Source organism: Bradyrhizobium sp. Ken51 (genome assembly GCF_055807435.1).
Map to the genome: position 1 here is coordinate 172813 of NZ_JBVVPB010000001.1, position 230686 is coordinate 403498.

The 230686-nt window shown below is 64.5% G+C and carries 204 protein-coding genes (2 of these 204 running past the window's edge); 103 read left to right on the plus strand and 101 right to left on the minus strand.

What is annotated here, in order from left to right; all coding sequences use genetic code 11:
- The 3 genes from AC0L27_RS00735 to AC0L27_RS00745 form a co-directional block, all read right to left on the minus strand.
- On the minus strand, positions 1-189 hold the 5' end (the start) of the coding sequence (locus AC0L27_RS00735) for a branched-chain amino acid ABC transporter permease (protein ID WP_354206676.1). Its footprint begins 831 nt before the window's first position; 189 of the gene's 1020 nt are visible here — the first part of the coding sequence; its start codon is at positions 187-189; its stop codon lies off the left edge, out of view.
- The gene (locus AC0L27_RS00740; RefSeq protein WP_275167675.1) at positions 186-1088 is read right to left on the minus strand and encodes a branched-chain amino acid ABC transporter permease; all 903 of its coding nucleotides are present in this window, start codon (positions 1086-1088) and stop codon (positions 186-188) included. Before AC0L27_RS00740 ends, AC0L27_RS00735 begins: the two co-directional genes overlap by 4 nt.
- Positions 1089-1175: 87 nt before the next feature.
- Positions 1176-2435: an ABC transporter substrate-binding protein gene (locus tag AC0L27_RS00745; protein WP_275167676.1), complete on the minus strand. Its 1260-nt coding sequence runs from the start codon at positions 2433-2435 to the stop codon at positions 1176-1178.
- Positions 2436-2603: 168 nt separating this feature from the next.
- Here AC0L27_RS00745 and AC0L27_RS00750 point away from each other — a divergent pair, with 168 nt between their 5' ends.
- From AC0L27_RS00750 to AC0L27_RS00765, 4 genes are read left to right on the plus strand one after another with little or no spacing between them, the layout of a single operon-like run.
- Positions 2604-4097, plus strand: a complete 1494-nt coding sequence (locus AC0L27_RS00750; RefSeq protein WP_354206679.1) for an AMP-binding protein — start codon at positions 2604-2606, stop codon at positions 4095-4097.
- A complete protein-coding gene (locus tag AC0L27_RS00755; protein WP_354056071.1) occupies positions 4094-4741 on the plus strand; it encodes a TetR/AcrR family transcriptional regulator in 648 nt (215 codons plus the stop codon). Before AC0L27_RS00750 ends, AC0L27_RS00755 begins: the two co-directional genes overlap by 4 nt.
- A complete protein-coding gene (locus AC0L27_RS00760; protein WP_473317837.1) occupies positions 4738-6648 on the plus strand; it encodes a flavin-containing monooxygenase in 1911 nt (636 codons plus the stop codon). The genes AC0L27_RS00755 and AC0L27_RS00760 overlap by 4 nt, the downstream gene beginning before the upstream one ends.
- A gap of 18 nt (positions 6649-6666) precedes the next feature.
- Positions 6667-7302, plus strand: a complete 636-nt coding sequence (locus AC0L27_RS00765) for a 2-hydroxychromene-2-carboxylate isomerase (RefSeq protein ID WP_354206683.1) — start codon at positions 6667-6669, stop codon at positions 7300-7302.
- Between the two features lie 9 nt (positions 7303-7311).
- Here AC0L27_RS00765 and ald read toward each other — a convergent pair whose 3' ends face one another.
- Positions 7312-8427: an alanine dehydrogenase gene (ald, locus tag AC0L27_RS00770; protein ID WP_354206685.1), complete on the minus strand. Its 1116-nt coding sequence runs from the start codon at positions 8425-8427 to the stop codon at positions 7312-7314.
- 133 nt (positions 8428-8560) lie between these two features.
- On the opposite strand from ald, the gene AC0L27_RS00775 reads away from it, so the two are divergent.
- The 4 genes from AC0L27_RS00775 to AC0L27_RS00790 all read left to right on the plus strand — a co-directional run bounded on the left by AC0L27_RS00775 (position 8561) and on the right by AC0L27_RS00790 (position 12903).
- Positions 8561-9040, plus strand: coding sequence for an Lrp/AsnC family transcriptional regulator (locus AC0L27_RS00775; protein WP_354206687.1), 480 nt, complete (start codon positions 8561-8563; stop codon positions 9038-9040).
- A gap of 149 nt (positions 9041-9189) precedes the next feature.
- Positions 9190-9681 carry a (2Fe-2S)-binding protein gene (locus tag AC0L27_RS00780; protein ID WP_354206689.1) on the plus strand — a complete coding sequence of 164 codons (492 nt, stop codon included), beginning with the start codon at positions 9190-9192 and terminating at the stop codon, positions 9679-9681.
- Positions 9678-10694 (plus strand): FAD binding domain-containing protein, encoded by a 1017-nt coding sequence (locus tag AC0L27_RS00785; RefSeq protein ID WP_275167684.1) that lies wholly within the window; start codon positions 9678-9680, stop codon positions 10692-10694. Before AC0L27_RS00780 ends, AC0L27_RS00785 begins: the two co-directional genes overlap by 4 nt.
- 7 nt (positions 10695-10701) lie before the next feature.
- Entirely contained in the window at positions 10702-12903 is a 2202-nt protein-coding gene (locus tag AC0L27_RS00790; RefSeq protein WP_473317840.1) for a xanthine dehydrogenase family protein molybdopterin-binding subunit, read from the plus strand.
- Between the two features lie 58 nt (positions 12904-12961).
- Here AC0L27_RS00790 and AC0L27_RS00795 read toward each other — a convergent pair whose 3' ends face one another.
- Positions 12962-13174, minus strand: coding sequence for a hypothetical protein (locus tag AC0L27_RS00795; RefSeq protein ID WP_007608382.1), 213 nt, complete (start codon positions 13172-13174; stop codon positions 12962-12964).
- A gap of 184 nt (positions 13175-13358) precedes the next feature.
- Entirely contained in the window at positions 13359-14408 is a 1050-nt protein-coding gene (locus AC0L27_RS00800) for a hydroxyacid dehydrogenase (RefSeq protein ID WP_354206694.1), read from the minus strand.
- Positions 14409-14673: 265 nt separating this feature from the next.
- Here AC0L27_RS00800 and AC0L27_RS00805 point away from each other — a divergent pair, with 265 nt between their 5' ends.
- The 3 genes from AC0L27_RS00805 (at position 14674) to AC0L27_RS00815 (ending at position 16308) form a co-directional block, all read left to right on the plus strand.
- Complete coding sequence (locus AC0L27_RS00805; protein WP_473317841.1) at positions 14674-15240, plus strand: thiamine pyrophosphate-binding protein; 567 nt, start codon at positions 14674-14676, stop codon at positions 15238-15240.
- A gap of 11 nt (positions 15241-15251) precedes the next feature.
- The gene (locus AC0L27_RS00810; protein ID WP_354206698.1) at positions 15252-15854 is read left to right on the plus strand and encodes a thiamine pyrophosphate-dependent enzyme; all 603 of its coding nucleotides are present in this window, start codon (positions 15252-15254) and stop codon (positions 15852-15854) included.
- A gap of 76 nt (positions 15855-15930) precedes the next feature.
- Entirely contained in the window at positions 15931-16308 is a 378-nt protein-coding gene (locus tag AC0L27_RS00815; RefSeq protein ID WP_354206699.1) for a VanZ family protein, read from the plus strand.
- Positions 16309-16350: 42 nt separating this feature from the next.
- On the opposite strand, the gene AC0L27_RS00820 is transcribed toward AC0L27_RS00815, so the two are convergent.
- The 11 genes from AC0L27_RS00820 to AC0L27_RS00870 form a co-directional block, all read right to left on the minus strand.
- Positions 16351-16734: a DUF1236 domain-containing protein gene (locus AC0L27_RS00820; RefSeq protein ID WP_275167690.1), complete on the minus strand. Its 384-nt coding sequence runs from the start codon at positions 16732-16734 to the stop codon at positions 16351-16353.
- A gap of 115 nt (positions 16735-16849) precedes the next feature.
- A complete protein-coding gene (locus AC0L27_RS00825; protein ID WP_354206700.1) occupies positions 16850-17737 on the minus strand; it encodes a 2-hydroxy-3-oxopropionate reductase in 888 nt (295 codons plus the stop codon).
- A gap of 12 nt (positions 17738-17749) precedes the next feature.
- Positions 17750-18535, minus strand: a complete 786-nt coding sequence (gene hyi / locus AC0L27_RS00830) for a hydroxypyruvate isomerase (RefSeq protein WP_354206702.1) — start codon at positions 18533-18535, stop codon at positions 17750-17752.
- A gap of 11 nt (positions 18536-18546) precedes the next feature.
- Complete coding sequence (gene gcl / locus AC0L27_RS00835; RefSeq protein WP_354206704.1) at positions 18547-20337, minus strand: glyoxylate carboligase; 1791 nt, start codon at positions 20335-20337, stop codon at positions 18547-18549.
- Between the two features lie 152 nt (positions 20338-20489).
- The gene (locus AC0L27_RS00840; protein WP_473317842.1) at positions 20490-22292 is read right to left on the minus strand and encodes an adenine deaminase; all 1803 of its coding nucleotides are present in this window, start codon (positions 22290-22292) and stop codon (positions 20490-20492) included.
- 85 nt (positions 22293-22377) lie between these two features.
- The gene (locus AC0L27_RS00845) at positions 22378-23178 is read right to left on the minus strand and encodes an NYN domain-containing protein (RefSeq protein WP_275167697.1); all 801 of its coding nucleotides are present in this window, start codon (positions 23176-23178) and stop codon (positions 22378-22380) included.
- A 53-nt stretch (positions 23179-23231) separates the two neighbouring features.
- Positions 23232-24731: a tripartite tricarboxylate transporter permease gene (locus AC0L27_RS00850; protein ID WP_027517005.1), complete on the minus strand. Its 1500-nt coding sequence runs from the start codon at positions 24729-24731 to the stop codon at positions 23232-23234.
- The gene (locus AC0L27_RS00855) at positions 24731-25216 is read right to left on the minus strand and encodes a tripartite tricarboxylate transporter TctB family protein (RefSeq protein WP_473317843.1); all 486 of its coding nucleotides are present in this window, start codon (positions 25214-25216) and stop codon (positions 24731-24733) included. The genes AC0L27_RS00850 and AC0L27_RS00855 overlap by 1 nt, the downstream gene beginning before the upstream one ends.
- Entirely contained in the window at positions 25213-26181 is a 969-nt protein-coding gene (locus AC0L27_RS00860) for a tripartite tricarboxylate transporter substrate binding protein (RefSeq protein WP_473317844.1), read from the minus strand. Before AC0L27_RS00860 ends, AC0L27_RS00855 begins: the two co-directional genes overlap by 4 nt.
- A 103-nt stretch (positions 26182-26284) precedes the next feature.
- A complete protein-coding gene (locus AC0L27_RS00865; RefSeq protein ID WP_354056106.1) occupies positions 26285-27127 on the minus strand; it encodes an IclR family transcriptional regulator in 843 nt (280 codons plus the stop codon).
- A 61-nt stretch (positions 27128-27188) separates the two neighbouring features.
- Positions 27189-29318, minus strand: coding sequence for an acetate--CoA ligase family protein (locus AC0L27_RS00870; protein WP_354206713.1), 2130 nt, complete (start codon positions 29316-29318; stop codon positions 27189-27191).
- 348 nt (positions 29319-29666) lie between these two features.
- On the opposite strand from AC0L27_RS00870, the gene AC0L27_RS00875 reads away from it, so the two are divergent.
- The 4 genes from AC0L27_RS00875 to AC0L27_RS00890 all read left to right on the plus strand — a co-directional run bounded on the left by AC0L27_RS00875 (position 29667) and on the right by AC0L27_RS00890 (position 34159).
- Positions 29667-30359 (plus strand): GntR family transcriptional regulator, encoded by a 693-nt coding sequence (locus tag AC0L27_RS00875; RefSeq protein ID WP_275167814.1) that lies wholly within the window; start codon positions 29667-29669, stop codon positions 30357-30359.
- Between the two features lie 80 nt (positions 30360-30439).
- A complete protein-coding gene (oxc, locus tag AC0L27_RS00880; protein ID WP_275167702.1) occupies positions 30440-32173 on the plus strand; it encodes an oxalyl-CoA decarboxylase in 1734 nt (577 codons plus the stop codon).
- A 153-nt stretch (positions 32174-32326) separates the two neighbouring features.
- Positions 32327-33604, plus strand: a complete 1278-nt coding sequence (frc, locus tag AC0L27_RS00885) for a formyl-CoA transferase (RefSeq protein WP_275167704.1) — start codon at positions 32327-32329, stop codon at positions 33602-33604.
- Positions 33605-33976: 372 nt separating this feature from the next.
- On the plus strand, positions 33977-34159 hold the full coding sequence (locus tag AC0L27_RS00890) for a hypothetical protein (RefSeq protein ID WP_275167705.1): 183 nt from the start codon (positions 33977-33979) through the stop codon (positions 34157-34159).
- A 64-nt stretch (positions 34160-34223) separates the two neighbouring features.
- Here AC0L27_RS00890 and AC0L27_RS00895 read toward each other — a convergent pair whose 3' ends face one another.
- The 3 genes from AC0L27_RS00895 to AC0L27_RS00905 form a co-directional block, all read right to left on the minus strand.
- Positions 34224-34448, minus strand: coding sequence for a hypothetical protein (locus AC0L27_RS00895; RefSeq protein ID WP_275167706.1), 225 nt, complete (start codon positions 34446-34448; stop codon positions 34224-34226).
- 54 nt (positions 34449-34502) lie between these two features.
- Positions 34503-34745 (minus strand): transcriptional regulator, encoded by a 243-nt coding sequence (locus AC0L27_RS00900; RefSeq protein WP_275167707.1) that lies wholly within the window; start codon positions 34743-34745, stop codon positions 34503-34505.
- A gap of 98 nt (positions 34746-34843) precedes the next feature.
- Entirely contained in the window at positions 34844-35053 is a 210-nt protein-coding gene (locus AC0L27_RS00905; protein ID WP_007593324.1) for a cold-shock protein, read from the minus strand.
- 415 nt (positions 35054-35468) lie between these two features.
- Here AC0L27_RS00905 and AC0L27_RS00910 point away from each other — a divergent pair, with 415 nt between their 5' ends.
- From AC0L27_RS00910 to AC0L27_RS00925, 4 genes are all read left to right on the plus strand, one after another.
- Entirely contained in the window at positions 35469-36068 is a 600-nt protein-coding gene (locus AC0L27_RS00910; RefSeq protein ID WP_354206717.1) for a glutathione S-transferase family protein, read from the plus strand.
- Positions 36062-37441 (plus strand): 3-carboxy-cis,cis-muconate cycloisomerase, encoded by a 1380-nt coding sequence (gene pcaB, locus AC0L27_RS00915; RefSeq protein ID WP_473317845.1) that lies wholly within the window; start codon positions 36062-36064, stop codon positions 37439-37441. Before AC0L27_RS00910 ends, pcaB begins: the two co-directional genes overlap by 7 nt.
- A 6-nt stretch (positions 37442-37447) precedes the next feature.
- Positions 37448-38437 carry a Bug family tripartite tricarboxylate transporter substrate binding protein gene (locus AC0L27_RS00920; RefSeq protein ID WP_354056117.1) on the plus strand — a complete coding sequence of 330 codons (990 nt, stop codon included), beginning with the start codon at positions 37448-37450 and terminating at the stop codon, positions 38435-38437.
- A 262-nt stretch (positions 38438-38699) separates the two neighbouring features.
- The gene (locus AC0L27_RS00925; RefSeq protein ID WP_354056119.1) at positions 38700-39143 is read left to right on the plus strand and encodes an SRPBCC family protein; all 444 of its coding nucleotides are present in this window, start codon (positions 38700-38702) and stop codon (positions 39141-39143) included.
- Positions 39144-39184: 41 nt separating this feature from the next.
- On the opposite strand, the gene AC0L27_RS00930 is transcribed toward AC0L27_RS00925, so the two are convergent.
- Positions 39185-40516, minus strand: a complete 1332-nt coding sequence (locus AC0L27_RS00930) for an Hsp70 family protein (protein ID WP_354206722.1) — start codon at positions 40514-40516, stop codon at positions 39185-39187.
- A gap of 279 nt (positions 40517-40795) precedes the next feature.
- Between AC0L27_RS00930 and AC0L27_RS00935 the strand changes: the two genes are divergently transcribed.
- From AC0L27_RS00935 to AC0L27_RS00995, 13 genes are all read left to right on the plus strand, one after another.
- Positions 40796-40933, plus strand: a complete 138-nt coding sequence (locus tag AC0L27_RS00935) for a hypothetical protein (RefSeq protein WP_007608347.1) — start codon at positions 40796-40798, stop codon at positions 40931-40933.
- 247 nt (positions 40934-41180) lie between these two features.
- On the plus strand, positions 41181-42467 hold the full coding sequence (oxlT, locus tag AC0L27_RS00940) for an oxalate/formate MFS antiporter (protein ID WP_275167713.1): 1287 nt from the start codon (positions 41181-41183) through the stop codon (positions 42465-42467).
- Between the two features lie 259 nt (positions 42468-42726).
- Positions 42727-44049 carry an oxalate/formate MFS antiporter gene (gene oxlT, locus AC0L27_RS00945; RefSeq protein WP_354254090.1) on the plus strand — a complete coding sequence of 441 codons (1323 nt, stop codon included), beginning with the start codon at positions 42727-42729 and terminating at the stop codon, positions 44047-44049.
- Between the two features lie 177 nt (positions 44050-44226).
- Positions 44227-44652 (plus strand): CBS domain-containing protein, encoded by a 426-nt coding sequence (locus AC0L27_RS00950; protein WP_354056124.1) that lies wholly within the window; start codon positions 44227-44229, stop codon positions 44650-44652.
- A gap of 104 nt (positions 44653-44756) precedes the next feature.
- Positions 44757-45776: a 2-dehydropantoate 2-reductase gene (locus tag AC0L27_RS00955; protein WP_354206728.1), complete on the plus strand. Its 1020-nt coding sequence runs from the start codon at positions 44757-44759 to the stop codon at positions 45774-45776.
- Positions 45776-46561, plus strand: a complete 786-nt coding sequence (locus AC0L27_RS00960) for a fumarylacetoacetate hydrolase family protein (protein WP_354206730.1) — start codon at positions 45776-45778, stop codon at positions 46559-46561. Before AC0L27_RS00955 ends, AC0L27_RS00960 begins: the two co-directional genes overlap by 1 nt.
- A gap of 299 nt (positions 46562-46860) precedes the next feature.
- Positions 46861-48267, plus strand: coding sequence for a hypothetical protein (locus AC0L27_RS00965; RefSeq protein WP_473317846.1), 1407 nt, complete (start codon positions 46861-46863; stop codon positions 48265-48267).
- A gap of 255 nt (positions 48268-48522) precedes the next feature.
- A complete protein-coding gene (locus tag AC0L27_RS00970) occupies positions 48523-48723 on the plus strand; it encodes a hypothetical protein (protein WP_275167719.1) in 201 nt (66 codons plus the stop codon).
- A 64-nt stretch (positions 48724-48787) separates the two neighbouring features.
- Positions 48788-49438: a hypothetical protein gene (locus tag AC0L27_RS00975; protein WP_473317847.1), complete on the plus strand. Its 651-nt coding sequence runs from the start codon at positions 48788-48790 to the stop codon at positions 49436-49438.
- A 1123-nt stretch (positions 49439-50561) separates the two neighbouring features.
- A complete protein-coding gene (locus AC0L27_RS00980) occupies positions 50562-51557 on the plus strand; it encodes an NAD(P)H-dependent flavin oxidoreductase (protein ID WP_354206737.1) in 996 nt (331 codons plus the stop codon).
- Positions 51558-51582: 25 nt separating this feature from the next.
- Positions 51583-52551, plus strand: coding sequence for a zinc-binding dehydrogenase (locus tag AC0L27_RS00985; RefSeq protein ID WP_354206739.1), 969 nt, complete (start codon positions 51583-51585; stop codon positions 52549-52551).
- Between the two features lie 223 nt (positions 52552-52774).
- Positions 52775-54148, plus strand: coding sequence for a cation-efflux pump (locus AC0L27_RS00990; RefSeq protein ID WP_354206741.1), 1374 nt, complete (start codon positions 52775-52777; stop codon positions 54146-54148).
- Between the two features lie 227 nt (positions 54149-54375).
- On the plus strand, positions 54376-56706 hold the full coding sequence (locus tag AC0L27_RS00995) for a PAS domain-containing sensor histidine kinase (protein ID WP_027569134.1): 2331 nt from the start codon (positions 54376-54378) through the stop codon (positions 56704-56706).
- A 3-nt stretch (positions 56707-56709) separates the two neighbouring features.
- On the opposite strand, the gene AC0L27_RS01000 is transcribed toward AC0L27_RS00995, so the two are convergent.
- Entirely contained in the window at positions 56710-57603 is an 894-nt protein-coding gene (locus tag AC0L27_RS01000) for a LysR family transcriptional regulator (RefSeq protein WP_275167726.1), read from the minus strand.
- 222 nt (positions 57604-57825) lie between these two features.
- Between AC0L27_RS01000 and AC0L27_RS01005 the strand changes: the two genes are divergently transcribed.
- From AC0L27_RS01005 to AC0L27_RS01025, 5 genes are read left to right on the plus strand one after another with little or no spacing between them, the layout of a single operon-like run.
- On the plus strand, positions 57826-58302 hold the full coding sequence (locus tag AC0L27_RS01005; protein WP_354206744.1) for a formate dehydrogenase subunit gamma: 477 nt from the start codon (positions 57826-57828) through the stop codon (positions 58300-58302).
- Positions 58299-59855 (plus strand): formate dehydrogenase beta subunit, encoded by a 1557-nt coding sequence (locus AC0L27_RS01010; protein WP_473317848.1) that lies wholly within the window; start codon positions 58299-58301, stop codon positions 59853-59855. The genes AC0L27_RS01005 and AC0L27_RS01010 overlap by 4 nt, the downstream gene beginning before the upstream one ends.
- 10 nt (positions 59856-59865) lie before the next feature.
- Complete coding sequence (gene fdhF, locus AC0L27_RS01015) at positions 59866-62751, plus strand: formate dehydrogenase subunit alpha (protein ID WP_354206748.1); 2886 nt, start codon at positions 59866-59868, stop codon at positions 62749-62751.
- Positions 62752-62755: 4 nt separating this feature from the next.
- A complete protein-coding gene (gene fdhD, locus AC0L27_RS01020; RefSeq protein WP_354206750.1) occupies positions 62756-63583 on the plus strand; it encodes a formate dehydrogenase accessory sulfurtransferase FdhD in 828 nt (275 codons plus the stop codon).
- Complete coding sequence (locus AC0L27_RS01025) at positions 63573-63806, plus strand: formate dehydrogenase subunit delta (protein ID WP_275167731.1); 234 nt, start codon at positions 63573-63575, stop codon at positions 63804-63806. The genes fdhD and AC0L27_RS01025 overlap by 11 nt, the downstream gene beginning before the upstream one ends.
- Here AC0L27_RS01025 and AC0L27_RS01030 read toward each other — a convergent pair.
- The 13 genes from AC0L27_RS01030 to AC0L27_RS01090 all read right to left on the minus strand — a co-directional run bounded on the left by AC0L27_RS01030 (position 63763) and on the right by AC0L27_RS01090 (position 79724).
- Complete coding sequence (locus AC0L27_RS01030; RefSeq protein WP_473317849.1) at positions 63763-66750, minus strand: bifunctional [glutamine synthetase] adenylyltransferase/[glutamine synthetase]-adenylyl-L-tyrosine phosphorylase; 2988 nt, start codon at positions 66748-66750, stop codon at positions 63763-63765. The two genes, AC0L27_RS01025 and AC0L27_RS01030, sit on opposite strands and share 44 nt — an antisense overlap.
- Positions 66747-68207, minus strand: a complete 1461-nt coding sequence (locus AC0L27_RS01035; protein ID WP_354206754.1) for a sensor histidine kinase — start codon at positions 68205-68207, stop codon at positions 66747-66749. Before AC0L27_RS01035 ends, AC0L27_RS01030 begins: the two co-directional genes overlap by 4 nt.
- A complete protein-coding gene (locus AC0L27_RS01040; protein WP_035969420.1) occupies positions 68191-68871 on the minus strand; it encodes a response regulator transcription factor in 681 nt (226 codons plus the stop codon). The genes AC0L27_RS01035 and AC0L27_RS01040 overlap by 17 nt, the downstream gene beginning before the upstream one ends.
- Before the next feature lie 295 nt (positions 68872-69166).
- Entirely contained in the window at positions 69167-70750 is a 1584-nt protein-coding gene (locus AC0L27_RS01045; RefSeq protein ID WP_275167735.1) for a Do family serine endopeptidase, read from the minus strand.
- A 228-nt stretch (positions 70751-70978) separates the two neighbouring features.
- Complete coding sequence (locus tag AC0L27_RS01050; protein WP_354206757.1) at positions 70979-71461, minus strand: cytochrome c-type biogenesis protein; 483 nt, start codon at positions 71459-71461, stop codon at positions 70979-70981.
- A 4-nt stretch (positions 71462-71465) separates the two neighbouring features.
- The gene (locus AC0L27_RS01055) at positions 71466-73448 is read right to left on the minus strand and encodes a heme lyase CcmF/NrfE family subunit (RefSeq protein WP_275167737.1); all 1983 of its coding nucleotides are present in this window, start codon (positions 73446-73448) and stop codon (positions 71466-71468) included.
- The gene (gene ccmE, locus AC0L27_RS01060) at positions 73445-73954 is read right to left on the minus strand and encodes a cytochrome c maturation protein CcmE (RefSeq protein WP_354206759.1); all 510 of its coding nucleotides are present in this window, start codon (positions 73952-73954) and stop codon (positions 73445-73447) included. Before ccmE ends, AC0L27_RS01055 begins: the two co-directional genes overlap by 4 nt.
- A 37-nt stretch (positions 73955-73991) precedes the next feature.
- Positions 73992-75107 carry a c-type cytochrome biogenesis protein CcmI gene (gene ccmI / locus AC0L27_RS01065; protein WP_354206761.1) on the minus strand — a complete coding sequence of 372 codons (1116 nt, stop codon included), beginning with the start codon at positions 75105-75107 and terminating at the stop codon, positions 73992-73994.
- A 131-nt stretch (positions 75108-75238) separates the two neighbouring features.
- The gene (locus AC0L27_RS01070; RefSeq protein WP_354057503.1) at positions 75239-75508 is read right to left on the minus strand and encodes a hypothetical protein; all 270 of its coding nucleotides are present in this window, start codon (positions 75506-75508) and stop codon (positions 75239-75241) included.
- Positions 75509-75608: 100 nt separating this feature from the next.
- A complete protein-coding gene (locus AC0L27_RS01075) occupies positions 75609-77009 on the minus strand; it encodes a hypothetical protein (RefSeq protein ID WP_354206763.1) in 1401 nt (466 codons plus the stop codon).
- A gap of 160 nt (positions 77010-77169) precedes the next feature.
- Positions 77170-78546 (minus strand): sensor histidine kinase, encoded by a 1377-nt coding sequence (locus tag AC0L27_RS01080; RefSeq protein ID WP_275167741.1) that lies wholly within the window; start codon positions 78544-78546, stop codon positions 77170-77172.
- Between the two features lie 120 nt (positions 78547-78666).
- Positions 78667-79338 carry a response regulator transcription factor gene (locus tag AC0L27_RS01085; RefSeq protein WP_247349962.1) on the minus strand — a complete coding sequence of 224 codons (672 nt, stop codon included), beginning with the start codon at positions 79336-79338 and terminating at the stop codon, positions 78667-78669.
- A gap of 230 nt (positions 79339-79568) precedes the next feature.
- Positions 79569-79724, minus strand: coding sequence for a hypothetical protein (locus AC0L27_RS01090; RefSeq protein WP_007593402.1), 156 nt, complete (start codon positions 79722-79724; stop codon positions 79569-79571).
- A gap of 234 nt (positions 79725-79958) precedes the next feature.
- Here AC0L27_RS01090 and ku point away from each other — a divergent pair, with 234 nt between their 5' ends.
- From ku to AC0L27_RS01125, 7 genes are all read left to right on the plus strand, one after another.
- Complete coding sequence (gene ku, locus AC0L27_RS01095; protein WP_354206765.1) at positions 79959-80942, plus strand: non-homologous end joining protein Ku; 984 nt, start codon at positions 79959-79961, stop codon at positions 80940-80942.
- 58 nt (positions 80943-81000) lie between these two features.
- The gene (locus AC0L27_RS01100) at positions 81001-81237 is read left to right on the plus strand and encodes a hypothetical protein (protein WP_354206767.1); all 237 of its coding nucleotides are present in this window, start codon (positions 81001-81003) and stop codon (positions 81235-81237) included.
- 172 nt (positions 81238-81409) lie between these two features.
- A complete protein-coding gene (locus tag AC0L27_RS01105; protein ID WP_354206769.1) occupies positions 81410-81592 on the plus strand; it encodes a hypothetical protein in 183 nt (60 codons plus the stop codon).
- A 190-nt stretch (positions 81593-81782) separates the two neighbouring features.
- The gene (locus tag AC0L27_RS01110; RefSeq protein WP_275167744.1) at positions 81783-81947 is read left to right on the plus strand and encodes a Flp family type IVb pilin; all 165 of its coding nucleotides are present in this window, start codon (positions 81783-81785) and stop codon (positions 81945-81947) included.
- A 181-nt stretch (positions 81948-82128) separates the two neighbouring features.
- Positions 82129-83691 (plus strand): hypothetical protein, encoded by a 1563-nt coding sequence (locus AC0L27_RS01115; RefSeq protein WP_354206772.1) that lies wholly within the window; start codon positions 82129-82131, stop codon positions 83689-83691.
- A 189-nt stretch (positions 83692-83880) separates the two neighbouring features.
- A complete protein-coding gene (locus AC0L27_RS01120) occupies positions 83881-84876 on the plus strand; it encodes a glycosyltransferase family 2 protein (protein WP_354206774.1) in 996 nt (331 codons plus the stop codon).
- An 8-nt stretch (positions 84877-84884) separates the two neighbouring features.
- A complete protein-coding gene (locus tag AC0L27_RS01125; protein ID WP_354206776.1) occupies positions 84885-85568 on the plus strand; it encodes a class I SAM-dependent methyltransferase in 684 nt (227 codons plus the stop codon).
- A gap of 1 nt (position 85569) precedes the next feature.
- Here the strand turns inward: AC0L27_RS01125 and AC0L27_RS01130 are convergent, their stop codons facing one another.
- Entirely contained in the window at positions 85570-87015 is a 1446-nt protein-coding gene (locus tag AC0L27_RS01130; protein ID WP_354206778.1) for a hypothetical protein, read from the minus strand.
- Positions 87016-87170: 155 nt separating this feature from the next.
- On the minus strand, positions 87171-87407 hold the full coding sequence (locus tag AC0L27_RS01135; protein ID WP_354206780.1) for a hypothetical protein: 237 nt from the start codon (positions 87405-87407) through the stop codon (positions 87171-87173).
- Positions 87408-87763: 356 nt separating this feature from the next.
- On the opposite strand from AC0L27_RS01135, the gene AC0L27_RS01140 reads away from it, so the two are divergent.
- Together AC0L27_RS01140 and AC0L27_RS01145 are read left to right on the plus strand one after the other, a co-directional pair.
- A complete protein-coding gene (locus AC0L27_RS01140; protein WP_473317949.1) occupies positions 87764-89482 on the plus strand; it encodes a thiamine pyrophosphate-requiring protein in 1719 nt (572 codons plus the stop codon).
- Between the two features lie 114 nt (positions 89483-89596).
- Entirely contained in the window at positions 89597-92098 is a 2502-nt protein-coding gene (locus tag AC0L27_RS01145) for a GAF domain-containing sensor histidine kinase (RefSeq protein WP_354206782.1), read from the plus strand.
- 6 nt (positions 92099-92104) lie between these two features.
- Here AC0L27_RS01145 and AC0L27_RS01150 read toward each other — a convergent pair whose 3' ends face one another.
- Together AC0L27_RS01150 and AC0L27_RS01155 are read right to left on the minus strand one after the other, a co-directional pair.
- Entirely contained in the window at positions 92105-93685 is a 1581-nt protein-coding gene (locus AC0L27_RS01150; protein ID WP_354206784.1) for an MDR family MFS transporter, read from the minus strand.
- Between the two features lie 155 nt (positions 93686-93840).
- The gene (locus AC0L27_RS01155; RefSeq protein ID WP_275167752.1) at positions 93841-94356 is read right to left on the minus strand and encodes a YcgN family cysteine cluster protein; all 516 of its coding nucleotides are present in this window, start codon (positions 94354-94356) and stop codon (positions 93841-93843) included.
- A gap of 294 nt (positions 94357-94650) precedes the next feature.
- On the opposite strand from AC0L27_RS01155, the gene AC0L27_RS01160 reads away from it, so the two are divergent.
- Genes AC0L27_RS01160 through AC0L27_RS01170 form a run of 3 tightly spaced genes read left to right on the plus strand, consistent with a single transcriptional unit; the run spans position 94651 to position 98124 of the window.
- Positions 94651-96939, plus strand: coding sequence for a transglycosylase domain-containing protein (locus AC0L27_RS01160; RefSeq protein WP_275167753.1), 2289 nt, complete (start codon positions 94651-94653; stop codon positions 96937-96939).
- A 25-nt stretch (positions 96940-96964) separates the two neighbouring features.
- Positions 96965-97543: a DUF1214 domain-containing protein gene (locus AC0L27_RS01165; protein ID WP_007593444.1), complete on the plus strand. Its 579-nt coding sequence runs from the start codon at positions 96965-96967 to the stop codon at positions 97541-97543.
- Positions 97540-98124: a DUF1254 domain-containing protein gene (locus AC0L27_RS01170; RefSeq protein ID WP_275167754.1), complete on the plus strand. Its 585-nt coding sequence runs from the start codon at positions 97540-97542 to the stop codon at positions 98122-98124. Before AC0L27_RS01165 ends, AC0L27_RS01170 begins: the two co-directional genes overlap by 4 nt.
- 471 nt (positions 98125-98595) lie before the next feature.
- Here the strand turns inward: AC0L27_RS01170 and AC0L27_RS01175 are convergent, their stop codons facing one another.
- From AC0L27_RS01175 to AC0L27_RS01195, 5 genes are all read right to left on the minus strand, one after another.
- On the minus strand, positions 98596-99039 hold the full coding sequence (locus AC0L27_RS01175) for a hypothetical protein (protein WP_354206787.1): 444 nt from the start codon (positions 99037-99039) through the stop codon (positions 98596-98598).
- A 322-nt stretch (positions 99040-99361) separates the two neighbouring features.
- Positions 99362-102532: an efflux RND transporter permease subunit gene (locus AC0L27_RS01180; RefSeq protein ID WP_354254078.1), complete on the minus strand. Its 3171-nt coding sequence runs from the start codon at positions 102530-102532 to the stop codon at positions 99362-99364.
- Complete coding sequence (locus AC0L27_RS01185) at positions 102529-103953, minus strand: efflux RND transporter periplasmic adaptor subunit (RefSeq protein ID WP_354206791.1); 1425 nt, start codon at positions 103951-103953, stop codon at positions 102529-102531. The genes AC0L27_RS01180 and AC0L27_RS01185 overlap by 4 nt, the downstream gene beginning before the upstream one ends.
- An 84-nt stretch (positions 103954-104037) precedes the next feature.
- Complete coding sequence (locus tag AC0L27_RS01190) at positions 104038-104430, minus strand: FixH family protein (RefSeq protein WP_354206793.1); 393 nt, start codon at positions 104428-104430, stop codon at positions 104038-104040.
- A gap of 102 nt (positions 104431-104532) precedes the next feature.
- On the minus strand, positions 104533-104898 hold the full coding sequence (locus AC0L27_RS01195) for a hypothetical protein (RefSeq protein WP_473317950.1): 366 nt from the start codon (positions 104896-104898) through the stop codon (positions 104533-104535).
- 368 nt (positions 104899-105266) lie between these two features.
- Between AC0L27_RS01195 and AC0L27_RS01200 the strand changes: the two genes are divergently transcribed.
- Positions 105267-105506, plus strand: coding sequence for a YjiS-like domain-containing protein (locus AC0L27_RS01200; RefSeq protein WP_354206797.1), 240 nt, complete (start codon positions 105267-105269; stop codon positions 105504-105506).
- 101 nt (positions 105507-105607) lie between these two features.
- Here the strand turns inward: AC0L27_RS01200 and AC0L27_RS01205 are convergent, their stop codons facing one another.
- The 3 genes from AC0L27_RS01205 to AC0L27_RS01215 are packed head-to-tail and all read right to left on the minus strand — an operon-like array spanning position 105608 to position 107709.
- Positions 105608-106108 carry a GlcG/HbpS family heme-binding protein gene (locus tag AC0L27_RS01205; RefSeq protein WP_354206799.1) on the minus strand — a complete coding sequence of 167 codons (501 nt, stop codon included), beginning with the start codon at positions 106106-106108 and terminating at the stop codon, positions 105608-105610.
- Positions 106109-106137: 29 nt separating this feature from the next.
- Entirely contained in the window at positions 106138-106785 is a 648-nt protein-coding gene (locus AC0L27_RS01210; protein WP_354206801.1) for a hypothetical protein, read from the minus strand.
- A gap of 15 nt (positions 106786-106800) precedes the next feature.
- Positions 106801-107709: a DUF1259 domain-containing protein gene (locus tag AC0L27_RS01215; RefSeq protein WP_354207334.1), complete on the minus strand. Its 909-nt coding sequence runs from the start codon at positions 107707-107709 to the stop codon at positions 106801-106803.
- 524 nt (positions 107710-108233) lie between these two features.
- On the opposite strand from AC0L27_RS01215, the gene AC0L27_RS01220 reads away from it, so the two are divergent.
- Complete coding sequence (locus AC0L27_RS01220; protein ID WP_354207336.1) at positions 108234-109286, plus strand: Cj0069 family protein; 1053 nt, start codon at positions 108234-108236, stop codon at positions 109284-109286.
- A gap of 21 nt (positions 109287-109307) precedes the next feature.
- On the opposite strand, the gene AC0L27_RS01225 is transcribed toward AC0L27_RS01220, so the two are convergent.
- From AC0L27_RS01225 to AC0L27_RS01235, 3 genes are all read right to left on the minus strand, one after another.
- Positions 109308-110489 (minus strand): MFS transporter, encoded by a 1182-nt coding sequence (locus AC0L27_RS01225; RefSeq protein WP_354206803.1) that lies wholly within the window; start codon positions 110487-110489, stop codon positions 109308-109310.
- 115 nt (positions 110490-110604) lie between these two features.
- On the minus strand, positions 110605-111975 hold the full coding sequence (locus AC0L27_RS01230) for an NAD(P)-binding domain-containing protein (protein ID WP_473317854.1): 1371 nt from the start codon (positions 111973-111975) through the stop codon (positions 110605-110607).
- A gap of 53 nt (positions 111976-112028) precedes the next feature.
- Positions 112029-112346, minus strand: coding sequence for an ArsR/SmtB family transcription factor (locus tag AC0L27_RS01235; protein WP_354056201.1), 318 nt, complete (start codon positions 112344-112346; stop codon positions 112029-112031).
- 124 nt (positions 112347-112470) lie between these two features.
- Between AC0L27_RS01235 and AC0L27_RS01240 the strand changes: the two genes are divergently transcribed.
- From AC0L27_RS01240 to arsC, 3 genes are read left to right on the plus strand one after another with little or no spacing between them, the layout of a single operon-like run.
- A complete protein-coding gene (locus AC0L27_RS01240; protein ID WP_354206809.1) occupies positions 112471-112833 on the plus strand; it encodes an ArsR/SmtB family transcription factor in 363 nt (120 codons plus the stop codon).
- On the plus strand, positions 112826-113530 hold the full coding sequence (locus tag AC0L27_RS01245) for an MIP/aquaporin family protein (protein WP_354206811.1): 705 nt from the start codon (positions 112826-112828) through the stop codon (positions 113528-113530). The genes AC0L27_RS01240 and AC0L27_RS01245 overlap by 8 nt, the downstream gene beginning before the upstream one ends.
- On the plus strand, positions 113527-113928 hold the full coding sequence (gene arsC, locus AC0L27_RS01250; protein WP_354206813.1) for an arsenate reductase (glutaredoxin): 402 nt from the start codon (positions 113527-113529) through the stop codon (positions 113926-113928). Before AC0L27_RS01245 ends, arsC begins: the two co-directional genes overlap by 4 nt.
- Before the next feature lie 28 nt (positions 113929-113956).
- Here arsC and AC0L27_RS01255 read toward each other — a convergent pair whose 3' ends face one another.
- The 4 genes from AC0L27_RS01255 to AC0L27_RS01270 all read right to left on the minus strand — a co-directional run bounded on the left by AC0L27_RS01255 (position 113957) and on the right by AC0L27_RS01270 (position 116921).
- Entirely contained in the window at positions 113957-114934 is a 978-nt protein-coding gene (locus AC0L27_RS01255; RefSeq protein WP_354206815.1) for a tripartite tricarboxylate transporter substrate binding protein, read from the minus strand.
- A 73-nt stretch (positions 114935-115007) separates the two neighbouring features.
- Positions 115008-115559, minus strand: coding sequence for a VOC family protein (locus AC0L27_RS01260; RefSeq protein WP_473317857.1), 552 nt, complete (start codon positions 115557-115559; stop codon positions 115008-115010).
- Positions 115556-115912, minus strand: a complete 357-nt coding sequence (locus AC0L27_RS01265; protein WP_473317858.1) for a VOC family protein — start codon at positions 115910-115912, stop codon at positions 115556-115558. The genes AC0L27_RS01260 and AC0L27_RS01265 overlap by 4 nt, the downstream gene beginning before the upstream one ends.
- Before the next feature lie 16 nt (positions 115913-115928).
- Positions 115929-116921, minus strand: a complete 993-nt coding sequence (locus AC0L27_RS01270; protein ID WP_354206819.1) for a zinc-dependent alcohol dehydrogenase family protein — start codon at positions 116919-116921, stop codon at positions 115929-115931.
- 111 nt (positions 116922-117032) lie between these two features.
- Between AC0L27_RS01270 and AC0L27_RS01275 the strand changes: the two genes are divergently transcribed.
- From AC0L27_RS01275 to AC0L27_RS01285, 3 genes are all read left to right on the plus strand, one after another.
- Entirely contained in the window at positions 117033-117734 is a 702-nt protein-coding gene (locus AC0L27_RS01275; protein ID WP_354206821.1) for a GntR family transcriptional regulator, read from the plus strand.
- Positions 117735-117828: 94 nt separating this feature from the next.
- Positions 117829-118692 carry a fumarylacetoacetate hydrolase family protein gene (locus tag AC0L27_RS01280; protein WP_473317860.1) on the plus strand — a complete coding sequence of 288 codons (864 nt, stop codon included), beginning with the start codon at positions 117829-117831 and terminating at the stop codon, positions 118690-118692.
- Between the two features lie 9 nt (positions 118693-118701).
- Complete coding sequence (locus AC0L27_RS01285) at positions 118702-119295, plus strand: amino acid synthesis family protein (RefSeq protein WP_275167772.1); 594 nt, start codon at positions 118702-118704, stop codon at positions 119293-119295.
- A gap of 94 nt (positions 119296-119389) precedes the next feature.
- On the opposite strand, the gene AC0L27_RS01290 is transcribed toward AC0L27_RS01285, so the two are convergent.
- On the minus strand, positions 119390-120151 hold the full coding sequence (locus AC0L27_RS01290) for a hypothetical protein (RefSeq protein ID WP_354206826.1): 762 nt from the start codon (positions 120149-120151) through the stop codon (positions 119390-119392).
- A 15-nt stretch (positions 120152-120166) separates the two neighbouring features.
- Positions 120167-120355, minus strand: a complete 189-nt coding sequence (locus AC0L27_RS01295) for a hypothetical protein (protein WP_027516916.1) — start codon at positions 120353-120355, stop codon at positions 120167-120169.
- A gap of 253 nt (positions 120356-120608) precedes the next feature.
- On the opposite strand from AC0L27_RS01295, the gene AC0L27_RS01300 reads away from it, so the two are divergent.
- Positions 120609-121610, plus strand: coding sequence for a DUF2336 domain-containing protein (locus tag AC0L27_RS01300; RefSeq protein WP_354206828.1), 1002 nt, complete (start codon positions 120609-120611; stop codon positions 121608-121610).
- Positions 121611-121754: 144 nt separating this feature from the next.
- Here AC0L27_RS01300 and AC0L27_RS01305 read toward each other — a convergent pair whose 3' ends face one another.
- From AC0L27_RS01305 to AC0L27_RS01315, 3 genes are all read right to left on the minus strand, one after another.
- Positions 121755-122099, minus strand: coding sequence for a DUF1491 family protein (locus tag AC0L27_RS01305; RefSeq protein WP_275167775.1), 345 nt, complete (start codon positions 122097-122099; stop codon positions 121755-121757).
- Between the two features lie 69 nt (positions 122100-122168).
- Entirely contained in the window at positions 122169-122864 is a 696-nt protein-coding gene (locus tag AC0L27_RS01310; RefSeq protein WP_354206830.1) for a peptidoglycan-binding domain-containing protein, read from the minus strand.
- The gene (locus AC0L27_RS01315; RefSeq protein WP_354206832.1) at positions 122857-124758 is read right to left on the minus strand and encodes a PAS domain-containing sensor histidine kinase; all 1902 of its coding nucleotides are present in this window, start codon (positions 124756-124758) and stop codon (positions 122857-122859) included. The genes AC0L27_RS01310 and AC0L27_RS01315 overlap by 8 nt, the downstream gene beginning before the upstream one ends.
- A 383-nt stretch (positions 124759-125141) precedes the next feature.
- Here AC0L27_RS01315 and AC0L27_RS01320 point away from each other — a divergent pair, with 383 nt between their 5' ends.
- Positions 125142-125567, plus strand: coding sequence for a DUF5330 domain-containing protein (locus AC0L27_RS01320; protein WP_354206834.1), 426 nt, complete (start codon positions 125142-125144; stop codon positions 125565-125567).
- Positions 125568-125635: 68 nt separating this feature from the next.
- Entirely contained in the window at positions 125636-126067 is a 432-nt protein-coding gene (locus AC0L27_RS01325; protein ID WP_275167781.1) for a SufE family protein, read from the plus strand.
- A 5-nt stretch (positions 126068-126072) separates the two neighbouring features.
- Here AC0L27_RS01325 and AC0L27_RS01330 read toward each other — a convergent pair whose 3' ends face one another.
- The gene (locus AC0L27_RS01330; RefSeq protein ID WP_354206837.1) at positions 126073-126489 is read right to left on the minus strand and encodes a Ros/MucR family transcriptional regulator; all 417 of its coding nucleotides are present in this window, start codon (positions 126487-126489) and stop codon (positions 126073-126075) included.
- 170 nt (positions 126490-126659) lie between these two features.
- Positions 126660-127532: a DUF308 domain-containing protein gene (locus tag AC0L27_RS01335; protein ID WP_354206839.1), complete on the minus strand. Its 873-nt coding sequence runs from the start codon at positions 127530-127532 to the stop codon at positions 126660-126662.
- Between the two features lie 312 nt (positions 127533-127844).
- Between AC0L27_RS01335 and AC0L27_RS01340 the strand changes: the two genes are divergently transcribed.
- Both AC0L27_RS01340 and AC0L27_RS01345 read left to right on the plus strand, forming a co-directional pair.
- A complete protein-coding gene (locus AC0L27_RS01340) occupies positions 127845-129494 on the plus strand; it encodes a glycosyltransferase family 39 protein (RefSeq protein ID WP_354206841.1) in 1650 nt (549 codons plus the stop codon).
- A gap of 186 nt (positions 129495-129680) precedes the next feature.
- Positions 129681-130460, plus strand: a complete 780-nt coding sequence (locus tag AC0L27_RS01345; RefSeq protein ID WP_275167785.1) for a class II aldolase/adducin family protein — start codon at positions 129681-129683, stop codon at positions 130458-130460.
- Between the two features lie 218 nt (positions 130461-130678).
- Here AC0L27_RS01345 and AC0L27_RS01350 read toward each other — a convergent pair whose 3' ends face one another.
- The 3 genes from AC0L27_RS01350 to AC0L27_RS01360 all read right to left on the minus strand — a co-directional run bounded on the left by AC0L27_RS01350 (position 130679) and on the right by AC0L27_RS01360 (position 135332).
- Complete coding sequence (locus tag AC0L27_RS01350; RefSeq protein WP_354206843.1) at positions 130679-132073, minus strand: M20/M25/M40 family metallo-hydrolase; 1395 nt, start codon at positions 132071-132073, stop codon at positions 130679-130681.
- Positions 132074-132126: 53 nt separating this feature from the next.
- Positions 132127-133455 carry a glycosyltransferase family 87 protein gene (locus tag AC0L27_RS01355; RefSeq protein ID WP_354206845.1) on the minus strand — a complete coding sequence of 443 codons (1329 nt, stop codon included), beginning with the start codon at positions 133453-133455 and terminating at the stop codon, positions 132127-132129.
- A gap of 254 nt (positions 133456-133709) precedes the next feature.
- Positions 133710-135332 (minus strand): helicase HerA-like domain-containing protein, encoded by a 1623-nt coding sequence (locus AC0L27_RS01360; RefSeq protein ID WP_354206847.1) that lies wholly within the window; start codon positions 135330-135332, stop codon positions 133710-133712.
- Positions 135333-135677: 345 nt separating this feature from the next.
- Between AC0L27_RS01360 and AC0L27_RS01365 the strand changes: the two genes are divergently transcribed.
- The 15 genes from AC0L27_RS01365 to AC0L27_RS01435 all read left to right on the plus strand — a co-directional run bounded on the left by AC0L27_RS01365 (position 135678) and on the right by AC0L27_RS01435 (position 150476).
- Complete coding sequence (locus AC0L27_RS01365) at positions 135678-136043, plus strand: DUF2267 domain-containing protein (RefSeq protein WP_247399217.1); 366 nt, start codon at positions 135678-135680, stop codon at positions 136041-136043.
- 26 nt (positions 136044-136069) lie between these two features.
- A complete protein-coding gene (locus tag AC0L27_RS01370; RefSeq protein WP_007608193.1) occupies positions 136070-136477 on the plus strand; it encodes a DUF4332 domain-containing protein in 408 nt (135 codons plus the stop codon).
- A 232-nt stretch (positions 136478-136709) separates the two neighbouring features.
- On the plus strand, positions 136710-137570 hold the full coding sequence (gene folP, locus AC0L27_RS01375) for a dihydropteroate synthase (protein WP_354206850.1): 861 nt from the start codon (positions 136710-136712) through the stop codon (positions 137568-137570).
- Positions 137567-137935 carry a dihydroneopterin aldolase gene (folB, locus tag AC0L27_RS01380; RefSeq protein WP_007608190.1) on the plus strand — a complete coding sequence of 123 codons (369 nt, stop codon included), beginning with the start codon at positions 137567-137569 and terminating at the stop codon, positions 137933-137935. Before folP ends, folB begins: the two co-directional genes overlap by 4 nt.
- A gap of 1 nt (position 137936) precedes the next feature.
- Positions 137937-138428, plus strand: coding sequence for a 2-amino-4-hydroxy-6-hydroxymethyldihydropteridine diphosphokinase (gene folK / locus AC0L27_RS01385; protein ID WP_354206852.1), 492 nt, complete (start codon positions 137937-137939; stop codon positions 138426-138428).
- Between the two features lie 81 nt (positions 138429-138509).
- A complete protein-coding gene (locus AC0L27_RS01390) occupies positions 138510-140381 on the plus strand; it encodes a methylmalonyl-CoA mutase subunit beta (RefSeq protein ID WP_354206854.1) in 1872 nt (623 codons plus the stop codon).
- On the plus strand, positions 140378-140842 hold the full coding sequence (locus AC0L27_RS01395; RefSeq protein ID WP_275170656.1) for a GFA family protein: 465 nt from the start codon (positions 140378-140380) through the stop codon (positions 140840-140842). The genes AC0L27_RS01390 and AC0L27_RS01395 overlap by 4 nt, the downstream gene beginning before the upstream one ends.
- Positions 140843-141032: 190 nt before the next feature.
- Entirely contained in the window at positions 141033-143189 is a 2157-nt protein-coding gene (gene scpA / locus AC0L27_RS01400; protein WP_354206859.1) for a methylmalonyl-CoA mutase, read from the plus strand.
- A 53-nt stretch (positions 143190-143242) separates the two neighbouring features.
- Complete coding sequence (locus AC0L27_RS01405; RefSeq protein WP_354207339.1) at positions 143243-144013, plus strand: RsiV family protein; 771 nt, start codon at positions 143243-143245, stop codon at positions 144011-144013.
- Between the two features lie 128 nt (positions 144014-144141).
- Positions 144142-145134 (plus strand): tripartite tricarboxylate transporter substrate binding protein, encoded by a 993-nt coding sequence (locus AC0L27_RS01410; RefSeq protein WP_354206861.1) that lies wholly within the window; start codon positions 144142-144144, stop codon positions 145132-145134.
- Positions 145135-145308: 174 nt separating this feature from the next.
- A complete protein-coding gene (locus AC0L27_RS01415) occupies positions 145309-145803 on the plus strand; it encodes a tripartite tricarboxylate transporter TctB family protein (protein ID WP_354206863.1) in 495 nt (164 codons plus the stop codon).
- 5 nt (positions 145804-145808) lie between these two features.
- Positions 145809-147323, plus strand: coding sequence for a tripartite tricarboxylate transporter permease (locus AC0L27_RS01420; RefSeq protein ID WP_354206865.1), 1515 nt, complete (start codon positions 145809-145811; stop codon positions 147321-147323).
- Between the two features lie 51 nt (positions 147324-147374).
- Positions 147375-148364 (plus strand): methylmalonyl Co-A mutase-associated GTPase MeaB, encoded by a 990-nt coding sequence (meaB, locus tag AC0L27_RS01425; RefSeq protein ID WP_354206867.1) that lies wholly within the window; start codon positions 147375-147377, stop codon positions 148362-148364.
- Positions 148361-149014: a pyroglutamyl-peptidase I gene (locus tag AC0L27_RS01430; RefSeq protein WP_354206869.1), complete on the plus strand. Its 654-nt coding sequence runs from the start codon at positions 148361-148363 to the stop codon at positions 149012-149014. The genes meaB and AC0L27_RS01430 overlap by 4 nt, the downstream gene beginning before the upstream one ends.
- Before the next feature lie 91 nt (positions 149015-149105).
- The gene (locus tag AC0L27_RS01435) at positions 149106-150476 is read left to right on the plus strand and encodes a TIGR03808 family TAT-translocated repetitive protein (RefSeq protein WP_354206871.1); all 1371 of its coding nucleotides are present in this window, start codon (positions 149106-149108) and stop codon (positions 150474-150476) included.
- Positions 150477-150506: 30 nt separating this feature from the next.
- Here the strand turns inward: AC0L27_RS01435 and AC0L27_RS01440 are convergent, their stop codons facing one another.
- From AC0L27_RS01440 to AC0L27_RS01455, 4 genes are all read right to left on the minus strand, one after another.
- Positions 150507-151148, minus strand: a complete 642-nt coding sequence (locus AC0L27_RS01440; RefSeq protein WP_354207341.1) for a TIGR03809 family protein — start codon at positions 151146-151148, stop codon at positions 150507-150509.
- Between the two features lie 509 nt (positions 151149-151657).
- Positions 151658-153364, minus strand: a complete 1707-nt coding sequence (locus AC0L27_RS01445) for a S8 family serine peptidase (protein WP_473317865.1) — start codon at positions 153362-153364, stop codon at positions 151658-151660.
- 13 nt (positions 153365-153377) lie between these two features.
- Positions 153378-154073, minus strand: a complete 696-nt coding sequence (locus AC0L27_RS01450; RefSeq protein ID WP_275170645.1) for a hypothetical protein — start codon at positions 154071-154073, stop codon at positions 153378-153380.
- Positions 154070-154639: a sigma-70 family RNA polymerase sigma factor gene (locus tag AC0L27_RS01455; RefSeq protein ID WP_354206875.1), complete on the minus strand. Its 570-nt coding sequence runs from the start codon at positions 154637-154639 to the stop codon at positions 154070-154072. Before AC0L27_RS01455 ends, AC0L27_RS01450 begins: the two co-directional genes overlap by 4 nt.
- A gap of 434 nt (positions 154640-155073) precedes the next feature.
- Here AC0L27_RS01455 and AC0L27_RS01460 point away from each other — a divergent pair, with 434 nt between their 5' ends.
- Together AC0L27_RS01460 and AC0L27_RS01465 are read left to right on the plus strand one after the other, a co-directional pair.
- A complete protein-coding gene (locus AC0L27_RS01460; RefSeq protein ID WP_473317866.1) occupies positions 155074-156231 on the plus strand; it encodes a GGDEF domain-containing protein in 1158 nt (385 codons plus the stop codon).
- A 63-nt stretch (positions 156232-156294) separates the two neighbouring features.
- Positions 156295-157398 carry a DUF2336 domain-containing protein gene (locus AC0L27_RS01465; RefSeq protein ID WP_473317867.1) on the plus strand — a complete coding sequence of 368 codons (1104 nt, stop codon included), beginning with the start codon at positions 156295-156297 and terminating at the stop codon, positions 157396-157398.
- Between the two features lie 10 nt (positions 157399-157408).
- Here the strand turns inward: AC0L27_RS01465 and AC0L27_RS01470 are convergent, their stop codons facing one another.
- Positions 157409-158047 (minus strand): DUF1109 domain-containing protein, encoded by a 639-nt coding sequence (locus AC0L27_RS01470; RefSeq protein ID WP_354206881.1) that lies wholly within the window; start codon positions 158045-158047, stop codon positions 157409-157411.
- Between the two features lie 2 nt (positions 158048-158049).
- On the minus strand, positions 158050-158595 hold the full coding sequence (locus tag AC0L27_RS01475; protein WP_354206883.1) for a sigma-70 family RNA polymerase sigma factor: 546 nt from the start codon (positions 158593-158595) through the stop codon (positions 158050-158052).
- 292 nt (positions 158596-158887) lie between these two features.
- Here AC0L27_RS01475 and AC0L27_RS01480 point away from each other — a divergent pair, with 292 nt between their 5' ends.
- From AC0L27_RS01480 to AC0L27_RS01500, 5 genes are all read left to right on the plus strand, one after another.
- The gene (locus tag AC0L27_RS01480) at positions 158888-159571 is read left to right on the plus strand and encodes a hypothetical protein (protein WP_275170640.1); all 684 of its coding nucleotides are present in this window, start codon (positions 158888-158890) and stop codon (positions 159569-159571) included.
- Positions 159572-159707: 136 nt separating this feature from the next.
- A complete protein-coding gene (locus AC0L27_RS01485) occupies positions 159708-160487 on the plus strand; it encodes an enoyl-CoA hydratase (RefSeq protein ID WP_354206885.1) in 780 nt (259 codons plus the stop codon).
- A gap of 186 nt (positions 160488-160673) precedes the next feature.
- A complete protein-coding gene (locus AC0L27_RS01490) occupies positions 160674-162104 on the plus strand; it encodes a TolC family outer membrane protein (RefSeq protein WP_473317868.1) in 1431 nt (476 codons plus the stop codon).
- A 25-nt stretch (positions 162105-162129) separates the two neighbouring features.
- A complete protein-coding gene (locus AC0L27_RS01495; protein ID WP_354206889.1) occupies positions 162130-162687 on the plus strand; it encodes a P-loop NTPase family protein in 558 nt (185 codons plus the stop codon).
- Between the two features lie 53 nt (positions 162688-162740).
- On the plus strand, positions 162741-163703 hold the full coding sequence (locus tag AC0L27_RS01500; RefSeq protein WP_354254072.1) for an amidohydrolase family protein: 963 nt from the start codon (positions 162741-162743) through the stop codon (positions 163701-163703).
- 2 nt (positions 163704-163705) lie between these two features.
- On the opposite strand, the gene AC0L27_RS01505 is transcribed toward AC0L27_RS01500, so the two are convergent.
- From AC0L27_RS01505 to AC0L27_RS01515, 3 genes are all read right to left on the minus strand, one after another.
- Positions 163706-166822 (minus strand): efflux RND transporter permease subunit, encoded by a 3117-nt coding sequence (locus AC0L27_RS01505; RefSeq protein WP_354206893.1) that lies wholly within the window; start codon positions 166820-166822, stop codon positions 163706-163708.
- A gap of 36 nt (positions 166823-166858) precedes the next feature.
- The gene (locus AC0L27_RS01510; protein ID WP_354056287.1) at positions 166859-168103 is read right to left on the minus strand and encodes an efflux RND transporter periplasmic adaptor subunit; all 1245 of its coding nucleotides are present in this window, start codon (positions 168101-168103) and stop codon (positions 166859-166861) included.
- Between the two features lie 145 nt (positions 168104-168248).
- Positions 168249-169661 carry a CoA transferase gene (locus AC0L27_RS01515; RefSeq protein WP_354254070.1) on the minus strand — a complete coding sequence of 471 codons (1413 nt, stop codon included), beginning with the start codon at positions 169659-169661 and terminating at the stop codon, positions 168249-168251.
- Between the two features lie 54 nt (positions 169662-169715).
- Here AC0L27_RS01515 and AC0L27_RS01520 point away from each other — a divergent pair, with 54 nt between their 5' ends.
- Both AC0L27_RS01520 and AC0L27_RS01525 read left to right on the plus strand, forming a co-directional pair.
- Positions 169716-170003, plus strand: coding sequence for a hypothetical protein (locus tag AC0L27_RS01520; RefSeq protein WP_092024185.1), 288 nt, complete (start codon positions 169716-169718; stop codon positions 170001-170003).
- Positions 170004-170179: 176 nt separating this feature from the next.
- Positions 170180-170950: an SDR family NAD(P)-dependent oxidoreductase gene (locus tag AC0L27_RS01525; protein WP_473317870.1), complete on the plus strand. Its 771-nt coding sequence runs from the start codon at positions 170180-170182 to the stop codon at positions 170948-170950.
- 181 nt (positions 170951-171131) lie between these two features.
- On the opposite strand, the gene AC0L27_RS01530 is transcribed toward AC0L27_RS01525, so the two are convergent.
- The 3 genes from AC0L27_RS01530 to AC0L27_RS01540 are packed head-to-tail and all read right to left on the minus strand — an operon-like array spanning position 171132 to position 176774.
- Positions 171132-174500, minus strand: a complete 3369-nt coding sequence (locus tag AC0L27_RS01530; RefSeq protein WP_354206900.1) for an error-prone DNA polymerase — start codon at positions 174498-174500, stop codon at positions 171132-171134.
- The gene (locus AC0L27_RS01535) at positions 174497-176089 is read right to left on the minus strand and encodes a Y-family DNA polymerase (RefSeq protein ID WP_354206902.1); all 1593 of its coding nucleotides are present in this window, start codon (positions 176087-176089) and stop codon (positions 174497-174499) included. Before AC0L27_RS01535 ends, AC0L27_RS01530 begins: the two co-directional genes overlap by 4 nt.
- Positions 175986-176774: an ImuA family protein gene (locus tag AC0L27_RS01540; RefSeq protein ID WP_354206904.1), complete on the minus strand. Its 789-nt coding sequence runs from the start codon at positions 176772-176774 to the stop codon at positions 175986-175988. The genes AC0L27_RS01535 and AC0L27_RS01540 overlap by 104 nt, the downstream gene beginning before the upstream one ends.
- Before the next feature lie 162 nt (positions 176775-176936).
- On the opposite strand from AC0L27_RS01540, the gene AC0L27_RS01545 reads away from it, so the two are divergent.
- From AC0L27_RS01545 to AC0L27_RS01555, 3 genes are all read left to right on the plus strand, one after another.
- Positions 176937-178172, plus strand: a complete 1236-nt coding sequence (locus AC0L27_RS01545) for a putative DNA modification/repair radical SAM protein (protein ID WP_354206906.1) — start codon at positions 176937-176939, stop codon at positions 178170-178172.
- Positions 178172-179614 carry a UdgX family uracil-DNA binding protein gene (locus AC0L27_RS01550; protein WP_354206908.1) on the plus strand — a complete coding sequence of 481 codons (1443 nt, stop codon included), beginning with the start codon at positions 178172-178174 and terminating at the stop codon, positions 179612-179614. Before AC0L27_RS01545 ends, AC0L27_RS01550 begins: the two co-directional genes overlap by 1 nt.
- 97 nt (positions 179615-179711) lie before the next feature.
- A complete protein-coding gene (locus AC0L27_RS01555) occupies positions 179712-181340 on the plus strand; it encodes an inorganic phosphate transporter (protein WP_354206910.1) in 1629 nt (542 codons plus the stop codon).
- A 74-nt stretch (positions 181341-181414) separates the two neighbouring features.
- Here AC0L27_RS01555 and AC0L27_RS01560 read toward each other — a convergent pair whose 3' ends face one another.
- Entirely contained in the window at positions 181415-182587 is a 1173-nt protein-coding gene (locus AC0L27_RS01560; protein ID WP_354206912.1) for a M20 aminoacylase family protein, read from the minus strand.
- A 201-nt stretch (positions 182588-182788) separates the two neighbouring features.
- On the opposite strand from AC0L27_RS01560, the gene AC0L27_RS01565 reads away from it, so the two are divergent.
- The 7 genes from AC0L27_RS01565 to AC0L27_RS01595 all read left to right on the plus strand — a co-directional run bounded on the left by AC0L27_RS01565 (position 182789) and on the right by AC0L27_RS01595 (position 188031).
- A complete protein-coding gene (locus AC0L27_RS01565) occupies positions 182789-184408 on the plus strand; it encodes a GMC family oxidoreductase (protein ID WP_354206914.1) in 1620 nt (539 codons plus the stop codon).
- A 186-nt stretch (positions 184409-184594) separates the two neighbouring features.
- Entirely contained in the window at positions 184595-185539 is a 945-nt protein-coding gene (locus tag AC0L27_RS01570) for a metallophosphoesterase family protein (RefSeq protein WP_354206916.1), read from the plus strand.
- Between the two features lie 23 nt (positions 185540-185562).
- A complete protein-coding gene (locus tag AC0L27_RS01575; protein WP_354206918.1) occupies positions 185563-185898 on the plus strand; it encodes a cupredoxin domain-containing protein in 336 nt (111 codons plus the stop codon).
- 157 nt (positions 185899-186055) lie between these two features.
- Entirely contained in the window at positions 186056-186604 is a 549-nt protein-coding gene (locus AC0L27_RS01580) for a sigma-70 family RNA polymerase sigma factor (RefSeq protein ID WP_275170615.1), read from the plus strand.
- A complete protein-coding gene (locus tag AC0L27_RS01585; protein WP_354206920.1) occupies positions 186601-187362 on the plus strand; it encodes an anti-sigma factor family protein in 762 nt (253 codons plus the stop codon). Before AC0L27_RS01580 ends, AC0L27_RS01585 begins: the two co-directional genes overlap by 4 nt.
- Positions 187363-187431: 69 nt before the next feature.
- Positions 187432-187713 (plus strand): type II toxin-antitoxin system RelE/ParE family toxin, encoded by a 282-nt coding sequence (locus AC0L27_RS01590; protein ID WP_354206922.1) that lies wholly within the window; start codon positions 187432-187434, stop codon positions 187711-187713.
- Positions 187714-187725: 12 nt separating this feature from the next.
- A complete protein-coding gene (locus tag AC0L27_RS01595; protein WP_354206924.1) occupies positions 187726-188031 on the plus strand; it encodes a HigA family addiction module antitoxin in 306 nt (101 codons plus the stop codon).
- 2 nt (positions 188032-188033) lie between these two features.
- Here AC0L27_RS01595 and hpnO read toward each other — a convergent pair whose 3' ends face one another.
- Positions 188034-189425: an aminobacteriohopanetriol synthase HpnO gene (hpnO, locus tag AC0L27_RS01600; RefSeq protein ID WP_275170612.1), complete on the minus strand. Its 1392-nt coding sequence runs from the start codon at positions 189423-189425 to the stop codon at positions 188034-188036.
- Positions 189426-189566: 141 nt separating this feature from the next.
- Between hpnO and AC0L27_RS01605 the strand changes: the two genes are divergently transcribed.
- Positions 189567-190199 (plus strand): DUF2147 domain-containing protein, encoded by a 633-nt coding sequence (locus tag AC0L27_RS01605; RefSeq protein WP_275170610.1) that lies wholly within the window; start codon positions 189567-189569, stop codon positions 190197-190199.
- Here the strand turns inward: AC0L27_RS01605 and hpnN are convergent.
- Positions 190167-192755, minus strand: a complete 2589-nt coding sequence (hpnN, locus tag AC0L27_RS01610) for a hopanoid transporter HpnN (RefSeq protein WP_275170608.1) — start codon at positions 192753-192755, stop codon at positions 190167-190169. The genes AC0L27_RS01605 and hpnN overlap by 33 nt on opposite strands.
- Positions 192756-193217: 462 nt before the next feature.
- Between hpnN and ispH the strand changes: the two genes are divergently transcribed.
- Both ispH and hpnH read left to right on the plus strand, forming a co-directional pair.
- Positions 193218-194144, plus strand: coding sequence for a 4-hydroxy-3-methylbut-2-enyl diphosphate reductase (gene ispH, locus AC0L27_RS01615; protein ID WP_219684809.1), 927 nt, complete (start codon positions 193218-193220; stop codon positions 194142-194144).
- 35 nt (positions 194145-194179) lie between these two features.
- Positions 194180-195340 (plus strand): adenosyl-hopene transferase HpnH, encoded by a 1161-nt coding sequence (gene hpnH / locus AC0L27_RS01620; protein ID WP_007593619.1) that lies wholly within the window; start codon positions 194180-194182, stop codon positions 195338-195340.
- Positions 195341-195508: 168 nt separating this feature from the next.
- Here hpnH and AC0L27_RS01625 read toward each other — a convergent pair whose 3' ends face one another.
- From AC0L27_RS01625 to AC0L27_RS01650, 6 genes are all read right to left on the minus strand, one after another.
- Positions 195509-196258, minus strand: coding sequence for a phosphorylase (locus AC0L27_RS01625; protein WP_275170606.1), 750 nt, complete (start codon positions 196256-196258; stop codon positions 195509-195511).
- A complete protein-coding gene (gene shc / locus AC0L27_RS01630) occupies positions 196255-198222 on the minus strand; it encodes a squalene--hopene cyclase (protein ID WP_354206930.1) in 1968 nt (655 codons plus the stop codon). Before shc ends, AC0L27_RS01625 begins: the two co-directional genes overlap by 4 nt.
- Before the next feature lie 73 nt (positions 198223-198295).
- On the minus strand, positions 198296-199552 hold the full coding sequence (hpnE, locus tag AC0L27_RS01635; RefSeq protein ID WP_473317874.1) for a hydroxysqualene dehydroxylase HpnE: 1257 nt from the start codon (positions 199550-199552) through the stop codon (positions 198296-198298).
- Entirely contained in the window at positions 199552-200391 is an 840-nt protein-coding gene (gene hpnD, locus AC0L27_RS01640) for a presqualene diphosphate synthase HpnD (RefSeq protein WP_275170603.1), read from the minus strand. Before hpnD ends, hpnE begins: the two co-directional genes overlap by 1 nt.
- Entirely contained in the window at positions 200381-201265 is an 885-nt protein-coding gene (hpnC, locus tag AC0L27_RS01645; protein ID WP_354206935.1) for a squalene synthase HpnC, read from the minus strand. The genes hpnD and hpnC overlap by 11 nt, the downstream gene beginning before the upstream one ends.
- 194 nt (positions 201266-201459) lie before the next feature.
- Positions 201460-201693, minus strand: coding sequence for a hypothetical protein (locus AC0L27_RS01650; RefSeq protein ID WP_007593627.1), 234 nt, complete (start codon positions 201691-201693; stop codon positions 201460-201462).
- Between the two features lie 459 nt (positions 201694-202152).
- Between AC0L27_RS01650 and AC0L27_RS01655 the strand changes: the two genes are divergently transcribed.
- Positions 202153-202650 (plus strand): hypothetical protein, encoded by a 498-nt coding sequence (locus tag AC0L27_RS01655; RefSeq protein WP_106942534.1) that lies wholly within the window; start codon positions 202153-202155, stop codon positions 202648-202650.
- Positions 202651-202770: 120 nt separating this feature from the next.
- Here the strand turns inward: AC0L27_RS01655 and AC0L27_RS01660 are convergent, their stop codons facing one another.
- The 4 genes from AC0L27_RS01660 to AC0L27_RS01675 form a co-directional block, all read right to left on the minus strand.
- The gene (locus tag AC0L27_RS01660; protein ID WP_354206937.1) at positions 202771-205137 is read right to left on the minus strand and encodes an efflux RND transporter permease subunit; all 2367 of its coding nucleotides are present in this window, start codon (positions 205135-205137) and stop codon (positions 202771-202773) included.
- Positions 205138-205343: 206 nt separating this feature from the next.
- Positions 205344-206129 (minus strand): ethanolamine ammonia-lyase subunit EutC, encoded by a 786-nt coding sequence (gene eutC / locus AC0L27_RS01665; protein ID WP_354206939.1) that lies wholly within the window; start codon positions 206127-206129, stop codon positions 205344-205346.
- Between the two features lie 6 nt (positions 206130-206135).
- Positions 206136-207722: a B12-binding domain-containing radical SAM protein gene (locus tag AC0L27_RS01670; protein ID WP_354206941.1), complete on the minus strand. Its 1587-nt coding sequence runs from the start codon at positions 207720-207722 to the stop codon at positions 206136-206138.
- 152 nt (positions 207723-207874) lie between these two features.
- The gene (locus AC0L27_RS01675) at positions 207875-209257 is read right to left on the minus strand and encodes an ethanolamine ammonia-lyase subunit EutB (RefSeq protein WP_354206943.1); all 1383 of its coding nucleotides are present in this window, start codon (positions 209255-209257) and stop codon (positions 207875-207877) included.
- A 223-nt stretch (positions 209258-209480) separates the two neighbouring features.
- Here AC0L27_RS01675 and AC0L27_RS01680 point away from each other — a divergent pair, with 223 nt between their 5' ends.
- Together AC0L27_RS01680 and AC0L27_RS01685 are read left to right on the plus strand one after the other, a co-directional pair.
- Complete coding sequence (locus AC0L27_RS01680; protein WP_354206945.1) at positions 209481-211220, plus strand: methyl-accepting chemotaxis protein; 1740 nt, start codon at positions 209481-209483, stop codon at positions 211218-211220.
- A gap of 748 nt (positions 211221-211968) precedes the next feature.
- On the plus strand, positions 211969-213939 hold the full coding sequence (locus AC0L27_RS01685) for an AI-2E family transporter (protein WP_473317875.1): 1971 nt from the start codon (positions 211969-211971) through the stop codon (positions 213937-213939).
- Between the two features lie 101 nt (positions 213940-214040).
- On the opposite strand, the gene AC0L27_RS01690 is transcribed toward AC0L27_RS01685, so the two are convergent.
- Positions 214041-214532 carry a septal ring lytic transglycosylase RlpA family protein gene (locus AC0L27_RS01690; protein WP_342761047.1) on the minus strand — a complete coding sequence of 164 codons (492 nt, stop codon included), beginning with the start codon at positions 214530-214532 and terminating at the stop codon, positions 214041-214043.
- Positions 214533-214713: 181 nt separating this feature from the next.
- The gene (locus AC0L27_RS01695) at positions 214714-214977 is read right to left on the minus strand and encodes a hypothetical protein (protein WP_354206947.1); all 264 of its coding nucleotides are present in this window, start codon (positions 214975-214977) and stop codon (positions 214714-214716) included.
- A gap of 196 nt (positions 214978-215173) precedes the next feature.
- Here AC0L27_RS01695 and AC0L27_RS01700 point away from each other — a divergent pair, with 196 nt between their 5' ends.
- Positions 215174-216511 carry an epoxide hydrolase family protein gene (locus AC0L27_RS01700; protein WP_354206949.1) on the plus strand — a complete coding sequence of 446 codons (1338 nt, stop codon included), beginning with the start codon at positions 215174-215176 and terminating at the stop codon, positions 216509-216511.
- A 62-nt stretch (positions 216512-216573) separates the two neighbouring features.
- Here the strand turns inward: AC0L27_RS01700 and AC0L27_RS01705 are convergent, their stop codons facing one another.
- From AC0L27_RS01705 to AC0L27_RS01750, 10 genes are all read right to left on the minus strand, one after another.
- Positions 216574-217779, minus strand: a complete 1206-nt coding sequence (locus AC0L27_RS01705) for an acyl-CoA dehydrogenase family protein (RefSeq protein ID WP_473317876.1) — start codon at positions 217777-217779, stop codon at positions 216574-216576.
- Positions 217780-217970: 191 nt separating this feature from the next.
- On the minus strand, positions 217971-219179 hold the full coding sequence (locus AC0L27_RS01710; RefSeq protein WP_473317877.1) for an ABC transporter substrate-binding protein: 1209 nt from the start codon (positions 219177-219179) through the stop codon (positions 217971-217973).
- 112 nt (positions 219180-219291) lie between these two features.
- Entirely contained in the window at positions 219292-219867 is a 576-nt protein-coding gene (locus tag AC0L27_RS01715; RefSeq protein WP_354056349.1) for an HdeD family acid-resistance protein, read from the minus strand.
- Positions 219868-219995: 128 nt separating this feature from the next.
- The gene (locus tag AC0L27_RS01720; protein WP_473317878.1) at positions 219996-221519 is read right to left on the minus strand and encodes an FAD-dependent oxidoreductase; all 1524 of its coding nucleotides are present in this window, start codon (positions 221517-221519) and stop codon (positions 219996-219998) included.
- A gap of 27 nt (positions 221520-221546) precedes the next feature.
- Positions 221547-222173, minus strand: coding sequence for a GTP cyclohydrolase I FolE (gene folE, locus AC0L27_RS01725; RefSeq protein WP_354206955.1), 627 nt, complete (start codon positions 222171-222173; stop codon positions 221547-221549).
- Positions 222174-222310: 137 nt separating this feature from the next.
- Positions 222311-223201 carry an alpha/beta fold hydrolase gene (locus tag AC0L27_RS01730; protein WP_354206957.1) on the minus strand — a complete coding sequence of 297 codons (891 nt, stop codon included), beginning with the start codon at positions 223199-223201 and terminating at the stop codon, positions 222311-222313.
- Between the two features lie 12 nt (positions 223202-223213).
- Entirely contained in the window at positions 223214-224041 is an 828-nt protein-coding gene (locus AC0L27_RS01735) for a metal-dependent phosphohydrolase (RefSeq protein WP_275170586.1), read from the minus strand.
- A 219-nt stretch (positions 224042-224260) separates the two neighbouring features.
- Entirely contained in the window at positions 224261-225139 is an 879-nt protein-coding gene (locus tag AC0L27_RS01740) for a transglutaminase family protein (RefSeq protein WP_354206960.1), read from the minus strand.
- Positions 225136-227661 (minus strand): circularly permuted type 2 ATP-grasp protein, encoded by a 2526-nt coding sequence (locus AC0L27_RS01745; protein ID WP_473317879.1) that lies wholly within the window; start codon positions 227659-227661, stop codon positions 225136-225138. Before AC0L27_RS01745 ends, AC0L27_RS01740 begins: the two co-directional genes overlap by 4 nt.
- Before the next feature lie 27 nt (positions 227662-227688).
- Positions 227689-230686, minus strand: partial view of a transglutaminase family protein gene (locus tag AC0L27_RS01750; RefSeq protein WP_354206964.1) — the 3' portion only. It continues 272 nt past the right edge of the window; 2998 of the gene's 3270 nt are visible here — the last part of the coding sequence; its start codon lies beyond the right edge, outside the window; it ends in the stop codon at positions 227689-227691.

The window sequence follows — 230686 nt, forward strand, 5'->3', positions numbered from 1 at the left end:
CGCGAACAGGCCATAGGCGGAGCAGCGAATGACGAAATCGAGCAGCGCCTTGCTGTCAGTCAACAGCGGCAAACTGGCCAGCACGGCGAAGGCGATCAGCGCGATGAGGGCATCGCGATAGCGTTGAAGCGCGGCGACGCTGCGCACCGGCGCCAGCCTGTCGGCGCGCCCGGCCTCCAGCTCGGTCATGCCGCCTCCTTGCCGAACAGGCCGGTGGGCTTTGAGACCAGCACGATCACCATGAACAGATACATCAGGCCTTCCGTGAACAGGGGAAAGCCGAGCGAGCCGAACGAACGGATCAGGCCGAGCAGCAACGCGCCAACCAGCGCGCCCACAATCGAGCCCATGCCGCCGATCACGGTGACGATGAAGGATTCGATCAGCACCGAGAATCCCATGCCCGGGGTCAGCGAACGCACTGGTGCGGCGAGCGCGCCGGCGAGGCCGGCCAGCATCCCGCCGAGCGCGAACACGCCGCCGTAGATCAGACCGGTGTTGATTCCGAGCGCGGATACCATGCCGGGATTGTGCGCGGCGGCACGGATCACCTTGCCGATGCGGCTGCGTGAGAGCCCAATACCGAGCACGATCGCCGCGACCAGCGCCACGCCGATCAGCAGCAGATAATAAGGCGGCACGACGCCACCCGCGATGAACAACGGCATCACCTGGAACGCCGCGGGCATGCCCATCGACCTGAATTCCGGCCCCCAGATCAGCCGCACCACATCATCGAAGATCAGCACGAAGGCGTAGCAGACGAGCAGCTGCATCAGCACATCGGCACCATAGACGCGGCTCATGAAGACGCGCTCGAAGATCAACCCAAGGACCGCGGTACCAGCTGCACCGGCAAGCATCGCGAGTGCAAAGCTGCCCGTGAGCTGATAGGCCGTCATCGCGAAATAAGCGCCGAACATGTAGAAGGCGCCGTGGCTGAAATTGACGATCTTGAGCACGCCAAAAATTAGTGTCAGCCCAACCGCGACCAGGAACAGCAGCATGCCGATGATGAGGCCGCTGGTGGTTTGCGTCACCAGGCAAGCGGAGCTGGAGAGGCAGCCGGCAAGCGCGTCGAGATCCACGGGGGCACTTTCATTGTCGTGCGCCGATCCCGGCGCGGAGAGCTAAACGAAGACGGAGGCGATCGCTCGCCTCCGTCGCGCGGGCGATCAGGTGTAGCCCTTGCTCTTCTTCCACTCGGCCTCGAGCTCGAAGATGGTCTTCCAGTCGCCGGCCTTGACCTCGGGGACATAGGGCTCCTGCGGGATCGTGGTGCCCCAGCCGATGGCGTAGCCAACAAGGGTGTGGTCGTCGCCGCGCATGGTCACGGTGCCGTCGGCGCCGAACGGGCACTTGATGGTGAGGCCCTTCAAGACCTCGGCGATCTTCTTGCCATCGGTTGAATTGGCCTTCTTCGCGGCTTCGGCGAGGAACATCACCGCGGTCGCGTTCTGCCACGACCAGTTGGTCGGATATTCGTTGTACTTGGCCTTGTAGGCATCGCCCCAGGCCGCATTTTCCGGCGTGGTCGGGAACGACTTGATGTAGCGATTGCCGGAATGGATGCCCTTGGGTAGGTTCTTCACCACGGTGAGCGCGGTGTAGTCGGCCATATTGACGGCAAACACCTCCATCTGGCCGAACATCGCGTAGATGTTAGCCTGGTCGATATAGGAGGTCAGATCGCCGCCCCATAAGCAGGAGTACAGCGCCTGCGGCTTGGCCTGCAAAATCTTGGTCACCACTTCGGTATAGTCGGGCTGAAACAGTTTGGGCCAGGACTCGCTGATGATCTCGACATCCGGCGCGAAGCGCTTCAGATACAGCGTGAACTCGCCGGTGGTGTCGCGGCCATAGGCATAATCGGGCGAGCAGGTCGCCCATTTTTTCAGGCCCTTGGCTTTCGAGATCGCAGCCGCATAGCTGCCGCCGACGATGGAATCGTGAATGCCCTGGCGCACGCAGCGGAACGCGTTTGGAACGTGCTGCTTCGGATCGGCCGTCAGCGACGACGCTTCCGAGCAGGTGTGGACACAGAGCACGCCGAGATCGCGCGCCACCTCGTGCACCGCGAACGATCCGGACGAAGCCTCGCCGTCGATCAGCCACTCGCAGCCGTCAGTGTTGACGAGTTCGCGCGCGACGCGGGCAGCTTCCTGCGGCTGGCCCTTGGAGTCGCGGATCACCATTTCGATCTGCCGCCCAGCGAGCCCGCCGGCTGCGTTGACCTTGTCGACCTCGAGCATCACCGCGTTGCGGGACGACGTGCCGAGCTGCGCGACCCGGCCCGACAAGATCGTCGGCATGCCGATCTTGATGGTCTTGGCTTGCGCGCGCGCCACCCACGGCGCGGCAACACTCATCGCACCGGCGCCCATCAGCGCCAATGTTGAACGGCGGCTGATGCCCGGCGTGCGGGTTCTCGTCATTTTTCCCTCCCTCTGTCGGGTCGGCGTGTCCTGATCCCAGCCGGAGATCTCTCGTCTCCGTGTTCCCAAGGATTTCAGAGGCAGGGGGTGACGTCAAGCCGAACATGAATTATGAGTCAGAATTCATTATACAGGAAACGGCGCCGGCCATCGGCCCAAACCCCGCAAATGATCAACCTGTCGAGCTTCGTTGCCTTTCATGCCCGGCGCACGCCCGACCGGCCTGCGCTGAAATATCGCGGCGAGGAGATCTCCTATGCGGTCTTCGACGCGCGCGTGCGGAAGGTGGCCGGCTGGCTCGCGGCACAAGGCATCGGCGCCGGCGACGTCGTAGCCGTGCTGATGAAGAACAGTGCAGCCTTCCTGGAACTCGTCTTTGCCACAAGCCATCTCGGCGCGGTGTTTTTACCGATCAACTTCCGCCTCTCGCGCGATGAGGTCGGCTACATCACTGGCGATGCCGGTGCTCGCCTGTTGATTGCCGATGAAGAATTGGCTGTGGATGCCGCTGGAGCGCGAGTTGTCATACTCGACGAGGCAGCACAGCAGAGCGTGACGTGCCTCGCCGGCGACTCTGCGGCCGCGCCGATGAACGTCCGCCAGCCGTCCGACCTGATGCGTCTGATGTACACCTCGGGCACTACCGACCGCCCTAAGGGGGTGATGCTCAGTTACGATAATTTCTACTGGAAGTCGGCGGACCAGACGATCGCACTGGGCTTGAGCGCGGAGACGCGCCTTCTCGTCGTCGGCCCGCTCTATCACGTCGGCGCGCTCGATTTGCCCGGCATCGCCGTGCTCTGGCATGGCGGCTTCATCCATATCGAGCGCTCTTTCGAACCGGAGAGCGCGCTTGCGGCAATCGCGGAAGACAAGCTCAATGCCGCATGGTTCGCGCCTGTCATGACCACGGCGATGCTCACCTGCACGATGCGTAACCGCTACGACGTGTCGAGCCTGAAATGGGCGATCGGCGGCGGCGAGAAGACGCCTGAACTGCGTATCAGCGCCTTCTCCGATTATTTTCGAAATGCGCGCTACATCGACGCCTACGGCCTAACCGAGACCGTCGGCGGCGACACCTTCATGGACGCCGGCCGCGAAATCGAGAAGATCGGGTCCACCGGGCGCGCCATTGCTCACGTCGAGATCGAGATCCGCGATGAGGACGGCAACAAGCTGCCGCCAAACGTCAATGGCGAGATCTGCCTGCGCGGACCGAAGATCATGCGCGGCTATTGGAAGGATCCGGAGAAGACTGCGTCAGCCTTCTTCGGCGAGTGGTTTCGCAGCGGCGACGTCGGCTATCTCGACGACGACGGCTTCCTGTATTTGACCGACCGCAAGAAGGACATGATCATCTCCGGCGGCGAGAACATCGCATCCTCCGAGGTCGAGCGTGTCATCTACGATTTGCCCGAGGTGCGCGAGGTCGCGGTGATCGGCCTGCGCGATCCGCGCTGGGGTGAGCGGCCGATCGCGATCGTCGTGCTGGCCGAAGGCGCGAGCCTCGAGCTCGCGGCCCTCATCGAGCATTGCCAGTTACGGCTGGCGAGCTTCAAGGTACCGAAACAGCTCATCATCCGCGCCAGCCTGCCGCGCAATCCGTCCGGAAAAATTCTCAAGCGCGTGCTGCGCGCTGAACTGGAGACCGTGGCATGACGCGAGGCCCCGCCACCGAGAAAGTCACAAAGCTCAACCGCGTCGAGCGCAACGCCTGGACCAAGCAGAAGATCTTCGAGGCCGCCACGAAAATCGTCGGCAAGCACGGCTATGCCGAGGCCTCCGTTGCGCGCATCACCGAGGAGGCTGGCGTCGCGCAAGGTACCTTCTACAATCATTTCGAGAACCGTCAGGAGCTGCTCGATCAGCTGCTGCCGAAGATCGGCCTCGACATGGTCGAGTTCATCCGCGCCCGCACCGGCACGGCGGATGCAGCACGGCAGGAGATCGCGCGCTTCTCCGCCTTCTTCGACTTCATCCGCGAGGTCCCGGAATTTCTGCGGATCCTCAACGAGGCCGAATTCTTCGCACCCCACGGCTACCAGAAGCATCTCGACAACATCTCGGTCGCCTATGTCCGCATTTTGCGTCGCGCGCGACGTTCAGGCGCGATCGAGAATTACAGCGACGAGGAGTTCGAGGCGATCGTCCACATGCTGATGGGCTCGCGCGGCTATCTCAGCCGCCGCTACTCCTATTCCGCCGATGGTGTCACCGCTGTTCCCGACCACGTCATCTCCGCCTATCGCAAGCTGATGACGCGCGGCCTCTTCACTGCATCCGGAGATCAGGACACGCCATGAACATCGAATCTCCGCACAAGGCGATCGACCTCACCTCGGCGATTGCAGAAGGGGACATCCGCTGCCTGCTGATGGTGCTGGTGCACATGACCGGCGACGAACGATGGCTGGAACCGCCTTATCTGCCAAAGCGCGACATCCGCCTCATTCCCGATCCCGAAGCCGGCGTGCCCCGGGAGATCCAGGATGAGATCCGCGCCGCGGTCGTCAAGCTCTTTGCCGGCGGCACGCCTAAGCCCGTGATCACCGATCCCGGCGAGGAGCTATTGCTAAAGATGATGCGCGCCTGTCTCGGCGAGAATGTCTCGCCGGAATATGCGCCCCTGATGCGCGAGGAGATGGGTTTCGTGCCGCGCGAAACGCGCTGGACCAAGCGCCCTTCAGACCAACAACTCGCCGAGCAGCATGTGCTGATCGTGGGTGCCGGCGTCTGTGCCATCGCGCTCGCCGTCGCACTCGGCCATCTCGGCATTCCCTACACCATCGTCGAGAAGAATGAGGAGCTCGGCGGCACTTGGTGGATCAACCGCTATCCCGGCTGCGGCGTCGACACGCCGAACCACTCCTATTCCTACTCGTTCGGCTCGGGCAATGCCTGGACCCGCTACTTCTGCCAGCGCGAGGAGTTGCATGGATATTTGGTCAAGGTCGCCGACGAGTACGGCCTCCGCAAGCATCTGCGCGTCAACACCGAGCTGACCTCGTCGCATTGGGACGAAGGCAAGCGGCGCTGGATCTCGACGCTCAGGACCGAGAATGGCGAGGAAACGTTCGAATCCACCGCGCTGGTCTCGGCGATCGGCCAGCTCAACGATCCCTCTCGCGCCAGCTTCAGGGGCGAGGAAGACTTCGAGGGAACGATCCTGCATTCCGCGCTGTGGTCCGATGACATCAAACTCGACGGCAAGCATGTCGCCGTGATCGGCACCGGCGCGACATCGATGCAGCTCGTGCCGGCGATTGCCGACCGTGTCGCCTCGGTCACGATCTATCAGCGCAGCGCGCAATGGGCGCGGCCGGTGAAAGGGTATGCCGACCCCATCAGCGAAGGCGCGCGCTGGCTGCTCGCACATCTGCCCTTCTATCTGCAATGGTATCGCTTCAACATGTTCTGGCGCTATGGCGACGGGCTATTGCCCTTCCTGCGCAAGGACCCGGCCTGGCCGCATCCGGAACGCGCCGTCAACAAGGGCAACGACCGGCATCGTCAGGAACTGACCGATTTCATTCGATCGGAATTGAAGGACCGACGGGACCTGATCGAAAAATGCGTCCCGACCTATCCGCCCTATGGCAAGCGCATTTTGCTCGACAACAACTGGTTCAAAACCCTGACGCGCCCGAACGTCGAGCTCGTCACCGACGCGATCGATCATTTTGAACAGAGCGGCATCGTCACCGCGGACGGCAAGCATCGCCCCGCCGACACGATCGTGGTCGCCACCGGCTTCAAGGTCACGGAGATGGCCGCGCGCCTCAACATCAGCGGCCGCGACGGCAAGGATTTGCGCGAGGCCTGGGGCAACGACAATCCGACCGCGTTTCTCGGCCTTACCGTCCCCGGTTTTCCCAATTTCTTCTGCATGCTCGGCCCCAATTCCGGTCCCGCGCATGGGGGCAGCGTCATCTTCCAGTCGGAATGCCAAAGCCGCTACATCTCCGCCTGCCTCGCCGCCATGATCGAGCACGACGTCGCCGCGATCGATCTCCGCAAGGAAGTACTGGACGACTACGTCCAGAAGGTCGATGCCGAGCACGAGGCAATGATCTGGACTCATCCCGGCATGAGCACGTACTATCGCAATTCGAGCGGCCGCGTGTTTTCCGCGATGCCCTGGCGATTCGTGGATTACTGGCGCATGACGCATGATCCGGATCTGCGGCACTACAAGCTGACGAAGGCGTGAGCTAGGGAGGGAGCTGTCATGCCGAAGCCCCACGTGCGTATCTACACTGACTACAAGAGCCCCTACGCGTTCGTAGCCAACAAGCGCCTGTTCGAACTGCAGGAGACGCACGGCGTCGAGCTCGAATGGCTGCCCTATACGCTGCGCGTTGCCGAATTCATGGGGACCGTGGAAGAGCGCACGCCGCATTTCTGGCGCAAGGTCCGCTACGCCTATATGGACGCCCGGCGCTATGCCAATGCGCAAGGGCTCGTCATGAAAGGGCCTCGGCGGATCTACGACGCGTTCTATTCCAGCGTCGGCATGCTGTTCGCCCAACAGCACGGCTTCTTCCGTCCGTATCACGACACGGTGTTTCGTCGGTTCTGGAGCCATGAGCTCGAGATCGACGATCTCGCCGCAATCACCGACGTCATCATGTCCTGCGGTGGCTCAGCCGGTGAGTTCGAAGCCTACGTCCACGGCCCTGCCCGCGCCGAACACGACCGCATCATCGACGAGGCCGAAGCGCTCGGCGTGTTCGGCGTCCCGACCATGGTGTTCAACGGCGAGCTGTTCTGGGGTGGCGACCGCATTGACATGCTGATCGAACGCATCAAACATCCCGAGACGATCGAGGCCGCGCTCGGCAGCCGCCATCGCAAGCCGGTATGAGCAGCAACGCTACGCCGCCAGCCCACTCTCGACCGGAGCAAACTCCAGCCCGAGGCTTTCGGCCACCGCCTTGTTGGCGATGCGGCCGCGATACACATTCAGCCCGTTGCGCAGATGTGGATTTTCCAACACCGCGGCAAAACCCTTGTTCGCGAGCATCAAGCCGAACGGCAGCGTCGCGTTGTTCAGCGCCTGACTCGACGTCACCGGCACCGCGCCGGGCATGTTAGCCACGCAATAATGCACGATGCCGTCAACCAGATAGGTCGGATCGGCATGCGTGGTCGGGTGCGAGGTCTCGAAGCAACCGCCCTGATCGATCGCGACGTCGACCAGCACGGCGCCCGGTCGCATCGATGTCAACATCGCGCGCGTGACGAGCTTGGGCGCACTCGCGCCCGGCACCAGCACAGCGCCGATCACGACGTCGGCAGCGAACACCTCCTCCTCGACCGACTCGATGGTGGAGAAGCGGGTGCGCACGCGCCCGGCAAAGAGATCGTCAAGCTCCCGCAATCGAGGAATCGAACGGTCGATCACGGTGACTTCGGCGCCAAGGCCCGCGGCCATGCGGGCGGCTTGCGTTCCCACCACGCCGCCGCCGAGCACGACGACCCGCGCCGACTGCACGCCGGGAACGCCGCCCAGCAGCAGCCCGCGGCCGCCAACCGAGCGCTTGAGCGCGGCGCCGGCAGCCTCGATGGCAAGGCGGCCGGCGACTTCGCTCATCGGCGCAAGCAGGGGGAGGTGACCGGCCGCGTCGGTGACGGTTTCATAGGCGATCGCAGTGCAGCCGGAGGCAAGCAAACCCCGGGCCTGTTCGGGATCCGGCGCAAGATGGAGATAAGTGAACAGGATCTGGTTTTCGCGGAGCTGGGCCCACTCGCTTTTCTGGGGCTCCTTCACCTTCACGATCATGTCGGACTTCGCGAAGATGTCGCGAGCGCTTTCGGCTATGATGGCCCCTGCCCGCCGGTAGACTTCGTCGGAGGCGCCGATGCCGCCGCCCGCACCGGCTTCGACCGTCACCTCGTGCCCCGCCGCGACATATTCGCGGACCGCACCGGGGGTGAGCCCGACGCGATATTCCTGCACTTTGATCTCCTTGGGCACACCGACGCGCATCCTGGGCTCCTTTTGATTCACCTCATGATTGTAGCGGCGTGCCCGGTTTGGTTTCGTGCAAATATCCGCTAGCTTTGGCCTCCCTGCGCCGGCTTCCGGCGCGCAAACGCCCTTTCACGCTGGAAACGAAACTTTGGCCCTCGACCGGAAAGATCTCGCCATCCTCGCGGAACTCACGACCAATGCGCGGGCCAGCCACACCGAGCTCGCCAACAAGGTTGGCCTGTCCAGCACCGCGCTCGGGCGGCGGCAGAAGGCGCTGGAAGACGACGGCTACATCCAGGGCTATCAGGCTACGCTCGACCTCGCACAATTCGGCCTCACTACCACGGTGCTGGTCCGTATCGCGCTGGAAAGCCAAAGCGACGAGGCGCTAAAGGCGTTCGAGGCGGAGGTGGTGAAATGCCCGTCCGTCGTGCGCTGCTTCCTGATGTCGGGGACCGACGACTACATCCTGATCGTGCTCGCCCGCGACATCCAGGATTTCGAGCGCATCCACCGCATGGAGCTGTCGCGCCTGCCGCGCGTTGCGCGGGTACAATCGAGCTTCGCGCTCCGCGAGGTTGTCGACCGCGCCGTGCCGAATGTGGTGTTCGGCGAAGCAAAGCGCTGATCGCAACCTCTCGGACAGGCGAACTATCGGCAAGGAAGCAAAAGGAACCAACCGGTCGGTGGTCCGTTGGGCGCTATTGGCCGGCGGAGGCGTGCCCCCGCGTCAACACGGCTGATGTCCGGCACGGTCGCCGTCGCAGGGAGCAGGACATGGGCGATGTCACGCATCAGATTTCCGAACGAATCCCGATCCATCTTGTCGTCAACGGCGTCAGTCACACGCTCGATCTCGTGCCATGGACCACGCTGCTCGACGCCTTGCGGGACCATCTTGCGCTGAGCGGCACCAAGAAGGGCTGCGACCATGGTCAGTGCGGCGCCTGCACGGTGCTGGTGGATGGCCGGCGCGTCAATTCCTGCCTCACGCTCGCCGTCATGAAGGACGGCGCCGAGATCACGACCGTCGAAGGTCTTGCCAAAGACGGCGCGCTGCATCCCCTCCAACAGGCTTTCATCGACCATGACGCCTTCCAGTGCGGCTATTGCACGCCGGGACAAATATGCTCGGCGGCCGGACTGCTCGTCGAAGGCCATGTCCACGATGCCGACGAGATCCGGGAGCTGATGAGCGGAAACCTCTGCCGCTGCGGCGCCTATCCGAACATCGTCGCCGCCATCCAGCAGGCAATGGGCCAGCCATGAACAACTTTCAGTACGCCCGAGCCACTGATGTCGCCGACGCGATCCGCCTGCTCGCCGCCGATCCCGGCGCCAAACTGATTGCCGGGGGCACCAATCTGATCGACCTGATGAAGGAGAATGTCGAGCGCCCCACCCGGCTGATCGACATTTCCCGCCTGCCGCTCCGCAAGGTCGAGGAGACCCCCGACGGGTCCTTGCGCATCGGCGCCCTGGTGCCGAACTCGGACCTCGCCTACCATCCATTGATCGAGCAGCGCTATCCCCTGCTCGCCAGCGCCATTCTGGCCGGCGCCTCGGCGCAACTGCGCAACATGGCGTCGGTCGGCGGCAATCTGATGCAGCGAACGCGCTGCGCCTATTTCTATGACACGGCCACGCCCTGCAACAAGCGACATCCCGGCAGCGGCTGCTCGGCGATGGACGGCCTCAACCGCAACCATGCGATCCTGGGTACGAGCGCCGCCTGCATCGCGACCAATCCATCCGATATGAGCGTGGCGCTTGCCGCGCTCGATGCGCTAGTGCACATCGCCGGCCCATCCGGCGAACGCACCATCGCGCTGACCGATTTCCATCGGCTGCCCGGCGACAAGCCTCATGTCGATACCAATCTCGGCACCGGTGAGATCATCACGGCGATCGAGCTGCCGCCGCGCGGCTTTGCTCAAAACTACAGCTACCTGAAAATTCGCGACCGGATGTCCTATGCTTTTGCTCTGGTCTCGGTTGCCGCCGCACTCGAATTGGAGGGCAACGCGATCGGCGGGGCACGCGTGGCGCTCGGCGGCGTGGCTCACAAGCCCTGGCGCAGCCTCGAGGCGGAAGCTGCGTTGCGCGGCCAGGCCGCGACGCCCGATCACTTCTCACACGCCGCGGATCTCTTGCTTCAGGGAGCAACGACCCGCTCGCATAACGGCTTCAAGGTCGAGCTCGCACGCCGCGCCATCGTGCGCACACTGACACAGGCGGCAAATGCCACGCCGCAATCCCAGGCTCACAAGAAGATCGCGTGAGGACCCTATGAACGCTTATGTCGGAACGCCAACGTCGCGTGTCGACGGACGGGCCAAGGTCACGGGGGCCGCCAAATACGCCGGCGAATTCCCGGCCGACAGGCTCCTCCATGGCTTCGTTGTCGAGGCCACCATTTCATGCGGGCGCATTGTCCGCCTCGACACCAATACGGCACAGCAGGTCAAGGGCGTGCTCGACGTGCTCACGCATGCGAACCGTCCGCCGCTGGTCGACAAGGACGAGGCGTGGAAGGACGAGGTTGCACCGGATGGGTCGCCCTTCCGTCCGCTTTATGATGACACGATCAGGTTCAATGGCCAACCGATCGCGCTGGTCGTGGCGGAGGACTGGGAAACCGCGAAATTCGCCGCGACGCTGGTGCGGGTCGAATATGAGCAACATAGTTTTGCGACCGACCTCGAAGGCGAGCGCAGCAACGCTGCCGAAAAGGACAAGCCGCACAAGCCGCGGGGCGACGCCGCAGCCGCCCTTGCGGGAGCTGATGTGCGCCACGAGGCGGACTACGTGATACCGACCGAGCATCACAACCCGATGGAGCTCTATGCGACCACGGCGGTCTGGGACGACAATGGCAAGCTCACGATCTACGACAAGACCCAAGGCGTCCAGAACGTCCACAAGTTTCTATGCGGCGTGTTCGACAAGAAGCCGGATGACATTCGGGTGGCCTCGCCATACGTCGGCGGCGCCTTCGGCTCCGGCTTGCGGCCGCAATATCAGGTGGTGTTGGCAACGCTCGGCGCGCTCGCGCTGAAGCGGTCCGTGCGCGTCGTGCTGACGCGGCAGCAGATGTACGGGCTCGGCTATCGGCCGATGACCATCGAGCGCGTCGGGCTGGGCGCAAAATCCGATGGTACGCTCGACGCGATCACGCACGAGGCCATTGCCGTCACCTCGCGCTATGAGGATTTTGCACGCAACGATACCGGCTGGGCCGAACAGCTCTACAAGAGCCCGAGCAGCCGCTTCTCCCATAAGCTCGTCCACCTTGACGTCTCCACGCCGTGCGACATGCGCGCACCGGGCGCGGCGTCGGGCGTCTGCGCGCTCGAATGCGCCATGGACGAGCTCGCCGTCGCGCTCAAGCTCGACCCGGTCGAACTGCGGTTGAAGTGCTACTCGGACCGGGACCAGAGCGAAAACCTGCCCTACACCAGCAAGCAGTTGCGCGAATGCTACGCGCGCGGCGCGGACGCCTTCGGCTGGAGCAGACGCAATCCTGCGCCTCGCTCGATGCGCGACGGCAAGGATCTGGTCGGCTGGGGCATGGCGACGGGCGTGTGGGAAGCACTGCAGATGCCGGTCGCCGTCCGTATCGTGCTGACGTCGAACGGACATGCCGAGGTGTCATGCGCCGCATCCGACATCGGCACCGGCACCTACACCATTGTGGCTCAGGTCGCAGCCGACGCACTCGGCCTGCCGATCGAGAACATCAGCGTCAGGCTCGCAGATTCCAGTCTGCCCCAGGCGCCCGTCGAGGGCGGCTCCTGGATGGCTGCCTCGAGCGCACATGCGGTGCTCGCAGCCGCCGAGGAGGTGCGCAAGGAGCTGTTAGGTCTGGCCGGAAAAATCCCTGGCTCGCCGCTCGCCGGCGCCGAGTTGGCCGATACGGTCCTGATCGACGGCAGCATTGCCGGGGCCAGCGACACCAGACGCGCGGTCTCGATCGCCGACGCGATGCGCCATGGCGGCGTCGAACGCATCGAGAAGGAAAAGCTCAACCAGTTCGACGAGGACAAGAAGCACGCGCGCAATACCCATTCAGCCGTCTTTGCCGAGGTCAAAGTCGACGAAGAGCTGGGCGTCATTCGCGTCACGCGCGTGGTCAGCGCCGTCGCGGCCGGGCGGATTCTCAACACCAAGACCGGCCGCAGCCAAATCATGGGCAGCGTGGTCTGGGGGATCGGGATGGCCCTGCACGAGGAGACGGTGATGGATCATCGCTTCGGCCGGATCATGAACGCGAACATCGCCGAGTACCACATCCCGGTGAATGCGGATGTTCACGATATCGACGTGATCTTCGTCGACGAGCCGGACAATCGTATCAACAAGCTCGGCATCAAGGGACTGGGCGAGATCGGCATCGTCGGCGTCCCGGCGGCGATCGCAAACGCCGTCTATCACGCCACCGGCAAACGCATCCGCCGCTTCCCGATCACACTGGACAAGTTGTTGGACTGAGACGGTGCAGCGGTCCGCTCGGCGCCAGCGTCACCTCACGGGGCCCGGCCGCCAGGCCTCACGACGGAAAGTCAGCCGGTCTGACCTGGATGCGGTCGGCATGCAACGACCAGTGGTGCAGCGCCTGATCCTCGCAAAACCTCGCCTTCGCCCGCTCTCTGGCTTCGTCCTCGTCGGAGGCGTCGATCTCAAGCGTGCCCTGGCACACCTCGATCTGCCGGCCGTACTGGCCGAGCACGTCCTTCATGAACCTGACCACATAAGTTGACATGGGACCTCCTGCCTGCCCCGGCCGCGCTCACTCTAATCCCATTTAGCCGGATTGCGGGAGGGAGATTTTGACGCGGATCAAAGGCGGCGCGGTTCCCGCCCGTCGATCATTCCGTGGCGCGTAGCGCTAACCGGGAAATGGACAGCAGGAGCGTAGCACCCCGGAAGGACAAAGCGACTGCCGACTACGCCGGCGTCACACCAAACGCATGCTTGAATCGCTCGGCATAGCGTGGCCAGACCTCCGGATTGATGATGCGCGGCGGGCGCTTGCCGTCGAGCGTATCCAGCACCTGCTCGGCCGCGATGCGGCCCATGTTCTGCCGCGCCTCGATCGTGACGCCCGCGGTATGCGGGCTCGCCAGCACGTTGTCGAGTTGGAGCAGCGGATGCTCCGGCGGCGGCGGCTCCTTGGACCAGACGTCGAGACCGGCGCCCGCAATGTGCTTGTCGCGCAGGGCCCGGAGCAGCGCATCCTCATCGTGGATGAAGCCGCGCGCCGTGGTGATAAAGTACGCATGCGGCTGCATCAACCCAAACTCGCGCACGCTGATCATGTTGCGGCTGCCCTTGTCGAGCGGACAGGAGATCGAGACGAAGTCGGCGCGGCGCAAGAGCTCGTCGAGCTCGACCTTCTCGCCACCCCGTTCGGCCATCACCTCGGCCGTCAGGTACGGATCGTAGGCCAGTACCTTCATGCCGAACAGGCCCTTGCACAGTGCGGCGATGCGGCGACCGACATTGCCGAGGCCGATGATGCCGACGGTCTTGTGCTCGATCTCGTTGCCGACGAGTTCGTTGCGGTTGACGTTGGCCTCCCTGCGCAGCTTGCGGTCGGACTGGATGATACGCTTGGACAGCGTCAGCATCATCGCCAGCGCATGCTCGGCGACCGAGTGGGCGTTACCGCCGGACTGGTTGACGACCAGCACGCCGGCATCGGTGCAGGCCTCGACGTCGACAGGATCGAATCCCGCGCCGTTGCTGGAGACGAGCAGCAGGTTCGGCGCGCGCTTCAGGAAGGCAGCACCGACATGGAAGTGCGGGGCCAATTCGTCGCGGGCGGCGCCGATCTGGTAGACATGAGCCGCTTCGATGATCGGCGCGAAATATTCCCTAGGACTCTCGTTCTCGATGCGATCGAGCCGGACGTCGGGCCGCGCCTTCAGAATGTCGATATAGATTGGATTGGCCAGATATTTGACGTAGAAGACGCGCTTGCTGTTGACGGACATAAGGACCTTTCCGGCTCTCTCCTGGAGATCCGCAGGGCCAGCGCGGCGCGCGCTCCTTTCATGCGTTCCTCCGTTCTCTTGTTATTGCCGCTTATGACACGGCGCAAGCGGCCGCGGCAGGCCGTCTGGCGCAGATCACGGTGCAGCCCGGACATGTTGACAATCCCGCTGCCTGCGTCAAGTTCGGCAGACCGCCGCGACGGCCGACACGAGCCTAAGGCCATGGCAAAGACCAAGAAGCATGCGCGGCCGAAGGGAGAACGCAATGCCGATTGCGGAGCAACAAACCTCGTCCGAGGCGGCGCAGACCTCCAGTGACACGAGCTGGCACGGCATCGTCCTGCAAACCCTGAAGCGGAACGAGATCAGCCTCGTCCCTTACGTGCCTGACCGCGTGCTGACGCCGCTGATCAAGAACCTGCACGCCGATCCGTTCTTCACCACCTTTGCCACCGCCCGCGAGGAGGAGGCCGTCGGCATCGTCTCGGGCGCCTGGATGGGCGGACGACGAGGCGCGGTGTTGATGCAGACCTCGGGCTTTGCGACGCTCGCCAACGTGCTGGCCTCGCTCGCGGTGCCCTACCAGATTCCGCTCATCATGTTCGTGTCCGAGCGCGGCACCCTCGGCGAGTTCAACTACGGCCAGTCACTGGTCTGCCGCACCATGCGTCCGGTGCTGGATTCGTTGGCACTGGAGCATCACACCATCACCCGGCTCGACGAGCTCGAATTCATTGCCGACCGTTCGATCAAGCAGGCCGTGACGACGCAGTCGCCGGTGGCACTGATCCTCAACCCGCTGCTCACCGGCGGCAAGGTGTTCAACAAGTGAGGCCGGCCCGAATGAATACAGACGCGCGCAACACCAAAGTGATGAACCGCTTCGACGTCACCTCGCGCCTGATCGCGAAACTCGAGCACCAGGAAGCCGTGATCGGCGGCATCGGCAACACCAATTTCGACCTCTGGGCCGCCGGCCACCGTCCGCAGAATTTCTACATGCTCGGCAGCATGGGGCTCGCCTTCCCGATCGCGCTGGGCGTGGCGCTGGCGCAGCCGGAGCGGCGCGTCTTTGCGCTCGAAGGCGACGGCTCGCTGCTGATGCAGCTCGGCGCGCTCTCGACGATCGCGGCGTTGAAGCCGAAGAACCTCACCATGATCGTGATGGACAACGGCATCTACCAGATCACCGGCGCGCAGCCGACACCGGCCGCGAACGTGGCTGACATCGTCGCCATCGCGACCGGCTCCGGGCTGGCCAACAGCGCCTGGGCCGCGGACGAGGAGGATTTCGAGCGCCTGGTCGAGGAAGCCATGTCGGCGTCGGAGCCCAGCCTGATCGCCGTCCGTATCGATGACAAGCCCGGCGTCGGCGCCACCCGACGCGATCCCGTACAGATCCGGGAACGCTTCATGCACGGCCTTGGCGTGCGCGAGCCGCTTTAACGTTTCGTCATTAACTACACGGCGATCTGATCCCGGCGCCTCGGCAAGCTGCTGCAATCCATGCTAAGCGGTGCGAATGTCCATTTTGGTTCGCTCCTCTGCCTGGCTGCTTGCCGCCGCCGTCGCCTTTGCAACCCTCGGCCCGCCCGGCCTGCGGCCCCATTCCGACCTTGGCCAGGACGGCGAACATGCCCTTGCCTTCGTCCTGGTGGGACTAGCCTTCGGCCTCGCCTATCCGCGCCGCCGCCTGTCGACCACGGCCATCGCGGTGGTGCTGATCGGCCTGCTCGAACTGATGCAATTCTGGGCACCGGGACGGCATGCGCGGCTGGAGGACTTTCTGGTCGATGCCGGCACCACCTGCATCGGCTTCGCGCTCGCGGCCATCGCCGATTGGGGCATGACGCGGTTTCGCGCGAATCCGGCCCTGACGAGCCAAGGCCCCGCGGAGTGATGCTCCGCAGGGCCCGTCTCTTCAAAGCTCACGCTCGATCGATCAGTCGATGATCTTGACGACGCGGCGCGTGCGCGGCTCCACGATCACGCGGCGGTCGTTTACGACCGCATAGCGGTATTCGGTGTAGTTCGGCACGGGCCGCAGCACCACGGTCGGCGGCAGTGGCTCGCCGACCACGACGCGATCCTCAACGACTACGGATTCACTACGCGGGATACCGCCCAGAATGGCATTCGGAATTTCCAGACCGGCGCCGACAGCGGCGCCGACGGTACCACCGACCATCGCTCCGACCGGGCCGCCAATGTCGCCGCCCGCGCGTGCGCCGTTCCTGGCGCCTTCTTCGGTCGTCGACTGAGCAAAGGCCGCACTCGACGCCAGCAGCGACGCGGCAGCCAACGAAATCGCAAGACGGGTTTTCATGTGCTTATGTCTCCAGTGATTGTTGTGCGCCTTCAACCGCGGGGCCGGATCATTGTTCCGGTTCCCCGCCCGATCTAGGCAGAACTACAAGTGGAGACTGTTACCCGGTAACAGTTCAGGTCGCGGCGATCTCGTGCCCCGCCATCAGTTCCAGCGCGCGCACCATTGCCGAGTGATCCCAACCCTTGCCGCCATGCGCGGCGCAAGACGAGAACAATTGCTGCGCCACTGCCGTGCTCGGCAGCGACAGGCCGAGGACGCGGGCGCCTTCAAGCGCGAGGTTGAGATCCTTCTGGTGCAGCTCGATGCGGAAGCCGGGATCGAAATTGCGCTTCACCATGCGCTCGCCATGCACTTCGAGAATCCGCGACGACGCAAAGCCGCCCATCAGGGCCTGCCGCACCAGCGCCGGATCCGCACCGGCTTTCGACGCGAACAGCAGCGCTTCGCTGACCGCCTCGATCGTCAACGCGACGATGATCTGGTTGGCGACCTTCGTCGTCTGGCCGTCGCCATTGGCGCCGACCCGGGTGACATTCCTTCCCATCCGGTCGAAGATCGGCTTCATGGTGTTGAAGGCGCGCTCGGGGCCACCGACCATGATGGTGAGGCTTGCCGCCTTGGCACCGACCTCCCCGCCTGACACCGGTGCGTCGAGATAATCCGCGCCGAGCGCCTCGATCTTCTTCGCAAACTCCTTGGTCGCCAGCGGCGAGATCGAGCTCATGTCGACCACGATCTTGCCCTTGGAAATGCCGCCCGCGACACCGTCCTTGCCGAACAGCACGGCCTCCACATGCGGCGTATCCGGCACCATGATGATGATCGCATCCGCGTCCTCCGCGACCTCCTTGCTTGACTTGCAGGCAACGCCGCCGGCAGCAATCAACTCGGGTGCGACCGGCCCGACATCGTGCAGGAGAACGCGATGGCCTGCGGCCAGAAGATGGCCGGCCATCGGCCGTCCCATGGTGCCAAGTCCGATAAAGCCGATGTCGATCATGTCAAAGTTTCCTCAGGTCTCAAACGTTTGCGCGGCGTGCCAGGACAGGCCTTCCAGCGTCGTGGTGCGCGGCTTGTATTCGCAACCGATCCAGCCGCGATAGCCGATCGCGTCGAGATGGCGGAACAGGAAGGGATAGTTGATCTCGCCGGTGCCGGGCTCGTGACGGCCGGGATTGTCGGCGAGCTGGATGTGCGCGATCTGCGGGAGATATTCTTGCATGGTACGGGCGAGATCGCCCTCCATGATCTGCATGTGATAGATATCGTACTGGATAAACAGATTGTTCGAGCGGACTTCGGAGATCAGCTGCACCGCCTGCTCGGTGCCGTTGAGGAAGAAGCCAGGAATGTCGAGCGTGTTGATCGGCTCGACCAGAAGCTTGATGTTCTCCCGCGCCAGCGTCGAAGCTGCGAAGCGCAGATTTGCGACCAGGGTTTCGTTGAGTTCGCGCGGATCGGCATCGACAGGCGCGATGCCGACGAGACAGTTGAGCTGCTCGCAATCGAGCGCCTTGGCATAGTCGATGGCGCGAAACACGCCGTCCCTGAACTCGCTGACACGATCCGGCAGGATCGCTATGCCGCGCTCGCCTGCCGCCCAATTGCCGGCCGGCAGATTGTGCAGCACCTGCGTCAGCCCATGACTGTCGAGTTGCTCGCGCAGCTGCGCTTTGTCGAAATCATACGGGAAGAGGTACTCGACCCCGGAAAAGCCCGCCGCTTTGGCCGCGGCGAAGCGGTCCACGAACGGCATTTCGTTGAAGAGCATGGTGAGATTGGCAGCGAATTTCGGCATGATGCTGGTCCCTATTCGGCCGGCTGCAGCACGCCGGACTGCGCGGTCGTGACCTCGTCGAGCGGCAAATCCAGCACCTCCTCGAATTCGACGATGTTGTCGATTTCCGTGCCCATCGCGATGTTGGTGACGCGTTCGAGAATGAACTCGACCATCACGGGCACGCGGTGCTTCGCCATCCATTCGCGCGCAGTGGCGAACGCGGCCTGCGCGTCCTTGGGATCGGTGACGCGGATCGCCTTGCAGCCGAGCCCTTCGGCGACGGCGACGTGATCGACGCCGTAGCCGCCGAGTTCGGGCGCGTTGATGTTCTCGAACGAGAGCTGGACGTGATAGTCCATGTCGAAGCCGCGCTGGGCCTGGCGGATCAAGCCGAGATAGGAATTGTTCACGACGACGTGGATGTAGGGCAGATTGAATTGCGCCCCGACCGCGAGCTCTTCAATCAGGAACTGGAAGTCGTAGTCACCGGAGAGCGCGACGATGTCCCGATCCGGACACGCCGCGCGCACGCCGAGCGCCGCGGGTAGCGTCCAGCCGAGCGGTCCCGCCTGCCCGGCATTGATCCAGTTGCGCGGCTTGTAAACACCCAGAAACTGCGCGCCGGCGATCTGCGACAGGCCGATCACGGAGACGTAGCAGGTGTCACGGCCAAAGGCCTTGGTCATCTCCTCGTAGACGCGCTGCGGCTTGATCGGGACGTTGTCGAAATGGCTCTTGCGCAGCATCGTCTTCTTCCGGTCGCGGCAGGAAGCAGGCCACGCCTGGCGCTCGCGCAGCCTGCCTGACCGGCGCCACTCCCTGGAGACGACGACGAACAGTTCGAGTGCCGCCTTCGCGTCCGAGACGATGCCGAGATCGGGATTGAACACGCGCCCGATCTGGGTCGGCTCGATGTCGACATGCACGAAGGTGCGACCCTTGGTGTAGGTCTCGACCGAGCCGGTGTGGCGGTTTGCCCAGCGATTGCCGATGCCGAGCACGAAATCGGATTCGAGCATGGTGGCATTGCCGTAACGATGGCTGGTTTGAAGACCGACCATGCCGGCCATCAGCACGTGGTCGTCCGGGATGGCTCCCCACCCCATCAGCGTCGGCACGACCGGCACGTTGGCGATCTCGGCGAACTCCACCAGCAATTCCGAGGCGTCAGCATTGATCACGCCGCCGCCCGCGACGATCAGCGGCCGTTCGGCCGCATTGAGCATCTCCAGCGCCTTCTCGACCTGCTTGCGGGTCGCGGTTGGCTTGTAGACCGGCAGCGGCTCATAGGTCTCGTCGTCGAACTCGATCTCGGCGAGCTGCACGTCGAGCGGCATATCGATCAGCACGGGGCCGGGCCTTCCCGAGCGCATCACGTGAAAAGCCTGGCTGAACACGCGTGGCACAAGCGCCGGCTCGCGCACCGTCACCGCCCATTTGGTCACGGGCTTTGCGATCGATTCGATGTCGACGGCTTGGAAATCTTCCTTGTAGAGCCGCGCCCGCGGCGCCTGGCCGGTGATGCACAGGATCGGGATCGAGTCGGCGATCGCCGAATAAAGCCCGGTGATCATGTCGGTGCCCGCCGGCCCCGAAGTTCCGATGCAGACGCCGATATTGCCCGCCTTGGCCCGCGTGTAGCCCTCGGCCATGTGCGAGGCGCCCTCGACATGGCGCGCCAGGATGTGGCGGATTGAGCCGCGCTTCTTCAGCGCCGAGTAGAGCGGATTGATCGCGGCCCCGGGAACGCCGAAGGCGGTCGAGATGCCTTCCTTCTCCAGAATTCGCACGGCAGCATCGATGGCTCGCATCTTCGCCATATCGGACCTCGCTCGGTTATGTTGGCTCGAGCGAGATCATCGGGCGCGCGGGTGCTGCACTCAACGAGATCGATTTTATTTTCCACGATGCGGCAACCGCGGAAAAATCGCGGCAGCTTCAGTCAGTTAAGTCGAGACACGCGTGAAAGCGGTCACTCGAACAGCGGCGCCAGCTGCATCTGCGGCACCAGCACGAGTCCCTTGTCGGTGATACGAATTTCCGGAATGACCGATAGCGGAATCAGATTGAAGCCCATGTAGGGAATGGTGCAGCCGGCTTCCGCCCATTCCTTCTTCAGCACCTTGACCTCTTCGGCCACCTCTGTGACGCGCTTGTCGGACAGGAGGCCGGCGATCGGCAGCGGCACTAGCGCCCTCACCTTGCCCTCAGCGACGAGGCAGACGGCGCCCTGTTGCTCCTTGATGGCGGCGACCGCGACCTGCATGTCGGCCTCGTTGGTGCCGGCAACGATGATGTTGTGGCTGTCGTGCCCGACGCTGGAGGCGACCGCGCCGCGCTTCAGGCCGAAGTCCTTCAACAGGCCATAAGCGACATTGCCGGCCGATTTGCCGTGACGCTCGACCACCGTGACGAAGCACAGGCCGTAGCGGGCGAACAGTGAGGGCCAGTCCTTTGCGGGCTCGGTCGCGATCTTCTCATGAATCAGCGTGATGCCGGGCAACGCCGTCTTGATCGCGTTGACGGTACAGGCTTTCGCCGGAAGCTCCGGCGTCAGCTTGACCTTCTCGGGCAGTTTCACGGTCGCATAGGCCGCCTTCGGGTATTGATAGCGCTGCGACAGCGCCTGATCGAGCTTCGGCGTGATCTTGCGGTTCTCGACCACGAGCTCGCCGCCATACCAGGTGCATTGCGGCTTCAGATTATCGTCCATCAGCACGAGATCGGCGCGGCGGCCGCCGCCGAGCCCGCCGATATCGCTGTCCATGCCGAAGCGCGTCGCGCCATGCAGCGAGCCCATCGACCAGGCCTGCTCCGGCGACATCCCTGCCTTCACGGCTTCGCGCACCACCCAATCGAGCCCAAACAGCAGGAGATCGTCGGCATCGCGATCGTCGGTGCACACGGCGGTGCGCTTGTGCGAGGCCCCGAGCTCGGTGATGGTCCGGATCGCCTGCGGCAGCGAGTGCCAGGGCGTGGTCGGCGGTCCCCCGCGCAGGAACACCCAGACGCTGGCATCGAGCAAATCGTCGGCGATGTCGCGGTCGATCGCCTCATGGGTGTCGGTGACGCCGCTCGCCGCATAGGCCGCAACGAATTCGCGGCCGTAGACGTGACCGGACACCGGCCGTCCGCGTTTCAAGGCAGCGGCGAGGATCGCATGGCTGCGCTCGTCTCCCATGGTCACGGGCACAAAATCCATCTTCTCGCCGAGCCCGACGGCTTCCGGCCAGCGGTCGAACAGGCCGGCGATCTTGTCCGGCGTGAGGTCGCCGCCCGCAGTCTCCAGTGCGGCCGAAGTCGCAGGAACCGTGGAGGGCACCGTCAGGAAGATCGACAGCGGCGCCTCGCGCGCGTCCTCCAGCATCGCTTCGACGCCGGCGACGTCCATCACGTTGCCGATCTCGTGGCTGTCGCAGAAGATCGTGGTGGTGCCGTTGAGCAGAGCCGCTTCGGCATAGGCGCAGGCCGTCACCATCGAGGATTCGATGTGGATGTGCGGGTCGACCAGCCCCGGCGCGACGATGCCGCCGGCCGCGTCGTAAACCGGCACGTTGCCGAAGACTTTCTTCGCGGCACCCGTCGGCTTCACCGCAGCAACGCGGCCGCCGGTGATCCAGATTTCGCGGCTCGCGTGGATGCGCTCCGAATAGGTCGAGAGCACCCGCGCGCCGGTGACGACGAGATCCGGCGCGACACGCGCCGAGGCCACATCGGCAAGACGGCGGGTCATCGAATGCAGCGGTGCGACGGCGAAGCGGGTAAGTCTGGTCATCAGGACCCTCGCGTGGCGTTATGACCCTGGGATGGTTACGCCCTGCGCCGGACCGGGCAAGCGCAAATATAACGGCACGCCCTGCTTACGCCTTAGGCGGCGAAGTGCCTGCCGTCCCTGACCTCGCGGGTCTGCGCGAGTTCCGTCGTCTCGGGGCCGCTGCGGCAGCGGGCTTGACCCGAATCCGCATCGACCTCCCGTTCTGCTCGTCGATCTCGAACGCATTCGTCTTGCGCACGAGGTCACTCAGTTTGCGGAAGCCGAACGTTCTCGGATCGAAATCGGACGCGAGATTGGCGAGCTGACGGCCGACTTCCCCAAGCGTCACCCAGCCGTCCTCGCTCTCCATCTGGGTGATGACCTTCTTGATGATGGGCGTTGCGGCATCAGGTGGCTGAAGCGAGGTCGATCGCGAGGCGGCGTCCTGGGTGTTCGCCGGGGCGGGAAGCAGGTTCTCCGTGTAGACGAACCTTCGGCAGGCCTGCCGGAAGCTCTCCGGCGTCTTCTGTTCGCCGAACCCAAAGACATCGATGCCCTGCTCCCGGATCCGGGCGGCGAGACGGGTGAAATCGCTGTCCGACGAAACCAGGCAAAAGCCGTCGAACCGGCCGCTGTGAAGCAGGTCCATCGCGTCGATGACCAGGGTGATGTCCGAGGCGTTCTTTCCCGTCGTGTAGGCGAACTGCTGCTGCGGGATGATGGCGTGCTTCGACAGGATGTCGGCCCAGCCCCTCGACCTGGCATTGGAGAAGTCGCCGTAGATGCGCCGGACGCTGGCCTCCCCGATCTTGGCAATCTCCTCGAACAGTCCATCCGCGATCTTCGCCGAAGCATTGTCGGCATCGATCAGGACGGCGAGACGGGGCGAACGGAGCTCTGACGGCATGACTTTCCCTCACGAGATGGACTTAGCACGAGAAGACGCTCGCGTCGGGATGGCTAGTCCTCGTTCGCCTTGAAGCGTCCCATCCCTTTCAGCACGAAGGGTGCCAGCAGCGCGATCAACGCCAGCGCAAGCAGCGTCGCCGAGATCGGGCTCTGGAGCAGCGTCATGGGATCGCCCAGACTGATCGCGAGCGCGCGACGCAGCTGGCTCTCGGCGATCGGGCCGAGGATCAGGCCGACCACGACGGGCGCGATCGGAAAGTCGAACCGCCGCATCAGAAAGCCGAGCACGCCGAAGCCGGCCAGCATCGACAGTTCAACCACCGACGGCTTTGCGGCGATGGTGCCCATGGTCGCGAACACGAGGATGCCGGCATAGAGCCACGGCTGCGGGATCGCCAGCAGCCGCACCCACAGGCCTACCAGCGGCAGATTGAGTACCAGCAGCATGCAATTGGCGATGAACAGGCTCGCGATCAGGCCCCACACGAGGTCGGGCCGCTCGGCGAACAGCAGCGGCCCCGGGTTGAGGCCGTATTGCTGGAAGCCCGCCAGCATCATCGCGGCGGTCGCCGAGGTCGGCAATCCCAGCGTCAGGAGTGGCACCAGCGTGCCCGCAGCCGAAGCGTTGTTGGCGGCCTCCGGTCCTGCGACACCTTCGATCGCGCCCTTGCCGAATTCTTCGGGGTATTTGGTCAGCCGCTTCTCGCAAGAATAGGACAGGAAGGTCGGGATCTCCGCTCCGCCGGCAGGCAGCGCACCGATCGGGAAGCCGAACATGGTGCCGCGCAGCCACGGCTTCCACGATCGCTTCCAGTCTTCCTTGGTCATCCACAGCGAGCCGCGCACCGGCTCGAGCTTCTCCTCGGTGTGGTGGCGGCGCGATGCGACGTAGAGCGCCTCGCCCACCGCGAACAGGCCGACCGCGAGCGTCGTCACCTCGACGCCGTCGAGCAGCTCGGGCACGCCGAACGCAAGCCGCGCCTGGCCGGTCAGCTTGTCGATGCCGACGAGGCCCAACGTCAGACCAATGAACAGGCTGGTCAGGCCGCGGATCGGGGAATCGCCGAAGGTCGCCGACACCGTGACGAAAGCGACGCACATCAGCGCGAAATAGTCCTCCGGGCCAAAGCGCACCGCGAAATCGACCAACCACGGCGCGAGAAATGCAAGCCCGATGGTGGCGATGGTGCCGGCGACGAAGGAGCCGATCGCGGAGGTCGCGAGCGCCGGCCCGCCGCGGCCGGCCTTGGCCATCTTGTTGCCTTCGAGCGCCGTCGCCATTGAGGCGCTCTCGCCGGGCGTGTTGATCAAGATGGCCGTGGTCGATCCGCCATACATGCCGCCGTAATAAATGCCGGCAAACATGATCAGCGAACCGCCGGGATCGAGCTTGTACGTCACCGGCAGCAGCAGCGCGACCGTCAACGCTGGGCCGATGCCGGGCAGCACGCCCACGGCGGTGCCGAGGAACACGCCGATCAGGGCGTAGAGGAGATTCATCGGCTGGACGGCGACCGCCATGCCGTGGGCCAGCGCGGCAAAGGTGTCCATCACAGCAGTCGCTCCAGGGGGCCGGCCGGAAGGCTCAACGTCAACAGCCGGTCGAACGCGAGGTAAATGAGGGTCGACATCACGAGGGCGATGGCGGAATCGACGAGCACGGCGCGGCGCCCAAATGCTGCCGAGGTCGTGACGAACAGCGCCGATGTCGCCAGGATGAACCCGCCGCCGAAGCCGATGATGGCGATCAGCAGCGCAAGGCCGGCGAGGATCAAGACCACAGGCACGGGATCGGCGCTCTCGCGTGCCGGCAGACTGCCGCGCAACGCGTCAACGAGATTGCCGATCGCAAGCAGCGCGAGGCCGGAGGCGATCACGATCGGCATGGCTTCCGGCCCCATCCCGTACATCGCGGTCGATTGCAGCCCGCGCGCGTCCCAGACCAGCACCCCGGCAAGACCTGCGAGCAACGCCGCAATCACGATGCCGGCGCGATCGACGCGCCGCGGCGGCTGGACGGGATCGCCTGTGGTCATGACTTGATCAGGCCGACTGATCTCAGCACGTCCGTCACACGTACCGTTTCCTTCTTCAGGAACTCGGCGAAGGCGTCGCCGCCGAGATAGGCATCTTCCCAGCCCTTCTGCTTGAGGATGTCCTTCCAGGCGTCCGACTTCACCATCTTCTCGACCGCGTCGCTCAGCCTCTTGCGCTGCTCCGGCGTGATTCCGGGAGGCGCGACCACCGAGCGCCAGTTGGCGATCACGAGGTCGATGCCCTGCTCCTTGAACGTCGGGATGTCGCTCCCTAGGATGCGCTTCTCCGAGGTCACGCCGATCGCGCGCAGCTTGCCGGACTTGATCTGCCCATCATATTCGCTGAGGCCCGAAATGCCGGCGGTGACCTTCGCGCCGAGAATGGCGGCGAGCGACTCGCCGCCACCCGAGAACGGGATGTAATTGATCTTCTTCGCGTCGGCGCCAACGGCGCCGGCGAACAATGCCGCCATCACATGATCGACGCCGCCGGCCGAGCCGCCGGCGAAGGTCACCTTGGCGATGTCGGCCTTCACCGCTGCGGCCAGATCCTGCGCGTTCTTGATCGGCGAATTCGCCGGCACCACGATCACCTGGATTTCCTCGGTGAGGCGCGCGATCGGCGTCACCTGTTCGAGCGTGACGGGTGATTTGTTCATGGCGAGCGCGCCCACCATGACGAAGCCGTTGACCATCAGCTGGTTGCCGTCACCCTTGGCGCCGTTGACGAACTGCGCGATGCCGACGCTACCGCCGGCGCCGGGAACGTTCGTGACCTGCACGCTGCGTGCGACGCCGGCGGCGACCAGCGCCTGCTGCATCGAGCGCGCGGTCTGGTCCCAGCCACCGCCCGGCGCCGCCGGTGCCATCAGCTTGAGCTCGAGCTGCTGGGCAAGGGCCGGCGTGGCTGCCGCAAGGGTCAGCGCGACGGCTGCGCCGACGAGGCGCGCGGGAAGTTGAAACATGGGACGTCTCCGGGCTCATGCGGACATTTGCCGCATCGTGTCGTTTGGTCGCATATCAGCCAAAACGGCCGACACTGTCCAGTGACATACCCCTGGTTTCTGATTAGCGGGGCGTCGGAACTACCCCGCCGAGCGCGGCCGTCAGTTCGGCTGCAACATCCCGGACGACTTGCCCGATGTCCGGTAACCTCTGATCGGTCAGCCGGCTGGTCATGCCGGAGACCGAAATCGCCGCGAGCGGCTCGGCGCAGTCGTTGTAGACCACCGCGGCAACGCAGCGCAGGCCCATGCAGGCCTCTTCATCATCCAGCGCGTAGCCTTGCTTGCGGATCTTTTCGAGTTCCTTGAACAGGTCGCTCGGCCGCACGATCGACTTCTCGGTCAGGCGTGGCATGCCGTGATGGCGGATGACGGCGCCGACGTCCTCGTCGGAATAGGTTGCGAGCACCGCCTTGCCGACGCCCGACGTCACCATGGGAACGCGGCCGCCGACCTGGGTCAGCGAGCGCATGATTTCGCGGCTCTCCATGCGGGTCAGCACGATGATGAACTCGTCGTCGACCATGGCGAGATTGGCGGTCTCGCGGGTGAGATCACGCAGCTTGCGCAGATAGGGAATAGCCTGGGCGCTGAAATTGCGCCGCCGGGCAAAGCTCGCGCCGACGGTGAAGCTGCGCACGCCGACATGCCATTTGGATTCGGCGCGGTCGAATTGCACGAAGCGGCGGCTTTCCAGCGTCGCCAGCAGGCGGTGCACGGTCGAGGCGGAGAGCCCGGTGCGGACAGCGAGATCGCTGAGGCGATAGCCCTCGTCATCCTCGGACAATGTTTCGAGGATCGACAGCGCGCGGTCAACGGATTGCACGCCGCCGTCTCGCGCGTCGTGGTCGGCCTCCGATGACGATCGAGGCTCGATCGATTTGCGCCGGATCACGTTCCTGCCCATCGCGACCTGACTGTTCTCACCTCTCCCCGCAGGCGAGGAGAGGCGAAGCGGCATCGTCGACTCAGAGCAGCCCTGCCCCGCGCGCCCATTTGTACTTGGCGCCGAGAACCTCGACCGGCAGTTCGGTCGAATAGGCATAGGCCGGGATGCCGTTCTGGTAGAGATATTCGGCGGCTTCCTCGACTTCGACGTCGCCGGCGAGCGAGGCGACGATCGGCTTCACGAAGCCCTTGGCCTCCATCTCCTTCTTCACCTCGACCATGTTGCGGGCGAACACCATCGGCGGCGTGACGATGGTGTGCCAGTAGCCGAGGATCAGCGAATGGATGCGCTCGTCCGTCAGGCCGAGCTTCACCGTGTTGACGTACGTGATCGGCGGTTCGCCGCCGGTGATGTCCACGGGATTTCCGGCCGCGCCAAACGGCGGGATGAACTTGCGGAAAGCCGCATCCAGATCCGCCGGCATCGACATCAGCGACAGGCCGTTGTCGACGCAGGAGTCCGACAGCAGCACGCCCGAGCCGCCGGCACCGGTGATGATCAGCACGTTCTCGCCCTTCGGCGTCGGCAGCACCGGCACGCCGCGCGCGAACTCGAGCAGCTGCCGCAAGCTACGGGCGCGGATCACGCCGGACTGCGCCAGGACGTCCTCGTAGATCTTGTCGTTGCCGGCGAGCGCGCCGGTGTGCGACGAGGCCGCCTTCGCACCGGCCGAGGTGCGGCCGGCCTTGAGCACGATGACCGGCTTCTTCTTGGAGACGCGCTTTGCCGCTTCCGCAAAGGCGCGGCCGTCCTTGAGGTCTTCGCAATGCTGCGCGATCAGATTCGTGTTCGGATCCTGCTCGAAGAAGGCGAGCAGATCGTCCTCGTCGATATCGGACTTGTTGCCGAGGCCGACGATCGCCGACACGCCCATCTTGGCCGAACGGGAGAAGCCGATGATGGCCATACCGATGCCGCCCGACTGCGAGGACAGCGCCGCGTGGCCCTTGACGTCATAGGCGGTGCAGAAAGTCGCGCAGAGATTGGCAGGCGTATAATAGAAGCCGTAGATGTTCGGTCCCATCAGGCGGATGTCGTACTTCTTGCCGACTTCGACGATCTCGGCCTGGAGCTCCGGCGCGCCGGCTTCCGCGAAGCCCGAGGGGATCAGAACCGCGCCGGGAATTTTCTTCTCGCCACATTCGGTGAGCGCCGCTGCCACGAACTTCGCGGGAATTGCGAACACCGCGGTGTCGATTACGCCGGGCACGTCCTTGACACTCTTGTATGCCTTGTAGCCGAGGATCTCGGCGGCCTTGGGATGGATCGGGTAAATGTCGCCTTTGTAGCCGCCGTTGATGAGGTTCTTCATCACGGAATTGCCGATCTTGCCGTCTTCGGCCGAAGCGCCGACCACGGCAACCGCCTTCGGCTGCATGATGCGGCTCATGGCCGCGACGATCTCTTCGGTCGGGCGCGGCTTCGGCTTGGGCACGTAAGCGAAGTCGACGACAATGCGGACGTCGGCCGCGATCGCGTCCTTGGCCGTCGCGAACACCGGGTTGAGATCGAGCTCGATGATCTCGGGGAAATCGGTGACGAGCTGCGAGACCTTGACGATGACATCCGCAAGCGCCGTGCGGTTCACCGGCTCGCCGCCGCGAACGCCCTTCAAAATCTCATGCGCCTGGATGCCGTCGAGCATCGATAGCGCGTCTTGCTTGGTCGCGGGCGCGAGGCGGAAGGTAATGTCCTTCAGGACCTCGACCAGCACGCCGCCGAGGCCGAAGGCAACCAGCTTGCCGAACGAGGCGTCGGTGATCGACCCGACGATCACTTCGGTGCCGCCGGCCAGCATCTGCTGCACCTGGACACCCTCGATCTTGGCATCGGACTTGTACTTCCTGGCGTTCGAGAGGATCGTCTCGTAGGCCTTCTCGGCGTCTTCGGCCGTCTTGAGGCCGACGATGACGCCGCCGGCTTCGGTCTTGTGGAGAATGTCCGGCGAGACGATCTTCATCACCACCGGGAAGCCCATCGAGGCGGCCATCTTGCCGGCTTCGCCGGCCGATTTCGCCACACCCTCCTTCGGCACCGCAATGCCGTAGGCATCGCAGACCAGTTTGCCTTCCGGCGCGGTCAGGCTGGTGCGCTTGTCCGCCTTGACCTGGTCAAGCACCTTGCGGACGGCATCTTTGGAATTGGACATGTGGCTCTCCCTTGACCTTGGTTCTTGCGTTCTCAAAGCGCGCGCGTGTTGCGGCTGCCCGTGATGCTTTCCATTCGCCGCGCTCTGTTCCATGTCGCGGAACGGAGTGGCATAAAGCCAAGGTTACTCCGCCGGCATGGATCAAAAATGGCTGGCGATGGCATTTGGTATGCCAGAAGCCAACTTGTCAAGCTGCCGCGCACCTTAGAACGCTGCAAAAAATAGGCAGCTTGACATCTTGGTATTTGGTATGCCAAAAACTTTCCCGTTAATAATCCTGTAAAAGACGACTCCCACTGGAGGAGATTCGTCGTGTCACTGCGGAAACCAACCAAGGCGTTGCCGAACATGGCCGAGGCAGATATCGCAATCGTTCGTATTGCCCCGGAGTCGAGCTTCAAGAACAAGGCGTACGACGCCTTGAAAGAAGCCATCCTCAAGATGGACATCTACTCGACGCCCGAGCCGGTGATGCTCGACGAGCGCGCGTTGTCCGAGCGCCTGGGTGTGAGCCGCACGCCGATCCGCGAAGCCATCGCGATGCTCGAGCAAGACGGTTTCGTGAAGACGGTTCCGCGCCGCGGCATCATGGTGGTGCGAAGGACCAAGAGCGAGATCGTGGACATGATCCGCGCCTGGGCGGCGCTGGAGAGCATGGCCGCGCGCCTCATCACCGCCACGGCGCGCAAGAAAGACATCACGGCGCTGCGCGACTACTTCAAGGATTTTGGTAAGGACCGCCTCCCCCAGGATCACGTCGAGGAATATTCGCGCGCCAACATCGCCTTCCACCAGGCGCTGATCTCGCTGTCGGAATCACCGGTGCTGGTCGATCTCACCAACGACCTGCTGCTGCACGTGCGTGGCTATCGGCAATTGACTATCGGACGCAAGGACCGCACCGCGACGTCGCTACCCGAGCATCTCGGCATGATCGAAGCCCTGGAGGCGCGCGATACCGAGCTCGCCGAGAAGCGCGCCCGCGATCACACCCTTGGCCTTGCCGCTTACGTCGAAGCGCATGGTCAGGAACTCTTCTAGCCAGCAACGTTCACCATAAGGGCGAAGGCATCGCCCCCAAAAGCCCGAAACGGCATCTTGAGACCAGGGAGACAAGGCCCATGCTGAATACCGCGACCAAGTCCGAAGCACCGGGCACCGAGCAGGAATTGACGGATGGTTTCCATCTCGTCATCGACGCGCTCAAGCTGAACGGCATCAACACCATCTATAATGTGCCGGGCATCCCGATCACGGATTTGGGCCGCATGGCGCAGGCGGCCGGTATTCGCATGATTTCGTTCCGCCACGAGCAGAACGCCGGTTATGCGGCGGGCATCGCCGGCTATCTCACCAAGAAGCCCGGCATCTGCCTCACCGTTTCCGCGCCCGGCTTCCTCAACGGTCTCACCGCGCTCGCGCACGCCACCACCAACTGCTACCCGATGATCCTGATCTCGGGCTCCTCCGAGCGCGAGATCGTCGACCTCCAGCAGGGCGACTACGAAGAGATGGACCAGCTCGCGATCGCCAAGCCGCTGTGCAAGGCAGCCTATCGCGTGCTGCACGCCCAGGACATCGGCATCGGTCTTGCCCGCGCCATCCGTGCCGCCGTCTCCGGCCGTCCGGGCGGCGTCTATCTCGACCTGCCGGCAAAACTGTTCGGCCAGGTGATGAACGCCGATGCCGGCCGGAAGTCGCTGGTCAAGGTGATCGACGCGGCTCCCGCGCAGATCCCCTCGCCCGCTTCGATCAAGCGCGCGCTTGATGTTTTGAAGAGCGCAAAACGTCCCCTCATCATCCTCGGCAAGGGCGCGGCCTACGCGCAGGCCGACGAAGAGATCAAAACCTTCGTCGAGCAGAGCGGCATCCCCTTCCTGCCGATGAGCATGGCCAAGGGCCTCCTCTCCGACACGCATCCGCAGTGCGCTGGCGCTGCCCGCTCGACGGTGCTGAAGGAATCCGACGTCGTGCTGCTGATCGGCGCCCGGCTGAACTGGCTGCTCTCGCACGGCAAGGGCAAGAACTGGGGCGAAGCGCCCAAGAAATTCATCCAGGTGGACATCGAGCCCAGGGAAATGGACTCCAACGTCGAGATCGTCGCGCCGGTCGTCGGCGACATCGGCTCGGTCGTCTCCGCCTTCAACCAGGCAATGGCTTCGGGCTGGACCGCCCCGCCGGCCGAATGGACCAAGGCGATTTCGACCAAGCGCGAAGAGAACGTCGCCAAGATGGCGCCGAAGCTCATGAACAACAAGTCGCCGATGGACTATCACGGCGCGCTCGGCGTGCTGAAGAACGTCATCAAGGATCATCCCGAGGCGATCCTCGTCAACGAGGGCGCCAACACGCTCGACCTCGCCCGCGGCGTCATCGACATGTACAAGCCGCGCAAGCGTCTCGACGTCGGCACCTGGGGCGTGATGGGCATCGGCATGGGCCAGGCGATCGCGGCGGCTCTCGAGACCGGCCATCCCGTGCTCGCAGTGGAAGGCGACTCGGCCTTCGGCTTCTCCGGCATGGAGGTCGAAACCATCTGCCGCTACAATTTGCCGATCTGCGTCGTCATCTTCAACAATGACGGGATCTATCGCGGCACCGACGTCAACGGCGCCAACGCCGATCCTGCGACGACGGTGTTCGTCAAGGGCGCCCGCTACGACAAGATGATGGAAGCCTTCGGCGGCGTCGGCGTGAACGCGACCTCGCCGGACGAGCTCAAGCGCGCGGTCAACGAAGCGATGGCTTCGGGCAAGCCGACGCTCATCAACGCCGTGATCGATCCGGCCGCCGGTTCCGAGAGCGGCCGCATCGGCAACCTCAATCCGCAGAGCGTTCTGCAGAAGAAGAAGTAACCAGCCGCCGGGTCATTCCCCGCGCAAGCGGGGATCCAGTGATCGCCAGATCATCCCTGAGGCGAGCACTGAGGCCCAACTGAACCTTCAGCGAATACTGGATGCCCGCCTTCGCGGGCATGACGGAAACAGAAGAGTAACAGGAGCAACACGATGACAAAAGCGCTCGAGGGCGTTCGCATTCTCGACTTCACCCACGTCCAGTCCGGGCCGACCTGCACGCAGTTGCTCGCATGGTTCGGCGCCGACGTGATCAAGGTGGAACGTCCGGGTGTGGGTGACATCACCCGCGGCCAGCTGCAGGACATCCCGAACGTGGACAGCCTGTATTTCACCATGCTCAACCACAACAAGCGCTCGATCACGCTCGACACCAAGAACCCCAAGGGCAAGGAAGTTCTCACCGAGCTCATCAAGAAGTGCGACGTGCTGGTCGAGAACTTCGGCCCCGGCGTGCTCGACCGCATGGGCTTCCCTTGGGAGAAGATCCAGGCCATCAACCCGAAGATGATCGTCGCCTCGATCAAGGGCTTTGGTCCCGGACCGTACGAAGACTGCAAGGTCTATGAGAACGTCGCGCAGTGCACCGGCGGCGCCGCCTCCACCACCGGCTTCCGCGACGGCCTGCCGCTGGTGACCGGCGCGCAGATCGGCGACAGCGGCACCGGCCTGCATCTGGCGCTCGGCATCGTCACCGCACTCTATCAGCGCACCCATTCCGGCAAGGGCCAGAAGGTGACGGCTGCGATGCAGGACGGCGTGCTCAACCTCGCGCGCGTCAAGCTGCGCGACCAGCAGCGCCTCGCCCATGGTCCACTCAAGGAATACAGCCAGTTCGGCGAAGGCATTCCGTTCGGCGATGCCGTGCCGCGTGCCGGCAACGATTCCGGCGGCGGCCAGCCCGGCCGCATCCTGAAGTGCAAGGGTTGGGAGACCGATCCGAACGCCTACATCTACTTCATCACCCAGGCCCCGGTCTGGGAGAAGATCTGCGACGTGATCGGTGAGCCCTCCTGGAAGACCGATCCGAACTACGCCAAGCCGGCCGTCCGCCTGCCGCGCCTCAACGAGATCTTCGGCCGCATCGAACAGTGGACGATGACGAAGACGAAGTTCGAGGCGATGGAAATCCTCAACAAGGACGACATCCCCTGCGGACCGATCCTGTCGATGAAGGAGATCGCCGAGGACCAGTCGCTGCGCGCGACCGGCACCGTGGTCGAGGTCGACCACCCCACCCGGGGCAAGTACATCTCGGTCGGCAACCCGATCAAGCTGTCGGACTCCCCGAGCGATGTGGAGCGCTCCCCGCTGCTCGGCGAGCACACCGACGAGATCCTGCGCACCGTGCTCGGCTTCTCGGACCATCAGGTCGCCGATATCCACAAGTCCGGCGCGCTTGATCCGCCGCAGAAGCAGGCCGCGGAGTAAGCGGGCTTATCTCACGACGCGAAAGGCCGCCGGCTTCGGCGGCCTTTTTGTTGATGCGGAAGAGCTGCATCGCACGATCGGCACGCTTGCCGCGCCGCGAAGGCTGGATTAAAGATTGGTCCGCGAGGAACTGATGCGGTGGCCGGCCGTTACTCCCTCGTCCGCCGTGCTCCCGGGAATGCGAGCACGCCCGGAAATGCCAGCATGTCATCTCCACAGCGAGTGCAGCACGCCTCGCAAAGATCTGCCTCACGCTGAAGAACTGGTCTCCTTCGTTTGCGAGGGTGGCAAGTCGGCCTTTCAGTTCAGGCACGGCGGCGGCGCGTCCGGCACTCGCCAGGACCACGCTCGTTGATTAAATTGAGGGCTTAAATGTCGAAAGATCAATCCTCTGATCGCGCCAAGCGTGAAGCCAACAAGGCGTTCAAGCCGGCGACAACGCAGAAGCCGATGAACGACTATGCGAAGGACCAGAATTCCTTCAACGAGAATCGCGAACGGCTGAAAGCGGAGCGATTGGCCCGGGAGGCGAAGCCGGGAAGCGGCTCTGAATAAGAGCGTCGGTCCCAGGCTCCGACCGCGGATTCCGCTGAAGGCGGGGCGCCGAAATCCGCCTGATCTACAGCATCGATAGCACGACGATTCCGTCTTCGACGGCACCAGAAGCGAGCTGCGCCCGCGCCACCCGCTCGAGCTCCGTCCGGTTCTTGCGAAGATAGCTGAAAGCCTGTTTCTGCGTCAGGAACGTCGTCGCAAGACGGCACATCTGTCGGCCCGCGCCAAGCGCGAGAAAGAAGGTGATGGTACCACCGCCATCCGACTTGATTCTAGGCACGACCCGCACTCTTGGGCATGTGGTCGGTCCTCTCCGAGTTGTCGTCGGCGCAATGGAAGGCAGCTATGGCGTCACCTTCTTCTTGCGCTTCGTTGGCGTGACCGCTGGCAACGATGCCTGAAGGGCGGCGTCTGCCGCTTCCTTGGCTTCGCGCAGCTCTCGAAGCCGCGCCATGTTCTTGCGAACATCGACGGCTTGCTTGCCAACATCAACCATCGCCCGGGCGCCTTCCTCAGCGGCCAAACGCTGACGGTTAGAACGCGCGATGCTTTCGGGTGACGGTTCGGCCGGTCTCTTGGCGCTCATTATTCACCCTGCTTTGCAACGGACAAAAACCCGCTCAATCCTGGGATCGAGCGGGTGGCATGGCCGTTTCAGTACATCCGTGAAACGGCACCAAGGCTTTAGGCCAGCGAGAGATTCTCAGCGCTGACCTTGCCCCGCATCTTGTCGGTCTTGAGCTCGAAGTTGACCTTTTGGCCTTCAGCGAGACCTGCAAGACCAGCCCGCTCGACCGCGCTGATGTGAACGAACACATCGTTGCCGCCGTCGTTCGGCTGAATGAATCCAAAGCCCTTCTGGCCGTTAAACCACTTCACAGTACCTGTCGTCATTTTCTTCTCCAAAGCGCATACGCGCAGGTTCCGCGTGATCGTCACGCAGAACAAATTCTATTCGTCGATGTCTATGGAAAAGGAGCCCGCGGGCGCATTCAACAAGGCACAGCGGCTGAACGAACAGCCTCAACGTATACCTCATCCTCGCCATTTGCAAGGCTTGACCGAATTTAACGCCTCGGGAGCCCGGCGGTAGGTCCAGGACGCCGCTACCGAGCACACTCATCATTCGCCGCCAGCTGCTCTGGGAGGGCTGCCGAGCGCCACATGCGCTCGACGGCGTTCTCCAATTCAGAACGCATGCATCGCAATAATGCATTTTTACAAAACGAGGGGGTGACCTAGGCTTGATCGAAGTCAAGCCGTACGGCTGCGCAATGAGGCGCGACGACGGAGGGATCGATACCGACCGATGCGGCTATTTTTTAATCAGACGTCGCCCTACGCCCGCAAGGTAAGAGTCGCCATTCATGAGCTCGGATTGAACGACGCGATTCAGTTTATCGAAGTCGACCCCTGGCTCGAGCTGCATCATTTCACCGACATCAACCCGCTCTCCAAAGTGCCGGCACTCGTTCTCGCCGACGGAACGCTTGTGACCGAGAGCGACACGATCGGACAGGCCCTGCACGATCTGACCATCGACTCGCGACTGATCCCGAACGAGCAGCCTGCACGACACCTCTGTCTTGGACGCGCTGCGCTGTATCAGGGCCTGATCGATGCAACCTTCATCTGCGCTATCGAAGGGCGCAGGCCATCGGAGATGCGCTGGGCGGATTGGGTTGCGCGTCAGGAGCGAGCGATTGCGCGGACGCTGTCATCGATTGAAGCTCGATTCGACCTCGATGACCGGCGCTTCGACCTCGGCGACATCGGGCTCGCCTGTGCACTTGACTACATCGATTTTCGCGCGGGGCATCTGTCATGGCGTTCCGAGAGACCAAGGCTTGCCGGCTGGTTTGAACGCGCGCGCGTTCGGTCATCCATGATCGCGACACGGCCATGCTGAGTTTCGAGCCCGGAACGGTCTTCAGCAGCCGCCACCTCGCCGATATTTTCAGCACCGCCCCGATGCGCACTATTTTCAGTGAGCGCAATTCACTTGAGTCCATGCTTCTGGTCGAGGTCGCGCTGGCGAAGGTTCAAGGGCAGCTCGGCGTGATTCCTGCCGAGGCTGCTGCTGCGATCGCCTCCGCTGCACGTACTGAACTACTCGATCTCAATGAATTGGCCGCGGGCACTTTGCGCGCCGGCTTGCCGGTCGTGAACCTGGTCGAGCAGTTGATCCGGCTCACCGGCGAACCCCATGGCGAATTCGTCCATTGGGGCGCCACGAGCCAGGACATCATGGACACCGCGCTCGTGATGCAGATACGCGACGCGCTCGAGCTCATCCACCGCGATCTGGAGCGCCTGATATCGACGCTTGCGGATCTGGCGCGTACCCATCGCGATACGCCCATGGTCGGCAGGACCAAGCTTCAACACGCGATCCCGATCACCTTCGGGTTCAAGGTTTCCGTCTGGCTGTCGGGCCTGCTGCGCCACAGGCGACGGCTCGCCGAACTCAAACCAAGGGTCCTGCAGGTCCAGTTCGGCGGTGCGGTCGGCACGTTCGCATCGCTCGGGGATGATGGCGACAGCGTCCGCGCTGCGCTGGCCAGCGAACTCGGACTCGGCGAGCCCCTGGTGGCATGGCACGCCGCGCGCGATGGGTTGGCCGAGACGGTTTGCCTGCTTGGCCTGATCTCGGCGACCCTGAGCAAGATCGCGACCGATGTCGTGTTGATGGCGCAGACCGAGGTCGGCGAAGTGCTGGAGCCAGGCGGCCAAGGCCATGGCGCCTCCAGCACCATGCCGCACAAGCGCAACCCGATCATCTGCGAGCAAATTCTCAGCACCGGACCGTCGCTGCGCCGGCTGGCAAGCGCCATGCTCGACGCTTCGGTCCACGACCATGAACGGGCGACGGGACCGTGGCAAGCCGAATGGTTGTTGCTGCCGAAAGCGTTCGTGCTGGTCTCTCGGGCCATGGACAACGCTGTTCGCCTCTGCAGCGGACTGGTCGTCAGACCCGATGCGATGCAGGCCAATCTTGGGCGGACACAGGGGCTCATCGCCGCCGAGGCCGTCATGATGGTGCTGGCTCCGCACGTCGGGCGCCATCATGCGCACGAGATGGTGAGTGCGGCATGCACGCACGCCATCGCTTCAGGCCTGACACTAGCCGAGAGCCTTTCGCGAGATCCGGCCGTGACGGCCCACATCGCCGTGCATGAGATCGAGGCGGCCGCGGACCCGGCCCGATACATCGGCCTGTCCGGCCGTGAGGTCGATCGTGTCCTCGCGGCGGTGCAAGGCGACGCCATTGATGCGGAGTGAGGCCATATGATTCTGAAACGCAAGCACACGGCCCTCGTCGCAGCTGCGGTGCTGACACTATTGAATGCGGCACACGCCGAGTCGCCGTTCCCGTCACGACCGATCACGTTGGTCGTCCCGTTCGCGGCTGGCGGCCCGAATGACGTGATGAGCCGGATCGTGTCCGAACACATGGCGCGAAAACTCGGACAGCCGATCATTGTCGAGAACGTCGCTGGGGCGGGCGGCACGACCGGCTCAACGCGCGTCGCGAAAAGCGCGCCCGACGGTTATACCCTCGTCAGCGGTCACGTCGGGACGCATGCGGCATCGGTCGCGCTGTATCCGAACCTCCGTTATGACCCGCTGGTTGATTTCACGCCGATTGGCCTGGTTGCGGAAACGCCGATCCTCGTCGTCGTTCGCCGCGACCTCGCCGCAGATAGCATGGCGTCGTTCATCGCGATCGCCAAGGCGCGTGGCCCGGACCTCACCTTGGGCCATGCGGGTGTCGGCTCGATCAGCCATATCAGCTGTCTGCTGTTCACCTCCGTGATCGGATTCAAGCCGGTGGAGGTGCCGTATCGCGGATCAGCGCTGGCGATGACCGACCTGGTCGCGGGCCGCAGCGACTTCAGTTGTGGACTGTTGGGCGACGTTCTTCCCTTCCTGGGTGACAACAATCTGCGCTTTCTGACCGTTTCGGCCGCCGCACGTGTTCCGCAATTGCCGGACACACCGACGTCCCGGGAAGCAGGGCTTCCACAGTTTGTCGCATCGAGCTGGTTCGCGTTCTACCTGCCGAAAGGCGCTCCCGACGCCATTCGCGACCGGTTCTCGGATGCGCTTCGCTCAGCGCTCGACGATGACGGCGTGCGCAAACGGCTCGAACTGGTAGGCTTGATCCTGCCCCCGCCGGACCAGCGAGGCCCCGAACCGCTCAAGCGGCGGATGACCGAAGAGATCGCGCGCTGGCAGGACATTGTCAAAACCGCGCAGATTCGACTCGATCAATAACTGCAACCGATGCAGTCGAGCGCGTGATCGCCGGCCAGCTTTCGCCGTCGGCGCCTCGCGCCGCAGGCGGGCGGAACATTCCGACGATTCCCGGCTACAATCTCGTATTCACCATGACGCCGCAGGACGTGGCGGCAGTTTGCCGGCCATCAATCAAAAAATTCGAAACGCCCTGTCGGATCGGGGGTATCTCGTCCGTCATCTAGACAGAAAGGGCAATAGACGCTGACGTCGAGCCCGGCGATTCATGAGGAAGATGATCATGCCCAGCACTGTTCGCCTGCACCGCGTTTTGACCACCAGCCCGGAGAAAGTCTATCGCGCCTTCCTGGAGGCGGATGCGCTGGCGAAATGGCTTCCGCCGAACGGCTTCACCTGCACCGTCCATCATTTCGAGCCGAAGGTCGGGGGTACGTTCAAGATGTCGTTCCGCAACTTCACGACGGACAACAGCCACGCTTTCGGCGGCGAATATCTCGAACTCGTCCCCGGCGAACGTCTGCGCTACACCGACAGGTTCGACGACCCCAATCTGCCGGGCGAGATCCAGGTCACCGTGATCCTGAAGAAAGTATCCGTCGGCACCGAGGTGGATATCACGCAGGCCGGCATTCCCGACGTCATCCCGCCGGAGGCATGTTATCTCGGCTGGCAGGAATCGCTGCGCAATCTGGCGAGGCTCGTCGAGCCTGAGATCAAGCAATAGCATCTGGAAGGACGAGGCGCGCACACAATCGCGCGAATGCCCTACGCCCCTGCCCGCGGCGCAATCCCGCCGCTTGCGGTCCAGCGGTCGGGGTCCGGGCTGTGTCCGATCAAAGCAAGACCGTAGGCGATCGACTCGAACTGATCGCCCGACATCAGCCGCTCGTTGCCGAACCGCTCGGCGAACAGTTTTCGGACAGCGGGCACGAAGGACGTGCCGCCGGTCAAAAACACCTTCTCGACCTCGCGCGCGGTGATGCCCGCTTCGCCCAGCACCTTGTCGACGGTGGCCCCGAGCCTCGCGATATCGTCGGCAATCCAGGCTTCGAAGTTCTTCCGTGTGATGGTCGAGCCAATGTCGACCCCGCCGCCCTTGAAGCGGAACTCCACCTGATCCTGCGCCGACAGCGCGACCTTGGCGTCGGACACCGCGCGGTACAACGAAAAGCCGAGGTCGAGATCGACGATGGTGATGAAATCCTCGAGCAGAGCCGGCTTCACCGCGGTGCGCGCAAGCTCCCGGAGCTCGCGCAGGTCGCCATTGCTCTTCATCATCGCGAGCTGATGCCAGCGCGCGAGATTGGTGTAGTGGCCGGTGGGGATCGGCAGCACCTTGTCGAACGACCGGAAGCTGGAGCCCTTGCCCAGCCGCGGCGAGACGACGTGATCGACGATGCGGTAATCGAACGTGTCGCCCGCAATCCCGATGCCGGCATGGCCGAGCGGCTCGGCGCGCAAGGCGCCGCCGGCACGCGAGAACCGCATCACCGAGAAATCGCTAGTGCCGCCGCCGAAATCCGCAACCAGCACGGTCGCATCGCGCTCCAGACGGCGGGCGAAGGAGAACGCTGCACCCACGGGTTCGTAGACATAGCGCGCGTGGCCGGCGCCAAGGCGCTCGAACGCGGCCCGGTAACGTTGCATCGCCAGCGCCTCGTCGGGATTGCCGCCGGCGAAGCGGACGGGGCGGCCGACCGTGATGGTGGACGTCTCGAAGCCGAATTTATCGCCGCCATGGCGCGCCAGGGTCCGCAGGAACGCCGCCAGAATATCCTCGAACTTGTAGCGCTGCCGGAACACCTGGGTGGTGTTGAAGCTGGAGCTCGCGGCGAAGGTCTTGAACGACTGGAGGAAGCGGTAGACATGCCGTCCCTCGAGGAACGTCTCGATCGCCCACGGACCGCCTTCGGCCTGGGCGCCGGCTCCCGGCCGGTCCTCCCAGAAGCACAGCGCCGATACGAAGACACTGTGGCGCTGTCCGCCATGATCGAAGCGGATGGCCTCCACCCGGCGGTCGTCCGCCGCAAGGGCCACGACCGTGTTGCTGGTCCCAAAATCGATGCCGATCGAGACGGCGGGCGAGGCGCTCGACATGAACCACTCTGACAGATGATTGGAAGGGGGCAGACCACTAGCGGCTTCGCGCACCGCTGCCAAGGCTCCGTTTTTTGGACATCGGCGGTCAAATGATAGAGTTTCGGCGGGGTTGGGGCATATCGCGCTCAAATCGGCCGATTTAACGGATTGTTATGCTGCAATGCGAAGAGCTAAATGCTGCTATGCAATGGCATGCATAGACTTTGGCATCTGGTATACATAGATTGCCCTTCGAAATGAGACAGCACTGCTGACCGTCTCAAGAAAGGGATTCCGATGTCCAAGACCGCTTCCGTCGCTCTCGCCCCCTCCTCCTCGCTGTTCGCCCGCCTGATGGCCACGATCGACCGCCTCCTGATGGCGAGCGCCAAGATCTCGAACCACAACGGCGACCTGCCGCGCTTCGGCCTGTAAGCCGGGCAGCCTCCCCCGCCGCCGCGCTGCGGGACGGTTTTATATCGGTTTGCATACGACTTTTGATGAATGGCCCCGGATGACGGGGCCATTTCTACTTGTGCTGTCCTGAGTCGCAGCCGCAGCCGGGTGCGGTCCTGCGACATTTGCGCACGGTGGCCGGACCAGCGCTTGAAGCTTGGCATAATGCATACAAGAATGCCCCTCCAGCGCTCGCAGAAAAATTAGAGGCGCCACGGGAGGCTTTATGACGGACATGGTGCAGGCAACGGCCCCAACCGCCGCGCGCGTTAGCGACACGTATCGCTGGGCGCAATTGGCGGTCGGTGTCGCGGCGATGGTGATGATCGCCAACTATCAATACGGCTGGACGTTCTTCGTCCCCGACATCCAGAAGAAGTTCGGCTGGGATCGCGCGTCGATCCAATGGGCCTTTACGCTGTTCGTGCTGTTCGAGACCTGGCTCGTGCCGATCGAAGGATGGTTCGTCGACAAATACGGCCCGCGCCTCGTCGTACTGGTCGGCGGCGTGCTCTGCGCCATCGGCTGGGCCATCAACGCGCAGGCGACCACGCTCAACGGCTACTATCTCGGCATGATCGTCGCGGGCATCGGCGCCGGCGGCGTCTACGGCACCTGTGTCGGCAACGCGCTGAAGTGGTTTCCGGACAAGCGCGGTCTTGCCGCGGGCATCACGGCTGCGGGCTTCGGTGCAGGCTCTGCGCTGACCGTCGCGCCGATCCAGGCCATGATCAAGGACAGCGGTTTCCAGACCACCTTCCTCTATTTCGGCCTCGGACAAGGCATCATTATCTGCATTCTCGCCTTCTTCCTGTTGGCGCCGAAGGCAGGCCAGGTGCCCAGCGTGGTGGCGAACGCCAATCTGCAGCAGACCCGCCGCAACTATCAGCCGACGGAGGTGCTGCGTCAGCCGATCTTCTGGCTGATGTACTTCATGTTCGTGATCGTCGGCGCCGGCGGCCTGATGGTGACGGCCAATTTGAAGCCGATCGCGGCCGACTGGAAGATCGACAACGTGCCCGTCACGCTGATGGCGGTGACGATGACCGCGGTGACCTTCGCGGCCACGATCGACCGCGTGCTCAACGGCTTGACGCGTCCGTTCTTCGGCTGGATCTCCGACATGATCGGCCGCGAGAACACGATGTTCATCGCCTTCGGCATGGAAGGTATCGGCATCTGGATGCTCTACCTCTGGGGCCACGATCCGCTCTGGTTCGTGCTGCTCTCGGGCTTCGTGTTCTTCGCCTGGGGTGAGATTTACTCGCTGTTCCCCTCGACCTGCACCGACACGTTCGGCGCCAAGTTCGCGACCACCAATGCCGGCCTGCTCTACACCGCGAAGGGTACGGCCGCGCTGCTGGTCCCGATCGGCAACTACATGCAGCAGTCGTCGGGCAGTTGGGACAACGTGTTCATCATCGCGGCCGGCGCCAACATCCTGGCCTCGGCGCTGGCGATCGCGGTGCTCAAGCCCTGGCGCAAGGTCGTGGTCGCGCAATCGACCGTCTGACGCGCTGCAAAAGCGCCTTCTCGCGCAAAACGCCCGGCCTCGCGGCCGGGCGTTTTCGTTGTGCGCGACGTTTTCATGAACCCGCCATTCCCAGACGGAACTCCGCATATTTTATCTGCGGCCCGCCAAGATAGGGCTTGCAATCTGGAATATGGTATACCAAGGTCGCAGCAGCGCTTGCGACGATAAGCCACAATATTGCGACATCAGGTCATCTTGCAACCGGTGTCGAAGCAGACAGGCGCTTGGGAGGTTCTTGATGATTTCCAGCACCGATGGCGCTGTCACGGCCGCGCCTCTCCGCACAGGTTTCCGTTGGCTCCAGCTGGTTATGGGCATCGTCTGCATGGCGATGATCGCCAACCTGCAATATGGCTGGACGCTGTTCGTCGATCCGATCGATCACGCGCACCACTGGGGGCGCGCCGCGATCCAGCTCGCTTTCACCATCTTCGTCGTCACCGAAACCTGGCTGGTGCCGATCGAGGCCTGGTTCGTCGACAAGTACGGCCCGCGCATCGTCATCATGTTCGGCGGCGTCATGATCGCGCTGTCGTGGATTCTCAACTCCTATGCCGATAGCCTCACTTTGCTCTACGCGGCCGCGATCATCGGCGGCATGGGCGCGGGCGCGGTGTACGGCACCTGCGTCGGCAACGCGCTGAAATGGTTTCCCGATCGTCGGGGCCTTGCCGCCGGTGCGACTGCCGCCGGCTTCGGCGCAGGCGCTGCGCTCACCGTCGTGCCGATCGCGACCATGATCGCAACGAGCGGCTATCAGCACGCGTTCCTCACCTTCGGCATCGGCCAGGGCGTGATCGTTTTCGTGCTCGCCTTCTTCATCCAGCCGCCGCGGATCTCGATCCCGCCGAAGAAGAAGCAGCTCAATCTGCCGCAGACCAAGATCGACTTCACCCCGCCCCAGGTGCTGCGGGCCCCTATTTTCTGGGTGATGTATCTCGTTTTCGTCATGGTCGCCTCCGGGGGCCTGATGACCGCGGCGCAGATCGCCCCGATCGCGCACGACTTCAAGATCGCCGACACGCCGGTCACGCTCGCCGGCTTCCAAATGGCGGCACTGACGTTCGCGATCTCGCTCGACCGCATCTTCGACGGTTTCGGACGTCCCTTCTTCGGCTTCGTCTCCGACACGATCGGCCGCGAGCACACCATGTTCATCGCCTTCGGCACCGCCGCGCTGATGCTGCTGACGCTGTCGGCCTATGGCCACGTGCCTATCGTCTTCGTGCTCGCCACCGCGGTCTATTTCGGCGTGTTCGGCGAGATCTACTCGCTGTTCCCGGCGACCTGCGGCGACACCTTCGGCTCGAAGTTCGCAACCACCAACAACGGCATGCTCTACACCGCGAAGGGGACGGCATCCCTGCTCGTTCCGCTCGCAAGCGTGATCTCGGCCACCTATGGCTGGAAGGCCGTATTCGTGGTCGCGGTGGCGCTGAACGCGACGGCGGCGCTGACGGCGCTGTTCGTGATCAAGCCGATGCGCCGCTCCTTCATCCTCGGCAAGGAAGCCGAGGGCGCCAACGCCGCGACCGGGAACGCCAAGACCGAGACGGCATAACGAACACGCACCTTGCACGGGTGAGACAGGGGCGCAGCGATGCGCCCCCTTTCTTTTTGGCTCACGGCAAACGTCAGCATGACTGCCGCAAGATTTTTCGGATCAGCCAAATCGAATGCTTGACGATTGGCATTATGTATACCACACTTGGTTCATCATTCACCCAGGGAGGTTGCAATGCTGGTCGGAGACATTCTGCGCAAGAAGACACCGCGCGTTGTCACGGTGCGAATGAACGAAACGGTGGGTATCGCCGCCAAGCTGATGCGCGCCAACAATATCAGCGCGCTGGTCGTGAAGGACGTGGTCCGCTCCGAGGGTAATACCGCGGTCGGCATGTTCACCGAGCGCGACGTCGTGCGCGCCGTTGCCGAGCACGGCGCCAATGCCGTCAACGTCAAGGTCTCGCAGCTCGTCTCGGTGCAACAGCTCGTGTCCTGCACGTCGAGCGACACGATCGAGCACGTCCGCCATCTGATGAACCGGAATCACATCCGGCACCTCCCCGTCATCGACGACTACAGCCTCGTCTCCGTCATCAGCATGCGCGACATCGCATCCTTCATCGACGAAGCGATCAACGGCACGCCGCAAGCAGCTTAAAGCGCCTCACTTCCCCTGCGACTACCGGACCCGGCTCGGACCCTTCCGAGCCGGACCGGATCTTTCGTCCCGAAATCCGGCTTCCGCTGCTTCGCGAGGATTCCATGAAGATCTGCATCTACGGCGCCGGCGCAATCGGCGGATATCTCGGGGTTCAGCTCGCGCGCGCGGGCGCCGACGTCAGCCTAGTCGCACGCGGCGCACACCTTGCCGCGATGCGCGAGCGCGGCCTGACGCTGCTCGCGGGCGAGGAGAAGCACACCGTGCATCCGCGCTGCACCGACGATCCCGCCGAGCTCGGCGTGCAGGACTACATCATCATCACGTTGAAGGCGCACTCGATCACCGGCGTGATCGAGACGATGCAGCCGCTGCTCGGGCCCCACACCCGCATCGTCACCGCCGTCAACGGCATTCCCTACTGGTACTTCTACAAGCATGGCGGCCAATACGAGAACGCGACGCTGGAGAGCATCGACCCCGGCGGACGGCAGTGGCGCGAAATCGGCGCCGCGCGCGCCATCGGCTGCATCGTCTATCCCGCCACCGAGATCGAGGCGCCCGGCGTGATCCGTCACGTCTACGGCAACAACTTTCCGCTCGGCGAGCCCTCCGGCGAGATCACCCCGGACGTGCAGCGCCTCGCCGATCTCTTCGTCGCAGCCGGGCTGAAAGCACCGGTGCTCGACCGCATCCGCGACGAGATCTGGCTCAAGCTGTGGGGCAATGTCTGCTTCAACCCGATCAGCGCACTCACCCATGCAACGCTCGACGTGATCTGCACCGATCCGGCCACCCGCGCGCTGTCGCGCGCGATCATGATGGAGACGCAAGGCATCGCCGAGACGTTCGGCGTCAAATTCCGCGTCGACGTCGAGCGCCGCATCGAAGGCGCCCGCAAGGTCGGCGCGCACAAGACCTCGATGCTCCAGGATCTCGAGCGCGGCCGCCCGATGGAGATCGACCCGCTCGTCACCGTCGTGCAAGAGATGGGCCGCCTCACCGGCGTCGCCACCCCCGCGCTCGATTCCGTGCTGGCGATGGTGACCCAGCGCGCCCGCATCGCCGGTCTCTACGACGGCATCTCGACGCCATCAGATCCGCGCGCACTGGCGGTGGCGTGATGGCTGGCGAGGTCAAACAATGGCTCCGCTTCCGCAAGAGCGGCGCGACCGGCTTCGGCACGCTGAATTCGTCAAGCATCAGCGTTCATGAGGGCGAGATGTTTGGCCGCCATGCCGCCACGGGCAAGACGCTGGCGCTGTCGGAGGTCGAACTGCTCGCGCCCTGCGCGCCCAGCAAGATCGTCGCGCTCTGGAATAATTTTCACGCGCTCGCGGCCAAGCTCAACCAGCCCGAGCCGCCGGAGCCGCTCTACCTCCTGAAGGCCACCACCAGCATCACGACGCCCGGCGCCGTGATCCGCCGCCCCTCTCATTACGACGGCAAGACTACCTATGAAGGCGAGCTCGGCATCGTCATCGGCAAGGCCTGTGCCCGGGTGTCGCCGGCGGAAGCGGACAGCTTCATCTTCGGCTACACCTGCGTCAACGACATCACCGCCAACGACATCCTGACCAGCGACCCGACCTTCCCGCAATGGGCGCGGGCCAAGGGCATCGACGATTACGGCCCGTTCGGCCCGGTCATCGCCACCGGTCTCGATCCGGCCAAGCTGGTGGTCCGTACCATCCTCAACGGCGCGGAGCGGCAGAACTATCCGATATCGGACATGATCTTCACCGCGCAGGAGCTGGTCAGCCGGATCTCCCACGACATGACCCTGCTTCCCGGCGACCTCATTGCCGTCGGCACCTCGGTCGGCGTCGGCGTGATGAAAGAGCCCGTGAACACGGTAACCGTCGCGATCGACGGCATCGGCGAGTTGACCAACGAGTTTCGGCTGTAGCGCACTCTGTCATTCCGGGGCGGTGCGCAGCGCCGAACCCGGAGTCCATCGGGCGTCAGAGACTGCAGATCAATGGATTCCGGGCTCGCGCCGCGCGCGCCCCGGAATGACGCGGAGGAAGCGCCCCACCCCGCGTCGGGAAACCCCCGCAACCCGCGCCGCCCCTCCACCGATCGGCTGACGCGGCCGGCCGTGGATCGCGCTACCGGGAAACCTCCGGCAAGCCCCGCGGCCCTTGATCTCGGTTCCGCTCTCCAATAGCAACTATGGCGATAATGTGCCGGCGTGAGGAAGTCACGATGTGGCTGTTTTTCCTGGTTGCCTGGTTTGTTCTGCTCACCGCCATCGCGATCTTCGCCCAGCAGGCGCTCGGTTACGATTTCGGCCACCTGCCTGCCTGGTTCGGAGGCCTGCCCGTCCCGCAGCGTATTGCGACCGGCGCGATCCTGGCCCTGGCGCTGGCGTTGATTGGCGCCTCCGCCTGGCGGCTCTCGCGCCAGGACCGGCGCCTCGACACATTGCGCGACCGCCTCAAGAAGACCCGCGAGGACGTCGTCGTCGCCCACGCCCTGCAGAACCATCTCGACGCCACCGTCCAACACCTGATCGAGAGCGATCCCCGGGAGGCCGTCTCCGCCCTCGACGACAAGCTGGGCGAGACCGAGCAGCGCGCACTGCTCCAGCGCGGCCGCAACGAATCCACCGACATGCACGACCAGCTCGCCGCAATCCGCCGCCGCCAGCAGGAGCTGCGCGACATGGTCGGCAAGGTCGCCGAGCAGCGCCGCGCGGTGGAGCCGGTTTTCACCGAGATCCGCGACCGCCAGAACCAGCTCGAACGCTCGCTGCACGACCTCGAGACCGACGATCGCAAGAACAACCTCGCCGACCGGCTCCAGGACATCGCGCGCGACGTATCGATGCTGCTGTCGCGGGTCGGCACGGTCCAGAACACCTTTGCGACCCTGAACCAGTACAAGGAAGATCTGGCGAAGTCCCACGCCGAGCTGGTGCCGCTGCGCGCGTCGGACGCCGGCCTCAATGCCTTGATCGGCGAGCTGGGCCTCGGTCATGAGCGCCTCGCCAAGAGCGTCGACGAGCTCGAAACCGGCGGCGAAGCCCCGCTCGGCGCCCGCGTCGCGACGCTGTCGAAGAACAAGATCGAGATCGAGCAGCGCCTGGCCCGCATCGACGACAGCTTCCACATCCTGAAAGGCATCGGACTCGACTTCGAAGAGCTCGGCCAGCGCCAGGCCCAGCTCGAACGCTCGCTCGCGGGTGTCGAGACCGACGCCGACGGCAAGACGCTTGCCGACCGCCAGAATGCGCTGAACGATTTTGTGCTCCAGTCGCGCCAGCGCCTCGGTGCGTTACAGGAGACGCTGGCGACACTGAACGCCTTCCAGACGGAGCTGTCGAAGTCGCAGGCCGACCTCCTCCCGCTGAAGGCGCCCGTGTTCGGCATCGAGGCCCTGATCGCGGACGTCGGCACCACGCGCGATCTCCTTGCCAAAACCGTCGGCGAGATCGAGGCGAGCGGCGACGTCACCCTCGCCTCTCGCGTCGAGGCACTGACCAGGAGCAAGCGCGAGGTCGAAGACCGCCTCGCCCGCATCTTCGACAATTTCAACGCGCTCGACGGCTTGCGAAAAGACATCGGCGGCATCTTCTCGACGATCCGGAATAGCCTGAACCGGATCGGGTGAGCCTCGTAGGATGGGTAGAGCGCAGCGGAAACCCATCATCTCACCTCGGCTAAGCGTTCGATGGGTTTCGCTTCCGCTCTACCCATCCTACCAGCCGCGGGCTCCGAAACTTTCAGACACATCACATCTCCGCGCGCCCGGCATATGCCGCCAACATGTCGCCAGCGCGCCGCACTGTGGACGCATTCGGCCGCCCTTCTGTGAGCGTGTCTGCGGGCACGGCGGTGCCGTGTTTGGACCAAACCTTCTAGGGGTATGACTGTGAAGAAGATTGTATTTGTCGTGGGTGCTACGTTTGCTCTGGTGACGGCTGCGAACGCTGCGGATCTGCCGCGCCGCCAGCCCGTTCCCGTCTATTCAGAGCAGGCGCCGATCGGCAAGATGCCGATTGGCAAGAGCCCGGTTGGAAAGGCCCCGATCGGCAAGGCGCCCGGCCCGGTCGCGGCGCGCTACTGACGCCTTAGCGAATACGCGCAGAAGAGGCACTCTGCGTGAGTGGCCGACAGTCGAGGGGCATAGCGTGACGAACAAACCTGATCGATCGGGACCCTGCATCCTTGCGGGAGTCGCGCTCGCGGCCATGCTCGCGTGTACGACACCCTCGGCTTCGGCCCACGAAGCGAACAAGCGCGTTGCCGATGCAAACGCGCTTGCCACGACCGACACCGCATCACGTCCGGCGCCGCAAACGACGCGGCGCGCGGTCGCGCGCGCGGAGAAAGGTCCGTATTACGTCGATTTCCGCGCCCGCACGGCCGCGAGCTGGGGCCACGCCTTCGTCTGGTACGGCAAGACCAGCGAGCGCGCCGTCGAGGTGGCAGGGCTCACGCCCGCCGGCGACACTTGGGCCTATGTGCTCGGTCACCTCACCTGGGTGCCGGCGGAGACCGGCGCGAGTTACGGCGATCTCGACCCGGATTACCTGACCGCGAACTACCGCGTCTATTTGAACGAAGCCGACGCCAAGCGCGTGTTTGCCTATATCAAGAAATTGCAAGCGAACTCGCCGGTCTGGAACGCCGAGACCACCAATTGCACCGGGTTCATCGGCGACATCGCCGAGTACATGGGATTGAACGTCCCCAACCGCTGGCAGCGCCCGGAAAACTTCGTCAACAGCCTCAAGGAAATGAACGGCGGCCGCCAGATGGTGCGGCTGTCGACGGAATAGAGCCTGCCAGGACGTACCACGCGACGCCGTCATTGCGAGTGCAGCGAAGCAATCCAGAGTCCCTCCCCGGGTAAAGTCTGGATTGCTTCGCTGCGCTCGCAATGACGATGCCGAAGCAATTGGCGCACGATGGATCGGCGGAGTGCCCGTCGGGCAAAACACCCGCGCAAATTTCCCACCCCGCCTGTCAATCCCCGCCCGCAAAAATATTCCGCTTTACCGAAATTCGGATTTGTCGTACGTACGCGATACCCTGACCCGGAACAAGGGGCGGATCGCGATCGTCACGAACCGCGGGTTGGGCAGCGATGGACGCGACGGCGTCGGGCGCGGCGAGCCTTGCAGGGCGGGAAACCGTGAGCACAGGCTTTCGTGCCTACGACACGGCGCCGACAGCGTCTTCGCATGGCTTCGGGTGCGAGCACACGCCAGCTCCCGAAGGCCCAGCGAGGACGTGCGCGGACGGTCAAGTCGTGTGGTCCTGACGCCCGGGGTCTGTGCGTCAAGTCCTGTGGTGATGCGTGCTGCCCGACCGGGCGCGCGCATCAGCGATCTGCGGGGCGACGGGGGCAATAGTGCATCGCTCCCCGGGGAGAGCACGAAGTACACCGTAAACCATCGCGCAGGGAAGGCCGGGCGATTGGCTGACCTGTGGTCCACCCCGTGTGCATTCCTTTGGCGCACGGACTTGCGGGTGCCAGCCGGCGCCCGGCCTTCCCTGCGCCCTTGTTACCGCGAGGGTGATGCGACCAGGCAAAGCTCGGGCGGATACGCCGCGAGGATGCGAAGGCGTGTCTTGCGACGGAAATGCAAGTTGATGGTCTCCGAAAGCTCCTCATCCTCCGTCAATTGCGAGCGCAGCGAAGCAATCCAGAATCCCTCCACGGGGACAGCCGGGATTGCTTCGCTGCGCTCGCAATGACGATGTTGAAGCAGCGGCGCACAAGACCCTCGCGCCACCGGTGCTACCCACCTCAATTATCCGCCCTGCGGAATCCCCCCGCTCCCCGCATGATCGACCCGCCTCCACGGCACGCTCTCCCAATAGACTTTTCCCGACCCGGGCGGCATCCTGCCGCCATCAAACGATAACAGAACGCCACACGGGCGGAGGAAACAGATCATGCTGCAGACACGGTTCACCAAGCTCGTCGGTGTCGAGCACCCGATCGTCCAGGGCGGCATGCAATGGGTCGGGCGCGCCGAGCTGGTCGCTGCCGTCGCCAATGCCGGCGCGCTCGGTTTCATCACGGCGTTGACCCAGCCGACGCCGGAGGACCTCAGGAAGGAGATCGCCCGCTGCCGCGATCTCACCGACAAGCCGTTTGGCGTCAACCTCACCATCCTGCCCGCGATCAAGCCGCCGCTTTATGCCGAATACCGCGCCGCCATCATCGAGAGCGGTATCAAGGTGGTCGAAACCGCCGGCAACAAGCCGCAGGAACATGTCGACGAGTTCAGGAAGCACGGCGTCAAGGTCGTGCACAAATGCACCAGCGTCCGTCACGGGCTCTCCGCCGAGCGCATGGGCGTCGACGCCATCTCGATCGACGGGTTCGAATGCGCAGGCCACCCCGGTGAGGACGACACCCCCGGCCTGATTTTGATCCCGGCCGCCGCCAACAAGATCAAGATCCCGATGATCGCCTCCGGCGGCTTTGCCGACGCCCGCGGCCTGGTCGCCGCACTGGCGCTGGGCGCCGAAGGCATCAACATGGGCACCCGCTTCATGGCGACCAAAGAGAGCCCCATTCATCAGCTCATCAAGGAGAAGATCGTCGCCAATGACGAGCGCGAGACCGAGCTGATCTTCCGCACCATGCGCAACACCTCCCGCGTCGCCAGGAACGAGATCTCGACCAAGGTTGTCGCGATGGAGAAGGAAGGCGCCAAGTTCGAGGACATCCGCGAGCTCGTCGCGGGCGCCCGCGGCAAGATGGTCTACGCGACCGGCAACTCGGACGAAGGCATCTGGTCGGCGGGCCAGGTCCAGGGTCTGATCCAGGACATCCCGACCTGCGCCGAGCTGATCTCCCGCATCGTGCGCGAAGCGGAGGCCATCATCCGCAGCCGGCTCGAAGGCATGATCGTTCATCCGACAGCGCAGGCTGCGGAATAATCACTGCAAGAAGCGAGAGCAATACATGAAGGCTTATGTCTACGGCCCTGGTGGCGCTACGATTTCCGACGTCGTTCAACCAAAGCCTGAAGGCACGCAGGTGCTGGTCCGGGTCCGCGCCTGTGGCCTCAATCGCGCCGATACCGGCATGCGCAAGGGCCACGCTCATGGCGCGGCCGGCGGCGCCGGCACCGTGCTCGGCATGGAATGGGCCGGCGAGGTCGCCGCGCTCGGACCGGATGCCAAGGGCGTCAAGGTCGGTGACCGCATCATGGGCTCGGGCGGCGCGGCGTTTGCCGAATACACGCTGGCCGATCACGGCCGGCTGTTCCGCGCGCCCTCGAACATGAACTTCGAGGAAGCCGCCACCCTGCCCGTCGCGCTGGCGACCATGCACAACGCCGTCGTCACCATCGGCGGCGTGCAGCCCGGGCAGGCCGTGCTGATCCAGGGCGCAAGCTCCGGCGTCGGCCTGATGGCGATGCAGATTGCGAAGCTGAAGGGCGCCAGGCTCGTGATCGGCTCCTCGACCGATGCCACTCGTCGCGACCGGCTGAAGGAGTATGGCGCCGACCTCGCGGTCGATTCCTCCGACCCCACATGGGTCGACGAGGTGCTGAAGGCGACGAACGGCGAAGGTGTCGACCTCATCGTGGACCAGGTCTCGGGCCAAGTCGCCAATCAGAACCTTGCAGCGACCAGGGTCAAGGGTCGCATCGTCAATGTCGGCCGGCTCGGCGGCACCCACGCCGATTTCAACTTCGACCTGCATGCAGCGCGCCGCATCAGCTACATCGGCGTCACCTTTCGCACCCGCACCATCGCGGAAGTCCGTGAGATCTTCGACGAGGTCAAGAAGGACATCTGGGGCGCGGTCGAGTCGCGCAAGCTCCAGCTGCCGATCGACAAGGTGTTTGCCTTCGACGACATCGACAAGGCGTTCGAGCACATGGAGGCGAACAAGCACCTGGGGAAGATTGTGGTGACGCTCTAGTGACCGCGGGCAGCGGCGAGAGGCCATATGGCGCGCTCTCTCAGCTCGTCGTGGCCGGGCTTGTCCCGGCCATCCACGTCTTTCCCGCGATTTAGAAAGATCGTGGATGCCCGGGACAAGCCCGGGCATGACGGAGGTGGAGGCGCCCGCTCCTGCAACTCACTAGCGTGTACGCCTGTGGATCGTCGCTTGATGTTCACCCCTGGGCTGCTAAATCCCCGCCATGACAGGCCAACACAACAAAACCTCAGTCGCAGCGATCTCGATCTTCGCCAGCGGCGGCATGGCGGCGGCCAAGTTCGCGGTCGGCATCGCGATCGGCTCGCTGGCGCTGATTTCTGAGGCGCTGCATTCCTCGATCGACCTGGTCGCGACCATCATCACCTGGGCGGTGGTGCGGGTGTCCGACAAGCCGGCGGACGAGGAGCATCATTACGGCCACGGCAAGCTCGAAAGCGTCTCGGCGCTGGGCGTCACCGCCCTGCTCTATGTGCTCGCCGGCGGCATCCTGGTCGAAGCCTACAGCCGGCTGCGCGAGGGAACCGCGCCGCCGACCATTTCGGCCGTGCCGTTCGTGGTGCTGGTGATCGACATCGTCGTCAATCTCTGGCGCGCCCGTGCCCTGCACCGTGCCGCGCGGGAGACCAGGAGCCAGGCGCTCGCCGCGGATGCGCTGCATTTCGCCTCCGACGTGATGGGCTCGTTCGCCGTGATCGTGGGCCTGATCCTCGCCGGCCTCGGCTTCTGGTGGGGCGACGCGGCTGCCGCCGCCGCGGTGGCCGTGATGATCGCCCTGCTCGGCCTGCGCATGGCCGGCTCGACCGTGCAGACGCTGGTCGACCGCGCCCCGGAAGGCGCGCATGAGACGGCCACGGCTGCGATCCGCAGCGTGCCGGGCGTGATCGACGTCGAGCGGCTCCGCGTGCGCATGGTCGGTGCAACCACGTTTATCGACACGATCGCAAAGGTGCCGCGGACTTATCCCATCGACCGGGTCGAGGACATCAAGCGCAACGCGCAAGCAGCCGTCGAGAAGGCCTTCGGCGATACCGACCTCACCTTCACCGCAGTCCCCGTGGCGCGCGACAACGAGACCGTGCGCGACCGCATCATGGTCATCGCCCACAATTCGGGCCTCGCCATCCACCACGTCACCGTGCACGACCTCGGCGCCAAGCTGATCGTCAGCATCGACCTCGAGGTCGACGCCGGGATGCAGCTCGACGCCGCCCATGACGTCGCCAATACGCTGGAACGCAACATCCAGGAAGAGTTCGGCGCGGACGTCGAAGTCGACGTCCACATCGAACCGCTGGAACCGGAACTGCCGTTCGGGGTCGACGCCGAACCGGAACGGGTGCGGGCCATCGCCGCCGCTCTGACGGAATATACCGCCGGCGGCGAGATCCACGACATCCACAATGTCCGCGTCCGCAACACCGATGCCGGCGAGATCGTCAACTTCCACTGCCGCGCCGAGCCGTCGATGAGCGTGATCAGGGTGCACGAGCATGTCGACGCGATCGAGCGCGCGTTGCGGCGCGCGTTCCCGAGCGTGAAGCGCGTCATCAGTCACGCCGAACCGCCGCGCGCGTGACGGAGAATGTGCGAGGAGTCACATGTTCTCGTTTCGGACTCGCCGCGCACGTAAGTTTGCGGACGCGCATCACGCAAACTGCGCGTTGGATAAGAATAAATTCGCGTTAACGATTCGTTGACTCTCGACAGCTCGCGAAATCTGGATTCAAATCGACCATGATTCGGAAGCGATGTGGGGCTGCTTCCGAAGTCCAGTTGCAAGCAGGTTTCCAGGGGGCTTTAGGCATGTCGCGTGCAGACGCCGCGAACGCGTGCGTCCAATCCGATTCGATCAAAGGATTGGCGCAATCGATCGCGAAACCTGCCTATCATCGGCTCCTGATCGCGGAGCCTGCACTGCGCCGTGCCGTGCCGACGCTCATCATCGCGTTCCTGATCACGATCTGCCTCGGCGCGTTCGTGCAGGTCGTCGACCAGACGCGCCAGAAGCGACTGGTGATCCGCCACGACATCTCGGCGCTCGCCGACCTGCTCGCCGAGCGTATCGACCGCCTCACCTCTGCGCGACAGGAGCGGCTGAAAAATATCGAGAGCCTGCCGGCGCTGCTGCCCGATCTCATTCCATCCTGGGGCACCGCCTCGGGCCGCCACGTCATCGTCACCTCGGCCGGACTCGACCGTCGTATCCTCGCCCGTATCCCGGTCGACAGCGATCCCTCGGGCAACGACCGCCTGCTCGACGCAATCACGACGGCGCAACTGCTGGCGGCGCCGCCGCGCGACGGCAACATCTCCGACATGACGCTGCCGAACGGCAATGCCGCGATGGCGACCTCGCGGCAGATCAAGTCGCTGCCCGGCTTCGTGACCGTGATCCAGGAACGCAACGAGCCGATCTGGGGCTCGGACGCCGCGCTGTCGGTGACGCTGTCGGCCACCACCGGCTTCGTGGTCCTGATCCTCGGCTTCGCCTTCCACTGGCAGTCCACCCGTGCCCGCGAGGGCGACCTGATCAACGACGCCGTGCGCGGCCGGATCGACACCGCGCTCAACCGCGGCCGCTGCGGACTGTGGGACTGGGACCTGTCACGCGGCCGCATCTTCTGGTCGCAGTCGATGTTTTCCATGCTCGGCCTCGACGGCCGCAACGAACTCCTCACCTTCGGCGAGGTCAACGCGCTGGTGAAGTCCGACGACATCGACCTGTTCGAGATCGCCGACCAGCTCATCTCCGAGAAGATCGACCACATCGACCAGACCTTCCGCATGCAGCATGTCGACGGCCACTGGATCTGGCTCCGCGTCCGCTGCGAAAAAACCAGCGGCGCCACCGACTCCAGCGTTCACCTGATCGGGATCGCCGTCGACATCACCGAGCAGAAGAGCCTCGCCGAGCGGACCGTGGAAGCCGATCTGCGCCTGCGCGACGCGATCGAGACCATTCCCGAAGCCTTCGTGCTGTGGGATGCGAGCGACCGCCTGGTGCTCTGCAATTCGCACTTCCAGCGGCTGCACAAGCTGCCCGACAGCGCCGTCATCCCAGGCACCTCCTACGAGACCGTGCTCGAGGTCGGCCGCATGCCCGAGGTCCGCACCCGGCACAACGAGACCGCGAGCCAGGGTCCCGGCGCGCGCACCTTCGAGGCGCAGCTTGACGACGGCAGCTGGCTGCACATCAGCGAGCGCCGCACCAAGGACGGCGGCTACGTCTCGGTCGGCACCGACATCACCCGCATCAAGGAGCACGAGCAGAAGCTGGTCGACAACGATCTGCGCCTGCGCGCCACCGTCATCGACCTCAAGCGCTCGCAGGCAGCCCTGGAACGCCAGGCCGGCGAACTCGCCGATCTCGCCGAGAAATACCAGCGTGAGAAGACCCGCGCCGAGGAAGCCAACCAGACCAAGTCGAAATTCCTCGCCAATATGAGCCACGAGTTGCGCACGCCGCTGAACGCGATCATCGGCTTCTCCGAGATCATGGGCTCGGGCATGTTCGGCGAGCTCGGCTCGGAGAAGTACCAGGAATACTGCCACGACATCCTGACCAGCGGGCATTATCTGCTCGAAGTCATCAACGACATCCTCGACATGTCCAAGATCGAAGCCGGCCGCATGAAGCTCGACATGGAAGAGCTCGACCTGGCGCAGACGCTGGCGGAATCCCTGCGAGTCGTCACTGGCCGCGCGCAGGACAAGCACCTGACGCTCGACGCCGACATCGCAAAGTCCATCTCGGTCGTCGCCGACCGCCGCGCCACCAAGCAGATCATCGTCAATTTGCTCTCCAACGCCGTGAAGTTCACGCCCGACGGCGGACGCATCGTGGTGCGCAGCCGACAGCTCGACGACAGGATCGTGCTGATGATCGCCGACACCGGCATCGGCATCGCGCCGCATTCACTGGCGCGGCTCGGCCGCCCGTTCGAGCAGGTCGAGAGCCAGCTCACCAAGACCTATCACGGCTCGGGACTGGGGCTGGCGATTGCTCGCTCGCTGGCGCAGCTCCATGGCGGCTCGATGCGGCTGCGCTCCAAACTCGAGGTCGGCACGGTCGTGCGCGTCACCCTGCCCCGCGACGCGATCAAGTCGGCGTCCGGAATATCGGCCGCGGCCTGATTGCTACGATTGCAGCGACGGCGCGACTTCCCGCGCGACGTTGACCAGCGCCGCAATCAGCGGCGTCATCGGATCACGCTGCGGGATCACCATGCCGATGCTGTAATTGACATCGGGATCGGTGATCGGGATCGAGCGCACCGTATCGGAAAGGCCGAGCGTCTCGGCGAGCTTGGCCGGCATCACGCTGGCCCAGCGCCCCGTCTTCACATGCGTGAACAGCACCAGCAGCGAATTCGAGGTCAAGGTCGGCGTCGCCTCGGCGCCGACCGAACGTAACGCGCGGTCGATGATGCGGCGGTTCTGCATGTCGGGCGTCAGCAGGCATAGCGGCACCTGCCCGACCTCCTTCCACGTCACCGTCTCGCGATCGCCGAACATTCCATCCGGCGCGGTGAGCAGACGATAGCTCTCGCTGTAGAGCGGGATGGTGCGCACCTTGCCGATCGGCTCGTTCTCGATATAGGTCAGCCCCGCATCCACCTCGAGATTCTCGAGCAACCCCAGCACCTCCGATGAGGTGGTGGACTGGATGCGGAAACGCACCTCGGGATGCCTGGCACGGAACGGCGTCGTCAGCGCGGCGACCATGCCCAGCACGGTAGGGATTGCGGCGATACGGATCTCGCCGGAGAGCTGATGCTTCAGCCCGTTGATCTCATCACGCATCGCGCGGGCATCGCCGACGATCCGCCGCGCCCAATCCAGCGCCCGCTCGCCTTCCGGCGTAAAACCCTGGAAACGGGAGCCGCGCTGGACCAGCATCACGCCGAGGATCTCCTCGAGCTGCTTCAGCCCGGTCGACATCGTCGGTTGCGTCACGCCGCACATTTCGGCAGCCCGGCCGAAATGCCGTTCCTTCGCCAGCGCCAGCAGCAGTTCAAGCTTGTCGAGCAACCGTTCGTCCCCCGGATCGTGTGGCGGCATGCAAGCTAGCATGCCCTCCCCCTCCCAACACGTAAAAACCGCCCCGCGGACGGCTTCAATTGCAATTTCAAATCGAATGATTGCCATGGCAGATCGATCGGAATCCGCAATCGCAGCATGAGACAGCTTTATTGATCTTCGAATGATTCCAAATAGTTTGCCCTGAGCAGACGCTCCGGTTGAGAACGAAGAATGACAGCGGTTTTTGAGCCTTGGGACGAAACGCGCGGCGCCGAGATCATTGCCGAACACAGCGAGCAGGAAGGCGCGACGCTGGTGATCCTGCACTCGCTCCAGGAGGCGTTCGGCTACGTGCCAGCGGCAGCCATTCCCATGGTGGCGCAGGCGCTCAATCTGTCCCGCGCCGAAGTGCACGGCGTGTTCACATTCTACCATGATTTCCGCCACAGGCCGGCCGGCCGCCATGTGCTGAAGCTCTGCCGCGCGGAGGCCTGTCAGGCGGCGGGCGGTGACGCGCTGGCTGCGCGTGCGGAGGCGAAGCTTGGCGTCTCGCTCGGCCACACCACGGCCGATGACCGCGTCACGCTGGAGCCGATCTACTGCCTCGGACTGTGCGCAACCGCGCCGTCCGCGATGCTCGACGGCCGGCTGATCGGCCGACTCGATGAAAAGCGCATCGATGCTCTCGTTGCGGAGGCGCAGCGATGAGCATCCGTCTATATGTCTCTCGCGATGCGGGTGCGCTTGCGGTCGGCGCGGACGAGGTCGCGCTGGCGCTGGAGCAGACTGCAGCCAAGCGTGGCATTGCCGTCGAGATCGTCAGGACCGGCTCGCGCGGCCTGTACTGGCTCGAGCCGCTGGTCGAGGTCGCGACGCCGCAGGGCCGGATCGCGTTCGGCCCTGTGACCGAGACCGATGTGCCCTCCCTGCTCGACGCGCTCGCGAGCAACACGCCGCATCTGCTGCGGCTCGGAGCCACCGACGAGATTCCCTGGCTCAAACGCCAGACCCGCCTGACCTTCGCGCGCTGCGGCGTGATCGACCCGCGCTCGCTCGACGACTACCGCGCCCATGGCGGCTACAAGGGCCTGGAGCGCGCGCTGTCGCTCGGCTCGGAAGCGATCCTCAATGAAGTGACCGCGTCCGGCCTGCGCGGTCGCGGCGGCGCGGGCTTCCCGACCGGCATCAAGTGGAAGACTGTCGCGCAGGCGAAAGCGGATCGCAAGTTCATCGTCTGCAACGCCGACGAAGGCGACAGCGGCACCTTCGCCGACCGCATGATCATGGAAGGCGATCCCTTTCTCGTCATTGAGGGGATGACGACCGCCGGACTCACGGTCGGCGCGACCAAGGGTTACATCTACATCCGCAGCGAGTATCCGCACGCGGTCGAGGCGATGAATGCGGCCATCCAGGCTGCGAAGCGCGACGGCTATCTCGGCGCGAACATCGGTGGCTCCACGCACAGCTTCGATCTCGAAGTGCGGGTCGGCGCCGGGGCTTACGTTTGCGGCGAAGAGACCTCGCTGCTGGAAAGCCTCGAAGGCCGCCGTGGCCTCGTGCGCGCAAAGCCGCCACTGCCCGCGCATCGCGGCCTGTTCGGCAAGCCCACCGTCATCAACAACGTGCTGTCGTTCGCCGCCATCCCCTTCATCCTGGCCGAGGGCGCCAAGGCCTATGCCGATTTCGGTATGGGCCGCTCGCGCGGCACGATGCCGATCCAGCTCGCCGGCAACATTCGCCACGGCGGGCTGTTCGAGACGGCGTTCGGCGTGACGCTCGGCGAGCTCGTCGACGACATCGGCGGCGGCACGTTCACGGGCCGTCCGGTCCGCGCGGTGCAGGTCGGTGGTCCCTTGGGCGCCTACTTCCCGCGCGCGCTGTTCGACACACCGTTCGACTACGAGGCCTTCGCCGCGCGCGACGGCCTGATCGGCCATGGCCGTATCGTCGTGTTCGACGATCGTGTCGACATGCGCAAGCAGGCGCGTTTCGCCATGGAATTCTGCGCCATCGAATCCTGCGGCAAGTGCACGCCATGCCGGATCGGTTCGACCCGCGGCGTCGAGACGATCGAGAAGATCATCAACGGCGAGCGCGTGAGCGAGAACCTCGCACTCGTCGAAGATCTCTGCAACACCATGAGATTCGGCTCGCTCTGCGCGTTCGGCGGCTTCACGCCCTACCCCGTGCTCAGCGCATTGAAGCACTTCCGGGAGGATTTCGTCCCGGCCCCGACCACGCTTCAGGCCGCGGAATAGGAGAACGACAATGTCTCTGATCGAAGAAATCGACTTCGGTACACCGCGCTCGAAATCGGAAACAATGGTCACGCTAACAATCGACGGCAACCAGGTCACGGTGCCCGAGGGCACCTCGATCATGCGAGCGGCGATGGACGCTGGCCATCAGATCCCGAAACTCTGCGCGACCGACATGGTTGATGCGTTCGGCTCGTGTCGCCTTTGCGTCGTCGAGATCGAGGGCCGCGCCGGAACGCCGGCCTCCTGTACCACGCCTGTCATGTCCGGCCTGATCGTGCACACCCAGAGCGAGCGGCTCAAGAAGCTGCGCAAGGGCGTGATGGAGCTCTACATCTCCGACCATCCGCTCGACTGCCTCACCTGCGGTGCCAACGGTGATTGCGAGTTGCAGGACATGGCGGGCGCCGTAGGCCTGCGCGACGTGCGTTACGGCTATGAGGGCGAGAACCACGTCTTCGCCAAGACACCCGGCAAGTCCAATGGCGAGATCAACGCCGCCTGGATGCCGAAGGACGAGTCCAACCCGTACTTCACCTACGATCCCTCCAAGTGCATCGTCTGCTCGCGCTGCGTCCGCGCCTGCGAGGAGGTGCAAGGCACCTTCGCGCTGACGATCTCCGGCCGCGGCTTCGATAGCCGCGTCTCGCCCGGCATGAGCGAGAGCTTCCTCGGCTCCGAATGCGTCTCCTGCGGCGCCTGCGTGCAGGCCTGCCCGACCGCGACGCTGACCGAGAAATCCGTGATCGAGATCGGCCAGCCCGAACACTCGGTCGTCACCACCTGCGCCTATTGCGGCGTCGGCTGCGCCTTCAAGGCCGAGATGCGCGGCGAGGAAGTCGTCCGCATGGTGCCGTACAAGGACGGCAAGGCCAATCGCGGCCATTCCTGCGTCAAGGGCCGCTTCGCCTGGGGGTACACCAACCACAAGGAGCGCATCCTCCACCCGATGATCCGCGAGCGGATCGAGGATCCCTGGCGCGAAGTGTCATGGGACGAGGCATTCTCGTTTGCCGCCGACAGGATGCGCGGCATCCAGAAGAAATACGGCCGCGACGCCATCGGTGGCATCACCTCGTCCCGCTGCACCAATGAAGAGACCTATCTGGTGCAGAAGCTGATCCGGGCCGGATTCGGCAACAACAATGTCGACACCTGCGCCCGCGTCTGCCACTCTCCCACCGGCTATGGCCTCTCGACCACGTTCGGTACCTCTGCCGGCACGCAGGATTTCGACTCGGTCGAGGACACCGACGTCGTCGTCGTCATCGGTGCCAACCCCGCTTCGGCCCATCCGGTGTTCGCCTCCCGCCTGAAGAAGCGGCTGCGCCAGGGCGCCAAGCTGATCGTGATCGATCCGCGCCGTACCGAGATGGTGGAATCGCCGCATGTGAAGGCGCTGCACCTGCCGCTGATGCCCGGCACCAACGTTGCGGTGATGACGGCACTGGCGCATGTGATCGTCACCGAAGGTCTCGTCGACGAAGCCTTCGTGCGCGAACGCTGCGACTGGAGCGAGTTCGAGGAATGGGCGGCGTTCGTCGCCCAGCCGAACAACAGCCCGGAAGCCACCGCCATCCTCACCGGCGTCGATCCGAACGATCTGCGCCAAGCAGCGCGCGTCTACGCCACCGGCGGCAACGGCGCGATCTATTACGGTCTCGGCGTCACCGAGCACAGCCAGGGCTCGACCACCGTGATTGCGATCGCGAACCTCGCGATGGCCACAGGCAATATTGGTCGCCCCGGCGTCGGCGTGAACCCGCTGCGCGGCCAGAACAACGTGCAGGGCTCCTGCGACATGGGCTCGTTCCCGCACGAGCTCCCCGGCTATCGCCACATCTCGGGCGATGCCGTGCGTGACCAGTTCGAGGCGCTGTGGAACGTCAAGCTCAACCCCGAGCCCGGCCTGCGCATTCCCAACATGTTCGACGCCGCGGTCGAAGGCACGTTCATGGGGATCTACGTGCAGGGCGAAGACATCCTGCAATCCGATCCCAACACCAAGCATGTGGTGGCGGCACTGTCGGCGATGGAATGCGTCATCGTCCACGACCTCTTCCTGAACGAGACCGCGAACTACGCCCATGTGTTCCTGCCGGGCTCCAGCTTCCTCGAGAAGGACGGCACCTTTACCAACGCCGAGCGCCGCATCCAGCGCGTCCGCAAGGTGATGACGCCGAAGAACGGCCTCGCCGACTGGGAGGTCACCATCGGCCTTGCCAAGGCCATGGGCTTCGAGATGACCTACAGCCATCCTTCCGAGATCATGGACGAGATCGCGGCGCTGACCCCGACCTTCGCCGGCGTCTCCTATGCCAAGCTCGACGAGCTCGGCTCGGTGCAGTGGCCCTGCAACGAAAAGGCGCCCGAGGGCACGCCGGTGATGCATATCGACGGCTTCGTCCGTGGCAAGGGCAAGTTCGTCGTCACCGAATATGTCGCGACCGACGAACGCACCGGCCCGCGCTATCCGCTGCTGCTCACCACGGGCCGCATTCTCAGCCAGTACAATGTCGGCGCGCAGACCCGGCGCACCGAAAACGTGGTCTGGCATGCCGAGGATCGGCTGGAGATCCATCCGCACGATGCCGAACAGCGTGGCGTGCGCGACGGGGACTGGGTGCGGCTGAAGAGCCGCGCCGGCGAGACCACGCTGCGTGCGGAGATCACCGATCGCGTCGCGCCGGGCGTCGTCTACACCACGTTCCACCATCCGGACACGCAGGCCAACGTCATCACGACCGACTATTCGGACTGGGCGACCAACTGCCCCGAATACAAGGTCACGGCGGTGCAGATTTCGCCGTCGAACGGCCCGTCTGACTGGCAGAAGGCCTACGACGCGCAGGCGCGGCATTCCCGCCGCATCGCGCCGGCCGAGGCCGCGGAGTAGCGGCATGCACGTGCCGGTCCAGGCTATCGACCGTGAGATCTGGCGCGACGGTGTCGCGTCCGAAGGAGCGCGGCTGATCCCGGAGGAGACGCCGCTGGCGCTGACCTACAATGGCGGCACCTACGCCGTCATGATGGGAACGCCGCAGAACCTCGAGGATTTTGCGGTTGGCTTCAGCCTGGATGAAGGCATCATTAAATCGGTCGATGACATCAAGTCACTCGAGGTGGTCCGCCTAGACGAGGGCATCGAGCTGCGCATGTGGCTTGCGTCGGAAGATGCCGCGCGCATCAGCGAGCGTCGCCGCCACATCGCCGGCCCGACTGGCTGCGGCATTTGCGGCATCGACTCGATCTCGGAGGCCGTGCGGCCAGCGGCGGTCGTGCCGCAGGGGCAGACGTTTACGCCCGGGCAGGTGATGGCGGCGATGCAGACCATCGCACCACTGCAATCGATCAATTTGCAAACCCGCGCCGTTCACGCCGCCGCATTCTGGTCGCCTGCCGGCGGTATCGTCGCGCTGCGCGAGGATGTCGGCCGCCACAACGCGCTCGACAAGCTCGCCGGTTCGCTGGCGCGCAGCCGCACGGTTGCAAGCGGCGGCATCGTGTTGCTGACGAGCCGCGTCTCTATCGAGATGGTGCAGAAGACCGCCGCCATCGGCGCGCAGGTGATGGTCGCCGTCTCCGCGCCGACCGCACTCGCGGTGCGCACCGCGGAGGCCGCCGGCATCACGCTGATTGCCATTGCCCGCCAGGACGGGTTCGAAGTGTTTTCGCATGGCGGCCGGGTTGTCGCCCGTCATGCCACGGAGGTTGCCGATGTCGCCTGACCGCCTGATCTACATGGCCAACCAGATCGGCACGTTCTTCCGGAGTCAGGGTCACGACAAGGCCGTGCCGGGGATCGCCGACCACATCAAGAAGTTCTGGGATCCGCGGATGAAGCGCGCGATCTTCGCCCATCTCGACGCCGGCGGCGCGGGCCTTGAGCCTAACGTGCTCGAGGCGCTCACTTCGCTGAAGCCGACGACGTCCCTTCCAGCAGCGCCCTGAAGACGCGGCGCACCTCGCTCTGCGTCTCCTTCACGCGCGCCTCCAGCGAGGAGAAGTGCGGCGCATCGCCCGCGCGTGCCATCACGCGCAGGAGGTCGGTGCCGGCGGTCTCCGGCTTGAACCGATCGTTGACGCATAGCCGCAGGATCTGCGTCAAATCGTGATAGAGCCGCGCTGCGGCACGCAATATCTCGGTCTCAGATTGTGCGAGCACGCCGAGCCCGCATGCATTTTCCAGCACCTGCGTCGTGGCGACGTCGAGAATCTCCGGCTTCTCGTGCGCATGTACGAGCTGGAGATATTGCGCGATGAAGTCGATGTCGACCATGCCGCCGGCCGCATATTTGAGGTCCCAGCAATCAGCTTCGCCCTTCTCCTGGGCAATCGCACGCCGCATGTCGGCAACATCGTTGGCGGTGATCCCGGGATCGCGGCGGCGGGTCAGGACATCGCGGATGACGCGCTCGATCCGTTGCCGGAATTCGGGCGAAGCCGATACGACGCGCGCGCGCGTCAGCGCCATGTGCTCCCAGGTCCAGGCCTCGTTGGCCTGGTAGTCCGCGAACGAGACGAGGCTCGAGGCCACGGGGCCGGCACGTCCCGAGGGGCGCAGCCGCATGTCGATCTCGTAGAGCACCCCGTAATTGGTGCGCGTCGTGAACGCGCTGATCAGGCGCTGGGTGAAGCGCGCGAAATAGTGAGCACCGTGCAATGACTTCGCACCGTCGGAGTCCGGATTGTCGCTGTCGAAATCGTAAAGCAGGATCAGGTCGAGATCGGACGACGCGGTCATCTCGCGGCTACCGAGCCGGCCCATCGCGATGATCGCGGTCTCCTGGTCCCTGATCCGGCCGTGATGGGCGGCGAAGCGGTCGGCGACGAGACCATGTACGGTATGGACGATGCCCTCGGCGACGTCGACAAATGCGGTGCTCGCCTGCTGCGCCGAGACCGTGCCCGAGAGAATGCGCGTACCGATCAGGAACAGGCTCTCCTGCCCGAACAGGCGCAGGCGGTCGAGAAACTCTTCGTAAGAGCCGGCGTCCTGCACTGTACTCGCGAGCCGCCCCGACAATTCCTGCCGGTCGGGCATGGCGCCGAAGAAGCGCGGATCGATCAGGCCGTCCATGAGCTGCGGCTGCCGCGCCAGCATCTCGCCGAGCCGGGGCGCCGCGCCCAGCACCAGGGCCACGAGCGCGACGAGATCGCGGTTCTGACCGAGCAGCGTGATCAGCCGGCCGCCGCGCTGGAGCGCCCCAAGGAAATGGTCGAACGCCACGACGGCCCGATCCGGCTCCTCGGCATGAGCGAGACCGTCGATCAGGGCCGGCACGAATTCGACGAATGCGTTGCGCGTCGCCTCGACGCGGAAGACGCGGTACTCGCCGGTGATCCAGTCGCGCACGGTCTGCGCGACGGCGGCAGGCTTCTTGAAGCCGAGCGTCGCCAGATGCTGAAGCAGCCGCGGATCGTCGGGACCCGCACTGTAGTCGAGCGCCGGAAGCTTGGCCGTGCCGGTCGGATCGTCGCCCTCGAAAAGTTTTTCGTAGTGGCCCTGGACGATCTCGAGCTGGCGTAAAAGGTCGCGGGCAAAGGCCTCGCGATCCGGATAGCCGAAGAACCAGGCGAAACGCTCGACCGCCTCCTTATCCTCGGGCAGCGTGTGGGTCTGCTCGTCGGCGATCATCTGGAGGCGATGCTCGACCCGGCGCAGGAATTGGTACGCCGTGGTCAGCTCGTCACGCGCCGCAAATGTGATCCAGTTGCTGGAAGCGAGCACGCCAAGCGCGGCGAGCGTCGGCCGCACGCGCAACTCGGGATGTCGCCCCCCGGCGATCAATTGCTGGGTCTGGGCGAAGAACTCGATCTCGCGGATTCCGCCGCGCCCGACCTTCACGTTATGCCCTTCGACCGCAACCTCGCTCTGGCCGCGATAGGTCTGCATCTGTCGCTTCATGTCGTGAACGTCGGCAAGCGCGGCGAAGTCGAGATGCTTGCGCCAGACGAAGGGCGCGATTTCCGCGAGCAGCGCCTTACCCGCCTTGGGATCGCCGGCGCAGGCTCGCGCCTTGATCATCGCGGCGCGCTCCCAGGTACGCCCTTCCCGCTCATAATAGTTCAGCGCGGCGTCGCGCGAAATCGCCACCTGCGTCGAGGACGGATCGGGACGCAGGCGCAGATCGACGCGGAAGACGTAGCCGTCATAGGTGCGCTGCTGGAGAATGCGTGCCATCCCCTGCGTCACCCTCACGAAGAATGGCTGGGGTTCGATATCCGCGGCCAGCGTCGTATGGTCGGGATCGAAGAACACGATGAGATCGATGTCGCTGGAATAGTTCAGCTCGCCTGCGCCCATCTTGCCCATCGCAAGCACGATCAGCCCGCAGCCCTCCTCCGGCGCCTCGGGATTGGACGGCGAGAGCTTGCCACGTGCGGCTTCCTGCCGCAGGAGGTATTGAAGCGCCGCCCGCACTGAGGACACCGCGACAGCGGTGAGCGCTGCGGTCACCCGCATCACCGGCCAGACCCCGCCGATGTCGCACAGTGCGATCAGGAGCGCGGCCTCCGCCTTCATGCGGCGAAGCAGCCGCATCACCTCGGCTTCATCGGATGCCGCGAGCACGGCGCCGTTCGCCTCCGCGACCAGCGCGGCGAGATGCGCATCCGGATCGCAATCCAGCAGCCGGATCAGGCGCTGTGGATCGGCGCGCACCAGCTCGAACAGATAAGGCGAGAATTCCGCGATGCCGGCCAGGATGTCCCGCGCGAAGGGATGAGCCAACAGCGCTTCAAGACGGGTGAATTGCGCGGGCTCGAGCTCGGCCAGCCAGCTTTCAAAACGTCCTTGGTCGGTGACGGAAGCGGCAATATGGGGAGCCTCCGCGAAGCGTGCGGCAAGTCTCTCACCATGCTTGTCCGCGTTTCCCGGCGCGGAATGGTTCATGCCACCTTCTGTGGCACATCCTGCATTGGCGGAGCAACCCTGTCGCCGACCCCCGCTCGCGCCGGCAGCACCAGCGTGGCGACAAGCCCGGGCTGGGCGTCACCCAACCTCAACTCACCACCATGCAATGTCGCGACCGCGGAGGCGAGACTGAGGCCGAGGCCGGATCCAGGCAGCGTGCGGCTCGCTTCCAGCCGCACGAATCGTTCCACCACATGCTTGCGGTCGGCTTCGGGGATGCCGGGACCGCGATCGGTGACGCTGAGAAGCACCTGATCGCCCTCGCGCCTCGATTCGATCGTGATCTGCCTGCCCTCCATGCTGACCACAGTTCCCGCCGGCTGCGCGGCCGGCTTGCCGTATTTGATCGCATTCTCGACAAGATTCGCGAGAGCCTGGCTGATCAATTCGCGGTTGGCGTGAACCGGCGTCGGCTCGCACCTGACCTTCAAGGTCATGCCGTCGTCTTCAGCCAGCGGCTCGTAGAGCTCGTGAATACCGTTGGCGACGTCGGCGGCGTCGAAATCATCCATGTTCCCGCGCGCCTGCCCTGACTCGGCGCGCGCGATCATCAGAAGCGCGTTGAAGGTGCGGATCAGGCCGTCGGATTCCTCGATGGTCCGCTCAAGCGCGGCGCGGTAATCGGCCTCGCCGCCCGATTTCGCCAGCGCCTCCTCAGCGCGGTTGCGCAGGCGCGTCAGCGGCGTCTTGAGGTCATGAGCGATGTTGTCGGAGACCTCCTTCAGCCCCGCCATCAACGCTTCGATACGCTCCAGCATGGCGTTGAGATTTTCGGCGAGGCGGTCAAGCTCGTCACCGCTACGCCCCACCGGCAGGCGTTCGCTGAGATCGCCGGTCATGATGCGATGGGCCGTGCCACTCATCGCATCGATGCGCCTGAGCACCCTGCGCGCCACGAAGATGCCGCCGCCCAGGCCGAGCACCACGACGATCAGGATCGACCATTGCGCGGCCTTCGCCACGATGCCGAACAGCCGTCGCCGCTCGGCCAGATCGCGTCCGATCAGAAGCCGGAAGCCGTTTTCCAATTCGGTGACGCGAACGAGCGCAAGATGGTCCCGATCATCGGCATCCTCGATCCGCCGGTAGGCGGTCTCGGACCAGCCGCGCGTCGCCATCACGCCGGGCGCCAGCGAGCCGACATTGCCGGCGATCGACTGGCCCGTCGGCGTCGTCACCAGATAGAGGTTGGCGCCCGGCCGCAACGCCCGGTACTCGATCGCGAGCACGAGAGCACGCAAGCCGCGGCGGCCGTAGATCTCGTTGATCTCCGACGTCTCGGCATTGACCGTCTGCGTGATTTCCTCGGTGATCAGCCGCCGCGTATTCCAGGCGAAATAAGCCAGCAGCGAAGCTGCGAACATCGCGAACAACAGCAGATAGACCAGCGTCAGCCGGAATGCCGTGGTGCGGACGAGTTTACCGAATGCCGTCACGGATCATATATCCCGCGCCGCGAATGGTGTGCAGCAGCGGCCGCTCAAAACCCTTGTCGATCTTGGAGCGCAGCCGCGAAATGTGCACGTCGATCACGTTGGTCTGCGGATCGAAATGATAGTCCCAGACGTTCTCCAGCAGCATGGTCCGGGTCACCACCTGGCCCGCATGCTTCATCAAATATTCGAGCAGGCGAAATTCGCGCGGCTGCAGCGTCAGTTCGTCCTTGCCGCGCGCGACGCGATGGGAGAGCCGGTCGAGCTCGAGATCGCCGACGCGGTACAGCGTGTCCTCGGCCGGACCGCCGCGGCGGCGCGACAGCACCTCGACCCGGGCCAACAGCTCGGCGAAGGAATAGGGTTTCGGCAGATAGTCGTCGCCGCCGGCGCGCAAGCCCTTGATGCGGTCGTCGACCTGGCCGAGCGCGGAGAGAATCAGCACCGGCGTCGAATCGTCCTTGTCGCGGAGCGCGCCGATCACCGACAGGCCGTCGCGCTTGGGCAGCATGCGGTCGACCACCAGCACGTCGTAATCGCCGTTCTCCGCCATGGCGAGGCCTTCCTCGCCGTCGGCGGCGTGGTCGGCAATGTGCCCGACCTCGCGAAACGCCTTCACGAGGTAGTCGGCGGATTCGCGGTCGTCTTCGATGATGAGGAGGCGCATCGTGCGTTCGGCAACGGTCAAGGGAGTGAACCTTCTCTAAACATGGCGCGAGCGGCAATCGCATGCAAGCCGAGTGAGAGACTCTGGCATCGAGAAAAAGGCGGGCGGTGAAGCTGGGGGGACTTCACCGCCCTAGGCCTTCCGACGGAGGGGGGCGTATTCCACCGGAAGGTAGACAGGGGAAGCAAACGTTGCGCTGCTCCCCCGAAGGGCGCCGTCGGCGGGGGCGACTGATGCCGGCGACACCCTTCATCTCGGAGGCCTCCTGAGGCCGAGCCCTTGGGTCAGCCCTTGGTTAACCCTTGGCGATGGGCACGGCGACGAAGCGCGACTGGCCGCCGCTCTTCACCCGCATCAGGACGCTGTTCTTGTTGTCGGTCCGCGCCATGTTGATGGCGTCGCGGACTTCACCGGCGGTGCTCACGCTCTTGCCGCCGACTTCGAGAATCACGTCACCTTCCTTGAAGCCGCGTTCGGCAGCCGCGCTCTTCGGATCGACTTCGGTGATCACGACGCCTTCCTTGCCGGCACCGGCCACGGAATCGGCGGGCGCGACGGTCATGCCGAGCTTAGGCACGTCGGTGCCGCGGCTCGCACCCTTGCCGCTGTCCTTGTCGATGTCGGCCTTGGCCTCGATCGTGTTCGGCAGCTGGCCGAGAGTAAGGTTCACCACCTTGTCCTGGCCCTTGTGCAGCACGTTGAGCTTCACGGTCGCGCCGGGCGCCAGGCCGCCAATGGTACGGGCGAGCTCGCGTGCGTCCTTGACCGGTTCGCCGTTGACCGACGTGATCACGTCACCGGACTCGATGCCGGCCTTGGCCGCCGGACCATTCGCCTGCGGCTCTGCAACCAGCGCACCTTCGGCCTTCTTCATGCCAAGGCTGTCGGCGATGTCGGATGTCACCGGCTGAATCTGCACGCCGATCCAGCCGCGGCTGACCGAGCCCTTGTCCTTGAGCTGCGCCACCACGCTCTTCACAGTGCTCGCGGGAATCGAGAACGCGATGCCGACGCTGCCGCCGGAAGGCGAGTAGATCGCGGTGTTGACGCCCATCACCTCACCGTTGGTGTCGAAAGCGGGACCGCCGGAATTGCCCTTGTTCACGGGCGCGTCGATCTGGATGAAATCGTCATAGGGGCCGTTGCCGATGTCGCGGCCGCTGGCCGAAACGATGCCGGCAGTCACGGTGCCGCCGAGGCCGAACGGGTTGCCGACCGCGAGCACCCAGTCGCCGATCCGCGGCTTGCCGTCGGCAAGCTTCGCGAACGGGAAGTTCGAGCTGCCCTCGACCTTGATCAGGGCGAGGTCGGTGCGCTGGTCGGTGCCGATCACCTTGGCGGTGTAGGTCTTGCCGTCGTCGGTCGTGACTTCGACCTTGTCGGCGCCGTCGACCACGTGGTTGTTGGTCACGGCAAAGCCATCAGCCGAGATGAAGAAGCCGGAGCCCTGGCCCTGCACGACGCGGCCACGACCGCCACCACCCTTCAGGCCCGGCATGCCATCCGGACCGCCGAAACGGCGGAAGAACCGCTCCATCGGCGAGCCCGGCTGGAACGGCGACTGCGCGTCATCGCCGTCATCGTTGCTCGCGGTCTTCTCCTTCATGTTGACCTTCACCGAAATCACCGAGGGCTTCACGCGCTCGACCACATCGGCGAAACCGACGGGACGTTCGACCTTGCGGACCTCGTTGTTGACCTGTGCATGCGCCGGGCTTGAGAACAGGTCGGCCGGCGAGGTCGACGTGCCGAAGCCGTAGACGGCGGCGCCGAGGCCGGCGACGACCGAGGCCATCAGCGCGATCTTGCGGGCCGAGAAAACGGATCGGCGGGGCTGCCGGTAGGACGGAAGGTTCGAGAGGTCGGAACGGTCGGTCATGCAGAGATCTCCAGGGCCTTGAAATCCATTTGGTACCTGACGGCGGCACCTTACGGACCTGAAGATGGGGGCTGCCGCCTTACCGTGCGCTGGCGGCGGGGTTAAACTTTTGTAATGAACGCGTGTGCGGATGCGGCAGTTTATCGCGGCCGAAAATCGCGAACCTGCAGGAACTTAACGAAGTTCCAGGAATGCCCGCGCAGTGCCTGCTTTGATGCAGCGACGTAGCTAACGCGATGTGGCCTCGTCCGACATCAATGCGGCGAGACGCGCCTCTTCCTCGGGCGTGAGCGGCGGAGCTGGGACATCTGCACCATTTCGCGAGCGCCGGCGGATTTGCAGCCATAGCGCCAAGCCGCCGCCAATCAGCAGCAGCGGCGCGAGCAGCCACAGCAGCATATTCTGGCGCTCGAAGCGCGGCTTGAGCAGCACGAACTCGCCGTAGCGCGCGACCAGGAAATCGAGCACTTGCGAATTGCTGTCGCCGGCCGCGATACGCTCGCGCACCAGAAGCCGCAAATCGCGCGCCAGCGGCGCATCGGAATCGTCGATCGACTGGTTCTGGCAGACCATGCAGCGCAGCTCGCGCGACAAGTCGCGTGCACGCGACTCCTTCGCAGGGTCCGACATGATCTCGTCAGGCTGCACGGCATGCGCCGCAGGCAAGGCCAGCAGCATCAGCGCGACGAACGCGGCCATCATCCGGCGCATCGGTTCACTCCGCCGGCTGCAGGCGCTGCTTGGCCCGCGCCGGTTTCGGTGCACCCACCCGCAGGCGCCGATCCGACAGCGACAGCACGCCGCCGAACGCCATCAGCACAGGTCCCCACCAGATCAGCAGCACCAGCGGCTTGTGATAGATGCGCACGGCAATGGCGCCCTCGGCAGTGGCGTCGCCGAGCGAGATGTAGAGCTGGCTGGCGCCGCGCGTCAGCAGGGCGGCCTCCGTCGTCGACGAGCCGCGGGTGGTGAAGCTGCGCTTGGACGGCGTCATCACGCTGAGCTTCTCGCCGTCACTGCTGACGTTGAATTCGGCGATCATCTCGTGGAAGTTTGGCCCTTGACGCTGAAACAAGCCGTCGAGCTTCACCTCGTAGCCGGCGACATGGGCGACGTCGCTCTGTTTCATGGTCGCGATATATTCGCTGTTCCAGGTGGTCTCGCAGACGATCCCGATCAGCGCGACGCCGAGGCCGGCATGCGCAAAAGCTGAGCCCCAGGCCGAGCGCGGCAGGCCGCGGGCCCGGTGCAGTGCCGTTGCGAAAGGTAGCCGCACGAGGCCGGTCCGCTCGACGATATCAGTGACGGCACCGGCGATGACGAAGACGCCAAGCCCGATCGCGAGCGGCGCCAGCGCACTCCCACCGAGCACCCAGCCCCAGACCATGGCGGCGGCGACAAGCCCGGCAACGCCTGCCGCGAGCAGACGCTGCGTGACGCCGAGCAGATCGCCGCGTTTCCATGCCAGCATCGGCCCGAACGGCACGGCGAGCAGCAACAGCGTGAACAGCGGAGCAAAGGTGAGATTGTAGAACGGCGCGCCGACCGACATCTTGAAATCGGCGAGCATCTCCATCGCCAGCGGATAGAGCGTGCCGAACAGCACCACCGCGCAGGCGACCGTGAGCAGCAAATTGTTCAGCACCAGCGCACCCTCGCGCGAGATCGGCGCAAACAGGCCGCCCTGCTTCAACGACGTCGCGCGCCCCGCGAACAGCGACAGGCTGCCGCCGATGAACAGGCAGAGAATCAGGAGAATGAACACGCCGCGGGTTGGATCGGTCGCGAAGGCATGCACCGAGGTGATGACCCCCGAGCGCACCAGGAAGGTGCCGAGCAGTGATAGCGAGAAGGTCAGGATCGACAAGAGGATGGTCCAGACCTTCAGCGCGTTGCGCTTCTCCATCACCAGAGCCGAATGCAGCAGCGCGGTGCCGGCAAGCCACGGCATCAGCGAGGCGTTCTCGACCGGGTCCCAGAACCACCAGCCGCCCCAACCCAGTTCGTAATAGGCCCAGTACGAGCCCATGGCGATGCCGAGGGTCAGGAAGATCCACGCGACCAGCGTCCACGGCCGCACCCAGCGCGCCCAGGCGGCGTCGATCCGCCCCTCCAGCAGCGCCGCGATCGCGAAGGAGAACGAGATCGAGAAGCCGACGTAGCCGAGATAGAGCATTGGCGGATGCACGGCGAGACCGATGTCCTGAAGCACCGGATTGAGATCGCGTCCCTCGATCGGCGGGTTGGCGATGCGCAGGAACGGATTGGAGGTTACCAGGATGAAGAGATAGAAGGCGCTGGCGATCCACGCCTGTACGGCCAGCACATGCGCGCGCAGCGACAGCGGCAGATTGTTGCCGAAGGCCGCGACCAATCCGCCGAACAGCGCGAGGATCGACACCCACAAGAGCATCGAGCCTTCATGGTTTCCCCACACGCCGGTGATCTTGTAGAGCAGCGGCTTCGTGGAATGGGAATTCTCGTAGACGTTGGCAACCGAGAAATCCGAAGCTACGTGCAGCATCACTAGCGCGATGAACGACGCACCGACGAACAGGAGCTGCGCCAGCGCAGTGGAGCGCGCCACATTCATCAGCGCGTCATCGCGCAGCCGCGCCCCGATCAGGGGCACGATGGACTGAATCAATGCCAGTCCGAGCGCCAGCACCAGCGCATAATGTCCCGATTCCGCGATCACCGAACTGCTCCCTGCGGATTGCCCTGTGCGGTCGTAGCCGCGGGCTTGACGCTATCGGAAGCCTTGGCGCCGTAGTCATCCTTCCAGTGCCCCTGCTTCTTCAGGGCATCCGCGACGTCCTTGGGCATGTAGGTTTCGTCGTGCTTGGCGAGCACGGTATCGGCCTTGAACACGCCATTCGCGTCGAGCGCGCCTTCGGCGACGACGCCCTGCCCTTCCCGGAACAGATCAGGCAAAATGCCCTTGAAGGCGACCGGAAGCTTTGCGCCGCCGTCGGCGACTTCGAAGGTCACTGCGAGATTGGCGCCGCGCTGGAGCGAGCCGGGCTGCACCAGGCCGCCGAGGCGAAACCGCTTGCCGGGCGCGACGTGCTTCTCGGCGACCATGGTCGGCGTCGAGAAAAACACGATGGAGTCGCGCAGCGCGTTGAGCACTAGCGCGGCCGCGAGCGCGAGCACGGCGAGCGAGCCGCCGATGATGGTCATACGTCGCTGCTTGCGCGTCATGGCGTATCCATTCCCTGCCCGTCTCGTCCTGACATCGTCATCCGTCGAGCCCGAGTGTCTTGAGGCCTTCATCGAGCTGGCGCAACCGCGCTGCATCATTGGCAACCGCCTGGCGGGCATCGGTCGATGCCCCCAGCGCCTTGTCGCGATCCCCCATCACGAGATAGGCGCGCACCAGGCGCAGCCAACCCTCGACGTCGTCGCCGTTCTGCTTGAGGCGCGTGGCGAGCCGCTCGACCATGCCGCGAACCATCGCGTTGCGATCGCCCTCTTTCATGTCCTTGGAAGCTGCGAGGGTCTCATCCGACAGCGCCGGCATCGTAGCGCCACCGCCGCCGACCCGCGCGAGCGAGGTCTGCACCAGAGGGCGCCACGGCGCATCCGCCGGCGCTTTCGCCAGCAGCGCGCGCCAGATATTGGCGGCATCGTCCTTGCGGCCGTCCTGCTCGGCGGCGAGGCCGAGAAAATAATTCGCCTTGGGGTCGTCGGCGCTGAGCGCGTGCGCGCGCTCGAACTCGGCCTTGGCTTCGGCGGTCACGACGCCGCCGGCGGCGGCCGACATCGCTTCGCCGAGATCGGACCGGCGCTCCGCGCTCTCGCCATTATAGGCGAGCGAGTTGCGATAGGCGCGCACCGCGTCGTCGAAGCGACCAAGCCGTTCCAGCACGGGCGCGATCACGTTCCAGCCGCGTCCGTCGGTTGGATTCTTTTCCAGATGTTGCTCGACCTGCACGACCAGATTCTCGAGCGACTGCGCCATGCCGGACCCGGATCCGCGCTCCCGCTGCGCCAGCGGAAAGTCCTGAAGCCTGGGCGAGCCGAGCGGCACATAGACACCAATCGCAACCAGCGGCAGGCCGGCAAGCGCCAGCACGGCCGCCGCGCGGCGCCATTTGACGCTGGATTTCGGTGCCATTGCTTGCTCGCTGCCGGCCGCGGCGAGCAACCTGCGGCTGACCTCGACGCGCGCGGCCTCGGCTTCGGGCGCTGCGATCAGCCCTGCGGCAAGATCACGCTCGATCTCGGCGAGTTGGTCCTTGTAGACCGCGACCTCGCTGCCCTGATTTTGCGCGCGTCCGCTACGGCCGAGCGGCAAAAGCACGGCGAAGATCGCCGCGACCGTCATCAGCGCGAACACGAACCATAGCGTCATCTGGCAAGCTTCCGGCGGCGCGCAAGCCGCGCCCACAGGTGGCTTTACACCACGGCCGGATGATGCGGCAATTGACAATTGTCAATTCGGCGCGACCGCGCAAAGTCCCGAAATGGTGAAAATCCAACGGCTTAGCCGATCTCGAAGTCCGCACTTTGAGCGGCGTCCTCGCCATGCCCGTTGAAGGCCTTCAGGAAGTATGTTCCCGGCTCGATTGCATCGGGCAATCTGATGCGCAACGCCCCGACGGGAACGGGCGATGCTACCCTGGTGACGGTCTCAGGAAACTGCCGACCGCTTGCCTTCTCGACCAGCACCACCTTCGCGCCGACCATCAGCCTTTGATATTTGGCAACGACGACGCGATTCTCGATTTCGATGGAACTGATAACGGATTTCATGCGCCCACAGATAGAAATATCAAGAACTTGCACGGCGACCGTAGGGCCGGCCACCGACACCGTCAACCTGAAATTGTGATCACAAAAATATGCGCCTGGATCAGCTCGCGCGCGACGATTTGCGCTCGCCCGTGGCCGCGTTCTCCGCGGCGCGGCTCATCAGCGAGGCATAATCATCGCCGAACAGCACCTGGCAGAAGCGGATCGCGGCCTGCACCTGCTGCTGCCGATAGGTGCGGACCTTGTGATCGGCGCCACGCAGCGACTGCACCAGCTGCTCGGTCGAACGCTCGACATATTGCTGGAGGTCGGAATAAGTGCGCAGCGTCACCTCGTTAATCGCAAGCTCGCTCGCATAATTGCGACAGGTCGCGACGAAATCGATCAGCGCCACGGCTTCCTCGACCTCGGTGCTGTCGATCCGCGCGCCCGGCGGAATGTCCTTCTCGGCGCGCTGGCGCAGGATGCGGCGGACGCGGCCGGGCACACTGTCGATCTCGGATTGCAGCGCGTTGGAGATGTCGGCCCGGATCGAGGTCAACTGCTTGCCCCAGGCGGAATCGTTGCGCAGGTCGAGCTCGGTACGCAGGCCACGGACGCCGTCGTGCAGCGTCTTGAGATTGCCGGCGACATTGTCGAAATGGCCGCGCTTGATGTCCATGCGCAGGATGGCGGCCACGCAGGACAGATCATGCAGCGCCATCGTGACGGCGACGCCATAGGGCGTTGCCGCGACACGGATCTCGTCGTCGGACGCGGCAATCCTGATGGCGAGGCGGATGATCTGCCATGGCGCGGTCATCCGCTGCATGACGATGGAGAGCGCGAAGGGCAGCATCTGCGGCGTCTGGAGGACGGGAATGTTGAGCGCGGCAGTCACCGAGGCGATCTGGGCATCGCTGAAGGCGCGCAAAGAGCGCGGCAGCTTCTCGTTCAAGGTGGCGATGGCGTCGCGGACCGCGAGCACCGCCCCGGTCGAATAGAGATCCTCGACCACGTTGGGCGGACCGACGCGGGCGAGCGCACGCGATTTGTCACCCCCGCCCGGCCCCGTCAGCTCGAAGATGGCATCCGCGGCGACCGCCTGGAGCTTCGAGGCCAGCGCTTCGACCTGCCCGGCACTGTCGGCCGGCATGCGCGCTAGCGCCGCCTCGAAGTCGCTCAGCTTGGCCGGAGCACCGTCGCGGCCGAGCCATTGCCAGATCGGAGCCAGCGAAGAGCGGCGGATCTGCCCGGCCCGGATCGGGGCGCCCGCTTCGACCAGGAATGGTTCCAGCACCTGGAACAGTAGCCGCGACAGATCGTCCGTACGCGGCGGTGGGGCCGCGTCGGCTTCCGTCTTGCGGACGATCTTGCGCAGCTGGTCGAGCACGAGGGTTGCCACGGCCGTGTCCTGGCCGCGCTCGAGCGCACGCTCGAACTCCCGCATCAGCAGTGCCTGCGCCTGCGGCGGGAGCTGCGCGAGATATTCCCTCAGCCGCTCGATCGATGTCTGGCTCATGCGCCCGGGTAATGAACGGTAAAATGGCGGACGTGGGATCCGTCCTGCCCGATCATAGATGGGCCCCACTTAAGAAGCCGTTTAGGAAGTCGCTCCGAATACCCCTGGTTTCGTCGGGATCGACGTGCCGCAGGCCAAATAGTCATGTCGGAACAAGGCATTATATTCCGGGGAGGACCAGCTCCGCCCGCAGCCCCCCGCTCGGCGCGCGGCCAAGTGAGAGGCTGCCGCCGTAGAGCGCAGCGAGCTCGGTCACGATCGACAGCCCAAGCCCCGATCCGGGCTTGGACTCGTCGAGCCGCTGGCCGCGCCGTGAGACCTGCGCGCGCTCGGCCTCCGACAGACCGCGGCCGTCGTCGTCAACGACGATATGCAGCCGCGGAGCGGCGCTCGTCTGATGGGGCGCTTCCACCAGAACTTCGATGAAGACCCGCGAGGCCGCCCATTTGCAGGCGTTGTCGACGAGATTGCCGACCATCTCCTCCAGATCCTGCCGCTCGCCGCGAAATTTCGCCGACGGATCGGCCTCGGCTTCGACCACGATGCCGCGGCCGCGGTGAATCTTCTCCATGGTCCGCCGCAGTGCCTCGATGGCCGGTGCCACCTCCGTCACCGTCGCGACGACCGAGACCCGCGCCGCGATGCGCGCGCGCTCGAGATGATGGGCGACCTGGTCGCGCATCACGTCGGCCTGCTCCATCACCTTTGCCGCGAACGGATCGGTGGCATGCGCGCCGGCCTCGTTCACGATGACCGAGAGCGGCGTCTTGATGGCGTGGGCGAGATTGCCGACGTGGGTGCGTGCGCGCTCGACGATCTCGCGATTGGCGTCGATCAGCGCGTTGGTCTCGCGCGCCAGCGGCGCGATCTCGACCGGGAACTCGCCCTCGAGTCGCTCCGCGCGCCCGGACCGGATGTCGGCGATGGATTCGGAGATGCGCTTGAGCGGCGCGAGACCGAAGCGGACCTGGAACACGGTGGTCAGCAGCAGCACGATGCCGAGTGCGGTGAAGGTGCCGCCGAGGTAGTAATCGAAACTGCGCGTCTCGTCGAAAATCTCGGTGTCGTCGCCGGCGACACTGACGAGAAATTTGCCGTCCGCGCCGAGATCGACCGGCCGCTCCACCATCCGCAGGTTCTGTCCCTCGGGACCGTCGACATAAGCGATCCGGATGCCGGCGGCGGTGAGCTCGGTGCCCTGCTCTTCCAGCTTCGGCAGCTTCTTGTCCCAAAGCGAGCGCGAGGACCGCACCTCCGGCTTTTCGGTGTCGGTCCGCGTGATCTGCCAGTACCAGCCGGACAACGGCAGCTCGAACAGAGGCTCGCCGAGCGACTGGAACTGGCGATCCGGCGGCTCGTCGGGGGTGGCGACCTCGGCGATCAGCGTGCGAAGATAGAGATTGAGCCGGCGGTCGAAGGCGCGCTCGGTGGCGTTCTTGTAGACCGACGACAGCACCACGCCGGTGATGGCCAAGATCACCACGAGCCACGCGGTCGCCGACAGGAACAGGCGGTTCGCGAGCGAGCTGGCGGGCATCGGAATGATCCCGGAGGCGCGGGGTGACATGGCGTCGGAACTCATTACCCGAACAAGGCCTCTGCCGGGCCGCCCGTCAAGCCAAGATACGTCCAGACAAGAAGTTCGAGACACCGCGCTTCAAGCGCCAGGGGCCGGCGGGGTCAGGAGATAGCCGAGGCCACGGACGGTCTGGATGATGTCGACGTCGAGCTTCTTGCGGATGCGGCCGACGAAGACCTCGATGGTGTTGGAGTCGCGATCGAAGTCCTGGTCGTAGAGATGCTCGACCAGCTCGGTGCGGGACACGACGCGGCCCGAATGGTGCATCAGGTAGGCCAGAAGCCGATATTCGTGCGAGGTCATCTTGATGGGATTGCCTGATACGCTGACCCGTCCGGTCCTGGTGTCGAGCGTGACGGGGCCGCAGCTCAGCTCGCTCTGGGCATGGCCGGTGGAGCGGCGCAGCAGCGCGCGGATGCGCGCCAGCACCTCCTCCAGGTGGAACGGCTTTGCGACATAATCGTCGGCGCCGGCATCGAAGCCCTGGACCTTATCGCTCCAGCGGTCGCGCGCGGTGAGGATCAGCACCGGCATGGTGCGGCCGTTGCGCCGCCAGGCTTCCAGCACCGAGATGCCGTCCTTCTTCGGCAGGCCGATGTCGAGCACCACGGCGTCGTAGGGCTCGTTGTCACCGAGATAATGCCCCTCCTCCCCGTCGAAGGCGCGATCGACGACATATCCGGCGTCGGTCAGCGCCTTGGTAAGCTGGCGATTGAGATCGGGGTCGTCCTCAACGACGAGCAGGCGCACGCTTCTCTCCAGGATTAGGCCGCATGAACACCCGCACAGCTGAGCAATTCCGGCGTGAACTGAATATGAACACGGGGAACCGGCCGCGTTACTTTTTGGTCATATCCGACCTGTTCGCGGTCAACGCACTGCGCCCGCCAGGCCATCGGACGAACCGGCGGCATGGCGGGCGCAATGTGCCGCGTTACGCGGCGAGTCGGAAGGTGCGAACCGTCCGGTCGATCTGCCGATCAGGTCCGGAAGAACACGAACCAGATGACGGCGAGGATCAGGATCGCGAGCCCGGTGGATATGGCGAGCAGCGCCGCCACCGACGGCCCGGGCTCGCCCTGGCGCGCCTCGGTTGGAGTTTCCACGATCTGACGTTGGTCTCGCGTGGTTGCCATGGTGACCTCAATTTCTGGGCGTCGCGTCGGATGGCCGCGACTCCTCGCGGCGGAATGTCCCGTGGCAACGCATGATCCGATATGATGTTCCGGCCTTTGCGGCCGGATCAGGCTGCAACCGCGCGCCGGGCGGCCGGTTAACGCAGTTGCAAGATTCAGCGAACCGCCTTGCTATGATTCGTTGTTCCCCGATGGTATCTTCGTGTTCTGTCCCCGTTGCGTTTGGAGTAGCCCATGGCCCCCCGCGCCAATTGGAAGGGTTTTCTGCGTTTGTCGCTCGTGACCTGCCCGGTCGCGCTCTATCCGGCCACTTCGGATACCGAGAAGGTCTCGTTCAACCAGATCAACCGCAAGACCGGGCACCGGATCAAGTACCTCAAGGTCGACGCCGAGACCGGTGACGAGGTGACCTCGGAGGACATCGTCAAGGGCTACAAGGTCGACACCGACACCTATATCGAGGTCACCAAGGACGAGCTCGACGACATCGCGCTGGAGTCCACCCACACGATCGAGATCGATGAGTTCGTACCGAAGACCGACATCGACAGCCGCTATCTGATCCGCCCCTATTATCTCGTGCCCGATGGCAAGGTCGGCCACGACGCCTTTGCGGTGATCCGCGAGACGATCCGGAGCATGGACAAGGTCGCGATCGGCCGCGTGGTGCTGACCAACCGCGAGCACATCATCGCCCTGGAGTCGCTCGGGAGCGGCCTGATGGGGACGCTGCTGCGCTACCCCTATGAGGTGCGCGGCGAGAAGGACTATTTTGACGACATCCAGGACGTGAAGCTGACCAAGGACATGCTCGACCTTGCAAAGCACATCGTCGAGAAGAAGTCCGGCGCGTTCGAGCCCGAGCTGTTCGAGGACCATTACGAGACCGCGCTGATCGACCTCATCAACAAGAAGCGCAGCGGCGCGCCCATCACCGCGAAAGCCGCGCCCAAGACCGGCGGCAACGTCATCAACCTCATGGACGCGCTGAAGAAGAGCATCGCGAACGAGAAGGACGCAGGCCCCGCGGCGAAGGTGGCCAGGGATGCGACCAAGGACACGGTCAAGGGCAAGAAGCCGAAGAAGCGCGTCGAAGGCCAGCGCGAGATGCTGCTGCCGATTGCCGGCAAGGGCGGCAAGGACGCTGCTGCGAAAGCCGCTCCCAAAAAGGCCGACAAGCCGGTGCGCGCGCAGGCGCGGGCGAAGAAGGCCGGCTAGCAGCATCGCACCAGCGGCTGCGCCGTGATGCCTCCCCTCGCCGATCGGCCGACCTGACATGCCCTGGTCGACCGCGTTCGACGAACCCATTTCGTTAAGTGGCGGGCGCAAGCTGCGGACGCTGCAAGAAGCTGCCGATCACATCATGCGACTGCCCGAGGATACGCAGCACGCGAGCCACTGGCAGATCGCGATCGAAACCCTGATCAACGCAGCCGAGACCGGCGGCGGCTGGATGATGTTCGCCCGCATCGCGGTGTTACGGGCGCTGAATGCGGACGGTCGGCGCAAGTGAGCCCGGCGCCCCGCTCGAGAACAGGCTCAACAATCCGTTAAGCCAAGCCCGCGCTTTCAGCGTCCACCTGCGGCCGGCGGCGGCACGTAATCCTACGGAAGACAAAATTAACCGCCGGTACCCGCTCAGCCCAGCATGCTCGCCCCTGATTAGACTCGGGATTCACAGCCTCGTGCAGCAGCAGGACGCCAGAAAAAACTACATCGGCATCGTCAACGACGCGGCCGAGGAAGAAAGCCCCGCCGGCCGCTCCGCGCGGGCGCAGCCGTGGGCGATGAGCTATCTGGTCGGACGCCTGGCAGCAGTGCTGAAACGCCCCGGCAAGGCCGCGCCGGAACGCCAGATCTCGTCCTGAGACGCGATGACGACATCGCCAAATGCGTCCGAATTGGGTGACGAAACCTTAAGTCAATCGATGACACCATATCAAACGGCAGGTGAGGACCATCCACCTGCGTTTTGACGCGCCCACGAAAATTAGTGAATCAATTTACCATTCCGAAAACGGCACCAGCCTAAGTTGGACGGATGAACAGGAGTTGACGATGACTTTGCTCAAGTCATTTCTTGCCGATGAAAATGGTGCCACTGCCATCGAGTATTGTCTGATTGCCACCGGGATCGCGTTTGCGATCATCGCGGCCGTGAACAATACGGGCAGCGCACTCCTGAGCGGCAAATTCAACTCGATCAGCGCGGCGGTGAAGTAGCCGGCATAGGCGGGCCGCAATCCCATCAGCACGAGTCCGCGTGCAACGCGCCGGGTGACGGGCTCCTCTTTCCGATGCGGCGGCGACCCCTGTTTGATTCTCGCGAAGTTCGCATTATGGCGTTGTGTCGTGCGGCTGCGCCGTCGTAGAGCGTAAGCTCAAACTGCATCGGCCCGATGACATGATTCCTTCCGACAAGCCGACCTCGACAATCCGGGCTCGTCTTGGCTCGGACCGGTCGGTGGCGATCACCGTTCTTGCTGTGCTGGCGGCCGTGTCGTTTCTTCCGGTGCTGCTGACGCCTATCCCCGCGATGGTCGACTATCCCAATCACCTCGCCCGGATGTATATTCTGAGCCAGAACGGCACCCCCAACGCCAATCCGCATTACGAAGTGGCCTGGGCATTCTATCCCAACCTTGGAATGGATCTGCTGGTCCCGCAGATGGCACGGCTGATCAGCGTCGAGAATGCCACACGGCTGTTTCTGCTCCTGAGCCAATTGCTGATCGTCGGGGGCGCGCTTTTGCTCGAATGGGCCCGGAAGGGACGGGTCCATCTCGCCGGCTTTGCGGCGCTCGCTTTCCTTTACTGTCTGCCGTTCAGCTGGGGCTTCGTGAATTTCGAGTTCGGACTGGGCCTCGCTCTCTGCGGCATCGCCGCCTATCTGATGCTTGCGGAACGCCCATGGCCGCTGCGTTTCGTCGTCAACATGGTGTTCGTCGCTGCGCTGTTTGCGGCGCATTTCTTCTCCCTCGGCATCTACGGCGCGACGCTCGGGGTCTACGAGCTCTCACGCATCCGCCATGGGCGAATATCGTACGGTGTCGCCGCCGCGCGGCTCGGCGCGTTGGCCATACCGGCGCTTGCCCTGTTTGGGATCATGCGCATGACCGCGGGATCGATCGGAAGCGAAGGAACGAGCTGGTTCCTCGAATTCAAGCCGATCTGGCCGCTGCGCATCATGAACGGTTACAATCTGACGGTCGCGGCGGCGACCGGGCTGGCGTTGATGATCGCGCTGTTTTTCACCGCAAGACGCGGCGTCCTCAAGCTCGAAGCAGCCGGGATCTGGCTCGCGATCGGCTTCGCGTTGCTCTACGTCGTCATTCCCTCGAAGCTGTTCGGAACCTCGTTCGTCGACCTTCGCGTGATCCCCGCTGCGGCTCTGATCCTGCCGGCCTTCTGCTCGCTGACGCTGCCCAGCCGGACATGGAGAATGGCAGCGCTCGCCGCGATCAGTGGCGTCATACTGATCAATCTCGCCGTCGTGCTCGCGGTGTGGTTGCCTTACCGCACCGACTATGCGGCCATCGTCGAGTCGTTCCGCAAGATCGATCGCGGCTCGCGCATCCTCGTCGCCAGCACGGACGACAATGGAGACCCGCCCTTCGCCGACCTCACCTCATATCCGATGTATTATGCGCCTACGCTCGCCGTGCACTATGCCAACGCGTTCGTGCCCAATCTATTCACGGAAGCGGGCAAGCAGCCCGTGCGGCCCCGCGAAGACGTGCGCCGTCTTGCCATTCCCTACGGGGGGCCGGTGCCGCTGGGCGTGCTTACCGCGATTGCGGCAAGCCGGCCGCCGGCTGGCGTTCTGCCGTTCGTCCGCACCTGGCACCAGGATTACGACTATCTCTACGTCCTCGGGCCGCGGGTCGCAAATCCGCTGCCGGATCTGCTGGAAGCGCTGGACACCTCGGAGCGATTTGTTCTCTACAAGATCCGCCGCAGGTTCTAGGCCGCAAGTCCTAGACCGCAAGTCCTGGGCCAAAGCCGCGGCTGCCCAGCGTGGTTAATCGCGCGTCACCACCCGCACCGCTTATTGGAAGCCAGCCACGGTGACCCATATCCTTAATGGTTGTGGCAAGGCGACCTTAACCACCGCCGGCATAGACTTCCGCTCCTGCAACGAGTTGGACTCTCTCGCATGGCGGCCAATTTCCAGTCGATCCGCTACAGCCTCGTCATCCCCGTGTTCAACGAGGAAGCGGTGTTGCCGGTGCTGCTGCGCAGGCTCGACCTGGTCTTGTCCCGGCTCGACGGGCCGGCAGAAGCAATCTTCGTCGACGACGGCAGCAGTGATTCCAGCTCGATCGTGCTCCAGGCGCTCGCCACGCGGGACCCGCGCTTTCGCTATATCGGCCTGTCGCGAAATTTCGGCCATCAGATCGCCATTACCGCCGGCATGGACGCCGCGGAAGGTGAAGCGATCATCGTCATGGATGCCGACTTGCAGGATCCGCCCGAAGTCATCGAGCAATTGATCGCAAAATGGAAGGAAGGCAACGACATCGTCCACGCCCGCCGACTGTCGCGCGACGGCGAGAGCCGGTTCAAGCGCGCGACCGCTCATCTCTTCTACCGACTTCTCGGCAGAATGTCCTCGGTCGGCATCCCCGCCGATGTCGGCGACTTCCGCCTGATCGATCGCAAGGTGCTCGACGCGCTTCGGCAGATGCCGGAGCAGGACCGCTTCGTACGCGGCATGATCGCCTGGCTCGGCTTCCGGCAGGCCGAGGTCACCTTCCACCGCCTCGAGCGTGCAGCGGGCGAGACCAAGTATCCGCTGTTCAAGATGGTGCGGCTCGCGATGAACGCCGCGCTCGGCTTTTCCGATCTGCCCTTGCGGCTCGCAATCTGGTGCGGATTGACGGTCTCGGGACTCGCACTGCTCTACGGCGGTTGGGTGATCCTGTTGTGGCTCAGCAACGATAGTCATCTCGTCACCGGCTGGTCCTCGACGATGGTCGTCGTGTCCCTGCTGTGTGGAATGAACATGCTGATGACGGGTATCGTGGGGCTTTACGTCGGCCGCATCCACGCCGAGGTGAAACGTCGCCCGCTCTACGTCGTGCAGACCCGCGCCGGCTTCGACCGCAACGAGACGGCGGCCGCACCCGCGATCCACGCCGTCAACCAGTGACCCAGCGCATGACCGAACTCTTCGACGGTTATCACGACAACTACCGTGACGTGGTCCAATCCTCGATCGACTTTTCCGGCTTGCCGCATCATTTCTTCATGCGCGCCAAGGCCGATCTCCTGGGCAATCTGATCGCGCAGCGGCTCGACACGGAGAGGCCGGATATGCTGGACGTCGGCTGCGGCGTCGGCAGCCTTCATCCCCTGCTGCACGGCATGGTCGGCCGCTTGAGCGGTATCGACGTTTCTTCGGCCAGCCTGGCGCAGGCACGCGCTGACAACGGCAGGGGCGACTACCGCGAGTTTGACGGCCGCACCTTTCCTTTCGACGATGCCAGCTTCGATCTGGTCACGGCCGTCTGCGTGATGCACCACGTCGTGCCAGCCGAATGGGCGCAATTCATCACGGAGATGCGGCGCGTGACGCGTCCCGGGGGACTCGTCTGCGTCATCGAGCACAATCCGTACAATCCGCTGACGCGCCTTGCCGTCGCGCGGTGTGAGTTCGACCGGGACGCCGTGTTGCTCGGGGCCGGCACAACCCGAAAATTGATGGCTTCCGGCGGCCTGCGCGAGATCGGTGCGCGCCATTTCCTGCTGCTGCCCTGGGACACCAAGCCGGCGCGGCGCCTCGAACACACGCTGAGCGGCGTGCCGCTCGGCGGCCAATACGCCGCCTTCGGGACCGCTTGATCTATCTTTGCGGCATGTCCCGCCGCTTGTGCACGACCGCCACGTCGTCGCTGTAGACGCGCTGCCATTGGGGCAGCCGGTCCAGCATCGCTATCGCCGGCGTCCCTGGCGCAAGCAGCGTCGCGGCGATGCTGTATTCGTCGAGCAACTTGAGAAAGTCGCCGAGATCGACCAGCGCCAGGGCGCGATTGTAGCGGTTGATGAACGCTCCGCCGTACAGTTCACCGCGACCGTCGATAAAGGTGGGAATGCCGGCAAAGATCAAATAGCCGCCGAAGGAATAATCGTTGAGCACGTGTCCCGCCGTGGCGAGTTTGGCTTCAGCGATGGCAGCCTGAGGGGTAATGGCTGGAGCCGGCCGTATATCACGGGCCAGTGTCGCCCCGCTCGCCACGATCAACACACCGAGCGCGACTAGGTTAAGGCCGCGCGACGAGCCGGCGGCATCTTCCCCAACCGGTCCACCGAACTTCCGCCCCAGCGGAGCCGCCAGATAGAGCGGCGCCAGCATGGCCAGCAGATCCGCATTGCGGATCTGGGCCAGCGCGAAATGCAGCAAGCCGATCACGACCAGGGTCCGCACGACCGGCAGCGTCACGCCACGCGAGAGCGCGAAGATGGCGGCCAGCAGCAGCAACTCGAAGAAGCCTATGTGACTGAAATCCTGCGGCCGCCATTCCGCAATCCAACCGAGCGCGGGGCCCAGGCCGAGTGTGGTCAGCGGCATCAGCAGCGGTTCCGGCCCGTAGGGTGTCAGGCAAGACGCTACGACCGCAAGCGCGGTGAATGGCAGCCACCGCAGGAATACGCGTGGCCATTCGCTGCGCTTCTCGCGCAGCAGCGCCTCGAGCCCCGCCGGCCCGATCAGTCCAAGCGCCAGCACCACACTGCCGTGCAGATTGGCCCACACGACCAGCAGCGGAAGAGCCCAATACGGCGGAGGTCCACCACGATCCATGCAGCGTACCAGGGCAGCCGCCCAGGTCACCATCAACGGCAGCACCAGCACGTGTGGCCGCGCCAGCATATGCGGCGCCAACAGGATGACGGCCGCGATCACCATGAGCAGCGTGTGGATTGGCGAAAGCTCGCGCAGCAGGAAGAACGTGAACAGGCCGAAGGCGAGTGCTATTGCCGCGGCGGCGACGACGAGGACGCCCTGCCAGCCGGCAAGCGCGTAGGCGCCGGCGTAGATGATCTCCGAGAGCCATTCGAAGGTGATCCAGGGGGCGCCGTACCTCGAAAAGGAAAATGGGTCGCTCGCCGGCAGCGTGCCATGCGCGATGATCCAGCGCCCGACCTCGATATGCGAATAGCTGTCGGGATCATTGAGCAGCCGCGGTCCAAGGATCAGCAGCATGACATAGACGCCAAGGCTCACCAGCCAGGGGAGCGCCGCACGCGCCGAAAACGGTTGAACCTCGCTCTGGATGGCCTGGTCACTCATCGCGAGCGCAAGTTAGGGCGCAAGCGTTAAATTCTCCTTTGACACGCACCGCGCCTGGCCCTGTACGGGCGGGCCGGTCACTCTTTATGAACTATATTCCCGACGGCAAAATCCGGACTGCGGCGCTTTGACGACCATGTGGGTCCTGATACTCTTCACACTGTCAAACGACGAACCACAGCTGATTGAAGGATGCGGATGCGAAGCGTGATGCTCTTGGCTTTCAGCCTCATCTTTGTCGGCGGCTGGTCGCAGGACAGCGCGCGAGGACAGACTTCGGCCGCGCCGCCGGTTTCGCTTTCTCCGCCCAATGCATCGCCGCCGCATGCGGGCGCTAAAAATTCCAGACCTCCGCCGGCAGCATCCATCAGAGAGGCTTCGCCGCCGGTCATCGGCGGGCTTCCATCGGCGCCGAACCCGGCCGTCGACTACGATGGCTTCAGCGTAGGCGCCGGCGACGGCAATGACACCTCGAGCCTGCTAGGCCCGCCGGTGAGGTCTCGCACTGCGAAGGGCTCCAGAGCCGATTCGGGTGCTAAAGGCGCCGCTGAGCAATTGATTGATCAAGAAGACGAGGCGTTGAAACGCAAGCTGATGATCTGCCAAAGCTGCAAGTAGCAGTCGTAGCGGATAGAGCGCAGCGAAATTCGTCATTGGTCTTTTCGGTGGAACGGCCCCGGATTGCGTTGCGCTCCATCCGGGCTACGGCAGCCTGCTGCATGGCTGACCTACCTCCGCGGGCATCGAGCTGTGCTTTACCCTACGCCAATTTCCTGATCCTCTCTCCCCTAATCAGCCGGACCAACCGGCCTGCCCCAGGGAGAGAGACGCCATGAAGCTCGGCACCGCGATTGCGGAAATCATGAAGCGCGAGGGGATCGAGATCCTCTGCGGCTATCCGGTCAACCATCTGATCGAGCATGCGGCGAAGGCCGATATCCGGCCGGTGATGGTGCGGCAGGAGCGCGTCGGCATCCACATGGCGGATGCGATCTCGCGGGTGACATCGGGACGCTCGATCGGCGCGTTCTGCATGCAGCATGGCCCCGGTGCGGAGAATGCGATGGGCGGCGTCGCGCAATGCTACGGCGAATCCGTTCCCGTGCTGGTGCTGCCGATGGGCTATCAGCGCAGGCTTGCGCATATCGAGCCGAACTTCAATTCCAGCGAGGCGATGAAGGCGTTTTCGAAATCGTCGGAACCGATCATCCTCGCCGCGGAAGTCGCCAACATTTTTCGCCGCGCCTTCACCAAGCTGAAAAACGGCCGCGGCGGGCCTGTCATCGTCGAGATCCCCGCCGACATGTGGAACGAAGATGTACCGGAGCCGCTGAACTACACGCCTGTGCTGCGCACCCGCTACGGCGCGGACCCCGTTCATGTGAAGGAGGCGGCCCACCTGCTCGTCAACGCCAAGCGCCCGGTGATCTATGCCGGCCAGGGCGTGCATTACGCGCAGGCCTGGCCGCAATTGAAACGGCTGGCCGAACGGCTCGCCATTCCCGTCACCACCAGCCTTGGGGGCAAATCGTCCTTCCCGGAAACGCATCCACTCTCGCTTGGCTCCGGCGGCCTTGCGGTGCCGCGCGCGGTGCCGAAGTTCCTGGCCGACGCCGACGTCATTTTCGGCATTGGCTGCTCCTTCACCGAGACCAATTTCGGCATCGCGATGCCGAAAGACAAAACCATCATCCACTCGACGCTCGATCCGAACCATCTCAACAAGGATGTGGAAGCCAGGATCGGCCTCGTCGGCGATGCCGGGCTCGTGCTCGACGCGCTGCTGGAGGAGATCGGCAAGACCGTCACCGCGGATCGCGACACATCGGCGGTGGCAGCCGAGATCGCGGCCTCGCACAAGGAATGGCTGGCGAAATGGATGCCGAAGCTCACCAGCAATGATGCGCCCTTGAGCCCCTACCGGGTGCTGTGGGACCTGCAACATACCGTGGACATCGGCAACACCATCATCACCCACGATGCAGGCAGTCCGCGCGACCAGCTCTCGCCGTTCTGGAAGGCGGTCGAGCCCCTCACTTATCTCGGCTGGGGCAAGACGACGCAACTCGGCTACGGCCTTGGGCTCGCAATGGGCGCGAAACTCGCAAAGCCCGACAAGCTCTGCATCAATGTCTGGGGCGACGCGGCGATCGGCTTCACCGGCATGGATTTCGAGACCGCGGTGCGCGAGCGCATTCCGATCATGTCGATCCTGCTGAACAATTTCTCGATGGCGATCGAATTGAAAGTGATGCCGGTCTCGACCGAGAAATATCGCTCGACCGACATTTCCGGCGACTACGCCGCGATGGCACGCGCCTTCGGCGGCTATGGCGAGCGGGTGACGAGACCCGAGGACATCATCCCCGCGATCAGGCGCGGCATCCAGAAGACGCAGGAAGGCGTTCCCGTGCTGCTGGAGTTCATCACCAGCAAGGAGACCGAGGTGTCGCGGCCGGGCACGTAAAACTGGCCGGATTCTGGCCACAAAACTCGCTGTCGCGGACGCTGGCTCCGGCCGCAGGAGATGTGATAATCCGCGTTGGTGCCGCGCATGTGGCGGCAGCAAGCCGGATTGCGAATGACCACCCCTTCCGACGACATCGAGGAATTCGAGCGCCTGTTGCAGTCGGCAGCAGCCGAAAACGCGCAGCTTCGAAGCGAGCTTGCGACTGCGCGCGATCGTCAGAGCGCCAGTGCCGGGATTCTGCGCACCATCGCGGCCTCTCCGTCCGATGCCCGGCCGGTCTTCGAGGCGATCGCGTCCAGCTCCCGGCGCTTACTCGGCGGCTTCTCCGCCACCGTGCTTCAGTTCATCGAGGACGAGCTCCACCTCGTGGCGTTCACACCAACCAGCCCCGAGGCGAACGAAGGGCTCAAGGCGTCGTTCCCGCGCAAGATTGCCGACTTTCCGACCTTCGCGCTGGTGCGTGGCGGCGAGACGATCCAGTTTCCAGATAGCGAAGCCGCGGAGGTCCCGGAGCTGAACCGGAACCTTGCGCGGCTGCGCGGCTTCCGCAGCGTGCTGTTCATGCCGCTGATGAATCGGGGTGCGCCGGTCGGCATGATCAGCGTCACGCGCGCCGAGCCCGGCGCGTTCGCAGCCGACCTCGTCCAGCTGCTCCAGACCTTTGCCGACCAGGCGGTGATCGCGATCGAGAATGCGCGGTTGTTCAACGAGACACGCGAAACGCTGGAACGACAGACCGCCACCGCCGACATTCTGAAAGTGATGGCCGCTTCCCCGTCCGACGTGCAGCCGGTATTCGATGCCATCGCCGCCAACGCCAACCGCCTGATCGGCGGCTTCTCTACGGCGGTGTTGCGCTACATCGGCGGCGCCGCGCACCTTGCGGCGTTCACGCCGACCGATCCGGCCGGCGATCGCGTGCTGCAGTCCTCGTTCCCGGTGCCATTCGCGCAGTTCCCGCCCTACCAGCTCGTGGCCGGTGGTGTGGCGGCGCAATTGCCCGACACCGAGGTCGAACCGGCAGCCCGCGACATCGCGCGCGCCCGCGGCTACCGCAGCATGCTGTTCGCGCCCTTGATGAGCGACGGCGAGGCCATCGGCGTCATTATCGCCACGCGGCGCGCGACCGGTGCGTTCGGCGAGCATCATGTGCGGCTGCTGCAGACCTTCGCCGACCAGGCGGTGATCGCGATCAAGAATGTCAGCCTGTTCAACACCACGAGGGAAGCGCTGGAACGGCAGACCGCGACCGCCGACATCCTCAAAGTGATCGCGGCCTCGCCCGCGGATGTGACGCCGGTGTTCCAGGCGATCTCCGACAGCGCCAAGTCCCTGGTCGGCGGACATTCCTCCACCGTCACGCGCGTCGTCGACGGTCTGCTGCACCTGGCCGCCTTCAGCACCGACAACGAAGCCGGCAACGAAGAGCTGCTCAGCTCGTTCCCGGCGCCGCTGTCGGCATCCGGCATTCACAGCCGGGTGGCGACGAGCGGAGAGTTCGCATTCCGCAGCGACATGCAGAACGAGCCCGACCTCACGGAGGCCATGAGAGAGCTGGCGCGGACGCGAGGCTATCGCAGCATCCTCGTGATTCCGATGCTGCGCGACGGCGTCGCGATCGGCACCATCGGCGTGACGCGGCCGGAGGCCGGTCCTTTCCCGGACAAGGCGATCGCGCTGCTCAAGACCTTTGCCGACCAGGCCGTGATCGCCATCGAGAACACGCGCCTGTTCAACGAGGTGCAGGATCGCACCAGGGACCTCGCCAAATCGCTCGACGATTTGCGCGCTGCCCAGGACCGGCTGGTCCAGACCGAGAAGCTGGCGTCTCTCGGCCAGCTCACGGCCGGTATCGCGCACGAGATCAAGAACCCGCTCAACTTCGTCAACAATTTTGCATCGCTCTCCGCCGAGCTCACGGACGAGCTGAACCAGGCGCTCGCGCCTGTCCCTCTCGCGGACGACGTCCGCAGCGAAGTCGACGAGCTGACCGGGCTCCTGAAGGACAATCTCGCGAAAATCGTGCAGCACGGCAGGCGCGCCGACTCCATCGTCAAGAACATGCTGCTGCATTCCCGCGAGGGCGGCGGCGAGCATCGGCTGAGCGACATCAACGCGCTGGTCGAGGAGAGCCTCAACCTTGCCTATCACGGCGCCCGCGCCGAGAAGCCACAGTTCGACGTGACGCTGAAGCGCGAGCTCGATCCGGCGGCCGGGCAAGCGGAAGTGTTTCCGCAGGAGATCACCCGGGTGCTGCTGAACCTGATCTCGAACGGCTTCCACGCGGTGGCCAAGCGCAAATCGGATGACGGCGCCGCCGATTACGAGCCGGTGGTGATCGCCGCAACACGCGACCGGGGCGACAGCATCGAGATCCGCATCCGCGACAACGGCGCCGGCATTCCGCACGAAGTGAAAGAAAAGATGTTCGATCCGTTCTTCACCACCAAGCCGGCCGGCGAAGGCACCGGCCTCGGATTGTCGATGAGCCACGACATCGTGGTGAAGCAGCACGGCGGCACCATCGACGTCGCGACGGAGCCGGGCAAGTTCACCGAGTTCACGATTCGATTGCCGCGAAACAGCAGCTTTCCGGATGGAGGCCGCGGCTAGCGGTTCCTACTCCGCCATCTCGACGGGTTGCGTCGTGGAGGGACCGGCCAGCGGCCGCTCCTCCATCATGATCAGGCAGAGCGCGGCGCCGGTCATCAGCGCGGTGGCGGCGCCGAAGACGTAGCGGAACGCATGCCGCATGTCGTCGGCGGGAATCGCATTGACGGCGCCGTGATGCTCGCCGGCGAGCGGAACGTCGGCGCCGAGTGCAATAAGCAAGATGGCCGCGAACGCCGCGACCGTGAACGATGACATCAGCGAGCGGAAGAAGTTCAACGCGCCGGTGATGGTGCCGACCTGCGGACGGGCGACCGAATTCTGCACCGAGACCACGCAGACCGGAAAGGTGGTGCCGAGGCCAAGCGCAAACGCAGCCATCAGCGTCAGCAGCGCCCATAGCGGCAGCGTCGTCAACGTGAGGCCGAGGCCGCACAGCGCAGCCCAGGACGTTCCGACGATGGCGACCCGCTTGTAGTGCTTGGCGCGCGCCATGGTGCGACCGGCGACGGCTGCGCCGACGGTCGAGACCGCCGCGAGCGGGATCAGCGCAAGGCCGGCTTCGCTGGCGCTGAGATGATAGACCGCCTCGTAATAGAGCGGCAGTTGCACCGTGAGGCCCGTGATCGCACCGAGCGCGCAGCCGCCGGCCATAAGCCCGAACGGCACAACCGATCCGCCGAGCAGCGGCAGCGGCAGGAACGGCTCGTCCGCGCGGCGCGCGTGCCACACGAAGGTGACCGCGAGTGCGACTGCGCCGCCCACCATCGCAAGCACGGTCGGCGAGAGCCACGGGAAGCGCGTGCCGCCCCAGGTCAGCACCAGCATGAAGACGACGGCGGAGGCCATCAGCAGCACGCCGCCGAGCCAGTCGACCTTGCGCTTGCGGTGGAACACCGGGATCTTCTTCATCCTGGGCAACAGCAGCGCGATCGCAGCAGCTGCAAGCGGCACATTGATCCAGAAGATCATCGACCAGTGCAGATGCTCTGCGAATACGCCGCCGATGACCGGGCCGAGAATGCCGCCGACCATCCAGACGCTGGAGAAATAGGCTTGATATTGGCCGCGCTCGCGTGGGCTCACGACGTCGGAGATCACGGTCTGCACCACAGGCATGATGCCGCCGCCACCCAGCCCCTGGAGCCCGCGTGCAAGAATCAGCATCGGCAGGTTCGGCGCGATCGCGCACAGCACCGAACCCGCGACGAACAGGCTGAGCGAGATGATGATCATCATACGGCGGCCGTAGATGTCGCTGAGCGTGCCGAACACCGGCGCGACCGCGGTCGAGGCGAGCAGATAGGCGGTGATGACCCAGGAGAGATTGGAGACGTCGTGGAACTGGCGTCCGATGGTCGGCAGCGCGGTCGCGACGATGGTCTGGTCCAGTGCGGCCAGGAACATCGTCAGCATCAGGCTGATGACGATGGTGCGGACCTCGTCCTGCGACAGTGGCGCCGGCGGCGCGAGCGAGGGAGCGTCATCGACGCTCAAGACCTCGCTCGGAAGGCGAGACAATTCCTCGGCGATGTCGTCGGGCAATGTCTGGGTGTCGGCAGAACTGTTCTGCCGCTCGAACTTGTTCATCTCGATCGGAGGCCATGAGGCGGCGCAACGCCGCGAAGGATTCGTTCTATGCAGCCAATGTAGACAGCAAAGTTCTTCTCGGGCAGGCACCGCGGCGCATGGGAGCATCCCACCCGACGGTCATCCCGAACAAGTGATCTAGCTGGTGCGGCGGATCAGTCCTTCGGACGTCGCTTCAGGCGGGCCCGTTTCGGCAGCTGCGCCGGCCATTGCACGATGTGGTTCTCGAGCTCCTCGTCCGGGATCTCCACCTCGCTGCCTTCGACCCGTCCGCGTACGGAGACGCCGGCCTCATGCACCGTGTCGGGATCGCCTGACACCAGCGGATGCCACCAATAGAGGTCGCGCCCTTCCGCGACGAGCTTGTAGCCGCAGCTTGGCGGCAGCCAGTTCAGGGTGCGGACATTGGCCGGGGTCAGACGGACGCAGTCCGGAACCTTGTCGGAACGATTCGCATAGTCCTTGCAGCCGCAGGTCACCCCATCGAGCAGCTTGCAGCCGACATGGGTGAAGTAGATGTCGCCGGTGCCCTCTTCCTCGAGCTTGTTCAGGCAGCAGCGGCCGCAGCCGTCGCACAGGCTCTCCCATTCGGGCCCCGACATCTCTTCCAACGTCTTGGTTTTCCAGAAGAATCCTTCCTGGCCTGAAGGTCGTTTGGGAGCTGCGGTCATGCGCCTCAACAAAAGTTCGAAAGAGCTACGGCTGGTGCCATCTAGGGCGTGCGGCCGCTGGGCTGCAAGCAACGCCCGCGTGAGGCCCGTAGTGAACCGGGGTCAATTAGGCCTGTTGTTCAAAATCGCAAGCGTGACCATTGGTTTATAGGCCCTGCTCGGCTAGAAGGAACAGCAAGTCCCCACCGTCGCTGGCCGGGCGCCTTGGGTTTGCCGCAACACTCCCGCAAGACGTCTCGATGCCGCCCCGGCCGGGTGCTTGAACGCTTTCGAACCAAGCCGCAAGGGTTCTAGGTGCGCCAGATCATACCACCGCATTGGAAGGCCCGGATCCGGAATTTCTTCCTGGATCTCGATGCGCGCATCGACTCCTCGCTGTTCTCCTCGGCCAAGGGCATCCGCGAGCTCTACGAGCGCTACTCGACCTTCATGGACCGCTTCTATGTCGGGCGGTGGAAGCGCTGGGTGTTCATCGAGCCGCTGTCGGAGGCTGCGACCCTCGGCCTCGGCGGCCTGGTCGTGATGCTGACCCTCGCCATCCCCGCGTTCCGCGAGACCGCGGACGAGGACTGGCTGAAGAAGTCCGATCTCGCGGTGACCTTCCTCGACCGCTACGGCAACCCGATCGGCAGCCGCGGCATCAAGCACAACGATTCGATCCCGCTGGAAGATTTTCCGGACGTGCTGATCAAGGCGACGCTCGCGACCGAGGACCGCCGCTTCTACGAGCATTTCGGCATCGACATCGCCGGCACCGCGCGCGCGCTCGTCACCAACGCCCAGGCCGGCGGCGTCCGCCAGGGCGGCTCCTCGATCACCCAGCAGCTCGCCAAGAACCTGTTCCTGAGCAACGAGCGCACCATCGAGCGCAAGGTCAACGAAGCCTTCCTCGCGGTCTGGCTGGAATGGCGCCTGACCAAGAACGAAATCCTCAAGCTGTATCTCGACCGCGCCTATATGGGCGGCGGCACCTTCGGCGTCGACGGCGCCGCGCATTTCTACTTCAACAAATCGGCACGTGACGTGACGCTCGCCGAAGCCGCGATGCTCGCCGGCCTGTTCAAGGCGCCGACCAAATACGCGCCCCACATCAACCTGCCCGCTGCCCGCGCGCGCGCCAACGTGGTGCTCGACAATCTCGTCGACGCCGGCTTCATGACCGAGGGCCAGGTGTTCGGCGCCCGCCGCAATCCCGCCTTCGCGGTCGACCGCCGCTACGAGGCGTCGCCGAATTATTATCTCGACTACGCCTTCGACGAGATGCGCAAGCTGGTCGACACCTTCCCGAAATCCTACACCGAGCGCGTCTTCGTGGTCCGACTCGCGATCGATACCAATGTGCAGAAGGCGGCGGAAGACGCGGTCGAGAACCAGCTGCGCCAGTTCGGCCGCGACTATCATGCGACCCAGGCCGCGACCGTCGTCTCCGATCTCGACGGCGGCATCCGCGCCATGGTCGGAGGCCGCGACTACGGCGCCAGCCAGTTCAACCGCGCCACCGACGCCTATCGCCAGCCGGGCTCGTCGTTCAAGCCTTACGTCTACACCACCGCGCTCCTCAACGGCTTCACGCCGAATTCGATCGTGGTCGACGGCCCGGTCTGCATCGGCAATTGGTGCCCGCAGAACTATGGCCATTCCTATTCCGGCTCGGTGACGCTGACGCAGGCGATCACGCGTTCGATCAACGTGGTACCCGTCAAGCTGTCGATCGCGATCGGCCAGAAGAACGAGCCCAAAGCGCAGAACCCGGCCAAGGTCGGCCGCGCCAAGATCGTCGAGGTCGCGCGCCGCTTCGGCCTCAAGGCGCCGCTGCCCGACACGCCGTCGCTGCCGATCGGCTCGGACGAAGTCACCGTGCTCGAGCACGCGGTGGCGTATGCGACCTTCCCCAACCGCGGCAAGGCGGTGACGCCGCATTCCGTGCTGGAAGTGCGCACCGGCGCGGGCGATCCAGTCTGGCGCTGGGACCGCGACGGGCCGAAGCCGCGCCAGGCGATCCCCGCCTCCGTGGCCGCCGACATGGCCGGCATGATGAGCCACGTCGTTAGCGAAGGCACGGCGCGTCGCGCAGCCCTCGACGGCATCCCGACCGCGGGCAAGACCGGCACGACCAATGCGTATCGCGACGCCTGGTTCGTCGGCTACACCGGCAATTTCACCTGCGCGGTCTGGTACGGCAATGACGACTATTCGCCGACGAACCGCATGACCGGCGGCTCGCTGCCGGCGCAGACCTGGCACGACATCATGCTCGCGGCGCATCAGGGCGTCGAGGTGCGGGAAATCGCCGGCATCGGCATGGGCCAGAAGCTGCCGCCCGAGCGGATCGCCAACGCGCAGGCCAATGCGGCGCCGAAGGTGCTGGAGACCAAGCCCGGTCCGCCGCCGGTATTGACCAAGCGCGGCGCCGACGTTTTGGTGCGCGTCGAGAAGCTGCTGGATGACGCGGCCAGGACCGCGACCAAATCGGCCGCCACCGATCCCAAGCAAGCCAAGCCGGCATCGTCCACGAGCGCGCTCGCCTTCCCGCAGAACTATGCGGAAGAGAATGCGAACGCATCCGCCCCGCGCAAGAACTAATCGAAACAAGAACTGATCGAAACAAGTGCGGCTGATCCTGATCACATTGACGGCCCTTCTGCTCGCAACCGTGGTGGGCGTCGGTGCGACCTGGATGACGACGACGCGCGGCACCGAGATCGGCGCGCTGACCATCGGCCCCTGGACCGCGCGTCCGCGCACCGGCACCGCCGACGTCGATCCCTATTCGCGCGCCACCATCGTGCGCAACGGCGAGCTGCCGATCGGCACCGGCGACGGCGTCGCCTTCACCGCGACCGCCGACGACAAGAAGAAGGTGCTCGACGGCCGCTGCGACGTCGTGGTCTCCGGCGTGACGCCGCCGGCGCGGTTCTGGACGCTGACGCTCTACGACCGCAAGGGTCATCTCGTTCCCAATTCGCTGCAGCGCTACGGCTTCACCAGCCAGGAGATCGTGCGGCAGTCCGACGGCTCGTTCGAGATCCGCATCGCCTCGCGCTCGCGCGCCGGCAACTGGCTGCCGACCGGCGGCATCGAACGCTACGCGCTGATGCTGCGGCTCTACGATACCCCGGTCGGCGTTGCCACGCGCACCCAGCGCGATGCGCCGATGCCCACCATCACGACGGCGGGCTGCTCATGATCCGGCTGTTGTTCACCATCGTTGCCGGCGTGGTGCTGGGCCTCGTGGTCCATCTCGTCAGCGTGCTGGCGCTGCCGCGGATCGCGACCCAGGACGCTTATTCGCGGCTGACGCCGATGACCAAGCTCAACGCGGTCACGCAGCTTCCGCTCACTGATCCGCAGACCTCGCCGATGCCGTTCATGGATCCGGCCTTTGCGCTAGCGATCTGCCGCTACGATCTGTCGAACGGCCCGATCAAGCTGACGGTCCCCGTCAGTCAGGCCTACACCTCGGTGTCGTTCTACACCCGCAACGAGATCGCCTATTACGCCATCAACGACCGCTCGGCCGGCAAGAAGGTGATCGAGCTCGACCTGATGACCGAGCCGCAGCACAACGAGCTGCCCGAGGACGAAGAGATCACCGCCGCCGACCGCCTGATCATCGATTCCCCCAGCACCACCGGCCTGATCGTGATGAAGGCGCTCGCCCCAGAGCCCGGCCTGATGCCGCAGGCGCAAGGCTCGCTCGCGGCCGCGAGCTGCGGTCCGCAGACCGACCCGCCGGCCAAGGCGGAAGCGCCGCGCGCACGGCGCTAAAGCGCGTCGCTTCGGCAGGCCGCAAAACAAAAAGCGCGAAAACAACCCCATGCACAGTAGCGAGGGTGTTGAAATTATTCGCCATTTTGGTTGCACCAAATAGGCGTTTGCCGGACCGATACATCCCTGCCCGTCGCGCTGTTCGGCTTTGACTCGTCGGGCAAAACACTGGCAGAATGGCAGCATCGAAAGTTCACCCGCGCGGAGCAATCCGCCGCGGGTTTTTTCTTGCTGGAGCCTCACCGAACATGGCCTGAATCCCTGCAGGGCGGTGTCACCGTCGGGTCGGTGGCTGTAGTCCTGGCGAGTTGAGCCAATCATCTAACGACAAGCTTGTTTCAGCCCAGCGTGCGCGTCTGAGGGCGGCATCTCTCACTGGCCCTGGCGGGAGCAGTTCCGCGCCTGAGCGAAGACGAACGGCCATTTCTGCAAGCCCCTCTTCGTGCGATTCATTGAACTTGCGCCGCTGGCTCACTGCACGATCCGTTCCGGAGGAGGCGGGAGCGCAAGCAGCGTTCTCATCACCGATAACAGCCACTGATCGGGCGGTGACGTCGGAACGTAGATATTGGTGGAAGCTTCCGTCGGCGCACTAGTGCACACAGCCGGCAGGGAGCGGTTCACGTTGGCGGCACTTCCTCCGGCAACGTGCATGATCAGGTTGGAGCCACCAAGCTTCACGCATCCCGATCGTGCGGGGAACAAGGTGAGGGCATGCAGGTTGACCTTGCGGCAGGGAAAGTTGTCATGAGCGAAGAAGAGCTTACCAGCAGAGCCGAGCGCGCCCTCGTTACCATTGCGCTCAGCTTGACGATGCTTGTTCTTTGCGTCGGAGCTCTGATCTATCGCTAGCGCGTTGCTGTGCGCTGCTCGGTATTTGCCCAATCCTACCGCTTTTCGGTCGGATGCACCCATTTGTACGGGGTGATGCTTTGCGTTGCGGTCAGCTTGATCATGTGGACAGGCGGAGCGGAACGTCCCTCCTATGAAGACGGCCCGGCTCGCGATGACAAATTATCGATTGTTGGGGGGCCGGAACGGCCGAACACCACTACCCCTCGCGTTGTGGAAAACCGGACGGCGATGCGAATCCTCCGCGCAGCGCGCCTCCGCCTTTGACACGTCGGGCAAAACACTGGCAGAATGGCATCATCGAAAGTTCACCCGCGCGGAGCAATCCGCCGCGGGTTTTTTGTTGGCGGAGACGTTGCCGAGAACGACGACCTTCGCCGCCCACCTATTCGGCGGCTTGCGGAACGCGCATGGTCCATTCATCGGCAAGAGCCGATCGTTCGCCCGGTGGAAGCCCCCGCCCCTTCACCAGGCCGAAAATCGCGGGGATCACGACGAGCGTCAGCAGTGTCGATGACGTCATGCCGCCGATCATGGGCACCGCAATGCGCTGCATGATCTCCGATCCGGCCCCGGTGCTCCACATGATCGGCAGCAGACCGGCCATGATCGCGACCACCGTCATCATCTTGGGCCGCACGCGCTCGACCGCACCCACCATGATGGCATCGTGAAGGTCTCGTCGGGTAAAGACCCTGCCGTCAGCGCTACACCTGGCTTTTGTCTCGACCAGCGCGTGATCGAGATAGATCAGCATCACCACGCCCGTCTCGGCGGCAACGCCGGCGAGAGCGATGAAGCCGACCGCGACCGCAACGGACAGGTTGAAGCCGAGCCACCACATCATCCAGATGCCGCCGACCAGCGCGAACGGCAGTGACAGCATCACGATGAGCGTCTCGGTCATCGCCCGGAAGTTCAGGTACAGCAGCAGGAAGATGATCGTGAGCGTCACCGGAACGACGATTTTCAGGCGGGCGGCGGCGCGCTGCAGATATTCGTATTGGCCGCTCCAGATCACGTAATAGCCGGCCGGAAACTTGATGCTTTCGCTGACGGCGCGCTGCGCATCGGCGACATAGCTCCCGATGTCCCGATCCCGGATATCGACGTAGATGTAGGTGGCAAGCTGGCCGTTCTCCGTCCGGATCGAGGTCGGCCCGCGTGCCGGCTCGACCTTGGCGACCTCGCCGAGCGGCACGGCGCCGCCCGAAGGCATCGGCACCAGGATGTCGCTGGCGATGGCCTTGGGATTGTCGCGGAGGTCACGCGGATAGCGCATGTTCACCGTGAACCGCTGCCGGCCTTCCACGGTCGTCGTGACTGTCTGACCACCGAGCGCGGCAGCGATGGTGTCCTGAACGTCCTGGATCAATATGCCGTAACGGGCGAGCACCTCGCGATCCGGAACGATCTCGAGATAATAGCCGCCGATGCCGCGTTCGGCGTAGGCCGACGACGTGCCGGGCACGGTTTTGATGACGCGTTCGATCTGCTTCGCGAGCCGGTCGATCTCGCCGAGATCCGTTCCCATGACCTTGACGCCGACCGGCGTGCGGATGCCGGTGGAGAGCATATCGATGCGCGCCTTGATCGGCATGGTCCAGGCGTTGGAGACGCCCGGAAATTGCAACGCCTTGTCCATCTCGGCAACAAGGCCGTCGACGGTAAGGCCGGAACGCCACGCCTCTTTCGGCTTGAGGTTGACGATTGTTTCAAACATCTCCGTCGGCGCGGGATCGGTCGCAGTGGCGGCTCGCCCCGCCTTGCCGTAGACCGAAGCGACTTCCGGGAACGATTTGATGATGCGGTCCTGCATCTGCATCAGCTCGGCTGCCTTGGTGACCGAAATGCCGGGCAGCGTCGTCGGCATGTAGAGCAGCGTTCCCTCGTTCAGCGCCGGCATGAACTCCGTGCCGAGCTGGCGCGCCGGCCAGATTGTCACCGCAAGCACGACGAGCGAAGCCAGGATGACCAGAGTCTTGGCGCGCAGAACTCCCTTGATCACGGGACGATAGACCCAGATCAGGAAGCGATTGATGACGTTCCTGCTCTCCGGGACAATCCTGCCGCGGACGAAGATCACCATCAGCGCCGGCACCAGGGTGACGGACAGCAGGGCCGCAGCGGCCATGGAGAAGGTCTTCGTGAACGCCAGCGGGCTGAATAATCGCCCCTCCTGCGATTCCAGGGTGAAGATCGGCATGAACGACACGGTGATGATCAGCAGGCTGAAGAACAGCGCAGGCCCGACCTCGGATGCTGCGTCGATCAGAATCTGCACGCGAGACTGATGAGGCCTCGCCCGTTCGAGGTGCTTATGTGCGTTCTCGATCATGACGATGGCGGCGTCCACCATGGCGCCGATCGCGATCGCGATACCGCCGAGGCTCATGATGTTCGATCCCAGCCCGAGCAGCTTCATGGCACCGAACGCCATCAGCACACCGACCGGCAACATCAAGATCGCGACGAGCGCACTGCGGACATGCAGAAGGAACACGATGCAGACGAGCCCAACGACGATGCTCTCCTCGAACAGGGTGTTCTTGAGGGTATCGATGGCCGCGTAGATCAGGTTCGACCGGTCGTAGACCGGCACGATCTCGACCGATTTCGGCAGGCTGCTCGCGATCTCCCCGAAGCGCTTCTTGACGTTTTCGATGACGTCGAGTGCGTTGACGCCGAACCGCTGCAGCACGATCCCGCTTGCAACCTCGCCCTCGCCGTTCAATTCGGCGATGCCTCGCCGCTCGTCCGGTCCGAGCTCGACGTTGGCGACGTCCCGCAGCAACACCGGCGTGCCGTTGCTCGTCTTCAGGACGATGTTGCCGAGATCGTTGATGCTCTTGATGTAGCCCCTGCCGCGGATGACGTATTCGAACTCGGAGAGCTCGACTGTGCGCCCGCCGACATCGGCGTTGCTGGCGCGGATCGCCTCGCGTATTTTTTGCATGCTGATGCCGCGGTCGCGCATCCGCTGCGGGTCGAGGACCACGTTATACTGCTTGACGAAACCGCCGATGCTGGCGACCTCGGCGACGCCATCGGCCTTGGCCAGCGCGAACTTCAGATTCCAGTCCTGGATCGTGCGCGTGTCCGCCAGGTTCAATTCCTTCGATATGACGGCGTATTGGTAGACCCAGCCGACGCCGGTCGCGTCGGGCCCGATGGTCGGGGTGACACCGGCAGGAAGCCTGGACGACGCACCGTTGAGGAATTCCATCACGCGCGAGCGGGCCCAGTAGATGTCGGTGCCGTCCTCGAAGATCACGTAGACGAAAGAGACGCCGAAGAACGAGAAGCCGCGCACGACTTTCGATTTCGGCACGGTGAGCATCGCCGTCGTCAGCGGATAGGTGACCTGATCCTCGATCACCTGCGGCGCCTGCCCGGCATACTCGGTGTAAACGATGACCTGCGTGTCCGAGAGGTCCGGGATCGCATCCAGCGGGAGGTGAACCAGGGCATAGAGGCCGGCGGCGGCAGCGAAGCCGGTACCGAACAGCACGAGCAACAGATTGCGCGCCGACCAGGCGATGACGCGGGCAATCATTTGCGATCTCCCGTTGCGTTGCCAGGGCCGGCGTCGGTGGCTCGCGACGCCGCCTCACCAAAACCCTTCAGCGCCGCTTTCAGGTTGCTTTCCGCATCGATCAGAAAATTGGCGGAGGTAACCACCGCCTCGCCGACCGAGAGACCCTCCCGCACCTCGACATAACCGCCGCCGCGACGGCCCAGCCTAACCTCCCGCGGCTCGAAACGCCCTTCCCCTGTGTCGACGAGGACGCTCTGCCGGCTGCCGGTGTCGAGCACCGCACTGTCCTGTATCGCCAGGACGGGCGCGGCATCGGCCGTGTCGATGTCGGCATCGACGTACATGTCCGGCAGCAGCACCGCGTCCGCGTTGGCAAGCTCGATCCGGACACGAACGGTTCGCGTGTCGCGGTTCACCTGCGGATAGACGACGGCGATCTTCCCGGTGAAGGTTCGGCCCGGGAAACTGCGTGCGCGTACCGCGACCGACTGCCCCACCGCAACGTCGCCGAGATCGCGCTCGGCCACGTCGACCAGCGCCCAGACGACCGAGGTGTCCGCGATCCGGAACAGCACGTCGCCGGGATTGGCCCGCATACCTTCGATCGCGCCGCGCTCGAGCACGATCCCGTCGCGCGGCGCAGACCAGCGTATGGTGACGGGCGAGGTGTGCGTCCTGTCCATCTCCGCGATAACCGCGTCGGGAACATCGAGATTGATCAGCCGCTGTCGCGAGCCGCGGCCATACGTCTCAACGCCGCCGACCGTCTTGGAGGTGATCGTCGCGAGATACTCCGCCGCCGCGGAAGCGACGGCCGAACTGTAGATTTCCATCAACGGCTGGCCCGCCTTTACGCGCGTGCCGGTGGTCACGTCGGCGACCTTCTGCACGAAGCTTTCGGCGCGCATCGCGATCACCGACACGCGGCGTTCATCGAGTTGGATCGTGCCGGGCGCCTTCACCGAGACCCGGATCGAGCGGCGCTCGACCGGCTCGGACTTCACGCCCGTGCGCTGGATCTTGCCGGGCGACAGCTTCACGGTGCCGTCGTCGGTGTCGTCGCCTTCGTAAACGGGGACATAATTCATCCCCATCGAATCCTTCTTCGGCACCGGCGAGGTGTCGGGCAGCCCCATGGGATTGCGGTAGTAGAGGATTTTCCGCGAGGACGCCTGCTGCGGCTTCGGTACGGCCCGGACCGCCTGATCGTCGTCATAGACCGGCAGGTAGTCCCGGCCGCGCTCGTCCTTCTTCGGACCAGCAGACCAAAGCGGCGCGCCGCCCGGATGGCGGTAATAGAGCGGAGTTGGCTCGGCGGCAGCCGCAGCGGATATGATCTCGGCATCGAGGAGCCCGCGCGCACGGCTCAAATGCCAGTAGCCGGCCAGGGCCAGGCCGCCGCCCAGCGCAAGAGCAGTCAGGAGACGCAGCGTTTTCATGTGGTGTATCCGCGCGCCCGGGAGCGCGCTTCCATGTGAATGAAAAAAGGGAATGTCGGGCGCCGCCGGGCAGCGCCCGAACGCTCACTTCGTCGCGGTGACGATCACCTTGCCGATGACGGTCTCGGGTTCGCCCTGCACCTTCGCCGATAGCGTGATCTGGTAGCGGCCGGCCATCGGCAGGTCCGTCTTGAAGGCGTACACACCGGGTTCCTTGGAGGGCAGCGGTGCGACCGGCGACTCCATCTCGGCCATCCCGTCCGGGGCCATGTCGACGCGGGTCTTGAAGACGACCGCATCCGGCACGGGCTTGCCGGTCTGCTTGTTCGTCAAGCGAACGGCGAGCGTGACGTCTTCACCCTTCTTCATCTGCGGATTGACGGGGTCGAAGGCGTAGTCGCCGGCGCCCGCAAGCGCGGCGGAAGTGGCAAGCGAAAGGGTGGCGGCGAGAGCCGCGGTGCTGAATCTGGAAAGCATCGTCCTGTCCTCATGAATTGATCTATCGCCGTGGCGCGGGAGAGCGCACGTCAAGTCATCGTCGCGAGCCGGCATGCCGCTCGCGTCCCTGGCTTTGCGAGATCAGATTCGAGGTGGTCGGAAAGGAGGACTGGCGCCGCGGAAGCAGACAACCTGATCGGCTGGAATGGTCAACTTGCTGGCAGCCACGGCGAGATATGCAAAAGCGACGGGCCTGACATCACCGAGCGCGATGATCCCGCCAACGCAGCAGAAGCCCATTCCGCACTTGCCGCCACCAGTGTGGGAGCCCGTTCCCTTCATGTCGGGACAACAATCGTCCATCGACATATCCGCGTCGCCGCTCATGTGCATGGTCGTCGCCATGTCGTCCGACGAGATTGCGAGGTTCGCCGCGGACGCGCCAACCGGCAACATCGCCAAGGATATGGCGATGGCGAATGCCTGGATGGTACGGACGAACTGCATCAAATATTAAATCTCACTTTCGGGCCGGAACACCGCCTCAGTAACATATTCGAGCATCGAAAACAGTCATTGATCTTGGTCAAGGGTTCGTGACCGAGGCCGGAACGGCGGCCGGGTCCGTCCCCCAGCGGACGACCGACGGTCCGACCAGCGTCAGCGGCACCGGCCCGTGAAAAGTCGGCGGACAGATCCCGGGCGCAAGCGGAGCGTTCCGAAGCGCAAGCACCCGGAGGCAGCTCACGATCAAGCACGAACAGGATCTCTTGTGGGGCAAAGACGAGCATGATAGCAACGGCCATCGGGTCAAACACAACCGCCCGACCAGCTTTCGAGCCAAGCGTTGTTTCGCTCCATTACGGAGGTGAAACATGTCTTGCGACAGCACCACTGGCTCAATCAGCACATCCAGCGCAGCCTTCGGCCCTTCTCCAAACCCTCGATGGTTCTGGAAGTTAACGCTCGCGCTGCTGGACGGCATCACACGGCGCCGCCAATACGACGAGCTTCTCGAACTGGACGACCGGCTTCTCGCGGACATCGGCTTATCGAGAACAATCGTTGGGGAAGCTCGACGGTGTTACTTCTCAGGTTGGCGCGACGATCGGTGATTATCATATCCGCTCGATGAGCGGTCACACCTGAGCGTGCGAAGGCGGCGCGTCTGCTCATCCCTGTGGATCAGACGGCCGCCAGGCTCACGAAAAGGCTCTCAGAAGTCCAGCTTGTCGCGTATGGCATCAATTCCGGCTTTCGCGCACGCTTCGTCCGCGTCACCGCCCGGAGCGCCGGACACGCCGACCGCTCCGACCAGGGAGCCGCCGGCTTCGACGATCAGTCCTCCGGCGATGACGACCGCTCCGGGAAGGTTGCGAATGCCCGCCTGCATCATGCCTGGCTGGCTGATCGCATTCAGTTCGGTCGTGCTGGTCTTGAACGAGGCAGCTGTCCACGCCTTGCCGGTTGCCGTTGGGACGGTGTGAGGACCTGCAAAGCGGTCGCGCAACATCACTTGCATGACGCCGAAGCGATCGACGACCGCGACTGCAACCTGGTATCCACGGGTGCGGCAGTTCGCCAACGCAGCGCGCGCAAGATCGAGCGCCAGTTCCGGACCGAGCGATTTATAGGCGACCAGACTTTCCTCGGCCCGTACTGGGCAGATGGACGCAATCAGCAGGGCCGTCGCGACCGACAGGCATCGAACGTTCATGGCAATCTCCGGCATAGGTCACCAAACGCCTATTTGGTCTCACCATATGTCAGATCGTCGAACAGGGTCACGCTATCTGCCTTGGTCCACAGGCCGATCATCCCGGCGTCCGGAATGGTGGCGTCTTCCACCTCGAACAATTGCTTTCCGTCATAGCTCACCTTGAACCGATGTCCCGCGAAGTCGCAGCGCAGCAGGTGCCATTGCCCGGACGATACCGGCGCGCTGACGCCATAGCCGCCTTTGCGCCCCACGATCTCAAGTGAGATTCGAACGCCCTTGATTGTCTTGTACAGCACGACATTGTCCTCCAGTGCGTTGGCCCGCACCACGTAGTAATTATCGGCATCCTTCGCACGCCAAATAACTCCCGCCGCGCGATCCTCGGAGCCGGCGACGGCCTTGAATTTCACCTCGACGAAGCCGTCGCGGATGGCGCTATCGCGCTTGATGGCGAGGGGAAACGTCGCCCGTCCGGATTGCTTGAGAACGTTCGGCTTGCTGGGCGCCGTGGCCTCGGCCTCAACGGTCCATTTCGGCTGTCCCTTGCCGGTCATCGTCAAAGTCCACCCGTCGGGCGAACTTCCGGCAGCAGCGATGTCGAAATTCAGGGTCTCGGCCACGGCGTTCCCTCCCACTAACAAGGCCAGCATGGAAGCCAACGCAAGCTTGTCCATGAGCTTGTCCATGCATCAGCCCTTCGTGCTCGCCGTCTTGTCGAGCGCCGCACGGAGGCCTTCAGCGAGCTTGACGGCATCGTCGTTAGCCCAGAAATGCATGAAGAAGAGCCGCGGCTGTTCGTCCAGCATGTGGCTGTGCAGCGCCGTCACCTCGATGCCGTAGGTCCGTAGCGCCAGGATGACGGGGTTCACCTCGTCGCTGGTCAGCACGAAGTCGCCGGTGATGGCGGCCTTCCCCGCGCCCGTCGGCTGGAAATTGATGGCGATCGCAACGCCCATCGCGGCGACGGGGGTCAGCAACATGCCGTCTTCCGTGATAGGGTCGCGCCGCTTCACGTTGAACTGGTAGACGCCGCCATTCGCTTTCCCGTTCACTCCAATGATCTGGTCGAGTTTCGCCGTGTCAAGGTCGATGACGGGTGGCGGGCTCGCCGGTGCGGTGACCGTCAACGGGGTCTTGCTTTCGGCCAGCGCATCATGGATTGCCGAGGCCAGTTTGACGGGGTCGCCTTGTCCGGCGACGTGCATGTAGAACGTTGCCGGGCTCGCACGCAGCAAATGATTGTGCACGGCTGTGATCTCGAGCCCGCTCGCGATCATCTTCGCCATCACGGGATTGATCTCGGTCTCGAGCAGCACAAGGTCGCCCATGATCATTGCGCCGCCATGCGCCGGCTTGAACGCAACCCAACCGCCGAGTGCCAGCGCCGGCTTGATCGAAACCCCGTCCAACTTCACGGAGAGATCGCTGCGGGGAAAGCCGTAGCGGCGGACGTCGTCCGAGACAGCGGGCTTGCGGCCCAGGGTCTCGTCCACCTTCTGCCATTCGGCATCCTGGGCATATGCCGGGATGAAGGGGCCGAAGCGAAATGCAAGCAGACAAACACCAATGCCGACCACGGCCCAGATGATTCTTTTCATTGTGCTACTCCTCAGGCTTTGGTTTCGCTGTTTGACCCGGTCGCCGCTGTCGACGACCGACCCGCCCCAGGTGAAGTCCGGTTCGCGATCTTTCCCCCACATCACGCCCACGAGGCGCGACAAAGCGCGGGCATCAATGCGCGCAGCGGTGCTGCGATCGGCACGGGAGCCGAGCCGAAAAATCGAGCCTATCTGCCGGATGAAGTAGGGAATGTATGATAACATGCTGCGCCCTTGGTGATCAGGACGCGATGCTTGGGCATGTCGCCTCACGGGGAGATCGCACATCCCCGAGCCCCAAATAAAAACCCGAAGGTGGGAGCTGTCAACGGGCGCGTGCATCGGCCTGCCCACCGGAGCCGCGGGCGACCGTCACAAAGAGTTCACCGCTCCGCGGAACCGCGCCAGCCACGTCTTGAAACTCGCGAACGGGCTCGCTAGTGTCCTTTGCGTGGGGACAAAGCAGACTCCCCGTGAGGCCTCGGTCCAAGCTCTGCGCAGCACGCCATTCGTGGAGCTTGCGCATGGACACCGAACGACACCCTTCTCACCAACACACCGTCGCTATCCTCTCACGCGGAGACGCTGCCGCGCGCCGGGATGCGACGGCGCAAAACAGCCGCTTCGTCCGCGTCTTCGAAGCACTCGCCGCCGTCGGTATCGAGGCGCGCCCGGCGATCTACGACGAAAACTTCGCCGAGGACGTCCGTGAACAATTGCTCGCGACGGACGGCGTGCTCGTCTGGGTCGATCCGATCCACCAGGGCAAGACGCGTGTCGAGCTCGATCCCCTGCTTCGCGACGTTGCGGCGCGGGGACCGTGGGTGAGCGCGCATCCGGACGTCATTCTCAAGATGGGCACCAAGGAGGTACTCTATCGTACCCGCTCGATGGGGTGGGGATGCGACACGGCTTTATATCAAACCGCCGAGGCCATGCGCGCCGAGTTGCCGACATGGCTCGCCACCGGTCCGCGCGTGATCAAGCGCAACCGCGGCAACGGCGGCCAAGGCGTGTGGAAGGTCGAGAAGCTACCGACTTCCCCGATGATAAAGGTGCTGGATGCGACCAAAGATGGCTCCGAGGAACTGACGCTGGATAGTTTTCTCGGTCGCTGCGCCGAATATTTCGAAAATGGCAGCGTGGTCGATCAGCCATTCCAGCCACGCTTGAGCGAAGGCGTGGTGCGCTGCTATATGTCGGGCAATCGCTGTGCCGGCTTCGGCTATCACAAAGTCAAAGCCCTGGTCGACTCGCCGGCCGCCCGTTCCGAGGCGGGACCGCGCCTCTACACCTCGAACGCAGACCCGCGCTTCCAGCGGCTGCGTCGATTGATGGAAGATGAGTGGACCCCGGGAATGATGAAGACACTGGAGATCGACGAAGGCTCGCTCCCGGTCATCTGGGACGCGGACTTCCTGTATGGTCCGAAAGACACGACTGGGGCCGACACCTACGTCCTGTGCGAGATCAACGCGAGTTCATGCTTCGCGATACCCGAGGAGGCCCCGGCAGCGATCGCGCGGACGGTGAAGCAGCGGCTTACGCAGACGCAAAGAGCGAGTTCGGCCAAATGAACCGCCGGCGGGCGCATAGCGTCATCCCGCGCTGCGGCTCGGAGACGGTTGCGCCCGCGCCCACAGCAGCGCCAACGGCCCCAGCGCGATTCCGGCCGCAAGAACGCTGAACGCCAGCAGCCAGCCGGTCGCGCTCTGCGGGCCGCCGGCTGCGTCGAGCGCGGCGCCGGTGCCCCAGGCACCGACAGCCGACAGGCCGAAGCCGACCGTCGAATGCAGGGCCAGGGTCGCGCCGCGATGTTCGGACACAGCCGCGGCGGACATGCCGGCGGTCAACGCGCCCGAATCCGCCGGCACTGTCAGGCCATAGACGAGCAGCAGCAGCGCGAGCACCCATGCCGGTGCCGTCGCGTTGAGGCCGATGACCAGCGCGACGCAGGCCGACGCGATCATCACGACCGTGATCGCGCGATGGCGCCCGAATTTCAGCGCGGCCTCGTTGCCGAGGATGCTGGCCGGCATCGAGATCACCGCAAAGCAGAAGCTCAACACGACGGGGCTCAACCATGACGGCGCGCCTTGGTGGGCGACGACGAAGGTCCAGAAGCCGACCAGCCAGGTGCGGATGCCGTAGAGCTCGAAGCAATGGGCGCCGTAGCCGAAGATGTATCCGAGCGCCTCGCGATTGGCGAAGACGGGCGCGAAGTTCAGGAGACGTCCCGCCTTCGGAGCGGGCCGCTGTGCCTGCATCAGAAGGCACGCGACGACCATTGCGATAGGACCGAAGCCGGTGACAAGGAAAGCCGTCCGCCATCCCCAGCGGTCGGCGATCACTTGCGCGACCAGGAACGAGAGGCCGACGCCGACCGAGAAGCTCGACGTGTACAGCGTGACGGCGCGGGAGGTGTCGCCGGCGGGCAGCCGGTCCGTCAGCGCCTTCAGGCCCGGCATGTAGGCGCCGGCAAATCCAAGCCCTGCCAGGGACCAGATCGCGGTCGCGGACCAAAACCCTTGCGCGAAGATTCCGAACGCGGCGGTCGCCAGTCCGCTGACGATCGAGCCCCAGAGCAGGACGAGCCGTGCGTCGATCCGGTCGGTCAACGTCGTCAGCAACGGCACGGCGAGCATGTAGCCGAACGCGTAACCGCTCGCCATCAAGCCGCCTTCGGCCGCCGACAGTCCCCACGCCGGCATCAGATACTGCGCCAAATTCGCGGACAGCGTCACATGCGGCAGCAGATTGCCGACCTGGCCGATGCACATCACCGCGATCAGGGACCGGCCGCTCAGGTTACGAATGCTGTCCTCCCGCCCCCGGGCTGAAACGGCGCACCAACCACAATGGGCATCTCTCCGCCTTCACCTGCAAGAACCAGCTTCATGAACAACCGCACCCCGAAGCGCCGGCCTTCTTCGCCGCTTCGTCGGCGGCGCAACACGCCGTCGGTTCCTGCTTTGCCGGCCCACCGCAACATCCCGATCCGGCTTCAGTGGACTCGACGCCACCGCGCGTGCAGACGCCGGTCTCCGGCAGCACGAGCTCCACCCTTGCGGCGGCTTTCTTGTCGCCGGCGAGATCGGCCGCAATCGAGCGCACCTGCTCATACCCTGTCATCATGAGAAAGGTCGGGGCGCGGCCATACGACTTCATGCCCGCCATGTAGAAGCCCGGCTCATCGTGCGAGAGCTCGCGCGCGCCGTGCGGGCGCACTGTGCCGCAGCTATGCTCGTTGGGATCGATCAGCGGCGCCAGCGCGACCGGCGCCTCGATGGCGGGATCGAGCCGCAGGCGCAATTCGGACAGGAACGAAAAGTCGGGACGAAAGCCCGTCGAGACGATCAGCTCGTCCACGATCACGCTTCGTCCGCCGCAACCCGAGCCGGCCGCGATCTCGAGGCGGTCTTCGGAGTCCGAGAGACGCGTGACTCCGAATTCGGCTTCGACCTTGATCTTCCCGGTGGCAACGAGCGCAGCGAACGCGCTGCCGAGCTCTCCGCGCGCAGCGAGCTTGTCATTCCGGCCGCCGCCAAACGCCTTGGCGGGATCGGCGCCGCGCAACAGCCAGATCGCTTGCGTCCCCGGCGCCTCATCCGCGAGATGCACGAGATCGATCAGCGTGCCCACCGCGGAGTGGCCAGCGCCGAGCACCGCAACTGTCTTCCCGGCATATCTGGCGCGACCGGCACCACGGACATCGGACATGCCGTAGGCGATGTGGCCGGCGCATTCGTGTTCACCGATCGCGGGCAGACCATTCCCTCCGGCGGGATTGGGAGAGAACCATGTGCCTGACGTATCGATCACGGCATCGGCGCGCAGCACTTCAAGACCTTTGCCGTTCTGGTAGCGGATTTTGAAAGGCGCCTGCTCGCGCCCTTTCGTCTTCGCCTTGTCGAAGCCGACGCGGCTGATGGCCGTGACACGGCTGGATGCCCGGATCGCCTCGCGCAGCGGCGTTCGCGTCGCAAGCGGCGTCATATATCGATCGAGCAGTTCGCCGGCGGTCGGATAAGAGCTCGGGTCCGGCGAATTCCATCCCGTCGGCGCCAGCAGGCGCGCGGCGGCCTTGTCAACGTTGTATTCCCACGGCGAGAAGAGCTGGACCTGCTGCCACTGGCGCACCGCGTGCCCCGCTTCGGATCCTGCCTCCAAAACGATGGGCGACATGCCACGCTCCAGGACGTGCGCAGCTGCTGCGAGGCCGACAGGGCCCGCCCCGATGATGGCTACCGTCTTTGCGTCGCTCATGCCGTTACTCCCATCATTCTAGGACCATCGAATAACTTGACCCGAAAAAATGATCAGGCCGCCGTTTGCGTGTCCTTGCATCCGACCTCGTCGGCACAGCACTCCGCCGCCAGGAAATCGACCAGGCCGCGCATCGCGTCGAAGTTCGCGTGGCAGATCAGCGTCGTTGATTCCCGGACCTGACTGACGAGCCCGACCGAGACCAGCGTCTTGATGTGATGCGACAGCGTCGACGCCGGAATCTTCAGCTTGTCCTGCAGGCGGCCGACGGCCATGCCCTTGTGCCCAGCCCGCACCAGGGCACGATAGATCTGGAGTCGCGTCCGGTTGCCCAGGGCTTCAAGGCGTGCTGCTGCGTCATCGATCTTCATGGCGGGCATGCTGCGCCAGCTGACGTCTAAGTGTCACCATATTTCTAGAATATTCGAAATATGTTCGCCCATTGTTAAAAATTCCGGATTGACGGCGTCGCCATAATTCCATAAGTCTGGATATATGGAAACCGAAGAAGCCGTTCTGGCACTCGCCGCCTTGGCCCAGGCGACCCGTCTGGAGGCCTTCCGGACGCTGGTCCGGCACGAGCCCGACGGGCTTGCGGCCGGCGATCTCGCACGGCTGTTGGAGGTCCCTCAGAATACGCTCTCGGCGCATTTGTCGATCCTGACGCGCGCGCGGCTCGTCACCTCCGAGCGGCGCAGTCGTTCGATCGTCTACCGCGCCAATCTCAGCGAGTTTCGAGACGTGGCAGTTTTCCTGCTGCGGGATTGCTGCGAAGGGCGGCCGGAAGTTTGCGCGCCGGTCGTCGAGAGCCTCCAAGCCTGCTGCTCTCCGAGACGAAAGGAGCGGAGCCGTGCCTGATCAGTTCGATCTTCCGCGCCGCCTCGCGGCCGAAGCGCTCGGCACAGGCATTCTCGTCGCCACGGTGGTCGGCTCCGGCATCATGGCGGAGACGCTGACCAAGGATGTCGCGCTTGCGCTTCTCTGCAACACGTTGCCGACCGGCGCCATTCTGGTCGTCCTGATCACCGTGCTCGGTCCGATCTCCGGCGCACACTTCAATCCGGCGGTTACCCTCGTCTTCACCGGCAAGCGCGAGCTGCCGGTGAACGACGCCGCACTTTACGTCGTCGCGCAGATCGCCGGCGGCATCGCGGGAACGATCGCGGCGCATCTGATGTTCGGACTGTCGCTGATCGATCTCTCGACGAAGATGCGAACCGGAGGACCGCAATGGTTCGCCGAAGCCGTCGCCGCCTTCGGTCTGGTTGCGACGATCCTGGCTGGTATCCGTTTCCAGCGGACTGCGGTGCCTTGGCTGGTGGGCCTTTACATTACCGCGGCCTACTGGTTCACGGCCTCGACCTCATTCGCCAATCCGGCGGTGGCCATCGCAAGGTCGCTGACGAATACGTTCGCGGGCATTCGTCCCGCCGACCTGCCCGGCTTCATCCTCGCTGAACTCTGCGGAGCCTTTGCAGCCATGCTGTTGATGAACTGGCTGCTCGGACGCCCCCAGGCGCGAGGCCCCGTCCCAATCGCGGAGACCACCCGATGAGCGTCACGATCTATCACAACCCTGCCTGCGGCACCTCGCGCAACACGCTGGCGATGATCCGGCAGAGCGGCGTCGAGCCCGTCGTCGTCGAGTATCTGAAGACGCCGCCATCCCGCGAAAGGCTGGTCGAGCTCGTCAAGGCCCTGGGCATCTCCGTTCGCGCGCTGCTGCGCGAGAAAGGCACCCCCTACAAGGAGTTCGGCCTCGACGACCCCAAATGGTCCGACGACGAGCTGATCGACCAGATGCTCGCGCACCCCATCCTGATCAACCGCCCGATCGTGGTGACGCCCAAGGGCACACGCTTGTGCCGGCCCTCGGAAGCGGTCATCGATCTCCTGGACCAGCCCGTCGGCCGGTTCGTGAAGGAGGATGGCGAGGTGGTCGAGGCGCGATAGGCTTACGGGGCGCCTGTGTTGCCTCGGATCAGATCTTCGGGATCTTTGCCCGCTCCACCACGCCGGTCCATTTGCTGATCTCGGTCTCGATCAGCTTCTTCATCTCCTCCGGCGAGCTGCCGCGGACCTCGCCGCCGACGGCGGTCTCCAGACGTTGCTTGAGGTCGGGATCCCTAAGAGCGTCCAACGTCGCCGCATTGAGTGCGACCATTATGGCGGGCGGCGTTCCCTTCGGGGCCAGCAGGCCGGCCCAGGTGCGCACGTCATATCCCTTGATCCCGGCTTCCTGAACCGTCGGCACGTCAGGCAACAATGCGGTGCGCGTCGGCGAGGTCACCGCCAGGCCGCGGATCGCACCGCCTTGAATTTGCGCGGCGAGCAGGACCGGCGTGCCGACGATCACCGGAACCTCTCCGCCGAGCAGCGCGGTGACGGATTGGGAATCGCCGCGATAGGGCACGTGCACGATCTCGACACCGGCGGCTGCATTCAACAGCTCTCCTGCAAGATGGTGCGTGCTGCCGAAACCGACCGATCCGAAGCTGAGCGCACCGGGCTTCTGCTTTGCCATGGCGACGAGTTCGCCCAGCGATTTTGCCGGATAATCGCTCCGCACGGCAATGACGAGCGCGTAATAGACCAGCGTCGAGATCATCTCGAAACTCTCGGCCGGCTGGTAGGCGAGGCTCTTGTAGGTCGCCGCGGAAATGGCGTGAGCGCCGGTGACGAGCCCGATCGTGTAGCCGTCGGGCGCCGCTTTCGCGATGGCATCGGCGGCGATGTTGCCGCCGGCGCCAGGCTTGGCCTCAACGATGATCGGCTGCCCGAGCTTCTTGGAGAGCCCGTCGGCGATGATGCGCGACAGCGTGTCGGCCGCGCCGCCGGCGGCAAATCCATGCAGCAGCCGGATCGGACGCGACGGATAATTGTCCGCCGAAGCCGAAGTGGTTGCGAGACAACCGCCAAACAGAAAAATCGCCGCAGCAAGCCGCTTCATCCTTCGCATGGATGCGTCCTCCCTTTGATTGTTATGTCTTGGCCGCGACGAGCCGGCGTTGTTCAAGTCGAGTTTGAGTCCGCTAGCGGGCGAACTCCGTGCATTCAGGCGATGGCGGCATGCCCCAGACGTCGCGCGGCAGGCCGACCCAGACTTTTGGCCGCTGCGGTCGATCGCGATGCCAGGGACGCGGCTCGAAATAGCCGAGCTCTTCGTCGGTCATGCGGTCGAGGTCGTGGAACAGCTCGACCAGATGTCCGTCGGGATTGCGGTGGTAAATCGCCGTGTTGTGGCCGGGGCCGTGACGTACCGGTCCCCAGAGCACGGGGAGCTTGTGCCGGGCGAGATGGTCGCACGCCTGCTGCATGTGGGTCGGCCCCCGCAGCTCGAACGCAACATGATGCAGGCCGCGGCCGGGCGCGCGCGCGAAGTTCAGCGTGTGATGCTCATAGCCGCTGCGCATGAAGACGAAGCGGTCCTCGATCCAGTCGGAGACTCGCAGGCCCATGGCGTTGGCGTAGAACTCCGAGGCCGCGCGCGGATCGGGCGTGCGAAGGGCGACATGGCCGAGCTTGGTGACGGCAAGCGCACCGATCCGTTCCTGCGCGGGCGTCGGCGTCCAGCCCTGGATCAACTCGAAGCGCGTGCCTTCGGGATCGCGAACAACAGCAGCCTGGAAACGCCAGGCAGCGGATCGCTCTGAAGTTCGGGCCGCAGATCGGCCTGCTTCAGCGCGGCGCCGAGCGCCTCGATCTGGACATCAGGCGATATCTCGAAGGCGATGCTCGTCAGCGCCGCGTCGCCGGGTTCGATCACCAGCGAAAGCTGCTCGGCATCGTTGGCGAGAAAGATGCGGTTGCCGTCGCGGCCGACGAGGCCAAGACCGATCACGGCGCGGTAATAGTCGAGCAACCGCTCGGGATCGGGCGAGGCAAAGCTCGCGTGCCGGAGCCGGGTGAAGCGTGCAATGGGTGCTTGTGTCGTCATCGTGCGATCCACCCCCTCATGGCGTCATGATGATCTTGCCGAGCGCGGAGCCCTGCTCGAGCAGCGTGTGGGCCTGCCTGACCTCGTCGAGCTTCAGGACCGCCGAGATCGCCGGCTTGATCGCGTTGCGGCTGAGCGCCTCGATCACGTTGCGCATGAGCGCGCGACGCCCGTCGCGATCGTGGTCGTAGATATGGAAGGAGAAGCAGCGTATCGCCGGGCAGATGTCGAGATGGTCGCGCATCGCCGCCATCAGGTTTTCTTCCGGCAATCCGGCGAAAGCGTTGTACGACAGCAGCGTCCCCCATTTGCCGAGCGCGCCGAGATAGCCGGTGAACTCGGGCCCACAGACGTGATCGAGCACGAGTCCGACGCCCTCGCCATTGGTCAGCTCGCGGGTCCGCGCCACCACGTCTTCGCGGCGGTAGTAGATGACATGATCGGCGCGGTTGCTCCGCGCGAATGCGGCCTTCTCGTCGGTGGAGACCGTACCGATGACATTCATCTGTGCGAGCTTGGCGAGCTGCACCAGCGCGGTGCCGACACCACCGGCAGCCCCGATCACCAGCACGCTCGCGGGTGCGCGCGGATGGCGGCACTCGTGCAGCAGCGCGTAGGCGACCTGGTAGTTCGACAGACACACGGCCGCTTGCAGATCGACATTGTCGGGCAGCAGATGAATGGCGTCCGCGGGAGCGACCACATAGTCGGCGTAGCAGCCGCCGCGCTGCGACAGGTCGCGTGCGCTCAGCAGCACCTTCTGGCCGATCGCAAGGCCCTCGATGCCGGGCCCGAGCGCGGCAATGCGGCCGGCGACGTCGTTGCCGGGATTGGCCGGCAGCGGCGGCATCCATTTGTAGACGCCACGCCGGATCAGCACATCGGGTTGCCCCACCCCGAACGCTTCGGCCCGGATTTGCACCTGGCCGGGTCCGGGCACAGGCACCGGAAGCTCGACCAGTTCGAGTGCATCCGGACCACCCGGCTGACGCACCAGCACCGCTCTCATGATGTCACACGCCTCCCAAGCCGTATTTTCGAAAATCATATCCTTTACGAAAATTATTGCAAGATGGTCTTTGGCGCGGCATGTTGAGCTATCGATTCAATGACAGAAACGATGTCCGACAGCGCCATTCGCCCCCGCAAGGAATTCGGCAAGACCATCGCCGCCGACGTCACCCATCGGCTGCGCGAGGAGATCATTGCCTGCGGCCTGGCGCCGGGCGAGCCGCTGCGATTCGACGTCCTGCGCGAACGATTCGGCGTAAGTTTCACCACGCTGCGCGAGGCACTGACGGCGCTTACCGCCGAGGGCCTGGTCGACGCGCAGGAGCAGCGCGGATTTCGCGTGGCCCCCGTCAGCCGGCAGGATCTGGTGGAGGTCACCGATGCGCGGGTCCTGATCGAGGTGGAATTGATCCGCCGTGCCATCAAGCGGGGCAACGACGATTGGGAAATCGCCGTCATCTCGACACTGCACAGATTGAAGCGGATCGAGCAGCGCGATCCCGAACATCCGCTGCGTGATCCCGAATGGAACATCGCCCACCGCCAATTCCACCAGGCATTGGTGTCAGCCTGCGGCTCCGCGACACTCCTCGCCATTCGCGCCGAGCTGTTCGACCGCGCCGAGCGTTATCGGCATCTGTCGGCCAATTTCCGGCCGCGTCCGCGCGACAAGGCCGGCGAGCACCAGGCGATCATGCAGGCCGCGATCTCGCGCAATCCTGACCTCGCGGTGCAGCTGATCGAGACGCACATCCGCTCGACTGCCGACAACGTGGCAACATACGCCGCGCACCTGCTCGATACCGAATAGGCTGCACCGTCTTTTTATTGGGGTGGGCTTGCGCCTCCACCTATTTTCGAAAATAATGCAAAAGATCGAAAATGCCAACCTTTGGGGCGAAAGCATGAAACTACTGTCGTTCTTGGACGGAACTCGGGAAAGTTGGGGCGCCGTTGTCGAAAATGGTGTCGTGGATCTCGGTCGCGCCCTGCCCCAATACCCTGTTCTCGCGGACTTCCTCGGCAGCGACGACTATGCGCGGCGCGAGGCCATCGTTGCCGGGCACAAGCCCACGATGGCGCTGAGCGACATCAAATATCTGCCGGTGATCCCGCGTCCGGAGAAGATCGTCTGCGCCGTGCGGAATTATCTCGACCACCACAACGAAGCCGTGGCGTTCGGGATGAAGCGCGAGATCACGGAATTTCCGCCGATCTTCCTCCGGGTCTGGCGCTCCCAGGTCGCGCACAACGCGCCGGTGATCCGGCCGAAGGTCTCGGACAATTTCGACTGGGAGGGCGAGCTTGCCGTCGTCATCGGCAAGGGTGGCCGTCACATCAACCAGGCCGACGCCTGGAATCACGTGGCGGGCTACTCGATCTACAACGACGTCAGCGTGCGCGACTGGCAGCGTCACGCCCAGCAGATCGCCTCCGGCAAGAACTTCGTCGGCACCGGCCCGTTCGGTCCTTGGCTAGTGACGCCGGACGAGATCGGCGATCCCACCAAGCTGAAGCTCGAGACGCGCGTCAACGGCGCGGTGGTGCAGTCGTCCGACACCTCGATGCTGATCTTCTCGATCCCGCGGCTGATCGAGTACAGCTCGACCATCTTCGACCTCGTCCCCGGCGACGTCATCGCCACCGGCACGCCGGCCGGCGTCGGCTTCACCCGCAAGCCGCCGGTCTTCCTCAAGCCCGGCGACGTGGTCGAGGTCGAGATCGAGAACATCGGCGTGCTGCGCAATCCCGTCGTCGACGAAGCATAGAGCCAGCGCATGTCGTCCCAAGACGCGACCCATGATATCCGCAAGAGCGCGCTCAGCGTCGAGACCATCTGGCACGAGCGCGGCCCCCGCCTGGAGAAGCCGCTGCTGGTCGGAACGGCCGTCGCGGTGATCCGCAATCCGTTCGCCGGCCGCTTCGAACCCGACCTGATGCCGTTTCAGGCGTCCTTGCGCGAGCTCGGGCGCGAGCTCGCGACACGGCTGATCGCGCAGCTCGGCGGTGCCGCGCAGATCGAGGCCTATGGCAAGGGCATCATCGTCGGCGGGGACGGCGAGCTCGAGCACGGCGCGGTCTGGCACGAGGCCGGCGGCCAGGGCATGCGCGAGGTGCTCGGTCAGCCCAAGGCGATCGTTCCGGCGGCGAAGACCATCGGCGGTCCGGGCACGCGGCTCATGGTTCCGCTCGGGCACATTCACGCCGCCTATGTCCGCAGCCATTTCGGCACCGCGGAGATGACGCTGTGGGATTCACCGCGGCGCGACGAGATCGCCTTCGGGCTCGTGATGGCGACCGGCGGCCGACCTCACGCGCGCATCGGGGGCCTCGCGGCATCCGCGATCTCCGTGCACGACGGACAGCGCTGAAAGGCGCGGATGTGCTGAAGAATTTTGTGGAAAGCCGCAGAAGCAGCGCGCCAAACCCGACGCAATCAAGCGCCGGCGCGCAGCCGTGAGATGATCAACCCTTCGAGACGACCGCGCGACCGTAGGGCGGCTGGGCCGCGACCGGCGGGTTAGCGGTCTGGGCGGCGAGTTCGCCGATCAGGCGGTCGGCATCGGCGGCCATGCCGTCGGGCGCCTGGATCACCAGCCGCTCCAGACCCCAGCGATAGGACGAGACGCGCTGCTCGAGGCACTGCTGCACCCACTGGATGATCAGCGAATTCTCCTGCATGCGCTCGACCGCGTCCTCCTTCTCCTTCGGCGAGAGGGAGGAGACACGCGCCATGCTGGCGTTGCGCTTCTTGTCGAGGTCGATGACGCGGATCGCGGAGGCGAAGAACGGCTCGAAGCGGGTGATGTCGTTGCGCACGTCCTCGATCAGCTGCGCATAGCGCGAGGAGTGCGAACGGTGCGGCTCGTCGATCAGCGTGCGTCCGTACATGGTGCGGTCGAACACGATCTTTTGCCGCCAGGGCGAGGGCAGCGCCTTGTAGTCGCCGAACACGCTCTTCCAGGCGGGCCGCGACAGCGGCGGCTCGATCAGCGGATAGGCGAGGTCGCGAAGCTGGCGCTCCTCGTCGGTGAGCTGGAATTGGGATGGCTTCAGGCCGATGCTGGAGGTGACTTCCGCGCCCAGCCAGCGATGCATGTCGTCGCTGCGCATGTCGGCGCGGGTCCGGCCGAAATCGCCGCCGCTACAGGCGGCAAGCGTCGCGCCCAGCACTGCGAGCATGATGGCCGTTACGACGGGCCGGATCTGGCGGAGGTTCTCCGGCATTGCAAAGGCCGAAGGCTAACGGCGACGACGACGGCGCCCCGGCGCTGTGCCCTGCTCCGGCCCGTGATCGCCGCTGGTTTCGTCGCTCTCGCGCTCGATGCGGATCACGGGAAGGATCAAAATCGTGCCCATGTCCGCGCGCGGAGCCACGTCCCCCGACGCGCTCACCCGGCGACCGGCCGGAAATTCGATGATGGTCCCCATATCAGCTCTCTTCAATTGCCGCGCGACCCGGCGCGCCTCTGCAACATGGGATCATTAAGATCAGTTCATGGTTAACGGGGTGTAAACGTGCCGGCGGAACCGTAACCGCACGGGTAGGACCCGCCGTCCCGTTGCGGCACGAGAACGCTTCAAAGCAAGCGTTCGGCTTCACGCCTCGTTTTCCTTAACGAGCCTTTAAAGGAGCCCGCGATAGGCTGACGGCGAGTATCTCTTCCAGGTCGCGTATCTCTCCATGACCAAGTCGTTGTTTCCAGGATTCGACGGGCTGATGACCCTCTCCCGTCGCGAAGGCGTCGATGTCCGTCCGACGCTGCTGCGCGTGCTGACCGACCTCTATGTCCAGTCGAGCACCCATAGCGATGACGAGCAGCGCCAGTTCGTCGAGCTCGCCACACGGCTGATCGACCAGGTCGACGACGCGACGCGCGCGGCCGTCAAGGCGCGGCTTGCGATCTATCCGTCGACGCCCGTCCCGATCATGCAGAAGCTCGGTCTGTCGGCCGCGCAGGAGGGCCGCAGGGTTCCGCTCGCGCGCGAAATCCCGGCGCCCGCTCCTGCCCCCGCCCTTGCTCCCCCTCCTGCCCCCTTGCCGGCTCGCACGCCAACCGACGCCGAGCTGCGCATGGCCTCGAACATGGCGATGCAGCCAAAGGACGCGGCCGATATCCACGACATGTTCTTCCGCGCCGGCGCCTCCGAGCGCGCGCTGATCCTGCACAATCTGGCGCAGACGCCGCTGAAGGCCGCGCCGCGGATTCCGACAGTCCGCGCCAAGCGCGCGATCCAGATCCTCGAGATGGCGGCGATCGCGGGCGATGTCGAGAATTTCACCTTCGAGCTCGGCGACAGCCTGATCCTGCCCTCGCGCGTCGCAGCCCAGATCGTCGACGATGCAAGCGGCGAAGCGCTCGCGGTCGCCGCGCGCGCACTCGACATGCCGAGCCCCGTGTTCCAGCGCATCCTGCTGTTCTTCAAGCCGGAGATCGGCAACTCCGTGACCGACGTGTACCGGCTGTCGCGGCTTTACGATCGCCTCAGCGACCGCGCGGCGCTGGTGATGCTGGCCGCCTGGCGCGGCTCGACGCTTGCCGTCACCCGTGCAAAGTACCAACCGTCGCTGCACGACAGCGAGCGCCAGCGCGCGCGTGCAGGCGCAAGCCAGACGCGTCCGGGCGTGCAGCCCGGCTCCGCGCCCGCGGTGCGGATCGGCACCAGCGGATCATCGGATCGCTAGAGGCGAGTGCGACCTGATACCGTCGCTTGCTCCACAAGCTCGTCATGCCCGGGCTTGTCCCGGGCATCTACGTTCATCGGTGGCGCAACCAAGATCGTGGATGGCTGGGACAAGCCCGGCCATGACGACGCAACAGCGTCCTGATCAGGTCTTCGCTAATTCGAGAAAATGCCGCCCGGCGCGGTCTTCGGTCTCGACGATCCAGATGTCGGAGTCGAAGCGGATCTCCTTGGTCAGGCGCTCCTCCACCGCGGGCTCCGGCATCGGCTGCGGCGCAAACGGCACGAAGAAGCGATCGACCGGCCGGCCGTCGTCATAAGAGGTCTGCGGCGCGGGCACGTAGAGCATCGCATTGCCGTCGAGCAGCGAAACCTTCACGAACACCGCACCCGCCTCCTCCGCGCCGCGACGGCGCACCGCGCCGAACACGCCCTCGGTCTGGCACCGGCGCAGATAGGCTGAGACCCAGATGTTTGATTTCAAACGCATGGTCGTACGATAAGCCAGTGCTGTAATGAGCACCAGCCTTGAGGCTTCGGTCTCGGCGAAGCGTAACGACTATTCGACGGGGTGGCCGATCGCGGCGCCGAGCTCGCGCAGCAGGCGCTCGGAGAGCTGGCCGGTGACCTGCATCTTGTGCTCGCGCTCGAATTTCTGGATCGCGGACTGGGTCTCGGCGCCCATTGCGCCCGTGATCTTCAAATTGCCGTAGCCATATTCGGACAGCGCGCGCTGCACGCCGGCGATGCGCCGCGCGGCCGGGCTCTGCTGCACGGGGATCGGCGCCGGCGGACGCGCGACGGAGGGCGGCGCCGAAATCGTTTGCTTGACCAGATTGGTCATGGGGTCGCCCGAGCGCGGCGTCGATGCGGTCGCATCGACGGGCCTCTCCGGCGGCTTGTCCGCAGCTCTGGGCTCGGCACGAAACTCCGTCGCTCTCGGCTCGAGCGGCGAGGTATCGGCGCCGACGGGACGCGGACGGGGCAAGGGATTTGACAGCGCCAGGGAGGACGGTGCGGGAAGATTGATCACGGTGCCGAACATCGGCGCCGGATGCCGGCCGGTCTGGAGGAACAGCGCATTGGCAACGATCGCGCCGATGGCGGCAACGGCGACGAGACCGGCCAGCGTATCCTTGGGGCTATGCAGCAGCACGCGCAGCACGAGATTGCGCTCGGTCTCGACATCGATGACCGCAGCCTTGGCGCCACGGCGGCGCGGAGCGGCTTCGTCCTTGGCAGACTTCTTAGGCACTTTTCTTCACCAGAGCGGGTTGGTCCTGAACTTGGTCGTGAGCATGGTCTTGAAGTTCTTGGCGCAGCACCGGCGTCAAGGTCGCGATCTTGTTCTCGCTCGCCTTGCTGTCGGACATCTTGGCCTCAGAACTTTTGGCCTGCGGCGTGTACACGAGCGGCAGCTTGACGGTGACGGCAGTGCCCTCGCCGAGCCTGCTTTGTACTGTCAATTCGCCGAGATGCAACGCCACAAGGCTCTTCACGATCGAAAGTCCGAGGCCGGTGCCTTCGTGACGGCGCTGATAGGTCTTGCCGGCCTGGAAGAACGGCGCGCCGATGCGCTCGAGATCGTCAGGCGCGATGCCGATCCCGGTGTCGCTGACGCGCAGCGCAAGCTGCGAGCCCGAGACCGCGGCTGTGACGGTGACCTGACCGCCGCGCTCGGTGAACTTGACGGCGTTGGCGACGAGGTTGAGCACGATCTGCTTGAAGGCGCGCGGATCGCCGGTCATGACTGGCAGGTCCTGCGGCGCATCGGTGACGAGATCGACGCCGTTCTCCCGCGCCTTCAGCGCCAGCAGATTGCAGCAATGCATCAATGATGCACGCGGCGCGAACGGCTCGGACGCGATCTCGAAATTACCCGATTCCATCTTGGACATGTCCAAGATGCCGTTGACGACCGAGAGCAGATGCTGGCCGGAATCGTTGATGAGCTGGGCGTATTCCCTCCGCTGGGCCGCGCCCAGCATCAAGGTCTGCTCCTGCGTGATCATCTCGGAGAAGCCGATGATGGCGTTGAGCGGCGTGCGCAGCTCATGGCTCATGGTGGCGAGGAAGCGCGTCTTGGCGGCGTCGGCCGCCTCTGCAGCGCTGCGTGCCTCGTCGAACGCCTGTTCCCCGAGCTTGCGGTCGGTGACATCGCGCATCACGGCGACGACATCGGCCTCGCGCGTTACATCGCGGCCCATATCCTGATCGAGCGGGCGGCAGCGCATCTCGACCCAGATGAAATCAACCTGGCCGCGCTCCGAGCCGGCACGCTCCCGGCGCAACCGGAACTCGACGCTGCGCACGTCGCCGCGCGCGGCATCGGACAGCGCCGTCAGATAAGCCGGGCGATCGGCGACATGGACGCGATCGAACAGGCCGTGGCCGAGCAGTTGCGCGACGGGCACGCCGAGCATGGCTTCCACCGCCGGTGAAATGAACTGCACCGCGCCGTTGCGCTGATGCCGCGAGATGACGTCGCTCATATTCCGCGCCAGGAGGCGGTAACGCTCTTCCTCGCGCGACAGCAGCGCAACGCTGGTGCGCGCGAGCGATTCCGCACCGAAGGCAAGGCCCGCGGCATAAAGCGTCGCCGAGGCGACGCCGAACGCCATCAGCACGCCGCGTTCCGCGGCGCTGGTGTCGCCAATCGGCAGCCAGCCGAGCTGGCTGACGAGGATCAGGATGCCGGCGCAGGACAGCGCCAGCAGCGATGCAAAGGCCGCGACGCGGCGCGAGGCCGACAGCGCAGCTTCGAGAGGAATCACGACCAGCCAGATCGCGGCAAATGATTCGATGCCGCCGGTCGTCACCGCAACCGCCATGATCAGGCTTGAGAGCGCCAGCGACGACAGCACATGCGCGCCTTCGTAACGGCCGGTGCGCGACAGGAACCAGGACAGCAGGATCGGCGCAATCAGCCAGGCGAACGCCGCGACCTCGATCGCGCTCGGCGCGCCGCGCATGGCGAGATAGACCGGGAATGCGGCAAAGGCGGCCAGGCTGCCGAGCAGCCGCGGGGCCATGAAGGCACGATGGCGCGCTCGCGTCAGCGCGTCGTAACGCGCGGAGGGATGCAGCAGCGCATCGAGACAATCGCGGATGATACTCAAAACTGTCACGGGTCTCGCGCTTCGGCTCATTCGTCGGGAAGACGCGCCGGAACGCCTCCTTATCGTTGAGCCACCGTGTCAGAGCGACCTTAAACGAACACTAAGGCAGCGCGGCGCGCCGCCGGACACCGCGTCATCGCACGGCTTTTTAGGCGATTTGACGACGTCATCGGCAGGGATGGTGAACACAGGGTTTCACCGTGATCCGCATGGTTTCGAAATGGTGGACGGGTGGCCGGCAGAGTTCGCGGCGCGGACGTCAATCGAAAATTTACGACACCGTCGATTGCTAAGATTCTTGAGTCAATTTTCCGCGAATTAAGCGGAAGGCAATCACTTGCGATTTATCGAGAGTTGCTAGGTCCGACATCCGCGGAGATCGCCGCGGCGGGCTCTAACATACAGGTCGCAAGATGCGCTTTCTGCTTCGCATCACATTCTGGCTCGGGCTGGTGCTGGTGCTCCTGCCGCGGGACAAGACGCCCGAATCGGACAAGCTGCCGCAGATCGGCGCTGCCGACGCGGTGCAGGCTGCGACCGCGGCCGTCTCCGACATGACCCAGTTCTGCAAGCGCCAGCCGGCAGCCTGCGAGGTCGGCGGACAGGCCGCGACCATCATCGGCCAGCGTGCGCAGGACGGCGCGAAGAAGATCTACCAGATCATCAACGACAAGAAAGAGCAGCTCGACAAGACCGACAAGAAGGCGCCCGACCACACCGGCTCGATCGCGCTGGCCGGCGAAGGCGATCTCGCTGCGAGCGAGGCGCCGCGTGACACCCTGTCCCAGGACGACCTCGCGCTGGAATGGCGCGGCCCGGCGCCCGCGACAGCGAATTAGCGCCCAAACCCTATCGATTTCGGCGCTTTGCGTCCCTATATTGGCCTGAACGGGAACTTTGGGCCAGCATGACGACGATCGACGAAATCAGGGATAATTTCGAGCTTCTGGATGAGTGGGACGACCGCTATCGGTACGTCATCGAGCTCGGCCGCACCCTGGAACCGATGTCCGAGGCCGAGCATTCGGCCGAGAACAAGGTGAATGGCTGTGTCAGCCAGGTCTGGCTTCAGAAGCTGATCGATCGTCGCGATGGCGGCGCGCCGATCCTGACATATCGCGGCGACAGCGACGCCCACATCGTGCGCGGGCTGGTCGCGATCGTACTGTCGCTTTACTCCGGCCGCACGCCGCAGGAGATTCTTGCGACCGACGCCATTGCCGTCTTCGACGAGTTCGGCTTTCGCGATCATTTGACGCCGCAGCGCTCCAACGGCCTGCGCTCGATGGTCGAGCGCATCAAGACCGACGCGAAAGAGGCGCTCGCGGCAGCGTCGTAGAAATTCTACTTCCGCTTCCGCTGCTGCTGCCCCAGTCCCATCTGCTTCGCAAGCTGCGAGCGGGCCACCGCATAGTTCGGCGCGACCATGGGATAGTCGGCCGGCAGGCCCCATTTCTCGCGATATTGCTCCGGCGTCATGTTGTACTGGGTGCGCAGATGGCGCTTCAGCGACTTGAAGCGCTTGCCGTCTTCCAGACAGACCAGATAATCGGGCGCGATCGACTTCTTCAGCGAGACCGCCGGCTTCGCCGGCTCAAGCGGCGCCGTCTCGGTGCGGCCTGACGAAACGCGCACCAGCGCGCCATGCACCTGGCTGATCAGGTTCGGAATCTCGGCCGCAGCCGTCGGATTGTTGCTGAGATAGGCCGACACGATGCTCGCCGTCAGCTCAATGAAATTCTTAGCCCCGGTATCCGACATCGGCCCGACCTTTCTCCACTTTGCGTCGCATGGGATTGACGACGCCAAAGTATTCCGTGTCAACAATACGTTCGGCTGAAACGGAACGACTAGGAGTATGGGCCGATTTACTGACGAAGCAACAAGAACGCCAGCGCTTTACTTGGCTGCAGATTCGTCTGCGCCCGCTCTCAAGCGCCCCGCTGGTCGAGGTGGGAGCGCAGCTCGTCGATCGAGGCAAAGCGCATCATCCCCTCCGGCATCTGGGCTTCGATCGAGCCGTCGGAATAGAGCGAATAGGCCATGCCGTCGACGATGCCGGATTTGAGCACGGTCACGGGCGCCTGCTCGGCGGCTGCCGCCGGTTCGGGTGCAGCTGGCGGGGCGGCCTCCGCGAAGGTCGATGGCGAGCGCGGTGGCGGGCGCCGCGCGGCGGGCGGCGGCTCCGGAGACCTCACACGGTCCGGCTTCGGCCAGGCGTCGTCGAAGCTGGCAGGGGGCGTCTCCGGGGCGGCAGGCTCCGCTGAGGGCTCAGCGTGCGGCAGCGGCGGCAAGCCCTCGCCGGTCTTCGCCTCCGCGCGCTCGCGCTCCTTGCGCGAGGTCGAGGCGAACAGCAGGTTGCGCCGGCGCGGCGGTTCCGGAACCTCAGGTGGCGTCGGGGCTTCTGGCGCTGGCGGAGGCTCGACGCGTGGACGCTCCCGCGCGGCTGCTTCGTTCTGCCAGGGCGGCGGTCCTGCGGCCGGCAATGGCGGCGCCGGCTCGATCTTCTCTGCGCCCGGGTCAGGCGCGAGGCCGGGCGTTCCAGGGATCCCGAGACCCGGCAGCACGGGCCTGACCCGAACGTCCGATGGTGCGATTGATCCTGCCAGCCGGCGGGCAATGCCCTTCAGTTCCACGACCACGACGTAGAGGCCGGCCAGTAACAGTCCGGAGCAGACGCCGATGGTTCCGGAGATTATGAGGGTACTGCCGAGACTGAATTCCCTGACGGTGAAGCCAAACAGGATCGCAAGGAGGCCCGCCAAAACGGCGAAAATCCCAGCGATCAACAAAGCCAAGGTCATCGAACTCACCCCCGGCCGCGCATCCACACGCGACACTCGTCACGCCACGATACCGTCATCCGGTGTTCCACGCCAACGTCGAATTATAGCCTGCGTTCCTAAAGGAAAGGAAATCAGAGACTTATTCACATTCCCTTCAGCTACGGCTCGCTACTTTTAAGCTGCTCAGGAGTTGGTCGGATTTGCTGCGCTGCATCAGGAATTAGCCATAATGCCCAATTACTTGGTAATGGAACTGCGCTATAGGGATTCCGGGGAAGTGGCCCGCGCGCACCAGCAGGGCCAAGAGGGGATTCCGGGTCACCAATAGCCATGACATCCATCACGACTTCGGCGATCGACACGCCTCTGCGGCGCTCGGTTGAACGGACTTGCGACGATCTCGCCATGCTGGTGCTGGCTGCGGTCGCCGTCATTGCTGGCTTGACCTTCCGCGACTACGGGCTCGGCTGGGACGACTACACCCACGCCGAATATGCCGACCTGCTGCTGCGCATGTTCGGTTCCGGCTTCAAGGACACCGCGGCACTCTCGTTCGCCAATCTCTACATGTATGGCGGCGGCTTCGACATGGTCGCGGCCCTCCTGCACAAGGTGATTCCGCTCGAGCTGTTCGAGACGCGCCGTCTGGTCGGCGCCGTCGTCGGCGTGGTCGGACTTGCGGTGACGTGGCGGCTCGGCCGCCGTATCGGGGGCCCCCTTGCGGGACTTGCCTCACTCTTGCTGCTCGCGCTCTGCCCGATCTTCTACGGCCACATGTTCATGAACCCGAAGGATGCGCCCTTCGCGGTGGCCATGATCATCCTGATGCTGGGCCTCGTCCGGCTCGCCGAGGAATATCCGCAGCCTTCGCCGCGCACGATCTTGATCGTCGGCCTTGGTGCCGGCCTCTCGCTTGGCACCCGCATCCTGGGCGGACTTGCGCTGGTCTATGCCGTGATCGGCTTCATGCCGCTGTTCCTGGAGGAACTGCGCAGCGAGGGCCTGCGCGAGTCGATCCGACGCTTCGCCTATGTCGTCTACGTGCTCCTGCCTGGCCTCGTGCTCGGCTACCTCGTGATGGGGCTGATCTGGCCGTGGTCGATCATGGAGCCCGGCAATCCCTTCGAGGCGCTGACCTACTTCTCGCACTTCTTCGAGAAACCCTGGAAGGAGATGTTCGACGGCGCGATCGTATCCGTGCCCGACATGCCCTGGTCCTACCTGCCGACGCTGTTCGCACTTCAGTTGCCCGAGGTGATGCTGGTGCTGATGTTCGGCGCCGTCATCGGCACCTTCGCACTGCTGCCGCGTCGCGAGGTTCCCGCCCGCCGCAAAACCATCCTGCTGATGCTCACGCTCGCAGCGACGCTGCCGCTGGTGATCGCGATGGTGAAGCGGCCGGCGCTGTACAACGGCATCCGCCATTTCGTCTTCGTGATCCCGCCGATGGCGGTGCTCGGCGGCGTCGCCTTTGGCTGGGCCATGGAGCGCCTGCGCGCCAATCACCGCACCTGGCAGCCGGTCGTGCTCGCCACCTTCTGCTTTGGCCTTGCGCTCTCGCTCGCCGAGATGATCCGGCTGCATCCCTATCAATACACCCACTTCAACCACATCGCCGGCACCGTGCGCGGCGCCGACGACCGCTTCATGCTGGATTATTGGGGTCTCGCGCTGAAGCAGGCCTCGGACGAATTGCGCGAGCAGCTGGTCGAACGCCAGGAAGTGCCGCCGCGTAACCGCAAGTGGAAAGTCGCCGTGTGCGGTCCGCAGCGTCCCGCCCAGGTCGCGCTCGGCCCCGACTTCACCATCGGTTGGGATTCCAATGCCGCCGATTTCGCCATGACGCTCGGTGAATTCTACTGCAAGGGCCTCACCGCGCCCGTGCTGGTCGAGATCAAGCGCGACGACGTGGTGTTCGCCCGCGTCTACGACATCCGCGGCAGCAGCATTTCCAGCCTGCTCTCGATCCCTGCGCCGTAAGATTCTTCTCTCCCGAGCCGGAGTGCCGTAGCCCGGATGGAGCGAAGCGAAATCCAGGGACCGGTCCCGCATTCCGCTTCGCTCCATGCGGGCTACGCTGGACTGCCGCGCTTTCAGCGCCTTGCCGCCAGCTACCACCGAGACTACCCTCCCTCCCCGCAACAACGATGTTCGGAGAGATCAGCCATGTCGCCAGCGGAAGCGCGCCTGAAGGAAGTGCCGTCGAACATGACGGAGGCCGAGTGGCAGCAACGGGTCAATCTCGCCGCCTGCTATCGCCTCGTTTCACTCTACGGCTGGGACGATTTGGTCGACACCCACATCTCCGCGCGCGTGCCCGGCCCCGACCATCATTTCCTCATCAACCCCTACGGGCTGATGTTCGACGAGATCACGGCGTCGAGCCTCGTCAAGGTCGATCTACACGGCAACCAGCTCTCCGAGAGCGAGTACAGCATCAACCCCGCCGGCTTCACCATCCACTCGGCGATCCACGAGGTGCGCGAGGACGCGATGTGCGTGCTTCATCTCCACACCCTCGACGGCACCGCGGTCTCGAGCAGCGCCGAAGGCCTGCTGCCGCTGAACCAGACCGCCCAGCTCGTCACCCACGACCTCGCCTATCACGACTATGAAGGCATCGCGCTCGACCACGACGAGCGGCCGCGGCTGCAGAAGGACCTCGGCGACCACAACCACATGCTGCTGCGCAACCACGGCACGATGACGGTCGGCCGCTCGGTCGCCTCGGCCTTCGAGCGCATGTACCACCTCGAGCGCGCCTGCTCGATGCAGGTGCGTACACGCGCGCTGGGCACGCCGGTGTATCCGGTCGACGATGTCGCGATCGACAAGAACACCGAGCTGCTCGCCAACCGCGACCGTGCCGAATTACGCGCGACCAACCTCGTGTGGCCGCCGCTGTTGCGCAAGCTCGACCGCGAGCTTCCGGGATACCGGTCTTGAGATTTTCCGGATTTGGTGTAGGGTAGCGGTCAACGAACCTCTACGCCTTTTGGAATGAAACGCCGCCCAATTCCGGGCGGCGTTTTTATTTGGTGCGCTTCGTAGGGTGGGTTAGCGAAGCGTAACCCACCATGCTTCCGTGATCGCGGGAAGAAGTTGGTGGGTTACGCCCAGCGACTGCGCTTCGCGCAGCCGCGGGGCTAACCCACCCTACGCAGTCACTTCACCTCGGCCAGCGCCGCGAGGATGCGCGCCCAGGAACGGATGCCTTTCTGGAAGCTGCGGAGGTCGTACTTCTCGTTCGGCGAGTGGATGTTGTCGTCGTCGAGGCCGAAACCGACGAGCAGCGAGTCGAGCCCCAGCGTACGCTTGAAGTCCGCAACGATCGGGATCGAGGCGCCCGATCCCATCAGCACGGTCTCCTTGCCCCATTCCTCGGTCAGCGCGGTCTTGGCCGCGGCGAGCGGCTTCATGTTCCAGTCGAGCGCAATCGCAGGCCCGGCAGAGTGGTCGCCGAACTCGACCTTGCAGTCTCCCGGAATGCGCGCCGTCACGTACGCACGGAACGCCTTGCGGATCTTTTGCGGATCCTGCCCTTCGACCAATCGGAATGACACCTTGGCCGATGCGTGCGACGGGATCACCGTCTTCGAGCCCTCACCGATATAACCGCCCCAGATGCCGTTGACATCACAGGTCGGACGCGTGGAAGCCTGCTCGACGAGGAGCCTGCCCTTCTCGCCGGCCGGTATCGATAGCCCAACAGGCTTGAGGAACGTGTCCGGCGTGAAGTCGAGCTTCTTCCACTGCGCGAGAATGTCCGGCGGCGTATCCTTCACCCCGTCATAGAAGCCGGGGATGGTGATACGGTTGTCATCGTCGAACAGCCCGCCGAGAATCTTGGTCAGCACCCGGATCGGGTTCATCGCGCTGCCGCCGAACACGCCGGAATGCAGGTCGCGATTGGCCGCGGTGATCTTGAGCTCCTCGTAGAGCAGGCCGCGCAGCGAGGTCGTGATCGCCGGCGTGTCGCGGTCCCACATGCCGGTGTCGCAGACCAGGACATAGTCCGCCTTAAACTCGTCCTTGTTGGCTTCGATGAAGGGCACGAAGTTCTTCGAGCCGACTTCTTCCTCGCCTTCGATCAGGAACGTGACGTCGATCGGCAGCGATCCCGTCACCTTCTTCCAGGCGCGGCAGGCCTCGACGAAGGTCATGACCTGGCCCTTGTCGTCCTCGGCGCCGCGCGCCACGATGATCTTACGGCCGTCGGCATGGTCGGTCACAACGGGCTCGAACGGCGGACGGTGCCAGAGCTCGAGCGGATCGACCGGCTGCACATCATAGTGGCCGTAGAACAGCACATGCGGCCGGCCGCCCGCGACGCTCTTGCCGACGACCGCGGGATGGCCGGCGGTCGACCTCACTTCAGTCGCAACGCCGAGGCTCGCGATGTCCCTGGCAAGATGCTCGGCCGCTGCCTTGCAATCGGCCGCGAAGGCCGGATCAGCGGAGATCGACTTGATCTGCAACAGCGAGAACAGGCGCTCCAGGCTGTTGTCGAACTCCTTGTCGATGTGGTCGAGCACGGATTGAAGCTGCGCATTTGCCATTGGTCGTATTCCCTGCGTTCGAATCCCAAGACGTCGGGGCTCAAGATGTCTTCTCAAGAACTATCGGCTTTTAGCGCTGCCGCGGCGTCGGGGCCAGCCGCAACCGGCGGATGCCGGATGTGCCATGCGAGACTAGCTGCGAGGATCGCCGTGGCGACGAGGTTATTGCCCCAGGCCTGAAAGACATTGGGAAACCACGGCAGCGCCAGCAGCATGAGGATGCCGGCGGCGCCAAGAGCGAGCCAGGTTCCCAGGCGCACGTTGGCCCGCTCGTCGAAGGCGGCACGATGCATCAGCACCGTCATCGGGAAGAACAGCCACATGAAGTAGTATTGCCGCGCCAGGGGCGACGCCACCGTCATCAGGCAGAACAGGATGCCGAGCTCCTCGGCGTCCGAGCGCGCCGTACGCAGCGCTTGCCGTGGCATGACCGCGACGAAGCCTAGGCCGAGCAACGCCGACAGCGCCAGCACGATCCAGTTCGCCGTCCTGTAATCGACGTCGATGACATTCATTGTGCGCGGCGGCTTGCTGGGGTCCTCCTGATTGTAGTTGATGGGCCGGACCAGCCGGTGCGTGACGGCAATGAGTGACTGGTTCACCCACGACCAGTTCTGCTCGTCGCGCTGGCCAAATCCTTTTTCCGAACTCGATCCGACCATGCCCTGATACCAGGTCTTGACCTCGGCGGCGTTGCGCTCGAAGCCGCGAATGGGGCCCGGCACGACATAGAGAAGTATGCCGGTGAAGGCGACTGTCGCGACGGCGGCTCCCCAGTTTCGCCGCCAGACCAGATAGGGCAGCACCGCAATTGGAAACACCTTGATGGCGGTGGCGAGCGCGAACATGAAGCCTGCGAGCCAGGAGCGCTGATGCTGCAAGCTCCAGAAGCCGTAGAGCATCATCGCCAGCAGGACGAGGTTCGGCTGGCCAAGATCGAACATGTCGAACACGAAAGTCACGGTGACGAGAGCGGGCAGCGCCTCCAGCCAAGGGCCGGGCCTGCGGCCCGAACCGGTCATGGCATTGGAGAGCATCCCGGTGTACCACCACGCCGCAATATTCAGGATCGACAGCACGCTGTAGAGCGCGATCTTGCCGAACCAGCTCGGGATCGCCAGCAGGATCGCCGGCAGCGGTGGGTAGATGAACTCGAAGTACTCACGGATGTCGCCGGGATAGAGCGGCCCACCCTTCAAGACTTGCTGCCCGGCCCAGTACCACAGGCCGTAGTCCTTGGTCTTGCCGTGACCGAAGATCTCGGGACCAAGGACGTCGGCAGCCAGGATGAAGCAGCAGAGCAGGAAGAGCAGGTCGAGCGGCGCACGTAGCGACAGGCTTCGGAATGCGCCGGGTCGGACGAAAGATTCAGGTGAGGTCACGGTGTGGTCCAGTCAGGGGCCATAGCACCTAGCAGACCGACGGACGCTTGGAGAGTCCTGATCACCTGAATTTGTGGTGTTCAGCCTCGCCCAGCGTGTGGGCAATCGCATCTCAACACCCGCGGAATCTCGTCATGCCCGTGCTTGTGCCCTGGCATCCACGTTCTTCGAACTGCAGGTGAGGCGTGGATTGCCGGGACAAGCCCGGCCACGACGCTGTGGAGGCTTTAGTGCCTCAAATCTAGCTTGACTGCCTACCTGCGCAGCAAGCCACCGAGCGCGCCGCGGACCAGCGTGCGGCCGATCGAGCCGCCAAGCTGGCCGGCGACCGACTTGCCGATGTTGGCGGCCATCCCCCCGATCACCTGATTGGTGACCGATCGGGTCATGTCACGCGCGATGACCTGGCCCGTGGAGAGGCGGCCGCGCTTGACGTTGGTGCCGAAGATGGTGCCGACCATAGAGCCGATCTGGCCGAGGATGCCGCCGCCTCCACCACCCGCCGAAGCATCCGCAGTGGCAGCCGTGCCGGCAATGCGCTTCTGGATCATCTCGTAGGCGGACTCTGCATCAACGGCGGTGTCGTATTTGCCCTTCACCGGGCTTGCATCCATGATCGCCTTGCGCTCCTCCGGCGTGATCGGTCCGATCCGGGCCGACGGCGGCCGGATCATCACCCGCTCGACCATCGCCGGCGTGCCGTTGCCTTCGAGAAAGGACACCAGCGCCTCGCCCTTGCCGAGCTCCATGATCACCTTGGCAGTGTCGAGCTTCGGGTTGGGCCGGAAGGTCTGGGCCGCGGCGGCGACCGCCTTCTGGTCGCGCGGGGTGAAGGCGCGCAACGCGTGCTGCACCCGGTTGCCCAATTGTCCGAGCACACGATCGGGTACGTCGACCGGGTTTTGCGTCACGAAATAAACGCCGACACCTTTCGAGCGGATCAGGCGCACCACCTGCTCGATCTTGTCCATCAGCGCCTTGGGCGCGTCGTTGAACAACAGATGCGCCTCGTCGAAAAAGAAGACCAGCTTCGGCTTGGGCAGATCACCGGCCTCGGGCAGCTCCTCGAACAGCTCCGACAGCATCCACAGCAGGAATGTCGCGTAAAGCCGTGGGCTCTGCAGCAGCTTGTCGGCGACGAGGATGTTGACCATGCCGCGGCCGTCACGGTCAGTCTTCATGAAGTCTTTCAGCGTCAGCGCCGGCTCGCCGAAGAATTTGGTGGCGCCCTGGTTCTCCAGCACCAGGAGCTGGCGCTGGATGGTGCCGACCGTGGCCTTGGTGACGTTGCCAAAACCCTGCGCCGCCTTCTTGATCTCGGCAAGCGGACTCTCCTCGGCATCCGCCCCCTTCTTGCCGGCATCGGGCACGATGGCATCGAGCAGCGCGCGCAGATCCTTCATGTCGATCAGCGTCAGCCCATTGTCGTCGGCGACGCGGAAGGCGACGTTGAGCACGCCTTCCTGCACGTCGTTCAGGTCGAGCATACGTGCGAGCAGCAGCGGGCCCATTTCCGTGACGGTCGCCCGCACCGGGTGGCCCTGCTCGCCGAAGACGTCCCAGAACACCGTCGAGAACTGGTCGGGCTGGAACGTCAGCCCCATCTCGGTGGCGCGCTTGACGATGAAGTCCGCGGGCACGCCAACCTCGGAGATGCCGGAGAGGTCGCCCTTGATGTCGGCCGCGAACACCGGAACACCGGCGCGCGCAAATCCTTCCGCCATGACTTGCAGCGAGACCGTCTTGCCGGTTCCGGTTGCACCCGTGACGAGGCCGTGGCGATTGGCGAACGCCAGCGTCAGCCATGCCTGCTCGTTTCCTTTACCGACGAAGATCTTGTCGTCGGTATCGCCGAGCTTGCTGTCCTGTGCGGTCATTATTCCCTGATCTCTCTGCCGTGTTTCGCATATCGAAACTCGAATGCACCAGTTCCGTAGTTTAACGCATGTCGTGCGCTGATTGAAACCATTCAACGCGCTCCGGGCATCGACATCGCCGGAAATGTGCGGGTGACATCCGCCGAAAGTAGGAACGACGCGTTCGCATCGCGGCATTTCTTTGCCGATTTCATCTCCGCTCTTGCATCACTGCAACACTTCTCGCGCGTTCGAGAATGAATCGGAACGTTGATGGCGTTCATCGCTTGTATTTCACATCACACCGGCTCAAGATCATTTTCGAAAGCAATACTCCGGCATGTGAACCGGCTGAGGGGCGGCCATATGGACGAGCTAATCGGGCGGCTGGCGACAAACGCCAGCATAGATAGTGCTGTCGCCGAAAAGACCGTCGGCATTATCCTGGGCTTCCTCCGCAACGAGGGTCCTTCCGACAGCGTCCAGGTACTGATCGACCAGATTCCAGGTGCAGAAGCGGCAATCGAGGCGTCCCGCAGCGGCGGGGGACTGTCGCGGCTGATGGGCGGCGGCCTGATGGCGGTCGGCACGCGCCTGATGGGCCTCGGACTTGGCATGTCCGAGATTCAGAACATCGCCCGTGAACTTTTTCGCTTCGGCCGAGACAAAATCGGAGCGGATCAGATGGGCAAGATCATCGCGGGGACCCCGGGCCTCAGCCAGTTCGCCTGACGCCTGCGCATTTCACATCGAGTATCATGACATATCCGATCTCCGAGATTGAGGGCCTGTCGGCCTTTGCCGCCAACAAGTTGAAGGCGCAGGGTATCCGCACCACCGACGCGCTGCTCGAGGCGGCCTCGACCGTGAAGGGCCGCAAAGCGCTCTCCGCCAAGACCGGCATCAGCGAGCAGTTGCTGCTGGAATGGGCGAACGTCTCCGACTACATGCGCATCCCCGGCATGGGCCGGGCCAAGGTCGGCCTGGTCCGCGCCGCCGGCGTCACCACCGTGCGCGAGCTCGCCTACCGAAATCCGGCAAGGCTTGCCCAGAGCATGCGGGACGCCAACGAAAAGAAAAAGCTGCTCCGCATCCTGCCCTCGGAGAAGTCGGTCGGCGACATCATCGCCAAGGCGAAAAAGCTGCCGCCGAAGATTTCGTATTGATCTAGGGACAAGTCTGGGCAGATAGAGCACCGCTCCTTCCCGGTCATTGCGAGCGCAGCGAAGCAATCCAGAGTCTCTCCGCAGCGGCAGCCTGGATTGCTTCGCTGCGCTCGCAATGACGGAGTGTGGGCAAGAGCATCGCGCCCTCACGGGACCCGGAGCACATTGGGCAACTGGATCGCCCCCCAATCCCGCCTTGAATCCCCCCTCCCCGACCGCTAAAGCGGGCCGCATGAATGCCTCGCCCTCCCCATCCGTCCCGGCGGCCGGTTCAGTCGGGCCTGACGTGCTGCGGACGCTACTGGAGCGGCCGATCCCGGCGGTGATGGGCGTGCTCAACGTCACCCCGGATTCATTCTCCGACGGCGGCGAATTCATCGCGCCCGAGCAGGCACTCGCGCGGGCACGGGCGATGATCGAGGCCGGGGTCGACATCATCGATATCGGTGCCGAATCCACCCGGCCCTACAAGGGCGCCCGGCCGGTCACGGCGGAAGACGAGCTGGCACGGCTGAGCCCGGTGCTGTCGGACATCGTGGCGCTCGGCGTGCCCGTCTCGATCGACAGCATGAAGGCGGAGGTGGTGGCCTTCGCGCTCACCCAGGGCGTAGTGATCGCCAACGACGTCTGGGGCCTGCAGCGCGATGCCGGCATGGCGCCGATAGTGGCCGCGAGGAGCGTCCCCGTCATTGTCATGCACAACCGCGACAGCGTCGATCCCGCCATCGACATCATTGCCGACATGAAGGCGTTCTTTCAGCGCTCGCTGAATATCGCGGCACAAGCCGGCATCGCCCGCGACAAGATCGTGCTCGATCCCGGCATCGGCTTCGGCAAGACGGCCGAACAGAGCATGATTGCGCTGGCGCGGCTTCGCGAGCTCGACATGTTCGGCCTGCCGATCCTCGTTGGTGCCTCGCGAAAACGCTTCATCGCCTCGGTGTCGCCGTCGGAGCCGACAGAGCGGCTCGCCGGCTCGATCGCGGCGCATCTGATCGCTGCACAGCGCGGCGCGAAAATCATCCGGACCCATGACGTCGCCGAGACCTTGCAGGCCCTGCGAGTGGCGCACGCAATCGAGAGCAAGCCATGACCGATACGATCTTCGTGAGCGGCCTGTCGATCCATGCCCGCCACGGCGTGATGGAGCACGAGACCGAGGTCGGCCAGCGCTTCGTCATCGACCTCGAGCTCTATACCGACCTGTCGGAGCCTTCGCGCTCTGACCGGCTTTCCGATACTGTGTCCTACGCCGACGTCGTGGCGACTACTACGGCAGCCTTCAAGAACACCAATTACAAGCTGCTGGAGCGCGCGGCCGGCGCGGTGGCCGACGCCATCCTGTCGCACTTCCCGCGCATCCGTGCGGTCAAGATCACCGTGCACAAGCCGCATGCGCCGATCGCCGCGATCTTCGACGACGTCGGCGTCATGCTGACGCGCTCGCGGCACCCCTGACATGGCAAGCGTCCTGATCGCGCTCGGCGGCAATGTCGGAGATGTCCGCGCGACGTTCCAGAAGGCGATCGCCCATATCTGCGGTATGGCGCAAGCCGCGATGATCGCCCGCTCGTCGGACTATGCGACGCCGCCCTGGGGCGACGAGGACCAGGATCCCTTCATCAACGCCTGCGTCGAGATCGAGACCGATCTCGATCCGCACGCGCTGCTGTTCGTGATGCAGAAGGTCGAGCAGAAATTCGGCCGCACGCGCGACAAGGAGCGGCGTTGGGGGCCGCGTACGCTCGATCTCGACATGATCGCGTATGACGATGTGTCGTTTCAGAAGCCCGATCTGACCCTGCCGCATCCGCGCCTGTTCGAGCGCGCCTTTGTGCTGGTGCCGCTGGCCGAGATCGCGCCCGACCGCGTGATCGCCGGCATTCGTGTGCGCGATGGGCTAGCCAGCGTCTCGACGCAAGGCATTGAGCGGCTTCCGGATACCGGTTAATCAAAAACAACCGTTTGCAGGGACGGCCGGCCGTGGCAATTTCGACTGCGAACAACAAGATTTTCGGGAGCCCCTCGCCGCATGACCTCCACGACTGACGACCTGCCGCTGGCGGCGGATTTTCCCAAGGCCACCGTCGAAGACTGGCGCAAGCTGGTCGATGGCGTGCTGAAGGGCGCGCCGTTCGAGAAGCTGGTCGCCAAGACCTATGACGGAATCAAGATCGATCCGCTCTATCCGCGCGCCAAAGGCGTTGCGCCCGTCGTGGGGCGGCCGGCGGCAGCGCCCTGGCAGATCATGCAGCGGATCGACCATCCCGATGCAAGTGCGGCGAATGCGCAGGCACTGACCGATCTGGAAAATGGCGCGACAGGGCTTGCGCTGGTGTTCGCCGGCGGCAATGCCGCTCACGGTTTCGGGCTGGAACCGACCGCAGACGCAGTCGCAAAGATCTTGAGGGATATCCATCTCGATGCCGGCATCGGGCTGGAGCTCGAGATCGGTCCGCAATCGCGGATGGCGGCGATCCACGTCGCGGAATATGTGAAGAGCAACGGCATCGATCCCGCGGCCTGCGACATCCGCTTCGGGCTCGACCCGCTCGCGGCCGGCGCCGTGTGGGGCCATAGCCCGTATACTTGGGATGAGATCGTCCCGGCCATCACCGACGGCATCAAGGGCCTCGCCGCGCTCGGCTTCAAGGGGCCGTTCGCATCGGCCGACGGACGCGTGATCCACGATGCCGGTGGCTCGGAGGTGCAGGAGCTCGCCTTCGTGCTCGCCTGCGGCACCGCCTATTTGCGCGCGATCGAAGGCGCCGGCGTTCCGCTGGAGCAGGCGCAAGGTATGGTCTATGCGCGGCTTGCCGCGGATGCAGATCAGTTTCTCACCATGGCAAAATTTCGCGCCTTGCGGCTGCTGTGGGCGCGTATCGAGACGGCGTGCGGGCTCACGCCAAAACCGCTGTTCATCGCCGCCGACACCGCCTGGCGCATGCTGACGCAGCGCGATCCCTATGTGAACATGCTGCGCGCGACCATGGCGACCTTTGCGGCCGGCCTTGCCGGCTCCAACGCGATCACCGTGCTGCCGCATACGCTGGCGCTCGGCCTGCCCGATCCGTTCGCGCGGCGCGCGGCGCGCAATACGCAGCTTGTGCTGCTGGAAGAGAGCAACCTCGCCAAGGTCAGCGATCCCGCGGCGGGCGCAGGCGGCATCGAAACGCTGACGGGCCAGCTCTGCGACGCAGCCTGGGCGCTATTCCAGGAGAGCGAGAAAGCCGGCGGCGCCTTCGCTGCGCTTCAGCAAGGCCTGTTCCAGAGCAAGGTGGCGGCCGCGCGAAAAACCCGTGACGCCAACATCGCAAAACGCCGCGACGTGCTGACCGGCGCCAGCGAGTTTCCGAACCTGCACGAGAACGAGACTGCGGTGCTGAAGGCGACGCCGATCGCGCTGGCGCCTTATGGCGAGCAAAAATACAAGTTCGACGCGCTGCCGCCGATCCGGCTGGCGGAACCGTTCGAGGCGCTGCGGGACAAATCCGATGCGGCCTTGAAGGCACACGGCGCGCGGCCGAAAGTGTTCTTGGCCAATCTCGGCACGCCCGCCGATTTCACGGCGCGCGCGACCTTCGCCAAAAGCCTGTTCGAGACCGGCGGCATCCAGGCCGTCGACAGCGAGGGCTTCGCCGATCCGGCCCAGTTAGTTGCAGCCTTCAAGGCCTCGGGCGCCGGGCTCGCCTGTCTTTGTTCCAGCGACAAGGTCTATGCGGAACACGCCGAAGCGGCGGCACAGGCCCTGCAAACCGCCGGGGCCCGACTTATCTATCTGGCAGGCCGCCCGACCGATGCCGAGGCGGCGCTGCGTGCAGCCGGCGTCACCGGTTTTGTCTTCGCCGGGGGCGACGCGCTTGCGACATTGCAAGACGCCTATCGACAGATGGAGCAGGCATGACCGAAGCCAGCAAACCAGTTTTCACCGGCGGCTGCCAATGCGGGGCAGTGCGCTTTGGAGTCACGACGGCGCCGAACAGGGTTTCGATCTGCCACTGCCGGATGTGCCAGAAGGCCAGCGGCGCACCGTTCGCCTCGTTTGCCGACATCAACAAGACGGACTTCGCCTGGACCAAGGGGCAGCCGTCGTTCTTCCGCTCCTCCTCCATCGCCGAGCGCGGCTTTTGCGCCGCCTGCGGCACGCCGCTGAGCTTTGGCCGCATCGACGGCGACCGCATCGAGATCATGACCGGCGCGTTCGACCGCCCCGACCACGTGGTGCCGACGCGACAGTTCGGCTCCGAGTCCCGTCTCGGCTGGGTGGTCGGGATCGCCAATCTGCCGAGCCAGACCACGCAGCAGAATTACGGACCGGAAAAGATGGCGACCATCGTCAGCCATCAGCATCCGGATCATGATTGAGGCGCCGCCATGTTTCAGCTGCTCGGACAAACGTTGCTCGGTCTGGCAGAATGGAAAATTGGAAAGCTGTTCGCGCGGCTGCTTGGGACGGGACCGGCCAAATTACTCAGAGCCGCTTGGACGATCCCGTCTACAAGAAAAATGTGCAAGAACTGATTGAGCGCAATCGCAGGTTTGAGGATTCCGAGGAATGACCCGCATTCCCAATTTCGCCGATGTCGCCTTCGAGCGAGCCGCCACCGGCGCCCCGACCGGCAGCGCCGAGCCGTGGCTGACGCCCGAGGGCATTCTGGTGAAGCCCGCTTATAGTGAGGCCGATCTGGCCGGACTCGACTTCCTCGAGACCTATCCGGGCATCGCGCCTTATCTGCGCGGCCCCTACCCGACCATGTATGTCAACCAGCCCTGGACCGTGCGGCAATATGCCGGCTTCTCCACGGCGGAGGACTCCAACGCGTTCTACCGCCGCAATCTCGCGGCGGGACAGAAGGGCCTTTCGGTCGCTTTCGACCTCGCCACTCATCGCGGCTATGACAGCGACCATCCACGCGTCGGCGGCGACGTCGGCATGGCCGGCGTTGCCATCGATTCCATCTACGACATGCGCACGCTGTTTGCGGGGATTCCGCTCGACCAGATGAGCGTGTCCATGACCATGAACGGCGCTGTGCTGCCGATCCTCGCGCTCTACGTTGCGGCCGCCGAGGAACAGGGCGTGCCGCCGGAGAAGCTCTCAGGGACCATTCAGAACGACATTCTGAAAGAGTTCATGGTGCGCAACACCTACATCTATCCGCCCGCGCCTTCGATGCGGATCATCTCGGACATTTTTGCGTATACCTCGCAAAAAATGCCGAAATACAATTCGATCTCGATCTCCGGCTATCACATGCAGGAGGCAGGGGCGACGCAGGACCTCGAGCTCGCCTATACGCTGGCCGATGGCGTCGAATATCTTCGCGCCGGACTTGCGGCGGGCCTCGATGTCGACCGCTTCGCGCCGCGCCTGTCGTTCTTCTGGGCGACCGGGATGAACTTCTTCATGGAAGTGGCCAAGATGCGCGCGGCGCGGCTGCTCTGGGCGAAGCTGCTAAAGCCCTTCAATCCGAAGGATCCGCGCTCGCTGTCACTGCGCACGCACTGCCAGACATCCGGCTGGTCGCTGACCGCGCAGGACGTCTTCAACAACGTGATGCGCACGACTGTGGAAGCGATGGCGGCGACGCAGGGTCACACCCAGTCGCTGCACACCAACGCGCTCGACGAGGCGCTGGCGCTGCCGACCGATTTCTCCGCGCGTATCGCCCGCAACACCCAGCTCTTTCTGCAGCAGGAGAGCGGCACCACCCGCATCATCGACCCCTGGGGCGGCTCGTATTATGTCGAGCGTCTCACCCGCGACCTCGCCGCAAAGGCCTGGAGCCACATCCAGGAGGTCGAGGAGCTCGGGGGCATGGCCAAGGCGATCGAGGCCGGCCTACCAAAGCTGCGCATCGAGGAAGCCTCGGCCAAGACCCAGGCCCGCATCGATGCCGGCAAGCAGGCGGTGATCGGCGTCAACAAATACAAGCCGACCGACGAAGCTCCAATCGATATCCTCAAGGTCGACAATACCAATGTCCGCCGGCTCCAGATCGACAAGCTGACGCGGCTGAAGTCCGAACGCAACCAGAAGGACGTCGAGGCCGCGCTCGCCGCGCTGACGCGCTCGGCCGGCGAAGGCAACGGCAATCTGTTGGCGCTCGCCATCGACGCTGCGCGCGCGAAGGCAACCGTCGGCGAGATCTCGGACGCGATGGAGAAGGTGTTCGGCCGGCACCGCGCCGAGATCAAATCCATTACCGGCGTCTACAAGCGGGAGGCGTCCAGCATGGGCAACCGGGTCGAGAAGGTTCAGGCGCTGATCGACGCCTTCGAGGAGGCCGAAGGCCGCCGTCCGCGCATCCTGGTCGCAAAAATCGGTCAGGACGGTCACGACCGCGGCCAGAAGGTGATCGCGTCGGCCTTCGCCGATATCGGCTTCGACGTCGATATCGGGCCGCTGTTCGCGACTGCCGACGAAGCCGCGCGGCAAGCTGTCGAGAACGACGTCCACATCCTCGGCGTCTCCTCGCTCGCCGCCGCCCATCTCACCGCCGTGCCGGAGCTGAAGGCAGCGCTGAAGAAGCAGGGCCGCGATGACATCATGATCATCGTCGGCGGCGTAGTGCCGCCACAGGATTACGACGCGCTCTACGCGGCAGGCGCCGAAGCGATCTTCCCGCCGGGCACGGTGATCGCGGACGCGGCCGAGGAGCTGATCCGCAAGCTGAACGCCCGGCTCGGGCATAGCGAGGCGGCGGAGTAGGTCGCCATCGATCCTCGAAAGGACAGTGCGTGATATTTTCCGCGCCAGCGTTGATGCGCGCGCTAACTTTGGTCGCAGCCTGCAGCGCGTTGTTGGCGACCGCCCATGCTGCCGACCCCAAGCCCGACGCGGTCATCAAGACCAAGAGCATCGAGGCCCGCGTCTTCCTCGACGACAAGATCAAGTTCGATGCAGCGCTGGCGGCCGACTGCCTGGCGGAAGGCAAGAAGTGGATCGACAAGAACGCGGCAGAAGCCGCCGCCTCGCGCAAAGAGGATCCGCAGTTCTTCAGGGACGGCGGCTGGGACTTTGAGCGCAAATATACGATCCGGTCCGTCGTCGCTGACCGCTATGTCAGCATTCTCCGCAACGACTACATGGACACCCGCGGCGCCCATCCCAACTCCGACGTGAACACGATCCTGTGGAACAAGGCCGAGAACAAGCGCATCTCCATCCGCCCGTTCTTCACCGAGACCGCCGACAACGGCCCGGTCATGAAGGCAATGATGAAGGCGGTGATCGCCTCATTGAAAATCGAGAAGAAGAAGCGCGGCGCCGGCGAGACCGCGACCGACGAATGGTTCAAGAGCGTGGAGCCGAGCCTGCTCAAGATCGGCGCGGTGACGCTCGCGCCGTCAACCGACGCGGGCAAGAGTTCCGGGCTCACGTTCCACTACCCGCCCTATGCGGTCGGTCCCTACGCCGAGGGCGAATATGTCGCGTTCGTGCCGTGGGAAACGCTGAAGCCTTATCTCAGCGCGGAAGGCACCCGTATCTTCGGCGGCGCGCGGCCGAAGAGCGACGCGGACGAACCGCAGTGATCGTGTTTTGAGCAGCGACTAGCTCACTCACCGCTGGTAGCGCTACCTTGCGGCCGCGCTGCAAAGCCGACTAGAATGTCACCATTGACAAGAGCGCCCGAAATCATGGGCGCCGCTGGGAGGCTTTCATGTCCAAGATTACGCGCCGCACCTTTGCGGCTTCATCTGCCGCAGTCGCGGCATCCGCCGCATTCGGCCTCACACCCGCGCGTGCGCAAGCCTACCCGGCGCGGCCCGTCACCGTCATCGTGCCCTGGGGCGCGGGTGGCGGCACTGATGCGACTGCGCGCATTGTCGCAGCGCTGCTGGAGAAGGATCTCGGCCAGCCCTTCAACGTGGTCAATCGCACCGGCGGCTCCGGCGTCGTCGGCCATACCGCGATCGCGACCGCGCAGCCCGATGGCTACACCATCGGCATGCTCACGGTCGAAATCTCGATGATGCACTGGCAGGGGCTGACCGAACTGGCGCCCAAGAGCTACACCCCGCTGGCGCTAATGAACGAAGACCCCCCGGGCATCCAGGTCTCCTCCTCCTCGCCTTACAAGACGGTGAAGGAACTCGCCGAAGCCATCAAGGCGGCCCCTCCCGGCAAGTTCAAGGCTTCCGGCACCGGCCAAGGGGGCATTTGGCACCTCGCGCTGGTCGGCTGGATGCAGGCAATGGGCCTGCCCGCCAACCAGGTCGCCTGGGTGCCGTCGAACGGCGCCGCACCCGCGATGCAGGATCTCGCCGCCGGCGGCCTCGACCTCACCACCTGCTCGGTGCCGGAAGCCCGCGCCATCATCGAGGCCGGCAAGGCCAGGAGCCTTGCCATCATGGCGCCGGCCCGCAATCCGATCTTCAAGGACGTGCCGACGCTTAAGGAGGCGATGGGCATCGACTACGCGACCGGCGCCTGGCGCGGCATCGCCGGGCCGAAGAACCTGCCGCCGGAGATCGCAACGAAGCTCACCGCGGCGCTGCAGAAGGTCTACGACTCTGCCGAGTTCAAGGACTTCATGGGCAATCGCGGATTCGGCACCGTGTGGGGCGATGCCGGCCAGTTCGCAAGCTTCATGGACAAGGGCGACGCCCAAATGGGCGAAGCGATGAAGGCGGCGGGTTTGAGCAAGGCGTGATTTTGTCACCTCTCCCCGCTTGCGGGGAGAGGTCGAATTGAGCGCAGCGCAAATTCGGGTGAGGGGGAGTCTCCGCGAGTCCAGCTTTCACCGCGTTCGTGGACGCAGCCCCTCACCCCAGCCCTCTCCCCGCAAGAATGGGGCGAGGGAGAAGAAATCTCATAGGATTCTCCCATGCGCCTTCCCGACTCCGTCACGGGATCGTTTCTCGTCGCGCTCGGCACAGCAGCCGCCTATGGCGGCTGGCTGCTGCCGCCAGTGCCCGGGCAGCCGGTCGGCCCCAACATATTTCCGCTCGTGATCGGCATCGGACTTGCGCTGTGCGGGCTCGCAATCGTGTTCGGTATCGGTCACACCTTCGAGGAGACGGAAGAGCTGATCCCGCTCGAGGATGGCCAGGCAGCGGCTGCCCCACCGCCGCAAGGAAAGGTCTACGGCCTGCGCGCGCTGCTGCCGCCGGCGCTGCTGCTGTTCTACGTAGTGGCGGCCGACCGGCTCGGCTTCATCATCACCGCGGCGATCATGGTCTACGTCACCTCGACGGCGTTGGGGGCGAAGTGGAAGCTGGCGCTGCCGCTCGCAGCGCTGGCGCCCTTCGCCATCCACCTGATCTTCGGCAAGCTGCTGCGCGTGCCGCTTCCCGCCGGCCTGTTGCCGACGCCCTGGTGATCCCCATGATGAAAACCCTGATCGAAGCGTTCGCACTGATCTCCACCTGGGAGGTCATCATCGCGATGTTCGCAGCCTCCGTGTACGGGCTCGTGATCGGCTCGCTACCGGGCCTGTCGGCGACGATGGCAACCGCCCTGCTCGTCCCCGTCACCTTCTACCTCTCGCCGATCGCGGCGATTGCGACCATCGTGGCTGCGTCCTCGATGGCGATCTTCTCCGGCGACATTCCCGGTGCGCTGCTGCGCATCCCGGGAACGCCCGCCTCCGCCGCCTATGCGGACGAGGCTTACGCCATGACACGCAAGGGGCAGGCCGAGCTTGCGCTCGGGGCCGGCGTGTGGTTCTCGGCCGTCGGCGGCATTGCCGGCGTGCTGTCGCTGATGATCCTGGCGCCGCCGCTGGCCGAGATCGCGCTGTCGTTCTCGACCTTCGAGTATTTCTGGCTAGCGCTGCTCGGCCTGATGTGCGCGACGCTGGTGGCGCGCTCCTCGCCGGTGAAGGCGATCGCCGGCATGTTCCTCGGCCTGCTGGTCTCCTGCATCGGCATCGAAAATCCCGGCGGCGTGCCGCGCTTCACCTTCGGCCTCACCGATCTGTTCGGCGGCATCGAGCCGATCCCCGCGCTGGTCGGCGTGTTCGCGGTGGCCCAGGTGATGCGCGCGATGCTGACGCCCGAGCCGCCGCCGCTGCCGCGGCGCAAATTCGGAAGCATCATGGCCGGCCAGTGGAAGCTGACCAAGAAATACCATTGGCAGATGACGCGCGGAAACATCGTCGGCATCATCATCGGCGTGCTGCCCGGCGCCGGCGCCGACATGGCCGCCTGGGTGTCCTATGCGATGTCGAAGCGCTTCTCCAAGGAACCGGAGAAATTCGGCACCGGCCATGTCGAGGGCCTGGTCGAGGCCGGCGCCAGCAACAATGCCAGCATCGCCTCGGGCTGGGTGCCATCATTGCTGTTCGGCATCCCCGGCGACACCATCGCAGCGATCGCGATCGGCGTGCTCTACATGAAGGGGCTCAACCCCGGACCGACGCTGTTCACCGAGAAAGCGTCGAGCATGTACGCGATCTACCTGATGTTCATCATCGCGAACATTTTGATGATCCCGCTCGGCATCGCCATGATCCGGGTTGCCGCCTACATCCTGCTGGCACCGCGCGCCGCCATCATGCCAATCATCATGCTGTGCTGCGCGGTCGGCTCGTTCGCGATCGGCAACAACATGTTCGGCGTCGTCACCGTCGCCGCCTTCGGCGTGATCGGCTATGTCATGGAGGCGAACGGCTATCCCGTCGCCGCGATGGTGCTCGGCATCGTCATGGGCACCATGGTCGAGCAGGCTTTTGTCACGTCGCTGATCAAGTCGGACGGCAGCATTTTGCCGTTTTTCGAGCGCCCCGTGGCCGCGATCCTCGCCGCCATGGCGATCGGGGCGCTGCTGTGGCCGGTGATGGTCTGGGCGTGGCGGAAGCTGAAACCGGTGCGGACGGGGGTGGCGGCGACAGGCCGGTGATATCGGGCGGGCGGCCCTCGCCTGCTCCGCGCGGGCGTTGTAAAGCAGGGCATGGTTGAGAAAAAGCCTTCCCTGGACATCAAATCCCTCGCCCATGATCTCCGCGCCGGCAGCCGCGCGGCGCTCGCGCGCGCCATCACACTGGTCGAGAGCCGGCGCAGCGACCATCAGGCGCTGGCGCGCGAGCTGGTGCAGATGCTCTTGCCTGACACCGGCAGGGCGGTCCGCGTCGGCATCACCGGCTCGCCCGGCGTCGGCAAATCCACCACCATCGACGCGCTCGGCACCCATCTCATCGAGCACGGCCACAAGGTCGCGGTGCTCGCGGTCGATCCATCCTCGGCGCGCAGCGGCGGCTCGATCCTCGGCGACAAGACGCGGATGGCCCGGCTCTCGGCCTCCGACGACGCCTTCATCCGCCCCTCGCCGTCCTCCGGCACGCTCGGCGGCGTCGCCGCGAAAACGCGCGAGGCGATGCTGCTCTGCGAAGCCGCCGGCTTCGACGTTGTGCTGGTCGAGACCGTCGGCATCGGCCAGTCCGAGACGGCGGTCTGCGACATGACCGATTTCTTCCTGGCTCTGATGCTGCCGGGCGGCGGCGACGAGCTCCAGGGGATCAAGAAGGGTCTGGTCGAGCTCGCCGACATGATCGCGATCAACAAGGCCGACGGCGACAATCTCAAGCGCGCCAACATCACCGCCGCCGATTATCGCGGCGCGCTGCATATCCTGACGCCACGCTCCGAACATTGGCATCCGCCGGTCGAAACCTATTCGGCGCTGACCGGCGACGGCATCGCGAAGATCTGGCAAAAGGTCCTCGATCACCGCAAGGCGATGAATGCATCCGGCGACTTCGCCGCACGGCGCCGCCAGCAGCAGGTGAAATGGATGTGGTCGATGCTGGAGCAGCGCATGCTGGCGCGGTTGCGCAGCGAGGCGTCGGTGCGGACCAAGGTCCGGAAGATCGAGACTGAAGTGGCGGACGGCCATCTCACGCCGGCGCTCGCCGCCGAAAAGATCCTGGAGTTGCTGCAATGAGCGACAAGCTCCGCATTCTGCTCACCGGCTTCGGCCCGTTTCCCGGCGCGCCCTACAATCCGACCCAGCCGCTGGTCGCCCGGCTGGCGCAATTACGCCGTCCCGCACTCGACGATGCCGCGATCTCCAGCCACATCTTCCCGGTCACCTATGCTGCGGTGGACCGGCAATTGCCGGAGGTGCTCGCGAAAGAGAAGCCCGACGCTCTGCTGATGTTCGGCCTCGCCGCACGCACGCCCTATCTGCGCATCGAGAGCCGCGCGCGCAACGCCGTCACCATGCTGTGGCCCGATGCCGCAAACACCCGCTCGAGCAAACGCGGCATCGCCGGCCATGCGGACGCGATGATTTTCGGCCCGCACACCGCAAGGCTGCTGCGCGCCGCGCGCCTCACCGGCATCGACGCGCGCCCCTCGCGCGATGCTGGCGCCTATCTCTGCAACTACCTAAGCTGGCGCGCGATCGAAAACGTCAGGGCCGGCGGGCCGCAGCTTGCGGCGTTCATCCATATCCCCCTGCTCGCGCGCAGTGGCGCCGTGCGCCGCAAGGGCGCGCCGCGGATCACGCTCGAGGAACTGGTGGACGCCGGGGAAGCGATGCTGATGGAGATGGTACAGCTGGCACGGAAGGCGCGGAACACGACTGCGTAAACATTTAACCCTACCGCGAACAATCCTCACGCGACCAGCCGCCCTGCGCTACCAACCGCTGCGGACCCCCGCGTCCGCCGGAGGACGCGTCATGGACCTCAATCGCCGCCATCTCATCGGAGCTTCGACCGCGGGCATCGCCGGCGCGCTCGCGATACCAGCCGACGCCGCGCGTGCCGCGCCGCTGACGTCGCTGCTCGGCCGCGATGCCACGCAATATGGCGTGCGACCCGGCAGCAGCGAGGATCAGACCCGCGCGCTCCAGCGTGCGATCGACGAGGCCGCGCGAGCGCAGATGCCGCTGGCGCTGCCACCCGGCATCTACCGCAGTGGGTTGCTACGTTTGCCAAATGGCGCGCAACTGATCGGCGTGCGCGGCGCGACCAAGCTCATCTTCACTGGCGGGGCCTCGGCCATCCAGAGCGACCGCTCCGATTCAATTGGGCTCACCGGTCTCACCTTCGACGGTGGCGGCATTCCGCTGCCGACGCGGCGCGGGCTGATCCACGTGCTCGGCGGGCGCGACGTCCGCATCACCGGTTGCGAGATCACGGGGTCCGGCGGCAGCGGCATCTGGCTCGAGCAAGTCTCCGGCGACATCTCGGGCAACATCTTTACCAACATCGCGGTGACGGCGGTGGTGTCGTTCGACGCCAGAGGTCTCAGCGTCTCCCACAACACCATCACCGGCACCAACGACAACGGCATCGAGATCCTGCGCACGGCCATCGGCGATGACGGCACGCTGGTCACCGATAACCGCATCGAGGACATCAAGGCGGGCCCCGGCGGCTCCGGCCAGTACGGCAACGCCATCAACGCGTTCCGCACCGGCAACGTCATCGTGCGCGGCAATCGCATCAAGAACTGCGATTACTCCGCCGTGCGCGGCAACTCGGCCTCGAACATCCACATCACCGGCAACAGCGTCAGCGACGTGCGCGAGGTCGCGCTCTATTCGGAATTCGCGTTCGAGGCCGCGGTGATCGCCAACAACATTGTGGACGGCGCCGCCGTCGGCGTCTCCGTCTGCAATTTCAACGAAGGCGGCCGCATCGCCGTGGTCCAGGGCAACATCATCCGCAATCTGATCCCGAAGCGGCCGATCGGCACCGCGCCGGATGACGATGCCGGCATCGGCATCTACATCGAGGCGGATTCATCGGTCACCGGCAACGTGATCGAGAACGCGCCGTCCTACGGCATCGTCGCCGGCTGGGGCAAATATCTCCGCGACGTCGCCATCACGGGCAACGTGATCCGCAAGGCAATGGCCGGCGTCGGCGTGTCCGTCGTGCCCGGCGCCGGCACCGCGCTCGTCAACAACAACATGATCTCGGAAACCCCGCGCGGCGCCGTAGTCGGCCTCGATCACGCGCGCGCGGTAACGTCCGACCTGTCGGTGGACGGCGCCCAGCGGTTTGCGCAATTGGTCGTCGGCGGGAATGCGGTGCGGCGGTAGCTGCCGTTCCTCGCCTCCGGCTCCCAAACGTTAGAACGCGTTCCGCAGCAGCGGGTACTTCGCTTCGAGGCCGTCGAGGCTGAAGGTGAACTCAACCAGGCGCTCGGGGGCGGCGACAATTTCGGCCGCCGGCGGGGAGAACTGCGGCAGAAGCGCCGCCATCGCGGCCAGCGCCTTGGGCGCTGCCATCGCGGGCGGCACCTTGGGCCCTGTCATTGCCACGGGCGCGGTGGGCGGCGCCATGGCAGCAGGCACTTCGAGCGGTGCCATCGGGGCCGGCGCGGCGACCGGCGTAGGCGGGGCTTCGGAGATTTCGGCGAGAACGCCCGGCTTGGGATCGAGCCTGACCGGCACGGCGGTCTCGGGGGCGATGTGCACGGCCTTCGGTTGCACGGTCTGCGCCTGCTGCTCGCGCGGAAACATGCGGGGCATTGTCGCCGGCGACCAGCCGAATGCGGGCGACACGCTCGCGGCCGCCGTGGCGACGTCAGCGCCGGTGGCAAGCGCGCGCCAGGTCTGGACCGCGAGCTTGGCTTCCTGGATGTTTTCGAGAAACGCGATCTCGGAGTGATAGCGGCGCCAGCGCCCGGTTTCGAACATCTCGGAGAGATGCACCAGCCGCTGCTCGGCGAGAGCGCACCAGCGTGCCGCAATGTCGCGGCCAATGGCCACGTCGCGAACAGCCTCTTGGCGATGTGTCATAAATCAGCCCGTCAGGAGAAAATACGGACGCGACGCAACGCACACGAATCAATTTAGACGCGACGTGAATATTTTGTGGAAAAGTTTTGACTTGTCCAGCAACGACGATGTTTTCGTCGCCAAACTCCGTAGTCGTGCGGAGATTCAATGGGATTTGGAGTCAAGCTTCGCACAAGCGTAGCGCGCTTGCGGCGTGCCGGCAGAGCGGTGGGGATGAGGGAGTCATGATCTCTCAACCGGAAGCTGATCTCGTGCAGGGCTTCGAGGAATCGGACGTCCGAAAAGAAAAGACCCGTCCGGGGGGACAACCGGACGGGTCGAGCCATATGGGCGCTTGGGGTGGATGGGCGCTCGCGCCTGATATGACTTATGGGGAGGGATAACCGCTCCCACATAATTTGGTCGTGGCAGCGGGCCGAACGTTCAATGCGGCGTTTGATTTTTCGACCTTCGCGCGGCGCGCAAAGTTGTCGCAGTCGCTATCGCGTCGCCGGACTATCCGCCTGAGAAACCGTGGCTTTATCCTCGGTGCTCGACAACGAAGGTTGCTCTAATGCGCGGATGCCAGGCCCGTCGCGACGCTTCTCGATATCTTCACGTTTTGTTGTACCGGACGCGGCTGCGACCGGCGTCGCGCCGGCGGCGGGAACGGCCATGACCGCGGCAAACGCGTCGGCCTCGCCATCGCCGAAGAGATCGTCGCGCCCGGGTGAACCGAGGTCACGCGCCGTCTTCGCCAGCGTCGTGCGCAGCGCTTCCGGCTTCAAGGCGTAGTTGCGCTCGAGCAGCAGCGCCGCGACGCCGGAGACATAGGCGGCCGAGAACGAAGTACCCGACGTCATCTGGTATTTGCCGTCAGGCGCGGGGAGGACGATATCGACGCCGGGGGCCGCGACCGCGATGTAGTTGCCACGGTTGGACGCGGTGAACAGCCTGTCCTGCTGGTCGGTCGCGCTGACCGCGATCACGTTGGGATTGGCGGCCGGATAGAGCGGCGGGGACTTCGCGCCGGCATTGCCGGCGGCCGCGATCAGCACCAGGCCACGCGCGGCGGTCGCGGCGATGGCCCGCTCGATCACCGCGTCTTTGGGGCCGGCAAAGCTCATGTTGACGATCTGCGCGCCATGCTCGGCGGCATAATTCAGCGAGCGCAAGATGATGTAGGACGAGCTCTCGGCCCCGCCGGTGGTGCCGCCGAAGGCGCGGATGGCGATGATGCGCGCCTCGGGCGCGCTGCCCATCAGCTTGGCATGCGCCACGATGGCGCCGGCAATTCCGGTGCCGTGAATGTGCGGGCCCTCGGCGATGCCGAGCGCATCGAAATTGTCGGCAATGGAATTGGCAAGTTCCGGATGTTGGACGTCGATGCCGGAGTCGATGACGGCAACCGTCACATTGGCGCCATGCGCCAGCGCATGTGCCTGCGGCAGCCTGAGCTTGGCCAGCGCATATTGCGCGGGATCTCCCTCGGTCGGCACCGACGATTTCTGGTCCTGGAGCATGTAGCGGAAATTCGGCTGGACCGAGCGCACGCTGCCGTCCGCCGCGAATTCGCGCCGCACCGTCGCGGAGGGCCGGCCGTCGGTGATGCGGAACAGTCCGAACGTTGCCCCGATCAGCGGAAAATTCTCGGAGGACACGCGGGTCAGGCCATGGCGGCGCGCAAGCTCATCGGCCTGCGTCGACGACAGCCCGGCATCGATCTCGGCAACGAATTCGTTGGCAAAGGTGCGCAAGTCCGCGGCGACGGGCGTGTTGTTGCCGCGCCCCCTCCCGGCGGTCTTCTTGCCCGATTTACTCGAGCCATCGCCGCCCGCGTTCTGCTGCGCCAGGCATTCGCCGGCGGCGTCGCGATAGGCCGCGGTACAGGCGGGATAGAGGTTCGGGGAGTAGCGCGCATAAGGCAGCACCGGCGTCGGCCCTATCCGCGCCGAAATCCTCGTCGTCACGATCGGACCTGGACCGCGGCCGACAGCCACCGCTCTGGCGGCAACACCGGGACTGACGCGTGCGGCGATGCCAGGTGAAATGGTCGGCATTCGGGAGGGGACGCTGATCGTGGGCGTGCGCATGATCGCCTGCGCCTGCGCAACCTCGACGCCGAGACAGGCGGCGAGCACAAGCGCGGCTGCGACCGACGAAGCCCAGGCCCCGGCTCTCACTCCATTTTCGGACTTGCGCGTCATCGGCTTGGAAGCGCTACGGCGCCGCGACGGCGAGGTTGACGAACTTCTCGCGCTGCATCTTGCCGAGCAGCGAGGCGAGTTCGTCCTGGCTCATCGCCTTGTCGAACTGGAGGCGGAACATGCCGCCCTTGGCATCACCGATGATCGAAGCCTGGTAGCCGTCGAGCAATGCCGTAATGTCGGCGACGCGCGCCTCGGGCGTAAAGCGCACCAGCGCGCGCGCCGGCGGGACGCTCGTGCCGAGGTCACGTGTGAGCGGAGCGCTGGTCGAGAGCGAAGCAGTCTGGAAGGTCGCAGTCTGGGTCTTCGTCAACACGGCGCCGATGATTCCGGCTTGCAGCACGAGCGCCATGGCGCCAAGGCTCGCCGACCAGGCCAGAGTGCGCGGCGACAGGCTCGCAAAGAAGGTGGCGATGCGCGCCGACAGCGGCAGCGAACCGGCCGCCCGCGCCGGCTCGGCGTCGATCGCTGCGAACAGCTTTTGCATCGCGCGCGCCGACGGAGCACCCAGGCTCTCGTTCAGATGAATGGTCTCTTCATACTCGCCGCGGATCGCGGCGTATTGCTTCGCGAGCTCCGGATCGCGCGCCAGCGCCTCGTCGACGCGGCGCGCATCGCGCGGGTTCAGCGTGCCGGCGGCGTGCCACGGCAGCAGCAGTTCAATTTCACCGGGCTCTTGCTCCAGCATCTTCTTGCTCAAAGCCATCATGGCCAGCCTCGCTCAATGCCGGCTGCCTTCAGCAGTTCGGCCAATTTCTTGCGCGCATAGAACAAGCGCGTCTTCACAGTGTTCTCCGGGATGCCAACGATTTCGGCCACCTCTTCCACGGATTTTTCGTGGTAGTAGACGAGATCGACGATTTCCCGATGATCCGGCGAGAGGCCCGTCAGACACTCCCGCAACGCTTCACTGGTATCCTTCTTCTGCACCGCCGTTTCCGGATTGTCGGACGTATCCTCGATCGCGTTCGCGGCGTCGTCGTCCAACTCAAAATCCTTCCTGCGCCGGAGCGCAGACAGGGCCTTGAATCGGGTAATGGCCAGCAGCCAGGTGGAAACGGCGGATCGGCCCTCGAACTTGCCGGCTTGACGCCAGACGTCGAGAAATACCTCACTGATGAGGTCTTCTGCCGTCTGCTCGTCCCGCACGAGCCGGAGGCCGAACCGATACACCCTGACATGGTGCCGCCCGTACAGCACCTGCATGGCGAGCCGGTCGCCTTGAGCGATCCTGGCGATCAGGATCTCGTCCGAAGCCGCTTGTGTCACGCTCAAAGGCCGTCTCGCAAGGTTGGTCGGGTCGATGCGGCAGACGGTTCGACGGGAGGGGTAAAATTCTTCAACCTACCGCAGTCATACGGGGGGCTGTGTGATCTACCCCACATACGCGAAATTTCCTGTTGCCACCCGCGGCTGGGCGCCTCGCTCAAGAACGGTAACATAGTAATGAAGCACTTTCCTGCGCAATGCCGTCCCAGCATAGACGGTCCGACGTGCATGGAACCTTAGCAGCCTAGCACGACATATGTCTTCCGAAGCCCTGCTTTGGCTCGAACGCGTCGCACACGATGCCTAATCGCCGGCAAATTCCTGGAGCGGTCGACATCCCGCGCTGCCGCGCTGCACAGCGTGGATTCGGTTTCGAAGGATACCAAACCTAAAGGCTTGGGACGTAGATTTTTGCGCTGACATCCACCATTGGCGGGACCATGAGCACGGCTGCGACGTCCTTTCCCGAGAGGAATGCCGCTGAGGCCGCGGATCTCGCCCTGACGACCGAGGCAGCGGCACCCGAAGTCCTGGCGCGCCGGATCCGGCAGCGGCGCCAGATGTATGTCGGCCAGGTGGCGAGCTACTCGCTCGGCGCCTCCGTCCTGCTGCTCTACGCCTTTGACGGCGTGATCTCCATGGGCGTTCCGTCACTGTTCTGGCTCAGCGGCCTTCTGATCATCAGTACCTTCACCGTGCTGTCGGAAGCGGGCTTCGCCGACCGGTTCGAGGATCATTACCTCACCGTCTTCCAGATCTCGGCGCATATGACGCTGCAACTGCTGTTCCTGCTCGCGGTGCCGACAGTCGGAGTCGCGTTCCTGGCCGTGCTGTTTCTGATCTTCGCCTTCGGCACGCTTCGCATGACCTCGAGTCAGGCGATGCTCACCTGGGGTCTCGCCACGTGCGGGCTCGCCTTGGTCTTCCTCGCCTCGGACTTGCCAATCGGACTGCCGGTTGCGACCCAGCTGCAACGGGCCGCTTCGATGCTGTGCTTCGTGCTGGTAATCGGCCAGTGCGCCTTCCTCGGCCTGTTCGGCGCCACGCTGCGCAAGATCCTGTACCGGCGCAGCATCGAGCTGAAGGCCGCCTATCAGCGCATCGAGGAGCTGGCGGAGCTCGACGAGCTCACCGGCTCCTACAACCGCCGCTGCATCATGCGGCTTCTCGACGCCGAGATCGAAAAATCGCGGCAGACATCGAAGCCTTGCGCGATCGCACTGATCGACCTCGACTGGTTCAAGCGCATCAACGACGCCCATGGCCATCCCGTCGGCGACGAGGTGCTGCGCACCTTCGCGATCACCATTTTCGCCAATATCCGCCCGGCCGACTGCTTCGGCCGCTACGGCGGAGAGGAATTCTTGCTGCTGCTGCCGGGGATGGACGGCGATGCGGCGTCACGCATGCTCGATCGGCTGCGCGGCATCGTCGCAGATCTGGACTGGAGCGCATTCTCCCCAGGTGTGCGCGTGACCATTTCCGCGGGCGTTGTGACGCTGCGCGACAACGATACTGCCGATACCTTTCTCGTGCGCGCCGACAGCGCGCTCTATTCCGCCAAGGCACAAGGGCGCAACCGCATTGCAACGAGCTGACCAATCCATTTTCTCCCGGCGCGACAGAAGCCGCTGCCGGGCCGACCGCTCCAGGACAGGGCAATGAGATCCAAATCCGCAAAATCATCCGAGAATTTGCTCGAGGAATTGCAAACCACGCTCTCGCACGGCACCGTTGCGCACCGGGTCGAGATGCTGCGCCGCGTCACCGATCTCTTCGTGGGCAATGCGGTGGATTATTCCGGCGACCACGTTCGTGTGTTCGACGACGTGTTCCAATGCCTGATCGAGCAGATCGAGACATCCGCCAGGGCGCTGCTTGCCGAGCGCCTCGCACCGATCGCGGCTGCGCCGCCGAAGATCATCCGCACGCTCGCGCTCGACGAGGTGATCGAGGTTTCCGGCCCCGTGCTGTCGAAATCCGAACGGCTGGACGAGGCGACCCTGATCGAGATTGCGCGTACCAGGGGCCAGGCCCATCTCAAGGCGATCTCGCTGCGGCGGGTGCTGTCGGAAGCGCTGAGCGACGTGCTGGTGACCCGCGGCGACGAGGACGTGGTGCAATCAACCGTCAGCAATCCGGGCGCGCAACTGTCCGAGGGAAGTCTCGCCGACCTCGTGACCCGCGCCGAGCGTGACGACGACCTCGCCAGCTGCATCGGCCTGCGGCCTGACCTGCCCCGCCATCATTATTTGAAGCTGGTCGCGAAGGCCTCCTTGGCCGTGCGCCGGAAGCTGGAGGCCGCGCATCCGGAGCTTGCGGACGACGTGTCCAGCGTGGTCCAGGAAGCGGCCCAGCGGATCCGCGCCGCCGCCATGACCAGGCAGACCGAGAGGGCACGGGCGCTGGTGAAGTCGCTGCACGAGGACGGCCGCCTCACCGAGCTCCAGGTCGCCACCTTCGCAGAGCAGGGCAGGTTCGACGAGACCAATGCGGGGCTCGCGGCGCTTGCGGGCGTCGCGGTCGAGACCGCCGAGACCATGATGATCGAAAGCCGGGTCGAGGGCGTGATGATCCTCGCCAAGGTCGCGGCCATGCAATGGTCGAGCGTCCGCGCCATCATCGCCCTGCGCGAGAAGCTCTCAGGCGGCTCGCAGACCGACATGCTGACGCTGCGCGACGCTTACGAGGCGCTGCGCAGCTCGACCGCGCAGCAGGTGCTGCGCTTCCACCGCATGCAGCAGGGTGCGACGCCGGCGGCGTAAAGCGGGCGAGCTAGTAGCGTAGGACCTTCGCCCCCGCCAGCGCGCCAATTGCCGTCACCAACGCGGTGGCGAGCGTGTACCAGGTCGCGACGAACAGCGGTGAGTCATCGGTGCAGTGCGAGGCGTACAGCGTCGCGGCGAGCCCGGCCGACACCAGGCCGGCGAGCGCTCCGGCGAGCGCGGGGTGCGACGGCGCGCCGTGGCGCAGGCCGAACAAGGCCCCCGCAAGCAGCGGCAGCGACATCGCAGGGATTGCGAACAGGCACACCCTGGAATTCTTGCCCATCAATCGCATCGTCACCGGCATGGCCGGCGCCATCATCGCCTCGCTGCCGATCGCCACCGCGAGCAGCCCGACGGGCAGCAGCAGCAGCCAGCCCCAGCCACGCAGCAAGGCTTCGGGACGCGACAGATGCAGGCTGACGATGATCGCCGGGATCGCGAGCGACAGCGTGACCGCGAACTTCATGTCGAAGAACGGGTTGCGCATCGCACTCATCACGTCGTGACGCACACCCAGGAAAGTGGCGAAGATCAGGATCGACAGGGGCGCGGCGACCAGCAGCGCCATGGTCAGCACCGCGCCGACGCGCGGCGGACGATGGGCGTTGTCGGCCGCGAGCGAGCGAATGAGTTGATCGGTATCCATGACTACTGCTCCCGCAGTTTGGCAGTCAGCGCCGCAAGTCCGCGATGCAGCGCGACCCGCACCGCGCCCTCGCTCATCGAATATTTCACCGCCGTGTCCTTGATCGAGGTGCTGTCGACCGCGATCGACTGCAACACGTCGCGCTGGCGTTGCGGCAGCGTCTTGAGCTGGCTGGCGACTTCGCCTGCCGAAGCCGTCTCCTGCGGCGCCTCGCCCGGCAGGATCTCGGCGAAATCGTCGATATTGACGAAGATCCGCCTGCCCCGTCGCCGCAGCATGTCGATCAGCTTGTTGCGGCCGATCGCAAACAGCCACGGGGCGAAGGGGGCTTCGCTGTCCCAAGTGTGCCGCTTCAGATGCACCGCCAACAGAATCTCCTGCACGATATCCTCAGCCTGGTCGGGAGGCTGCCCGGCCCGCGCCAGGCCACGCCTCGCGGCAGCGCGCAGCACAGGCGTGACCGCCTTCAACAGGCGATGATACGCCGCGTCATCGCCTGCCATGGCCGACCGCATCAGGCCGGTCCACTCGTCCTCACGTCCGCGCACGCGCGCCCTCACCATGCAATTCGGCCGCTCTTTCAGTTTGTTACGCCGGCAGCGGCAAGATCACGAATTCGTGATCTGTGCCTGGCCACGCGACCGAAGCGGCCGTCAGGATTTGCGACGGCTCTTAGCACCGATCGGTCCCGTTCGCACCCCGTGGCCAGTCGCGACGGCAGCGGTTTGCCGCGCTTTTGCCCAGTGTGGCCCGAAGATTCCCATTTTCTGCCCCGCTGTGGTCACGCCCCAGGGTCTCTGTTCGGTCCCGGGACGGGCGGAATTTGGGGAGATCGTCAACATGATGAAAGCCAGCGGGCGCGCGGCCGTGATTCTCCTGGCCGGGTTTTTCTTGGCCGGGCTTTTCGTGCTGTTCGGGGGCGTTGCACAGGCGGCGCCGGGTTCAGCCGCAAGCAGCAAGTCGGACAGTGCAGGCAAACAGGCCGACGCGGTCAAGCCTAGCAAGCAGCAGCGGCGTCACACGTCGCGCCACCGCGACAGCACCAAGACGGCGCAGAAATCCGACGACAAGGCCGACAAGAAGGACGCCGCGGCAACCGCCGACGAGGCGAAGGCCGACAATCGTGACATGCCGGCGTCGAGCCAGATGCCGCCGGAAGTTGCGAACGCCAATGCGCAGCTCGCGGCCGCCGAAACACCGACAGCAGCTGCCGCTTCCGCAATGACGGGCCGCGCCAACGACAACGTCCAGGCAGCGGCCGATAATACCGCCGCCCCGAACGCCGAGAGCCAAGTCGTCCCACCCGATCAGCTCAACGACATCGACCGCGCCCTGCAACGGGACAACGCGCCGGCGCCGAAGGCGGTGATTGCCGCAACCGAGGCGCAGCCGCGTCCGGCACCGGTGATGGCAAGCAGCCAACAGAGTTCGGCCTGGGACCAGAGCTCCCTGATCGGAAAAATCTTCATCGGCGTCGGCACGCTGCTGACGCTGGCCTCGGCCGCGCGCATGTTCATGGCCTGATTGTGGCCTGATAGCCGTCCGGAACGCGGACCTCGCCGCGTGTCCCGGGCGCTCCTGCTCCGATGGCCTTGGCGCCTCTTGAAGCCCACCGCACGAGCGGGCACATTGCCCGCTCAACCAAAAGCGTGGGTGGAGCATGAGCACGTTCGAACACATCATCGTCGAAAGCAAAGGCGCGGTCGGCATCATCAAGCTGAACCGGCCGAAGCTGCTCAACGCACTCTCCTTCGGCGTCTTCCGCGAGATCGCCGCGGCAGTCGACGATCTCGAAGCGGATGACGCCATCGGCTCCATCGTCGTGACCGGCAGCGAGAAGGCATTTGCCGCCGGCGCCGACATCAAGGAGATGCAGCCGAAAGCCTTCATCGACATGTTCTCGGAGGATTTTGCCGCGATCGGCGGCGATCGGATCGCGCGCTGCCGCAAGCCGACGATCGCCGCAGTCGCGGGCTATGCGCTGGGCGGCGGCTGCGAGCTCGCGATGATGTGCGACTTCATCATCGCCGCCGACACCGCCAAATTTGGTCAACCCGAAATCACGCTCGGCACCATCCCCGGCATCGGCGGCACCCAGCGCCTGACCCGTGCGATCGGCAAGTCCAAGGCGATGGACCTTTGCCTCACCGGCCGCATGATGGATGCAGCCGAAGCCGAGCGCAGCGGCCTCGTCAGCCGCATCGTGCCGGCCGACAAGCTGATGGACGAGGTGATGGCCGCGGCCGAGAAGATCGCCGCGATGTCGCGGCCCGCGGTCGCGATGGCCAAGGAAGCGGTCAACCGCGCCTTCGAGACCACGCTCGCCGAGGGCATGAGCGTCGAGCGCAACCTGTTCCACGCGACCTTCGCGCTGGAGGACCGCTCCGAAGGCATGGCGGCGTTCATCGAGAAGCGCAAACCGGTGAACAAGAACCGGTAAGGAGGGGAGCGGTCAGGCTGGTGTAAGGCTCTGCCGCTTTCCCGCAGAATCCCTGTGATGTACCTGCAACAAGCACGGAATACATGGGGGTTTCCCCCGCGGCAGTTTGCCTGCGAGACCTCGGCTGGTTAAACAGTTAAGAGAGCCGCCGTCGGCGGGGGCGGACAGCCGGGATTTGCGGATTACATGATTGGGCGTGCCGCCAGAGCTGGTCGCGTGATGACGCGGCATCGATCGGGCGTGGCTCCTCTGCTCGCGACATGGACCACGGTGGCGCTCTGTTGCGCCCTGCCCTCCGCTGCACGGGCGGAAGCGCTCCCGGAGGCGCTCGCCAAAGCCTACCAGACCAATCCGCAGCTCAATGCCGAGCGTGCGCGGCAGCGCGCCACCGACGAGAACGTGCCGCAGGCCCTCGCCGGCTACCGGCCACAGATCGAGGCAAGCCTCAGCGCCGGGCTGCAATCGGTCCGCAATCTGCTGCCCAACAACACCATCCAGACCGCCAATCTGAAGCCATGGATCATCGGCGTCACCGTGTCGCAGACCCTGTTCAACGGTTTCCGCACCGCCAACAACGTGCGGGCCGCTGAACTCCAGGTACAGTCGGGCCGCGAGGCGCTGCGCAACGTCGGCCAGGGCGTGCTGCTCGACGCGGTCACCGCCTATACCAATGTGCTCGCCAACCAGTCGCTGGTCGAGGCGCAGCGCTCCAACGTCGCCTTCCTGCGCGAAACGCTTTCGGTCACCCAGCGGCGCCTCAACGCCGGCGACGTCACGCCGACCGACAGCGCCCAGGCCGAGGCGCGGCTCAACCGCGGGCTTTCCGATCTCAACGCCGCCGAAGTCGCGCTGGCGGTGAGCCAAGCGATCTACGCGCAAATGATCGGCAATGCTCCGTCGCAGCTTCGGGTCGCCGAAGTCGTCGACCGCTATCTGCCGAAGAGCCGCGAAGACGCGCTGACGATGGCGATCCGCCAGCACCCGGCGGTGATGGCGGCGGGCTTCGACGTCGATGTCGCCTCCACCAACATCCGCGTCGCCGAAGGCGCGCTGCTGCCGAGCGCCAGCGTCCAGGGCAGCGCCAGCAAGAGCCGCAACAACGACCCGACGCTCGGCACCTTCGCCGAAGATCAGGCCTCGATCGTCGCCAATGTCACCGTGCCGATCTACGACGGCGGCCAGGCCGCCGCACAGACCCGGCAGGCCAAGGAAATCACGGCGCAGAGCCGGCTCGTGCTCGACCAGGTGCGCAACCAGGCGCGCACCGCGGCGGTCAGCGCGTGGGTTGCCAATGAAGGTGCCAAGGTCGCGGTCTCGGCCTCGGAGTCCGAAGTGAAGGCGGCGACCGTCGCGCTCCAGGGCGTGCAGCGCGAGGCCGCCGGCGGACAGCGCACGACAGTGGATGTGCTGAACTCGCAGGCCGATTTGATCCAGGCCAAGGCCCGCCTGATCGGCGCCAATCGCGACCGCGTGATCGCCTCCTACACGCTGCTCAGCGCCGTCGGCCATCTCGACGTCAAAACCTTGAGCCTGAATACGCCGGACTATCTGCCCGAGGTACACTACCATCAGGTCCGCGACGCCTGGCACGGCCTGCGCACGCCGTCCGGGCAGTAGTTTCAAATCGTCTAGCTTGCTGCCGATGAAAAGCTGCCGCATCCATCTGATGGGAGCTTCAGGCTCCGGCGTGACGACGATCGGCCGCGCGCTCGCTGGCCGGCTTGCGCTGCCGCATCACGACAGCGATGATTATTTCTGGCTGCCGACCGCGCCGCCCTACCAGACCACGCGCCCCGCCGCCGAGCGTTTGCGGCTGATGCGCGAGATGTTTCTGCCGCGGCTCGATTGGGTGCTGAGCGGAACCGTCACCGGCTGGGGCGACGAGCTCATCCCAGTCTTCGATCTCGTCGTCTTTGTGACGACGCCGCGCGAGCTTCGCTTGCAGCGGCTGCGTGGCCGCGAGGCTACGCATTTCGGAGCGGATGCCGTCGCACGGGGCGGCTGGCGTCATGAGGAGGTGGAGTCGTTCGTCGATTGGGCCTCGCACTACGAAGCCGGCGATCGCGACGGCCGCAGTCTCGCAAAAGATGAGGCGTGGCTCGCGAAGCTGCCCTGCCCGGTCGTGCGCGTCGACGGCTCACGCCCGCTTGCGGACCTCGTCGAGCAGCTATGCAGCGAAGCGCAGCGACTGCCGGGCTGATGTGATACTGTCGCGACGCCACTGCCAGATAATAAAAACGGGGAGAGAAAACCATGCTCAGCCGACGCAGCATCCTGCTTGCCTCCCTTGCCGCCGGAGTTGCCATGTCCGACAAAGCCCACGCTCGTGCCGCGCAGCCCGCGACGCCGGTCAATTTCGACGTCCCGGCCCACGCCTGCGACTGTCACACCCACATCCACGGCGACGTCGAGAAATTTCCGTTTTTTGCCGGACGCGTCTATACGCCCGAGCCGGCGAGCCCCGAAGAAATGGCCGCGCTGCACAAGGCGCTGCATATCGAGCGCGTGGTTATCGTGACGCCGAGCGTCTATGGCACCGATAACTCCTCCACCCTGTTCGGCATGAAGGCGCGCGGCGCGGCCGCGCGCGGGGTGGCCGTGATCGACGACAAAACGACCGAGGCCCAGCTCGACACGATGCAAGCAGACGGCTTTCGCGGTGTCCGCCTCAATCTCGCGACCGGCGGCGTTAACGACCCCAATGTCGGCCGGCCGCGCTTCACCGCCGCAGTCGAGCGCATGAAGGCGCGCGGCTGGCACGTACAGCTGTACACCACGCTCCCCATGATCTCGGCGATCAAGGACCTCGTCGAGACGGCGCCGGTCCCCGTCGTGTTCGACCATTTCGGCGGCCTTGATGCTTCGCTCGGGCTGGAGCAGCCGGGATTTGCCGATTTGGTCGCGCTCGTGAAATCCGGCAAGGCCTATGTCAAGATTTCCGGCGCCTACCGCTCGTCGAAGCTCGCACCCGATTATCAGGACATGGTGCCGTATGCCCGCGCGCTGATCGCGGCGAATGCGGATCGCATCGTCTGGGGCACGGACTGGCCGCATCCGGATTCGAGCCGTGTCGAGGGACGCAAGGCCACCGACATCGCGCCCCTTTATCAGATCGACGACGGCCGCCTGCTCAACCAGCTTCCGGTGTGGGCGCCGGATGCGGATGTGCGCAAGAATATCCTGGTCGATAACCCGGCGCGACTCTACGGGTTTTGACGTCAGCGTGCGCGGCGGGAGAAGAAGGAGATCAGCACCGGCAGCGTCACCAGGATCACGATCGGTGCCAGCATCATGCCTGTCACCACGACCACCGCGAGCGGCTTCTGCACCTGCGAGCCGATGCCTTCCGACAGCGCGGCCGGCAACAAGCCGATGCCGGCGACGACGCAGGTCATCAGCACCGGCCGAAGCTGCAATTCGCCGGTGCGTATCACCGCGCTCATGCGGTCCATGCCCTCTTCGATGAGCTGGTTGAACTGCGACAGGATGATGATGCCGTCCATCACGGCGATGCCGAACAGCGCGATGAAGCCGATCGCTGCCGAGACGCTAAAGGCGGTGCCGGTGATCAAGAGACCGAGCACGCCGCCGAAGATCGCCATCGGGATCACGCTCATGGCGAGCAGCGTGTCGGTCATCGAGCCGAAATTGAACCAGAGCAGGACGCCGATCAGCGCGAGCGAGATCGGCACCACGATCGACAATCGCCGGATCGCGTCCTGGAGATTGCCGAATTCGCCGACCCAATCCATGTGCGCGCCGGGCGGCAGCTGCACCTGATCGGCGATCTTCTGCTGCGCCTCGCGGATCGCGCTGCCGAGGTCGCGTTCACGCACCGAGAATTTGATCGGCAGATAGCGTTCCTGCTGCTCGCGATAAATGTAGGCCGCACCCGAGACGAGGCTGATGGTGGCGACCTCGCTCAGCGGGATCTGCGTGACGGTGCCGTTCGGTCCGGGCGCGCCGATCCGCAAATTCTGGATCGCCTCGGCGCTCCTGCGGAATTCCGGCGCGAGACGAACGATGATCGGGAAGTGGCGGTCGCTTCCCGCCTCGTAGATGTCACCCGCGGTGTCGCCGCCGATCGCGACCTTGATGGTGGCGTTGATGTCGCCCGGCGCGAGGCCGTAGCGCGCGGCCTTGGCACGGTTGATGTCGATCTGGATGGTCGGCTGCCCGAGGGAGGTGAACACCGCAAGGTCGGTGACGCCCTGCACGGTTGCCAGCACCGACTTGATCTTGTTGGCGGTGTCGGTCAGCGCCTGGAGATCGCTGCCGAACAGCTTGATCGAGTTCTCGCCCTTCACGCCGGAGACGGCTTCGGAGACGTTGTCCTGGAGATATTGCGAGAAGTTGAACTCGACGCCGGGGAAGCGATCGTCGAGCTGCTTGAGCAGTTGCGCCGTCAGCTCTTCCTTGTCGCGGGTGCCGGGCCATTGGCTGGCGGGCTTGAGCGGCGCGAAGAACTCGGCGTTGAAGAAGCCGGCGGCGTCGGTGCCGTCATCGGGGCGGCCGTGCTGCGACACCACGGATTCCACTTCAGGCCGCGCGCGGATCAGCTTGCGCATCTCGTTGACATAGGAGTTGCCTTCCTGGAGTGAGATGGTCGGCGGCAGCGTGGCGCGGATCCAGAGATTGCCCTCCTCCAGCTTCGGCAGGAATTCGAGGCCAAGCAACCGGCTGAGCGCAACCGTCATCAGCACGAGGCCGAACGCGCCACCGAGCATGATGCCGCGGTTGGCAACCGCCCAATTCAGCACCGGCATGTAGATCCGATGCAGGATCAGCATCACCCTGGTCTCGGTCTCCCTGACATGCGCGGGCAGGATGATCGCGGATAGCGCCGGAGTGACGGTGAAGGTCGCAAGCAGACCGCCGGCCAGCGCGTAGGCGTAGGTCCGGGCCATCGGCCCGAAGATGTTGCCCTCGACGCCGGAGAGCGTGAACAGCGGCAGAAAGGCCGCGATGATGATCGCCGCGGCGAAGAAGATCGAACGGGAGACGTCGGCCGCCGCGCTGAGGATGGCGTGGCTTTTCATGCCGAAAAGCGTCTCGGACGACATCTGCTCGGATTCCGACATCGGCGTCGTCTGCGTCAGGCGCCGGAAGATCGCCTCCACCATGATGACGGTGGCATCGACGATCAGGCCGAAATCGATCGCGCCGACCGACAACAGGTTCGCCGATTCCCCGCGCAGCACCAGGATGATCACCGCGAAGAACAGCGCGAACGGAATGGTGGCGCCGACGATCAGCGCACTGCGGAGATCGCCGAGAAAGATCCATTGCAGCAGCACGATCAGCAGAATGCCGATCACCATGTTGTGCAACACGGTGTGGGTCGTGAGGTCGATCAGGTCGCCGCGGTCGTAGATGCGTTCGATACGCACGCCGGGCGGCAGGATGCTGGAGTTGTTGATGGTTTGAACGAGTTGGTGGACGCGCTTGATGGTTGGCGAGCTCTGCTCGCCACGGCGCATCAGGACGATGCCTTGCACGATGTCGTCGGACTCGTCGAGGCCGGCAATGCCGAGACGTGGCTTCTGGCCGACGGTGACGGTGGCGACGTCCTTGACCAGAACCGGGTTGCCGTTGGTCTGCGAGACCATGGTGTTAGCGAGGTCGTCGATCGAGCGGATCAGGCCGACGCCGCGCACCACGGCCGATTGCTGACCGATATTGACGGTGTTACCGCCGACATTGACGTTGGAATTGCCGACCGCCTGGAGCAACTGCGGCAGCGTCAGGCCGTTGGCGACAAGCTTGTTGAAATCGACCTGGAGCTCGTAGGTCTTGCTCTTGCCGCCCCACCCGGTGACGTCGATTACGCCCGGCACCGAACGGAAGCGCCGCTGGAGGATCCAGTCCTGGATGGTCTTGAGGTCGAGCACGCTGTAGTTCGGCGGGCCGACGAGACGGTAGCGGAAGATTTCGCCAATTGGACTGAGCGGCGAGATCTGCGGCTGCACGTTGCCGGGCAGCGGCGCGAGCTGCGCCAGGCGGTTCAAGACCTGCTGCAACGCCTCGTCATAGGTGTAGGCGAAGGAGAACTGCAGTTTAACGTCGGAGAGGCCGTAGAGCGAGATGGTGCGAATGGTCGCCAGGTTCTTCAGACCCGCGACCTGGGTCTCGATCGGAATCGTGATGTAGCGCTCGATCTCCTCCGCCGACAGGCCCGGACTCTGCGTCACGATGTCGACCATCGGCGGGGTCGGATCGGGATAAGCCTCGATGTTGAGCTGGTTGAACGCGATCAGGCCGCCGATGAGCACAGCGACGAACATCCCGACCATCAGGAAGCGCCGGTTGACGGCAAGGGCGACGAGGCGATCCATTCAGGTCTTCAGCTTGTCTTTTTCCCGGCCAGTCGATCAGCTGCCGGACGCCGCGCGGTCGATGAACAGGCTGCCTTTGGTGACCACCTGCTCGCCGGGCTTCAGATTACTGGTGACCTCGACGAGATTGCCATTGATGAGACCGATCTTGATCTCGCGCAGCTCGACCGACTTGTCCTCGCGTGCCACCCAAAGGCGGACCTTGTCGGCTTCGTAGATCAAGGCCTGCTTCGGTACCGCCGGCGCGGCGCGGTCGCCGGACGAATAGATCGTGACATTGGCGAACATCTCGGGCTTCAGCAGGCCGTCCTTGTTGTCGATGGTGGCGCGGACCAGCAGGCGGCGGGTGTTCGGATCGATCGCGGCGGCGACGTAGTTGACCTTGGCGGTCAAGGGGCGGCCCGGCAGCGCCATGACGTTGACGGTAATGTCCTGCCCGATGCACACGGCAGCCGCATCGCTCTCGCGCACAAAGGCGGTGAGCCAGACCGTGGAGAGGTCGCCGACCACGAAGACCGGATCGCTGGCGCCGGAATTGACGTACTGGCCGGGGCCGATCTTACGCTGCACGACCGTGCCCGCGATCGGCGAATAGATCGTGACTTCCGGATTGATGACGCCCTTGTCCTGGAACGCCTTGATCGTCTCGTCGGTGAAGCCGAGAATCCGCAGCTTGTTGCGCGCGGCTTCCAGCGCTGTCGTCGAGGAGCGCATGTCGTTCTGCGCCTGAACCTGGGTCGCTTCCGCCTGCTGATAGTCCTTCAGGGGGATGGCATGGCCCTCATAGAGGTCCTTGGCGCGCTTGAACTGGATGTCGGCAAGATCGATCGCCGACTTCGCCTTGTTCTGCGAGCTCATCGCCGCAATGAAATCGTTCTGGGCCTGCACGGTGTCGGCGGCCTCGATTGTGAACAGCGGTTGACCTTGCTTCAGCACCTCGCCGGGCTTGGCGAGCAGCTTGGTCACCCGCCCGGCATAGGGCGAAAACACCGGCGTCGAACGGTCCTCGTCGACTGCGACCTTGCCCTCGGTGACATACTCGGCGCGGAAGGTCTTGGCCTTGACCGGCTCGATCGTCAGCGTCGCCCATTCCGACGGCGTCGGCGTGAAGTTCTGCGCATTCCTGCGCGACTGGCTGGAGATCTCGGAGTGGTTCTTCTCCTTGGCTCCAGTATGGAGGAAGCCGTAGGCCCCGGCACCGGCAAGAGCTAGTAAAACTACGGATGTAATCACCCGTTGTTTTGTAAGCACCTGCAATCGCTTGGTATTTTCAACTACCATGGGGCCCGGTCATGTCTGCGATGATACCGGCGGATGCCTGCCTCATCGGTCGCGCTAATAGTGCCGAATTGTAATTTCAAACAACCTAAAAAACGCCGGGCGCCTTTCGGTTTGCGTTAAATATTTGCGACGCGTCAGCTTCACGTCAGCTTGTCACCGGCCACTCTGCCGGATGACTGCCGAGCGGCATCGCCGGACGGCTCCATTGCGCCGGCGTCTTCGACAGCAGCGCTGAATGGCGCACCGCCTTCAACGTGCCGAAGCCAGATGGCATGCTCTCGATGAATGCAGCATGTACGGCCTCGCCCGTAATATCCGGGGTGTTCAGGCCATTTTCGAGCCGTCCGAGATTCCACAGCCAGCGCCCGGTCTGCGCCAGCGACACGCGCACGTGCCAGCTGCCGCCTTCGCGGGCCTGGCGGGCCTTGGCCATGATCGCGCCGAACGCCATCAGATAGCCGGTGGCGTGGTCGAGCATCTGCGCCGGCAATTCCTTCGGTCCATCGATGCCGGCGGCCTCTCCCTCGGCATGGTTGAAGCCCGTCGTGGTCTGCACCAGCGAATCGAAGCCCCGCCGTTCCGCCCAGGGACCGGCATGGCCATAGGCCGATAGCGTTACGTAGACGATGCCGGGATTAATTGTCGCTGCGTCCTCCGGCGTAAAGCCGAGAGCGGCGAGCGCGCGCGGGCGATAGCCTTGCGAGAAGATATCGGCGTCTCTCAAGAGCTCACGCAACTGCGTACGCCCGGCCTCGCTCTTTAGCTCGATGAAGGTGGTGAGCTTGCCGCGGCCGGTGTCGATGGTCAGCCACGGAATCGCCGGCAGCGCAGGGCCCGACACGAGCAGCACATCCGCGCCGTGCGCGGCGAGCGTGCGGCCGGCGACGGGGCCCGCGATGACGCGAGAGAGATCGAGCACGCGCAGGCCGGAGAGTGGGCGATCGCCTTTTGGCAGTCGTTGCGGCCACGGCTTTGGCGGAGCCTCGCCGATCTTCTCGATCGAGACCAGCGGCAATTCGGCGAGCGCGCGGGCCTGCGGCAGCGCCGACCATTCGTCGTAGGAACGCATCAGGGCGACGACGCCGCCCGCGGCGTAGGCCGCGGTCTCGAAATCCTCGCCCTTCCAATGCATCAATGCGGCCTGCACCTTCTCGCGCTCGGGCTCGCAGCCGAGGACCTTGCAGACGGCGTCGCGATGATGTGGGAAATTGGTGTGGCAGCGGACGAAGCGGTTGTCGCCGGTTCTGTACACGCCGGCGATGGCGTCCCAGGCGGGCGGCGGCGGCTTGTCTTCGACACGCAAGTAGCGCTCGGAGCGGCATTCGGCGACGGCATGGCGCAGGTCGACGCTAACGTCCTGCGCCTCGCCGCCGCGCAATCTCCAGATTTCCGCGGCGGCGAGGCCGGCGGCTGCTATCGTCGTCTGCCCGGCAATTGCGACGCGAAACGAAGACGGGATTTGCGGCTCCTCGCCCGTTAGCCGCACGCGCGCAAGCGCAGCGGCGTCACCGCCGGCGGAGGTCCAGATGCCACTGAGAATCTCGGCGGGGCTTTGCATGACCCTTCTCTCCCTCTAGTTTGCGACCATCGCATTAGCACACAAGGACATGCAATGGCCGCCATCGATCCTCTCACTGCAGGCGCCGTGTTCATCGCAACGGCGGCCACCGACGCGGTCTATGTCATGTTCACCTCGGCCGTGATCGCGCGCAAGCGCGTGCCTGCGGCGAACTGGAGCGCGGTCTGGTACATGCTCTCGTCCTATGCGGTGATCAGCTACACCGAAAACGCGTTCTATGTGGCTTTCGCGGCGATCGGCTCCTGGGCCGGCGCCTACGCCTCCCTGACATTCCTGCACCGCCCGCCCGGCGGCCCGCCGGTGGGCGCGGCACCGGAGTGAGGGCCGCTGCTTCCACACCGTCATTGCGAGCGAAGCGAAGCAATCCAGAGTCTTTCCGCGGTGGCAGTCTGGATTGCTTCGTCGCAAGGGCTCCTCGCAATGACGATGTGGAGGCTTTTGGGCTTCCCTCGAAACAGCTACACTCGCTGCGACCAACAAAAAAGGAAAACCAAACAATGGATCTCGGTCTCAAAGGCAAGAACGCCATCGTGCTCGGCGGCACGCGCGGCATCGGGCGGGCGATTGCGGTGACGCTGGCCGGCGAAGGCAGCAATGTCGCGGTGTGTGCACGCAACGCCGATCAGGTTGCCGCCACCGTTACGGAGTTGAAGGCCAGCGGGATCCGCGCGACCGGCGGCCCGGTCGATGTCACCGACGGCGCGGCGCTGAAATCCTGGATCGAGGGCGCGGCAAAGGAGCTTGGCGGCATCGACATGCTGTTCTCCAACGCGGGCGCGATGGCGCAGGGCCATGATGCCGCATCGTGGGAGCAGAATTTTCGGCTCGACCTACTCGGCGCCGTGCACGCGTTCGACGCCGCGCGGCCGTTCCTCGAGGCCAGCGGCGACAAGGGTGGCGACGCCGCCTTCGTGATCATCTCATCTATCTCCGCGGCGCAAGCGGACACGGCGAGCTCCTACGGCCCGATCAAGGCGGCGTTGATCCACATGGCCAAGGGACTGGCGCGGCAGTACGCAAAGAAGAAGATCCGCGTCAACGTGGTCTCGCCCGGCACGGTCTATTTCAAGGGCGGTGTCTGGGAGATGATCGAGCAGAACATGCCCGAGCGCTACAATGATGCGATGAAGCGTAACCCCACCGGCCGCATGGCGACGCCGCAGGAAATCGCGAGCGCAGCGGTGTTTCTGGCGAGCGCGGTGTCGGGGTTCACCACGGGCTCCAATCTGGTGGTGGACGGCGCGATCTCGAACCGGGTGAATTTTTGAGGCGGGCATGCGCGTCCCTGCGTTTCCGTCATCCTGAGGTGCGAAGCTTGCGATGCAAAGCATCGCAAGAAGAGCCTCGAAGGATGAACGGCCCGGATGCAGCCGGGCCGTCGCCCTTCGAGGGCCGCTGAAGAAGCGGCCACCTCAGGGTGACGGTGCGAGAGCGGCGCGGCCCACACCCTCAATGAAAATCCCGCGACGGCGGCAGGATGCGGACATTACGGGGATGGCGAAGTTTTTGCGCGGGCGCATCCGGGTGGGCGCGGGGATCGTCGTTGAGCGGTTCGATCGGGGCGGCGCCTGCCGGCACCGGATGCTTGCGGCCGAGGGCGTCGTTGGCGAGGCCGACCAGATCGTGCGAGCGGTCGACCATGCGCTGGGCAATGAGGTGCGTCACCTTTTCGGGACTGCTCTGGATATAGCCCTCGACCAGGATGAGGCGCGCGCCCATCACCTCTTTCCGGTACTGCTCCATGATTTTCGGCCATACCACGACATTGGCGATGCCGGTTTCGTCCTCCAGTGTCATGAACACGACGCCGCTGGCGCTGCCCGGCCGCTGCCGTACCAGCACGACGCCGGCACAGCGGACGCGGCGCCGCTCGTTGTCATGATTGATGTCCTTGCAGGCGACGATGCGCTCGCGCGTAAACATCTCGCGCAAAAATTCCATCGGATGGCCCTTGAGCGAAAGGCGAATGGTCTGGTAGTCCGCGACCACCTGTTCGGCGCGCGGCATCACCGGCAACGGCCTGGCGTGCTCGTCCGGCTGCTCGCGTGCGGTGGCCACCTCGAACAGCGGCAGTGGCACGTCATCGGGCAGGCGCCGCACCTGCCACAGCGCCTCGCGGCGGTCGAGCCCGAGCGAACGGAACGCGTCGGCATCGGCGAGCAGGATCAGCGCGCGCTTGGGCAGTCCGGTGTCGCGCGCGAAGTCTTCCAGAGAGGTGAAAGGCCGGCGGTTGCGGGCGGCGACGATACGGTCGGCCCAGTCGGGCGCTCTCTCCACATTTTCATTCCGAGGCGCGCCTCTTTTCAGCCTTTCCTCATCCTCATCGAGCCAATGGAAACCGTCGATCTGGCGGAAGCCCAGGCGCACGGCGCAATATTTGCCACGTCCTTCTTCCAGCGTATTCTGCGCAAAGCTGTGGGACACGTCGATGTCGCGCACCTCGACGCCGTTCTTGCGGGCGTCGCTGACGATCTGCGCCGGGGCGTAAAAGCCCATCGGCTGCGAGTTCAGAAGGCCGCAGCAGAATGCATCAGGATGGTAATGCTTCAGCCATGAGGAGATATAGACAAGCTGCGCGAAGCTTGCGGCATGGCTCTCCGGAAAACCGTAACTGCCAAAGCCCTTGATCTGTTCGAAACAGTTTCTGGCAAAATCAGGCGCATAGCCGCGCGCGATCATGTTGCCGATCATCTTGTCTTCGAACTTGCCGATGGTGCCGACATTGCGGAACGTTGCCATCGCACGGCGCAGGCCGTTGGCCTCCTCGGCCGTGAACTTCGCGGCTTCGATCGCGATCCGCATCGCCTGTTCCTGGAACAAGGGCACGCCGAGTGTCTTGTGCAGCACTCTGTAGAGCTCGTCCTTGTCGCCATGCTCCGGTGACGGCGATGGATAATTCACTTTTTCCAAGCCGTTCCGCCGCCGCAAATAGGGATGCACCATGTCGCCCTGGATCGGGCCCGGCCGCACGATCGCGACCTCGATCACGAGATCATAGAAGGTCCGTGGCCTCAGCCGGGGCAACATGTTCATCTGCGCGCGACTCTCGACCTGGAACACGCCGAGCGATTCCCCGTCGCACAGCATGTCGTAGACTTTGGAATCATCCTGCGGGACGCTCGCCAGCATCCAGCGTTCGCCCTTGTGCTGCTCGATCAGATCAAAGCACTTGCGGATGCAGGTCAGCATGCCCAGCGCGAGCACGTCGACCTTCATCATGCTGAGCGCGTCGATATCGTCCTTGTCCCATTCGATGAAGGTGCGATCATCCATCGCGGCATTTCCGATCGGCACATAGGTGTCGAGCCGGTCTTGCGTGAGCACATAGCCGCCGACATGCTGGGACAGATGGCGCGGGAATTCGATCAGCTCGGTCGCGAGCTCGACCGCGAGGTTGATCATGGAATTTTGCGGATCGAGGCCGGCCTGCCTGACCTGCATGTCGTTGAGGCCCTTGCCCCAGCTTCCCCAGACGGTGTCGGCGAGTGCGGCGGTGACGTCCTCGGTCAGGCCCAGCGCCTTGCCGACGTCGCGGATGGCGCTGCGCGGGCGATAATGAATGACGGTGGCGATGATCGCGGCGCGATGGCGACCGTAACGGCGATAGACATATTGCATCACCTCCTCGCGCCGCGAATGCTCGAAATCAACGTCGATGTCGGGCGGCTCCAGCCGCTCCTTGGAGATGAAGCGCTCAAACAGCAGATCGACCTTGGTCGGGTCGACCGAGGTGATGCCGAGCACGTAACAGACCGCCGAATTCGCCGCCGATCCCCGCCCCTGGCACAAAATGTTCTGGCTGCGCGCGTAATGCACGATGTCGTGCACGGTGAGAAAGTAATGCGCGTATTTCAGCTCGGCGATCAACGCGAGTTCTTTCTTCAGGGTGGCGCGCAGCTTGTCGTCGATCTTGCCGCCGAAATATTTGTCGACACCGGCCCAGGTCAGATCCTCCAGATGCCCTTGCGCGGTCTTCCCCGGCGGCACCGGCTCATCCGGATACTGGTATTTGAGCTGATCGAGCGAGAAGGTGATCTTGTCCGTAAAGCGCATGGTCTCCGCGATAGCCTCGGGAAAATCGCGGAACAGCCGCGCCATCTCCCTGGGCGTCTTCAGAAACCGCTCTGCATTGGCTTCCAGCTTCCGGCCGACTGCCTCGATCGTGGTTTTCTCCCGGATGCAGGTCAGCACGTCCTGGAGGAGACGGCGCGCGGGATGGTGATAGAGCACCTCGTTGGTCGCGAGCAGCGGCACTTTTGCTTTTGCGGCGAGATCATCGAGCTGCGCGAGGCGACGGCGGTCGTCGCCGCGATAGACCAGGCTCGCCGCCAGCCACACGCCCTCGGCGCGACTTGCCTTCAGCTTGGCGAGGGTGTCCTGCGCTTGCGCCGTATCGAAGCGATGCGGCAGCGTCAGGATCAGGAGCTGGCCTTCGGAAAACGCAAGGAGGTCGGCGAAGGTGAGATGGCATTCGCCCTTCGCGATCCGCGTGATGTCGTCGCCGCGCTTGCCCCTGGTGAGAAGCTGACACAGCCGGCCATAGGCGGCGCGGTCGCGCGGATAGACCAGAATATCGGGCGTACCATCGATGAAGACGATGCGCGTGCCGATCAGCAGTTTTGGCTTGTGCAGCACCTCGTCATTGTCGAGCTCCTTGTAGGCCCGCACCACGCCGGCGAGCGTGTTGTGGTCGGCGATACCGATCGCGGGAATGCCGAGGATGCTGGCCTGATGCACATAGGCGCGCGGATCCGAGCCGCCGCGCAGGAAGGAGAAATTCGTGGTGATGCCGATCTCGGCATAGGCGGGCGTGTTCATGCGAAGAGACCGTGCACATACCAACCGGGAGGAACGGGCTTGCCGTCGCCGTCGAAGCACTCCCCCTCGTAAAGACCGTCGCGAAAGATCCAGAAGCGAAGGCCCTCGGCATCCTCGATACGGAAATAGTCCCGCGTCAGTTGCTTGCCGTCCTGCCGCCACCATTCCATGGCGATGCGCTCGGGGCCTTCCACCCGCACCACCGCATGCAGCGCGCGACGCCAGGTGAATTGATGCGGCGGCCCGTCGGGCACGGTCGCGAACGGCACATTGATCGGCTCAGGCTTGTCGAACAGCCGCAACGGACGCAATGGCGGCTCGGTCTCGGTGCGCGCAGGCCATTCGGCCTGCATGGCCACGGCGAGATGATGTTGTGCCGGCGCGGCCAGCACCGCACATTCGGGGATATGGGTATCCTCAGGCAGATGCACGACGACGCGCTTTCCGCCGATGCGCGCGGCGATGCGGTCGATCAGCGCGGCAAGCTCATCATTGTCGTGGACATGGGCGTCGAGATCGCGCTGCTCTTGCACCACGATCTCGGTGCGGCTTGCCGACAGCCGCACCATGTCGAAGCCGAAGCCGGGATCGAGCGGATCGGCAAGCGCATCGAGACGCTCGCGGAACAGCCGGTCGATGACTTTGCTTTGCGTCACGGGACGTCCGGTCTCGACCATGATCGCACGCACCGCGCCGTCGGTACGGAAGAAGGTGGCCTCCAGCCGTCGCGCGCCCTTGCCCTGCTTCTCCATCGACGCGATCAACGTGTCCGCGAGGCGCGACAGCGTCATCGCGATCATGGTGTCGGTCGCGATCGGCTCGGCAAAGCGTTTCTCCACGATGTAATCGGGCAGCGGCTTTCGTGGATTGATCGGCGCATCGCCCTGCCCCAGCGCATGCGCGAGCAGCGTGGAGAACCGCGCGCCGAACCGCGCCGTGATTTCGCTCGGCGTGCGCGAGGCGACATCGCCGATGGTTTTCAGGCCGGCGCGTCGCAGGCCGGTGCTGATGGCCTCACCCGCACCAAGCGCGGACACCGGAAATCGGCTGATTGCCGCCGCCTCCCCACCATCGGCAACGATGGTCCCTGAAGATTGCCGCGTCAGCGTACGCGCGCAGACCGAGGTGCCGGCGATCGCCGCGCTGACGGCAAAGCCCTGGCGGTCGAGGGCACGGACAAGGGTTTGCAACAGCGCAGCCTCGCCGCCGAACAGATGCGCGCAGCCGGTGATGTCGAGGAACAGCCCGTGCGGCGGATCGAGCGCCACCAGCGGCGTGAAGCGGTCGCACCAGTCGGCGATGTCGCTAATCGTCTTGGCATCGGCCACGGCATCGGCGTCGAACACCTTTAGATCCGGACACATCGCCCGGGCATTGGCCAGGGGCTGGCCGATATACAGACCGAGGCGCTCGGCGGCCTCGTCCAGCGCATGGATCACCAGCGCGTTGCTGTCCTTGATGACGACAATGCTCGGATCATTGGTTCTACCCAGCCCGACGTTGCCGAAGAACCGCTGGATCCGATCGATGGGCAGGCGCGGCAGCCACAGGCTGAGAACACGCCGACGATTCAGAGAACTGGCACTCATCACATTTCCATTCCATGATCCACCGGCCGCACGGGCCATGACGATTGCGCAGGAGCTCGGCATCGAAGCGCGGCGCGCCCCAGGCACTCCACACCGCCCCCGGCGGCGAATGCGCCGCGCGAAGCATCCATCTGGTCTCGGCGGTCGAGGGCAAAGGTTGCGCGGCCATCCGCAGCAACAGGCCAGTCACGCCCGAAGACTGCGCAGCCAGTGTCAGCTTGCGGCTCGCCACGAGATCGAACTGCCTGGTCTCACCCCAGAGCTCGAGCACGACGGCGCCCAGCGCGTCGCAGGCGAGCGCATCGGCCGACGTGCGCAGTGCACTCTCCACGTCGGCGGCGCGCACCATCACCATGCGGCGCGGATCGAGGCCGATCTCGGCGAGCCCGCTCATCGACAGCGCGCCGGTTTCAATTTCTGAAAAATCCTGCCGCACCCACAGCAGCGGCTTGCGTGTCGTCACGCGCCCCGCAAGTCCGGTGACAAAGCCCGTCGCGGCCGCGCCCTGACGTCCCTCGCAAAACACCTCGTGGATTGCCGCGCGCGCGAGCCCGCCCTTCAGCGCGCTGTCGGCCTCGCGGTGGCCCAGCGCGACGCGGTCGCGATGATGCACGACCTCCGCCATCTCGATGCGCTCGATCTGGCCGCGCAAGGCTGCAAGCGCGCTTGTTCGTGCGCCGCTCATATACGCCGCTCCTCAAGGGTGATTGCCGGTGGCTCTCAAAAAGAGAACCAGCGGCTAGCTCATTTGTTCATGATATGTTCTAATATAAAGCTAACGACGCCCCGGGAGTCAATCGAATTGGCGGGCCTCGGGATTCATGAGCTGAATCAAAGGGATTCCAATATGGACGTGCAACGCAAGCTGGAAATCCTGGCGGACGCTGCCAAGTATGATGCGTCCTGCGCCTCCAGCGGCACCGAGCGGCGGGCTTCCAGCGACGGCAAGGGCATGGGCTCGACCGCGCCCGGCATGGGTATCTGCCATTCCTACGCGCCGGACGGCCGCTGTATCTCGCTGCTCAAGGTGCTGCTGACCAACGCCTGCAATTACGACTGCCTCTATTGCGTCAACAGGGCCTCCTCCAACGTGCCGCGTGCCCGCTTCACCATCGACGAAGTGGTCAAGCTGACGCTCGACTTTTACCGGCGCAATTACATCGAAGGGCTGTTTCTCTCCTCCGGCATCATCCGCAACCCCGACTACACCATGGAGCAGGTGGTGAGCGTCGCGCGCAAACTACGGGAGGAGCATCACTTCCGCGGCTACATCCATCTCAAGACGATCCCCGAGGCTGACGATGCATTGATCTCCGAGGCCGGCAAATATGCCGACCGTCTCTCCATCAACATCGAAATGCCGCAGGAGACGAGCCTGCAGCAATTCGCGCCCGAGAAGGACGTGCGCGCGATCCGCCGTACCATGGGCCGGCTGCGGCTGAAGCTGGACGAGGCCGAGGAAAGCCGCAGCGCGAAGACGAAAGCCAAGCCGCAGCGCTTCGCGCCGGCTGGCCAAAGCACGCAGATGATCGTCGGCGCCGACGCGGCCTCCGACCACACCATCCTTCACACCAGCGCCAATCTCTACGGTTCATACCGGCTGAGGCGCGTCTATTATTCCGCGTTCAGCCCGATCCCCGACGCCAGCCGCGCGCTGCCTCTGCGCGCGCCGCCCTTGCTGCGCGAGCACCGTCTCTACCAGGCCGACTGGCTGATGCGGTTCTACGGCTTCGACGTCGGCGAGATCATCGACGACAGCGCGATGCTGCCGCTCGACATCGATCCAAAACTCGCCTGGGCGCTGCGCCACCGCGACCGCTTCCCGCTCGACGTCAACCGCGCCAGCCGCGAGGAATTGTTGCGCGTGCCAGGCTTCGGCACCAAAGCGGTCGAGCGCATCATCGCGGCGCGCCGCACGACCACGATCCGCGTCGCCGATCTCGCGCGGCTGCATGTGCCCCGGAATAAAGCGCTGCCGTTCATCGTCCTCAGCGATCACCGGCCCACGCCGCATCGTCTCGACGAGGCACGGCTGATCGAACGGTTCAAGCCGAAGGCAACACAACTGGGATTTGGCTTCTGATGCAGTACATCACCCTCGAGAACGAAACCGATTTCGATGGCTGGCGCAAAGCCGCGCGTAGCCTCGTGCTTCACCAAATGAAGCCGGCCGACATCACCTGGGCCGTGCGGGGCGGCGAAGCGGAGCTGTTCGCGCCGCCCTCGCCGTCTCCGCTGCCGGCCGGTGGCGACGGCACCTTCAACGTGCCTGCAAAATTCGTCGAGCTCGCCAAGGCCGCGATCCTGCATCGCGATCCCGAGCGTTTCGCCATCCTCTATCGCCTGCTGTTTCGGCTGAAGGACAATCACGACCTCATCGAGGTCGCGACCGATGCCGATGTCGCGCAAGTCACGGTCATGGCAAAGGCGATCTACCGCGACGAGCACAAGATGCATGCCTTCGTGCGCTTCCGCGAGATCGGCAGGGAACGCGAAGCCCACTACGTTGCGTGGTTCGAGCCGGAGCATCATATCGTCGAGCTCGCCGCGCCGTTCTTCGCCAAGCGCTTTGCCGACATGCCCTGGTCGATCCTGACGCCGGATCTGTGCGCGCATTGGGATGGCCATGCGCTCTCGTTCACATCAGGCGTCAGCAAGAGCGAGGCGCCGAGCGAAGACCGGCTGGAGGAAACCTGGCGGCGCTACTATGCCAGCATCTTCAATCCGGCCCGCCTGAAGGTGAAGGCGATGCAAACGGAGATGCCGAAGAAATATTGGAGGAACCTGCCCGAGGCTTCGATCATTAAGCCTCTGATCGAGGATGCCGAACGCATGACCGGCGCCATGATCGCCAATGCCGCAACCGATCCGCACAAGCCTCAAAAGCGGCCGGAGGCTCCGATGAAACGCAAGACCGCTACCGACGATCTCGAAGCGCTCCGCGAGGAGGCCGCCCACTGCCGCGCCTGCCATCTCTACAAGGACGCGACCCAGACCGTGTTCGGCGAAGGTCCGAAATCCGCCAATATCATGCTGGTCGGCGAACAGCCCGGCGACAAGGAAGACCTCGCCGGCCATCCCTTCGTCGGTCCGGCCGGCCAGATGCTCGACCGGGCACTGCAGGAGGCCGGCGTCGACCGCAAGAAGGTCTATGTCACCAACGCGGTGAAACACTTCAAATTCGTGCCGCGCGGCAAAATCCGCCTGCATCAGAAGCCGAATACGCCGGAGATAAAGGCCTGCCGACAGTGGTATGAGCGGGAAGTCTCCGTCATCCAGCCCGATCTCATCGTAGCGATGGGCGCGACCGCCGCGCAGAGCGTGTTCGGCAAGATCACCCCGATCGGCAAGACCCGCGGCCGGCTGATCGATCTTCCTGACGGTCACAAGGCGCTGGTGACGGTGCACCCGTCCTATCTGCTACGGTTGCCCGATCCGGAAGCCAAGGTGCTGGAATATCAGCGCTTTGTCGAAGACCTGAAGATCGTCGCCGGTTTGCAGAAGAAAGCCGCGCGGGCGGCGTAAATAGCGGCGGAAATCGGCTTTCAACCGCTGCTTGTCATCCAGCCTTCAAATCCATCGCGGACAATACCCTTACCTGAAAGTTAAGGGGCGTCCTGACATGACCGATGTAGCATTCGACCGCGCAGTAGCCGATCCCGCGCCGATCCAGCCGGCCTCGCGGCCAAATCTCGACAAGGGCTTCAACCCGCTCACGATGATCCTGTTCTTCGGCATCCTCGCCGCGGGCCTGCTCTATGTGGCCTACAGCATCTATTCGGATGTCGATGCGACCGGCACGCGTGTCACGAGCTACCTGCCCTACATCCTCTTGTTTGTCGCGCTCCTGATCGCGCTCGGCTTCGAATTCGTCAACGGCTTCCACGACACCGCCAACGCGGTGGCCACCGTTATCTACACCCATTCGCTGCCGGCCGAAGTCGCGGTGATGTGGTCGGGCTTCTTCAACTTCCTCGGCGTGCTACTCTCGTCTGGCGCCGTGGCCTTCGGCATCGTCTCGCTGCTGCCGGTCGAGTTGATCCTTCAGGTCGGCTCCAGCGCCGGTTTCGCGATGGTGTTCGCGCTACTGATCGCCGCAATCCTTTGGAACCTCGGCACCTGGTATTTCGGCCTGCCGGCCTCCTCCTCGCACACGCTGATCGGCTCGATCATCGGCGTCGGCGTCGCAAACGCGCTGATGCGCGGCCGCGACGGCACCTCGGGCGTGGACTGGGGCAAGGCCACGGAGATCGGCTATGCGCTCCTGCTGTCGCCGCTGGTCGGCTTCGTCTGCGCCGCCGGCCTGCTGCTGCTGCTCAAGCTGATCGTCAAGAACCCGGCGCTCTATGCCGCCCCTGAGGGTAACAAAGCTCCGCCGATCTGGATTCGCGGCCTGCTGATCCTGACCTGCACCGGTGTCAGCTTCGCCCACGGTTCGAACGACGGCCAGAAGGGCATGGGCCTGATCATGCTGATCCTGATCGGTACCGTGCCGACGGCCTATGCGCTCAACCGCGCATTGCCGGAGTCGCAAGTCGCCCAGTTCGCGAAGATCTCGGAAGCCGCCTCCAAGGTGGTTGCGGCCAAGGGCGCGGGCCATGCGATCATCGGCGATCCCCGTCCTGCGGTGACGCAGTACGTCACCTCGCATCACATCAGCGAAGGCACCTATCCTTCGCTCTCAGTGCTGGTGAAGGATGTCGGCGAGCAGGTCGCGAAATACGGTTCGCTGAACAAGGTGCCGGCGGAAGTCGTCGGCAACACCCGCAACGACATGTACCTGACCTCGGAAGCGATCCGCTTCCTGATGAAGGACAAGGAAAACGACCTCAGCAAGCAAGAGGTCGCGACCTTGAACGCCTACAAGGGCGGACTCGACAGCGCGACCAAGTTCATCCCGACCTGGGTGAAGGTCGCGGTCGCCATCGCGCTCGGCCTCGGCACCATGATCGGCTGGAAGCGCATCGTCGTGACCGTCGGTGAGAAGATCGGCAAGACTCACCTCACCTACGCGCAGGGCGCTTCCGCCGAGCTCGTCGCCGCCGCCACGATCGGCGCCGCCGACGTGTTCGGCCTGCCGGTCTCGACCACCCACGTGCTGTCGTCCGGCGTCGCCGGCACCATGGCCGCGAACGGTTCGGGTCTTCAGGTCGCCACCATCAGGAACATGGTGATGGCCTGGGTGCTGACCTTGCCCGTCGCCATCCTGTTGTCGGGTACGCTGTACGTGATCTTCTCGCGGATCTTCTGAGCCGATCACGTCGCTCGAAGACAAAGGGCCCGTGCGGTGCACGGGCTCTTTTCATGTGTGCTTTCGGCTTGACCTTACGATGCCGCGAGCGATTGCTCGACCAGCTTGACCCAGTACGACGTGCCGTAAACGATCGCCTCGTCATCGAAATTGTAGGCGGGGTGATGCAGGCCGGCGCTGTCGCCGTTGCCGCAGAAGATGAAGGCGCCGGGGCGCGCTTCAAGCATATAGGCGAAATCCTCGCCGCCCATCAGCGGCGGCATCTCGAGCACGTTGGCCTCGCCCGCAACTTGCCCCGCGATGCGACGCGCGATCTCGGTCTCCGCGGCGTGATTGTTCACCACGGGATAATTCCGCTTGTAGTGCAGATCAATCTTGGCGCCGGTGATCTGCGCCACGCCCGCGACAACCTCGTGCACGCGCTTCTCGACCAGCTTGCGCACCTCCGGCGACAGCGTGCGGATGGTGCCCCTCAGTGTCGCGGTTTGCGGAATAACATTGCGGGCATTGCCCGCGTGGAACTCGCAGATCGAGATCACGGCCGATTCCAGCGGATCGACGCTGCGCGCGACGATCGACTGCAGCGCCGTGATCACTTGCGCGCCGACCAGAACGGAATCGACACATTTGTGCGGCCGCGCGGCATGGCCGCCGAGACCCTCGATCATGATATCGACCTCGTCGGTCGCCGCCATGATCGGACCCGGCCGGATCGCGAACGAGCCCACCGGAATGCCCGGGCCGTTGTGCATGCCGTAGACCTGCTCGATGCCGAAGCGCTCCATCATTCCGTCCTTGACCATCGCCAAGCCGCCGGCGCCACCCTCCTCGGCCGGCTGGAAGATCACCACCGCATCGCCGGCGAAGTTGCGGGTTTCGGCGAGATAACGGGCAGCACCGAGCAGCATCGCGGTGTGGCCGTCATGGCCGCAGGCGTGCATCTTGCCGGGAGTCTTCGACGCGTAAGGCAGGTTGGTCTGCTCCTCGACCGGGAGCGCATCCATATCGGCGCGCAGGCCGATGGTCTTGAGGCCCCCGCCGGCCGGCTTGCTGCCCTTGATCACGCCGACCACGCCGGTCTGGCCGATGCCGGTCACGACCTCATCGCAGCCGAATTCGCGCAGGCGGTCCGCGACGAATGCTGCGGTGCGGTGGACGTCGTAGAGCAGCTCCGGATGCTGGTGGATGTCCCGGCGCCAGGCCTGAATATCGGGTTGAAGGTCGGCGACGCGGTTCACGATGGGCATGGAGGGTCTCAAGCTTTGTTGAAAATGCAGGCCTGTCTACCATGCAAGCGCCAGTCCACCCAACTGGCGGGGAGTCTGGGGTAGCTCTGTCCTCTCGTCATGGCCGGGCTTGTCCCGGCCATCCACGTCTGACTATTAGAACGGAAAGCGCGTGGATGCCCGGGACAAGCCCGGGCATGACTCCTATTGGGTGGAAGCAGAATGCCAAGGCGGCTCGAAGGTGAGTTTGACTACATTGTCGTTGGGGCTGGCACGGCCGGCTGCATCGTCGCCAACCGGCTGTCGGCCAATTCCAGCAATCGCGTCCTCATCCTCGAAGCGGGCGGCGACGACAACTGGATCTGGTTCCACATTCCCGTCGGCTATCTCTTCGCCATCGGCAATCCGCGCTCGGACTGGATGTTCAGGACCGAGGCCGAGCCCGGCCTCAACGGCCGCTCGCTCGCCTATCCCCGTGGCAAGGTGATCGGCGGCTCGTCGGCGATCAACGCCATGATTTCGATGCGAGGACAGGCCGCCGATTACGATCACTGGCGCCAGCTCGGCATGACCGGCTGGGGTTATGACGACGTGCTGCCGCTGTTCAAGCGGCTCGAGGATCACTTCCTCGGCGCGAGCGAGCATCATGGCACCGGGGGCGGCTGGCGCATCGAGGCGCCGCGGCTGTCCTGGGACGTCCTCGATGCGGTGGGCGATGCGGCCGAAGAGATGGGCATCAAGCGCATCCCGGATTTCAATACCGGCGACAACGAAGGCACCAGCTATTTCCACGTTAATCAGAAGCGCGGCCGGCGCTGGTCGTCGGCGCGTGGCTTCCTCAAGCCGGCACTGAACCGCCCGAACCTACGGCTCGAAAAGCATGTGCTGGTTGATCGTCTGATCATCGACCAGGGCCGCGCTGTCGGCGTGCGCTTCATCCAGAATGGCGAGATCATCGAGGCGCGCGCGAAACGCGAGGTAGTCCTCTCGGCAGGCGCGATCGGCTCGGTGCAGGTGCTGCATCGCTCCGGCATCGGGCCCGCCGACTGGCTGTCCCCGCTCGGCATCGACATCGTGATGGACAAGCCCGGCATCGGTCGCAATTTGCAGGATCATCTCCAGCAGCGCGCGATCTACAAGGTCGAGGGCGTGCGCACATTGAACGAGACCTATTACAATCTGGTTCGACGCGGCTTGATGGGCCTCGACTACGCCTTACGCCGTCGCGGGCCGCTGACGATGGCGCCGTCGCAGCTCGGCATCTTCACCCGCTCCGATGCGACGCGCGCACGCGCCAACATCCAGTTCCACGTGCAGCCGCTGTCGCTCGACAAGTTCGGCGATCCTCTACACCGCTTCCCCGCGATCACGGTGAGCGCCTGCAATCTCCAGCCGACATCGCGCGGCACCGTACGTCTGCGTTCGGCGGCGCCGGACGAGAAGCCGATCATCGCGCCGAATTACCTTTCAACGGATGACGACCGCCAGGTCGGCGCCGACGCCATCCGCACCACGCGCCGCCTGATGCAGCAGAAGGCGCTGGCAAAATATCGTCCGAGCGAATATCTGCCCGGCCCCGCCGTCGGCGACGACGATGCCTCACTCGCCAAGGCTGCCGGCGACATCGGCACCACCATCTTCCATCCCGTCGGGACCGCGAAGATGGGCGCGGTGAGCGATCCCATGGCGGTAGTCGACGAACGCCTGCGCTTCTACGGTCTCGGCGGCCTTCGCATTATCGATGCCTCGATCATGCCGACCATCACGTCGGGCAACACCAACACGCCGACCGCGATGATCGCCGAGAAGGGCGCGACGATGATTTTGGAGGATGCGAAGTGAATGCGTAGCTTGATGGGGCGCAGCGAAATCCGGGAAAGGACGCTCGATTGGTCCCGCATTCCGCTACGCTCCATACCGGCTACGCGTCCAACCACCTCACGAAAACGTCATCGCGTCCGGGAATAAGACCCCCGGTCCCCCAATCACCTCCCCGAAGCCCAATTCCGGGCGAAGTGGAGCTGCGCGATGAGCGGACACGATCACGGCGAGGACGGCTTAAGCCGCCGCAAGGTGCTGGAATGCATGACTTGGGCCGGCACCGGGGTGCTTTGGACCATCACCGGTGGCGTCCCGCGCTCGCTCGGCATCATCGATTCCGCGCAGGCCGCGACCGCGGCTGCGCCCGGAATGACCTTCCTCCAGATCAGCGACAGCCATGTCGGCTTCGACAAGCCGGCCAATCCCAACGCGCTCGGCACGCTGGAGGAAGCCGTCAACAAGATCAACGCGATGCCGGTCAAGCCGTCGTTCATGATCCACACTGGCGACATCACGCATCTCTCCAAGGCCGCCGAGTTCGACAATGCCGACCGCATCATCTCGCAGAGCAAGCTCGACGTGCACTACGTGCCCGGCGAGCATGACTTCCTCGACGAGGACGTGAAGTTCTATCGCGAGCGCTACGGCCGCGGCACCAAGGGCGCGGGCTGGTATTCGTTCGATGCCGGCGGCGTGCACTTCATCGGCCTCGTCAATGTCGTCGACCTCAAGGCCGGAGGCCTCGGCAATCTCGGCGCCGAGCAGCTGGCCTGGCTCGAGGACGATCTGCGCGGCAAGCCGAAGTCGACGCCGATCGTGCTGTTCGCCCACATCCCGCTCTGGACCGTCTACCCCGAATGGGGCTGGGGCACTGAGGACGGCGCCCGCGCGCTGGAACAGGTGAAAGGCTTCGGTTCGGTCACCGTGCTGAACGGCCACATTCACCAGGTGATGCAGAAGGTCGAGGGCAACGTCACGTTCCATACCGCGCGCTCGACCGCCTTCCCGCAGCCGGCGCCGGGAGCTGCCCCCTCGCCCGGACCGATGAAGGTCGAGGACGCAAAGCTCCGCGCGATGCTTGGCGTTGCCAGCATCAACTTCAAGCAGAACGAGCAGCGGCTCGCGATCATCGACACGCCGCTCCAGGGTTGATGCAAGGCTAACGGAAGCTGACAATGAAGACTCTCAATCGCCGCGACTTCGGTGCCGCCTTCGGTCTCGCTTTGGCCGCGGCCATGCTGTTACCCGCCACAACCGCCCATGCCGAAGACATGGAGGTGCATATCGACAATTTCGTCTTCCAGCCGGCCGAGCTCAGGATCAAGGTCGGCACCACCGTGACCTGGACCAACCGGGACGACATCCCCCACACCGTGGTGTCGGCCGGCAAATTCAGGTCCAAGACCCTGGACACTGACGACAAGTTTTCGTTCACCTTCACCAATGCGGGCGACTACAAATATTTTTGTTCTCTGCACCCGCACATGACGGGGATGATCAAGGTTGAGTAACATCTCGAACCAAGGCATCAACGTCTTGCCCGGCCGGTGGTCCCACGCCGGCCGGGCTCGTGTGCCTTCGGTCACACACAGAGACAAGACGAACAGGGACGAAACGAACAGCGACGAGACGAATCAACGAGCAAAACAAGAGGCAAAGCGAGGAGCGATGCCCGCTAACGACGATTTGCAGAAGGCGCAACGCTTCCGTGAGGCGGCGCTGCCCTATCTCGACGACGTCTACACGCTCGCGCGCTATCTCTTGCGTGACGCCTCCGATGCAGAGGACGCGGTGCAGGAGTGCTATCTGCGCGCGCTGAAGCATTTCGACAGCTATCGCGGGCCGGCAATGAAGCCCTGGCTATTTGCGATCCTGCGTAACGTCTGCAATGCCGAATATGCACGCCGCGCGCACAGGCACGGCGCGATCGAGGATACCCCCGGCGCTGCCGAGCAGACGCCGATCTGGCAGGAGACCGAGGCCAGCCCCGAAACCGAAGTGCTGCGCAGCCGCGATGCGGGCGCGATCCGCAAGCTGATCGATGCGCTCGCCGAACCGTTCAAGGAAACATTCGTGCTGCGGGAGATCAACAACCTGTCCTATCGTGAAATCGCCGAGGCCGTCGGTGCACCCGTCGGCACCGTGATGTCCCGCCTCGCCCGCGCGCGCGCCATGCTGCGCGCGGCCTGGACGGCGGATGAGGAGCAAGCAAGATGACCTGCGACGAAGCAAGGATCCTGCTTCACGCGCTGCTCGATAACGAGCTCGATGCCGGCCATGCGCGCGAGGTCGAAGCCCATATCGCCGGCTGCCCGGCCTGCGCTGCGGAGCTTTCGGCACAGCGCGAGATGCAGCGCGTGCTCGCGGACGCCAATTTGCGCTACACCGCGCCGGCGAGCCTGCGTGCGCGTATCGAGGCCTCGCTGCCGCAGCGTCAACAGCCGAGCCGCCGCTCCGTGCTGCGCGGCTTTGCGATGGGCTCGGCAGTCTCCGCGCTCGCCGCATCCGGCGTTGTCGCATTGGTGCTGCGCCAGGACGACCAGCAGCGCATCCTGTCGGAGGTCGTCTCCGCGCATCTGCGCTCGCTCCAGGCCGGCCACCTCATCGACGTGCTCTCGACCGACCAGCACACGGTGAAGCCCTGGTTCAACGGCAAGCTCGACGTCGCCCCGCCCGTGATCGACCTCACCGCACAAGGTTTTACGCTGGTCGGCGGCAGGCTCGACTATATCGACGCACGCGCCATCGGAGCGGTCGTCTACAAGCGCCGGCAGCACGTGGTCAATCTGTTCGTGTCGCAGACATCGAACGCAGAATACCGCGCGCCCAAGACCGAAACCATGCAGGGCTTCAACTGCCGGCGCTGGGGCAATCGCGGCCTGAACTTCTGGGCCGTCAGCGATCTCGGCGCAGACGAGCTCGCCGAGTTCGTCGACAAGTTCGAGGCGGCGATGAAGGCGAATGTGGAAGGGTAACCCCTAGAGTCGTATCAGAAATTGATACAAATCCCTTGCGCACGTATCAACCAATGATACATTGACTGAGTGATCAGGACCTTTCGGGATAAAACGACTAAAGCGGTCTTTAACGGCGAAAGCCCCAAACGCTTTCCGGCGGACCTGGTGAAGGTTGCTCGCCGGAAATTGCGCTATCTTCACGCTGCGGGCGAACTCAGCGATTTGAGGGCACCACCCGGAAATCGCCTTGAAGTCCTCACGGGCGATCGCAAGGGACAGCACTCGATCAGGATCAACGACCAGTTCCGAGTGTGCTTCGTGTGGACATCACAAGGTCCCGTTCAGGTCGAGATCGTGGATTATCACTAGGAGAATGCGACGATGGCCAAGAAACTCAAGCCCATGCATCCTGGTGAGGTTCTTCGGGAAGAATTCCTGAGCCCGCTGGACATGTCGGCAGGCGCGCTCGCCAAGACATGCGGCCTGCCGCGTACGCGTATTGAGCGGATTGCGGGTGAGCAGACCGGAATCACCGCTGACACCGCGCTTCGGCTTGCCAAAGCGCTCGGCACGACCGCCGAGCTATGGCTCAATCTCCAGAACGATTACGATATCCAGATCGCCAAACGCGATCTCGGGAAGGCTCTCGACCGCATCGAGACTGTGAACAAGCCCAAGGCGGCCTGAGCTTACGCCGATCGCCTCACCGCGTTGTCCACCAGCGTCTTGCCGAGCGACCAGATCGCGCCGGGGACCTTGTGGCTGCCGGCGATGACGTCGTCGAAGGCGCGCTCGATCCAGCCGCAGTCTTCCTCGGTGATGGTGAGCGGCGGCAACAGCTTGATGGTGTGGCTGCCATGGCCGGCGACTTGCGTGAGGATCTTGTGGTCCTTGAACAGCGGCACGGTGATGAGCTGGCAGAACAGGCCCTTGTTGGCCGCCTCCAGCACGTTCCAGGACGCCCGCAACCGCAGCGATTTCGGCGGGCCAAACTCGACGCCGATCATCAGGCCCTTGCCGCGAACTTCCTTCAATAGCTCGTAGCCGGGCACCATACGAGTCAGCGCGAGGCGCAGTTCGGCACCGCGCTTGGCGGCGGACTCGATCAGCTTCTCGGACTCCATGACATCGAGCGTGGCGATGCCCGCGGCCATCGCCAGGTCGTTCTTGGAGAAGGTCGAACCGTGCACCACTGCACGATCCATCTGGTTGAATATCTTGTCGAAGATGCTCTTGCGCGTCAGCACCGCGCCGACCGGCACATGGCCGCCGGACAGCGACTTCGACAGCAGCACCATGTCGGGCTCGACGTTCCAGTGCTCGACCGCGAGGAAGCGGCCGGTGCGGCCCATGCCGGTCTGGATCTCGTCGGCGACGAACAGCGTGCCGTATTTCTTGCAGAGCGCAGCCGCAGCCGGCAGGAACTCGTCGGTGGGCATGTTGACGCCCTTGCCCTGGATCGGCTCGACGACGAAGGCCGCCACCTCGCGCGAGGCCAGCGCCTTTTCGAGCGCGGCGAGATCGTTGAACGGGACCGAGGTGCAGCCCGGCAGCAGCGGCTCGAAGCCGGTGCGGAAGTTCGAATCGCCCGTCAGCGACAGCGCGCCATAGGTCAGGCCGTGATAGCCGTGGGCACAATAGACGATGCCCGGACGGCCGGTGGCGCCGCGGGCGAACTTGATCGCCGCTTCGACGCATTCGGCGCCGGAATTGGCGAAGAACGCCTTGTCGAGATAGGGGACGTACTTCAAAAGCCGCTCGGCGAGCACGCCAGCGAGCACCGAGACGTCGAACTGGACGAGGTTGGGCAGGTCGGCATCGAGAACGCTCTTGAGCGCCTCGCGCATGACAGGATGATTGCGCCCGATCGCAAACACGCCAAAACCGGACAAGAGGTCGAGATAGCGCGCCCCGTCCCGGTCGTAGAGGTACTGTCCCTGCCCCTTCTGGAAGCCGACATCGTAGCCGATGGTCTTCAGAACCCGAACGAACTGCTCGTTCAGATGCCGATTATGCAGGGCGCTGCGCTGGGCCTGGCGGTCCGCAAACAGCTGAGACATGTCTGGATTTGGGCTGTGCATCCGCTACATACTTCGGTTGAGGGCCGTCTCGTCAACTGAAAACGGACCGTTGCCAAAAACGGTCTGTGCGGCCTTTTGCCCTTTTTCGGACCATCTTCGCAAGCAGAGCTTTAGACCATGTTGCACTGCCAAGGAACTATCATGCGTTTAGCCCTTTACACCGGACTAATACTGGCTGGCGGTTACGCCTGCCTGACCCCGGCGCTCGCCGCCGATCCGACCGGCGACTGGCGGGTTGCCGATGGCGTCGCCAACATTCGTGTCGCCCAATGCAATGGCAGCATGTGGGGCGCGGTTTCTTGGGAAAAACAGCCCGGCGGCCGCGACGAGAACAATCCGGACGCCTCGAAAAAGACCCGGCCCACGCTAGGCCTGGCGACCCTGATCGACATGAAGAAGAAGCCCGGCGCCGATCAGTGGGAAGGTCAGGTCTACAACGCCAAGGACGGCCAGCTCTACAGCGCGACCATCACGCCGGTCGGCACCGACCAGCTCGAGATCAAGGGCTGCGTGATGGGCTTCCTGTGCGGTGGCGAGACCTGGACCCGGGTCAGCCCCCCGATTCCCCTGAGCCCCGCCAACGCCATGGCCAAGGGCGCGCCGAAGCCCACCGGCGCCGCGCCGAAAGCCCCGGCAACGACGGGCGCTACGGCGGCGCAGCCTGCGCCCGCACTTCCCAAGCCCGGCGGCACCGCCAAACCCGGTCAGAAGGGCGCCGCCGACCAGGTCGGCGACATCTGCCTACTCCCTGAGATTGCGGGGTTTGCCCATTAGGGCGGGCTGAAACAGCAGCACGGCGGCGAGCGTCGTTACCAGCGACAGCGCGAGCAGCTTGCCCATGCTGGACGTGCCGGGATGGCTCGACAGCCAGAGGCTGCCGAACGCGGTCGCCGTTGTCAGCGCGCTGAAAAAGATCGCGCGCGTCAGGCTGGTCTGGAGCAGGTTTGTCCTGCCTGAGCGCCAGGCCACGACATAGTAGATCTTGAAGGCCACGCCGACGCCGAGCAGCAGCGGAAACGCGACGATATTGGCGAAGTTGAGCGGCAAGCCGATCAACACGCAGATCTCGAGCGTCACCGCACCGGCCACCAGCAGTGGCACCAGCGTCATCAGCACGTCGACGAACCGGCGCAGCGTGATCCACAGCAGCAGGCCGATCACCAGCAGCGCATAGATTCCGGCATGGATGAACGCCTTCACCACGGTGTCGCCGGATTTCAGGATCGAGACCGGACCGCCGATCGCGGTCGGCTCGGCAACGAGCACAGCCGCCGCAAATTTGCGCAGCGTGTCGTTGTCGTTGGGATCGCCCTTCGGCAGCGCCTCGACGCGGATGATGCCATCCTTGCTCTTCCAGGCGCTAACGAGATCTGCCGGCAATGATTTCAGGGTGACCGGCTCGGCCTGCATCGCGTTCCGGAGCTGGTCGAACACGATCTTCATCGGCGCGACGAACACGTCTTGCGCCTTGTTCCGCGTGGCTTCATCGCCATTGGCGAGCTTGTCCAGCGCGTCCGCGAGCCGACGCGAGGCGACCGCACCCGGGCCCTTCGCATCGCCTGCGGTCCGGCGCAGATTGTCGACCGAGGATTTCAGCGCATCGACGTTTTCCTTGTCCGTCGGCGCGGCGTCGATCTGGTCGGGATTGAGCGCGGGGTTCAGCACCTTGGCGCCCTGCGCGATCAGCTTCAGCTTCGGCGCCTGGTCTTCAGGAACGAAGCTGTTGAGCGACATCACGCGCAACACCTCCGGCACCTTCTCCAGCCTCGCCTCCACCTGCCTTGCCTGCTCTTCCGACGTGGTCATCACGTTGATGGCATTGGCGCCGGTGTTGGGATCCTTGCGCAAATCGAGGAAGGTCGCGATCGACTCTGCCTTCGGGTTGCGCAGGTTCATCGGGTTGAAGTCGAACTTCATGAAATAGAGCAGCGGCAGGCCGGCGACCGCGAGAAACATCGTACCACCGACGACCAGCACGCGGTGCTTCTCCAGGAAGTGATCGAGCGGTGCCAGGAAGGCGTAGCCGACCGGCTCTTTCTCGCCGGGCGGGTTCAACAGCTTCAGCATCGCCGGGAGCACGGTGATGCTGGTAACAAACGCCACCAGCATGCCGACGCCGGCGATCTGACCGAGTTCGGCGATGCCCTTGTAGTCGGTGGGGATGAAGCAGAGGAAGCCGGCCGCGGTCGCCATTGCCGCCAGCGACAACGGAATTGCCGAGCGCTTGGCGGCCAGCACCAGCGCGCCCGAAAGGTCGTTGTGCTTGTAGCGTTCGGAGCGATAGCGGACGCTGTACTGAATGCCGAAATCGACGCCGAGGCCGACGAAAAGCACGGCGAACGCGATCGACAGCAAATTGAGCGAGCCCACCATCATCAGGCCCGCGGCGGTCGTCAGCGCAAGACCGACGAAGAGATTGACGAACACCGCGAAGATGATCTTCGCCGAATGCAGCGCCAGCCACAGGATGAGCAGCACGACCAGGACCGTGCCGATGCCGTTGACGACGGCACCTTCCTGGACGGTTGCATATTCCTCGTTGGCGATCGGGACCGGACCGGTCAGTCGCACGCGCGCCTGATATTTGGTGGCAAAATCCAGATCGGCTGCGGCCTTGCGGATCGCATCGGTTGCGCCTTTGCCGGGCTCGAGCGCGTTGTAGTCGAGGACGGGCTTGAACTCGATGAAGGCGCGCTTGTCCGAATCCGTCAGCGGGTCGTCACTGACGAGTTCGCGCCAGGAGAAGGTCGCGTTGCCCTTGTTGAGCACGGTCTCGACCGTTTGCGCGATCTGGTTGAAGGGCCGTTCGGTGTTGTCGAGCTTGACCTGGCCGCGCTTGACGCCGGCAAGTCCCGTTTCCAGCGCGCCGGTCAGGCCGCGGATCGAGGGATCGCCCGCCATGATCTCGATCAGGGGCGCGGCGGATTCGAACTGACTGGTGACCTTGCCGACTTCTTCGGTCGGCAGGAACAACAGACCATTCTTCTCGAAGAACTCGCCGGTGCCGAGCTGCTGCATCGACTGGAAGTCGGTCTTGTTGTCCTTCAGCTTGGCATAGAGCGCGTCCGACGCCGCGGTCGCCATCTCCGGCGTCTTGGCTTCGACCACCGCCGTGATCGTCGCATCGCGGTCGAAGGCGCGATCGAACTGCTGGTCGCGTTGGCGCCAGTCCAGATTTTGGGCAATCAGCGAGTTGATGTCGGTGTTGATGGCAAAGTGCCGGGACGTGTAATAGCCCGCCCCCACCGCCAGCAGGAGCCCGAGAACGACGACGAGGGAGGCAAACCGGGTGCAGGCCCTGACGGTGGCAACGACTACGCTTTGCAGCACTACTTTTCTTTCTGCGGTTAACAGCTTGCCGGAAACGCCCGCTGTTTAACGGAGTTCCCGGCCGAAACCTATTGCTGTTTTGAGTCGTTATCGCCGTCAGAAGGTTCGAGGTAAACGGCGGAAGACCATGGCAAAATCATGCGGGGCAGTCGGTATAGCCGGGGAGTTGAGGCGGGAAAGTGACGAAGCGCGCGCACAAATGTCTCCACTTTTGCGGCAATGGGCGCCCTCTACTATAGTACCGCAAAAGTGATCCAGTAGGGAACCAAAGTTCGTTCCACCTTTCCTTACTGCCGATTTTTTGACACAAAGTGCTGCGCCTCCATGCACCGGGGCGGCGACAGGGGTGGGCAGCTACCGCCTGCGCGAAACCGTGGTGCGGATATTGCAACTCATTGGTTCGTATCGCGGTGACCCCTGAACTTGAGAGCGGATTGGTGCAACTTGCGTGATGGGCGTCCAATGGAAGTTTATCTGGCGCAACCGCGTGGCTTTTGCGCGGGAGTGGTGCGTGCAATCGAGATCGTGGAACGGGCGCTGGAGAAGTACGGCCCGCCCGTCTACGTGCGCCATGAGATCGTGCACAACAAGTACGTCGTCGAGAGCCTGAAAAACAAAGGCGCGATCTTCGTCGAGGAACTGTCAGAGGTGCCGCCGAAGGCCGTGACGGTCTTCAGCGCTCATGGCGTCGCCCGCAGCGTCGAGGAAGAAGCGGCCGCGCGCGACCTTCCAGTGCTCAATGCCACCTGCCCCCTGGTCACGAAAGTTCACAATCAGGGGAAGCGCTACATCGCCAGGGGCCGCACCCTGATCCTGATCGGCCATGCTGGCCACCCCGAGGTCGAGGGTACGATGGGCCAGGTTCCCGCCCCCGTCCTGCTGGTCCAAAGTGTTGAAGAGGTTAAGGCCCTTGAGCTGCCGGCGGATACGCCAGTGGCCTACATCACCCAGACCACCCTGTCTGTGGATGACACCAAGGACATCATTTCGGCCCTGCAGGCCCGCTTTACAGATATTCAAGGTCCGGATATCCGGGATATCTGCTATGCGACACAGAACCGCCAATCTGCGGTAAGGGATTTGAGCAAGCTGGTCGACGTGATCTTGGTGGTGGGCGCTGCCAATAGCTCGAACTCGAACCGGCTCCGCGAAATCGGCACTGAGGCCGGTGTCGCGAGTTATCTGATTGCCGACGGCAGCGCGCTCAATCCCGAGTGGTTGAAAGATGCCAGAACCGTCGGTGTCACGGCTGGCGCTTCGGCGCCCGAGGTACTCGTGGATGACGTGATCGAAGCAATGCGGCGGATCGGACCGGTCAAGGTCTCGGTGCTCCCCGGCCGCGAGGAAAACATCGAATTCCGGCTTCCGGCCCAACTGGCTGCGAGCTGACCCACCCGAATTTCAAGCCCAGAAAGAAACTTGTAATGGCTATCCCCTTCTTCAAGGAAATGCGTATCGGCGGCTATTTGATCAAGCAGAAGCTGCTTGGCCGCAAGCGCTATCCGCTCGTGCTGATGCTGGAGCCGCTGTTCCGCTGCAACCTCGCCTGCGTCGGCTGCGGCAAGATCGACTATCCGGATGCGATCCTCAACCGCCGCATGACCGCACAGGAGTGCTGGGACGCGGCCGACGAGTGCGGCGCGCCGATGGTCGCCATTCCCGGCGGCGAGCCGCTGATCCACAAGGAGATCGGCGAGATCGTGCGCGGCCTCGTGGCGCGCAAGAAGTTCGTCTCGCTCTGCACCAACGCGTTGTTGCTCGAGAAGAAGCTCGATCTGTTCGAGCCCTCGCCCTATCTGTTCTTCTCGGTGCATCTCGATGGCCTGAAGGAGCACCACGACAAGGCCGTGTCGCAGAAGGGCGTGTTCGACCGCGCCGTCTCCGCGATCAAGGCGGCCAAGGCCCGCGGCTTCACCGTCAACGTCAACGCCACCATCTTCGACGGCCACCCGGCCGAGGAGATCGCCAAGTTCCTCGACCTCACGGTCGAGCTCGGTGTCGGCGTCTCGATGTCGCCCGGCTACGCCTATGAGCGCGCGCCCGACCAGGAGCACTTCCTCAACCGCACCAAGACCAAGAAGCTGTTCCGCGACGTCTTTGCGATGGGCAAAGGCAAGAAGTGGAATTTCATGCATTCCGGCCTGTTCCTCGACTTCCTCGCCGGCAACCAGGAATATGAGTGCACGCCCTGGGGCATGCCCGCGCGCAACATCTTCGGTTGGCAGAAGCCCTGCTACCTGCTCGGCGAAGGCTATGCGAAGACCTTCAAGGAGCTGATGGACACGACCGACTGGGAGACCTACGGCACCGGCAAGTACGAGAAGTGCGCCGACTGTATGGCCCATTGCGGCTACGAGCCGACGGCGGCGACCGCTGCCATCAACAACCCGCTGAAGGCGATGTGGGTGTCGCTGCGCGGCATCAGGACCACGGGTCCAATGGCGCCGGAGATCGACATGAGCAAGCAGCGTCCGGCCCAGTATATCTTCTCGGCGGAAGTGCAGAAGCGCCTGTCGGAGATCCGCAAGGACGAGGCCGCCGCTGCCCAGGAGAAGGCCGCACGGAAGGCTTCGACCGCCGCGTAAGCGCGGTGACCTGTAGCCCGGATGGAGCGCAAGCGAAATCCGGGAGGGTGCCTCCGCGTTGAAGGCCCCGGATTGCGCTCTGCTCCATCCGAGCTACGCAGATCAAAACAAAAGGCCCGGTCGCCATTGGCGACCGGGCCTTTTCATTTTAGTGATCGCAGAACCCGCTCAGGCCGCCTCGGAGACCAGCGCCTCGCCCTCGACCAGCTCGGTGCCGATCAGGAAGTCGCGGCAGCCGCGAAGTGAGCGCAGCGCGCGGTTGAAGTCGAGGCCGGTCGAGACCAGTCCGTGCAGCGCGGTCGGATTGCGCGCGATGCCGCGCAGCACGGCCAGCACGTCGATCTGGCCATTCGGCTTGATGGCGGCGCGGGCGAGCGCCGGCAGCGCGCGATGGGCGGGATCGCTGATGACGCGGACCGCGGCGAACGGCAAGCCGGCCTCGGCGGCGTAGGCGGCCGCGATGTGGCTTTCCATGTCGACGGCGGCCGCTCCGGTCTCCGAATGCAGCGCCGCCTTGCAGGAGCGCCCCGTGACCACTTCCTCGGCACCGGCGAGGCTGCCGCGCACCACGCGGCGGCGCCCCGACGTCAGGCGGTCGATCAGGTCGTCGCCGAGCGAGAGGCCGGCGGCCCAGCGGGTGTCGCCCGCGAGCACCTCGGTCGCCAGCACGACGTCGCCGGAGCGCAGCGTCGGGTCGAGCCCGCCGGCAACGCCAAAGGAGATCACACCGCGAATCGTCTCGGGATCCAGCACCGTCAACAGCGCCCGCAACTGGGTCGGGCTGCTCGACGAACAAATGACCGCCATTCCGGGCCCGGCCGCGATGCGGGCCTCCTGAACCAGTCCAGTCACGATCAATATCGGCCTCGGATCAACGGTTTGACCCGCGGTAAGATAGTCCCCCGTCCCCAAAGTCACATTCCGACCCCTACCACCCTGCTGTTGGTGTTCCGCAAGTTCCGATACCGCGCCAACGCCCACAGCGGGAAGAACTTCGGGTAACCATGGTACCGTAGATAGAATACACGGGGAAAGCCTGTGGCGGTGTACCGCTGTTCGTCCCACAGTCCTTTTTCGTTCTGTGTTGCAATCAGGTACTCCACCCCGCGGGCGACGGCCGGGTGATCAACCTCGCCTGCCGCCATCAGGGCAAGCAAGGCCCATGCCGTTTGCGACGCGGTCGAGGGGGCCGCTTCCCAGCCCCGGTAGTCCAGCCGGTAGCTGACGGCATCCTCGCCCCAGCCGCCGTCCTTGTTCTGGATCGAGGCCAGCCAGCCGGCGGCTTTCCGGATCATGGGGTCGTCATGGCGGACGCCGGCCATGTTGAGGGCGCACAGCACCGACCAGGTTCCATAGATGAAGTTCATCCCCCAGCGGCCATACCAGGACCCTTCCGGGTGCTGGGTCTTTCGGAGGTAGTCGATCCCGTCCGCGACATGCTTGCTGGTCTTCGCGGTCTCGCCGAGCTGGGCCAGCATCGAGACGCAGCGCGCGGTGACGTCCTCGGTCGGTGGATCGAGCAGCGCGCCATGGTCCGAGAACGGGATGTTGTTCAGATAGTATTCGAGATTGTTGACGTCGAAGGCAGCCCAGCCGCCGTCGTCGCTCTGCATGCCCTCGATCCACTCCCGCGCACGGTCGATCGCGGCGTCATAGCCGGTCGCGCCGTGCTCCCGGCGCATCCGGTCCATCGACATCACGACCACCGCGGTATCGTCGAGATCGGGATAATGGGCATTGTTGTACTGGAAGGCCCACCCACCCGGGCGCACGTCGGGCCGTTTCACCGCCCAGTCGCCCTTCACCTCGAGCTCCTGCTTCGGGCTCAGCCAGTCGAGACCCTGCTTGGCCGCAGGCACCGCCCTGTTACCGCCGGCTTCGAGCAGCGCGTGGGCGGTCAGCGTCGTGTCCCACACCGGCGAGACGCAGGGCTGGCAATAGGCTTCGTCGTCCTTGATCACGAGCAGCTTGTCGATACCCCGGCGCGTGATCGCGCGCGGCGGGAAGTTCTCGTCCTTGCCGAGCGCGTCGTACATCATGACGATGTTGGCCATCGGCGGATAGATCGCGCCCATGCCGTCCTCGCCATTGAGCCGCTCCTCGGTGAAGGCGAGCGCTGCATCGATCGCGCGCTTGCGCAAGCTCTTGGGAAACATCGGCTCGACCACGCGCAAAATGCCGTCGAGCGCGCGGAACAGAACGAACCAGGCCATGCTCTGGTGCGGCGCCTTGGCAGTCATGCCGATCGAGCGCGGATCCTGCAGGAACAGCTCGTCGATACCGATGCCCTTGGGATTCCTCGCCCGCGGCTTCAGCGCGGCGATGACCATCAGCGGCACCATGGTGGTGCGCGCCCAGTAGGAGATCTTGTTGATGTGGAAAGGCGACCAGAACGGCAGCAGCACGATCTCGATCGGCAGCACCGGTACCGCGCGCCAGGTCACGACGCCAAACATCGCAAGCATGAAGCGCGTGAAGACGTTGCTGTGAATGGCGCCGCCGCGGGAATGGATCGCCTCGCGCGCACGCACCATGTGCGGCGCGTCGATGGAATCCCCGATCATCTTCAGCGCGAAATACGCCTTCACGCTGGCGCTCATGTCGAACTCGCCGTCATGCACCAGCGGCCAACCGCCATGGGCGCCCTGAACGCGGCGAAGATAATTGGCGATCTTGGCTTCGAGCACGGCATCGACCGGCTCGGCCAGATAATGGCGCAGCAGCACGTATTCGGCGGGAATGGTGCAATCTGCCTCGAGCTCGAACACCCAATGGCCGTCGGGTTGCTGGAAGCCGAGGACGCCTTCGGTGGCCGACACAATGCTCGATTCCAAGTTTCTCAATTCTTGGGCTTCGCGGCTGGTCGCGTTCACGGAATCCATCTCGCTCGATTGCTCCGATAGTCGATTGAATTGGTCGAAATTGACCGGGACAAATGCCCGTCAGGGCCGCCTGTCAGTATCCCTTGGCGGCCAGAACCAGATCGGCGGCGCGATCACCGGATCGGACCGATCCCTCGATGGTTGCAGGCAATCCCGTAGCAGTCCAATCGCCTGCAAGAAACAGGTTTTTCAGCGCAGTGACCGGCCCTGGACGCAGGGCATTCTGCGCCGGAGTCGCCGCAAATGTGGCGCGGCGCTCGCGCACGATCTGCCAAGGGGGCAGCTCGCCGGAAACACCGCCCGCCTTGCAGACGTCGTTCCAGATCGCCTGCGCGAGTTCCTCGCGCGGCATCTCGACCAGACGGTCGCCGTTGCTGATGGTGACGGAAAGCCGGTTCGGGAACGCAAACAGCCATTCCACGACGCCACCGATTACGCCGAGGATCGGAGCCGATCCCGCTGGCGGCTCAACGCGGAAATGCGCATTCACGATGGCGCGGAATTCGGTCGGCGTCTTCAGGCCCGGCAGCAAGTTGGAGGCAGCGCGCGGCGGCACCGCCATCACGACGACGTCGCCCGCGCCGATCTGGACCACATCTTCGCCGCCGAAATTCAGCGCACCGACCTTGCCCTCATGGGTCGCAAACGAGCGCAGCTCATGGCCGAGCTGAACGGTGTGGCCGCGCTCCTGCAGGAACGTCACGGCAGGCTCGATCAGCACCGCACTTAGTCCGTCCCGCGCGATCAGGGGACGGCAGGCCTGCCCGCCGGCAAGCAGCGTCTCGCGGACGATCGCGCCGGCAAGCCCAGCCGAGCCTTCGGGTGGATCGACGTTGAGCGCCGCCAGCAGTAGCGGCTGCACCAGGCGCTGATAGAGGATGCCCTCGCAGGGAATGGACTTGCCGACCAGCGTCTCTTCCGAGGCCCAGATCAGCGGCGCCAGCTTCAGATAATCGGTCAACCCGGTGTCGGGGACGCGGCGGCTCTCGTCGAGCACCCACGTCGGCAGCCGGCCGTCGCCGAGATCGATCTGCCAGCGCTGCCCGGTCGTGATGTCGACGAAGGGAAACTGCGCGCGCTCCGGACCGACGAGGCCCGCCTCGGTGCCGATCGAGCGCGCATAGGCGCGCGCGTGGCTATTGCCGGACAGCAGCAAATGGTTGCCGTTGTCGATGGTGAGATTGGTGGCACCGTCGAAATAGGAACGGCAGCGGCCGCCGGCCTGCTGCGTCGCCTCGTGCACGGCGATCTTGAAGCCGGCATTGGCAAGCCGCACGGCGGCGGAGAGGCCGGAGATTCCAGCACCGATGATGTGAGCTGTTTTTTGCATCAGATGAGAGCGTAACGGAGCAGGATGGCGATGCGTGTGATCTTCGACACACGCACCGGCTCACGCGGCGCGTTGAACCCGCGCGCGATCAGGAGATCCAGAATGGCATGATAGTATTTCGACATCATCCGCGGCGCGCGCACCGCGCGGCGCCGGTTGCGATTCATGATCTCGTCCGACTTCTCGAAATACACCTTTGCGCGTTGCGCCAGCGGCAGGCAGACCTTCGGCAGCGCGCGCTCGACGATCACGCGGTCCGGATCGTTGGAGGTGATGCCGGCATGCAGCAGCGCTTCGCGCGGCAGATAGAGCCGCCCGAGGCCCGCATCCTCGTCGATGTCGCGCAGGATGTTGGTGAGCTGGAGCGCGCGGCCGAGATGATGCGCGAGCTCGATGCCATCTTCTTCCGGCAGGCCGAAGACCCGGACCGACAGCCGCCCCACGGCACTCGCAACGCGATCGCAGTAGAGATCCAGCGTCGCCATGTCGGGCGCGCGGATGTCCTGCGGCACGTCCATCTCCATGCCGTCGACGATCGCAAGGAAATCCTCGCGCTTGAGGCCGAAGCTTTTCACCGACGCGACGTAGTCCTTCAGCCGCGGCGGCGGATTGCCCTGGTAGAGCGCATCGATGTCGTTGCGCCACGCCTGAAGGGCGGCGAGCCGCTCGTCGCGCGGGCCATCGGAATCGGCGATGTCGTCGACCTGGCGGCAGAAGCTGTAGATCTGGAACATCGCTTCGCGCTGGTCGTGCGGCAGGATGCGCATCGCGGCGTAGAACGAACTGCCGGATGCGGTCGAGCCATAATTGGCGCCGGGCGAGGTCGCCTCAAGCGTCATGTGCAGTCCCCGGTCTGGAAATGGCTTTGCGTCCGACCGCGCGGCGGCCGACTTCGCCGATCATGCCGGCGAGGCTGAAGGTGAGGAGCTCGAGCTTGTTCAGGTGCACGCGCTCGCGCAAGGGATCGCGCACCTTCAACAGGCGCACGATGCGGTCGGCATAGGCCTGGATCACGGAGACCTCGACGCCGAGGCGGAAATCCCGGATCTCCGCAGCTAACGACCTGCCCTCCTCGAGCAGCGCTTCGTTGCGCACGGCGAGAGCCTGAAGGCAGGCCAGCATCGCCGGCGGCGACTGCGCCAGTCCGAGCTGCTCGACCGAGGCGCCACTCGCGGCCAGCGCATCGCGCGGCAGGTAGACGCGGTTGAGCTCGCGGAAATCCTTGCCGCAATCCTGAAGGTGGTTGTTGATCTGCAGCGCTGCGCAGAGTGCATCCGACGCGGCCCAGGTCGAGGTGCTCTCACCATGGACGTCGAGCATGAAGCGGCCGACCGGCATCGCCGAGTAGCGGCAATAATGGATGACCTCGTCCCAGTTCTCGTAGCGCAACTTGGTCACGTCCATGCGGAACGCGATGAGCACGTCGAGCGCGTGGCGCGGCGCCATGCCGCGTTCGGCCAGTGCATGCCGCAGGCTGACGGCCTCGGCCTGGGTGTCGCCCTTGCCGAGCAATTCCGCCTCGAGCAGGTCGAGATAAGCGAGCTTCTCGTCGGGCGGCAGCGTGGCGTGGTCGGCGATGTCGTCGGCGGTGCGGACGAAATTGTAATACGCCAGGATCAGCGCGCGATGACGCGGATGAATGATCCAGGACGCGACGGGAAAATTCTCGTCGCGCTCACCCTTGCCGGATCGCAATTCGCTCGCAGAGGTCATCGAGGGCTGGTCTACAATCGTTTGGACAGGAAGGGCTTTTTCGCTCGCGCTAGCCCGTGCCGGCGATGCCGCCGCGGCCCCCATATAGGGGAATACGGCCGCAAAACCAATCCTGTCTCTCGATGGCTGCCCTTTGCGGATCAGGTCCGAAAAGGCGGCCCCGGAGGCCGCCTTTTGTGGGCCAGTGGCCGAGCTTACTGGTTGTGGTTCTTCAGGACCTGGTCGCAGGCCTGCGAGATCTTGGCCCGGTTCTCCTTGAGGCAGGCCAGGATGGTGAAATCGCCCTGGTCGATGACCGGACGGCAGAGCTTCTGCACATCGCGCGAGCAGGCCTTCTGCTCGGCGTCCGTGCCGCGCCCTTGCTGGGCGAACGCTGCGGTCGAGAGGGAGGCCGACAGCAAGGTGAGAGCGACGAGAAGCTTACGCATTGTATTCCTTCATTCTGACGGCAGAATCGCACCAATCCCGGACAGCACAGGCGACGACCGGAACGGAGTATTCTGATGGCAAGTCGCCGCGGGAGTAGCGGCCTCAGAGAAGGCACAAGCACTGGCAAATGCGGCCAAATTGGCGCCACGTCCACCAAATCAGGTCTTCCCTGCGCCTTCTCTGGCAAATGTAAGAGATTGATACTACGCCATAATTCAGGCACGCCGCGTTTTGCTGCGCACCTGTTGCAGAGCTGCATCTCTCCATCCCGCCTTAGGCGCCAGAAACATGCCGAAACGCAGAGAATCCGGAGGTCAACCATGGCAAGCGCGCTTCGCGATGCCGACATGTGGGCGGCCGGCCATTGAACCTGACACAGACTCGGAACACTAAACCTTCGATGTGGCGAGACGTCCTTGGCGACAAGCGAACGTCGTTCCAAAACGGGATATTTTGAGATGAAATTCTTTGGGCGATCTGAACTGGCAATCAAGGCGGCCGGCATCGGCGCTGTGCTGCTGTTCTCAGTTTCGGCGAGTCAGGCTCAGTCGTCCGGACCGTTTGCAGGTTTCGAGGGCGCGTGGACCGGGACGGGTACGGTGTCGCTGTCCGACGGCTCCACCGAGCGCATCCGCTGCAAGGCGGACTACAAGGTTGCCGGCACCGGTCTCAGCCTCAAGCAGGCGCTGCACTGCGCGTCCGACAGCTACAAGTTCGACCTCACCAGCGACGTGACAAGCCAGGGTGAGCGCATCTCCGGCAATTGGAGCGAGACCAACCGCAACATCTTCGGCAATTTGCAAGGCACCGCCGGTGGCGGCCAGATCGAGGTTTTCGTCGAGGCCAACGGCTTTGCCGCCAATTTGTCGCTGCGCACCAACGGCACCAAGCAGACGGTGCAGATCTCGTCCAAGGGCGAGATTCGCGGCGTCAACATCACGATGACGAAGGGCTGACAGCTCTTACCGCTTCCAAAGCACCAAGCCCCGGTTCTCGCGAACCGGGGCTTTGTTGTTTTTCGGAGCCGCGGCGCAATCGCCGGACCCGCCGATTCCATGTCCGATGGATGCAGCCGCTCAAATGGCTGGCTTGTCTGTACCCTGAAGCTTGCCGTGCAGATTGATCAGCCACATCGCCGTCGGCCGCAGGATGAAGAGGTCGGCGACGAGCGCCATGACCATCGAGAAGGCGCTGAGCCAGCCGAACAGCCGTAGCGACGGCAGGTCGGAGAACACCGTGACGACGAGACCGCAGGCCAGCACCAGCGTGGTCAGGATCAATGCCGGGCCGACCAGCACGGTCGCGCGCTCGACCGCGAGCGCCGAGCCGACGCCCGGCTTGCTCTCGAGCCTGAGGCGGTTGAGAAAGTGGATGGTGGCGCTTAAGCCCAGGCCAAACGAAACGGTCAGAGCCACGACGCTGGCGAATTGCAGTCCCTCACCCATCGCCCACAGCACCGTTCCCGACATCACCACGGGGAAGATGCCCGGCAGGATGCAGGCGAACATCACCACCCAGGAGCGGAAGGCCAGGCCGATGAAGATCGCGACCAGCGCGAATTCGACGGTGAGCCCGCGATTGAGCTTCTCGATCATGCCGGCCGAGTTGCGCGCGGCAATCGCGGCAAGACCCGTGACCGCCACTTCATAGCCGGGATGCTTCTTGCGGACGGCGTCGAGCTCGGAATCGAGCTTGTCGACGATCGGCAGGAGCTGGCTGGAATCCTTGTCCGGCACGCGACCTGCGACCACGACGGCGTCCTGCTCGGCATCGATGAACCGGCGCACCAGATGCTCCGGAATGACGCTGACATATTCCTTCAGCGTCGCGACATCGGCGCTGCCGGCCTTGTCCGCGAGCCAGCGGCGCAGGGTCTCGACCGACCAGACATTGCCGACACCGGCTGCCTTCTCCACCGTCGCGTGCACGTCGGCGATGGTCTGCAGCGTCTCCGGCGAATAGAGCGATTCACCCTTGGGGAACTGGATCAGAACGTTGACCGGGTTGGCGCCGGTGAGCTTGGCGTCGAGCCGGTCGCTGGCGGCGACCGCCTGGCGCTTGTCCGGCACCTGGTCGGCGAGCCGGTAGCGCGGCTCCAGATTGGCGTAGATGACGCCGAGGCCGGCGACGAACAGCACGGCGATCAGGCTGAACAGGCCGGGACGGCCCACCATGCGCACCGCAATCCAGTAGCAGAAATTACGCAGCGCCTGCACGCCGGCATCCGCGCTCTGGAACTTGGTCGCAAAGACCTTCTCGTTGCGCACCAACAGCACGCCGAACACCGGCACCAGCGACAACACCGCGACCAGCGCGATGATGGTGGCGGCGAGACCCGCCTCGCCGAACTTGCGGATCAGATCGGAGTCGGAGAACTGGAGCGCGATGAAGGAAATGCCGGCGGTGCCGTGCGTCAGCACGCAGGCCGGTCCCACCACCAGCACCGCGTTCTTGAACGCGGTGAACTTGTCCTGGCCCGCGATCAGCCGGTCGCGCGCGGCGAAGGTGAGCTGCATCGAGTCCGAGAAGCTGATCACCATGATGAGCGGCGTCATCACGTTCAGGAACATGTTGAGATTGAAATTGGCCCAGCCGAGCGCGCCGAGGGCCAGCAAGATCGCGATCATCGGCGGGAACGCCGCCGCCACCATGAACGAGATTTTTCTGAAGAAGATGATGGCGATGACACAGCCGGCGAGAATGCCGAGGATGTTGTAGGTGAGCCCGTCGCGCTCGACCGCGTTGCGGATCTCGAGCTGCATCACCGGCACGCCGGAAAGCTGCACGTTGAGCCCGGTGTCGCCGAGGTCTTCCTTCATCAGCGCCCGGATGTCGGCGACGGTCTTGGTCAGCTTGTTGGAGGCGACCACCTCCGGATCGAGCGACAGCACGATCAGCGCCAGCGTGCCGTCCTCGGACAACAGCTTGCCGCGGATGATCTCGTTGGCTTTGACGCCCTCGATGAACTTGTCATAGGCCGCGCCCTCGGGCAGCTCGGGCGGGAACAGCGCGGCGGGAAGCTTGCCCGGCGCCGGCGCCTGACGCGCGGAGAACAGCGAGACCAGTCCGCGCGTGCCATCGACCAGTTGCATGTCGGTGACGAAGTCGCGCAGCTTCTCGAGGTTGTTCCGCGCCAGCAGGGTCTTGCCCTCGACCACGACGAGGACATCGAATTCCTCGGCCGGGAACTTCTTGGTCACCGCTTCATACTGGCGGAATTCCGGCGTGTTGGACCGGAACAGCTGCGACAGCGAATCGTCGATCTTGATCCGGTGGATGCCGAACACGGCGCCGACGATCAGGACGAGCAGGACGATGCAGGAGACGATGGGCGCCCGGACAGCGATCAGCCCGATGCGCTCCAGCCCGAAGGCGATCGAGGACGCAGGTCCCTGCTCGACCTTGTCGACATGAACCTCACTCTCGCTGTGCTTTTCGAGCATGCCTTGTCCAGTTCCTAAATCGGCTCGGGTCTGTGAGCTTGTCGCGCCCCGCGAACGGCTTGAAAATGCCATACCAATGGGAGGCTTGCCCTTTGAAAATGCGCAGAAAATCGCCGCGAGGGGTTTAGCAGGTCAATCACCCTTCTCGCAAGCAGGCGGAGTGTGGCCGAATCGATCAAGATGTGGCGATTTTGCCTTAATGCCCTTCATCCGGGCAAAGCCGTGCCAATTCGACGCGGCGCGCGGTCCGCGCTCTCGTCCTTCAGCGCCACACCGGTCAGTTCCCGCGCGAGCCCCTCGCGGACCAACCAGGCGATCTTGAAGGCGGCCTCGTCATAGCTCAACCCGGCCTTGTGGATGTTCGACACGCAATTGCGCTCGGCATCGCTGCGGCCCGGCCCCGGGGCGAAAGTCAGATAGGCGCCGAGACTGTCAGGCGCCGACAGGCCTGGCCGCTCGCCGATCAGCGTCACGACCATGCGCGCGCCGAGAATGGCGCCGATCTCGTCGCCGAGCGCGACGCGCGCGCCTGAGGCGACGACGACATGGCCGATCGCGACACCATCGTCGGCTGCGAGCAACGGCAGCAGGCGCATCACCAAGGCGGCCGCATGGGCGTGGACCGCCGCCGCCGACAGCCCATCGCCAATCACGAGTGCGAGTTGGCACGGCTCCGAGGCGCTCCGCGCCAGAGCCTCTGCTGATCCAGCATCTAGCCGTCTGCCCAGATCGGGCCGCCGCAGATAATCCCTGCGGTCGACCGCCTGGCTGTTCGCCTCGGTGACGACGAGGCCAAGCGCGCGGAGATCCGCGACCAGCCGCGGCGCATCGAAGACGGCATGTACGGCATCGCGGGCGCGGGCATGGTCCAGCGTGAAATCGAGCAGTGCCCGCGTCGGCAGGCTCGCGCCGCTGCGCCCGAGCGCGACGCGCGCGGGCGTGAGCGACCGCAGATCGAGGGTCGGACGACGCGGGGTGGCCGGATCAGACATGTCGCATCATTCGGCGGGGACGGAGGCCTCGCGTAGCCGGATCGAATAGTTCGAGGCGTTCTGCTGGCCGGTCGAGGCCGCCCGCGCAAAGGTGATGAGATGGTGGGCGATCAGGGTGCAGCCGATCAGGCCTTCGAGATCGCCGCGCTTGATGCGGCCCAGCGCGAACTTCCAGAACACGCGCTTGTAGTCGCCGAGCACGCCGACCTTCCAGAAGATGTTTCGCAGCATGACCAGGCCGCGCCTGATGTTGGGCCAGGTCTTCATCTCGTCCGGTTTCGGCATCTCAAGGCGGTGCACGTAAACGTGGTCGCATTGATACTGGAAGCGCGCGTAGACCTTCTCGGGCTCGTAGGCGACGGCCATGGCGTGCTTCCAGGACGCGACGACGTCGTCGTAGGGCAACAGGAAGTTGACATTGGAATCGCGGCCGTCGTCCTCGACCAGGCGTCCCTCGCGCTCCAACCGGTCCCACAGCGGCGTCTTCGGCAGCGCCTGAAGCAGGTTGATCGTGAGCAGCGGAATCCGCGAGTCCTCGACGAAGGCGAGCAGCGCCTCCGAAGTGTTCGGTTTGTCGGTGTCGAGCCCCATGATGATGCCGGACACGACCTCCATGCCGTAGGAGTTGATGGTTTGCACGCCCTCGAGGATCGGGACCATCATGTTGTGGTCCTTGTGCATCGCCTTCAGCGCATCGGGGTCGGGCGTCTCGATGCCGCAGAAGATGGTGACGAAATAGGCCTCGCGCATCTTCTCGAGGATTTCCGGCCGCTTGGCGATGTTGAGCGTCGCCTCGCAGGCGAGCCGCACCATGTAGCCGGTCCTCTTCTGCCATTCGATCAGATGCGGCAGGAGGTCCAGCGCCGCCTTGCGGTTGCCGATGAAATTGTCGTCGACGAAATAGACCGTGTCGGTCATGCCGCATTCGCGCAGGCGGTCGAGCTCGGCGATGATCTGCTCCGGCGACTTGAGCCGCGGATTGCGGCCGTAGAGCCCGGGGATGTCGCAGAACTCGCACTGATAGGGACAGCCGCTGGAATACTGGATGCTGCCGAGGAAATATTTCTTGACGTCGGCGAGCTCGTAGGCCGGGATCGGAAATTCCGTCATCGGCACACGGTCCTTGGTGGTCAGCACCACCTGCGCTTCCGGACGTGAGATGTCGCGCGACAAGATTTCGAGCAGCTGATTGGTGGCGTCGCCGAGCTCGCCGACATGGAGATAGTCGAAGGAGGGATAGTAATCCGGGCAGGCGCTGACAGAGGGACCGCCGAGCGCGACGGGCAGATCGAACTCGTGGGCGCGGCGGCAGATATCGTTCATCTGCTGGCGCTGGATGTGCATGCCGCTGACGAAGACCGCCTCCGCCCATCCGAACTCCTCCTTCGTCGTGCGGCGAAGGTTCTCGTCGACGAATTTGACCTGCCACTCCTCGGGCAGATAGGCCGCGAGTAGCAAAAGCCCTTGCGGCGGCATGAAGGCGCGGACGCCGTCGGTCAGGGGGTAGGAATGCTCGAACGTCCCGAACGACGATGTGTATCGCGGAAACACGCACAGAATCCGCCGGGACGTCCCGTTACTTTCAGCTCGCATCAAAGCTCCCCCGCCACGCTCGACTTAGCTGCGGAAATTGCCAGACAGGCACATAGCGTAATGCTGCCGCCGGAATTTCTCAATATTGTGGCATGAGCATAATTCCCTAGGGCACCAATGGTTTCCTCGAGCCGCCGGGTGCTTCCGCGGCGTCACGCGATCAGCCGTGAGGCGAAATCGGGCAGCAGGCCTGCATCGCCGGCAAGCCGGAAATCGGGACCCGCAATCCCCGACTGCGCCAGCCAGTCGTCGAACTCCGGCGCGCGGCGCAGTCCGAAGACGTCGCGGACGTAGAGCGCGTCGTGAAAAGACGTGGACTGATAGTTCAGCATGACGTCATCGGCGCCGGGGACACCCATGATGAAGGTGACGCCGGCGGCCGCCAACAGCGTCAGCAGATTGTCCATGTCGTCCTGGTCCGCCTCGGCGTGGTTGGTGTAGCAGATGTCGATCCCGAGCGGCAGGCCGAGCAGCTTGCCGCAAAAGTGATCCTCCAGCCCGGCCCGGATGATTTCCTTGCCGTCGTAGAGATATTCCGGGCCGATGAAGCCGACCACGCTGTTGACCAGGAGGGGCGCAAAGGCGCGGGCAACTCCATAGGCGCGGGCCTCGCAGGTCTGCTGGTCGACGCCGTGATGGGCGTTGGCCGATAGCGCCGAGCCCTGCCCGGTCTCGAAATACATCACGTTCTGGCCGACCGTACCGCGCCTCTGCGACAACCCGGCCTCTTGCGCCTCCTTGAGAAGCGCGAGGTCGATGCCAAAACTGCGGTTGGCGGCCTCAGTGCCGGCGACCGACTGGAAGACGAGGTCGACCGGCACGCCCTGCCCGATCAGCGACAGCGTCGTGGTGACATGGGTCAGCACGCAGGCCTGGGTCGGGATCTTCAGCCGCGCGATGATCTCGTCGAGCAGCCGCAGCAATTGGCCGATCACGGCCGGGTCGTCGCTCGCCGGATTGATGCCGATGCAGGCATCGCCGGCGCCGAGCAGGATGCCGTCCAGGATGGAGGCGGTGATGCCCCTGGCGTCGTCGAAGGGATGGTTGGGCTGGAGCCGGGTGCTCATCCGGCCCTTCAGGCCGATGGTGTTGCGGAAAGCGGTGGTGACCTCGCATTTCCGCGCCGCCAGGATCAGATCCTGGTTGCGCATCAGCTTCGAGACCGCGGCGGCCATCTCCGGGGTGATGCCGCCAGCCAGCTTGCGCAAGATTTCGGTCGTCGCGGCGTCCGATAGCAGCCAGTCGCGAAAGGCACCGACCGTCAGCGAAGCCACCGGCGCGAAGGCCTTGACGTCGTGACTGTCGATGACGAGGCGGGTGACCTCGTCGGTCTCATAGGGGATGACGGCTTCCTGCAAGAACTGCCCGAGCGGGACGTCGGCCAGCGCCATCCGCGCCGCGATCATCTGTTCGGCACTGGCGGCGGCGATCCCGGCCAGCCGGTCGCCGGAGCGCGGCGGCGTCGCCTTGGCGAGCAAGTCGCGCAAATCCGGGAACGTGTAGGTCGTGGCGTCGATGGTGTGGCGGTAGACCAATCGTCTCTCCGGGGTTCGTCGGCCAGAGGCCGACTCCAGGGCCGATCCCAAGACTATACCTTCAGATCAAGACGCTGAAATATCTTACCTTTCTTTCGACCAAGGGCGAAGGGGGCCAAACCCGCCGTTAACGCCGCGTCCATCTTCATTCTGCATAGTTTTGCATCAATTTGTACGACTGCGCTCTCCGGGCCGCTTCCGGCCATTCGGGCCCCTGAAAACCATGAGAATCGACCAATCTGGGAATGCCACCGGCCTCGCCGGCCGCTTCACGCTTGCGACCAAGCTCTACGCGATCTTCGCGCTGTTCGCGCTGCTCACGGCGGCGATCGCGATGCTGTCCGACTACAACAGCCGCCGCGGCGCCGACCTGACGAACGCAATCGAGACCGCGAACGCCGCCGCGCTGAATGTCGAGCGGGTCAACTCGCTGGTCTATGCGGTCGTGATGGAATCGCGCGGCGTCTACATGTCGACTGAACCGGCCGTGGTGAAGAAATACGGCGAGGGCCTGCTCAAGTTCAACGCCCAGATCCTCGACGTCGTGAAGCGCTGGGAGACCATCGTCAAGGCTGACGATGCCGAGCAGTTCGCCACGTTCAAGAAGCGCATCGAGCAGTTCGTCGAGTTTCGCAAAGAGCTGGTGCGCCGCGGCGTCGAGATCAATGCGGCCGCGGGCCGCGAATGGGGCGACAACGACGCCAACCGCGCCGTGCGCTCGGCGCTGAACAAGGATCTCGAGGCGCTGTCCAAGGTCTATGCCGAGCGCGCGAGGCAAATAGGGCACGAGACCGAGACCAATCGCACGCTGTCCTTCGTCCTGACCTGCCTCGCCGGCGTGGCGCTCGCCCTCGTCGTGATCGGCATCGTCATCATTGCCCGCTCGATCGCACGCCCCCTCTCCGCCATCACCGCGACCATCAAGCAGGTCGCCGACGGCGCCGAGAACGTCGTGGTGCCCCACAGCAACCGCGCCGACGAGATCGGCGCACTGGCACGCGCGATCCAGATCTTCCAGGACGCGATGGGGCGTAACCGCAACCTCGCCTCACAAGTCTCGCAGGACTCCGCCGCGCGCGAGGAGCGCGCCCGCCACATCGAACAATCCGTCGACGCGTTTCGCGAGGCGATCGGCGCGATCATGCGCGGCCTCAGCGACAACGCCTCCGTCATGCGCGAGACGGCGCAGACCATCACCCGCGTCACCGCGGACGCGAGCAGCCGCGCCGGCACGGCGGCGAACGCCACCGAGCAGGCATCGCACAACGTCACGGCGGTGGCAGGCGCGGCCGAGGAGCTGTCTGCGTCGGTGGTGGAGATCGGCCGCCAGGTGCGGCAATCCGCCAGCGCGGTCGAGCAGACCGGCCAGCGCACCGAAAACTCGATCGCCGAGATCGAGAGCCTGGCGGCCGCCACGCAACGCATCGACGGCGTGCTCAGCCTGATCCAGGCCATCGCCGAGCAGACCAATCTGCTCGCGCTCAATGCCACCATCGAGGCCGCGCGCGCCGGCGATGCCGGACGCGGCTTTGCCGTCGTCGCACACGAAGTGAAGGCGCTTGCCGGGCAGACCGCGAAGGCGACCGCCGACATCAGCGAGAACGTCTCGATGATCCAGTCCTCCACCCGCAACGCCGTCGACGCTGTCCGCGAGATCGGCGGCGCGGTGCGCGAGATCAACGACGTCACCTCGGCGATCGCCGGCGCCATCGGCCAGCAGGATGCCGCCACGCGCGAGATCTCGTCCAACGCGCAATCGGCTGCCCAAGGCAACGAGACCCTCGTCGCCAACATCAGCTCGCTCCGCGACGCCATCGGCGAGACCGACACTGCGGCCTCCTCGGTGCTGACGGCTGCGAGCAGCGTGACCGAGACGGCGGAGACGCTGTCGCGCGAGGTGGAGAAGTTCTTCCAGAACCTGCGCTCGGGCGCAGCGGACGGCCGTATCGCCAAGGCGGGGTAGCAGCACGTCGATCGCCAGCAGAGCCGGGGGCGGGGTCGCTCCACCAAAAAACGCGAAAACAACCCCATGCACAGTAGCCGGGGATAGCGATATCAATGGCTTGGCTCTAGTCCAAAGCATTCGTATTTTACGAAATGACATTTGACTCGTCGGGCAAAACAGGGGCATGATGTCAATGCTGGAGCCTTCCGCGCTGGGCCGGCAGATCGTGAGAAGCCGAAGGCTGGCTGAGGCCGCCGCCCTGTGAACCAAAGCCGCGGAGCAGTCCGCGGCTTTTTGCTATCGCCACCACCTGGGTTTATCGGAAGCGATGCAGGAGACAATGATCCTTGGAAGCGGCCCAAATGCTCAGGCTTTTCGGCGGGAAGCAGGCCGGAAAGATCACACGCCGAATCGCTAGCGCGAGCTAAGCGGGGCGCCATACCGCGCTCTTGGAGCAGCGCGCGGAACTAAACCCGGCGTGGCTTGTTCATCCCCAACGTGGCTTGGCGCTCCCGATTCAATGCCGCCGTCAGCGCAACATCGTCCGCTCCAGATGCTCATGGCAACAATGCGTACCCGTCGGGATCGTAGCCCTAGCCGATCGGGCCTGGTCAGTTGTGGCCGGCCTCGCAAACCGGCCTGAAGCTCATGCATCGACTTCGACAGGTTGCGTCATGTCAGGACTAGACGACCTTCCCAAAGATGTGCGGTCCGAACTCACTGAACCCTCAACAACTCGCCGTCTTTCCCGGCCTAGCGAGGAGCTGTGATCAGGCAGCCATTCAAAGCACGAACACCGGAAGAGCTGATTTCCCTATTGAGCGCCGTGGCGATGGCCATTCTCGCGTCGATCATTGTCATGGTGCTGTATTATGGTCGCGAGATCATCATTCCAATAGCGCTGGCTGTCTTGCTCAGCTTCGTGCTGGCGCCCCTGGTTCGACTGGTTCAGCGTCTGCGCATTCCACGCAGTTTGGCTGTGGTGAGCGTGGTCGTAATCGCCTTCGCATTCATATTTGCGATGGGCAGTCTCCTCGCTACCCAACTCGCGCAGCTGGCCGGCGATTTGCCGCGATATCAGTCCACAATAAGCGAGAAGATCCAATCCTTCCGTGAGACCACCGCCGGTCGAGGCACGCTCGAGCGAGCTTCCAGCATGTTGAAGGACCTCAGCAAGGAGCTCGACAAGCCGAAGGAGGCGGCGAATTCGTTGGGGACCATAGCAGCTCCGAAAGCGGCCCAGCCGAAGCCCGTTCCTGTGGAAGTGCTCCAGCCCGATCCCGGTGCGCTGGAGAGCTTGCAAACGCTGATTTCACCATTGCTTCATCCGCTCGCAACGACCGGGATCATCGTCATATTCGTGATCTTCATTTTGCTTCAGCGCGAGGATCTTCGTAATCGTCTGATCAGGCTGGCCGGTTCGGATGACCTGCAGCGCACCACGGCTGCCCTTGATGACGCGGCGAGCCGCCTCAGCCGGCTTTTCCTTATCCAGCTTCTCGTGAACGGGGGCTTCGGCATCATCATCGGAATGGGTCTGTGGCTGATCGGCGTTCCAAGCGCGATCCTGTGGGGTATTCTGGCAGCAGTGCTGCGCTTCGTGCCTTACATTGGGGCGGTCATCGCCGCCGCCTTTCCTCTCGCTCTCGCGGTCGCGGTCGATCCAACCTGGACGATGCTGCTTTGGACGATCGCGCTGTTCGTGGTGGTGGAGCCCGTCGTCGGCCATGTGCTGGAGCCGATGGTCTATGGACACAGCACGGGACTGTCGCCGGTGGCCGTTGTCGCTTCTGCGACGTTCTGGACGGCGCTCTGGGGTCCGATCGGCCTCGTCCTGGCAACACCCCTTACAGTGTGTCTGGTCGTACTGGGCCGCCATGTCGAGCGCCTGGAGTTCCTGGACGTCATGTTTGGAGACCGACCAGCGCTCTCTCCGCCTGAGATATTCTATCAGCGGATGCTCGCCGGCGATCCGACAGAAGCATCGGCAAAGGCCGAGGAGTTCTTGAAGGAGCGATCTCTTGGCTCCTATTACGACGAAGTCGCCCTGCGAGGACTGCAGCTGGCTCAAGCGGATGCCGAGCGCGGCGCTCTGGCCCCCGACCGGCTGACCAAGATCAGGGATGCAGTCCAAGAATTTGCCAATAACATTTCGGAGCAGGATGAACGTCCGTCGCCGAAGGTCAACCCGACCACAGATGTCGAGGCTACATCTGCCATAGAGGGCGTGGCTGAGGACGCGCCTTATGAGAGTCTGCGGGTGCTGCGCAAGGAGGACTTGCCTTCTGAATGGCAAGGCGATCATCCCGTGCTCTGCTTAGCGGGAAGAAATCCGATCGACGAAGCCGCTGCGATCATGCTGGCTCAACTGACGAATGCGCATGGCTTGTCGGCACGAGTTGAAGCAGCGGGAGCGTTATCGACGGCGAATATCTTCCGGCTGGAGACCGCCGGGGTCGCCATTGCCTGTCTTGTCTATATGGACGCAAGTAGCCCTGCCCATATGCGTTACTCGGTGCGACGGCTTCGCCGTAAATTGCCGAACGCTACAATCATTCTGGGTTGCTGGATGAAGGACATCGACCCAGCGGCGCTGGAAACTGTGCGGGAAGGTGCCAAAGCGGATTTGGCTGCTGCAACTCTGGGCGGGGCGCTTAAACTCTGCATAGAAGCGACGGGTGTGGATGGCCTTGGCACAGGAGCCGAAGGCCAGACTTCGAAGATCACGGCCGCTTAGTAGTTTAGACGCGCAGACATGGCTGCTGCGGGCGCGCAGCAAACCATGATGTCATCATGGAGATGGCGCGGCGCCCGCGACCTTCGTTCGTACTGCGCGATTCAGCCAACCGGTCCGGGGGTCCAATCGCCGCCGGCAAGCGGCCGAACTTTTACGTCAGGAATGACCCCGCGCTCCAGGCTCGGATCGAAATGGCGCATGGTCCGCTCATTGAAGTCGATGATGCGGCCAGGCCTTAGCGGTCCCACGTCATTTATCCTGACGATGACTTTCTTGCCGACGGCCTCGACGAGGGCGTATTTCGGCTTCGCGCCAAATTGGACCCCACCGAATTTCTTACGCAAGCTCGTCTTGATGGCAGCCGACCACACCGAGGGATCATAGCGCTCGCCGGAAGCCGTCTTCGGGCCGCCCTCCTCTTTGCCAGGCTTGAACGGATTGTACATGGATGCCGCGCCAACGATCGCTTCCCCGGAAGCGGCATTGTCGGCAGCGCTTGAGTGAACCCCACCAGCTTCACATCGCGCAATCGGAACGGAAACGGCAAGCGCAATCACGGCGCCGCAAATTGCGGCGCTCGATCGGAACCCCATTATATCTCCTGTGATTTTCGATTGTTCGGTTCCGGTGCCGCAAATCATTTTGCGGATGGAGCCAACCCCTGGCTCCGGAACCGTTGTGGGAACCGTAGTGGTCCAGCACGGTGTTTTAGTTGTCGCCGTCTAAGCCAGACATTGCGTCAACAGCATGACGACGAGCGACAGAGAAATAGTGCTACGACATGACTCTCACGGCGCCACCAATCAGGACAAGCGGTGCGCTCGTCTGCCTGACCGTGGTTTCATACTCATTGACGTTGTCGTTGCAGAAGCGATCATCGCAGCGACGCTGCGGCGGAGGCAGCCACCTAGCGTGACGTGAGAAGGCTTGCTTGCGCGTGTCGCAGAGGGAGTTTGCAATGTCCTTGCGCAGCAAGGCGCGATGCTGAACACGTTCCGGGGCAACGAGCCGACGCACAGATCCGGTCAGCTTGTTCACTCCGTCCGTGTCTAGGACGTGGGACAGAAATGCTGAGCTTGTCTTCCTTCACCTTGCCCGGCATCAGTCGCAACTGCTCACAGCATCTAACAAGCCTTAACGAGCTATTGACCAGCTTCCGAGCCATGTTGCAGAGCCAGACGAAGGACTGCCCTGCTCCGCAGGCTCCGATCGCCTGAAGCCAGGAGGGTGTCCCATGCCGATGCCATACGATTCCGAGAACCCAATCGACAGAAGCCGGCGCGCGCTTTTGAGCACCGCAGCGGTTGGAATTGCAGCGGCGATTTCCACCAGCGTGTTTCCGCTACGTGGAGCGGCGGCCGCGGGCGAAAGCACAATTCGCCCCTTCCACATTGCCGTGCCGGAGGAGGACCTTGCCGAGCTTCGCCGACGCGTGTTGGCGACGCGATGGCCCGATCGCGAGACAGTTTCCGACCAGTCCCAAGGTATCCCGCTGGCGAAGCTCCAGTCCCTCGTCAACTATTGGGGGACGGCCTATGACTGGCGACAGATCGAAGCGAGAATGAATCGGCTTCCGCAGTTCGTCACCAACATCGACGGCATCGATATCCACTTCATTCATGTCCGCTCCAAACATCGCAATGCCCTCCCTGTCGTCATAACCCATGGCTGGCCGGGATCGGTCTTCGAGCAGCTCAAGCTGATCGATCCACTCACCGATCCAACGGCCCATGCAGGCCGGCCCGAGGATGCGTTCGACGTCGTGATCCCGTCGATGCCCGGCTATGGCTTCTCTGGCAAGCCGGTCGATACCGGTTGGGGTCCTGACCGCACGGCGCGCATCTGGGCGGAACTGATGAAGCGATTGGGCTACACCCACTATGTCGCGCAGGGCGGGGACTGGGGCTCGCCGGTCTCGAGTGCGATGGCACGGCTGGCGCCGGCAGGACTGCTCGGCATCCATATCAATTTGCCGGCGATCGTCCCGCCCGATATTGCCGCGATCCTGGCGGCCGGCGGGCCCGCCCCGGCAGACCTTTCCGCCAAAGAGCGCGCAGCGTTCGATGCATTCAGTGCGGCCGGCAAGATGGGCAACCGGTCCTACGCGCTGATGATGGGAACCAGGCCGCAAACGATCGGCTACGGCTTGACGGATTCTCCCGCGGGTCTGGCTGCCTGGATGCTCGGGCACCCCGGCTTCTCGCATTGGAAATTTGACGGCACCGACTCCGAAAAATCCCGCGACGAGGTACTCGACGACATCACGCTGTACTGGCTGACGAACAGCGCCACCTCCTCGGCGCGACTTTACTGGGAATATAGCGGGCGCAGTCCCGCCCTTGCAGGTCCGGAGAAGACTGCGGAGATTTCGCTGCCGGTGGCCATCACGGTCTTCCCGGGCGAGAGCTATCAAGCCCCGGAGACGTGGGCCCGGCGGGCCTATCGCAACCTGACCTACTTCCACGAGGTCGACAAAGGCGGTCATTTTGCTGCCTGGGAGCAGCCGGCGCTTTTCTCCGCCGAGCTCCGCGCCGCATTCAGGCCGCTTCGGCCCGCACATCTGGTCCAGTGACCGTGGTCAAGGGCGTCGCCGGCAAGGTGGCGATCTAACTGCGGAGGGCGTTGCTTAGCCCATCATCCGCCGCGCTTGATCAGCTCCTTCCCCACCGCGGCCAGATGCACCTGATCCGGTCCGTCGCCGATCCGGATGAAGCGGGCGTAGACATACGCGCGGGCCAGGAACGTGTCCTGCGAGACGCCGGCGGCGCCGTGGATCTGGATGGCGCGGTCGATAACGCGGGCGGCCATGCTGGGCACCACGATCTTGGCGGCGGCAATCAGGTCGCGCGCCATCTTGTTGCCTTCGCGGTCCATCCTGTCGGCGGCTTGCAACGTCAGCAAGCGCGCCTGCGCGATCTCGCAGAATGAGTGTGCGATGTCCTCGCGCACCGAGCCTTGCTCTGCGAGCGGCTTGCCGAATGCCGTGCGGGAGACCGCGCGCTGGCACATCAATTCCAGCGCACGCTGGGCGCAGCCGATCAGCCGCATGCAATGATGGATACGGCCGGGACCGAGCCTGCCTTGCGCGATCTCGAAGCCGCGGCCCTCGCCGAGCAGGATGTTCTCCGCGGGCACGCGAACGTTCTCGTAGACGATCTCGGGATGGCCGACCGGCGCGTCGTCGTAGCCGTAGGTCAGCATGTCGCGGACGATGCGCACGCCGGGAGTCGCTCTCGGCACCAGGATCATGGATTGCTGGCGGTGGCGATCGGGATCGTCGGGCGCGGTCTTGCCCATCACGATCAGGATCTCGCAATCCTCGTTCATCGCGCCGGAGGTGAACCATTTGCGGCCGTTGATGACGTAGTCGCCGCCGTCGCGCCTGATTTCGCACTGGATGTTGGTGGCATCGCTGGAGGCCACCTGCGGCTCCGTCATCGAGAAGCCGGAGCGGATGCGCCCCTCCAGGAGCGGCTTCAGCCAGCGCTCCTGCTGTGCCGGCGTGCCGTAATTGGCCAGCACCTCCATGTTGCCGACATCGGGCGCCGAGCAATTGAACACCTCGGGCGCCCAGAGGATGCGGCCCATGATCTCCTTCACCGGCGCATATTCGAGATTGCTGAGGCCCGGACCGTGCTCGCCGGAGAGGAACAGATTCCAAAGCCCCTGCTCGCGCGCCAGCCGTTTCAGGTCCTGAAGGATCTGCGGCGTCTTGTAGCGTGTCGCCTCCGGCTTGACCTGCTCGTAATAGAGCGCCTCGACCGGCTCGACATGCGTCCGCATGAACCGGCGGACGCGCTCCTGCAACTCGAGCGAACGTTCGGAGTGGTGAAAATCCATTGTGTCCTCCTTTTCCTTCTCCCCTTGCGGGAGAAGGTGGCGCGAAGCGCCGGATGAGGGGTCTCTCTCCGCGGACGCAATAAACAGCTTCACAGGCGGAGAGAGACCCCTCACCCGGCTCGCCGCTCCGCGGCGATCCACCCTCTCCCACAAGGGGAGAGGGTGTCGTTGCGGTCACTCGCGCAGTCCCGTCACGTGCCGCGCAGCAGCTCGCTCGCGACGATCCAGTCGTTGCCGTCGAACTGGAGCATATAGCCGTCCTTGATCGGGCGGAAATCCTGCGGCGTGGTGTTGAGCGTGATGCCGGGCATCAGCAGCGACAGCGGCTCGTTCTTCAAATTGGCCGCCTGCGCCATGATGTTCTCGCGCGTCAGATTATCCTTGCACTGCTTCAGCAAGACCACCAGTGCCTCGGCGACGGTGTAGCCGTAGAGACCCGCGACGTTGTTGACGTCGGCATTGGGCAGGCGCTTCTTCATGAAGTCGATATAGGCCGTCATCGCCGGATCGTTCTTCGGCGCCTCGACGAACGGCTTGAGCGAGCCGAGCGAGAGCACGCCCTTGCCGGCATCGAGACCGGCGGGGACCATCACGGTGGCCTTGTTGGCGCAGCCCGAGGCGAGGAAGCGCGTCGCCTGCCAGCCGACTTCATGCGCTTTCCGGATCGCCTGGGCGCAGGCGCGCGGCGTCACCGAATAGATCATGAATACGTCGGCCTTGGTGTTGGCGAGCGTCAGCACCTGGGAATCGACGGTGGGGTCGGCCACCTCGAAGCTCGACGCCATCGCGATCGCCTTGTCGGCGTCGGCACCAAGCGCTTCCTTGACGCCGCGCAGATATTCCTTGCCGGCGTCGTCGTTCTGATAGAGCACCGCGAAGCGCGCGTTCGGGTTCTTGGCGCGGGCATAGGCGACGTCGATGGCGGCCTCGCTGGTGTAGTTCGGTGCCCACGGCAGCGCCATCGACCACGGCATGTTGGCGGGGTCGTTCCACTTCGAGGCCGAGCTGATCAGAAACAGCTGCGGCACCTTGTTGCTGTTGAGATATTTCGCGATCGCCGAGCTCGGCGCGGTGCCCATGGTCGCGAAGATGAAGGCGACGCCGTCGCCCTCGACCAAACGCCGCGCCGCTTCCATGGTCTTCGGCGGCGAGAAGGCGTCGTCGAGCGACAGGAGATTGAGCTTGCGGCCGTTGATCCCGCCCTTCTCGTTGACCTCGTCGAAATAGGCCGAGATCACCCTGCCAGTGATGCCGAGCGGCGATGCGGGGCCGCTATAGGGCATGGTGTTGCCGATCTTGATCTCGGTGTCGCTGACACCGGGACCGTAGGATTTTTGCGCGGAGACAGGCGTGGACAGGCAGGCAGCCAGCGCTGCAGCCAGGGCCAAAGCGGCTTTCATGGTTTCTCCCCGGTGATGATCGCCGCGCGAGTCGGAAAGCGCGACGTGCTGCTTTTTGCCAGCACGTCAGATCAGCGGAGTTCCGCGAGAGGGTCTTGCGTCGAGTTGCTGATCAGTGCCGCCGCTTCAGGCTGAAGCCCAGGCTGACCCAGCCCGCGCCCGCCATGATCAGGTCGATGCCGAGAAACAGGCCGAGGATGTAGACGCTGTTTACCGGCCAACGTGCCAGGATCAACAGCCCGAGCAGCAGCGTGACGACGGCCGACAGCGCCACCCAGACCCACGGGCTTTCGCGCTTCATGCTGAAGGCGAGAAACAGCCTGACCGCGCCGGAGGCGAGCAGCGAGGCGCCAAGGAATAGGGTCAGCAGCGCCGCAGCAAACAGCGGGTTCGCGAAGGTCAGGAAGCCCGCGACGATGTAGAGCACGCCGAGCAAGGCCCAGATCACGAACTTGCCCCAGCTCTTCATCTGGAACGCACCGATGATTTCGGCCGCGCCTGCGACGATCATCATGGCGCCAACCACGATCACGCTCGCCACCGTCGCCATCACCATGCTGCCGAGCGCGACGAATCCGGCAATGAGATAGACCACGCCGAGAGCGACGATCCATCCCCATTTGCCATGCAAGGCCGCGATGCCGGAGCCCAGGCTGGAAGGATGGGAGATATCCGAGGCATTTGTCATGAGGGGCCACTCCTGCATGGGAAGCCAGCGAGCACAGGCCAGAATAGCGCGCGCCGCACCGGAGACAGCCAGCACAGCAGCCCTCGCGGGCAGCAACATTGACGCAAATCAAGACCCGGATGCGCGCCTCAGCCGCGCCTCCGCTCCATCTCCAGCTCGGCCTTGAGGTTGTCGAGATCGCGATAAATTGAAGCAATCGCAAGGACTCGGCCGCCCTTGCGATACTTCAGCAGGCAGTCCTTGCCGGAAATGCTGCCGTCGATCGCGATGTCGTCGAAGCTCTCGGCGTGGCCGACATAGTTGATCGGCACGTCATAGTGCTGCGACCAGAAGAACGGCACGGCCTCGAAGCGCTCGCGCTTGCCGAGCATGTTGCGCGCCGCGGTCTGGCCTTGCCGCTCCGCCACGACCCAGTGCTCGACGCGGATGGTTTGCCGCGAATGCGGATCGGGCCAGCGCGCGATGTCACCGGCCGCAAAGATACCGGCTATGCTGGTCTCCAGATATTCGCTGACGCTGACGCCCCGGTCGGCCGCAAGCCCCGCCTGCTCGGCGAGCGCAAGGCGCGGCTTGACGCCGACGCCGACCACGACCAGTTCGGCCTCGATCACGCCGCCGCTCTTCAACGTGGCGCGCGTGCCGTCCAGCTTTTCCACCGTGTCCTCGAGATGGAAGTTGACGCCATTCTCCTCATGCAGCGCGCGCACGAAGTCGCCCATCTCGGGACCGAGCACCTTCTGCATCGGCCGTTTGTCCGGCGCGACCACGTGCACCTCGATCTTGCGTGCCCGCAAGGAGGCCGCAACTTCCAGGCCAATGAAGCTGGCGCCGATTACCAGCGCACGCTTGGCGCCGCCGGCCGCCTTGATGATGGCGCGGCTGTCGGCGACGGAGCGCAGGGTGTAGACATGATGCTGGTCGGCCCCCGGAATCTGCAATCTGACCGGCTCGGCGCCGGTCGCGAGCAGCAGCCGGTCGAACGGCAGCCTGTCGCCGTTGCCCAGCGTCACGCTGCGCGTCTTCGCCTCGATCGCGGCGACATTCGTGTTGAGCCTGAGATCGATGCCGGCGTCCCGATAATAGTCCTCGCCCCGCAGCGGCAGCCAATCCTCCGGCGCGTTGCCGGCGAGGTAATCCTTGGAGAGATTGGGCCGGTCCACCGGCATCGCGCTGTCATTGCTGAGCATCGTGATGGCGCCGGCAAAGCCCTCGCGACGGAGCGTCTCCGCCGCCGCGAAACCCGCCGCGCCGCCGCCGATGATGACAAATTTTGCCGGCGTTGGCGCTGTCCGGTGAGGCACCGAAGGCTTCGGCATCTCGCGCTTGCGCTGAACCACGATCTTGTCCTGATCGCGCGAGACCTCCCACACCGCCAACGCATTCAGCGCCGGCGGACGGGTCGCCTCGCCTGACCGCAAGGAGAAGCAGGCGTGATGCCAGGGACAGCGGATGGTGTCGCCAACCACCAGTCCTTCGGCGAGCGGACCGTGATAGTGGCTGCAAGCCGGCTCGATCGCGAAGATCTCGCCGCCGGCCTGCACCAGCAGGACGTCTTCCTCGCCGACATGGCCGAGCAATTTGCCATCCTTGAACGCGGCGAGCGTCACGCCTCGGCTCAGGTCGGGGCCGCTTCGCTTCTTGTCCTCGGTCATGGCGTTGCCTCCTTGAGCCGTCGCGGATCAATCGTCCGAATTGGCCAGCCCCAGCAGCTCCTGGCGGGTCAACGCATTATCGCGGAACACGCCGAGCATGCGACTGGTGACGAGATCGGTCCCGGGCTTGTGCGCGCCGCGCGTGGTCATGCAGTGATGCGTTGCCTTGATGATGACCCCGACACCTTCGGGCCTCAGCACATCGTTGATCGTGTTGGCGATCTGCGCGGTCATCTTTTCCTGGATCTGAAGCCGCTTGGCGTAGATGTCGACGAGACGCGCGAGCTTGGAGATGCCGACGACGCGCCCTTGCGGGATATAAGCGACCCAGGCGCGGCCGACGATCGGTGCCATGTGGTGCTCGCAATGGCTTTCGAAGCGAACGCCGCGCAGGACGATCATCTCGTCATAGCCTTCGATCTCCTCAAACGTCTTTTGCAGGATTTCGGTGGGGTCCTGCGCATAGCCGGAGAAATACTCCTCGAAGGCGCGGGCGACTCGGTCCGGCGTTTCGCGCAGGCCGTCGCGCGCGGGATCGTCGCCGGCCCAGCGGATCATGGTGCGGATCGCCTGCTCGACCTCCGCCCTCTCAGGCCGCTCGGTCGGCGCCTGCGCGACCGCGACACGTTCCAGCCTGCGCGTTTGTGTCTTCATCGAAAACCTCCCCTGCAACGAACCGCGTACAGAAAGCGGCCCCACAGCTTGGACGGCTGCGATTGGAAAAGGTTCCCGGGATCAGGAAAAATTGGAATCCGCGAGAGCGGCAAGACTGAGGGACAAGAAACCCGGCTCTATGAGGCCGCTTTCCGCACATCGAGCACGGCCCGCGCCCATTCGGCCGGCCGCTCCTGCGGCAAATTGTGGCCGGCCCCTGTAAAGACGCGCCGCTCGAAAAAGCCCTCGAATTTGCGTGCATGGTGCGCGGTGCCGGAATTGACGCCGTCGCTGTCGCCGTCGATCGCGATGGTCGGCACCCGAACCGGCGGCTGGGCGGCGAGCTTCGCCTCGATCGCGGCATAGGCGGGATCGCCCGCGACCAGCGCGTAACGATGTCGATAGGAGTGGATCACGACATCGACGAAATCAGGATTGTCGAAGGACATTGCGGTGGTCTCGAACGTCGCGTCGTCGAACGCCCATGTCGGCGACCACATGGACCAGAGCTGGCGCGCAAAGCCGCGCCGGTTGCGCTCCAGCGCGCGGCGGCCGCGCTCATTGTGGAAGAGATATTGATACCAGAGCGCCGCCTCCTCCGTTGGCGAAGCCGGCTCCATCGAACGCGCGATGTTCTGGATGTTGTAAGAATTGCCCGAGACGAGGCCGATCACGCGCTCCGGATGCAGCACCGAGACCACGCAGGCCGCGCGCCCGCCCCAGTCGTAGCCGCCGACCACTGCGCGCGAGATTCCAAGCGCATCCATGAAGGCCAGGAGATCGGCGCCCAGCGCCGCCTGCTCACCGGAGCGCAATGTCGCAGCGGAGCGGAATCGCGTCGGCCCGTAGCCGCGCAGCCAGGGTACCAGCACCCGCGCGCCCGCTTGCGCAATGATCGGCGCGGTCTCGGCATAGGCGTTCACGTCGTAAGGAAAGCCGTGACCCATGATGCAGGGCCAGCCGTCCGGCGCGCCGTATTCGCGATAGACGATGTCGAGGATATCGGTGGTGATTGTTTTTTGTTGCATTACAAGGCGAAGCTATTTTTGCGGCCCGGACAACGTGATGTCGCGCTCGGCGCGGAACACGTTGCTGTAGAGGTTGGCGATCCACTGGCGGCCGATCTCGGTCTTGTTGAGGTAGCCGATCTCGGTCTGGATGTGCGGCGCGACGCTATTCCAATAGAACTGCGGATAGCGGTTCACGATGTCGGCCGGCGAATCGTAGCCGAGCTGGCGGTTCATGCCGACCTCTTCGAATTCGTAGTAGAGCGCGTTGGCCTTGCGCAGATAATTGGGGTCGCCGAGCTGGCCGATGAAGTCGGCGGCGCGCAGGATCGAGGCGTCGTCGTCATAGTCCTGGCCTTCCCGGGCCGGAAACCGTGTCCCCTCGATGGCGCGGGCGATGCGTTCCGGATCAAGCCCTGGAATGTGCTGCAGCCGGCGCATGACGTACAGCTTGGATCGGTCGACATGATACATCATCAGGCTGGCATCTGATGAGCCGCGGGGCAGCGAGACCTTGGTGCCTGCCGCATCGACCAAAAAACCGTCCTCGTCATCTTCTTCGAACAAGCCGCGGACATAGCCGATGTCATGGGCAAGACACGCGATCAGGACGTGGACGTAATCCTCGGCCGAGAGATGAATATGAAGATACCGGCCGCTCAGGATGGAATGGCCCGCGAGCGTGACCAGCATCGTATGTTCGACATTATGATAGAGAGCGTCGCTGTTTCCGATGCATTCCATCGCGGTGCGGGTTGCGCTCTCGACGATGTTTGCCGGAGAATCGCCGTACCTGCGGCGCATGAACGAACCCAGCGTCTTCTCCAGGGATTCCGCCGCCAGTCTCGGTAACGTCATCATGGATGCAGCCCCGTCTGTCGGTGGTGTCCCACATCAACTCCCGACGTCTCATTCTCGTCCTCGACGAAGGCGCCAGCATAGCCCATCTTGGCCGACTGGCAAAACCCGGGGGCGTAAACACGCAAATATGTTTTGCGGTTGTTGCCCCGCGATATCGCAGTTGCGGTGCCGGTTCGATACACCCAGGCTAGGGCGTCGCCGACACGGCAGGACCCGCAATCATTCCACCAGCAGCACGTCGACGGCGACGTCGAGCTTCTGCTTCGGCGAGCCGACGATGATGCCGTCGACCGGCGAAACGTCGGAAAAGTCGCGGCCGACCGCGAGCACGATATGGTCGCCAGCAACCATAAGATCGTTGGTCGGATCGAAATCGACCCAGCCAAGCTCCTCCCCGCACCACAGCGACACCCAGGCATGGGTGGCGTCGGCGCCCTGCAGGCGCGGCTGGCCCGCCGGCGGAATGGTGCGCAGATATCCGCTGACATAGGCCGCCGGCAGGCCCAGCCCGCGCAAGCCCGCAATCATCACATGGGCAAAATCCTGACAGACGCCATGTCGCTTGACGAAGACCTCGTTGAGCGGCGTCGAGATCACCGTCGCCTTCGGATCGTAGCGAAATTCGGTGCGGATGCGATGCATCAGATCGACCGCCCCGGCGAGGATGCCCGCGCCGGGCGCGAAGCTTTCCGCCGCATAGGCGCTGACCGGTCCCAGCACCGGCACCAGCGGGCTCGCAAAGACATAGCCGACCGGCGAGGACGGCCCGAGGCTCGTCGCCTCGAAGGCGATGTCGCGAATGCTCTGCCAGCCCGGACTGGCAGCGGCGCGCGCCGGCGGCTGGCGCGACACCTTCACGCGAGAGCGGGAATCGATGCGTAGAGTACGATGCGCGGCCTCGATCACGACGCTCTCGGTCAGGGTGCCGAAGAAATCGCGCCGGACGCTACGCTCCGCGGGGCGCGGACGGATCTCGAGCTTATGCGAGATCAACTCCTGGCCATGGCCACTCCTCGGCTCCAGCCGCAGCGTGCAGCGGGCGAAGCTGACCGGACTCTCGTATTGGTAAGTTGTGACGTGACGGATGTCGTAGATCACGCGAGCCCCGTCAGCTTTTCCGGTCGGCTGGCATTGGGGCCGTGCGGGAAGTAGTGCTGCCCGACCGCCTCGGCGAGGCTGAGCAGATCCTGCTCCAGTGCGAACAGCGTCTTGACCTCGAGCTTCTCGGCCTCCGCGGTTGCGAGCATCGCCTGCATCGCGACCGCAAGCCGCTGCGGCTTCTCGATCAGGCCGTGCTCGTTCAGGCTCGGCAGTGCGGCGATGTGTTCGTTCAGCGCCGTCACCTGGAACGCCACCGAACGCGGATTGTAGCTGTCGAGCACGGCGAGGTCGCGCACCGGCGCCAGGATCGGCGCCAGCAGATAACGCGAGCGGTAGGTGATCTGGCAATCCACCAGCGTCAGCAGGATATCGAGATCCTCGTCGCCGGCCTCGTCATAGGCAAACTGCCGCGCAAAACGCGTGGTGTTGATGGCGCGCTCGGTGCGACGGCCGATATCGAGAAAGCGCCAGCCGGCGGCGCGGTTCATGTTCTCATGCGCAAGGCCGGCAAAGCTCGCGAGCTCCTGCAAAGTCAGCTCGGCCGCGCTCAGCACGCTGTCGTCGTCCTCGACCTCGACGGCCAGCCGCTCCGCCATCTCGGTAATGACCTGCCAGGCGTCGGGCGACAGCCGCTCGCGCAAGGAGGTCGCCGTGCGCTGGGCCGCGCGGACCAGCGACAGTGCCGAGCCGAAGCGCTCCGGGCTCTGCAGCGCTTCGGCGACGATACGGCCGGTCGTCGCGCGCGAGGTCTGCGAGATCGCGCCCCAGGTTACCAGCAGGCGCTGGATACGCTCCGCCGATTGCAGCGAGGCCGCGGTGCCCTTGTTGGGCCCGCTCGGCGAGCCCAGCGCCCGCACCAGCCGCAGCGTCGCCTCGGCGCGTTCGAGATAGCGGCCGAGCCAGAACAGATTGTCGGCGGCGCGGCTCGGCAGCACGCCGGCGATCCGGCGGATGCGCACCTTGTCAGTCGCGGGCAGCAGCGTCGCGGTCGAGACCTGCTTGTCCGAGACCACCCAGACGTCGGCGGAACGCGCGCCGTCGCCCATCGACACCGCGCGCGCATCCGGCTGCTCGGCGATCCGGCAGAAGCCGCCGGGCATGATGGCCCAGCCGTCGGGCGTCGCGGCTGCGAACACGCGCAGCACGAAGGGACGCGGCGTGATCTGCCCCTGCTCCCACACCGGCATGGTCGAGAGCCGCACCACCTCCTGGCCGACATAGTCCATGCCGCGCGCGGCGATGGCGTCGCTCAGGCGCCGGCGGCCGGCGGCGTCGAGCTCGCTCGCGAGCACCGGACCGTTGCTGTCGAAACCGGGAACGCCGCGCCGATAGGCGCCTTCGATCGCGACCTCGTCGAGCCGCGACAACACCTCGTCGCGCGCCGAGCGCTGGCCGCACCACCAGGTCGCGATGTGGGGCATCTTCAGTTCCTCGCCAAGCAGGCGGCGGCTGAGTGCCGGCAGGAAGCCGAGCATCGCGCGCGCCTCCAGCACGCCCGATCCCGGCATGTTGGCGACGACGACGCCGTCCTTGCGCAGCACGTCGATCAGGCCGGCCACGCCGAGCCGCGAGGAGGCATCGAGCTCGAGCGGATCGAGCGAATTGGAATCGACGCGGCGCAGCAGCACGTCGAGGCGCTTGAGACCCGCAACCGTGCGAATGTGGATATGGTTGTCGCTGACGGCGAGATCGTCGCCCTCGACCAGCAGGAAGCCGAGATAGCGCGCCAGCGTCGCGTGCTCGAAATAGGTCTCGCTGAAGCTGCCCGGCGTGAGCACGCCGATCCGCGGCTCGTCGCGGTCGGCGCGCGCGCGAAGGCTGTCGCGAAACGCCTCGAAGAACGGCGCGACGCGCGGCACGTTCATCGACTTGTAGAGATCCGAGAACGCGCGCGAAAGCACCAGGCGGTTCTCCAGCGCATAGCCCGCGCCCGACGGCGCCTGCGTGCGGTCGCCGAGCACCCACCAGCGGCCGTCGGGCCCGCGGCCGACATCGGCGGCATAAAGCGAGAGATAGCGCCCGCCCGGCGGCGGCACGCCGCAGACGGGACGGAGATATTCGGGGCTGCCGGCGATCGCGGCCGCCGGCAGCGCGCCTTCGGCGACGAGGCGGCCCTCGCCATAGATGTCGCGCAGCACGAGCTCGAGCAGCTCAGCGCGCTGGGTGATTCCGTCGGACAGCTGCTTCCAGTCGGCCTCGTCGATCAGCAGCGGCAGATGGCTGATCGACCAGGGCCGGTCGGCGCTCTCGCCGGGCGCGCGATAGGTGACGCCGGCCTCGCGGAGATGACGGTCGGCCATGCCGAACCGCCGCTCGACCTCGTCGGGCGCGAGCGCGCCGAAGGCATCGAAGAAGCGGCTCCAGACCGCGCGGGGCTTGCCGTCCGGGCCGAGAAACTCGTCGGGGATGCCGGGCAGGCGCCTATAGTCGCGGACCCATTGCGCGAAGCGGCGCTCGCCTTCGCGCTGACCTTGCGCCTTACCCGCCTTGTCGTCCTCTTCGGCTGCGCCCTCGGCCATGCGCCTCTCCCTGCCCCGGCATCATACTCATTGCAGGAGCGGGGTCCGCAAGTCGAGGGTCAGCGGAAACTCATTTGTGCGTTCCTCCGGCGGCGGCTGCATCGGGCCCGGCGTATGGCCGTGGTCCTGGAATCGCGCCAGCCGCCGCGCCTCGGCCTCGTAGGTGTTGACGGGCTTGGTGTCGTAGCTGCGGCCGCCGGGATGGGCGACGTGATAGACGCAGCCGCCGAGCGAGCGCCCGTTCCAGGTGTCGATCAGGTCAAACGTCAGTGGCGCGTGGACGGGAATGGTCGGATGCAGGCCGGAGGCCGGCTGCCAGGCCTTGAAGCGGACGCCGGCCACGGCTTCGCCCGAGCGGCCGGTCGCGGTCATCGGCAGGCGGCGGCCGTTGCAGGTGACGATATGGCGGCCTTCGACAAAGCCTTCCGCCTTGACCTGGAGCCGCTCGACCGATGAGTCGACATAGCGCACGGTGCCGCCGGCCGAGCCCTCCTCGCCGAGCACGTGCCAGGGCTCCAGCGCCTGCCGCAGCTCCAGCGTCACGCCGCCATGATGGATGCGGCCGAAGGCGGGGAAGCGGAATTCGAGCTGGGCCAGATACCATTCAGGCTCGAACGGATAGCCGGACTGCTTCAACTCGCTCAGCACTTCGAGGAAATCTTCCCAGATGAAGTGCGGCAGCATGAAGCGGTCGTGCAGCGCGGTGCCCCAGCGCACGAACTTGCCTTGTTGCGGCTCGCGCCAGAATTTTGCGATCAGCGCGCGGATCAGCAGCTGCTGCGCCAGCGACATGCGCGGATCCGGCGGCATTTCGAGCGCGCGGAATTCGACGAGGCCGAGGCGCCCGGTCGTGCCGTCCGGTGAATAGAGCTTGTCGATGCAGATCTCCGCGCGATGGGTGTTGCCTGTGATGTCGACGAGGAGATGCCGGAATAAGCGATCCACCAGCCACAGCGGCGCCTGAACGCCCGGCGGCGGCACGTGCGTGAGCGCGACCTCGAGCTCGTAAATGCTGTCGTGGCGGGCTTCGTCGATGCGCGGTGCCTGGCTGGTCGGGCCGATGAACAGGCCGGAGAAGAAATAGGACAGCGACGGATGACGCTGCCAGTGCAGCACCAGGCTCTTCAGCAGATCGGGCCGGCGCAGGAACGGCGAGTCCTGCGGGCTCGAGCCGCCGACCACGACATGATTGCCGCCGCCGGTGCCGGTGTGGCGGCCATCGACCAGGAAGCGATTGGCGCCGAGGCGCGTCTTGCCGGCATCTTCATAGAGGCCGGCGGTGATCTCGACCGCCTCGCGCCAGTTCTTTGCCGGCTGGACGTTGACCTCGATCACGCCGGGATCGGGCGTCACCTTGATGACGTCGACGCGCGGATCGAATGGCGGCGGATAACCCTCGACATGGACCTGGAGCTGCATCTCCTCGGCCGTGGCTTCGAGCGCCGCGATCATCTCGAGATAATCCTCGATCTGCTCGACCGGCGGCATGAAGGCACAGAGCACGCCGTCGCGGACCTCGACCGACATCGCGGTGCGAACCGGGACGGAGGTGTTGAGCTGTTCGGGCTCGAGCCGCTCCGGCGAGTCGGGACGCGCCGGAAGGCTGAACACCGGCAGCTTGCCGCGGGCCTCCATCGGATCCCGCTCGACAATGTAGGGATATTGATCGGGCGGGACATAGCCCAGCGAGTCCAGCGGCAGGCGCAGGCCGAGCGGGGAATCCCCCGGCATCAGGAACAGATGACTGCGCCGGAGTTGCCAGCGCTCGCTGCGCCAGCGTGGTGCCGCATTCCAGCGCTGCACCGGCAGCACGAAGCCGCGAGGATTGTTGAGCCCCTGCTCGAACACCCGCGCCATCCGCGCGCGGGCCTCCGGATCGGACAATTTGGAATCGGACGGATCGACGTTGACGGGAAGCTCGGATTCCTTCTGCAGCCAGTACGCGGTGTCCTCATAGGCCGGCATGATGTAGCCGGGATCGAGGCCAAGCCGCAGCGCCGTGCCTTCCACGAACGCCTGGACGTCCTTGGCGTGCGCCGGCCGCGGATTTTCGATGCTGGCGATGAGGTCGGCATTCTTCCAGATCGGCACGCCGTCCTTGCGCCAGTACAGGCCAAACGCCCAGCGCGGCAGGCTTTCGCCGGGATACCATTTGCCCTGACCGAAGTGCAGCAGGCCTCCGGGTCCGAAACGCGCGCGCAGGCGGCGGATCAGATCGTCTGCGAGCCCGCGCTTGGTCGGACCGACGGCATCCGTGTTCCACTCGGCCCCTTCGAGATCATCGACGGAGACGAAGGTCGGCTCGCCGCCCATGGTCAGACGCACGTCTTGCGCAGCGAGATCGCCGTCGACCTGCTCGCCGAGATCATTGAGCCGTATCCAGGATTCGTCCGAGAACGGTTTCGTGATGCGCGGCGCCTCGCGAATGCGCTTGACGCTCATGTCGAAGGCGAATTCGACCTCGGCAAAGCCGGCGCCGCCGGAGATCGGCGCCGCCGAGCGGTAGTGCGGCGTCGCGGCGACCGGGATGTGGCCCTCGCCCGCGAGCATGCCCGAGGTCGCGTCGAAGCCGATCCAGCCCGCGCCCGGCAGGTAGACCTCGGCCCAGGCGTGGAGATCGGTGAAATCGTTCTCAACCTCCGGCGGCCCCTCGATTGGATCGATGTCGGGACGGACCTGGATCAGATAGCCGGAGACGAAACGGGCGGCGAGACCGAGGTGACGGAAGGTCTGGATCAGGAGCCAGGCGGAGTCGCGGCACGAGCCGGCCGCGGAGGAAAGCGTCTCCTCCGGCGTCTGCACGCCCGCCTCCATGCGGATGACGTAGCCGATCCTTTTCTGCAACTCCCTGTTGAGATCGACCAGGAAATTGACGGTGTTCGGGGCTTCGGGCGGGATCGTGTCGAGATATTTCGCGAACAGCCGATCGGGCTTGACGGTCTCGAGATAAGGCGCGAGCTCCATCTTGAGATCTTGCGTATATTCGAACGGAAAGCTGTCGGCATAGGGCTCGACGAAGAAGTCG

Bases quoted from the DNA above. Each gene is read 5' to 3' on its own strand.
- AC0L27_RS00745 (WP_275167676.1), bottom strand. From the start codon at position 2,435: ATGACGAGAACCCGCACGCCGGGCATCAGCCGCCGTTCAACATTGGCG.
- AC0L27_RS00750 (WP_354206679.1), top strand. From the start codon at position 2,604: ATGATCAACCTGTCGAGCTTCGTTGCCTTTCATGCCCGGCGCACGCCC.
- AC0L27_RS00755 (WP_354056071.1), top strand. From the start codon at position 4,094: ATGACGCGAGGCCCCGCCACCGAGAAAGTCACAAAGCTCAACCGCGTC.
- AC0L27_RS00760 (WP_473317837.1), top strand. From the start codon at position 4,738: ATGAACATCGAATCTCCGCACAAGGCGATCGACCTCACCTCGGCGATT.
- AC0L27_RS00765 (WP_354206683.1), top strand. From the start codon at position 6,667: ATGCCGAAGCCCCACGTGCGTATCTACACTGACTACAAGAGCCCCTAC.
- ald (WP_354206685.1), bottom strand. From the start codon at position 8,427: ATGCGCGTCGGTGTGCCCAAGGAGATCAAAGTGCAGGAATATCGCGTC.
- AC0L27_RS00780 (WP_354206689.1), top strand. From the start codon at position 9,190: ATGGGCGATGTCACGCATCAGATTTCCGAACGAATCCCGATCCATCTT.
- AC0L27_RS00785 (WP_275167684.1), top strand. From the start codon at position 9,678: ATGAACAACTTTCAGTACGCCCGAGCCACTGATGTCGCCGACGCGATC.
- AC0L27_RS00790 (WP_473317840.1), top strand. From the start codon at position 10,702: ATGAACGCTTATGTCGGAACGCCAACGTCGCGTGTCGACGGACGGGCC.
- AC0L27_RS00795 (WP_007608382.1), bottom strand. From the start codon at position 13,174: ATGTCAACTTATGTGGTCAGGTTCATGAAGGACGTGCTCGGCCAGTAC.
- AC0L27_RS00800 (WP_354206694.1), bottom strand. From the start codon at position 14,408: ATGTCCGTCAACAGCAAGCGCGTCTTCTACGTCAAATATCTGGCCAAT.
- AC0L27_RS00805 (WP_473317841.1), top strand. From the start codon at position 14,674: ATGCCGATTGCGGAGCAACAAACCTCGTCCGAGGCGGCGCAGACCTCC.
- AC0L27_RS00810 (WP_354206698.1), top strand. From the start codon at position 15,252: ATGAATACAGACGCGCGCAACACCAAAGTGATGAACCGCTTCGACGTC.
- AC0L27_RS00815 (WP_354206699.1), top strand. From the start codon at position 15,931: ATGTCCATTTTGGTTCGCTCCTCTGCCTGGCTGCTTGCCGCCGCCGTC.
- AC0L27_RS00820 (WP_275167690.1), bottom strand. From the start codon at position 16,734: ATGAAAACCCGTCTTGCGATTTCGTTGGCTGCCGCGTCGCTGCTGGCG.
- AC0L27_RS00825 (WP_354206700.1), bottom strand. From the start codon at position 17,737: ATGATCGACATCGGCTTTATCGGACTTGGCACCATGGGACGGCCGATG.
- hyi (WP_354206702.1), bottom strand. From the start codon at position 18,535: ATGCCGAAATTCGCTGCCAATCTCACCATGCTCTTCAACGAAATGCCG.
- gcl (WP_354206704.1), bottom strand. From the start codon at position 20,337: ATGGCGAAGATGCGAGCCATCGATGCTGCCGTGCGAATTCTGGAGAAG.
- AC0L27_RS00840 (WP_473317842.1), bottom strand. From the start codon at position 22,292: ATGACCAGACTTACCCGCTTCGCCGTCGCACCGCTGCATTCGATGACC.
- AC0L27_RS00845 (WP_275167697.1), bottom strand. From the start codon at position 23,178: ATGCCGTCAGAGCTCCGTTCGCCCCGTCTCGCCGTCCTGATCGATGCC.
- AC0L27_RS00850 (WP_027517005.1), bottom strand. From the start codon at position 24,731: ATGGACACCTTTGCCGCGCTGGCCCACGGCATGGCGGTCGCCGTCCAG.
- AC0L27_RS00855 (WP_473317843.1), bottom strand. From the start codon at position 25,216: ATGACCACAGGCGATCCCGTCCAGCCGCCGCGGCGCGTCGATCGCGCC.
- AC0L27_RS00860 (WP_473317844.1), bottom strand. From the start codon at position 26,181: ATGTTTCAACTTCCCGCGCGCCTCGTCGGCGCAGCCGTCGCGCTGACC.
- AC0L27_RS00865 (WP_354056106.1), bottom strand. From the start codon at position 27,127: ATGGGCAGGAACGTGATCCGGCGCAAATCGATCGAGCCTCGATCGTCA.
- AC0L27_RS00870 (WP_354206713.1), bottom strand. From the start codon at position 29,318: ATGTCCAATTCCAAAGATGCCGTCCGCAAGGTGCTTGACCAGGTCAAG.
- AC0L27_RS00875 (WP_275167814.1), top strand. From the start codon at position 29,667: ATGGCCGAGGCAGATATCGCAATCGTTCGTATTGCCCCGGAGTCGAGC.
- oxc (WP_275167702.1), top strand. From the start codon at position 30,440: ATGCTGAATACCGCGACCAAGTCCGAAGCACCGGGCACCGAGCAGGAA.
- frc (WP_275167704.1), top strand. From the start codon at position 32,327: ATGACAAAAGCGCTCGAGGGCGTTCGCATTCTCGACTTCACCCACGTC.
- AC0L27_RS00890 (WP_275167705.1), top strand. From the start codon at position 33,977: ATGTCGAAAGATCAATCCTCTGATCGCGCCAAGCGTGAAGCCAACAAG.
- AC0L27_RS00900 (WP_275167707.1), bottom strand. From the start codon at position 34,745: ATGAGCGCCAAGAGACCGGCCGAACCGTCACCCGAAAGCATCGCGCGT.
- AC0L27_RS00905 (WP_007593324.1), bottom strand. From the start codon at position 35,053: ATGACGACAGGTACTGTGAAGTGGTTTAACGGCCAGAAGGGCTTTGGA.
- AC0L27_RS00910 (WP_354206717.1), top strand. From the start codon at position 35,469: ATGCGGCTATTTTTTAATCAGACGTCGCCCTACGCCCGCAAGGTAAGA.
- pcaB (WP_473317845.1), top strand. From the start codon at position 36,062: ATGCTGAGTTTCGAGCCCGGAACGGTCTTCAGCAGCCGCCACCTCGCC.
- AC0L27_RS00920 (WP_354056117.1), top strand. From the start codon at position 37,448: ATGATTCTGAAACGCAAGCACACGGCCCTCGTCGCAGCTGCGGTGCTG.
- AC0L27_RS00925 (WP_354056119.1), top strand. From the start codon at position 38,700: ATGCCCAGCACTGTTCGCCTGCACCGCGTTTTGACCACCAGCCCGGAG.
- AC0L27_RS00930 (WP_354206722.1), bottom strand. From the start codon at position 40,516: ATGTCGAGCGCCTCGCCCGCCGTCTCGATCGGCATCGATTTTGGGACC.
- AC0L27_RS00935 (WP_007608347.1), top strand. From the start codon at position 40,796: ATGTCCAAGACCGCTTCCGTCGCTCTCGCCCCCTCCTCCTCGCTGTTC.
- oxlT (WP_275167713.1), top strand. From the start codon at position 41,181: ATGACGGACATGGTGCAGGCAACGGCCCCAACCGCCGCGCGCGTTAGC.
- oxlT (WP_354254090.1), top strand. From the start codon at position 42,727: ATGATTTCCAGCACCGATGGCGCTGTCACGGCCGCGCCTCTCCGCACA.
- AC0L27_RS00950 (WP_354056124.1), top strand. From the start codon at position 44,227: ATGCTGGTCGGAGACATTCTGCGCAAGAAGACACCGCGCGTTGTCACG.
- AC0L27_RS00955 (WP_354206728.1), top strand. From the start codon at position 44,757: ATGAAGATCTGCATCTACGGCGCCGGCGCAATCGGCGGATATCTCGGG.
- AC0L27_RS00960 (WP_354206730.1), top strand. From the start codon at position 45,776: ATGGCTGGCGAGGTCAAACAATGGCTCCGCTTCCGCAAGAGCGGCGCG.
- AC0L27_RS00965 (WP_473317846.1), top strand. From the start codon at position 46,861: ATGTGGCTGTTTTTCCTGGTTGCCTGGTTTGTTCTGCTCACCGCCATC.
- AC0L27_RS00970 (WP_275167719.1), top strand. From the start codon at position 48,523: ATGACTGTGAAGAAGATTGTATTTGTCGTGGGTGCTACGTTTGCTCTG.
- AC0L27_RS00980 (WP_354206737.1), top strand. From the start codon at position 50,562: ATGCTGCAGACACGGTTCACCAAGCTCGTCGGTGTCGAGCACCCGATC.
- AC0L27_RS00985 (WP_354206739.1), top strand. From the start codon at position 51,583: ATGAAGGCTTATGTCTACGGCCCTGGTGGCGCTACGATTTCCGACGTC.
- AC0L27_RS00990 (WP_354206741.1), top strand. From the start codon at position 52,775: ATGACAGGCCAACACAACAAAACCTCAGTCGCAGCGATCTCGATCTTC.
- AC0L27_RS00995 (WP_027569134.1), top strand. From the start codon at position 54,376: ATGTCGCGTGCAGACGCCGCGAACGCGTGCGTCCAATCCGATTCGATC.
- AC0L27_RS01005 (WP_354206744.1), top strand. From the start codon at position 57,826: ATGACAGCGGTTTTTGAGCCTTGGGACGAAACGCGCGGCGCCGAGATC.
- AC0L27_RS01010 (WP_473317848.1), top strand. From the start codon at position 58,299: ATGAGCATCCGTCTATATGTCTCTCGCGATGCGGGTGCGCTTGCGGTC.
- fdhF (WP_354206748.1), top strand. From the start codon at position 59,866: ATGTCTCTGATCGAAGAAATCGACTTCGGTACACCGCGCTCGAAATCG.
- fdhD (WP_354206750.1), top strand. From the start codon at position 62,756: ATGCACGTGCCGGTCCAGGCTATCGACCGTGAGATCTGGCGCGACGGT.
- AC0L27_RS01025 (WP_275167731.1), top strand. From the start codon at position 63,573: ATGTCGCCTGACCGCCTGATCTACATGGCCAACCAGATCGGCACGTTC.
- AC0L27_RS01030 (WP_473317849.1), bottom strand. From the start codon at position 66,750: ATGAACCATTCCGCGCCGGGAAACGCGGACAAGCATGGTGAGAGACTT.
- AC0L27_RS01040 (WP_035969420.1), bottom strand. From the start codon at position 68,871: ATGCGCCTCCTCATCATCGAAGACGACCGCGAATCCGCCGACTACCTC.
- AC0L27_RS01045 (WP_275167735.1), bottom strand. From the start codon at position 70,750: ATGACCGACCGTTCCGACCTCTCGAACCTTCCGTCCTACCGGCAGCCC.
- AC0L27_RS01050 (WP_354206757.1), bottom strand. From the start codon at position 71,461: ATGCGCCGGATGATGGCCGCGTTCGTCGCGCTGATGCTGCTGGCCTTG.
- ccmE (WP_354206759.1), bottom strand. From the start codon at position 73,954: ATGACGCGCAAGCAGCGACGTATGACCATCATCGGCGGCTCGCTCGCC.
- ccmI (WP_354206761.1), bottom strand. From the start codon at position 75,107: ATGACGCTATGGTTCGTGTTCGCGCTGATGACGGTCGCGGCGATCTTC.
- AC0L27_RS01070 (WP_354057503.1), bottom strand. From the start codon at position 75,508: ATGAAATCCGTTATCAGTTCCATCGAAATCGAGAATCGCGTCGTCGTT.
- AC0L27_RS01075 (WP_354206763.1), bottom strand. From the start codon at position 77,009: ATGAGCCAGACATCGATCGAGCGGCTGAGGGAATATCTCGCGCAGCTC.
- AC0L27_RS01080 (WP_275167741.1), bottom strand. From the start codon at position 78,546: ATGCCCGCCAGCTCGCTCGCGAACCGCCTGTTCCTGTCGGCGACCGCG.
- AC0L27_RS01090 (WP_007593402.1), bottom strand. From the start codon at position 79,724: ATGGCAACCACGCGAGACCAACGTCAGATCGTGGAAACTCCAACCGAG.
- ku (WP_354206765.1), top strand. From the start codon at position 79,959: ATGGCCCCCCGCGCCAATTGGAAGGGTTTTCTGCGTTTGTCGCTCGTG.
- AC0L27_RS01100 (WP_354206767.1), top strand. From the start codon at position 81,001: ATGCCCTGGTCGACCGCGTTCGACGAACCCATTTCGTTAAGTGGCGGG.
- AC0L27_RS01110 (WP_275167744.1), top strand. From the start codon at position 81,783: ATGACTTTGCTCAAGTCATTTCTTGCCGATGAAAATGGTGCCACTGCC.
- AC0L27_RS01115 (WP_354206772.1), top strand. From the start codon at position 82,129: ATGATTCCTTCCGACAAGCCGACCTCGACAATCCGGGCTCGTCTTGGC.
- AC0L27_RS01120 (WP_354206774.1), top strand. From the start codon at position 83,881: ATGGCGGCCAATTTCCAGTCGATCCGCTACAGCCTCGTCATCCCCGTG.
- AC0L27_RS01125 (WP_354206776.1), top strand. From the start codon at position 84,885: ATGACCGAACTCTTCGACGGTTATCACGACAACTACCGTGACGTGGTC.
- AC0L27_RS01130 (WP_354206778.1), bottom strand. From the start codon at position 87,015: ATGAGTGACCAGGCCATCCAGAGCGAGGTTCAACCGTTTTCGGCGCGT.
- AC0L27_RS01135 (WP_354206780.1), bottom strand. From the start codon at position 87,407: ATGACCGGCGGCGAAGCCTCTCTGATGGATGCTGCCGGCGGAGGTCTG.
- AC0L27_RS01145 (WP_354206782.1), top strand. From the start codon at position 89,597: ATGACCACCCCTTCCGACGACATCGAGGAATTCGAGCGCCTGTTGCAG.
- AC0L27_RS01150 (WP_354206784.1), bottom strand. From the start codon at position 93,685: ATGAACAAGTTCGAGCGGCAGAACAGTTCTGCCGACACCCAGACATTG.
- AC0L27_RS01155 (WP_275167752.1), bottom strand. From the start codon at position 94,356: ATGACCGCAGCTCCCAAACGACCTTCAGGCCAGGAAGGATTCTTCTGG.
- AC0L27_RS01170 (WP_275167754.1), top strand. From the start codon at position 97,540: ATGATCCGGCTGTTGTTCACCATCGTTGCCGGCGTGGTGCTGGGCCTC.
- AC0L27_RS01175 (WP_354206787.1), bottom strand. From the start codon at position 99,039: ATGGGTGCATCCGACCGAAAAGCGGTAGGATTGGGCAAATACCGAGCA.
- AC0L27_RS01180 (WP_354254078.1), bottom strand. From the start codon at position 102,532: ATGATTGCCCGCGTCATCGCCTGGTCGGCGCGCAATCTGTTGCTCGTG.
- AC0L27_RS01185 (WP_354206791.1), bottom strand. From the start codon at position 103,953: ATGAAAACGCTGCGTCTCCTGACTGCTCTTGCGCTGGGCGGCGGCCTG.
- AC0L27_RS01190 (WP_354206793.1), bottom strand. From the start codon at position 104,430: ATGCTTTCCAGATTCAGCACCGCGGCTCTCGCCGCCACCCTTTCGCTT.
- AC0L27_RS01195 (WP_473317950.1), bottom strand. From the start codon at position 104,898: ATGCAGTTCGTCCGTACCATCCAGGCATTCGCCATCGCCATATCCTTG.
- AC0L27_RS01200 (WP_354206797.1), top strand. From the start codon at position 105,267: ATGTCTTGCGACAGCACCACTGGCTCAATCAGCACATCCAGCGCAGCC.
- AC0L27_RS01205 (WP_354206799.1), bottom strand. From the start codon at position 106,108: ATGAACGTTCGATGCCTGTCGGTCGCGACGGCCCTGCTGATTGCGTCC.
- AC0L27_RS01210 (WP_354206801.1), bottom strand. From the start codon at position 106,785: ATGGACAAGCTTGCGTTGGCTTCCATGCTGGCCTTGTTAGTGGGAGGG.
- AC0L27_RS01215 (WP_354207334.1), bottom strand. From the start codon at position 107,709: ATGAAAAGAATCATCTGGGCCGTGGTCGGCATTGGTGTTTGTCTGCTT.
- AC0L27_RS01220 (WP_354207336.1), top strand. From the start codon at position 108,234: ATGGACACCGAACGACACCCTTCTCACCAACACACCGTCGCTATCCTC.
- AC0L27_RS01225 (WP_354206803.1), bottom strand. From the start codon at position 110,489: ATGTGCATCGGCCAGGTCGGCAATCTGCTGCCGCATGTGACGCTGTCC.
- AC0L27_RS01230 (WP_473317854.1), bottom strand. From the start codon at position 111,975: ATGAGCGACGCAAAGACGGTAGCCATCATCGGGGCGGGCCCTGTCGGC.
- AC0L27_RS01235 (WP_354056201.1), bottom strand. From the start codon at position 112,346: ATGAAGATCGATGACGCAGCAGCACGCCTTGAAGCCCTGGGCAACCGG.
- AC0L27_RS01240 (WP_354206809.1), top strand. From the start codon at position 112,471: ATGGAAACCGAAGAAGCCGTTCTGGCACTCGCCGCCTTGGCCCAGGCG.
- arsC (WP_354206813.1), top strand. From the start codon at position 113,527: ATGAGCGTCACGATCTATCACAACCCTGCCTGCGGCACCTCGCGCAAC.
- AC0L27_RS01255 (WP_354206815.1), bottom strand. From the start codon at position 114,934: ATGCGAAGGATGAAGCGGCTTGCTGCGGCGATTTTTCTGTTTGGCGGT.
- AC0L27_RS01265 (WP_473317858.1), bottom strand. From the start codon at position 115,912: ATGACGACACAAGCACCCATTGCACGCTTCACCCGGCTCCGGCACGCG.
- AC0L27_RS01270 (WP_354206819.1), bottom strand. From the start codon at position 116,921: ATGAGAGCGGTGCTGGTGCGTCAGCCGGGTGGTCCGGATGCACTCGAA.
- AC0L27_RS01275 (WP_354206821.1), top strand. From the start codon at position 117,033: ATGTCCGACAGCGCCATTCGCCCCCGCAAGGAATTCGGCAAGACCATC.
- AC0L27_RS01280 (WP_473317860.1), top strand. From the start codon at position 117,829: ATGAAACTACTGTCGTTCTTGGACGGAACTCGGGAAAGTTGGGGCGCC.
- AC0L27_RS01285 (WP_275167772.1), top strand. From the start codon at position 118,702: ATGTCGTCCCAAGACGCGACCCATGATATCCGCAAGAGCGCGCTCAGC.
- AC0L27_RS01290 (WP_354206826.1), bottom strand. From the start codon at position 120,151: ATGCCGGAGAACCTCCGCCAGATCCGGCCCGTCGTAACGGCCATCATG.
- AC0L27_RS01295 (WP_027516916.1), bottom strand. From the start codon at position 120,355: ATGGGGACCATCATCGAATTTCCGGCCGGTCGCCGGGTGAGCGCGTCG.
- AC0L27_RS01300 (WP_354206828.1), top strand. From the start codon at position 120,609: ATGACCAAGTCGTTGTTTCCAGGATTCGACGGGCTGATGACCCTCTCC.
- AC0L27_RS01305 (WP_275167775.1), bottom strand. From the start codon at position 122,099: ATGCGTTTGAAATCAAACATCTGGGTCTCAGCCTATCTGCGCCGGTGC.
- AC0L27_RS01315 (WP_354206832.1), bottom strand. From the start codon at position 124,758: ATGAGCCGAAGCGCGAGACCCGTGACAGTTTTGAGTATCATCCGCGAT.
- AC0L27_RS01320 (WP_354206834.1), top strand. From the start codon at position 125,142: ATGCGCTTTCTGCTTCGCATCACATTCTGGCTCGGGCTGGTGCTGGTG.
- AC0L27_RS01325 (WP_275167781.1), top strand. From the start codon at position 125,636: ATGACGACGATCGACGAAATCAGGGATAATTTCGAGCTTCTGGATGAG.
- AC0L27_RS01330 (WP_354206837.1), bottom strand. From the start codon at position 126,489: ATGTCGGATACCGGGGCTAAGAATTTCATTGAGCTGACGGCGAGCATC.
- AC0L27_RS01335 (WP_354206839.1), bottom strand. From the start codon at position 127,532: ATGACCTTGGCTTTGTTGATCGCTGGGATTTTCGCCGTTTTGGCGGGC.
- AC0L27_RS01340 (WP_354206841.1), top strand. From the start codon at position 127,845: ATGACATCCATCACGACTTCGGCGATCGACACGCCTCTGCGGCGCTCG.
- AC0L27_RS01345 (WP_275167785.1), top strand. From the start codon at position 129,681: ATGTCGCCAGCGGAAGCGCGCCTGAAGGAAGTGCCGTCGAACATGACG.
- AC0L27_RS01350 (WP_354206843.1), bottom strand. From the start codon at position 132,073: ATGGCAAATGCGCAGCTTCAATCCGTGCTCGACCACATCGACAAGGAG.
- AC0L27_RS01360 (WP_354206847.1), bottom strand. From the start codon at position 135,332: ATGACCGCACAGGACAGCAAGCTCGGCGATACCGACGACAAGATCTTC.
- AC0L27_RS01365 (WP_247399217.1), top strand. From the start codon at position 135,678: ATGGACGAGCTAATCGGGCGGCTGGCGACAAACGCCAGCATAGATAGT.
- AC0L27_RS01370 (WP_007608193.1), top strand. From the start codon at position 136,070: ATGACATATCCGATCTCCGAGATTGAGGGCCTGTCGGCCTTTGCCGCC.
- folP (WP_354206850.1), top strand. From the start codon at position 136,710: ATGAATGCCTCGCCCTCCCCATCCGTCCCGGCGGCCGGTTCAGTCGGG.
- folB (WP_007608190.1), top strand. From the start codon at position 137,567: ATGACCGATACGATCTTCGTGAGCGGCCTGTCGATCCATGCCCGCCAC.
- folK (WP_354206852.1), top strand. From the start codon at position 137,937: ATGGCAAGCGTCCTGATCGCGCTCGGCGGCAATGTCGGAGATGTCCGC.
- AC0L27_RS01390 (WP_354206854.1), top strand. From the start codon at position 138,510: ATGACCTCCACGACTGACGACCTGCCGCTGGCGGCGGATTTTCCCAAG.
- AC0L27_RS01395 (WP_275170656.1), top strand. From the start codon at position 140,378: ATGACCGAAGCCAGCAAACCAGTTTTCACCGGCGGCTGCCAATGCGGG.
- scpA (WP_354206859.1), top strand. From the start codon at position 141,033: ATGACCCGCATTCCCAATTTCGCCGATGTCGCCTTCGAGCGAGCCGCC.
- AC0L27_RS01405 (WP_354207339.1), top strand. From the start codon at position 143,243: ATGCGCGCGCTAACTTTGGTCGCAGCCTGCAGCGCGTTGTTGGCGACC.
- AC0L27_RS01410 (WP_354206861.1), top strand. From the start codon at position 144,142: ATGTCCAAGATTACGCGCCGCACCTTTGCGGCTTCATCTGCCGCAGTC.
- AC0L27_RS01415 (WP_354206863.1), top strand. From the start codon at position 145,309: ATGCGCCTTCCCGACTCCGTCACGGGATCGTTTCTCGTCGCGCTCGGC.
- AC0L27_RS01420 (WP_354206865.1), top strand. From the start codon at position 145,809: ATGATGAAAACCCTGATCGAAGCGTTCGCACTGATCTCCACCTGGGAG.
- meaB (WP_354206867.1), top strand. From the start codon at position 147,375: ATGGTTGAGAAAAAGCCTTCCCTGGACATCAAATCCCTCGCCCATGAT.
- AC0L27_RS01430 (WP_354206869.1), top strand. From the start codon at position 148,361: ATGAGCGACAAGCTCCGCATTCTGCTCACCGGCTTCGGCCCGTTTCCC.
- AC0L27_RS01435 (WP_354206871.1), top strand. From the start codon at position 149,106: ATGGACCTCAATCGCCGCCATCTCATCGGAGCTTCGACCGCGGGCATC.
- AC0L27_RS01445 (WP_473317865.1), bottom strand. From the start codon at position 153,364: ATGACGCGCAAGTCCGAAAATGGAGTGAGAGCCGGGGCCTGGGCTTCG.
- AC0L27_RS01450 (WP_275170645.1), bottom strand. From the start codon at position 154,073: ATGATGGCTTTGAGCAAGAAGATGCTGGAGCAAGAGCCCGGTGAAATT.
- AC0L27_RS01460 (WP_473317866.1), top strand. From the start codon at position 155,074: ATGAGCACGGCTGCGACGTCCTTTCCCGAGAGGAATGCCGCTGAGGCC.
- AC0L27_RS01465 (WP_473317867.1), top strand. From the start codon at position 156,295: ATGAGATCCAAATCCGCAAAATCATCCGAGAATTTGCTCGAGGAATTG.
- AC0L27_RS01470 (WP_354206881.1), bottom strand. From the start codon at position 158,047: ATGGATACCGATCAACTCATTCGCTCGCTCGCGGCCGACAACGCCCAT.
- AC0L27_RS01480 (WP_275170640.1), top strand. From the start codon at position 158,888: ATGATGAAAGCCAGCGGGCGCGCGGCCGTGATTCTCCTGGCCGGGTTT.
- AC0L27_RS01485 (WP_354206885.1), top strand. From the start codon at position 159,708: ATGAGCACGTTCGAACACATCATCGTCGAAAGCAAAGGCGCGGTCGGC.
- AC0L27_RS01490 (WP_473317868.1), top strand. From the start codon at position 160,674: ATGATTGGGCGTGCCGCCAGAGCTGGTCGCGTGATGACGCGGCATCGA.
- AC0L27_RS01495 (WP_354206889.1), top strand. From the start codon at position 162,130: ATGAAAAGCTGCCGCATCCATCTGATGGGAGCTTCAGGCTCCGGCGTG.
- AC0L27_RS01500 (WP_354254072.1), top strand. From the start codon at position 162,741: ATGCTCAGCCGACGCAGCATCCTGCTTGCCTCCCTTGCCGCCGGAGTT.
- AC0L27_RS01505 (WP_354206893.1), bottom strand. From the start codon at position 166,822: ATGGATCGCCTCGTCGCCCTTGCCGTCAACCGGCGCTTCCTGATGGTC.
- AC0L27_RS01510 (WP_354056287.1), bottom strand. From the start codon at position 168,103: ATGGTAGTTGAAAATACCAAGCGATTGCAGGTGCTTACAAAACAACGG.
- AC0L27_RS01515 (WP_354254070.1), bottom strand. From the start codon at position 169,661: ATGCAAAGCCCCGCCGAGATTCTCAGTGGCATCTGGACCTCCGCCGGC.
- AC0L27_RS01520 (WP_092024185.1), top strand. From the start codon at position 169,716: ATGGCCGCCATCGATCCTCTCACTGCAGGCGCCGTGTTCATCGCAACG.
- AC0L27_RS01525 (WP_473317870.1), top strand. From the start codon at position 170,180: ATGGATCTCGGTCTCAAAGGCAAGAACGCCATCGTGCTCGGCGGCACG.
- AC0L27_RS01530 (WP_354206900.1), bottom strand. From the start codon at position 174,500: ATGAACACGCCCGCCTATGCCGAGATCGGCATCACCACGAATTTCTCC.
- AC0L27_RS01535 (WP_354206902.1), bottom strand. From the start codon at position 176,089: ATGAGTGCCAGTTCTCTGAATCGTCGGCGTGTTCTCAGCCTGTGGCTG.
- AC0L27_RS01540 (WP_354206904.1), bottom strand. From the start codon at position 176,774: ATGAGCGGCGCACGAACAAGCGCGCTTGCAGCCTTGCGCGGCCAGATC.
- AC0L27_RS01545 (WP_354206906.1), top strand. From the start codon at position 176,937: ATGGACGTGCAACGCAAGCTGGAAATCCTGGCGGACGCTGCCAAGTAT.
- AC0L27_RS01550 (WP_354206908.1), top strand. From the start codon at position 178,172: ATGCAGTACATCACCCTCGAGAACGAAACCGATTTCGATGGCTGGCGC.
- AC0L27_RS01555 (WP_354206910.1), top strand. From the start codon at position 179,712: ATGACCGATGTAGCATTCGACCGCGCAGTAGCCGATCCCGCGCCGATC.
- AC0L27_RS01560 (WP_354206912.1), bottom strand. From the start codon at position 182,587: ATGCCCATCGTGAACCGCGTCGCCGACCTTCAACCCGATATTCAGGCC.
- AC0L27_RS01565 (WP_354206914.1), top strand. From the start codon at position 182,789: ATGCCAAGGCGGCTCGAAGGTGAGTTTGACTACATTGTCGTTGGGGCT.
- AC0L27_RS01570 (WP_354206916.1), top strand. From the start codon at position 184,595: ATGAGCGGACACGATCACGGCGAGGACGGCTTAAGCCGCCGCAAGGTG.
- AC0L27_RS01575 (WP_354206918.1), top strand. From the start codon at position 185,563: ATGAAGACTCTCAATCGCCGCGACTTCGGTGCCGCCTTCGGTCTCGCT.
- AC0L27_RS01580 (WP_275170615.1), top strand. From the start codon at position 186,056: ATGCCCGCTAACGACGATTTGCAGAAGGCGCAACGCTTCCGTGAGGCG.
- AC0L27_RS01585 (WP_354206920.1), top strand. From the start codon at position 186,601: ATGACCTGCGACGAAGCAAGGATCCTGCTTCACGCGCTGCTCGATAAC.
- AC0L27_RS01595 (WP_354206924.1), top strand. From the start codon at position 187,726: ATGGCCAAGAAACTCAAGCCCATGCATCCTGGTGAGGTTCTTCGGGAA.
- hpnO (WP_275170612.1), bottom strand. From the start codon at position 189,425: ATGCACAGCCCAAATCCAGACATGTCTCAGCTGTTTGCGGACCGCCAG.
- AC0L27_RS01605 (WP_275170610.1), top strand. From the start codon at position 189,567: ATGCGTTTAGCCCTTTACACCGGACTAATACTGGCTGGCGGTTACGCC.
- ispH (WP_219684809.1), top strand. From the start codon at position 193,218: ATGGAAGTTTATCTGGCGCAACCGCGTGGCTTTTGCGCGGGAGTGGTG.
- hpnH (WP_007593619.1), top strand. From the start codon at position 194,180: ATGGCTATCCCCTTCTTCAAGGAAATGCGTATCGGCGGCTATTTGATC.
- shc (WP_354206930.1), bottom strand. From the start codon at position 198,222: ATGGATTCCGTGAACGCGACCAGCCGCGAAGCCCAAGAATTGAGAAAC.
- hpnE (WP_473317874.1), bottom strand. From the start codon at position 199,552: ATGCAAAAAACAGCTCACATCATCGGTGCTGGAATCTCCGGCCTCTCC.
- hpnD (WP_275170603.1), bottom strand. From the start codon at position 200,391: ATGACGCTTGAGGCGACCTCGCCCGGCGCCAATTATGGCTCGACCGCA.
- hpnC (WP_354206935.1), bottom strand. From the start codon at position 201,265: ATGACCTCTGCGAGCGAATTGCGATCCGGCAAGGGTGAGCGCGACGAG.
- AC0L27_RS01650 (WP_007593627.1), bottom strand. From the start codon at position 201,693: ATGCGTAAGCTTCTCGTCGCTCTCACCTTGCTGTCGGCCTCCCTCTCG.
- AC0L27_RS01655 (WP_106942534.1), top strand. From the start codon at position 202,153: ATGAAATTCTTTGGGCGATCTGAACTGGCAATCAAGGCGGCCGGCATC.
- AC0L27_RS01660 (WP_354206937.1), bottom strand. From the start codon at position 205,137: ATGCTCGAAAAGCACAGCGAGAGTGAGGTTCATGTCGACAAGGTCGAG.
- eutC (WP_354206939.1), bottom strand. From the start codon at position 206,129: ATGTCTGATCCGGCCACCCCGCGTCGTCCGACCCTCGATCTGCGGTCG.
- AC0L27_RS01670 (WP_354206941.1), bottom strand. From the start codon at position 207,722: ATGCGAGCTGAAAGTAACGGGACGTCCCGGCGGATTCTGTGCGTGTTT.
- AC0L27_RS01680 (WP_354206945.1), top strand. From the start codon at position 209,481: ATGAGAATCGACCAATCTGGGAATGCCACCGGCCTCGCCGGCCGCTTC.
- AC0L27_RS01690 (WP_342761047.1), bottom strand. From the start codon at position 214,532: ATGGGGTTCCGATCGAGCGCCGCAATTTGCGGCGCCGTGATTGCGCTT.
- AC0L27_RS01700 (WP_354206949.1), top strand. From the start codon at position 215,174: ATGCCGATGCCATACGATTCCGAGAACCCAATCGACAGAAGCCGGCGC.
- AC0L27_RS01705 (WP_473317876.1), bottom strand. From the start codon at position 217,779: ATGGATTTTCACCACTCCGAACGTTCGCTCGAGTTGCAGGAGCGCGTC.
- AC0L27_RS01710 (WP_473317877.1), bottom strand. From the start codon at position 219,179: ATGAAAGCCGCTTTGGCCCTGGCTGCAGCGCTGGCTGCCTGCCTGTCC.
- AC0L27_RS01715 (WP_354056349.1), bottom strand. From the start codon at position 219,867: ATGACAAATGCCTCGGATATCTCCCATCCTTCCAGCCTGGGCTCCGGC.
- AC0L27_RS01720 (WP_473317878.1), bottom strand. From the start codon at position 221,519: ATGACCGAGGACAAGAAGCGAAGCGGCCCCGACCTGAGCCGAGGCGTG.
- folE (WP_354206955.1), bottom strand. From the start codon at position 222,173: ATGAAGACACAAACGCGCAGGCTGGAACGTGTCGCGGTCGCGCAGGCG.
- AC0L27_RS01730 (WP_354206957.1), bottom strand. From the start codon at position 223,201: ATGCAACAAAAAACAATCACCACCGATATCCTCGACATCGTCTATCGC.
- AC0L27_RS01735 (WP_275170586.1), bottom strand. From the start codon at position 224,041: ATGATGACGTTACCGAGACTGGCGGCGGAATCCCTGGAGAAGACGCTG.
- AC0L27_RS01745 (WP_473317879.1), bottom strand. From the start codon at position 227,661: ATGGCCGAGGGCGCAGCCGAAGAGGACGACAAGGCGGGTAAGGCGCAA.